This window comes from Formosa sp. S-31, assembly GCF_051172795.1.
Classification (GTDB): domain Bacteria; phylum Bacteroidota; class Bacteroidia; order Flavobacteriales; family Flavobacteriaceae; genus Formosa.
Genome location: NZ_JAENDK010000002.1, coordinates 519045 through 749730, shown reverse-complemented (window position 1 = coordinate 749730; position 230686 = coordinate 519045). Strand labels below are relative to the sequence as shown.

The following is a 230686-nucleotide window of genomic DNA, read 5'->3' as shown; positions in this document are numbered from 1 at the left end:
CATCGCCACCTATAAGATAAGCCAGAAATACATTTGCGATTACAAATGAAACCAGTAAAAATAAAAACCACTTTAAAAGTCGTTTTCTTATTTTTTCTGTATTCCAGGCTTGTTTGTCGAGTCGCATTTGTTTCCCGCGATCCCCGTCTATCCAGTATTCAATTCGTCGGAAAACCATTTCCATAAAAATGGTTTGCGGGCATATCCATCCACAAAAAATGCGACCATAAGCCACTGTGAAAATGGTTATAAATACAATACCTATAATTAAGGAAATTACAAAAAGTTTAAAATCCTGCGGCCAGAAAGGAAAACCAAAAATATTAAAACGGCGCTCCAGTACATTGAACATTAAAAACTGATTGCCGTTTATTTTTATAAAAGGCGATACAATTAAAAAGAGCAATAAAAAGTAACTAACCAGCTTACGTTTATCGTAGTACTTTCCACTGGGTTTTTTGGGATAAACCCAAGCCCGTTTTCCATCTTCGGTTATAGTTCCAATAGAATCTCTGAATACTTCGTTTTCTGGAGTTTCCATAATGGTGTCGGGCTTTGAATTATTTTGTATTATATGAATTGTTATTATTCTTCGGCTTGATCCATTTCCGGAGTCCAGATAATATCGCCTTCCGGTTCTTTAGGTTTTGCCGGACTTGTACCTTGCAGACTTAAAACATAACTGGCAACCTGAGCAATTTCAGCTGGTTTTAAGCTTTGTTTCCAGGCAATCATACCTTTTCCGGATCGACCTCCTTCGCTAATGGTGTGAAACACATTTTTTATTCCACCACCTAAAATCCAATGGTCATCCGTTAGGTTAGGGCCAATACCACCGCCACCATCCTGCATGTGACAGGCTACACAGTTGGTCATAAAAGTTGCTTTACCTGCATTTAAATCGGAAGCATCAGTAAGTAGGGTTACTGTATTGACATCAACCAGATCTTTGGCCGTTTTTTTGTATGCTTCTATGGCAATCTTGGCTTCAGCCAATTCGGTTTCATATTCATCAACCTGAGAGGCACCATTAAAAACTTCAAATCGTAATAAATAGACAGCAGAAAATACGATAGAGATATAAAAGGCATATAACCACCATGGCGGAAGGGAATTGTCTAATTCGCGAATACCATCGTAATTATGGTCTAATATAATTTCGTGTTCCTCGGCTATTGGTTTTTGCCCCAGTAGTTTGGTATATGTACGCTTTATCCAAGAGATAAACTTAGGTGTTTTATGTTTATCGGCCAGATATCTGGCTTTGGCTTCGGCATCTAAACTTTGAAAAAGGATATTATCTAGAGCAGAAACAATACCTTCTATGGCAATAATAATTACTAATACCAGTAATAAAAACAAGATTACGGCTGGATATTTTACAAACGCGGGCTGATCTCCCGAGTCCACAAAATATTCAACAAGGCCAGCGATAATAAGGAATAAAACCGGTACTCTTATAAAGGATGGTATGTAATGTCTCATAATTTGGTTTCGTTTTGGTGGTTGTCGTTTTCGTTGTCAAATGGAATATGGCTTACAGTATCGATATAATCTTTTTTAGCGGTAAATACCCACCAAAATAAAATCATGAAAAAGGAAAAGAAGATTAAAAGGGATATAATTGGGTAAATTTCAATCCCTGAAATACTATCCATATAATGTTTTGCAAAATTCAACATGATTAATAGGTTTTATTAGTCTTCTGTTACTTTTATATCGGTTCCTAAACGCTGTAAATAGGCGATAAGAGCTACAATTTCGCGGTTTCTCATTTCTACAAAATTACTTCCGCTTTCAGCTGCAGCTTTTTTGTCATTTTCATAAGTTTCTGCGAAATCCGGATCGCTATACAGATTTTTTTCGATAGCAGTTCCCTGATCTATCATACTTTGCTGTGCATTGGTAATATCATCATCGCTGTATGGCACGCCTAACGATACCATGGCTTCCATTTTTGCTTCTGTATCCGATTTATCCAATTCGTTACGGATAATCCATTGATAGGCCGGCATAATAGAACCACTGGATGTACTTTGTGGATCGTACATATGATTTAAATGCCAGTTATCTGAATATTTGCCGCCTACGCGGTGTAAATCTGGTCCTGTACGCTTACTTCCCCAAAGGAATGGATGATCGTAAACATATTCTCCTGCTTTAGAGTATTCACCTCCACTAGGATCGTAACGTTCTACTTCACTTCTGAATGGTCGTATCATTTGAGAGTGACAGCTCACACAGCCTTCACGAATGTAAATATCGCGACCTTCGAGTTCTAGTGGTGTATAAGGTTTTACACTGCTAATTGTCGGGATATTCGATTTTACCATTATGGTTGGCACAATTTGAATAATACCTCCAATTAAAATGGCGATAGTAGCCAAAATGGTTAACTGAATTGGTCGGCGCTCTAACCAAGTGTGAAAGCCTTCTCCGGCTATACGTTTGTTAGTTACACGTTCCAGAGCAGGAGCTTCTGCCAATTCGTCTGTAACAGCTGTTCCGTTTTTAACAGTAACATAGATATTGTAAACCAGAACGAGTATCCCCACTAAGTATAAGGTACCACCAACAGCACGCATAGCATACATTGGTATAATTTCAGTTACGGTTTCCAAAAAGTTTCCGTAAACTAAAGTGCCGTCAGGGTTAAATTGTTTCCACATACTGGCTTGTAAGAATCCGGCAACGTACATTGGTAAAGCGTACATGATAATTCCCAGGGTTCCAATCCAGAAGTGAACATTAGCTAGTTTTATAGAGTGTAATTTGGTTTTAAATAATTTAGGAACCAGCCAGTATACCATACCGAAGGTAAAGAAACCGTTCCAGGCTAAGGCTCCAACGTGAACGTGAGCAATAATCCAGTCTGTAAAGTGAGCAATGGCATTTACGTTTTTAAGCGATAACATCGGGCCTTCAAAAGTAGCCATACCATAACCGGTAATAGCCACGACCATAAATTTTAAAACAGGATCTGTACGTACTTTGTCCCAGGCACCTCTTAAGGTTAGTAAACCATTAATCATTCCACCCCAGGATGGCATAATAAGCATTACCGAGAAAGCTACTCCTAAGTTTTGTGCCCATTCCGGTAAAGCTGTATATAACAAGTGGTGTGGACCTGCCCAGATATAAATAAAAATTAAGGACCAGAAGTGTACTATAGAAAGTTTATAAGAATAGACAGGACGATTGGCCGCTTTAGGGACAAAATAATACATTAAACCTAAAAACGGTGTAGTTAAGAAAAATGCCACGGCATTATGTCCATACCACCACTGAACTAAAGCGTCCTGTACCCCGGCGTAAACCGAATAACTTTTTAATCCGCTTACAGGAAGTTCTAAACTGTTAAAAATGTGTAATACAGCTACGGTTACAAAGGTTGCGAGATAAAACCAGATCGCCACGTACAGGTGACGTTGTCTGCGTTTTAATATGGTAGCGATTAAGTTCCATCCAAAAACAACCCAAACAGCAGCAATAGCAATATCTATTGGCCATTCTAATTCGGCATATTCTTTAGATGAGGTAAAACCTAAAGGTAACGTTATCGCTGCAGCGACAATAATAAGTTGCCACCCCCAGAAATTTATGTTACTTAACAGATCGCTTGCCATTCTGGCTTTTAAAAGACGCTGCGATGAGTAATATACGCCGGCAAAAATGGCGTTACCCACAAAGGCAAAGATTACAGCATTAGTATGCAAGGGTCTTAAACGCCCGAAACTCAACCATGAAATACCATCAGTCAGGTTAGGAAATAAAAAGAAAAACGCAAGGAGCAAACCTACAGCCATTCCAATTACACCCCAGAAGATAGTAGCATAAATGAATTTTTTAACGATCTTATTATCGTAATAAAATTGTTGTACTTCCATAATTTAAATTTGATTAGTCATTTTTGGTTTATAAAGGTTCGTTTTTGGTGTCTTTTACCAGTTCATCATCAAACAGCATTCTTACCGACGGCGTGTAACTGTCGTCAAATTGGCCCCGTTTTACGGCAAAAATAAAAGCTATAAAGAAAATTATAGCTACTATAATGCTGACTGCTAGTAATATATATATGACACTCATGTAAGATTATTTCGGTTTAAAATTAATATGCCAATCAGCCTAAAAAAATGACAATTGTCAGGTTTAAAAATTTCAATTAATTTAATTTTCTTCCTATTAAATTCGTGGCAACAGTTGTAAAAACGACTATACTTATAGAACTAAGCGGCATTAAAATGGCAGCCACTACTGGAGCAAGTTGTCCGGTTACCGCAAAATATAAGCCAACACAATTGTATATTAAAGATAATAAAAAACTCCATTTAATAACCTTAATGGATGATTTTGATGCTTTTATGAAGGAATTTAGTTTCTCAAATACAGTAGCGTCAAGTATACCGTCGCAGGCAGGAGAGAAAATATTTATGTTTTCCGAAATTGCTATACCAACATTACTTTGTGCCAGAGCACCGGAATCGTTAAGGCCGTCTCCAACCATAAGGACTTTAGCGCCTTCAGACTGATGGTATTTTATGTACTCCAGTTTATCTTCTGGTTTCTGATTAAAGAGGAGCTTCGTTTTGGTTGGTAACAGCTTTTTCAGATTTTCCTGTTCACCTTCATTATCGCCCGAAAGAATAACCAGATCATAGGCTGTTTTTAGTGCATTAAACAATTTTGATAAGCCCGGTCTGTAACTGTTGTAAAAGGTATATTTACCTTTATATATATTGTTAGTGCTAATATGTACGCTGGTATTGAGTGTTTTCTTAAGTTCGGTTTGTCCTACAAATCCGGCTGAACCGATTTTTATATCCCGATTTTTAATTTTACCGTAGATGCCTTTGCCTATATGTTCTTCAAAGGAATCCAGAGTATATATATCGTTCGATTTTAATAAGTTGTACAGGGTACGACTCAAAGGGTGATTGGAACCTCGTAAGGTGTTTTTTAATAAATCGGCTTCTTCGTTGTTCAGAGGTATACCATCGTAAGTAGCCGTACTTTTCTGATTTGCAGTTATAGTACCCGTTTTGTCGAATATTATAGTGTTTATTGTAGCTAATTGTTCTATAACACTGGCATTTTTTAAATATAATTTATGTTTCCCAAATAGCCGTAACATATTACCATAAGTAAATGGAGCAGCCAGAGCCAGAGCGCAGGGACACGCAATGATAAGTACAGCTGTAAAAACATTCATAGCTTTAGAAGCATCAAAATACAACCAGAACACAGTAGACAAAAAAGCTATAGTTAAAATTGAAAAGGTAAAATGTTTGCTTACCGTGTTTGTAATGTTGGTAAAGCCATCTTCCTTATTTTTATTAAAAATATCATGACTCCATAATTGGGTTAAATAGCTTTGCTTAACTTCTTTTAACGCTTCAATTTCTATGCTTCCAGACAGTTGCTTGCCTCCGGCGAATAATTTATCACCAGATTGCTTGGTAATTCGTTCCGATTCCCCAGTAACAAAACTATAATCAATCGAGCCATGTCCTTTTATTAGAATACAATCTACAGGAATAAGTTCTTCGTTTCTTATAAGCAAACGGTCACCGGCTTTAATATCGTAAACCTGAATGGGGGTTTCAGTGTTTTCAGAGTTAATTTTGGTAACTGCAATCGGGAAATACGATTTATAGTCACGTTCGAAGGATAAAAAGGAATAGGTTTTTTGCTGAAAAAATTTACCGAGAAGTAAAAAGAAAACAAGTCCGGTTAGACTATCGAAAAATCCGGAACCTAGGTCGAAAATAATTTCAATAGTACTTCTTAAAAATAAAACAGCAATACCTATGGCTATAGGCACATCTATATTGAGTATGCCGCCTCGTAAGCCTTTAAACGCCGAGGTAAAATAATCGCGTCCGGCATAGAATACCACGGGAAGCGAAAAACTAAACATTAACCACCTAAATAACGGTTTATAATGATCTAACCAATATTCGTTAACATCAAAATATTCCGGGAAGGATAAAAACATAACATTGCCAAAAGCAAAACCCGCTATACCCAGTTTGTATATTATCGAACGGTTAATATGTTTTTTTTCGCCATTAAAATCGTTTAGGCTTATATAGGGCTCGTAACCTATGGAACTTAAAAGTAAAACAATGTCTTTTAAGGTAATGGCATGAGAATTGTATGTTATCCTAAGGGTCTTTTTGTTGAAATTGACCTGAGAACTGGTGATGTTTTTATTTAATTTATAAAGGTTTTCTAATATCCAGATACAGGAACTGCAGTGAATATGCGGAATATAAAGTGTTGTAATTTGTGTGCCTTCGTCGTTAAACTCCAGAAGTTTATTTAAAATATGGCTTTGAGTTAAGTAATCGTATTTACCTTCAATATCCTTCGGAATGGCACCTGGTGATTGTTGTAAATCGTAATAGGCGGTTAAATTGCTGTCTGAAAATATTTCGTATACGGTCTTACAACCCGTACAACAAAATAATTTTTCGTCGCAGGTAATTGTAACGTCCTCGCAGTCATTTCCGCAGTGAAAGCACGTATTTTGGTTCATTAATTGATGGAGTTATGGAGTTCAAATATTTAAAATACGGTACATTAAAAATATGATATTTATCACCTTTTAAGTAAATTTACACCCCTTAAATTAAAAAATAATATGGCTGGCAACTGCGAACAATGTATAGTGAGAAAAATTAATGCTTTACAAATGCTTAAAGGTAAGGAGCTTAAAGCAATATCAGATTGTAAAGTGTTTCAAGAAGTGAAAAGAGGCGAGGTTATATTTAATGAAGGCGATTTGTTAAATGGCGTGTATTGTGTGCGCTCCGGTATTTGTAAACTGACAAAACTAAGTGAAAAAGGAAAAGAGCAGGTTGTAAAACTTGTAGTAAAAGGGGAACTTCTGGGACAACGTTCTGTTATAATTAATCAGTCAGCTAATTTAAGTGCTACGGCTTTAAACGATATGGAAGTTTGTTTTATTCCTAAAACAGAGGTTATGGATGTGTTGAGAAAGAACAACGATTTTTCTTTCGATGTTTTACAGCGTATGGCTAGCGACCTTAAAGAAGCCGAAACAGGGATCATTAATATGGCTCAAAAATCGGTAAGACATCGCTTGGCCGAACTTATACTGTATTTGTATAATGAATTTAATGTCGACGAAAAAGGACATTTAAATGTAACGCTTTCCAGAGACGATTTTGCGAGTATAGTAGGTACGGCAACAGAATCTATCATCAGAACTATTTCTCAGTTTAAAAAGGAAGGATTAATTAGTACTAAAGGGAAACATATTAAAATTGAAGACTATCGCGGTCTTGAAAACGTAGAATAGATACAAGACATTTATTGTGAGAAGCGGATTTATTAGTGATAATAAGTCCGCTTTTTGTTTTCACTAGTATTAATAAAATGTAAAAAGTCTGAGCGTTCCCTTATAAATTAGTAAATTTATAAGGCTATGAAACATTCAGATTACAAAAAAGGTTTTGTTTTTAAAAGGTTCGAGGCTCCTGAGCAGTCGCCGTTCGAAAAGCTATTTGAAATTTTTAAAGAGCTTATAACACACACTTCGGGCGATTTTGATGAAGCGATAAGCTGGTTGCGAGAACTCGATAAAGAATACAGTTTAACCAACGCCGAATACACTATAGATGATTTTATAGAAGACTTAAAGAAAAAAGGGTTTATAAAAGAAGAGATAGATGGAGATGGGAAAGGGGGGACTGTGATTACCGGTAAAACCGAACGCGCCATAAGGCAACAGGCGTTAAAGCATATTTTCGGACAGTTAAAGCGAAGTGGAGCAGGGAACCACAGAAGCAAACAAATAGGTGTAGGCGATGAGCATACTGGTGAATTCAGGAACTATCAGTTTGGAGATGCTTTAGATAAGGTGTCTGTTACAGAAAGTTTAAAAAACGCTCAGATACATCATGGTATAGGTAATTTTAATCTTACAGAAGATGATTTAGTGGTGGAGGAGACGCTGCACAAATCTCAAATGAGTACCGTACTTATGATTGATATTAGCCACAGTATGATTTTGTATGGAGAAGACCGTATTACCCCTGCCAAGAAAGTGGCCATGGCTTTGGCCGAGTTAATAACAACACGTTATCCAAAGGATACTCTCGATATTATAGTGTTTGGAAACGATGCCTGGCGCATAGAAATAAAGGATTTGCCCTATCTAAAAGTAGGACCTTATCATACCAATACCGTTGCGGGCTTACAATTGGCTATGGATATTTTAAGGCGTAAACGCCATACGAATAAACAAATTTTTATGATTACCGATGGAAAGCCGAGTTGTTTGCGCATGCCGGATGGCCAGTATTATAAAAACAGTATGGGATTGGATGACTATATTGTGAATAAATGCTACGATACCGCACAACAAGCCAGGCGACTCCATATTCCTATAACCACATTTATGATTGCAAAGGATCCTTATTTGATGCGATTTGTTCAGGAATTTACGCATGCCAATAAAGGAAAAGCCTTTTATACCGGGTTAAAAGGATTGGGAGAAATGATTTTTGAAGATTACGAAACAAACAGAAAAAAGCGCATTAGAGGATAGTATGAGTATACCAAAGATTTCCACGTTTGGAGAATTAAAAGCAGCCGGTTATAAAAGTAAATCCATTAAGGATGAACTTCGGGATAATTTAATAGAAAAATTAAAACATCAGGAGGTTACGTTTCAAGGCGTTCATGGCTACGAAAACACCGTAATACCAGAATTGGAACGCGCAATTCTATCCAAACATAACATTAATTTATTAGGACTTAGAGGACAGGCAAAAACACGTTTGGCCAGATTAATGGTTAATTTGCTGGACGATTATATTCCTGTGGTCGAAGGTTCAGAGATAAACGACGATCCTTTTCTCCCAATTTCCCGCTATGCTAAAGAATTAATAAGTGTAAAAGGAGACGATACGCCAATTAGCTGGTTAGCCAAAGAAGATCGTTTTTCTGAAAAATTAGCCACTCCCGATGTAACGGTAGCAGACATTATTGGAGATGTGGATCCTATTAAAGCAGCAAATCTAAAATTAAGTTATGCAGACGATCGGGTGATTCATTACGGAATGATACCAAGAGCCAACCGGTGTATTTTTGTTATTAATGAATTACCTGATTTACAGGCCAGAATTCAGGTGGCATTGTTTAATATACTTCAGGAGGGAGATATTCAGATTCGCGGTTTTAAATTGCGGTTGCCTTTAGATATTCAGTTTGTGTTTACTGCAAATCCGGAAGATTACACTAACAGAGGTAGTATCGTTACTCCTTTAAAAGACAGGATAGGCTCACAGATTATTACCCATTATCCAATAGATCTGGAAACCGCGAAGCGTATTACAGCACAGGAAGCAAAGTTAAGCTCGGTACAATCTGATTTAGTGCAGATTCCTGATTTAGCGAAAGATATTTTGGAACAAATTGTATTTGAAGCCAGGGATAATCCGTATATCGATGCCAAGAGTGGAGTAAGTGCCCGATTAAGTATTACAGCTTTAGAAAACCTGGTTAGTACAGCAGAACGTCGTGTTCTACTTTCGGGAGATAAAAAAACTCAGGTGAGGTTGAGTGACTTTCTTGGGATTATACCAGCAATTACTGGAAAGGTGGAATTGGTGTACGAAGGGGAACAGGAAGGTGCCTCTGTAGTCGCTTTTAATTTGATAGGTGATGCCATTCAGGAACTATTCCCATTGTATTTTCCGAAAATTGAAAAATTGGAAAAGCAAAATGAAGAAACGCCATATGATGCCATTGTATCCTGGTTTTTTAATTCTAAAGAAGGTTTTGAATTACTGGACGATTTAAATGAAACCGATTATAGAAAAGCTTTAGAACAGATAGAACCATTAACAGAGCTGATTGAAAAATACCAGCCAAAATTATCTAAAGCGGAACAGTATTTTGTAAAGGAATTTGTGCTTTGGGGGCTGGTGCAGTTTAAAAAACTTAATAAATACAGATATACCGAAGGCATTCAGTTTAAAGACCCTTACGGAAGTTATATTAGCGGACTTTAAGAGTTTCTGCTTTAAGAGAAGCAAAATAAAAAGCCATCTAAATTTAGATGGCTTTCGTTTTTATAATTGTTTAGAGTAAACGTAAAAATCAGGATCTACTGTCAGCTCCTCAGTTTTAACTTTTAGTGATTTCCATTTGACATTCGGGTAAATCCATTGATTTTTACCATCCAGATCGACTTGAACCGGCATATCGAAACCTTCTACTATATTCGTCCAGCGGTATTTAAGTTTATTGTTTTCAAATTTGTATTCCAATGTAGGTATGCGAATATCTCTTAAATACTGATTGAAAAATTCGGTTAAATCTATACCCGTTTCCTGACTTAAATAGGCTTCAATTTGTTGTGTTGTTACCGTTTGGTGATAAAATGTTTCATTTAAACCTCTTAAAATCTGGCGCCATTTTTCATCGTCTTCAACTAACTGGCGTAAGGTATGCAGCATGTTTCCGCCCTTAGGATACATGTCTCCAGAGCCTTCATGATTTACGTCGTACACACCAATAATCGGACGATCGTTTTTAATGTCTTTTCGAGTTCCAATAACATATTCGGCTCCGGCTTGTTTTCCGTAGTAATATTCAACGAACAAATTCTCAGAGTAATTGGTGAAGCTTTCATGAATCCACATATCTGCAATGTCCTTGTAGGTAATGTTGTTGGCAAACCATTCGTGACCTGCTTCATGAATGATTATAAAATCGAATTTCAGTCCCCATCCGGTTCCCGATAAATCCCGACCTAAATAACCATTTTCAAATTTATTTCCATAGGTTACCGAACTTTGGTGCTCCATGCCAAGATATGGGACTTCTACCAGTTTAAAACCATCTTCGTAAAATGGGTACGGGCCAAACCAATGCTCGAAGGCTTTCATCATTCTTGGAGCATCTTTAAACTGTTTTTTCGCTTTGTCAAGATTGTCTTTCAATACATAATAATTCATATCTAAAGGACCTTTCTCTCCAGGAAATACTTCCGAAAAGTGTACATAGTCTCCAATATTAATGTTTACACCATAGTTGTTTATAGGGTTTTTAACCGACCAGGTGTAAGTTTTACGTCCGTCTTCCAGAGTTGTCGTATTAGTAAGGCGACCATTAGAAACATCCATTAAACCTTTAGGTGCTGTAATGCTTATATCCATGCTGTCCACCTCATCGTACATATGGTCTTTACAGGGCCACCATACACTGGCACCTAAACCCTGACAGGATGTTGCTATAAAATCGTTGCCGTTATCATCTTTTTTCCAGGAAAAACCACCATCCCATGGAGCTCTAACGGCTTCTTTTGGCTGGCCTTCGTAAAATACTGTAATGGAATTTGTAGCACCTTTTGTTTGAGGTTTTTCTAAAGACACGAAATGTGCATTGCCTTGATGGTTAACCTCTAGTTCTTTTCCATCTTGAGTTACCTTTGTTATTTTTAAAGGAGGCTGTAAATCGATTTGAAGAATTTTTGAAGGTTCCAAAACCTGATATTGAATGTCGTTTTTACCGGAAATAAATTTATTCTCCGGGTCAACCTCAACTTTTAAATGGTAATACGTTAAATCCCACCAGGAGCGTTCCGGCGTAATACTACCTCTTAAAGTATCCTGATGTGTAAAATGGGTTTCTTGTTTAAATAAACCGTCTTGAGCAAATCCGTTGAAGCTGAGAAACAAAAATGCAGCACCGGTTATAAAGCGAAATTTCATAGCAATCTGTTAAGTAGGGTTTCTAATATTAGTTTTTAGTTAAATTAAAAATAATGCAATTCCTTGCAGTAATTCTTTGGAATAACTCGGCTAATAAAAGGATTTTTTTCTTTTTTGTGTTTTAAAATGATTAGAACTTTATTTTTTTATGATTTTGTTAGGAAATCTATTCAGCCCGTATCTGCTTCATTAATTACACAATTATTTTGAACGTCCTGAAATTAATTATTTGCAAAATAATTTAACAGTTCACGAACTTCCAGAGTGTCTTTAACATGATAACGGGCGCTGGTTTTTTTAAACCCTACTTTCACAGTATAGGCTTCTTCCGGTAACTCTTCGAACATGTATTCGTCTGTCCAGTCATCACCTATGGCAAAAATAAAATCGAAATGGTCTCTGGTTAAAAGGCGAGAGGCGGCTCGTCCCTTATTAACGTTACTGCTTTTAATTTCGGTAACTTTATTGCCCTTAAGTACGGATAAATCGTTATTAGAGATTAAACTGGTTAACACTGTATTTAACTCAGTTGATCTTTTTTGTCCCAGTTCAGGATCTGTTTTTCTATAGTGCCACGCTAAGGAATAGCGTTTTTTCTCGATAAAAGTTCCAGGCGTACTATCAACAAAAGTTTCCAGTATAGGCAAGATATTTTCCATCCAGTCGTTTTTCAAATGTTCCAGCATTTCCCAATCTTCATTTTCCTGTTTTAACCACACACCATGATCTGTAACTAAAGTATATGGTTTATCAGCAAACCAGTCTTCAAAAGTTTCTCTGTCGCGTCCACTAATAATTACGAGGGTCACGTCGTCTTTGGCATGTATGGCGTCCAGAAGTTTCAATAGTTCCTCATCTGGTTTGCAATCTTTCGGATTGTCTTTAAAACCAACAAGAGTGCCGTCGAAATCGAGTAATAATAATTTGGATTTTGCAGTTGAAAAGGCTGTACTAATTTCCTGTTTTAGCTCAACGTTCAGGCGTTTGGAGACTTCAATATCATCCAGGTTTTTGGTGGTTTCCAGAGCTTTTAAAAATTCTTCAGCCCATTTTTCAACACTATAACGCTGTAATCGGTTCTGTAGGAATTTAATGCGGTTTTGTTGTTCATCAACCGGCATTTCCAGAGCCTGTTTAATAGTATCGGCTATTTGCTCGAAATTGTTAGGGTTAATTAGCAGAGCTTCATTCATTTCGTTTTTTGCTCCGGCCATTTCACTTAAAATTAAAACACCATCCTGGTTTATTCGTGTGGCGATATATTCTTTGGCTACAAGATTCATACCATCTCTGATAGGGGTTATAAGGGCAATATCAGAAGAGGTGTATAGGTCAATCAGATTTTCGAATGGCATGGAACGGTAAAAATACCAGATAGGTGTCCAGCTTACTGTGGCAAATTCACCATTAATCCGACCTACAAGCTCGTCGGTTTCGCGTTTTAATTTCTGGTATTGGGGTACATTAGACCGGGAAGGGACAGCCAATAAAATAAGACGTACTTTTTCTTTGTATTCCGGGTATTTGTTTAAAAAATACTCAAAAGCACGCAGGCGTTTTGGAATACCTTTGGTGTAGTCTAAGCGATCTATAGATAAAATCATTTTATCTCCTAAAGAGGTATTTATATGGTCGTCTAATCGGCGTTGTAATTCCGATTTTTCTTTTTCTTTCTGGTTATTATTGGCAACGGCGGCATTGTAAAATTTCTGGTAGTCGATACCCATTGGGAACGAATCCACCTTTACAATACGTTCGTCGAACAGGATATCGTTAAATTTAACATCTAATCTTAAAATGCGTTTTACCGAACTTAAAAAATGACGTTCGTAATCATAGGTGTGGAACCCAATGAGGTCGGCACCCAGCATACCTTCAAGCAGGGCTTCACGCCAGGGAAATGTTCTGAAAATTTCGAAAGACGGAAATGGAATATGTAAAAAGAATCCGATAGAAATATTAGGTTTTCTATCACGGATTAGTTTAGGAAGTAACAGCAACTGATAATCGTGTACCCAAACGGTATCGCCGTCGTTTACCTGCTCTAAAACAACATCGGCAAATTTTTGATTTACGGCCTTATACGATTCCCATTCCGAGCGTTCGAAAGTGGTGTATTCCATAAAATAATGAAAAAGGGGCCATAAGGTTTTATTGCTGAATCCTAAATAAAAATTATCTACATCTTCTTTAGTAAGCGGGACAGTTACACATTTTTCTTTAGTAACTGCAGTGGAGACTTCTTTACGTAATTCGGGGGTTAACTGGTCTTCAGTTAATCCGGACCATCCTACCCAGATGCCGTTTCCTTCGGCGTGTACAGATTTCATTCCGGTGGCTAAACCACCGACACTGGGCTTTATTTCCAGTTCAGAATCTTCTAATTTCACCTGTAACGGAAGTCGGTTGGAAACAATAATTGTTTTATTCATTAAGTTGGGTTTTGATTAGCAATAAGTTTTTCGTTAATTTAAATAAATTTAAGGTTCTAACCATGTAAAAAGGGAAATTAATGAATAATTTAGACTACGGAATTATAGGAAATTGCCGCAGTGCAGCACTTGTTTCTAAGACAGGATCCATAGATTGGTGCTGTTTACCAGAGTTTGATTCGAGCTCTGTTTTTGCTAAAATATTAGATGAAAATATAGGGGGACATTTTGGAATAAATGTGGCTTCAGATTATACAATAACACAAAGTTATCTTAAAGGTACCGCTATTCTGGTAACCTCGTTTAGTAACGGAAAAGATGCTTTCGATATTTTAGATTTTATGCCGCGTTATCATAAAATGTCTGGCGGTTATCAATCTCCACCGGAAATCATCAGGTATATTAAATATCAAAAAGGAAGACCAAAATTTTCAGTAGAATATAACCCGAAATTGGAGTATGCATTGGGAGAGACCAATACATTTGTAAAACCTGAATTTATAGTTAGTCTTACTGATAAAGAAAAGTTCGATACTATATTTATGTACACTAGTCTGGATAAGGAAGCTGTGGTAAACGGGGATATTATTGAACTTAAGGAAAACGCTTATTTCTTATTAGGATATAATGAAAAGATATTCCAGCCAGATGTTCAAAAAGCCTATGTAGAGTACGAACGCACAAAGGTGTATTGGTTAAACTGGATGGATAATACACCGGCTTACGAACGTTATAACGATGAAATTTGCCGAAGTGCAATTACCTTAAAACTTTTAACCTACGATAAAACGGGAGCTGTATTGGCAGCGGCAACAACATCTTTACCGGAAACTATTGGAGAGGTTCGCAATTGGGATTACCGATTTTGCTGGATTAGAGATGCTTCGATGGTAATTAAGGTCGTGTCGCATTTGGGGCATAAGAAAATAGCAAAACGCTATTTGCAATTTATAATCGATTTAATACCGGATAAAGACGAAAAGCTTCAGATTATGTACGGTATTAACAAGGAGAAAAAGTTAACCGAAGAAACTCTGGATCATTTAAGTGGATATAAAAACTCCAAGCCAGTACGTATAGGGAATGCAGCTTACGAGCAACGCCAGAATGATATCTATGGTATTTTAATGGATGTTATTCATCAGCAACTTGTAAATTTCAGAACGGATATAGAAAACGGCGAGGAAATATGGACCATAACTAAAGGAATAGTGTGGGTGGTAAACAGACACTGGCAGGAAGCCGATAAAGGTATCTGGGAGTTTAGAACAGAAGAACGTCATTTTACTTTTTCAAAAGTGCTTTGTTGGGTGGCAATAGATAAAGCGATAAAAGTTGCCGAATTACTTGGAAAAAACAATAAACTAAATCAATGGATTCATTTAGAGAAAACCATTAGAGAGGATATAATGACGAATGCCTGGAATGAAAAAGTACAGGCTTTTACACAGTCTTATGGATCGGAAGATCTGGATGCTTCAGTACTATTAATGGAGCCTTACGGATTTATTGAAGCTAATAATCCAAAGTACGTAAATACGGTTAAAGCTATAGAGCGCGAGTTGAGTAATGACGGCTTATTATACCGATATAAAAATAAAGACGATTTTGGACTGCCTTCATCTTCTTTTACTATTTGTACGTTCTGGTTTATAAACAGCCTCTATAAAATAGGAGAGGAGCAGAAGGCGATTACTTTGTTCGATAAATTATTGTCGTACAGTAATCATTTAGGTTTATTTAGCGAAGATATAGACTTTGAAACCAAACGTTTACTAGGTAATTTTCCGCAGGCTTATTCGCATTTAGCTTTAATTGAAACCGCGATAAACTTATCCAGTGTTACCGCCGAAGAAAAGGTGATTGGAAATATGCGCGAAAATCACGACGATAAGAAAATAAATGATCGGTAGAAAACTAATAGATAATAAAAAAGGTCAATTCAAAATTAGAATTGACCTTTTTTGATAAAAAATGAATTAGTCACACAATATTTTAAAAGCAATATTTATTTTCTGCCTTAAGTTTTTCAGCGATTTCCTTACGTAAAGCAACTACGTTAGGGTTGTTAGTGTATTTTGTAAAACGTTTAAGTCCCATTAACATCATGCGTTGTTCGTCTCCTTCAGCAAAAGAAATGATGCCTTCTTTAGCATTTTTAGCGATGAGTTCTACGGCATTATATAAGTACAATTTAGACATAGCTATTTGTTCTTTTTGTTTATCCTCTCCAAAGCGTTTTGCATTTTTCTCAGTTCTTAAAATTGCGGATTCAGCCATATAAATTTCAATCAGGATGTTGGATGCTGAAAGTAATAATTGCTGATGTTGCTCCAGTTCCGGACCGAATTTCTGTACGGCGGCACCGGCAACCATTAAGAATACCTTTTTAAGTTTGCTAAGCATTTCCTTTTCTTCCGAAAGTAATTCGGAATAATCAGGTGTGTCAAAAGATGGAATACTCATAAGTTCTTCCTGTACTTTCATGGCCGGACCTATGAGATCAACATGTCCTTTCATTGCTTTTTTAATTAGCATACCAACGCAAAGCATACGATTAATCTCGTTTGTGCCTTCATATATTCTGGCAATACGGGCATCTCTCCAGGCGGCTTCCATAGGTGTGTCTTCCGAGAATCCCATACCTCCGAAAATCTGAATACCTTCATCGGCACAGTTTTGAACATCTTCAGAAACCGCTACTTTTAAAATGGAACACTCTATAGCATATTCTTCAACGCCTTTAAGCTCGGCTTCCTGATGTGAATTTCCTGCTTCCTGACGCATGGTAATACGGTCTTCTATATTTTTAGCCGCGCGGTACGAAGCCGATTCTCCGGCATAGGCGCTGGTGGCCATTTCAGCAAGTTTATATTCTATAGCTCCAAAGTCAGAAATTCGAGTTTTAAACTGTTTGCGTTCGTTTGCATATTGCAGCGCTGTAGTTGTAATACGACGTTGAGAATCTAAGCAGGCGGCAGCCAACTTAATGCGACCAATGTTTAAGGCGTTCATGGCAATTTTAAAACCTTCGCCGCGTTCGGCAAGCATGTTTTCTGCTGGAACAAGGGTATCACTAAAAAATACCTGTCGTGTAGAGGAGGATCGAATACCCAATTTATGTTCTTCCTCACCCAGACTAATGCCATTTGGGTTTTCGGGATCGATTTCTACAATAAAGCCTGTAATATACTTGTCATCTTCAATACGTGCAAAGACGATCATCAGATTACAGAATCCGGCGTTAGAAATCCACATTTTTTGTCCGTTAATACGGTAAGATTTACCATCCTCTGATAATGTGGCAGTTGTTTTTCCTGAATTTGCATCACTTCCGGCCCCAGGTTCTGTTAAGGCATAAGCACCAAACCATTCTCCGGTAGCCAGTTTTGGAACATATTTTTGTTTTTGTTCCTCGGTACCATATAGAGTAATAGGCATGGTTCCAATACCAGTATGTGCTCCAAAAGCAGTACTAAACGAACCTGTTCCGCTGGACATGTAGTCGCAGGTTAACATAGTCGAAACGAATCCCATTCCCAAGCCTCCATATTCTTCTGGTACAGCTACGCCTAAAAAACCGAGTTCGCCGGCTTTTTTCATAACTTCTTCCGTAAGGGCATAGTCTTTGGCTTCAAAACGGGGTTTATTTGGAATGATTTCGCGGTCGTTAAATTCCATAACCGCTTCTTTCATCATGATTTGTTCTTCAGTGAAATCTTCTGGAGTAAATATGTCTTCACAGTCCGATTCTTTTATAATGAATTGACCGCCGCGTAGTATATCTTGTTTTGTTTCCATAATATTAAATTTTTAGTAGTTTGTACATAGTATTGAGAATAGAGATTTTAGTAGCGAGTAATCTGGAAACTCAATACTAACATCTTATATCTAATTCAAAAATTCAAAAATGCCACAGGCTCCCTGCCCGGTACCAACGCACATGGTTACGGCACCGTATTGACCAGTCATATTCCGTTTGCGCATTTCATCAAAAAGTTGAACGGATAGTTTAGCTCCGGTACAGCCCAGAGGGTGTCCTAAAGCAATAGCTCCTCCGTTAACGTTTACGATTTCCGAATTTAATTCCAGTTCCCGTATTACAGCGATAGACTGTGATGCAAACGCTTCGTTTAATTCAATAAGTTTTAAATCGTCTTGTTTTAATCCAGCTTGTTTTAAGGCTTTAGGGATGGCTTTTACAGGACCAATGCCCATAATGCGAGGTTCTACACCGGCTGCAGCATAATTTACGAGTCGAGCTATAGGTTGCAGACCTAATTCTTTTACCAGATCTTCGCTCATTACCATAACAAAAGCAGCTCCATCACTCGTTTGCGATGAATTACCAGCAGTTACACTTCCACCTGCAGCAAAAACCGGTTTTAATTTAGCCAAAGCTTCCAAGCTGGTATTGGCGCGTGGTCCTTCGTCCTTAGTAACGGTATAAGATTTAGTGGATTTTTTGCCGTTTGAATCTATAAAAGTTTCTTCGACCGTAATAGGAACAATTTGATCCTGAAAACGATTTTCGGCCTGAGCTTTTAACGCTTTCATATGAGAATTGTAAGCAAATTCATCTTGATCTTCACGAGATACTTTAAATTGCTGAGCAACGGCTTCAGCTGTATTTCCCATTCCCCAGTAATAATCTTCGTGTCCTGCTTTTACTATGTCATAGTTTAGTTCAGGTTTAAATCCTGTCATTGGTACTGCGCTCATGCTTTCTGCTCCTCCGGCAATAATACAATCTGCCATTCCCGCCTGGATTTTAGCTGTGGCAATGCCAATAGTTTCAATTCCAGACGAACAGAAGCGATTTACAGTAACTCCGGGAACATCTACAATATCCAGTCCCATTAATGATATCAGACGTGCCATATTAAGACCCTGAGAGCCTTCGGGCATGGCATTACCAACTATTACGTCGTCAATACGTTTCGGGTCGAGGTCGGGTAATTCGTTCATCATGTATTTAATGGTTTCGGCAGCAAGCTCATCTGTTCTTTTGAAGCGAAATACTCCCTTAGGCGCTTTTCCTACTGCTGTTCTATATGCTTTAACTATATATGCGGTTTTCATAGTTTCTAAATTTAATTTTGAAAAGAGAATAGTAAATTAAGTAGAGATAAAGTTTTTTTAATCTTTATAACAATATGTAAGATTTTATTCTTTATCGTTCTTCTATTTTTCTAATTTCTTAAAGGTTTTCCCGTTTTCAACATATGCTGAATGCGTTCTAAAGTTTTACGTTCTGTACAGAGACTTAAAAAGGCTTCGCGTTCCAAATCCAGCAGATATTGCTCGTTTACCAGTGTAGGTTCGGATAAATCGCCGCCAGCCATAACGTAGGCTAGTTTATTTGCAATTTTCTGATCATGTTCACTGATATAATGACTGGCTTCCATGGCATCTGTGCCTACCAGAAACATGGCCAATGCCTGTTTACCTAAAACTTTAATGTCGTTACGTTTTATGGGTTGCGTATAACCAGCTTCGGCCATAAGTTTTGCATGTGCTTTGGCTGTGGCAATCTGTCGATCTTTATTAACAACCACAATATCTTTACCCGGTTGAAGAATACCTAAATCAAAAGCTTCGTAAGCCGATGTAGATACTTTCGCCATTCCAATAGTCAGGAAGTATTCCTGAAGGGTGTTTAATTCTACGTCTCCTTTTTTAAAGGTATCCTGAGCTCTTAAAGTCATTTCTTTAGAGCCACCACCACCAGGAATTACACCAACTCCAAATTCAACCAAACCAATATAAGATTCGGCAGCCGCTACAACCTTATCTGCATGAAGCGATAATTCGCAACCCCCACCTAAGGTCATACCATGAGGAGCAGAGATGGTAGGAATGGCGGAATAACGCATGCGCATCATGGTATCCTGAAAATATTTAATCGCCATATTCAGTTCGTCATAATCCTGCTCAACAGCCATCATAAAAATCATGGCAAGATTGGCACCAACAGAAAAATTAGCGCCCTGATTTCCTATAACCAGTCCTTGGAAGTCCTTTTCGGCCAGGTCTATAGCTTTATTTAAACCAGTCAATACATCGCCTCCTATAGTATTCATTTTGGATTGGAATTCGCAATTTAGAATTCCGTCACCTAAATCTTCAATTACAACTCCGGAGTTTTTAAAGACTTCATTAGATTTTCTGATATTATCCAGAATAATAAACGCATCCTGTCCTGGAACTTTTTCCTGCGTTTTAGTTGGAATATTATAAAAATAAGTGTCGCCGTTAACAATGGAGTAAAATGATTTACTTCCAGATTCAAGCATTTCCAATACCCATGATGCAGGCTCTAATCCTTCGGCTTTCATAAGTTCTATTCCCTTTTCTACGCCTATGGCATCCCAGATTTGAAACGGGCCATGTTCCCAGCCAAAACCGGCTTTCATGGCGTCATCTATTTTATATAATTGATCGGTAATTTCCGGAATACGGTTTGAAACATAGGCAAACAAGGCTGTAAAGTTTTTGCGATAAAATTCACCTGCTTTGTCTTTTCCTGCAATTAAAACTTTAAATCGGTCTATTACCTTATCAATGGTTTTTGTTAGTTCCAGCGTAGCGAAACTCGCTTTTTTATTAGGACGGTATTCCAAGGTATTTAAATCGAGAGACAAAATATCTTTAGAACCGTCTTTATGGCGTTCTACTTTATAAAATCCCTGATTGGTTTTACTTCCAAACCATTTGTTTTCCATCATCGTATTAATGAAATCCGGAAGCTTAAAGAGATTATGTTGTTCGTCTGTTGGGACATTTTGATATAATCCGTTGGCAACATGTACCAGGGTGTCTAAACCAACCACATCTACAGTTCTGAAGGTTGCCGATTTTGGACGTCCGATTACTGGACCTGTAAGTTTATCGATATCTTCAATAGTTAAGTCCATAGCTTGAACGGTATGGAACAAACTCATAATACTGAATATACCAATTCGGTTACCAATAAATGCTGGGGTATCTTTGGCAACTACCGAAGTTTTTCCCAGAAACTGTTCACCATAAGTATTAAGAAAATCTAATACTTCCGAACTTGTTTTCGGACCAGGAATAATTTCGAAAAGTTTTAAATAACGGGCAGGATTAAAGAAATGAGTACCGCAAAAATGCTTCTGAAAATCTTCAGATCTCCCTTCGCTCATAAAATGAATTGGTATTCCCGAGGTATTCGACGTTATAAGTGTGCCAGGAGTTCTGTATTTTTCAAGATTTTCGAAGACTTGCTTTTTTATATCGATACGCTCCACTACAACTTCAATAATCCAGTCTGCATCTTTAACTTTTGCAATATCATCTTCCAGATTTCCTGTACTGATGCGACTTGCGAATTTCTGATTATAAATAGGAGAGGGTTTCGATTGTAGTGCTTTTGAAAGGGAATCGTTTACTATTCTGTTTCGTACACTTTTATCTTGTAAAGTCAGGTTCTTGGCCTTTTCTATATCAGTCAGGGCATTGGGTACTATATCTAATAATAATACCTGGACCCCAATATTGGCAAAATGACAGGCGATACCGCTTCCCATAATACCAGAACCTATTACGGCTACTTGTTTTATTCTACGTTTACTCATTTTATTTAAAAATGGATTCGTTATTATATATTTTTTTATTCGAAATTAAATCGTTGATAGTTTCGGCTACTTCGTAAAAGTGATTTAATTGTTCCGGAGTTACGTGTTTTTTTACGGTGTCGTTAAAAATTAAAACGCGGTCTTTGGAGTATTCTCGTTTTTCTTTGCCAAACGGTGTTAAATGTATTAAAACACCGCGACCGTCTTCCGGATTGGGTTTACGTTCTATAAGACCTTGTTTTTCCATGTTTTTAATGATTCTGGAAAGGCTAGTCGCTTCCATTCCCATTTTGGGACCAAGAGAAGTAGAAGGGGTGCCCTTTTCCGGATCGATACTTAAAAGGGCAAAGCCTGTAGCCATAGTGCTATCGAATTTAGCACCTTGTTCATTGTACATCTTGGTTACCGCTAACCAGGTGGTACGCAATACATAATCTATGGTTTTATCTTTCATTATAGGTTTTGTTCTAACCAAATATAATAAAAAATACTATGCATGCATAATAAAGATGTGCTTTTGATTACATTTTTAATAAAAAAAACTCCTTAAAAATTTAAGGAGTTTAAAATATTAGGGTCTGTATATAGATTCTATCAAATCTTTGTAGATTTCCTTGATGATTTTTCGTTTTATTTTTAAAGTAGGGGTAAGGTGACCGGAATCGATACTCCAGATATCTGGTGTAATTTTAAACACTTTAACCTGCTCCCATTTTCCAAAACTTTTATTAGCCTGATCTATTTCCTGCTGAATACGGTTTAGAAGGGCTTCGTTTTTAAACAAGTCCTGCTCGTTTGTAAAAGTTATATTATGGCGTTTAGCCCATTCTTTTACAAATTCATAGTTGGGTTGGATTAGTGCCGCAGGCATTTTTTCACCTTCACCAACAACCATAACCTGTTCTATAAAGCGCGATTGTTTTATTTGATTTTCCAATATGGCAGGGGCTACATACTTACCGCCACTGGTTTTAAATATTTCTTTTTTACGATCGGTAATTTTTAAAAAACCATCAGTACTGATTTCTCCAATATCTCCTGTGTGGAAATACTCGCCACTCATAACTTCAGCGGTCCTTTCTGGATCCTTGTAGTATCCTAACATGACGTTAGGGCCTTTAACAAGAATTTCACCATCTTCTGCAATTTTAACTTCTACTTTTTCAATAATTTTTCCAACAGTTCCAATCCTGAAACCATGGTTTCTTTCGTCGTTAACAGCAATTACAGGCGATGTTTCTGTTAAGCCGTAACCTTCCATAATAGGTAAACCGGCAGCAGCAAAAATACGCGTTAAGCGAGGTTGTAAAGGCGCGCTTCCAGAAACCATAATTTTAATATTTCCTCCAAGAGCTTCACGCCATTTACTGAAAATAAGTTTGTTCGCTAATGCGAGTTGTTTTTCGTACCACCAGCCATTGGCGTTGTAAGGTTCGTATTGTAAGCCCAGATTAACCGCCCAGAAGAATAAAGCCTTCTTTACACCCGTTAGGTCTCCACCTTTTGCGATAATTTTGTCGTATACTTTTTCGTATAATCTGGGAACCGCAGACATCACATGAGGTTTAACCTCTTTGAGGTTATCACTCATTTTGTCTATAGATTCGGCAAAATAAATTTCAACGCCACAGTACTGATATAAATACAGTAGCATACGTTCAAATATATGGCAAATAGGTAAAAAACTTAAAGCTTTAGATTTACCGTAAACGAAAGGAACACGCTTTTCGCTGGCACTAACATTGGATACGATGTTATTGTGAGATAACATTACACCTTTTGGTGTTCCTGTAGTACCCGAGGTGTATATAATAGTCGCCAAATCATTGGGGGTAATATCTTTTTTACGCGCTTCAACCTCATCTTGATTTGAAGTATCTTCACCAATAATTAAAAGCTCCTTCCAATTGTTTTCATTAGGAATTTCATCGAAAGTATATACCTTTTTTAATTTAGTATTGTCTTTAATCTTATTTAACTTTTCAACCACAGCAACATCTGAGACAAAACAGTAAATCGCTTCGGAATGATTTAAAATATACTCGTAATCATTCTCACTAATTGTAGGATAAATAGGTACATTCTGAGCACCAGTCTGTAGCACACCAATATCGAGAATATTCCATTCTGTACGATTGTTTGTAGAAATTACAGCGATTTTATCGTTAGGTTGAATGCCAAGACGTAAAAGCGCACGACTTATACTGTTTGCCTGATCCAGAAATTCCTGAGAAGTTACAGATTGCCATACGCCGTTATATTTTGTAGAAAAACATTTACTAAGGTTATAGGTTTCCTGTTGATAATAGGGAATATCAAAAATGCGAGTAATGTTTGTCATGAAAAGTTAAGGTGATACTAAATTAATGTATGAAATGGCACAACAAGTCTTAAAATTTTAATTATAATGAGTTTGTTGTGTTTTATTTTATTAATGTGATTTATATTGAGGCAATATAGTGAGAATTTAATAATTAAAATATAATTTATAAAAATTTTAAGTGGATTTAAAAAAAGAGCTGCAAACTGCAGCTCTTGGTATTTTTAAAGTTTGCCTCGTCCCCGACTTAAAACCTTGTATTCTTCGTAGCATCCGCTTATAGCGTCCAGTATTTGAAGATCGTTTGCCGAATTTATAAAATCTTTTGAATAATTACATTGCCTTACAATTTCGTCTAAATCTACCCGATCTACCTGCAATAAAACAGTAAGCATTTCGCGATCAAAACGCGATGCCAAAAGATTTCGAATTTCGTCATCTTTTTTCATCTGCTTTAATTTTTTCATTTCCTGAGGTTTCTTTCCAAATATATTATAGAGGAAATCTGCCGGATTGAAAATAGCTCCTAATACTTTATTTACGCCACTATTATTGTAACTACCAGCTTCATATCCGTTTTGAAGTCCGGAAATACTATACTGATAATTATTGTTTATAGGAACTTGTTTAATATCTACTTCCAGATAGCCTGTAAGCTTAAACTGGTGTACAACAACTTCTTCCAAAGCCAGTGCCAATTCGGTCAGGGCTATTTTAGAACTGCCGTATTTAATCCAGTCGTTCGTTACTCTGACTTTTATGGATTTAAAACCTAAAAATGAAAAATGAAGGGTGTCGTTGGCTTTCGCAGACACCTCAAACTCACCTTTTACATTGGTTGTACTTCCTTTAACCTGATTAATATTTACAATATTAACGCCTTCTAATGGTGCGTCGTCTGCACCGTTAACAATAACTCCCTTAACAGTGGTGTCTTCCTGAGAAAATACCGCTGTAGTTGTTAATAAAAGCGTTAGAATAAAGATTAAATATTTCATGGGCCGTAAATAAAAGTTAAAAGTAGCAAACTAAATAAGATTTCCTAAAACAGAAGGATTAATTTGACTAATATTTAACAAAATTAATTAACGTCTTGAGCGTCTTGGACGAGAAGATCCTGAGGACTGGGTTCCAGAATCACTTCGTCTTTTTCCGCTAAATTCAGTATTACTGCGTCTTGACTTCGAACGTTTTTCACCGCCTTTAAAGCTACTAAAATCTTTTTTGTCAGAATCTCTTCGGCGTCCTCCTTTACGACGGTTTCCACTACCACGGCTTTTTCCGCCGCCTTTATTTTCAGTCTTTTCTACATTAACAAAGCGACCATTATGTTTAAAGTCTGTAAAGAATTCTAATACTTTAGGTTCAAGTTCGGCCTCGGTATTAAAGAAAGAGAAACTCTCTTTAACATCTACTTTAAAGACATCATCTCTACCTAATTGTAATTGTTCTTTAAGGAAATCTTTAAGATTCATCCAGTCGAATCCGTCACGACTTCCTACATTAATAAAGAAACGAGAAGCGTTATCAGACCCCGAATAGTCTTTAGTATTTCCTGACTCAGCAACATTTAAATCTTTAGATTTTTTATAGTAGTTGAAGAATCTGTTAAATTCTACAGAGAAGAATTTTTTAATTAATTCTTCTTTAGACGTGTTAATGAATAACTCATTAATATTATCTAAATATTTGTCAATTTCATGATCAACTTCTGTGTTGTGAATTTTGTTAGCCAGTGACATTAACTGAACTTCGCAGATTTCCATACCATTAGGGATGTCTTTCTTAACAAAGTCTTTTTTAATGATACGTTCTATACTTTTTATTTTTCTAACCTCACTTTTAGAAACGATAACCATAGACACCCCGGTTTTACCTGCACGACCTGTACGACCACTACGGTGATTATAGGTTTCTATTTCGTCTGGTAACTGGTAGTTAATTACATGTGTAATATCATCTACATCAATACCACGGGCAGCAACATCTGTCGCGACAAGCATCTGGATTTGCTGATTTCTAAATGATTTCATTACTAAGTCACGTTGATTCTGACTTAAATCGCCATGAAGCGCTCCGGCATTATAACCATCTTCTATAAGTTGCTCGGCTACTTTTTGAGTATCTCTTTTGGTACGACAGAAAATTACCGAAAAAATATCCGGGTTAGCATCTGCCAAACGTTTTAAAGCCTGATAACGATCTCTGGAATTTACTAAATAGTATTCGTGAGATACTTGTGTACTTCCTTCATTTTTGTTTCCTACCGTAATTTCTTTAGGGCTATCCATGAATTTTTTAGCGATAGTAGCTACTTCTTTAGGCATAGTCGCAGAAAATAACCAGGTACTTTTATCTACCGGTGTATGCGATAATATGTCTGTAATATCTTCATAGAATCCCATGTTAAGCATTTCGTCGGCTTCATCTAAGACGCTGTATTCAATTTTACTGATGTCAACCATATTACGGCTAATCATATCTTTCATACGGCCCGGAGTGGCAACAATAATCTGAGCTCCGCGTTTTACATCACGAGCTTGTTCTGTAATAGACGAACCACCGTAAATAGCAACAACGTTTAAGCCTTTACAGTATTTACCATATGCTTTAAGCTCGTTGGCAATTTGTAAACAAAGTTCGCGGGTAGGAGACAGGATTAATCCTTGTGTGGTACGGCTATCCAGCTGTATTTTTTGTAGCATAGGAAAGCCAAAGGCAGCTGTTTTTCCTGTTCCGGTTTGAGCCAGAGCAACTAAATCTGTTTCACTTTCTAATAATAGCGGGATTGCTTTTTCCTGCACTTCACTTGGAGTTTCAAACCCCATATCGGTAATGGCGTGCAAAAGGTCTTCATTAAGACCAAGGTCTTTGAATGTGTTCATTCTTTTTAATAAGTATTCGATTACAATATGTAAGTGTTACACAAGAAGGGAATCGACATACTTAACCTTAAACTTCTAAGTAACACATCCTCACCCTGAGGAATTTCAAGCTGCAAAGGTAGTGCTTTTTTTTAGATAAACTACTTTTATGTAAAATATTGTTAATCAGAGTATTTGTGGTTTGTTATAAGTGGTTTAAATGCTCAATTAACAAAGAAACGGCTTTTCCACGATGCCCAATGCTGTTTTTTTCAGCTAAAGGCATTTCTGCAAAGGTTTTTGAATAGCCTTCAGGTTTAAAAACAGGGTCGTAACCAAATCCGTCTGTACCATGTTTTTCTGTGGTGATTTTCCCAGGACAAATTCCTGTAAAGGTTTTAATGGTATTATTTATACTTAAAGCGATTACGGTTTTAAATTGAGCTGTTCTGTTTTCGGAGTCTTTAAGCTCATCTAATAGCTTGTTCATATTGTCTGAGGCATCTCTTTGCAAACCTGCATATCTTGCAGAAAATACACCGGGTGCACCATTCAGAGCTTCTACTTCTAATCCTGTATCGTCTGCAAAGCAGTCGAAACCGTAGTGTGTTTTTATGTATTCGGCCTTTTGAATAGCATTACCTTCTATAGTCGGTTGGGTTTCCGGAATGTCTTCCTGGCAATTTATATCTGCTAAACTTAGTAAGGTTATATGAGAAGGAATCAAAGCCTGAACTTCTTTTATTTTATTGGCATTATTAGTGGCGAATACAAGTTTCATGAAACAGTTTTATGGATTTAACCGCAAAATTAATGTTTTTTATGGATTTACCGGCGTGAATGCATTTTGTTGTAAATCAGTGTTTTATATTGGTGATTTTTTGTAAATTGTATAGACTTCCTTGGAGCTAATTGGGTTAATTGTCTAACTTTTAAAACCTTGGAGTCATGAAAAAATATTATTTAGAAATTTCGTTTGCGCTGGTGTTTGCACTCTTCACTTTATTAATAATACGGACTATTATTTCAATTTTTATGTTAATTAAAGAAGTAAATCAATTGCCTCAAAACTGGTAATCAATTAATAATTAAAGGTTTATTTGGCAGGGTTGATTTTCAATTAAATTTTATCAGATTTTTCTGAATACTTTATGATTTTAATCATAATTGAATTCACTTTAATACCTTAACTTTGATAATGAACCTAAAAATGGAACTATTATGACTATAAACATTCAATATCTTCATATGTCCACAAGTGAGGCGATGAATAGTTACGTAAGTGAACGATTAAGTAAATTAGCTAAAAAATATGACTGGATTATTTCGGCAGAAGTAGTGTTCGAACATATTGCTAATGAAAAAGAAGACGGTAAAGTGTGTAAAATTGAATTGAGTGCACCGGGTCCCAGAATATTTGCTTCTTCGCAAGAAAGAAATTATGAATTGGCTGTAAAGAATACTATTAATGATTTAGATATACAGCTTAAAAAACGTAAACATACGTTTTCACATTCATAAGTTTGGTTTATATATAGGTGAAAAGGGCTAAGTTGTAAAACTTAGCCCTTTTTTTATGCGTAATTATATTGTTTAATATGCTTAATTCTTAAAAGTAACGGGGTATTAACTTCGTCTAAAGAAAGTTATATCTTAGAACAATGTAGCGTTCTGCTGGTTTCATAACATAATTAATGTATTTTTAGCTTCTTATATATCGATTAAATTCTGATTAAACGGATTGTAGCAGTAAGATGAAAAAACAGCTTTGTATTTTACTTTTTTTTATAAGTTCGCTAGCTGCGCATGCTCAAATCTCTAAAGGTTTGGATACTTTAAATTTAATACAGTTGGTTGATACACTGTTTATAGATCACGATATTAATAATTACTCATTAAGGTTATTTACAAATTATAAGCTCAAACGGTTTAGAATTTCAAACGACGAATTTAAGAGCAGATATGTGCCGAATAATCGATTTGGTGTCGGTTTTGGTTTTGCGAGTAGTAAATTGTTGGTAGATATTGCGTTTAATATAAAAGATAAGAATAAGGATGTAACCAACCGGTTCGATATGCAGGGTACTACCATATTGGGTAAAAAGAATTACGTCAATTTTTATGTTCAAACTTATAAAGGGTTTAAAGTGAAGAATAATTTTGATGAAGATTTTGTGTTCCGAGACGATATTAAATCAGTAACCATTGGTTTAAACATGCTACGCACACTTCCCGATATTGAATTTTCTTATACTTTACTGAAAGCGGGTATAGACAGACTGGATAAAAAGTTTTATTTAACCGGGGGATTCGGGGCTTTTATGTTTTACGATTATTTTTCAGCCGATGATAATGTTTTAAATGAAGAAACCTATCCTTACTTTAACGAACAGGCTCAAATTAAGCGTTACAATAGTGCTGCTCTTGGGGTTTTAGGGGGTATTCTATCGGTGTTTAAGTTACCCGAAAATATAACCCTAACCTGCAATTTAATGCCGGGAATGGGGCTAATGTATAAACATGTAACCTTAGAGGATGATAAGTATACGCCGTCGAATAATTTTCTTTTTAAAATGGATTATGCTGTAGCGTTGGGTTATAATGTGGACCGGTATTATCTCAGTTTAATTTATGGTGGTGGAGTATATTCTACCAAACTAGACTATGATAATAATTACCGTTTTAATGTAACAAAAGCAAAACTGGCTTTTGGATACAAACTGGGAACCCGAAGTAAAAAGAAGTAGTAAAATAAAACCCTATCTGTGATGATAGGGTTCATTTTTTAATATTGTAAATCCACGGTATAACTGCTCGATTATAAATAACCGTATCATCTGATGAGAAAAGGTCATTTTGGATAGTGAGATTTTGCCCTTGGCTTGCGCATATACCTCTGAAGAAAAACCATAAGGCCCTCCAATAACAAAAACAAGTTGTTTTATTCCAGAGTTCATGTGTTTCTGTAGATAGTCTGAAAAGCCTACCGAATCCATTTGTCTACCGTTTTCATCTAATAAGATAAGAACATCTGTAGGGTTTATTTTTCCTAAAATCAGTTCGCCTTCTTTTTGCTTTTGCTGATCTTCACTTAAATTTTTAACCTTTTTCAGGTCCGGAATAATATCAAATTCAAACTTAATATAATGTCCGAGCCGTTTTTGGTAATCGTCAATTAAACTTTGTAATTGTTTATTGTCTGTTTTACCAATGGCTAATAGTTTAATCGTCATAGTCGCGCGCTTGAGCTTAGCCCAGAATTTATCGAAGTTTCGGATATTTATTAGGGTTAACTTCGTGCATCATCTGGTATATGGTTTCAAATATATCTTCTAAAGAAGGTTTAGAAAAATAATCACCATCAGTACCATAAGCTGGTCGATGAGCTTTTGCTGTTAATGTTTTTGGTTGACTATCTAAATGCAGATAACCGTTCTGAGTATTTAAAATTTCATTTAAAATATATGCTGAAGCGCCACCAGGTACATCTTCATCTATAATTAATAAACGATTCGTTTTGGCAACACTTTTTACGATGTCGTGATTAACATCAAAAGGAAGCAGAGACTGAATATCTATAACTTCGGCAGAAATACCAACTTCCAGTAAATCTTTAGCAGCCTGTTCAACAATACGAAGAGTAGAACCGTAGGATACCAAAGTAATATCTTCTCCTTCTCTCAAGGTTTCAACAACGCCTACAGGAGTTTTAAACAAACCAAAATTAGATGGTTTTTTCTCTTTTAAGCGGTAACCGTTTAAGCATTCTACAATAAGTGCAGGCTCATCTGATTCCAGTAAAGTATTATAAAAACCAGCTGCCTTTGTCATGTTTCTAGGGACCAATACATGGATACCGCGGACAAGGTTGATAATACCTCCCATCTGCGAGCCTGAATGCCATATACCTTCCAATCTGTGGCCACGTGTTCTTACTATTAAAGGTGCTTTCTGGCGTCCTTTGGTACGGTAGTGCAAGGTTGCTAAATCGTCGCTGATAAGCTGTAAGGCATACATCAGGTAATCCAGATACTGAATTTCGGCAATAGGGCGTAAACCTCTCATGGCCATTCCTATGCCTTGTCCTAAAATAGTAGCTTCGCGAATTCCGGCATCGGCAACACGTAATTCACCGTATTTTTCCTGCATGCCTTCAAGCCCTTGATTAACATCACCTATATTTCCAGAATCCTCACCAAATATCAAAGACTCCGGGTATTTGCTGAAAATAGCATTAAAATTATCTCTAATAATAAGACGACCGTCAACATATTCAGAGTCCTCACCATACACCGGTTTTACTTCGGTGATATATTTAACCGATTTATTACTTTCGCTTACTAAATGCGAACTGTATTGCGGTTGTACTTTATTCATATAAGCCTCAATCCAGGTTAATAATCTGGTTTTGTCTACACTGTCTTCATGAATCAGGTAACGCAGGGTTTTCCTTGCGGTAGAAATAATATCCTTTTTTAAAGGTTCCTCAATCTGTTCTAAATCTTTAATGATTTTTTGAATGAAGGTTTTATTTGCACTCGAATTTGCAATACGATGCAACAGATTTACAAGGAATTCTTTATCCTGATTAATAGGGTTTATAAATAAAGCCCAGGCTGCTTTTTTTCCATCGCGAACCTGTTTTTTAATATCTTTTTCTAAAGCGCTTAACGTTTCTTCGGTAGCAATGCCGTTTGAAATAATCCATTCGCGCATTTTTAGGTTACAATCGTGTTCGTGTTCCCAGTCTAAACGGTTTTTGTCTTTATATCGTTCGTGAGAACCTGAAGTGGAATGCCCTTGAGGCTGCGTTAGTTCGCTAACATGAATTAATACAGGAACATGTTCTTCGCGAGCAATTTTCCCGGCTTCCTGATACATTTCTATTAAAGTAGGGTAGTCCCAGCCTTTAACTCTTAAAATTTCGTAGCCTTTACTGTCTTCTGTACGTTGGAAACCTTTTAAAATTTCCGAAATATTTTCTTTAGTTGTTTGATGTTTTGCATGAACCGAAATACCATATTCGTCGTCCCATACACTTATAACCATTGGCACCTGTAAAACACCAGCAGCATTTATGGTTTCAAAAAAGATGCCTTCGCTGGTACTGGCATTACCAATGGTACCCCAGGCAACTTCGTTACCATTAACCGAGAAATTTGTGGCATTGATTCCTTTAACATGTCTGTAAATCTTTGATGCCTGTGCTAATCCCAGCAAACGCGGCATTTGTCCTGCAGTAGGTGAGATGTCTGAACTTGAGTTCTTTTGCTTGGTAAGATTTTTCCAGTTACCGTTTTCATCTAAACTATGGGTAGCAAAATGCCCTCCCATTTGTCGTCCGGCCGACATTGGTTCAATTTCCAGATCGGTGTTGGCGTATAGACCAGAAAAGAATTGTTCTATTGTTAATTCGCCAATAGCCATCATGAAGGTTTGATCGCGGTAATAACCCGATCTGAAATCACCATCCTTAAAGGCTTTGGCCATAGCAAGTTGAGGCACTTCTTTTCCATCACCAAATATTCCAAATTTCGCTTTTCCTGTAAGCACTTCACGTCTTCCTAATAAACTACATTCTCTGGAGGTAACAGCTACTTTATAATCATTTAAAACTTCAGCTTTAAAATCTTCAAAAGATAATCCTGTCTTTGTATCTGGTTCTATTTGCATGTTATTTTTGGGTATGGTTCGGGCAAATGTAAAAAATCTAAGTGAGTTTTACAATTGAATCTCAAAGAAATAGATTATTGAGTTTGTATTAAAGTGGTGTTTATTTGGTTTTTAAATATTAAATTCTTAGTAAAATGGATTTTAAATAATAATTTTTCAATAAAAATCGCGATTTTTTAATACCATCTTCTGGAGAATAAGCCCATCAGGGTTTGCGGGGAAAGTGTAACGATAAAACGTATTTTCTGACTGTACTGGGCTTGAGTGATTTCCCAGCCTAAATTGGAGTACACCGGAAAGTAAAGCTCGAAATAATCGGCAACCAGACGTAAGCGAAATCCGGAATCGTAAACAAATTTAGTTTTCTGGTCGTGATTCGCCACTAAACCAACGTCGCCATAAGCTTCAATGTATTTCCAGATTGTGGTTCCTGCATTTAGGGTAGCCATCCACTGGTTGGCGAAAGGTGTATCTAATTTTGATTTAAATCCTCCTTCGGCAATAACTAATTCCTGACTTAATAAACCGGTACTTTCTGAACGGCCCAGATAGTTGTAATCGAAGAGGTAATCGGTAGGGCGGTCCAGGCCAAAACTAAAATAGTCCGAGTTGGTGTAGGTTTTGTTGTATAAAAATGTTCCGGCAAAAAAGCGCAGACTGTAATTCCGGTTTTTTTCGGTGAGCTTTCTATACTCCAGATTAAAAGATAGTTTTCCGAATTTATCAGCAAACTGAACATCTGTTAGCCAGGTAAAGTGATTTTTTAAATTTGGATTGGTGTAATTATATCTGGCATTAAACACATTGTAATTCGGGGTGTTTTCCAGATTGTAAATATTGTTAGGGTCGTCTTCTCTGTTTATGCTTTTATAGCGTAAGGTTATGTATTTGCGTTTGTTATTTCGGAAATTGGTTTTATCTCTAAAGGCTATGTTAATATAAGGGGTAAACGATGTGTACGATAGTTCAGGCGCATAATGCGAATATTCTCCGGTTAATCCAAATCTTATATAGTACAGGTCATTATCCTCGAAACGTTTTATGTAATTTAAGGTTCCACTACCTATTAACTGTTTACTTTTAATGGCGTAACGAGGTTTTAAAAAGTATAAAAAGGATTTTTGTAAAGCGGTTTTATTATACAATTTAAGACCGGGAGAAAAGCCATCGTAATAGTTGTAGCTAAAATCGGGCATAAAAAATACCTGATTGTAATACGGGTCTTCAATATCTTTAAATAAGCGGAATTGTAAAGGTTTGTTATTAAATAAAAAGCCACGTAAAGACTTCCAGTTATCTCTTAAATTAAATTCGGGAACAGCCATGTTATAATTAAGAACCAGTTTGTCTATGTCTGTTTTTGGTATGTTTACTGTTTGTGTGTCTTTTATATGGTTTACCCAGGTTTTATAAACTACACTGTCGTTTTTTAAGCCATATAAGGAAATAGGCATAGCATTATGGCGCTTGTTTTTAAGACTAACAGCCAGAGAATCGCCTATTAGTTTATAATCTGTTATTTTAAAATCTATTTTTTCGCGGGAGTTAACATAATCTTCGAAAAACCAGTCTAAATCTTTATCTGTGTTACATCTTAAGATGGTTTCAAAATCTTTAGGAGCGGTTTGATGTTGCTTGTATAGTGACAAATATGTATCGATGCTTTCTTCCAGAATATCGTGATTTAAATAATCTTCAAGATATTTTAAACCCACTCCGGCCTTGTATTTATTCGCAATATTGGTATTGAATTTTAAAAGGGAGTCTTTAGGCATGGTTAATGGCTGGTCCAGATTAGCTCGCGCCATATGCATGTATAGAAAATTATACTGATCGTTAAACTGCAGTTGAGTAGCATGAAACGAACGTAAGCCCCAGACTTTGGATAAGGTTCCAAAAAGTTTCATATTCGGGTAATGCTCGTCTACATACTTCATTAAATAATATACCTGTAAGCCATCGTTAAGCCAATATTCTTTTCTCGGGTTTATTAATAGAACGTTTTCTATATAGTTACCCAAAGCTGTTTTTATCAGTTTTAATTCGTATTGAAAATGATTCGGGAAGGGTCTTATAAAATTTGGAAGTTGATTAATGCCGTATATAGGATCTTTTTGATAATCTATTTCAGAAAGTAATAATTTATCATGTGGGTAGTCGCCAAGATTTTCAGATAGAAAAGATAAAATTTTGTCGATAATTAATATGCGATCTATTTCATTTAAATTTTCGTCGTTTATATTAGTTGTAATCGAGAAATTAGTGTTTCCTATAGTTTTAAAGTCAGGTTGCTGTCTTAAAAACAGTTTTGAGTTTACAGTATTTTTTCCCTGAAGTAAGACCGTGGTCAAGTTAGAGTTGTGACTTAAAGTTGTCTGGTCTAATTCTGAGGTTAAAAATAGTCTGGAAGGATAAGTGATTTCAAGGTTTAAATCGGCGTCCGGTATATACAGGTCATCCAGATTTATATTGCTGTAATATTGCCATTTTCCATTGTAAACAGATGGCGTTATATACCAGTATCTTAAATTTAAATTTCCGTTATTGTCCCAACCGTATCGTGTAAAATTATCATTAGGAATCTGAACCATATAATCAAGATTCAGAGTGTAAGTTTCACCACCTTGCAAAGGTCTGTTTAGTTTAACTTTAATAATGTCGGGATGATTTTGTACACGTTCAAAATCTACTTCATCATTATTTTGAGTTATCGAGGTAATAGCAGTAAAGCCCCGATCATCGCTTTTTGCAAAATGAAAGTTGGTTTTATATTCTTCGGCAAACCGGTTTGCTAACGGCGTGTTTTTAGTAGAGTAACTGTTTGGCCAGTCGCTTAAATAAATAGCATGTAAAGTGTCTTGGGTTGTGTTTTTATATTGAATTTTCTGAGATATACTTATTTGCTTTTTGTCCATATTGAACTTTGCTTTTAAGTCAATGTTATTTTGACTAAAAGCAACTGTGCTTAATAGGAGGAAAAGGATAAAACAAAGATGTTGTATTCTCAAATTATAGGTTCAATTTACCGTATGTTACGCGTTATTTATGTTCTGTAAAAATCAGGGTTATGTAAGTTTATGGGACTTTTAAAAATTGAAACTGTGCTGTGATTCGTTATAAAATTCATCTAAAACAGCGATAACTTCGTCTTCACTATCTACAATGTGAATAAGATCTAAGTCTTTCGGGCTGATGGTGCCATGTTTTTCAAGCATTGTGGTTTTTATCCAGTCTATAAGTCCGGACCAGTAACTCTTACCCACTAAGATTATAGGGAACTGTTCAATTTTTTTAGTCTGAATCAATGTAATGGATTCGAATAATTCATCCAGGGTTCCAAATCCTCCGGGCAATACAACAAAGCCCTGCGAGTATTTTACAAACATCAGTTTTCTAACAAAGAAATAGTCGAAATCCAAGTTTTTATCCGCATCAATATAAGGGTTGTCGTGTTGTTCGAATGGTAAATCGATGTTTAATCCTACCGAAGTTCCTCCGGCAAGATGAGCGCCTTTGTTTCCTGCTTCCATAATGCCTGGGCCACCACCGGTAATAATTCCATATCCGTTTTCTACAATTTTATAGGCTACGCGTTCGGCCAGTTTATAATTGTCATCGTCTGGTTTAGTTCTTGCCGAGCCGAATATAGAAACGCAAGGGCCTATTTTACTCATTTTTTCAAAGCCGCTAACAAACTCGCCCATGATTTTAAAAATCGCCCAGGAATCGTTAGTTTTTATTTCGTTCCAACCTTTTGGATGTATCTCTTTTTTCATAATGTTTTTAATATGCTTTAGCTAATGTAATTCTTTTTTAAGGAATCGTGCTGTGTAACTTTTCTTATGTTCTGCCACTTCTTCAGGGGTGCCTTCCACTACAACTTTTCCACCGCCTTTACCACCTTCATAACCAATGTCTATAATGTGGTCTACCGTTTTAATTACATCCAGGTTATGTTCAATAATTAATACGGTATTGCCTTTGTCGGCCAGTTTATTTAAAACGAGCATCAAAACGCGTATATCTTCAAAGTGTAACCCTGTAGTTGGTTCATCTAAGATATAAAAGGTGTTTCCTGTATCGCGTTTGCTTAATTCTGTAGCCAGTTTTATACGTTGCGCTTCACCACCGGAAAGGGTTGTACTCTGTTGTCCAAGAGTAATATACCCCAGGCCAACATCCTGTATGGTTTTTACTTTTTTATGAATTTTTGGAATATTCTCGAAAAAGTCTACCGCCTCATTTATAGTCATGTTTAAAACATCGCTGATGGATTTACCTTTGTAGCGTATTTCCAGTGTTTCCCGATTAAATCGTTTACCCTGACAGGTTTCGCATTCTACGTAAACATCTGGGAGGAAATTCATTTCTATAACACGCAGACCTCCGCCCTGACAGGTTTCGCAGCGTCCCCCTTTAACGTTAAAACTAAAACGTCCGGGTTTATAACCTCGAATCATGGCTTCCGGCGTTTTAGCAAAGAGACTTCGTATTTCACTGAAGACACCCGTATATGTTGCCGGATTACTTCGAGGCGTTCTGCCAATCGGAGACTGATTGATATCGATAACTTTATCTAAATGTTCTAAACCTGTTATGCTTTTATAGGGCATAGGTTTTTTTACACCATTAAAATAGTGGGCATTTAAAATAGGGTAGAGGGTCTCGTTAATTAAAGTCGATTTTCCACTTCCGGAAACTCCTGTAACTCCAATCATTTTGCCCAGAGGAAAAGCCACACTTACATTTTTTAAATTGTTTCCGGTACAGCCTTTAAGCGTTAAAAAATGTCCGTTACCAGTTCGGCGTTTTTTAGGAATTTCAATGGTTTTGGTCCCGTTTAAATAATCTGCTGTTAGGGTATGGTGTTTTAACAATTCATCAGGAGAGCCTTCACTTATGATTTCACCACCATGACGCCCTGCTTTTGGTCCGATATCGATAACATAATCGGCGCGCTCTATCATGTCCTTATCGTGTTCTACCACAATAACCGAATTCCCCACATCGCGAAGAGATACCAGAGAATTGATTAATTTTTCATTATCCCGCTGGTGTAAACCAATACTGGGTTCGTCTAAAATATAGAGTACGCCTACAAGTTGAGAGCCAATTTGAGTGGCTAAACGGATACGCTGCGCTTCGCCGCCAGACAGGGTTTTAGAACTGCGGTTTAAAGACAGGTAATCTAAGCCAACGTCGAGTAAGAACTGAAGTCTCGTGGTGATTTCTTTAATAATTTCCTCACCTATTTTAAGTTGCTTTTCCGAAATGTGCTTTGTAATGTCTTTAAACCAAAGCGTCAAGTCTTTTATATCTTTATTGGCCAGTTCGGCAATATTTAGTCCATTGACTTTAAAGTAAAGTGATTCTTTTCTCAGGCGTGTGCCTTCACAAAGATCGCAGGATACTTTATCCATATACTCTTTAGCCCAGCGTTTTAATGAGGTGGTTTGTGCATTCTCGTACTGGCTTTCAATAAATTTAGCAACCCCTTCAAATTCTATTTTATAATCGCGGGTTATGCCCAGTGTTTTACTTTCTACAGAGAATTTATCTTTACCTCCATATAAAATAATTTGTCTGGCCTCATCAGGAATGTCTTTGTAAGGATCGCCTAAATTGAAATTATAGCGTTGCGCTATTAACTCCAACTGTTTGAAAATCCAGCTTTTTTTCTCTGGTCCCATAGGAGCTAAGGCTCCTCCTCGAATGGATAAGCTTTCATCCGGAATTATTTTAGCAGGGTTAACCTCATGCAAAGTGCCAATACCGTTACATTTTGGGCAGGCACCTTTTGGCGAGTTAAAAGAAAAGTTGTTTGGTTCTGGGTTAGGGTATGATATGCCGCTTGACGGACACATAAGTGAACGACTGAAATATCGGGCTTCGTTAGTGTCATGATCTATAATCATTAACACATCTTCACCGTGATACATGGCTGTATTTATAGTTTCGGTAAGACGCTTATCGTTATCTGCAGATTTATCTACTTTTAGCCGGTCTATTACAATTTCTATATCGTGGGTTTTATAGCGGTCTAATTTCATGCCTTTTACCAGGTCTCTTATTTCACCGTCTGTTCTTACCTTTACAAAGCCCTGTTTTCCTATTTGTTCAAATAATTCTCTGTAATGACCTTTACGCGATCGTATAACGGGGGCCAGTATGTTTATACGTTTCCCGTCGTATTCTTCAATTATAAGATTCTTAATTTGCTCGTCGCTGTAACTCACCATTTTTTCTCCGGTGTTATAGCTATAGGCGTCGCTTGCACGAGCATATAACAATCTGAGGAAATCGTAAATTTCGGTTATGGTCCCTACGGTCGATCTTGGAGATTTACTCGTGGTCTTTTGTTCGATGGCAATTACAGGAGATAGTCCATCAATTTTATCCACATCAGGACGTTCCAGTCCGCCGAGAAATTGACGGGCATAAGCAGAAAATGTTTCTATATAACGGCGTTGTCCTTCGGCATAAATGGTGTCGAAGGCCAGAGAGGATTTTCCACTACCAGATAAACCGGTAATTACTACCAGTTTGTCTCTTGGAATAGAAACATCTATATTTTTTAAGTTGTGCACTCGTGCACCTTTTACTTCAATGTATTCTTCGAATTGGCTCATAGAAATGCAAAGTCTCAAAGGTACAGATTTTAAGCTGAAAAAGGAAACGTATTAAGCCTTTCAAATATAATATTTAAGCGGATTTCCTTGTTCAAAAACAGATTGAAAGCGGCTTAGTTAATATCGATAGATATTGCTGGTGGTTGCTGATGTGTAACAGTGGATTCGTCCTATTTAGGTTTGTAGAAAATGTAAAACAACAACAGTCCTATAATAGCTATAAGCAAAGGAATTATCCATTTGTGTTTTGGTTTAAATTTTTCTTCGGTCTCTTCGTTTGTATCTGTTTTGTCGGTAATTATTTCAGTAGGTGCAGAAATTAATAAGGAGGTAATGCCTTTAGGTGTGAGTTTTGCGATGTTTCGGTTATCGGCATGTAAGGCAGCAATCAGTCTGGATGAATTCAGGTCTAGTTTATAACAGATACTCACAACTATTAAAATTAAAATCAGTATGAATTGATTGAAGGCTTCTGACTTAATTCCGGTTTCTTTGCTTAGCAAATGTAATACTGCGTTTTCATGGGGACCAAATATTAATGTCTGAATTGAACTTGCCGTTTCAAATTTGTCATTTTTTAAGGGGTGTTTAAGCGTTTTTTCGGGGTGTTTTAAAAGGTTAAACGGTTCGTAGTTTTTATGAAACACTTTAAGCATTATTTCCTCTATGGCAGCAGGTGAATTTGCTAAACTCAGGAATCCTGTTAAAATAGTAGCAATACTTATTTTGGTGATTTTTGAAATATCCTGCTCAGATTCATTTAAAATTCGGGCAGATTCAGATATAAAATCCGGACGAATACAGTCCTCTACCGATTTAAAAAAATGAATCGATTTCATTGAAAGTTAAGCATTGGTTATACTATCAAATGTAAGTAAAATATTTCTGAATTGTGAATTTAAGTATAGCTGATTTAAGAATGTAATAATATTAATAGTTAAAATCTTGAGATGTGTTAATTTGGGGTGATTTCGGGAAGGGACTCCGACGTTTTTAAATCTGTGATTTCAAAACCAAAAAACAGGATGTTGTGGAATCTAGGAAACAAAGCACCGGTTTCTGAAGTGGTCCAGTCATTCCAACTCGCTTCTAAACCGTCTATAGGTAATAAGTTATTCCACATTTTAAAGGCGTAGGGCTTATGGTTTGCATCCAGCATCCAGAGATAAGTGTCGCCTTTAGAGGTTTTCGTTTCAGGATAGTTTACTAAAAGTCCTTTCTCATTGTTATCTAAAGGGATGAGACTTCGTGTCGTCCCTGTTTTAAAAACAGTGTATGGCGCTATTAGCCAAAAGGAATCATTGGTAAAATAGTTTTGAGCCTTTTGTATCAGTTCTTCAGCCTCAGGGCCTTGAATAGGCGTGTTGTTTACCAAAACTTTACTCCTATTTGGGGTATTTAACTGGAGGTTAACCTGGATGTTTTTCCAGTACACTTCGCAATAGTGATCCGGTTTAATCCATTTATAATGGTGTCTTTTTTTAAAGGTCCATTCTATATAAGAGGTGTTTTTATAAGCTTCGTAATTTAAAGTTTTCAGCATATTATGGGCTACGAAATCTGCAGCTGGAGAAGGGTTTGGTAAAGGAAGGTCTTCATGGTATTTAAAATACATGTACCCAAAGAATAAAAGGCTGGGCAGGGTAAAGAAAATAAGTACTCCAAGTCCTGTTTTTATAATTTTATTAGTCTTCATAACACGTTAAATCTGTCGCAAAAGTAAAATTAAAAACCTATTGCTGTATCATCTCCGCGATAATCGGCGCCGGCTTCGTAGCTACCATCTTTTAATTTTAAAATACCATCCACTCGTCCTATAATAGGGGCGTCCTTTTCATTGATATGGTATCCTTTTTTCTCTAATGCAGAGATTGTTTTTTTGTCAAATTTGTTGGGTTCCATTAAAACCTCGTCTGGTAACCATTGGTGGTGAAAGCGTGGTGCATTTACGGCTTCCTGCATGCCCATGTTAAAATCGTGAACATTTAAAATGATTTGCAACACACAGGTAATTATGGTTGACCCGCCGGGTGTTCCTACTGACATATAGAATTCACCATTTTTCTCAACTATGGTTGGTGTCATAGAACTTAACATGCGCTTTTGAGGTGCTATACTATTAGCTTCCGCACCTATTAATCCAAACATATTTGGAGTACCTGGTTTACTGCTGAAATCGTCCATTTCGTTATTTAAAAAGAAACCCAGTTCCGAACAATATAATTTAGATCCATAGGCGCCATTTAGCGTGGTGGTAACCGCAATGGCATTGCCGTACTGATCGACTATGGAGTAGTGGGTAGTTTCATCGCTTTCAACAACTTCCACATTACCATGTTTTAAAGTAGAAGAAGGGGTGGCTTGTTTAAACGAGAAGTTAGACATACGATCTTTTAAGTAGCTGTCGCTTAATATTTCAGTTTGGGGTATATCAACAAAATCGGGATCGCCCAGATAATAACTTCGGTCGGCATAAGCACGGCGTTCTGCTTCGGTAATGATCTGAATGGCTTTGGTACTGTTATGACCATATTTTTCCAGAGGGTAAGAAGCTATCATGCCCATAATCTGACCCAGACATACACCGCCGCTGGAAGGAGGTGACATGGAAATGATTTTTAAATTGTCGTAATTAAAGATTACGGGTTTACGCCATTTTGCTTCGTAACTGGCCAGATCCTCTTCTGTAATTATTCCACCGTTATCCTGAATAAACCCTGCAAGCGTTTTGGCTGTGTCACCTTTGTAAAAACCGTCTTTTCCCTGTTCTAAAATGACTTGTAGGGTATTTGCAAGTGCCGGGTATTTAATGGTGTCGTTAACTTTCCAGTTGGCATCTAATACAATGGTATCTTTATTGGCTTTTTGAAACGATGGTCTTTTGGCCTGGATTCTACGTTCCTGTTTTTCTGTAACAACCACTCCTTTTTTAGCAAGGTCGATTACGGGTTTAAGTATGGTTTCAAGAGGTAAAGTGCCAAATTTTTCGTGAGCGGCAAAAACGCCTGCTACTGTACCGGGAACTCCAACGGCCATTGCACCGAGTGTGCTTTTTTCTGGGATTACGTTACCAAGGCTATCCAGATACATGTTTTTCGTCGCAGCCATAGGGGCTTTCTCACGATAGTCCAGACAGCCAATTGCGCCTGAATTTAGTCTGTAGACCATAAATCCACCACCACCAAGGTTGCCAGCATAGGGATAAGCCACGGCAAGAGCCAGTTCGGTAGCCATCATTGCATCGAATACGTTTCCGCCTTGTTTTAGTATGGAAGTTCCAATCAATGAGGCTTCTTTTCTGGCAGAAACCACCATGCCTTGTTTGGCAATTACTCCAGTTACTGGGTGTTTTTTAGTGTAAGATTCCTTACAGGACAGCAGGGTTAGAGTCAGGGCTAAAATTAAAATACGGTATTTCATATATTGGTAAGCAGAGATTTTAGTTTTTGATGTGAGGTTTGTCTGAGGTCTTCAAAAAAGCTGGTGAATTCATTTTCAAATTCGCTATAATATTCTTGTAATTCTGTAATTGATTGGTCCATATTCGATTTAAATCTGGTACGTCTGTTCATACCACTTAAAACCTGTGCAATGCCATCCAGACTGGCATAACTTACCAGCCAGTTCCCTTGTTTAATGTAAGGTAGCATATTCTGGGTGCGTTCTGGTAGAATATCATATTGATCCTCCAGTAAATTGTAAAAATTTTGAGCGTATATATCTAAAGGGATGTCACAATAACTTCCCCAGTTTTTCGCCAGAAAATGATCGTAAAAAATATCAACGATTACACCTGAATAATGATGATAATTGGCGTGTAATTTTTTGGTGCTTTGTTTTACGGTAGCGTGCGAGTCGGTATAAGAATCGATATGGCGATGCAATAAAATTCCGGTTTGTATAGGTTTGGGGTAGTTGGTATAGGACTTTCCGCGAATACCATCTGCAATAAAATTACCAATACTTACAAGAGGTAAATTTTCCGACAGGTAGATGTGCGCTAAATAATTCATTTGGGTAATTTACAAATTCAAAATATAAGATTCCGTGTTGAAATACTATATTTGTTGAAACTAATTTATTTTATGACATTAATCAAATCAATTTCAGGAATTCGCGGTACTATTGGTGGTGCTGTGGGAGATAATTTAACCCCGATAGATGCGGTGAAATTTGCTGCAGCTTACGGTACTTGGATTAAGCAACAACGTACTAAAGAACAATATAAAGTAGTAGTAGGACGCGATGCCCGTATTTCGGGTGAAATGATTCAGAGTCTGGTAATGAATACCCTTGTAGGTATGGGTATTCACGTTATTGATCTAGGCTTGTCAACAACACCTACGGTAGAGGTTGCTGTGCCTTTGGAACATGCCGACGGAGGTATTATTTTAACAGCGAGTCATAATCCGAAACAATGGAATGCTTTAAAACTTCTGGATGCTAAAGGGGAGTTTTTAAATGCCGAAGAAGGCGCAAAAATTCTGGAATTTGCAGAGGCTGATACCGCACAATTTTCAGAAGTGGATGATCTGGGAGAAATTTCAATAAACGACGCTTATATCGATATTCATATCGATGAAGTTTTAGATTTACCATTGGTGAATGAAGATGCTATTAAAGCAGCAAAATTTAAGGTGGTTGTTGATGGTGTAAATTCTACAGGAGGACTTGCAATTCCTTTACTTTTAGAGCGTTTAGGTGTTGAGGCGGTAAAATTGTATTGCGAACCTAACGGACATTTTCCTCATAACCCGGAACCTTTAAAGGAACACTTAACCGATCTGTCTGAAGCTGTAGTTAAAGAACGTGCCGATTTCGGGATTGTAGTCGATCCGGATGTAGACCGACTGGCTTTTATGGATGAAAACGGAGAGATGTTTGGAGAAGAGTATACTCTGGTTGCCTGTGCTGATTATGTACTGAGTAAAAATCCCGGGAATACCGTAAGTAATATGAGTTCTACCAGAGCCTTAAGAGATGTAACAGAAAAGCATGGCGGTACTTACGAAGCCAGTGCTGTGGGAGAGGTGAATGTGGTAACCTTAATGAAAAAGAATAATGTAGTTATTGGAGGAGAAGGCAATGGTGGTATAATTTATCCGGAATTACATTATGGTCGCGATGCTTTAGTTGGTGTGGCATTGTTTTTAAGCTTACTGGCCGAAAAGAAAATGTCTGTTAGTGAATTAAAGCAGACTTATCCACAATATTATATGGGTAAAAAGAAAATAGCTTTAACACCAGAACTGGATGTTGATGCGGTTTTAAAAGCGATTGAAACCAAATACGCAGCTGAAAACATCACGACTATAGATGGTGTGAAAATAGATTTTCCAGACAATTGGGTACACTTACGTAAAAGTAATACAGAGCCTATTATCAGAATTTATACAGAAGCTGGTTCTCAGGATGAAGCCGATGCTTTGGCTGACAGGTTTATAGCTGAATTATCTGAAATAGCAGGGATTTAACCCGTAACATATAAAAACAAAAACGACCATTTTAAAGTGGTCTTTTTTGTTTTACTGAAATTCTGTTGGAACCTTGTTTCTGTGTTTCCAGCGTTTATGTGTCCATAAATAATATTCCGGAGCTTCATAAATCTGTGCTTCTACTTTTTTAAGGAAGTTATCGGTAATGTCGTAGTCTTTAAATTCCTTGGCATTTTCAGCCAAAAGCTCGAAGGTGGTTTCGTAGTACCCGCGTTTCAGGCGTTTCACTCTAAAAAAGATTACAGACATATCTATACGTTTAGCCAACATTTCCGCACCGGTATACACCGGAACTTTAATGCCCATAAATTCGGTCCAGTGAAATGCTTTATTAGCTTTTGGTGATTGGTCTGACACGAAACCACAAATGGAAAGCTCTTTATTTACTTTGCCTTTTAAAAGGGTTGGTATGGTTTCTTTGGTGGTAATTAAATGGCTGTTGTATTTAGCGCGAATACCTTTAAATAATTTGTCGAAATATTTGTTTTTTAGTCGTTTGTAAACAGCATAGCCCTTTACATCTTTAAAATAGGTTTGTAATATAAAAATCCATTCCCAGCTACCGTAATGCGCACACATAAGCGCAACGCTTTTGTTTTTATCGACCATATCCTGAATAATGTCCAGACCCTGAAACGTAAAGCGTTTCTTCATTTCTTCTTCGGTAATAGATAACGATTTAATCGCTTCCATTATCATATCACATAAATGATGGTAAAAGGCCTTGGTAATGCGTTTTTTTTCAGCTTCAGATTTATCGGGAAACACCAGATCTAAATTCGCTTTTACGGTTTTTCTTCTGTAACGTCCGATATGATATAATAAAACATAAACGACATCCGAAAAGGCGTAAAGTAATCTAAAAGGAAGCAGAGAAATTAACCAGATAATAGGATAAAGGAGGATATAGGCGAGAAATTGCATTATTTAGTTTTAGTTTTGCGAAACAAATATATGTTATATTTGATTTAAAGAAGATTGTTTATGGGGAATTTAAGTTTAGTTACTATTGTAATTATAGCCGCCAATGTTATTATTTCGTTTAAAGGTTTTAAAGATTACGGGTTTTTCGATACTTATAAGTTTAATGTAGGACGTATTAAGGCCGGAGAGAAGTTACGTCTTTTTAGTTCCGGATTTTTACATGTAGATACAGCGCATTTGTTCTTTAACATGTTTACGTTGTATTTTTTTGCCGATGTGGTAGTTTCGAGACTTGGGAATTTTAATTTTCTGGTCGTCTATATTGTAAGTCTGGTGCTGGGTAGTTTGTTGTCTCTATATCTTCATAAAAATGAATACCATTATACTGCTGTTGGTGCAAGTGGTGCTGTTACGGGAGTGTTGTATTCCGCTATTTTACTGGAGCCTAATATGCGTTTGTTTTTATTCTTTATTCCAATTCCGATACCGGCTTATATTTTTGGAATAGGATATTTATTATATTCTATTTATGGTATGAAAAATCAGGTAGGTAATATAGGTCATGATGCACATTTTGGCGGTGCAATTGGTGGATTTTTGACCACTTTAATTTTAAGACCTGTATTGTTTCAGACCGATTTACTAATGATAGCTTTGTTAACCATTCCAATTATTTTACTGTATATATTGTACAAAACAGGGAAGTTGCATTAAGTTAAATAAATGCATTACAACTGAAAATAAAAACGCCTTCAATAAATAAAATATTGAAGGCGTTTTTTGTATTATTAAATCAGGAAATTAATCCAGTAATTCAGCAATCTTCGCATCTAATTGCGGACCTCTTAAATCTTTGGCAACAATTTTACCATTGGCGTCAATAATAATCGTTGCAGGAATTGCTCGGATATTAAATTGTTTCGCTAACGGATCGTTAAAATAAGCCAGGTTAGACATGTGTTTCCAGGTTAAACTGTCTTTTTTAATAGCTCTTAACCACTCGGCTTTAGCATCTTTTTGTCTTGGAGTACCATCTAAGGAAATGCTTAAAATCTCAAGTCCTTTATCGTGATATTCACCGTATAGTTTTACAAGATTCGGGTTCTCGCGTCTGCAAGGTCCGCACCATGAAGCCCAGAAATCGATAATGGTTACTTTTCCTTTTACGTCGTATAAGGAAATGGATTTTCCTTCAGTATCCGGAGCAGAGAAATTCTCAACTGTACTTCCTATAGCAGTGGCAGAAACCGCTTTAATAGTTGTGCCTACAGCTTTTCCGGCACGTGTATTTTTTAATTCTTCGGTAAAATTATCGTAAATGGCTTGTTTTTGCTCAAAAGGAATTTGTTCGATACTCATGGCACGTTCTAAAATTAATGCAGAAACCACAGCGTCATTATTTAATTTCATGAATTCCAGATCGTGTTCCTGACTCGCTTTTACCAATTCTTCAAATTCAGCCTGAATATTGGCCATGGTAGTTGTGTCCTTTTTCTGCTGCGCACTTCTGAATTCCATACTTAATTCCTGATTGCGCTTTTGCATCCCTTTCATATAATCCTGGTACGCATTAAAGACTTTGTTTTCCTGGCTCCCTTTAACACGTGTATTCATAATACTGTCCGTATTAATATCTACGGTCATATCTTCATTTTCAATAATTACAGGAATTGTTCCTCTAATCTGATCTATATTAATGAAGTAGATGTCCGGAGAGGTTACGCCTCCTTCTAAAACTGCTTTACCATTGGTTACCGTAGTAGAATCTAAAAGGACATTATTCTGCCCGTCCATTCGGAATAATTTTATGGTTTTACCGTTAGCAGCTTCATTTAACGAGGCTGTTAAAGCGAAACTATTTTTGTCTTTAGCACATGAAAATGCTAAAACTGCCGCACCAAGCAGTGCAAATCTTTTAATCATATTTGGGTTATTTTTAATTCCGAACAAATATAAGAGAATATCTATGTAAAAGTTGTTAAGATTTTGATAAGTGTATCGTTTAAAGAGTTGAACTATAATGTTTACTTTTGCAACATGAATTATAACGATACCATTATTGCATTAGCAACACCTTCAGGAGCAGGGGCTATTGCTGTGATACGACTTTCAGGGAATAAAGCCATTGCTTTGGCAAGTAGCGCTTTTAAATCGGTAAGCGGAAAGGTTCTGGAACAACAGGACACGCATACGATACATTTAGGGCATATCGTTGATGGCTCCCGGGTGATTGATGAGGTTTTAGTATCAATATTTAAAAATCCGAAATCGTATACAGGAGAAGATGTTATCGAGATTTCCTGTCACGGGTCGCAGTATATCCAACAGGAAATTATTCAGTTGTTTTTGCGTCTGGGCTGCCGTATGGCCGATGCCGGAGAATTTACTTTGAGAGCTTTTTTAAACGGTAAATTAGATTTAAGTCAGGCGGAAGCGGTAGCCGATTTAATTGCGAGCGATAACGAAGCATCTCATCAAATTGCCATGCAGCAGATGCGTGGCGGATTTTCTTCGGAAATTGCAAAACTACGCGAAGAGCTTCTAAATTTCGCATCTTTAATTGAGCTGGAACTGGATTTTGCTGAAGAGGATGTTGATTTTGCAGATCGTACTCAGTTCAGAGCCCTTATTGAACGGATCACCTTTGTATTAAAACGCCTGATCGATTCGTTTGCGGTTGGAAATGTTATTAAGAATGGTATTCCTGTCGCAATAGTCGGAGAACCAAATGTGGGAAAATCCACTTTATTGAATGCTTTATTAAATGAGGAGCGCGCCATAGTAAGCGATATTGCAGGGACAACACGTGATACGATTGAGGACGAATTGAGTATAGGGGGGATAGGTTTCCGTTTTATAGATACTGCGGGAATTCGAGAAACGTCTGATGTGGTGGAAGGTCTGGGGATTAAAAAGACCTTTGAAAAAATTGAACAATCTCAGGTTGTGGTATTTTTAGCTGATGCCACAACACTTGAAACAACAGAGGCCCGACAAAATTTTAAAATTGAAATTGAAAAAGTAAAGAATAAGTATCCGTTAAAACCGATGGTTATTATTGCGAATAAGGTAGATAAACTTCCGGAAGAAATCATTAACGTTCTTCAGGAAGATATTGAAAACCTGCATTTACTTTCTGCTAAAACAGGCCTGGGTGTAGAAGAATTAAAAATAAAACTTCTGGACTTTGTAAACACTGGTGCCTTACGTAATAACGAAACTATAGTAACCAACACCAGACATTACGATGCTTTATTAAAAGCCTTTGAAGAAATCCAGAAAGTGCAACATGGTCTGGATACCAATTTATCTACCGATTTAATGGCTATTGATATTCGTGAAGCTTTATACCATTTTGGGGTCATTACTGGTCAGGTTACCAACGATGAATTGCTGGGAAATATCTTTGCTAATTTCTGTATCGGAAAGTAATAATCAAAAACAACACAAACTATTGCAAATAAAACCTCTGTAAATACAGGGGTTTTTCTTTTTGGTGTTTTGTGATATGTAGATATAGAGCAGTTTAAGTCTATATTGGATGCTTTAGAGTCGAAAATTGAGGAATTAAAAAGTGGGATACAAACTCGCCAACAAGATATTGTAAATTCCGCGTTAGGAAATGCAGCTTCAAATGCCACTGTTTATGCAGCAAAAAAGCTATTTGGAGGTCATACTTTACCTGCGACTAAAGGTGATTTCAATATATTAAAGCAAGATTTAGAAAAGATACATTTTATTTTAAGACAAATGAAAGTATAATTTAAAATTACCCGCAATGACTGCAACCAACGTGTACTAACCACTTCATAAAGACCGGTATTAATTATGGTTTTTGAAGTGGTTATTTTTTTTGAATATTGTATGTAGTAGACATTGAATTATTAAATTTTAAATATCGTGTCATTAGTGATGTTTTTCTTGTAAGCCTTAATAAGTTCTTCTAATCTTTCTTTTGTGTCACCAGAAGAGTCAATTAACAATTTCTCAGCTTTCTTGATTTTTTCTATATAATTAAAGTCGCTATATAATTCTACCATTTTATTTAATTCTTCTACTCCGGTATTTTCATTTTCACCGAAGAATTTCTTTAGTATATTAGCATTCGCTAAAGTAGGAGTGAAATTTGTGTAGTGGGTTACTTCTTCTCCATTAAAGCTCCATATCATATAAGGGGCGTCGCCTTTATATTCTTTACCATTTTTCGATAATTTGAATTGGTTTTTGTTGTGTCCGGATTCGGTAATTTCATATCCTTTAAATTCATTTTCATGTTGTTCATTTATAACCATTTTAAACCCCTCTGTCGTGTTTCTTAATCCTCCAACACCATCTACTATTGAACTATCAAAAGTTAAAAATGCAGGCGCATCATCAATTGCTTGATTTATAAGGTCTGAGGCTGATTTTATTATTTGACTTCCAGCTAGAATATAATTAGATACTACGGAAAAAATGGGCAATCCAGCTGCAGAGGATAAAAAACTAGAAATTTTGTCAAAAATTTTATCGTTAAAATTATCCGCTTTAAGTTCCAAAGTAATTCTTAGTAAATCCTTGTCAAATGCTTGAGAGTAATAGATGAGTGGAGTGCCTTCGTTTCCTGCTGAAGGGTACAAAATTTTTCTGCTATCTTTTTTATCGAAAATTTGATGAACAGCTCTAGGGGCTTCATTGTATGTTATATCATCTTTTATTCTGCTACATACAACTACGGCTTTTTTACTTTTGAATAAACCAGTATCTTTTAAGTCACCTAAATAAACTGAATGAAGGCGAATTAATAATGGTTTTCCTATTCCTATTTCTTTAAAAGGAACAGGTTCGTTGGATGGAGAAACGAGAGATAGATTATTTTTAATTTGTAATGAAGATAAATCTTTAAGTAGCATGTTTTTAAGTTTTAATTGGTTGTATCAATTTTCTTTAGAATTGTACCCTAAATTATTTCATTAACAAGAAAAATCCTATACCCATTTTAGGGTATATTTTAGTTTAATTATTTGATTTAGTGGTTTTTAATGGTTTTATGGAATGAAATGATTTTCCTTACGGAAATATTCGAACCAAGTTTCCTTAGTGTGATCATCTTCTGTTTTTGGATGTTCCCTGATTAATGTAAAACCAAAGTCTCCAGTGTTATCATATCGTTTTGACGCAATAAGCTGGTATCTTTTTTTACCACAAAATACAATGGCTCCACTTCCTCCCATATTATATTTTCCCTGAACGAAATGGACATTGTTTTTATTTCCTCTTAATAGAGACAAAAAAGTAGACTCAAATTCTTCAGGGGGTTGCCCTTCCCCATTGTCGTAAATTATTACCGATGTTGGATATTGTTTTTTTTGAGTTCTAGGGCCTTTACCATCAGCCATGATTTGAATCTCTTCCGCTTGAGATTTTCTAAACTCTCTTAAATCCCAATTGTTTTTTGGATAAAATAAATCTATCGCTTCTTCCATTGATTTAGGAGCCTTTTCAGACTTTGGGTCGATACCCATTTCCAAGCATTTCATTGTAAGAATTGCATCAATAGAATTAGTGGTTTTTTCTATTAATGCAGCAATTGGGTTAGATTGTTGGTTTTTTACTATACCATAGTTACTCTTGTTGGCTCCTAAAGGTTTCCAATTAGCATTATCAAATGTTTCAAGATTAGCTTCTATTACAGATTGTAATTCTATTTCGTCTTTTGCATTAAAAAGTTGGTGAAATAATTCTTTATGATCGGTTGTTGTGAAAACTTGGTTGAAAAGTGAGTTGGTGTTTTTATTTGACATTTGTTAAGGTTGGAAAGAAATTTAGGTTTAGTGATAAGTTATGTTAGTTTTTGAAAATTACATATAATTTAATTTGTTTTCTAAAAAAGTGAATTAATATTTATCCATTTTCAAAATAATTTTAAGTGAAAAATGTAAATGTTTGATTCTTAGAATTTTTATTGTATTGGTGATTTTGGATAACGCTGTTTTATTTTTATGTCTACAGTTTGACATAATTAATATTGAAGTTCATTTTTAAGGGAAGGGCGAGGATTAAATTATGTAGTTTTACTTCCACTTTTTGCTAAAATAGTACTTAATGTAGGTAGCAATACACCTAATCCTCCTAATGCCGTAATTAAAGCGTTAAAATCTTGAACTAAGTTTGGTTCTCCTAATGCGATAAAAACCATTATTGTTAAAATAATTAAATAAATAACAATTTTAATAGTTCCCCAAGAACCATCTGTTCTATTTTTAATTTCTAATTGTAAAGCTTCCTCCTTCGAAACCGAAGAAAGAATAAAATATTTAAAGCTTTGATTAAAAATTACAGGTCTGTCATCCCATTTTATGAGCCCCTTTTTAATTAATGAAAATAAAGAGTCGTGATTTTTAATATTTAAGAAATCATCTTGGGCGAGATCATAGATCATATAGCGTTCTTTGCTTGGCATAGAGTTCCAAATATCTGAATAATATCCAAAACTTAAATTTTGGATATGTACTATCATGTGATGTTTATCTAGAATTTTATTGTTTTTTGTATAATTTGTTTTAGAATATATTACAGCAGCTAATTCAGGTAAAAAGTTGCTGTACCCTAATTCTTCAACAATTATGTTTTTTTTACTATCGTCATTTTCATTCTTTAATATATTTCTAACCTTTTTTTTGTTTTTCGTTATGCCAAGAATTACTTGAGGAAATGCACCTATTATATTACGCCAGGAGTTAAATTCATTAAATATTTCAATTTTGGAAATTTTCATATCAGATATATCCATAGGAGTATTTGAGTTAATTTGCTCTTGATAAAAGCTCAGTATTTGACTTGGGTATATTTCAGAAATCAGTATGATCCGTTTATTTTTAGCTATCAAATAACACAAAATCTCAAGTTTGATTTTATTAGAAAAAAATGAATGGATGTCATATTCTAAATGGTCAAGAATAAAGTAATTAAATTCTTCTTGCCATCCTTTTTTTTTGTTATTGATATAGGGATGGGAAATAAAGCCTGTAAAAAGTGTGTCAAAATAGTGTTGAATATTAGAATTTGTACTGCCAATTTGATTAATATTCAAAAAGGATAATGCAACCCCTTTTTTTTCCTCAGTCTGTGATAATATTGTTTCTGCATATTTTCTTTTACTTGTAAGGGGCGGTCCTATTATTATTAAGCCAGAGTTGGCACCTTCCTTATTTAATATTTGAGCAAATTTTTTGGAGTAATTTTTATTTTGATTTGTGTCGAAATCATTTGATTTTAATGACATAAAACAGAAACCGAAAAATCTATAAACATAAAAATAAATAAGAAAAAATATTGAGAATAAGAGGATTAGTATGCCAATGATTTTTACGGATTTGAAAAAGGTATTTGAATAAAAAGGGAGGATATGGTTATAACTGTTTTTACAATTGTTTTCTTCATTGGATTTCTTTTTTATGATCGATACCAAAGAAGTTTTATTGTGTTTAGTAATGAACTTAATGGAATCATTATATTCATTACTAGACCAACTTTTATCATTTGCCCCATTAAAAGCTAATGCTTGATGCGGTCTTATTTTTTTATTAAATATAGGTCGAACGTACCATAGGAAGTTGGAAAATTCAGTATCATAATGCCTCTCATTATCTTCATTAACGGGCTTAATTTTATTGGAGTTATGTAGGTTATATTCACTTGCTTCTAAATACTGTTTATATAATCTTTCATTATTTTTTCCTTCGTAAGGAGGTAATTTATCCCTAAGGTATTTGTCGTTCTTTATGTATTGGGATGCTTTGTAATATTGATTGGTCTTAGTCCATATGAAATTTTCAATATTAACAGATTTGCTATATAATAGGAATGCAGGAAGTAGTGATGAAATTAACAACCAAGAGGTGAGAAAAATCGCATACCATTTTTGATATAATAGTTGAGTTTTCCTTTCAACAGTATTAACAACCAGGGAGAACCTTCTCAACAAAGGTTTAAAAAGGAGGATAATGATAAAGAATAACTGAATGAGGACTAAGAATAAAAAGTTTTGTCTTGTATATTTAAAATATAGGAAATTGAGAATTACTATTCCTGAAATCAGGAATAATACTTGGATATTTATTTTAGTCTTTTTTTGTTTGTATAGTTTTAAGACATAGTAAACTAATAAAAAAGACCAAAGTATTAATATGAAATTAGATATAGGAGGCGAAGATGGTGTATGGGTAATACTTTCAACGTAAATAGTGTTAATTATTACTAAAAGTCCTAAAGCGAATAATAATATACTTAAACCAATGTATCTTTTTTTATAGAATTTTTTTGGAAGTAAGAAATCAAATATAAAAGTGTTTTCTTTATAAAAACCATTTTTTTGTTTTCTAAAAATTAAAATTACTACGGTTATAATTGAGGTAAGTAAAAACATACAAAATATTCCCATAGTTGAGAGGGATAAAATTTCAGCAGTTTTTAACCTTAGTAATGAAATATCATAATAAGCTACAAGACTTAAATTGGTGTCTTCTATAGGTAGAGTATAATAAATTTGTTTTTCCCCATATAGCTCAAAATTACCATGGACTTTAATACGTCCAATTATAGCAGCATATAGAGGCTCATGTTTGGAACTAAATTCAAAGAGATTTTCAAGGGTTGATTTACCTTTGTCCGAATGAAACCAAATTTCTCCTTCGCTATCTACAATGGCAAATTTATATCCAAAGGGTAATATAGGTTGATGAACAGATTTTAATTGACTGCTACCTACCTTGTAACTATTAGCATCATTTTGTATTATGTAAACCGCTTCCTCTGTTTCATCCTGTATGGATACCACAGGTCGCATCACATATTTTATCTTATACTTACCTGTAGTCCAAACGTTACTTTGAGACTTTATATTTTTAAAGTAATTTCGGTGAGATAAGGACGTTGGAGTTTTTTTTTGAGGTGGCTCCTTAATGTAATTAATGGAATATTTAATAGTTCCCGCTGTATCAATTTTGGATACTATTTTGAAATATTCTTTATAAGAATTAAAATAATTTTTTGATTTAGGCATGGTGTCTAGTAAGGGGGAGAGATATTTTTTTAATTTAATTTTGGAGTTGGAATTTAAGATTGCTTTAAAATTGTCGTTGGCTAAACTATCCTCATATTTTTTATCATAACTATTTAAATCAAAATTATACAAGCGGGTGATTATCGATTTGTTTTCTTCTTCAAAATTCATCTTAACATTGCAAGCTAGGTGTTCTAATTCACTTGGGATTTTATTATATAGTTGATTTGAATAATCAATTATGGATAGAAAAATAATATATAATAATGGGCTCCCAATAAGTATGGCAAAACCAGCAAATACTATATCTTGTCGGTTTAAACGTTCATCCTCTGCAATAAAATACATTTTAAAGAAAGGCATTCCGAAAACACAAAGAAGTAAAAAGGTGGCTAATAGACATATAATCCAAGGGTCTAGTTGCCTTGTTAAATCTTTATAATGATTACTTTTAATCAAGCCTATCATTTGAAAATCTACATTTTCATCATATTTATTGCTATAATTATATTTTCTTGCGAACACTTTATAGTCTTGTCCTATAAAATTGAGATCTGCAACCTTTGCAATTTCTAAGCCCATTATTCCAAATAAACTATCATTTTTGTCTAGTTTCTTCGGCAAAGCAATTGAATTGATAAGAATTGTTTTTGTGCTGTCAGTTATTCGATTGTCAGTTATTCGAATGATTAAGTGGTCAAAACCTTTGTACTTAAGGAGTTTTTTTGCTGTACTTTGATATATTGAATCTTGAAATGTACTATCTAACGATTTCTTATTATCTACTTCATTCAGGCCTTCCTTTATTGAGTTTTGTCTAAGGAAATCATTTTCTAATTTTTTAGAGGCTATCTTAAAGTAATTATCTAGTGTAGTGAATTTGTAATTTGTAATGTTGCTTTCATTGTCTTTGATATAGAGGTAATATCCTAAGCCGAGTAAGGAAATAATTATGATGGCAATAGTTACAACTCCAAAAATCTTTTTGTTATTAATAGGAGGTCTTTTAATATTAGAAAAAAGGGATGAAATATTCATTGCCTTGAGGATTAGAGTGTCTTCTAAATGTTGTTTGGGGGCAGACCATGGAAATCTTTAAATATATGAGATTGAATAGCGGAATAAAATACCCACTAATGGGTATTTTGTCTAAACTATTTTTTTACTTAATTAAGATTAGTTTTTTAATATCTATAAAAGTTTTTTTTCTACTATTTAAACTTTGTGAAGAACGGTGGTGGAATAATTAAAAAGTTATGATAAGTATTTTAAATATAGCAATTTCAGAAATCGGAGTTAAAGAAGTACCAGGGAAGAAATCAAATCCGAAAATTCTTCAATATGCGAAAGATTTGGGTTTTGATGATTATATAGATGATGATGTTGCCTGGTGTAGTCTGTTTATGAACTGGGTAGCCCATAAGGCTGGTTTGGAAAAATCGGGAAAGCTAAATGCACGGTCATGGTTGAATGCAGGGATACCAATAGTCAGTCCTGAACCTGGTGATGTTGTGGTTTTTTGGAGGGAAAGTAGGAGTTCATGGAAAGGGCATGTTGGAATTTATATGGGGCATGCTTTTGATTTCAATAGAATATATTGTTTAGGAGGAAACCAAGGAAATCAGGTTTCAATTACAGCTAAGCACAAAGATGAAATTTTGGGGTTTAGAAGACTAAGGCCAATTGGTAAGTTTGATTTTACGAATAAAGTTTTAAAAATAGGAAATACTGGGGCAGATGTAGTTCAGCTGCAAGATGGGCTTAAACAATTGGGGTATAATTGTGGGACTTCAGATGGCGTTTTTGGGAAAAAAACAGAACAAGCACTTAAAGATTTTCAATCTAGCAATACAGAATTAAATATAAATGGTGTTTTTGATGAAGAGACAAGAGTGTACTTGATTGAACTTTTGGAAGTATAAATAGAATAGTTTTAAATTTAATCGATTCTCTTTAATTGTGAGACAACTCAATTTGATAATACTTTTGTTTTGGGAGAATCTCAGATATTCTGTTCTATCCTAGTTTATAATGTTATAATAATCCGTAGGGAATTCCAATTATAGAGTGAGTTTATTAACCCTAAGTTTATGAGGTTAATCCATTGTGAAATGTGTTTTTTAAACTAGCTGTCAATTGAACGAGTTGAATCGGGGGTTTGGATTTGAGTACGATTGTTAAAGGTATTTTTTTCAGAAATACGGAAATGTTTTTGGAAAAGTTGTTGTATAAATTAAACTAATCAAAATAAATCATGGGAAAGGTGTTAAAAGTGTGTTTGGCCATGGGGGGAGGAGTTTCTCTTGGGACATTTTCTGGTGCTGCCTTGACGGAATCTTTAAAACTCTTATTACTTTTTGGGAAGGATAAGGAAGGAAATCCCTATGAAGATGTTGTTGTTGATGGTATGAGTGGTGCAAGCGCAGGAGCTATTGCTCTAACTATTATGTTAAGGACCCTTATTGATTATAAATCCATGATGAAGGTTTATAATCAGAATAGTGAAGCTAATAAGGAAATTACAGAGGCATTATTAATTAAAGAATTAGCTGAAGATTATTTTTTCAATGATAAGGACAGTGTTGAGAATCATGAAAATTTTGAAAAATTAAAAGCGATTCAGGTTGCTCAAAAAATTCAAAAGCAAATTTGGACTGAAAAAATAACTAGTAGGTTGCTTTTAGAAAAAAAAATAAACGGGGAATATAAAAATGATCCGCATGGGTCTTTCAGTATTTTAGATAGGGGCATTTTAATAGATTTAGCCAAGAAGTATTTGGTGGATCCTTTGGATTTTGACCTGAATAATATGCGGCTTTTAGATCCGAAACGTGTTGTTTTTGCATGTTCTTTGACTAATCTAATTCCAATTGAAATAAAGGCAAAAGACGATAAAGTTTTAAATCAATTAGAAGCTAATGTATTGAAGTCTACAGGGTCTCACAATCATTCAGAATTGAGAGTATTTGATTTCATTTTTGATAAAACAATCCAGTATTCAGATGATTGTTGGTTTAAAGTTAGAAAGTTCCCTAAAGATGGTGCTCAGGAACTGGACTTGAATAGCAAGAAGGCATGGTCTATTTTTTCATCTTCAGCTTTGGCTTGTGGAGCATTTCCTTTTGCCTTTGAGCCAGTAGTATTGAAACGCTATAAAAATGAATTCGGACCATATGGAGATGGATGGCCCAAAGCTTTGAGTGATATTAAAGATGAGATTGACTCAGAAAAGATTAAATTTAAAAATAGCTTTTTTAGAAATAGTGAGCTAGAATCTATAGATTATGAATCCTATAATTTTCCTTATATTGATGGAGGCACTTTTAATAATGAACCTATTAAAGAAGCCTTTAAAATAAGTAGTTTCCAAGATTATGGTAAAAAAATGAACCAAGAAAGGTTGGTACTGTTTGTCGATCCAGCAGTGAGAACCGATAAGTTTAAATCATTTAAAGTACCCTCGTACCAATCTATAGTACAAAAGCCCAATAATTCAGTTAAATTTAATAAGGAAATTAATAAGCTAATAGCTAATGTAAGTGCTACAGTTGGTTTATTGGCTAATCAAGGGAGTATTAAAGAAGAGCATAAAATCAAAGATGTAAAAGAAAGTTTAGGTTTACGTGATAACTTGTTCTTGTTTATAGATCAAAATGATTATATGTATAAGAAGTTGTCGGTTGGTCTGATCCATACAGCATTTGTTAAGATAAATAAGAATTTAAATTCTGGAATCATTTCTTTGGGAACTCGAAATTATGTGGAGTATTTTCACAACGAAATCTCAAAATCCGACAAACAAAATCTCGATGAGAATTTAGAAATAGGTCTTGATGTTTTAATTGAAATTAATGATAAAATTTTAAAGTATTGTGAGGGTGCTACTTGCAAAAATTTGAAAGAAGAAAATGACGATTTTTTGTATAAGGAGGTATACCCTGTTTTAAATAAAGGATTTGATGAAGTTCATTGGGAAAAAAGAAACAATTTATTTGCACAAACAATTTTTAAGATTGTTACCGATTTTTCATTGAGAACTGTGGGGAAGAATAGTCAAGCAGAATTTATGGCTATTTTACCCATTAGTCCTGAAGAGGAATTTTTGACTATTCAGCTGCCTGGAGATGAAGTGCAGGCCTTTGCTGGTTTCGCGTCTAAACCATCAAGGATATACTCATTTGAATATGGTAGATTAAGTACCCTAATTTCCTTAAGCACTTTTAATAATGGATTTCGAACAGAAGATCAGGGGTTCAAAAGTGCCATAGTTTCTGATGAAGAATTGAAAGGAACAAGAGTTAAATTATTAAAAGAAGTCATTGATGGTTTAGAATTTTTTGATGTAGATTACAAATATTGTGAGGAGATCAAAGAAGAACTTTATGATTTAGGGATTGAACGTCTCCTTAAATTATTATTTCCCAATAATGGCAGCAACAGAATTAAGCGTTTTCTGGCATTAAAATTACCAACTCAAATAACTGGCCTATTAGCTCTAATCATGTTTCCATTCAAAAGTTTTAAGATGTCAACCCGTTCGGTAAGAAAATTATTAGATAATTTTTCAATTGAAACGGCCGACGGTATAAATTATAAAACATTGGTTCCCATTACCATTTCAATCTTAAGCAATGAAAGGTTAAAAGGAAAGATTAAAATTGGGCATTTGCATCCATCTATGAAAAGTGTGTCTATTCTACCTGGTGAACACGATTGTAAGAATACTAAAAGATATCAATATTTGTTTCAATTATATCAATTAGAGTACGTTAAATCTAGAAGTAAGTCATCCAAGAGGGCAGGAGATTTATCAACTTCTACCCATAAGATGCCTTCTCAAAATATAGAAAGAGTTGGATTAACTGTAAATAGACGTCTTAAAAATCCAAGTATAGATCCTTATGTTCATTTTGAAAAATGGAGAACAGAAATAGAGGAGGAGTCTGAGAAGATAGAAATAAGTGAATTGTCGTTTAATGGAAATTCAATAGGAGACTTAATAACAGCAATTAATAATAAGGAAGCACATTTATTTTATTCTTTAAAAAATATAAACTATTATGTAAACCCTACTTTGGAATATGATATAGATTCGGAAAGAGATTGGTATTTTGTGGAGAATACGAGACCTTTTTATCTTGATTTGTTAAAAGGTAATTAGTCCGTTATGGAGTTCTTTTTTTTAAAAAAAAGAGAACCATAAAAAACATAAAAATGAAATACCCAAAAAGAATATCCATAAAAAGTTACATTCAAAAAGAAATAATGCCTTTTTATATTTATTGTCTGAAATATCTACAGGATCATTGTCGGTTTTTCCAGTGTTTTTAGCATTGTTAATCTCTATCAAATTTTGTTCAAAATTTACTGTTGCATAAGCCAATAGTATTACACCTATGAAAATTCCAGTTATTATCAGCTTATTTTCGATAGATTTGTTTTTCATTGTTTCATTTTCAAGGAGAACAATGAATCCGGCATATACTCCAAACATCCATTTGGACTTAATTATATAATTGTTTAGTTTTACAATTCTTAAGGAAAAGGTATCCTGAGTATTTGAAGTTTTGATTTGTTTAGTCATGTTTAAAACTATTCATGATGTTTGCCAAAAAAGCAAATCCAGAAATAAGATCCTCTTTTTGCAGTAGAGGTTCACTATTATGAACTCTTACCATTTGTGCTAAACCTAGTATTTCGGAATATAATAGAATAAATCTATCTAAATAATCTTCTCCAACATTATAAATATTGATCGAATAAAAAATGTCATTCTTGATATTATTAAACACTCCTTCAAGAAGAAATGTATCGTATTCTGTTTCGTATTTTTGCTTTGCTAACATCAATCCCTGTAATACAGATTCCTCGTTAAAATTCATAATATTAAATTTTTAATAATTGTATTATCTCTTCGGAAGTGGGCTTAATACTAGTTGAGTCAGCTTGTTTAAGAATTGAATTTATTTCCTGAAGTCTTTTTAATTTAGTCTTTTCCAATTCACTGATTGAATTAAATTTTGCAATTTTTACAGCGCGACTCTGTAGGCTGTCTATAAGGATTATTAATTGCGTGTCTTTCAAAGCTCCATTATTAAATAATTCCGACAATCTAAACATTCCATCTCTTAAAAAGTTTATAGCTTCGCTTCGCTTCCCTAGTTCAGCTATAGATTTAGCGAATTCTACTTTTGTTTGAGCGTCAATTTTTCCTGCTTTTTTAGCGTCAATATTAGCTTTTGCAAATACACTCATTGCAGATTCTAGGGCGACATCTGGTGGGTTTTCAGAAAAAGTAATGAACTTTCCTTCATTGTTTGCCATGATAATACTTATTCTTTGAGAGGCATCAGTACGTGCAGTAAAAAGAGTTGGTTCAGGATTTCCATTTTTGTCTTTAAAAAGACTTTGTCTTTCAATTTCCCCAATACTTTTCGTGGAATTGCAGCCATACAGGAGAAGTATTATTGATATAGTAAGAAGTTTATAAATAGTTTTTAAATTCTTTAGGTGTCTCATTTGAAATATTAAATGTAATGTTTACACTAAATTATGTAATTAATTAAAATTTGTTTATACCCAAAATAGGGTATATTTGTTTGTTTTTTAGTTGTTTATGGGCTGTTTGCGTGATTTGATTGAGTTAGGAGGGAAATTGTAATCTAATAAGTCCCGCCAAATTAAACCTGCCAATACACGCCAAAATTGTAAATTTTGCTTAAATTTGATGAGAAATTAGAGCAATTTATCTTCAAAATTTCAGGCTGCTAATTTCCGTGCCACTTTCCGAGACTTTTTGTACCTTGATTAGTGTTAACCCCTGTAAATAAAGGGAAGTTAAATGCTGTATCGGAAAGTAAACTGTAAAACTTCTACCGTTCTTGTTTTTTATACAGATACTCCATTGCGAAGCATCCTGCAATAATTCCCAATGATACAAGTATTCCAGTGTGGTTTGTGTTGTATTGTTGTTGAATAAGTATTAGAAGGGCCACAAGACATAACACAAAACCAATTAAAGGAATGAACTTGTGGCTTTTCGTTTCTTTAGCCAATCTGTATCCAACCAGATTAACAATGCCAAATATGAGCAGGAAACCGATACTGCCAGCAGTAGAAATACTTTCTAATTCCAAAACATTCACCAGAATCAAAGTCGCTATAGAGGTGATGAGCAGCCCAATAGGGTGGTTCCAGAATTTAGCCAAAAAGTGATGCGGCAGTTCATCATCTTCGGCAATTTCATAATTCACCCTACTACCGCCGTAAAGCGAAGCATTAATGGCAGAAAAGGTCGAAATCAAGGCCGCTATGGTGATAATGGTAAAGCCTACTTGCCCCAACATGGGTTTGGCGGCTTCAGCCAATACATAATCTTGTGCCTTGGAGATGCTTTGGAAAGGTAAGGAGCCCACGGTAACCAAAGCAATGATGACATATAGGACAATCACAAAAATGACTGAAGTATAATAGGCCCTTGGAATATTGTGGCTGGGATTGGCAATATCTGGAGCGGCATTGGCAATGAGTTCAAAACCTTCATAAGCCACAAAAATAACCATGCCTCCTGCAAACAAATGGATAAAGGGCTCCCAATTGGAAACAGCCAATTGTTCGATATTGGGATTCCCCATTAAACCATAGGCCCCAATGCCAATAAACCCGATAAGAATGATCAGTTTAATGACTACAGCATAGGATTCTATTTTACCAACAACAGCAATACTGTAATAGTTAATGGCAGTAGCCAACACAATAATGCCACTGGCGTAAATATGAAAATTGATGCTTTTGTCATGTGTGATTTGCCACAGGTTAGGGGCATAGGCTCCAAAGGCCGAGGCATACAAAGACAACATGATGATATAACTCACCCATAACAGGTTATTCATAGCACCACTAAATACGGATTTCCCAAATCCTTGATTGATAAATTTTACGGTACCGCCGCGGTCGGGATAGTGCAAGGAGAGTTTTACGTAAGAGTAGGAGGTAATCAAGGCCAACAGTCCTGCCCATAAAAAGGCAATTGGTGTGCCGCCTTTTGCCAAACTTACGGCTAGTCCCAACACAGCAAAAATGCCGCCACCAACCATACCGCCAATGCCTATGGAAATCGCTTCTTTAAGGCCTATCTTTTTGTTCATATAAACCTTGATTGCTTAATACACTTTAAAGCCTGTATACATTTTGCGTTCTATACAATTGGGAATTTCTGATATCAAGAGGTAATGCCCAGGGTCCAGTTGAACTTTAAAAAAGCCTTTGCTTTTTTCGGGTAAATCTTCAACACCTCCCAGAAAACTTACACCTTTGGGAGCTGGCGTCCTAAAGGCTTTAATGTTGGCTGTGTTTAGCCATTGGCCTAAGGTGGTTACTAAAGAATCATTTTCAAGCTTTACCAGATTCACATCATGGCCCAACATATGCTCGTATTTCTTTTGATCTTCAAAATCTACGGAAAAGGTATAGGATCCTGCTTTAAGCGAATCGACAAACTGAATGCCGCGTTCACTGGATATTGTTATGGAGTTGTCCGCTTTGGGCTGTTCCAGATTATTAGGAGTATTTTGTACTCTTAATTCTTTGAGCATACCCATAAAAGTATGGGCCATACCATCAGGCATTCGGACATAACATTCCAAAACATAGGTACCAGGGCTTAGGTATACCGTAGACTCTGATGAGGTTTTTCCAGATGTTAACCCAACACCTCCGCCTAGTTCTACCCGTTGGAACCATTCTGGAATATTCTGAAATGCTTGCATACCAGCCTCAACATTACCTTGGTCAAAATGCTTGAATGCTGCTAAAAAAGGAGGAATCAACTCTTGTTTAAAGGCTTCGATGCCCAAACTATCCGGCATTTTTTCTAGAATAAAGAAGTGCGGATCCAATGAATTGTTTTCATATTGAAAAGTGGTCCATCCATAAGGGATGTCTTCTACCATTTCAAAGTTCATTCCAGAGGAGCTTACAGTCACATAATTTGGGGGATCCATGGAATCTGTACTGTTAACAGAGGAAGTACTACTTTTAGGACTGTCTTTACAGGAGATTAAAATTGCAACAGCGATAAAAAAGGGGGCTAAAAATGTTTTCAAAAGTAATTTCATAATGAATGAATTTTAGATAGAAATACAATAAAGCTTCTTTAAAGATAACATTTTGTTTTTTAGGGGTGTATCCGAGATACTGGAGGGCTTATGTTCATCTGTTTCTAAAATTGACTGCTGAGTTTTGTCCGAAGTTTATGGTCGCTTTAGAAATTAACTTTAAAGTTTCAAATTAGATAATAGGTTTGGAGTGTTTATTTGAGAAATTACTGGAAATATCAGCCTGTTTTTTGGGTAAGAAATAGGGCATTCAAAATATTCGCCGTATTGGTAATGGCTAATTGTGGGGTGAGTGCTGTATCGGAGATGCCTGAAACCACCTTGGATATATTGTGGTCTACAGAGCCCTTATCTTGCCATACCGAATTAGGGGCAACGGTTAAATAGGCCGAAAAATTATGGTGGCCCGAGCCTGGGCGTTCCCCAATAACATGGATAATGCCATGGGGCTTTGGTTCATTGGATATATTGCCAAACAGAAGTTCTCCACAGACATATCCGGCACGGACACGACCGTTGGTGATAACGATGGGTTGCTTGCTTAGGCTGTAACCCTGTGATTTCAGTGCTTTGGTCAATCCATCCAAAAAGGGAATCAAATGGCCTTCATCCATCAATGCTCTGGCGTTAAGTCCGTCTGAAATGATGATTTGAATGTCAGGTGGCGTTTCCCAAGTATTTTTTAGGGAGTTAACCTGGTTTATGGCATCGGGGTTTAAAACTTCACCTGATTCTGGATGGTACACGTAATCCTTTCGATTATGGGAGGCCGTAGCTATGGCGAGTGATGCTGGAATACTTTGTACAAACACAGGTTGCATTTCAGTCCACAGACTTACCTTGGCATCATCATATAAATACTGTACTTGCTTCTCCAATTCAGGCTTTAAATCCCAATAGTTTTTGCCGTAACCCTGAGCAATAGGGACACCGCGGTTTTCTATACGTGAAATGGCAGCTTTACCTTTATTATAAATATCCTCCAAAGATCTAGTGTCGTTCTTGGCTTGTCGGTATTTATAATACACCCAGATAGGATCTCCAAAATGTTTCGTGGGGTGTCCTTCCTTGTCGATAACTTCTAATTTTTTAAAGAAGTCCCACATGGCATCATTCACTTTGAAACCAAAGTCTTCTCTAATTCTGACATGATTATTGAAGGCCGTAGTTAGATAGCTTAACATGGGGTCGTTTTTGGTGGGAAGTGCCATTAAATAGGCAGGATTTGCAGGTATAACTTGTTCGATACACCAGTCTAAATCCTGTAAATTCACATCCATATGTAGGGTGGAGCAGATGTCCAATCCTATGGTGAGGCCGTGGAGTTTGCCCATCACGGTATCTTCCAGGCAACAGCGCACCAATTGTTCCTTGGTTCTAAATACTTCCGGACCAATAAATCCGGCAACATCATTCACGTGAACCCAAGAGTTGTTATCACCTTTTAAAGCACTGATTTTTTGTTTCAAAACCCTCAAGAAACCATATTTCCGAGATTCATGCATCACCATATCAAAGCCTTCGGCATGGCCGTTGGTGAAATCGGCGCCTTGGCCTGTTTCGGCATAAAAGCCAAAATGCCCATTGCGAAGGGATGCATACTGCAGCATTTTATCGATGGTTACATCAAAGGTAGTGTTGGCATTCACTGTGCCGGCAATACTCTGAAACCAGATGCCGGTGCTTCCTGGATGTTGACGTTCCACTTCCGCTTGCACATCTATATGGGATAGCACACAGTTTGGAATGGTAGTTTCCAAACCAAAACTTGAAATGATATCAAACAAGGTTTTTTCAATTGCAGCTACAGATTCGGGTTCACTGGAAACAGGATTGGTGCCCAACACCACATCGCCAACCGCATAAGACCAAGCATTAAACACCTGCCATGAAATATCTTCGGTATTATCTGTGGGGGAGTTGGGCTGTACACGGGCGCCCATATACCCCTTACTTCCGATGTTACTGTTGGGTAGCGGATTAAATACCTTGTTTCCAATGGCAATGAGTTCATCATTGGACATTAATTTTACCACACAGGCTATGGTGTCACTGCTAAGACTTGGCATGATGTTTTTAATATCAACTTCGGTACTCTGTAGCAAAAATTCTTTGAGCTGTTGTAAGGTCCAGGAATCGACCTTGGAGTTGGTGGGAAGAGAGTTTACAATCAGGTCCGACAGTTCGTCTTGAAACACATTGTGGTTGGAAAGGTCTTTTATGTTAGTGTTACTTAGTAAGAGTCTTGCATGGATTCTGGATTGTTCATTGGCTGCAGCAATATTCAGGGTTTGGTCGCCTTCCTTAAAGTCGTTTGCCGAGCCTAAAATCTGTTTATAAAGCGTGTTGTCAAAACTTCCGTTAACTCTGTCGATATATTTAAAAATATCTTCTCCTGATCTGGGTTTTCCGATATTCGGTGCTTTGGCATCGGAAACAGGCTTGTGAGTTCCGGAACCAAGCATGGGTGTACCATTCATCAATAGAAGCGATGCCCCGGTAATGCCGGCATGTTTTAAAAATTCCTGTCTGGTCATAGCGTTACAGTAGTTTTCGTTCTATCATCAAGATAATGAATTTGTTAGTGGTTTTTAAAATGAGAGGTAATTTATTTTATTGGGGTGTTCCATCTCTTAAGATTTCAGTTTAAAAATGAGAAGAACATTCCATTTTGTTAACCAGTAATCTTCTTTAAGCCGAGCTCATACTACTGCTGATACAAAAAACTAAGTCTGTAATAGTTTAATATTTATTTGATTTTCTTGAGTTTTTATAGTGTTTAATCATTTTACCGAAATCTTTATCCTTTTTGCGTTTCTCTGCCACGGTCGATTCGTAATGTTCTTTTTCGCGCTCCATTTTTAAAAAATTTTCAAAGGAGGCCTGGTCGATATCACCTTGTTCTAGAGCGGTAATAACGGCACAGCCTTTTTCTGTTGTATGTGTACAATCGGAGTATTTACATTTTTGGGTCAGAGTGTATATGGTTTCAAAAGTGTGTTCCAGGCCACCGGAGCGTTCTGTAATACCAACTTCCCGCATACCGGGGTTGTCAATCAGGATGGAGCCGTTAGCTAATACAAGTAATTCCCGATGCGTTGTGACGTGTTTTCCTCGGTCTATGCTGTCGCTGATTGTTCCTGTCTTCATTCGGCTTTCTCCACTTAAACTGTTAATTAAAGACGATTTTCCAACGCCGGAAGACCCTAACAGGCAATAGGTTTTTCCTTTCTGCATTAGTTTTAACATGGCTTCTAATCCTGTCCCTGTTGTATTGCTAAGCGGTACAATGGATACATTTTTAATTCGGTTGTTTAACTGTTTCAATATGGTATTCAATTCTTGCTCATCGATTAGGTCGGTCTTCGAAATCACAATTATAGGAGTAATACCTGATGCATAACACAGGGTTAAATAGCGTTCCAGACGATTTATATTAAAATCTCGGTTAACCGATTGTACGATTAATCCGAAATTTATATTGCAGGCTATAATTTGTTTTTCTCCGAATTTGTCTACAGCCTGACGTTCCAGAATGGAATATCGTGGCAAAACAGCATGAATTAAGGCTTTGCCTTCGTCGTATTCTGAAATAGCAACCCAGTCGCCCACAGCAGGGAGGTCGTTGCGAGATGTTGCATTAAATCTTAAGTTACCTATAAGTTCGCAATCTAACTCTGTCGCACCTGTATGTACCGTGTAGCGGTCTTTGTGTTCCATAGTGACTCTGCCAATACCAAAGCCACCCAGCTGTTGTTCCTGACGATAAGTTTCCAACTGACTGGTATATCCTAAATCCTGAAGTGTCATAGTACCTGTATTTTGAAAAGCCTGAATTGAAATGTAATTCTAATTTAAGCAATTATGTTGTTTAATAAGTCTAAATTCCTGTAAAATGTACCGAATGGCTTGTGAATCAGTTTTATAGTGTATCACTTTTGGTATTGATTGCTATATGTTCTAGGACTTTTTTTAATTCATTTTCTTTCTGGGTACCTATTAGAAAATTTTCACCCCCTTTTAATTCCAGAGCCAGTCCTTTATTGCCTTTTATATTATATACAATACCATATTTTGAGGCCATCCGAATGCCCCAGCCTCCTACAAAACCATAATTCACAAGCTTTGCAGTTTTTACTTCGTTCCAGTTTACGTACTTTTTTATAAATGGGAAGAAGTGCATGCGAATGCCGTGTTTGTCAATCGTGGTTGTTAGTTTCATAACTGCAAAGAGCGCGATTAAGGAGAAAATAAACAGCGAAAATATAATTAGGCCTGTATCAGACATGGGCTGGTCTCCAAACTGTTCTCCTAAAATCAGTTGCTGGTAAATGCCCTTTATAGGTATAAATCCAACCGGAATTAAAATAAGCCAGATCCACCATTGTGTGAATTTCTGCTCTTCTTTAAATGTGGTGTTCATTTTTTTGATGTTTTAGTGTTGCTCAGATATTTTTTTAGTTCTCATTTTTTTAATTCCAAATGCATAAACAAAGATAAAACCTAGCATGAGTCCCCCGAAGATTACAGTTCCGGTTAATTCGTTTTGCCTCGTTTTTTTTAAGCTTATAAAAGTTTCGGAGTCAGTTGAAAGACTAAAAATATGAAGTGTAACATTCTGTTCGATGTTTTTACCCTTTGGATAAAAGGTCAGGTTGACAGTTGTTTTAGGGGTAGCCTGCGTTAATTTATTAAAATCATAATAGAAATCTTTAGTTTCGGAAATTCCAAATGACTGTTTGTTTCCCTTTATTGTAAAAGCAGTAATAGAATCATATGTATATACTCCATTTTTATTTGGGCCACTCTTATGGATAAATTTCCATATTTTCTCAATGGGACCTTTTATGGTTATCAGTTCATCTTTGCTCAAAGTACCGCGTTCGATAGTTAGATATGTCATTAAGGCCAAGAATCCAATTGTTGAAATGAAAATTACATGGAAGAAGATGTGATTAAAAGAGATTTTCACTTTAGGTTTTGTCAGGGATTATAATATTTAAAAATTGTAATGGGGCAAATTAATTGTGTGAAAACAGTTAATTTTTAATTAGTATTATAATCGAAGATACTACTTAATAATGGTTACCCCCAACAACTTTCTCGTTCGATAATTATTTCGCTTTCTGTTATGGATTAAAAATATGTTTAAAAAAGCTTTACTTTATTTGCTTTAATCGGTTCATGGCAGCGACTACAACATCGTAATACTCGAGGTGGTCTCCGTTTTCGTATGTATGTAATTCTTCGAGAATTTTAGGGAGATATATAAATTGTCTTTCCTTAACGTAGGTCTCTTTTAAGGCATTTACCTGCTCTTCTGTACCTGTTTTTTCGGCTATTATAATTTCTCCGGCTCTAACAAAATGTTCGTAAACACAGGCTTTCCAGCTGGTATATCCCTGATTAGCCATAACTTCTTTAACAGGGGGGAATAAGTGCGCTGTTTCTGTAAAGGCCGATTCCGGCAAGCGGGCAACCACAGGATTTACAAAGGAATGCCCGAACTCGTGCACGCTGAGTTCTCTTAATTTATCGCGATAGTTAAACCCCATGTGCAAATCACTTGCATCTTCAAACTGCTGTATACCCAGGGCTCCAAATATATTATATACTTCAGTTAGGGCATTATCTGAATTTTTCACTGCAAAGCCCATGCCTTTCGGAATAGTTAAACTGGGAATTAACAAGTACCGGTCGAAGTCTTTATGGTAAAACTGTTCCATGACCGAGATGAAATTGTTGTCTGGTAAATCCTGTTTAATTTCCGCTATGACAGTATTATAATAGGGTTTTGACTGTTCCAGATAAACATCGAAATCTATTTCTTTGGAAAAAGCATTCAGGCCATTCAAAAATGTTTCGGCGTGATTTTTAGCTTCAAGTGTATCCTTGCTTTTAGAAAAATTAAGGTAATACTGTACAGGAATATCTGCTGTAAGTGCTGCATTCGGTACAGGTTCCAGTTGCAGTAAAAAAGCATTCAGGTAATCCAGCCACAGATGGTCGGCAACCGTGAAGCTTTGTGCCAGATTTTCGCTGCTTATATAATCTTTATATTTGTTATACAGGGTATAACCGTAATTGTGCCATGATTTTTTAGGCATGGTTTTGCCTTCCACTTCGATTGTTTTTGTCTCAATATTTTCGGCTTCGAAGCCTATAAAATAGGCCAGTCCCAGTAATTCAATATTTTTATTAAAGCTTATTTCCAACTTCTGGGAGCTGGCTTCAGGTTGTGAAAAACTAAGAAAAGATGTTACAAGTAATAGGGATGCAATGCATAGAGATTTCATAATAGCAGTTTTAAAATAGTGGTTTTTCAGCGGGAAGAATTGAGGGCATTTACTATGCTTTATTATCAGGTGGATTCAAAAACGAAACGAAAACCGAATACCGGGAGTTCGCCCTGCATAAAATCAAGATTTTCAGAACGTTTAAACCCGAGATTCTCGTACATATTCCAGGCCGGTTTCATAGCCATTGTGGTGTGAATTATAAGTTGTTTTAAATGACTTGCCCGGGCTCTTTTAAGACACTCCAGTGTAAGGGCTTTGCCTATGCCAAGACCACGCGCTTCGGGATGAACAGCCAACAGGCGAAATCCGGCAGATTGTTTTTCTTGTGTAGCCGTTCCACCAGAACCATAGTATGCCATTTGTCCAAAATAAACGACTGCGCCAAGGATATCATTATTTTCATTAACGGCTACAATAAGGGCAGTATCGGGATTTTGGGTTAAATCGCCTACATGTAATAACAATTTGTAATATTCCGGTTGCTCATCTGGTTTAGGAAAGCCTTCTAATTGCGAATAGACTTGCACCAGCAGTTGTCCTACGGCCAGATATTCCTGTTTTAAAGCGTTTCTTAGATATATCTGTGGAGGTTTCATGAATTAACTTCCGGCAATAGGAGAACCAAAAACACCAACAGCCAATTCTATCCACACAAGAATAAAGGCAACGACAAGGAGGCTACAGGCAATAAGTCTGCTTTGTGCAGAAGTGAAAATTCTCAGGAAAAATTCGAATAACAATCCTGTAACCGTTAATAAAACAGCCATGACCAGAAAGTCAAATCCCGTCCAGTTAACTTCCGAGGTAAATTGCATGGCTATTAACGGAATTAATAATAAAACCGGGACAAACGATAAAATAATGAGTAGTCTTTTATTTTTCATGATGAAAGGTAATAGTATTTAAATTAAAGGATTGATTTCGATACTTTTTAAATGCTTTAATCCCAAAGCGTCCCATTCAAGCCCAGAACTATGCCGAACCAAAGCGTTATAATAAATACAACCAAGCTCAATATGCCACTTAGTATAGCATTCCAGTTTTTAAGTTTGGAATACGTTTGTATGGCATAAACGGCAAGTCCGCCACATGCCGCAACAAAGGGCGTAAGTAGTAATGGTTTAATACGCCATAAAACTGGCCATTCGGGTTTAGGTGTATCTACAGAAAAAACAAACGCAGTAATAATAATAGCTCCTGTAACACCGCCAAAAAGCCCATAAAACTTTAAGGTTTTAGTGTCTGAAAAGAGTTTGAATGTTTCGATGTTGCGTTGCATAACTGAGTTGAAATCAATGCGCTAATGGCATACAAAATAAAATAAATTATTGAGATTTCAAATTGTTAGCGTTCTGTCTTTTGTGCTCGATTTTATGCTGTCCTCAGTAGAAATTCCTTCATAAAGCAGGGGTCAGGTGGTACGCAAAATCTTTTCCATTTTTCGGCCTTTAGCCAGCTCGTCTATCAGCTTGTCCAGATATCGCGTCTGTTTAGTAAGAGGCGTTTCGATGTCTTCAATGCGATACCCGCAAATAACTCCAGTTATTAAATTGGCATTCGGGTTCAGCTTGGCATCTTTAAAAAAGGTTTCAAATGTTACTTTTGCTTCAATTAGCTCTTGTAATTTAGTTTCGTTATAGCCTGTAAGCCATTCAATAACTTCATATAATTCGGCTTTGCTGCGGCCTTTCTTTTCTATTTTAGTAACGTAATGTGGAAAAACCGATGCAAAAGTCATTTTTGCTATACGTTCGTCGTGTTGTTTAGTTGTGCTCATCACTATTTATTTTTGAGCTAATATCTAAAATTAATTTTATTTCGATAGTTCAGAACGCAAATTATAGTTAAACACTAATAAAGAGGAAGAAGTTTAAATTCTGGTGACTTTTTAAGATAAAAATCTTATTTTTCGTTAATCTAACTGTACGTATCATGAAAAAGTTTATCTCGTTTTTACCTGTTTTAGCGGCCTTTTCAGGTCTTTTTGCGCAACCCGGAATGCCGGATGATTATCTGTCAGCCGAATTTCATAAAGAAAGACGGGCTGCCTTACGAGCGAAAATGCCCGAAAATACCGTTGCTGTTTTTTTTGCTAATGCAGAAAGAAATCGTGCTAACGATGTGGATTATGTGTATCATCAGGATCCTGATTTTTATTACCTGACGGGATATAAGGAACCTAATGCCGTTCTGGTTATTTTTTCAGAAAATCAGAATGGTAAACACGGGGAGCATTTTAACGAAATTCTTTATGTGCAAAAAAAAGATGCCCGAATGGAACAATGGACCGGAAAACGTCTGGGGATTGAAGGCGCTAAATCTCAGCTGGGATTTGAAACCGCTCTGAACGGGGAAGAATTTTTAAAAAATGGTATTAATTTCACGAGTTTTGATGCGGTGTTATTTGATACTTTTCATGATGATTACAGAAATTCCAAACGTAATGATGCAGATTTATACGATTTAATTCAGGCCTTCAAATCGCAGATTGCATATACTGAAACCAGTGTAAGTGGAGTTGCGAATGCTGACAAAGATTTAAATTCTGGACAAGGGCAGCTTAAAGAAAAAACAGTAAAAACCGACACCCGAACGCTTAATAAATTAATGGCTGGTTTACGCGAAATTAAAATGCCTGATGAAATGGTTCTATTAACTAAGGCAGTAAGAATTTCTGCAATGGGCCAGCGCGAAGTTATGAAAGCGATGCATGTAGGGATGTCGGAAGCTGAAATTCAAGGGGTACATGAATATGTATATAAAAAATACGGCAGCGAATATGAGGGGTATCCGAGTATTGTGGGCGCCGGAAACAACGGTTGTGTGTTACATTATATTGAGAATTCCAAAACGAAAGTAGAAAACGACCTGGTCCTTATGGATCTGGGAGCCGAATATCACGGTTATACTGCCGATGTTACACGAACTATTCCTGCTAATGGTAAATTTAGTCCGGAGCAAAAATTAATTTACGATCTGGTATATAATGCTCAGGAAGCAGGAATCGCTCAGGTTGTTGCTGGGAATACACTTAAATCACCCGATATGGCTGCAAGAGCAGTGATTAACGAAGGCTTAATAGCCTTAGGTATAGCGAAGGATGAACAAGAGGCGCGTAAATATTTTCCGCATGGAACATCGCATCATATTGGTCTGGATGTTCACGATACCAGTTTGCGTGGACCATTGCAGGCTAATATGGTGATAACTGTAGAGCCGGGAATTTATATTCCTGAAGGAAGTGACTGCGATAAAAAGTGGTGGGGTATTGCTGTTCGAATTGAAGATGATATACTTGTTACAGATCAAGGACCTGTTTGTTTGTCGGCTGAAGCACCGCGTACTTCCGAAGCGATAGAAGCTTTAATGACAGAGCATAGCCCTTTCGAGCAGTTTGAAGTGCCTAATTTAGATTAATCTCAGAAATGCCCGAAATCATTTTAAGTCTTTTAAAGACCTTAGGTAATCAGGGCCTTCGGGTTTTGGATCTGGACATTAATCCGGAAGACTATCTGCAACTGGATTTATCTGAAAACAATACCGATTTAAAACATGTAAATCTGGCTTCATCGCAAGATTTTTCAGCCTATATAAATGATATTTTAGTTCAGAGCAGTTCTAAAGTGGGGTTTGGAGGGTATCTGGAACAACGAGCGCTGTATAAACGCAGTAGCTATTTTAATACCAAAAATGAGGAGGAAGAACGTAATATTCACTTGGGAATAGATTTGTGGTGCGAAGCCGGAACAGGGATTCTTGCCGTATGGGATGGTGAGATTCACAGTTTTAAGAATAACACAAATTTTGGAGATTACGGGCCGACTATTATTTTAAAACACAAGGTTGACGGCATTACTTTTTATTCCCTTTACGGCCATTTAAGTTTAGAGTCCATATCCGGAATCGAACAAGGAGATTCAATAAAAGGCGGCACATGTATAGGTGCTTTGGGGACGTCCGAGGTTAACGGCGATTATCCTCCGCATTTGCATTTTCAATTGATACTGGATTTAAATGATAATTTTGGTGATTATCCGGGAGTATGTAGTAAAAACACGCTGGAATTTTATAAACTCAATTGCCCGGATCCTGAGTTACTCTTACATTTAAAAACAACTAAAAATGACTAAAAAAGAAATTGCCATAGCGTTTCTGGAACTGGTTGGCAAAGGCGTAGTTAAAGCGGCCTATGAGCGATTTGTTTCTAAATCATTTATTCATCACAATCAATATTTCGAGGGGAGCAGAGCAGGCTTGCTTAAAGCTATGGAAGACGCTGAGAATACGCATCCGAATACAGCTTTAGAGGTGAAGCACTGTTACGAGGATGGAGATACTGTTATTACTCATACGCTGGTCGTTAAAGCTGACATGGAACTTGTGGTGATTCATATTTTTAAATTTCACGACAGTAAAATTACAGAGTTGTGGGATGTAGGACAGGTTATAGACCCGAATTCACCCAATCAATACGGTTTGTTTTAAATATAATGATATAAAAAAGCCTCTGCTGTTTTGCAGAGGCTTTACACGAAAATCAAAACTAAATCAAACGAAACAATTATTTAGTATAGGCCATAATTTCGGCCATAGCAGCGTGTGTCGTGCCATCATGTGCTGCTGTTATTTTACAGTTTAAATAACGAAAAGTCTGCGGTGACTCGAAGTCAGTATCCAGATTTCCTGTGGTTTCCTGTAAGCTGATTTCTCCTAAATCGGTCCAGGTTTTATTATCCTTACTTACTTGAATTTCTATCGTTTTTACTGCTCGCGATAAGCTAGTTCGCTGAATAAAACGCAATCCATCGGCTGTAATTTCTTTTCCGGCATCTATAGTTAAATAGTGCGGAGGGGTAGCTGAACATCCGTTCCAGCAGGAGTGCCAGTAGGTCGCTGTATTGTTGTCCAGTATATCCTGAGCCAGGCCTGTTTCTCCTTCGCCACCCTGATCTTCCTGTGAGCTATAGGCAATTACTGACCAGTTGGTTCTGTCCAGCACAGTAACTTCGGCAGCAGGTACCGGTTGAGGTAAAGTTGTAAAATTAATGACAGGAGCCTGTCCGCCAGCTGTTCTCGAAAAGGCTGTATTGTATTCAGTATTGTCGTTAAAAAAACCACAGTTTTTTAAAAAGAAGCTGTTTCCTGTGGTACCTCCGGCATAATCCAGACGGTCTCCGGCAGCCGCCGTAGCATCGTAAGTGAAACTGGCACTGGTAACTTCATGCCAAGTGCCATTTGTTGTACACACCCATTGGTTGCCATATTGGCCTTGTCTGGTCTGATACCCGGTACTCGGATCGAAATTTTCTAAAAATGAATGTAAGCCGGTTAAATGTGTGCTGGTTTTCGGGCGTCTTAAACTGGCAATCAGTTTCCAGCTACCCACTTCCGGATCGTAGAAATAACCTGTATAGTCTGTAGAACCTTCTACCTCTGCAGGTTCACCTTTTAGTAAAAATTTATAGGTAACACCGGCTTTCCAGTCTACATCTATAAAGCTTTGAATTCCGGAGCCTTCATTTCCAAAATCCTTAACTGTAACTCCTTCACCGGCACCTAAGCTTGTGACTTTGTAATCGGTAGGAATCTGGTTAGGGTCGTCAGTACTAAAGGCACTCCAAATGGAAAATAATACTCGTCTTTCCGTTTCTGAATTGACCTGCATTCCGAAATAGCCCTGAGAGTGGCCGTTGGCCATAAAGAAGGTACCCAACTGGTCTTCACCTTCTGGCACGGTTACTTCGTTGTAAAACCATTTTATGCTCTGGCTTCCCGGTGTATCGTATTTAAGGTGTACAGATGGGCCGCGTCTGCCAAAATAATGGTTGCTGGATGGGTTAAAACTAATGCCGTTAGCAACAGCAGTACCTCCTAAAAGTAATTCGGAAATGTCTCCCAGATATTGGCCCGATTTTTCAGTGCCCTGGATGGCGATTACATTATAACCTTCATTTACTGCAAAGGTACCCACATCGACAGTCTTATAACTTGTGTTATTCAGTGCGATTATTTTAGAGGTTTCTCCTATGGTAATTTTAATTTTAGAATTTCCATCGGCAGATTTAGCTTTAAAACCTACCTGTAATTCTCCGCTTCCGGTTTTAACGTAAGTGTGTATTACCTGATCCATACCGGACCAATTGTGAATACCGTCTTCAGAAATCATAGCCTGATCCTGTGTCTGGTTATTAATAACCCAGCTGTTAGACCCGATAGGGACTGTCTTACTAAAGCTTAAAGTACTTGTTTCTGCTTCGGTATCGTCCAGAATGTCTTGTTCTGATCCTTCGTCACCATTGGTACAGGAGGCGCAGGAAAACAATACCTGAATAAATACTGAAAACAGTAACAAGGTGTACTTAGAACTTAATTTATATGTGAAATTTTTAAGCATTAAACGTAAATTATGCGATTAGTTATAGGAAATATAAGGAACCAGTTCTGCTAAAGCCGCGTGATTGGTGCCATCGAAAACCGATTTTATTTCCATTTTATAATATCTGAAGGTTTGGGTTTCATTGAGTTCCAGAACCTGCTGACTTTTAATTTTTTCCAGGGTATACACACCTTGTGAGGTCCAGCTGGAGCCGTCATTACTGGTTAAAAGCTCTAGACTCTCAATATTACGTGTTAATGACTGACGTTGTACTAAGTAGAATCCAGCTACTTCTTTTTCGGTTTTCATATCTACGCTAATAAAGTGCGGAACAGTAGGAGTACAGCCGTTCCAGCAACTGTGCCAGAACGTATCGGTGTTTCCGTCTAAAATGGCTATAGCACGTCCGTATGGACTAGGCCCTTCGCCATCCTGATCTTCCTGTGTACTGTATGCTGCTATGTCCCATTCAGACGTATTATAAGTCGCCGGAGGTAATTTGCTTTGTTCCGGGTAAACTAGGTCTTCGTCGCAAGACACAAAAGTAAATGCAGCAAGTGCTAGTGCTATTGCTGCACCAAATATGCTTTTATATGTGTTTAGAATATTCATAATGATTAATTTAGGTTTAGAGATATACTACGATAGTTTATCCGTTTTGTTCGGAGAATAAGCTCCCCCGAGAGGGAGCTTTGGTTTAATCGTTTTGTATTAAACTTGGTTGTAATATAATTTGCTGCTCCGGAATGTATTCGATAATTCTTGGATTCGATGCTTCGATTTCCAGATACGCATTGGTTCCGTTTAAATGTGTACCAGGGTAGCGACGGTTCATGGTGTCTCCGTTTCGGTACACATCGTAACGTCTGTGACCTTCGTAAGCCAGTTCCAGACGACGCTCGTCTAAAACGACATCTAAAACTGTTTTCCCTGCAGGTAAGTTTGCCAAGGTATATTCTGGTACTTCGGCACGTACACGTAATATGTTTATAGCATCTAAAGCCATCTGGTCTGCACCTTGTTTGGCATAAGCTTCAGCTTTGTTTAAGTACATTTCGGCTAATCGCGATACCATAGGCGACCACATATGTACGTCGTCTTCCTGTAAGGACGCTTTTAGTATGTAGAATTTAGGATATCCATTTCGTTTTTCCATGTCGTAGCCCAGGTTTACATATTGTTTTCCGTTACCTCCAACAAAATAATATTTGGTATTGTCTCCGTCTACTTCTGATTCTACAGTGTACGTTGTGCCGTCTTCAGAGAATGTTATGTTACCATTGGCTTCGGTAATACTTCTGAATTCGTAAGTATAGCTTGAATTAACCCAGTAAATTGATGGAATTTCATCGCCGTTTTCGTCTTCTAAAAGTTGCGGAGAGATAAACGCCTTTCTGGCATCGGATGGATGCTGGTTAATTAAATTTAAATACGAACTGGATGCATACATTTCACCCCAGCCAATTCCGTCTATCGAAGCGTAAAGCGAGCCTATAGTCCACCAGTCGTCGCCATCGGCTAATAAGTCAGATTCACTACTAAGAGTTACAGCAAAAATGGCTTCGGCATTATCGTCCGGGCGCAAGGTATTCATAGTTTTGAATGTACTGGTTCCTAACAGGCTGTATTCGCCAGAATTAATTACTTTATCGGCATATTCCTGAGCCAGAATATTATCGCCTTTGTACAGATACACACGCGATAACAGGGCCTGAGCTGCTTCTTTAGAGGCGTAAGATGCGCCGCGATTTATATTCATTAAAGCTTCAGCCTTAAGTAAATCGCTAATCACCTGATTGTATACTTCTTCAACTGTATTTCTGTCTGGACGATCATCTGTAGCCGAAGTTAGTTTTAAAGGCACTGATAAGTTAGAACCGCCTTGATTGTAAGGTTTACCAAATACATTGCCCATCTGGAAATATACAAGGGCACGTAAATAGTAGTTTTCGCCTAATAACTGATCTTCTTCTTCAGAAGCACCTTCTGGGATAAGCTCAATCATTTTATTGGTTCCAACGGCAATTTTATACGAGTTACTCCAGAAACGGGCAACACGGTAATTGGTAGGAATGGCCTGGTAATTATACAGGTTGAATAAGGCATCTGTAGTTCCGCCGCTAAGAGAAACGTTATCTCCGGCATATTCCGAAATACGGTGTAAATCGTCCACCCAGCCATCGTAACCATCGTTACCTTTTAATAAGGCGTAGTTACCAACAGTAGCGGTTTGTATAGATCCCGGGTCTGATAATAAATCGTCTACGGCAATCTGGTCGTAAGGGTTGCGTTCTAGTTCGCACGAAGTTATAAATAGTGCGACTAATGGTAATAATCTATATAGTTTTTTCATTGCTTTCTTCTTTAATTAAAATGATACATTTAATCCAACTACATAACGCTTTGGCACCGGATAACTTAAACTGGCTTCGCCACCTAAACCACCGACACTTGGATCTACACCGCTATAGTTTGTAATGGTAAATAAATTGTCCCCGGATAAATACACGTTAATGTTACTTAGTTTTAAGTGATCTAATATGGATTGCGGTAAGTTATAAGACAGCGTGATGTTACGCATTCTTAAATAGCTGCCATCTTCCAAATAACGCGATGATGGTTTGTTGGAATTGTTATTACCACCTTGTACGGCTCTTGGATGTGTGGCTTTATCGCCGGGTTGCTCCCAACGGCTCCATCCATTATTAAGGACCATTTGGTTGAAGGTTGGATATAAACCGTCTGAATCGAATAATTCTCGGGATGAATTATAAATGTATCCCCCTTTAGAGAAATCGAAATTAGCGGTTAAAGACAAGCCTTTATACGACCAGCTGGAGTTAAATCCACCAACAAAATCTGGTGTTGAGGCTTTTCCTAAAAACTGAACGGTTGCGCTGGCATAATCGCTGGTATAGCTTATATCTCCGGTTTCCGGATCTACAACTTCCCAAAGTGGGTTACCATCGCCAGGGTGTACACCGGCCCATTTTCTCATGTACCAGGAATCGGCATTTTCGCCTACTTTCCAGATTTTACGTCCCTTTGGTAATTCGTCGGTTTCGAATAACTCGGTAACCTCGTTTTTGTTAATTCCTATATTAAAGCCAACATTCCAGTTAAAATCTGAACCCTGAATAATATCGGCATCAAAAGAGACATCAAAACCTGAGTTTTTAACACCCCCAATGTTTTCCCAGTATCCGCTGTAGGCTGTAATATCCGGTAAGCTTACGTAGTATAACAGGTCTGATGTGTTTTTGTTATAGTATTCTACTGTAGCATTTAAACGGTTAAAGAAACGTGTGTCGATAGCTAAGTTGGTTTCGTATGATTTTTCCCAACCTAAGTCCGGATTCGGGAACTGGTTAAGAATAGCTCCGGGAATACCAATATATTGTGTGTTTACACGATAAGTACCCTGATAAGGATATAATGAAGAAGGTCTGTTACCTACGGTACCATAACTGGCTCGCAATTTAAGTTCGTTTATCCAATCGCTGTTAAAGAAACTTTCGTTATGAATTAACCAACCGCCTCCAAAAGAGAAGAAGTTTCCATACTGGTTGTCTAAACCAAAGTTAGAAGCCCCGTCGCGACGTACAGAAGCTTTAAGGAAGTAACGGTCTGCATACCCATATTCGGCCGCTAAGAAGAACGATTGCAAGGCATATTCGTTTTTGAATCCGTTTATAGCACCCGGCTTACTGGAAACATCCAGAATTTCACCACCAGGAATGATTCTGGTACCGCTGGCTCCAAAACTTTCATATACATAATCGTTATATTCGTAACCTGCTAAAACCGACAGATCGTGTTTTTCGTTAAACGTATTGTTATAACGTAGCATTTGCGTGGTTAAACGTGTAAAACGGTTTGCTGTACCATCGCTGATGCTACCAACATTAGCAAGTCCGCTGTTCGATCTCGGATCGGTATACGATTTACTTAAAGAACGGTAAAGCGTAAAGTTGTTTGTAGAGTGGAAGCTTAAATGCGGTAAAATTTCGTATTCGAAATCCAGATTGGCACTCATGTTAAAAACATTACTATCAGAATAGTTCCATTGCTGGTCGTACAGGTAGTTATTACGATCGCGTCCAATCCAGTCCTGAGACTCCTGAGCATTAACAATGTTTCCGTTTTCATCGTACGGTAAATCCCATGGCATATTTAAGTACAAGTCGTATAAGGGAGCCTGTGCTATATGATCTCTGTCATCGAAACTGAAAGATAATTTTGGTTTTACTGTAAAACGTTCAGACATTTTATAGTCTAAGTTCATACGGAACGTGTAACGATCTAATTCGTTACCTCTTAATGTTCCGGTTTCGTTATATAATCCGGTGTTTAAGAACAAGTTTAATTTATCTGTTCCAGCTCTAAATGAAACGTTGGCATCTTTTACAATTCCTGTTTGAGTACCTAATTCAATCCAGTCGGTGTCTCTGTTTAATAAATCTTCGGTAAACCAAGGGTTCTGGTTGTTAAACAGTACATTGTAATCGTATAACTGCTTAGAGTTCATTACCTCAAAATTTCCGGTGTTAAACTCGTTTAGAGCGGTTTTAAAACTTACTGTAATTTCTGATTTTCCAACTATACCACGTTTAGTGTTAACGATTACCACACCATTAGCACCACGGGAGCCGTATAAGGCAGTAGCCGAAGCATCTTTAAGTATGGAAATAGATTCTACATCGTTAGGGTTAACAATTGGTGTACCGTGTTGTACGACACCGTCTACGACCCAAAGTGGGGTAACGCTTCCTCCTAATGAGGCTTTACCTCTGATTAAAATATCCGGAGTAGACCCTGGAGCTCCGCTGGTTGCAGAAACCTGAACCCCGGCAGCCTTACCCTGAAGCATTGAAGATACATCGGGAGTCGTAACATCTTCCAGGTCTTCGGCTTTAACGCTGACTACAGAAGACGTAATGGCTTCTTTTTTCTGTGCGCCATAGGCAACAACTACAACTTCGTCTAAAGCTGAAACATCGGCAGCCATTTTAACATTAATGACCGACAGGTTATTAATAGTTATGGTCTGAGTAACATATCCCATATAGGAAAAGGTGAGCGATGCAGCGCCATCAGGGAGTTTTAGGGCATAGTTTCCGTCAAAGTCGGTCGAGGTTCCGGTTGAGGTTCCGGTAACGACAACGTTTAATCCTAAGATCGGGACATCATTTTCATCTAATACAGTCCCGGTAACAACCTTAGGGTCTGTCTGGGCATAGGTCTCGTACGAGAAACACAAGGCCAGAATTAGAACTAAATACGTAAATGTGTGCTTCATAAAATTGGTGTTAGTATTTGTGGTTTATTAATAAGTGTCTTTCATCCAGTTGTAAGGTTTACGTTTTACCCAAAGTCCTCTTGTAAAATCCGGGAAGTCCTGTGGCTCGCCATTATTTTCAATAGAAGCTTCAGAAAGCGGTGTAATGGCGCTCCAGGCGGCGGCATCGTAGGCGTCTAATGGTGGAGCGATATTTTGTTTGGCAGATTCTATAAAGGCGTTAATTACGAAGAAATCCATACCGCCATGTCCGGCACCCATGGCTTTTTCGCCGTATTTTTGCCATAAGGGGTGGTCGTATTTTTTAAGCCATTCATCGGCATCATCCCATTTGTGAGGTTCCGATTTTCCTTCAACATAAATGCGATTCCCATCGACTTCCCAAAGTCCTTCAGTACCCTGAACTCTGAATCCTAAAGAGTAAGGTCTTGGAGAGTTACAATCGTGAGTAACTATTATGGTTTCCCCGTTAGCTGTTTCAATAGTACTGGTAATAATATCTCCTTGTTTAAATCTTAATTTGGCATTCGGGTGATTTTCTCCGGCGGTATCTACTATGTATTTGTGCAATCCGCGAGCTTTTGTAGCGTGAGATGTTAGAGATAAGAAGCGGTTGCCGCGATTTATATCGCACATGGCTGCAACGGGACCTACACCATGGGTAGGGTAAACGTCTGCATTGCGTAATAAGGAATGCTGTGTACGCCAGGCCGATTCTGAAATACCTTTGTCTCCAAATTCCGCACCTTTACCATAGGCTGTTTTACCGTCGTTGAATTTAACAAAACGTAAATCGTGCTGATATCCGCATCTGAAATGAAGCAGTTCGCCAAAGACATTTTGTTTTACCATATTAAGGACAGCCAGTACATCGCGACGGTAGTTTACATTTTCAAGAATCATAACATGAGACCCCGTTTGCTCGTGGGTGTTTACCAGATCCCAGCATTCTTCCATGGTATTGGCGGCCGAAACTTCCAATCCTGTATATTTTCCGGCTTTCATGGCATCTACTGCCATACGTGTGTGCCATAACCACGGGGTGGAAATAATTACGGCGTCTACAGTATCCAGAGCCAGTAAGTTTTTATAATCGTCATCAGATTTTCCGAAGACCTGTGGTTTTTTGAAACCGGCCTTGTCTATCATGTTAAGGGCGATGTCGGTACGCCTTTTATCGATATCGCAAATGGCAGTTATCTCGGTGTCTTTTCGTAATAAGATATTATTTAAGTGATTGGTGCCGCGTAATCCTACGCCTATAAATCCTATTCTTAATTTTTTATCAGCAGTATCTAAAATACCTCCAAAAGATAGGTTTGGAAGGAGAGAAATTCCTGCTCCCGCCAGTGCAGTTTTCTTAACAAAGTTTCGTCTTGAGTTCATTGTATCGTAAATTTATAGTCTCAAAACTGGTTATTATTGTCGGTATTTAAGCTGAAAATTTGCGCATTGTAGAGGAGGAAATCACATAAAATCAGGCGTTGACAAAATTTTACCCCTTTATGAATAATTTGTAAACCCTTGGTTGAGAATAATGCAGGACTTTGCGTTAAATTATTATTAATAAATTAATATTTTTACCTTTTTAGTGAACCTTGTTGTGCCAGATAATGTCACTAGTTTTAACCTACGTATTTTCAATTTTGTGTAATGAGCCAATTCAAACGCGCTTTTTCTTTAGTATTCTTTGTTTTATGTTTTAGTCATTCAAAGGCTCAGCATACTTATAATTTTAAAAAGATAGAACCTGTTTATAATAACAGTACAGTAGGTGTGAAACAAATAATTCAGGGCCCGTTTAATACAATCTGGATGGTTTGTGGCAGAGGAATTCTGGTTTACGATGGTTACGATTATAAACTTATACCGCATAGTACAATTTTTAAAGGTAGCCCGACGGGAGATAGTGTAAATCGTCTCGAAAAGGACGATACTGGTATTATCTGGATGCTTGCTAATAGTGGAAGACTATATCGCTATAATTTGGATGCAGGCACTTTTGACGTTTTAGACCACATGGAAAACGAAATGATGGTAAGTGCTTTGGCTATTCATAAAACGGATGTCTGGGTCGCAACGAATACCGGAGGTATTTATCGTTACAATGGCACACAGGTGGATAGCATAACCGCGGTGCCTAAACGACACTTTAAGAAATCGATTCAGAGTTTGGTTATTCACGATAATAAAAGTGTGTTTTTCAGTACGCAGGATGGTAGAATTTACGATTATAGTTTAACAAATGCCTCATTAAAGGAAATTGCCGGTGTGTTTACTGATTTTCCAGGTGGGTTAGTATTGGAAACTGATGAAAACAACAGGCTGTGGATTGGTACTGAAACCTATGGTTTATTCGTCTACGATCTCAACACAGGAAAATACATTCAGGATGATTTTTTTAAAGGCAATACCTATAATCTTGATAAGGAGTTGATTTTGAATCTGTTTCTGGATAGTAGTGGCTATATCTGGGGCGGAACCGATGGTGGTGGGATATATAAAATCAATTCGGATACGGGGAGTGTGGAGTTGTTTTCTTCCGATGATACTAATGCCTTTTCTTTAAGTAGTAATACAATTTTGGATATTACTGAAGACAAACATAAAAACATCTGGCTTACCCCGAATTACGGACAGTTAAATGTGTTAAGTCATACCAATCCCGCTATAAAGTACCATTCCGGTTCGGCGAATAATGTGCCTCAACGGGTATTGAGTATGTTAAAAAGTTCAGACGGTTCACTTTGGATTGGTACCGATGGGTCGGGCATTACCAGAGTTAGTCGTGACAAAAATAATCAAGTAGTAGATGAGCAGTTTTTTAATAATGTACTTAGAAATAAAGGATTTTATATTCAGTCTATAGCAGAAGATCAAAAACAGAATATCTGGTTTGGTACGTATAGAAATGGTCTGTGGCATTATAGTAAAACACAAAAGACGTTTAAGAAAATTGATCTGAAAAATTTAAAGCAGCATCACGCGACTGATGTGAGAGTGGTGTTTAGTGACAGAGCGGGAAGAATTTGGGTAGGATCGAATATAGGGGTGCATATTTATAATTCAGATTTTAATCTGCTGGCAAGTTTTGAGTATGGTTATAAGGGCTTGGAAGGTACTATAGTGGAAAGTATTTATCAGGACGATGCAGAGGGTATCTGGCTGGGAGCACATAATGGCGGATTTTTTCAGTTTCACGAACAGGAAGACGATTTATCGAATTCAGTATTTGAAAATGTTATCCCGGAATCCGAACAAAATAGAATGAATTATTTTATCCCTAAATCGATGACAGGGGGAGCAAATCATAGTGTATGGATGGTGAATTTAATAGGTAACCTAATTAAATTTGATACGAATACACATAAGTTTACCACATTTAAGAACAATGAAACCTTGAATAAGGCTGTGTTTTTAAGTGTGGTTTCTGAAGATGAGTATAATTTGTGGATGGGCTCGCTGGATGGCGTTAATCATTTAAAATTAAAAGACACGTCTTTAGTAAGCTATTATAACTCTGATGGTTTTGAGGATAACACGTATATGAACCGCAGCGCTTACAAGGATCGGGACGGGCAAATTTACTTTGGAAGTGTAAAAGGGGTAAATTATTTTATGCCAGATGCAATAAGAAAAACCGAGGCACACCCAGAGCTTTATGTTAATAGTATAGAGGTGCTTAATCAGCCACTGGAGTCTGTTCTGTCTAAAGAAGTGTATAAAAATGTATACAGATTATCGCAGTTAAATCTCGACCATAATCAGGCTTCGTTTTCTTTCAGGTTTTCGGCGATCGACAATGTGTTAAACCATAATTATGTTTATGCTTATCGTTTAAAAGGTTTCGATAAAGACTGGATTGCTAGTCATCCGGAACGCCTGGCGACCTATACGAATATATCTCCCGGGAATTACGAATTTGAAGTCAAGGCAGGAACGGTAAAAGGGATTTGGGATATTGAGCCAAAAACCATTAAAATTACTGTAAACCAGCCCTTCTGGAACAGTCGGTGGGCTTATATGATTTATCTAGCACTATTGGTAGCACTGGGCTTTTTTGTGCGTCGCTGGTATGTATTCAGACGCCGAATGCTTATGGAAAAAGTGCTGTTTAAAAAAGAACATGAATTACATGATCTTAAAATGGATTTTTTTACTAAAATGTCTCATGAAATTCAAACACCCATAACACTTATTCTGGGGCCTATAGAAGACATGATGCGGCGGGCGGAGAAAAACGGAAATTTACTTTTAAAACAACGCTTGCATATTATAGAAAACAACGCCAAAAGATTGTCTAAAATTGCGCGTGATTTAACTCTGGTTCGAGATAAGGAATTGAAAACTTTACGTCTGGCAGTAACCAAAAACAATGTATTTAATGATATAGAAGATATTGCCTTATCGTTTAGAGAACTGGCGAGAAAGAAACAAATTGATTTTGTGGTGAATTGTCCGCAAAATCTTTCCGAGGCCTGGTATGATAAGGATAAAATAGAACATGTAATTTACAATCTATTATCTAATGCTTTTAAGTTTACCCCAAAAGACGGTAATATACAGTTAACGGTATTGCCTTTTAATGATAAGCGAACCATTAAAATACAGATAACCGATTCCGGTCCGGGAATTTCCAAGGAAGAGCTACATAAAATATTTAAAATATTTTATCAGTCGGAAATTGGTAAAAAGCGAAAAGGCTCAGGTATAGGATTGGCACTTACTAAAGAACTTATAGATTTACATGCCGGAAGTATAGAGGTAAATTCTTCTGCAGAAGAAGGTACTTCATTTCTGGTAGTACTGCCAATATCAGAATCGGATTATAAGGAAGAAGATAAAATTGTTAGTAGCGAACCGGAAGTGGAGGAGCTGCCAACAGCGATAGATATACATACGGTACAGCCTGTAAGAAGTACAGAAATAGACGACAGTAAAAAAACGGTATTGATTGTAGAGGATAATTTAGATCTGCAGGAATTCCTGAAAGAACTGTTAATTAATGAGTACAATATTTTACTGGCCGAAAATGGAGAAGAAGGCTATCATTACGCCAAAAGTAATTTTCCAGATCTTATTATTAGCGATATCATGATGCCGGTTATAGATGGTGTGGCTATGTGTAACATGTTACAGAAGGATTATTTAACCAAACATATACCTGTTATATTGTTAACGGCTAAAAATTCGATAAACTCTAAAATCAGCGGTCTAAAATCCGGGGCAATCGAATATATTAATAAACCATTTAATACTAATGAATTGTTATTAAAGGTGCGCAATATAATATCGTCTAAAGAGCATATAATTTCGCAGTACAGAGCAGAAGCTATTAGTAACCCTGAAGTGACAATTCAAAAGAGCAAAGACGAGGTGTTTTTAGAAAGCTTAATGTCTGTTTTAAATTCCAGATTGACAGATTCCGATTTAAAAATGGAAGAATTGGCGGATGCTTTGAATATGAGTTATTCAAGCTTTTACAGGAAATGTCAGGCTTTAACGGGACATAGTATTATCGATTTTGTACGATTAATTCGCTTAAAAAAGGCAGCCGTTATATTAGCAAAGTTTGGTTATACTATTTCTGAAGTCGCATTCATGGTCGGGTTTAACGATCCGAAATACTTTTCAAAATGCTTTAAAAAGCAGTTCGGAAAGACGCCTAAGGTATTTTCCAGCGAGGCTCAGAAAGAAGGTGTAGATGCTTGTTTAAAGCGCCATAATCTTTCGGAAGTATAATTACAGGAGTTTAGATGTAAAATTCAGAAGTCTGTTTAATATCTTTCAAAACAAAGGTACTGTTTAATATACCGATGTTTTCTATTTTAGATAGTTTGTATTTTACAAAGTTGTGGTAATCCTCCAGACTCTGAGTATTTATTTTTAAAATAAAATCTACTTGTCCGGCCATGTGGTAGCATTCCTGAACTTCTTCCAGACTCTGAATCTGTTCTTCAAACTTTTCAATAAAGGCCTCATTATGGTAGCGCATAGACACCTGGCAGATTGTAGTTACAGAGCGGTCTATAAGTTTTTTGTCTAATATAGCTACGTATTTTTTTATAAATCCCTGCTGTTCCAGACGTCTGATGCGTTCGTAAACGGGCGATACGGTTAGGTTCAGTTTATTAGCGATTTCCTTAGCCGTTTTTTTAGAATCTTTCTGTAATATTCTTAAAATGGTTTTGTCTACTGTGTCTAACTGTTCCATGATGCACTAAAAATTACTGAAGCCTTATATTAAAGTAATGTTAAAAAGTAAAATTAGCTAAAATTTTGAGTTTATCAGTAATTATTACTTAATAATAATAGATATTTCTGCAAAAGTATTGTAAAAGGTACTTTTGTAAGTGTATTGTACTATTTATAATTACAAAAATATAATATGGAAACAGTGGTTTTAGTTATTGGAGCAAATGGTCAGTTGGGCTCTGTTTTAGTAAAAGCCTTACAGGATAAGTTTGGAATAAACAATGTAATAGCTTCGGATTTAAGATATCGTGACGGATTCAAAGGGCAGTTTGAAATAATTGATGCAACGGATTTTGAACGTATTCAAGAGGTGGTTGAAACCCATAAAGTAACTCAGATTTATCACCTGGCAGCGATACTCTCGGCTAAGGGCGAAGAACATCCGCTACAGACCTGGGATATTAATATGAAAACCCTGTTTAATGTGCTGGAAGTTTCAAGATTAAATAATATTGAAAAAGTGTTTTTCCCTAGTTCTATAGCTGTTTTTGGCGATGGTGCTGTAAAATACGAGACTCCTAATACGGCTTATTTAGATCCGGCTACGGTATATGGTATCAGTAAAGCTACAGGTGAGAACTGGGCGCAGTATTACTTTTTAAGATATGGTCTTGATGTACGATCTCTGCGTTATCCTGGCGTTATAGGTTATCAGTCTTTACCAGGTGGCGGAACGACCGATTATGCTGTGGATATTTTCCATAAAGCCGTTTTAGGTGAACCATTCCAATGCTTTTTGAACGAAGATGCCACTTTACCAATGATTATGATGGAAGATGCTATTAGAGCAACTATTGAATTAATGGATGCCCCTAAGGAAGCCATAAAGACACGTACATCGTATAATCTGGCAGGGACGAGCTTTTCTCCGGCAGAAATCGCAAATGAGATTACTAAGATTTATCCCGATTTTAAGATTGAATATGCTCCCGATTTCAGGCAGCAGATTGCAGACAAGTGGCCAAACTCAATAGATGATACAGCAGCTCGCGAGGAGTGGGGCTGGCAACCGGAATTTAACCTGGAAGCCATGACAAAAACCATGATTAAAGAACTTAAAGCTTACTATAATTTAATTCCAGCTTAATTTAAAATTTCAGATACTATGTATTCAAGTATAAAAAACGATTTACAACACGAATTAGAAACCTTAAAAGCCGAAGGACTGTATAAAAACGAGCGTGTAATTACTACGCCGCAGCGTGCGGAAATTTCTACCACTAAAGTAGAGAATGTAATTAATTTTTGTGCCAATAATTATTTAGGACTGTCGTCTCATCCTGAAGTACTGGAAGCAAGTAAGGCAGCTATCGATACTCATGGTTTTGGCATGTCTTCGGTTCGGTTTATCTGTGGGACTCAGGATATTCATAAGGAATTGGAGCAAAAAACAGCTGCATTTTTAGGAATGGAAGACTGTATTTTATATGCAGCAGCCTTTGATGCTAACGGGGGTGTTTTCGAACCTTTATTATCTGCTGAAGACGCTATCATTTCCGATGCCCTGAATCATGCTTCTATTATAGATGGTATTCGTTTGTGTAAAGCACAACGTTTTAGATATAATCATAACGATATGGCCGATTTGGAAGCGCAGTTACAACAGGCTTCAGGCGCAAGACGAAAATTAATAGTGACAGATGGTTCTTTTTCTATGGATGGTACTATTGCTCAACTGGATAAAATCTGTGATTTAGCCGATAAATACGATGCACTTGTTATGGTTGATGAGTGCCATTCTACAGGTTTCCTGGGGAAAACAGGTCGTGGGACACATGAATACCATAATGTTATGGACCGTATAGATATTATTACCGGAACTTATGGTAAAGCATTAGGAGGAGCTTCCGGTGGGTTTACAGCGGCGCGAAAGGAAATTGTAGACATGTTGCGTCAGAAGTCAAGACCGTATTTATTTTCTAATACAGTAGCGCCTGCAATTGTTGGTGCCTCTATTAAGGTATTGGATATTTTAAGTGCATCAACACATTTACGCGATAAATTAGAAGAGAATACAGCTTATTTCAGAACTAAAATGACCGAGGCCGGATTTAATATTATTCCGGGAGAACACCCTATTGTTCCGGTTATGTTGGAAGAAGCACCTTTAGCTCAGGAATTCGCAGCCCGATTACTGGAAGAAGGTATTTATGTTATCGGTTTCTTTTATCCGGTTGTACCAAAAGGTAAAGCCAGAATACGCGTACAGATGTCAGCTGGGCATGAGCGTCATCATTTAGACAAAGCGATAGCAGCCTTTATAAAAGTAGGACATGAGCTAAACGTAATTTCAGCTCCGGTTTCTTAATAAGGTCTAAAATATAAGGAAACATGTGTTTCCAAAGCAAAACGAAGCACCATACTCTTAATTTAAGATTATGGTGTTTTTTTTGTTCAATAAGGGCATAAACCGTTCGTCTAATTGTATTTAGAACTCTGATTTTAATGAAATACTATCATTTTTAAATTAAGGTAATAAATGCGGGAATTTTGAATATTTATCGGATTTTGTGTTTAAAATATGGGGTGAAAGGAAAAAAATGTGGGGTAAAATTTCAATTTCGTAATCTTATTTGTAAGAAAAATCTTATTTTAAGAAAATTTTATTTAAGAAAATTAGCTTACTATTACGTTATAGTTAAAGTTTTCTTAACGAAAAACATATAATATGACATTCATCATAACTTAACTTACGAACCTATAATAGCTTTGATAGAGTAAAAGAAATAATGAAATAAAAAAATATAAATCATGGATATTTCACACATTGAACATATTGGAATTGCTGTAGAAAACTTGGAAGAGGCAATTGCGTATTATGAAGAAATTTTGGGTATGAAGTGCTATGCGATAGAAGAGGTTGTTGATCAGAAAGTGAAAACAGCCTTTTTTTTGGTAGGTACTAGTCAAACAAAAATTGAATTACTGGAAAGTACGTCTCCAGATGGGCCAATTGGTAAGTTTATTGCCAAAAAAGGACCTGGAATTCATCATATAGCCTTTGCCGTTGATAGTGCTACTAAAGCGCTACAAGATGCCGGCGACAAAGGGGTACAATTAATAGATAAGCAATCCAGAAAAGGAGCAGAGGGTCTTAATATAGGCTTCCTTCATCCTAAATCTACTCTAGGGGTGCTTACAGAATTATGTTCAAAAGACGAGTAAAACACAATAGGTTGATCATTTTATAAACTTAAAATCAGATGGCAAATCAAGATAAAATTAACGAGTTAATAGCAAAACGTGCAGAGGCCCGTTTAGGGGGTGGAGAGAAACGTATCGATTCTCAGCACGCCAAAGGAAAATTAACAGCTCGCGAACGTATAGAAATTCTGTTGGACGAAGACAGTTTTGAAGAATTCGACATGTTTGTAACCCATAGAACCAAATCTTTTGGTCTGGACAAACAACAGTATTTATCGGATGGGGTAGTTACCGGGCATGGTACTATAGACGGTAGAATAGTGTATGTGTTTTCTCAGGATTTTACCGTTTTTGGAGGGTCTCTTTCCGAAACCTTCGCTCTTAAAATTTGTAAAATCATGGATATGGCCATGAAAATTGGTGTACCGGTAATTGGATTAAATGATAGTGGTGGAGCCCGTATCCAGGAAGGGGTGCGTTCGTTGGCGGGATATGCCGAAATTTTCCAGAGAAACATCATGGCTTCGGGAGTTATACCTCAGATATCTTCCATTCTGGGACCTTGTGCCGGAGGGGCGGTGTATTCACCAGCCTTAACAGACTTTACGATAATGACAGATCAAACCAGTTACATGTTTGTAACCGGACCTAAAGTAGTGAAATCGGTAACCGGAGAAGATGTATCTACAGAACAACTGGGAGGCGCACAGATTCATTCCACTAAATCGGGAGTGTCACATTTCCTTGCTGAAAATGACGAAGAAAACTTAATGTTGATACGTAAATTATTAAGCTATTTACCATCTAACAATCTTGAGGAGCCACCAACAGTGGAATGTTCAGATCCTATAGACCGATTAGACGATGTGCTTAACCATATTATACCGGAAAACCCGAATCAGCCTTACGATATCCTGGATGTGATTTCTACCTTGACCGATAATGGTGAGTTTCTGGAAGTACACACCAATTATGCTAAAAACATAGTTGTAGGTTTTGCTCGATTTAACGGACACTCTGTGGGTATCGTTGCCAATCAGCCTAAATTCTATGCCGGAGTATTAGATTGTGAAGCTTCCAGAAAAGCAGCCCGTTTTGTGCGTTTCTGTGATGGTTTTAATATTCCGTTAGTGACTTTAGTGGATGTACCGGGATTCTTACCGGGAACCGGACAGGAATATGCTGGTATTATTTTGCACGGTGCTAAATTACTGTTTGCCTATGGCGAAGCAACAGTGCCAAAAGTAACCATTACTCTTAGAAAATCTTACGGTGGAGCTCACGACGTTATGAGCTGTAAACAATTAAGAGGTGACCTTAACTACGCGTGGCCAACGGCTGAAATTGCAGTTATGGGAGCTAAAGGAGCCGTAGAGGTTCTAGAAGGTTCTAATATTAGAAAAATAGAAAATCACGATGAGAAATTAAGTTACATCGAAGAGAAGGAAAATGAATATACAACCAAGTTTGCCAATCCGTATGTGGCAGCGAAATACGGTTTTATAGACGATGTGATTGAACCGAGAAATACACGATTCAGAATTATTAGAGGTCTGGAGCTTCTTGCCAATAAAAAAGAGGTTAATCCGCCTAAGAAACATTCAAATATTCCACTGTAATCATGAGCATACCATTAAACATTAGTACGATAGACGAAGGCTATGTTATCTTAATAACAGGGTTGTTTATTGTGTTTTCGGGACTCTTAATTCTAACCCTGTTCTTTAAGTTCGGGTTACCGTTAATCTTAAACTTTTATAACAGTTTAAAGCCAGATAAGCACAAAAAAACAGTCACTTCGGAACCGCAGCCAAAATTTGAAAGTAAGGATTTTACCGGAGAAGTTGCGGCCGCCATATCACTGGGAATTCATTTGTATCTAAATGAACAGCACGACGACGAAAATGCCGTGTTAACCATTAAAAAAGCCCGAAAATTATACTCGCCTTGGAGTTCAAAAATTTACGGGGTGTACAAAAACAGAATTTAAGAACAATTAGGTCATGAAAAATTTCACATTTAATATAAATAAAAACAGTTATAAAGTTAGAATCATTTCTCACGAAGATAACACCATAAACCTGGAAGTAAACGGGACGAAATACGAGGTAGAACTCGACGAAGATATCAAAAAACAAAAAACACCTGTACTGGTTAGAAGACCTTCTTCCAGCAATGCAGAAAAGCCTAAGGTTGTTAATCCGTCTTCAGCTAAAAAATCGGGAATTACAGCGCCAATTCCAGGGGTGATTATGGCATTGAATGTTAAGGTGGGCGATAAGGTTACCGAAAATCAGCAGCTGCTGGTGCTGGAAGCCATGAAAATGGAAAACAGCATTATGTCCGATAAATCAGGGACGGTTTCTGCCATCCATGTCAGTGCAGGACAGCAGGTACTTCAAGGCGATGTTATGATAGAAATTGAATAACAAACAGCCTTGACTTAACAAAAACACAATGTGTAATTAAGGTATCAATTTGCCCAAAAACAAAAACAATGAAAAAATTAATGTTAATATTTGGTGTGTTGTCACTCCTGTTATTTATTAAGCCTGTTTTAGGTCTTAATACCAGTAACAGTACGATAACCACCACAGCAGTATCTACCTTAAGTCAGGATGATCAGGAAGCATCCGACGAAAGTTTTATATCTGAAGCGATAGACGGTATTAAAACATTTTATGCGTATACCGGGTTTGCTAATGCGCAATCCGGGAATATTCTTATGATTGTTATAGGTATCGTATTTATTTATCTCGGAATTAAATTCGATTACGAGCCTTTGTTGTTAATCCCTATAGGAACGGGAGTTATTATAGGGAATATTCCCTTTGTTATGGGAAACCAGACAGGGATATACGAAGCCGGATCGGTGTTAAATTATTTATATTTTGGGGTGGTAAAAGGGATTTACCCGCCACTGATTTTCCTTGGTATTGGTGCCATGACCGATTTCTCCTCTTTGATAGCTAATCCTAAACTGATGCTTTTGGGAGCAGCAGCACAAATCGGGGTATTCGGAACCTTTTTAGGAGCGCTTTACCTTGGATTTAATTTACCGGAAGCAGGTGCAATAGGAATTATTGGTGGAGCAGATGGTCCTACTGCTATTTTCCTTTCTTCGAAACTCGCCAACGGTGTTAATCTGTTACCCGACGGGACAACGGTTAAAAACCTCATAGGTCCTATAGCTATCGCTGCCTATTCTTATATGGCTTTAGTGCCGGTAATTCAGCCACCGCTAATGAAGTTATTGACGAATAAAAAGGAGCGTTTAATTAAAATGAAACCGCCTAGAGCTGTGTCTCAAAAGGAAAAGATGATTTTTCCTGTGGCCGCTTTACTGCTTACCACATTTATTTCTCCAAGTGCTTTACCGTTACTAGGAATGTTATTCTTCGGGAATCTTTTAAAAGAATCCGGAAGAACCGAGCGTCTGGCAGAAACAGCAAGAACAAAACTTATCGATATTGTAACCATTTTATTAGGAGTTACCGTTGGGGCTTCAACTCAGGCAGATATCTTTATCACTAAGGATTCCATGTTAATTTTTGGATTAGGAGCTATTTCATTCGTAATAGCCACTATGGGCGGATTATTATTCGCAAAATTCATGAATCTTTTCCTTAAAAATGACGATAAAATTAATCCGCTTATTGGAGCAGCAGGAGTTTCTGCAGTACCAGATAGTGCCAGAGTGGTACACGCCGAAGGTTTAAAGGCCGACCCAAGTAATTATTTGTTAATGCATGCCATGGCCCCTAATGTTGCCGGGGTAATCGGTTCTGCAATCGCAGCGGGTATTATCTTGAGTTTCCTGTCGTAACCCTCAATTAAAAAAGAATCGATACAAACTAAAACTTAAAAGTCATGACTATACCAAATTTAAAAACAGCCGACCAAGCCGTAAAACTGATACAATCGGGAGATACCGTTTTAATTCAGGGAGGTTCTGCTACACCACAGACTTTAATTAAAGCCATGGTGGCCAGAGGACCGGAATTAAAAGGGGTAGAAGTAGTACACTTACATACCGAAGGAGCCTGTGGTTATGTGTCGCCTGAATTACGTGAAAGCTTTCATACCAGCGCCTTTTTTATTGGTGGAAACATCAGAAAAAGTATAGGAGATACAGCTGATTATATTCCAATTTTCTTAAGTGATATCCCAAGTTTATTTCGCGAAGGTTATATGAACCTGGATGTGGTAATGGTAAACGTATCACCACCGGATAAGCACGGGTTCTGTTCTTTAGGTGTTTCGGTAGATATTGTAGTAGCGGGTATTGAAACCGGTAAAACCATAATTGCTCAGATAAATCCTAAAATGCCGAGAACTTTTGGTGATGGCATTATTCATATAAGTAAATTCGATGCTTGTGTTGAAGTAGATGAAGAAATTTACGAAATGCATTTTGTAGACCCTTCTAGAGAAGAAGAAACTATAGGGAAAAATATAGCAGGAATTATAGAAGACGGAGCCACCTTACAAATGGGAATTGGAGGTATTCCAAATGCCGTTCTTAGATATTTAACTAATCATAAAAATCTGGGAGTCCATACAGAAATGTTTTCGGAAGGTATTGTGAATCTGGTTGAAAAAGGAATAGTAACAGGAGCCGAGAAAAAGCTTAATCCGCATAAAATTGTGTCCGGGTTTGCTATGGGAACTCGTCGACTTTACGATTTTATGGATGATAATGCAGAGATTGAAATGCTGGATATAGGATATGTAAACGACACGTCCATTATTCGACAAAACCCTAAAGTAACAGCTATAAATTCGGCGATAGAAATAGATATTACCGGTCAGGTGTGTGCCGATTCCATCGGAACCAGGATGTTTTCGGGAGTTGGTGGACAAATGGATTTTATGAGAGGAGCGGCCCTTTCTAAAGGCGGAAAACCAATTATAGCCATTACTTCAACAACTTTAAAAGGCGTCTCTAAAATAACACCAATATTAAAAGCAGGTGCTGGTGTAGTTACTACCAGAGCACATGCGCGTTATGTGGTAACAGAGTATGGCGTGGCAGAACTGTTTGGTAAAACCTTAAAACAACGCGCTGAAGCTTTACGAGATGTAGCCCATCCGGACCATAGAGAAGCATTAGATAAAGCCATTTTTGAACGTTTTAATAGATGGCAATTAGCAAATTTAAAAGTGGATTAAAACATTAGCATTATGAGTACTCAGAATAATACACTTTTTTCCGATTTCACTCCTGTAAGTAAACAGGAGTGGCTGGAAAAAGTAAATATAGATTTAAAAGGGGCAGATTTTAATAAAAAACTGGTTTGGAAGACCCTGAATGGGGTCGCATTTCAGCCATACTACAATCAGGAAGATCAACTTCAGCCTTTACCTAATACAGGAGAAAACGTTAAGGCCTTTATTAATTACAGAACAATTCCTGTAACTTCGGCTGAATCGGCTAATCAGGCAGCGTTAAAGGCGATAGAAGAAGGACTTACCGGACTTATTTTTGAATTAACAACTCCTGTTGAGGTTGATGAACTGCTTCAGAATATCGATTTAAATACTATTGCCCTAGCTTTCGAAATGGAACCTAAAGTACTTAAATTCGCTTCTGCATTTTTTAATTATGCACAGGAGCATTTAAGTCATCCGGAAAACCTTCGCGGGTATTTCGATTTGAAGTTAATTTCAGATTATGTGAGTCATGGAGGTGACTTGTCGGATAAGTTCGAAGCGCTTAAAGCTTTAATAACTTTAGGTAAGGATTACCCTAATTTTAAAACCTTGTCGGTGTCGGGAACGAATTTTTTAGATGCCGGAGGGAATCAGGTTCAGGAAATCGCCTACACTTTAAGTGCTGTGGTATTTGTTTTAAACAATTTGCTGGAAGACAATAAGGAAGCCGAAACTATTTTTAATGATTTAAATGTGCAGTTAGCCATAGGTTCGGAATACTTTGTGGAAATTGGAAAATTCAGAGCGTTTAACAGCTTATTGAATGAAGTGGCCAAAGAATTTGGTGTAACGGAATTCAAACATACTGTAACGGCTAAAACTTCAGTGTGGAGCAAATCGGTAACCGATGCGGAGACCAATTTGTTACGAGCCACTACCGAAGCCATGTCAGCTTTACTTGGTAATGTAGATGGTATCTTAATCGATCCGTTCGATAAGGAGTTTAAAGAAACTTCAGGTTTCTCTAACCGAATTGCAGGTAATATAGCAACCATATTAAGGGAAGAATCGTATTTTGGAAAAGTAGCAAATCCTGTAGATGGTTCTTTTTATATCGAGGAAGTTAGTGCTAAAATAGCAGGGCAGGCTTTGGTGTTGTTTAAAGCTGTAGAAGATCAGGGTGGATTTTATAAGGCTTTTGAAAACGAATACATACAAGAGCAGATTGCAGAAATACGTCAGACAAAAATAAAACTGTTAAGTCAGCGCAGATTGGCCATGGTTGGGGTAAATAAATACCCTAATTTAATGGAAACTCTGGACTCAGATGTGTTGTCATCGGGAGTAGAATCATCAAAATATTTAACGCCAAGACGTGCAGCGTTAGAAATTGAAACACTACGAAAAGTAACCGAAGATTTAGTCCAAGCTACCAATAGCCGACCAGTAGTTGAACTTACGGGATTTGGTAATCTGGCGATGCGTAAGGCACGTGCCGGTTTTGCTTACGACTTTCTGGGCGTTTCCGGATTTGAAGTGTGGCAGGAAAAAAGCTACAATACGGTAGACGAAGCGGTAGAAGCCAGTGCTAATTCGGCATCGCAAGTTGTGGTTATTTGTAGTTCAGATCAGGATTATGAAGACAGTGCTTTATCTTTTGTAGAAAAATTTAGAGCAATTAATAAAGATAAAGTACTTTTATTAGCTGGTAATCCAGTGTCAATCATTGAAGGGTTAACCCAGGCTGGTTTAGATGGTTGTATTCATTTAAAATCAGATGTAATTACAAGTATTTCAGGGGTGCAGAATAAGGTAAAACAGGCCTTAAAAGTGCATTAACTGATGTGTTGTGTAAAACCATTCATTAACAAAAACGTTTACTCATGAGACCAGATTTTTCAAATTTAACATTAGAGCATACCAAAATAAAAGAGACGACACCTTCCGAAACAGAAACCGTTTGGGAAACACCGGAAGGCATTCCTGTAAAATCGCATTTTAGCAAAGAGGATATTAAGGATGCAGAGCATTTAGGGTTTGCTGCAGGTTTACCACCATTTACCAGAGGGCCTTACAGTGCTATGTATGCCTTAAGACCATGGACTATTAGACAATATGCCGGTTTCTCGACTGCAGAAGAGTCTAATGCATTTTACAGAAGAAACTTAGCTGCGGGGCAAAAAGGATTGTCTGTAGCATTCGATTTAGCTACGCACCGTGGTTACGATTCAGATCACCCAAGGGTTACCGGAGATGTAGGTAAAGCCGGGGTAGCTATCGATTCTATATTGGATATGGAAATTTTATTCGACCAGATTCCTTTAGATAAAATGTCCGTTTCCATGACGATGAACGGAGCCGTGTTGCCGATTATGGCGTTTTATATTGCGGCTGCGAAAAAGCAGGGAGTGGCATTGGATCAGTTGAGCGGTACCATCCAAAACGATATTTTAAAAGAGTTTATGGTGCGTAATACTTACATTTATCCACCATTACCATCTATGCGTATAATCGGGGATATTTTTGAGTATACAACCAAGTACATGCCGAAGTTTAACTCGATCTCCATTAGTGGTTATCACATGCAGGAAGCTGGAGCAACGGCTGATATTGAATTGGCATATACTTTAGCTGATGGTATGGAGTACATTAGAACCGGTTTGGCTTCAGGTTTGAAAATTGACGAATTTGCACCGCGTTTATCCTTTTTCTGGGCGGTGGGAATGAATCATTTTATGGAAATTGCCAAAATGCGTGCAGCACGTATGCTTTGGGCTAAGATTATCAAGCAATTCAATCCTAAAAACCCGAAATCCATGGCTTTGCGAACGCACAGTCAGACTTCCGGGTGGAGTTTAAGTGAACAGGATCCGTTTAACAATGTGGCACGTACCTGTATTGAAGCAATGGCCGCAGGGCTTGGAGGAACACAATCTTTACATACCAATGCTTTGGACGAAGCGATTGCCTTACCAACTGATTTCTCGGCACGTATAGCGCGTAACACTCAGATTTATATTCAGGAGGAAACGCAGATTACAAAATCTGTAGACCCTTGGGCAGGTTCGTATTATGTGGAGTATTTAACTCAGGAAATCGCTAAAAAAGCCTGGAAATTAATAGAAGAAGTAGAGGAACTTGGCGGTATGGCCAAAGCCATAGAAACCGGTGTGCCTAAAATGCGCATTGAGGAAGCTTCTGCCAGAAAACAGGCCCGTTTAGATTCCGGCCAGGATATTCTTGTAGGAGTGAATAAATTTCAAACCGATGAAAAATCGAATATCGATATCCTGGAGGTAGACAATTCTGTAGTAAGAAATTCTCAGATAGAACGATTAAAAAAATTAAAAACAAACAGAGACCAAAGCGTGGTAGATGCCAAGTTAAAAGCGCTATCATACTGTGCTGAAAGCGGAAAAGGTAATTTATTGGAATTAGCCGTTGAAGCTGCTGAAAATTTTGCAACTTTAGGTGAAATTTCCGATGCTTTAGAAGCGCATTTTGGTCGCCATAAAGCGGATACTAAATTAATAAGTGGCGTGTATAGTAAAGAAGTAAAAAATGATGCCGTGTTTAAAGCTGCTCAGGCCTTATCTGATAAATTTGCAGAAATCGAAGGCCGCAGACCACGGGTAATGATAGCCAAAATGGGTCAGGATGGACATGATCGCGGCGCTAAAGTCGTGGCTTCCAGTTTTGCCGATTTAGGTTTTGATGTAGATATGGGACCGTTGTTCCAGACACCGGAAGAAGTAGCGAAGCAAGCCATAGAGAACGATGTACACTTTGTGGGAGCTTCCAGTCTGGCTGCTGGCCATAAAACGCTTATTCCGCAGTTAATTGGTGAACTGGAGCGTTTAGGACGACCAGATATTATGGTGTTTGCCGGAGGTGTAATTCCGGAGCAGGATTATCAATATTTACTGGATCGTAAGGTCGCAGCTATTTTTGGTCCGGGTACTGTAATTGCAAAATCGGCCATAACGATAATGGAAAAATACCTTGAACAGGAATAAATTTTGATTAGGAAACCATTTTAAGGTTCGGTTTCTAACCAAACCCCCGGGACTTCCATGATTGGTTCCGGGGGTTTTTAGTATCTAATTATTTATAAAGCTGTAGTAGTAGTAATATGCTTGGTAGTAGTGACTTAATGCAATGGAGTTTGATGAATTACTCTGATGTGATATCATCTTTAGTCCCAAATTTTGCGTCGTGACCAGCAGAAATGATTAAAAAATCTTTACGATCTTTAGTCACTGTAAATTTATAGGGGTGATTCCAGAAATCTTTTCTCCAAGCTTGTCTGTTTGGGTTATTTCCAATCAATTCATTAAGGTCATTTGGATATTTTCCAAGCGTGTTAAACCATTTGTTCATTTGCCGACTAATTTCAGCCATTTCAGTTTTGGTTTTTTCTGGATAAATGTGGGTGTTTTGATATTTGAAAAAGAAATACATACATATATTTCCGAGCACAAAAACTGTAATTAGCAGTAATGAACTAGGTAGTAAAATATATTTTTGAAAGGGTCTTTTATTTCCGTCGGCTTTTTCTTTTTCGTTTATTCGTTTTCGATGTTTATAGTCCTGTCGATAAAGTCCAAATTCAGCTAAGAGAGATAGTATCAATTCAATCATCCATAAGAATTTGGTTTAAAAGTATAAACCAGAGACTAGAACAACAAACCTAATATCTGGGCACAGATAATTAAAAGTACCATGGCTATTGGATAAACCGTAGCATAGGCTACTGAAGGAGCATCGGTGCTGGTCATGGTATCTACAGCGGCCAGACCTGGTGTGCTGGTCATAGAGCCCGTAAGGGTGCCTAATAGGGTTAAGGTGTTTATTTTAAAGAACATTTTTGCCACGATAGCAGCGATAAGCATTGGTAAAAAGGTAATTAATGCCCCGATTAAAAATAATTTAATACCGTATTGCGAATAGGTTTCCACCAATGTTGCTCCAGCTTTGGTTCCTACCACAGCGAGAAACAGCATCAGTCCGAATTGGCGTAGTAGCTGGTTTGAATTACCACTCATAACCCAAAGAATATTGCCGGATTTACCAATGCGGCCTAAAATCATGGCGACAATCAGTACACCTCCGGTTAACCCTAAGTTAAAACTAAAGGAATCCCCAAAGGAAATAGAGATACCTCCTACAAGAATACCAATAACGATTCCCAGTGTTAAGGGGAAGAAATTAGTATCGGATAATTTACTTTTATTATCTCCAATAAGATTAGAGATTTGAGAAACGCAGTCTTTTTCGCTCGAAATCATTAATTTATCACCTATCTGTAGTCTTAATGTGGAATTAGGAGATAAATCAATACCACTACGTCTTATACGTGTAATGGTAGCATTAAAATTGTCCTTTAAATTCAGTTCGCCCAGAGATTTGTTAACCAGTTCAGTACGGGTCATTAAATACGATTGTACAACATATTCTTTTCCTAAGGCAATTTCAACATCACTTTTAGGGCCTATAAGCATTTCTACACGTCTCAAGGCTTCATCTGTGCCTACCACGCGTATATAATCATCTTTATGCAGTACGGTTTCCTTTTTGGGGATAAAGGCTTCTCCTTTATGCATAACGCGGGAAATAACACCTTTGGTCATAGAGCGTACACGTAACTCCTCAATAGTTTTGTTTATTGCGCCTTCATTTTCAACCTGAAAATTACATCTCGAAATGGTGTCGTAATGGCCATGTATCTGTTCTTCATAATCAGTTTCTTCTTTTTTTAAGTTAATGCGAAGTAACTTAGGGTAGAGTTTTACAAATAAAATAACACCAATAACCCCAAAAGGATAAGCGATACCATAACCAATAGAGGCTAAAGGCGAATGTGTAACATCTATCGCTGTTGCTAATCCAGGCGTACTGGTTAAGGCTCCCGCCATAAGGCCAATGGCAATGGATTTATCGATATCGAGAAATGTAATGGATAAAAAGGTGATTAATGCGGCCGAAATAATAACGAGTCCGGCAAGAGTTACCAGGTTTTTACCATTCGATTTAAAGGAGTCGAAAAAGCCAGGACCCGCTTGCAACCCTATAGTATATATAAACAAAATAAGACCTATTTTCTGGAGAATATCCGGAAGCTGCACACCAAAGTGACCAAAGAGTAAGGCGACAAAAATAATAGCCGAAACATCTAAGGAGATACCTTTTATTTTAATGCTTCCAATAATGAAACCGATACAAATAATAACAAATAGCGCTAAATACGTGGCGTGTAAAAAATCCATACGTTTTGTTTTATATTAAGATATAAAAATAAGATTTAATAAAACGCAGATAGATGATTTTTGTCATTTATTAAGCGTGCGAAATGCCAGTATTTACAATACTTCGGTTTAATTAAAATGAAAACGTTTTAGGTTGAAAAAAAAATTAATCTGTTTTAATAGATGTTAAATTTTACGAATGAAAAACGGTATTTTTGAAGCGTTCCAGTATGTCCTGAGCAGCCTGAACTGGTGAAATTTCAGACGAAATAATTTGTTGTTCAAGTTTAGGAAGTTGTTCTGAAATGGATTTGGAACCATAAAACAGGTGTTTTATTTCTTCGTTTATGGTATCGTACATCCAGTTTATTTTTTGTCGGTTTCGATTAGTCTCAAAATACTGATTTTCGTTTACCAGCAGTTTGTATTTAGAAATTTCTTCCCAGACCACATCCATACCTATATTTTGTGTTGAAGAGGCCGTAGTAACCACCGGACTCCAGCCAGAAGCAGATTCCGGAAAAATATGCAATGCATTCTGATATTGAATTCTGGCCCGCTCACTTTGACGAATATTGTCGCCATCGGCCTTGTTGATAACCACCATATCTGCCATTTCCATAATACCTTTTTTAATTCCCTGCAATTCATCGCCTGCACCGGCAAGCATGAGTAACAGGAAAAAGTCCGTCATGCCGTGAACGGCAGTTTCCGACTGACCCACCCCAACAGTTTCAATCAGGATTACATCGTAGCCGGCAGCTTCACACAACAACATGCTTTCTGCAGTTTTATTGGCTACGCCTCCAAGCGTATCTCCCGAAGCCGAAGGTCTGATATAAGCCTGCTCCATGCCACTAAGGTCTTCCATTCGCGTTTTGTCTCCTAGTATACTCCCTTTCGAACGCTGACTACTGGGGTCTATAGATAATATGGCAACTCTGTGGCCCTGGTCTATTAAATATTTACCAAAAGCTTCTATAAAAGTACTTTTGCCAACACCTGGAACTCCGGTTATACCAATGCGGATAGATTTTCCGGAGTGAGGCAGAATGTGCTGAATAATGGCTTTAGCCAATACTTTATCACTTTCTAAATTACTTTCTATAATGGTTATGGCACGCGATAAAATAACGCGATCGCCTTGCAATACTCCGTCGATATAGTTTTGTGCCGAAAGGCGGTTTTTAGGTTTGTAGTTTTTCATGGTAATTTTGTCAAATGCTTCCGTGTTATACAGAATTGCGCAGAAACTTGTACTTTAATATGTGTTGGCGTTTCATCACAAATATAAAAAGTACATCAAATTAATAACATGACAAAAATCCTAATTTGGATGTTTGAAAATGACTAATAGATTTTAAGCTTTCAATTTCGTTACCTTTTAAAGGAATTGGATGCGTAAAAAGTAGTATTTTATTGGAAATCTTTATCGCTATGAAATATTGCTTTTTACTCGTTTTTTTCCTATTATTTTGTTGCAAACAGGAAGTACAGAAACATGTTTTAGAACCTGTTATTACAGAAAATTACAAAAGCCCAGATGAATTATTAGGGAATTTGTTTCAAGAGGTTCAGTTAGCAGCGGTTTTTAAAGACAGTAAAACTTTTGTGGATTGCGAGGCTACAGTGGCTTACGATTCCATAGTAAAGGCCTATCAGTATTTTAAAAATCAATCTGATTTTAACCTTAAGGATTTTGTTTCCAGCTATTTTGTGTTGCCACAATCTGATTTCAAAGCATTTTCAAGCGATACCAGTTTGTCTGCTGCAGCACATATTAATACACTATGGCCGGTGTTAACTCATCCGGGTAAAACTATCAATCCGTATAATTCTCTGTTGGAATTACCTTATGCATATGTGGTTCCGGGAGGGCGGTTTCGCGAGGTGTATTACTGGGATTCTTTTTTTACGATGCTGGGGCTGGTGGAGAATGAAAATTTCGAACTGGTGGAAGCGATGCTTGATAACTTTGCATATCTGATTAAAACCACAGGGCATATTCCTAACGGGAATCGCAGTTATTATTTGTCCAGATCTCAGCCTCCTTTTTTTGCACAGATGATTGAGTTGCTAGTACAATATAAAGGAGCTTCGGTTTATCAAAAATATAAAGAAGCTTTAAGAACCGAATATGAATTCTGGATGCGTTGCGATACTATATATACAGCTTCGGAACATGTAGTAAAAACAAATTATGGAAAAATGAACCGGTATTATGATGCTTTAAATAGTCCGCGGCAGGAATCATATAAGGAAGATTTCGAGTTAGCTGAAATACATAAAAACGATACTTTACTTTGTCGTCAGCTTAGGGCTGGGGCAGAGTCGGGCTGGGATTACAGTTCGCGTTGGTTTTCAGATACACAGAGCTTGGAAACTATAGAAACTTTAAATATTATTCCGGTAGACTTAAACGCTTTGATGTATGGCATGGAAGGGGTTTTAATAAGGTGTTACACCAATTCAGATCCTGAATTCACCGAACGATTGAAAGAAAGTCGCAACCAGCGCATGGCATTTTTAAATGAACTTAGTTATAATAAGACATTGGGTGTTTTTGAAGATTATAACTGGAAAACAAAGGAACAAACGGGGCGACTATCACTCGCCATGGTATATCCTTTATATTTTAAAATGGCATCGGAAATACAGGCAGAGCAGACTGCGAGATATCTTGAAAACTATTTTTTAAAAGCTGGTGGTCTGGTCAGCACAAATGTGTATTCGGGGCAACAATGGGACGCTCCCAATGGCTGGGCGCCTTTGCAGTACCTGGCTGTAGTTGGTCTTGAAAATTATGGCTATAACAAGTTAGCCGATACCATTATGACACGATGGGCTAACCTGAATGATAAAGTGTACGCTACTACAGGAAAGTTTATGGAAAAGTATAATGTAGAAGATTTGAGTCTGGAAGCGGGGGGAGGAGAATATGACCTTCAGGATGGTTTTGGATGGACTAATGGGGTGTATCTGGCATTTAAACGAAAACTGGAAAATAATACAGAACATTAAGATGTTAAAACAAATTTAGGGTGTTTGTGTATTTCAGGATTGTTTTGGAGAAATCTTAAACCTTTGTTATAATTTTTTTCAGTCCTTACAATAATGCGATTTTTGTTGCTTCTGATTTTATTTCGAAAACCAATAACAAATGAATGCATTACAACATATAAAATTTTCTGTGTTAGATCTTGTTCCTGTTCTTGAAGGTAAAAGTCATAAGCAGGCTATGCACAATGCCTTAGATTTGGCGCGTCATGTGGAAGCCTTAGGGTATCATCGGTTCTGGATTTCTGAACATCATAATATGGATAGTCTGGTAAGTTCTGCCACAGTAGTTTTGCTTGGCTATATCGCAGAAGGAACCTCTAAGATTCGAGTAGGGTCTGGAGGAATTATGCTACCGAATCACGCACCTTTAGTGGTGGCCGAACAGTTTGGAACTTTAGCCACCTTGTATCCGGATAGGATAGATCTGGGTTTAGGACGTGCACCTGGAACCGACCAGTTGACTGCTATGGCACTTCGACGGGACAGGCAGGAACATGTTCAGGATTTCCCAAATAATATTACCGAGTTACAATGCTATTTTTCAAAATCTAATGCCGGAGCTGCAGTACGGGCTATCCCTGGTGAAGGTTTGGATGTGCCTATCTATTTATTAGGTTCCAGTACATTTAGTGCGCAGCTGGCGGCGGAAAAAGGGTTGCCTTATGCGTTTGCGAGTCATTTTGCTCCGACGCATTTGTTTAATGCCATGCATATTTATAATAACCAGTTTCAGCCATCATCCAATACTAGCTCACCTTATGCAATGGCCTGTGTAAATGTTATTGCCGCAGATACAGATGAAGCGGCTCAGGTTTTAGCTACGAGTTTATATCAGTTGGCTATAGGAATAATTACAGATAGCAGACGACCTTTACAGCCACCGATATCCAGTATGGATGGGGTATGGACACAGCCACAGAAGGAATTAATTAATAATATGCTGCATTATACCTTTATCGGGTCTGAAGCTACGATACGAGAACAGTTACATACTTTTGTAAGTCAAACCCGGGTTCAGGAATTAATAGTCGTATCGCATATTTACGATCCGGAAGCCAGAAAGAGGTCTTACGAGATTGTAAGTGCGTGTTTTCAATAAACAAAAAAAGACCAGGAATTCTGGTCTTTTTTTATATCTAATAATTGAGGATTAAAACGGTTTGTAGGAGAACTTTTGGCCGCCTACAGAGGCTTCAGCCATAAGGCCGCCTTTACTGTGCGTAAACACGGCTACACCATCTTTATATTTGGCATCCAGACTTTCTCCTGATTTTAATACGGTGGCAGAAACTCCGGCATCGAACTGGAATTTACTCTCTTTAAACTTGTCAACTTCTTCTTTGGTTTCAAAGAAAATAACTTCTATTAAAGCTTGTCCTCCGGCCTGTAGACCAACATTTAATTCTTTTACGCTGGCCATACCTTTCTTTTTACCATATTCATACAGCACTCCGTTACCCGAGGCACCACCTACGATAAATCCTCCTTTTCCCACATTTGGGAAAACAACACAGCCTGCCGACTTATCGAAATACTCCCTCAGTCCTGGATTAACTTCAAGAAGTGTTGCAACAGCTTTATCAGCATCATCAATTATTTTTTTGTCTTTACTCGATTGAGCAGAAAGGGAAAGTGATAAATTTCCTACGAGTAATAGAAGCAATAAGATTTTAACATGTTTCATAATAATAGCGATTAAATAATTTCTATCTAAAATATTGAATATTTTTATAACCCCTTTAAAATGAGAGATATTTTATTCTTTGTAAGAGGTGGTTTTAAAATATATTCTATATTTTCATAGTAGGTTTTATTTAGTAAATGAATCCTAATAAATAATCAGTAAATTTTTTAATTATGAAAAAAGCAATTAAAGGTGCTATGGTTATAGCATTTATGACTTTAGGTTTAACCATGAAAGCTCAATCCTGTAGTAATTATTACCCGATGAAAAAGGGAACAACGTATGAGCTAAAGCGCTATGACAAGAAGGATAAACTGGAATCGGTTAAATTTTATGAAATAGTGGCATCAAGTGGTAGCTCAGCAACGATTCATACCATAGTTACAAATAAAGACAATGAAGAAATTATTAATGCGGAGTATGAAATGATTTGTGAAGGCGATAAAGTAAGTATTGATATGAATAAGGTTCTAAGCGAAACCTTAACTTCGTCTTTAGCGAAATCAGGATCAGAGGCCAGCGCAGAAGTTCGCGGGACAAGTCTTGTTATTCCCAATAATCTGGAAGTAGGCCAGACTTTACCAGATTCTGATATCGATATGGATATAGAGGCGGGATCTATTAATTTAAATTTCAGTATTAAAAATTTAGAAAAGAAAGTAGTAGCTAAAGAGAGTGTTACCGTACCAGCCGGTACTTTCGATTGCGTAGTAATCGAGCAACATACAGAAACTAAAATGATGATTACTAAAAAGGGAACGGTAAAAATGTGGCTGGCCAAAGGTGTTGGTGTAGTAAAACAGGAAGATTATGATAAAAAAGGGAATCTTAATGGTTATGAAGTTTTAACCAAATTTGAGTAAACTTTTTTAAGTTTCAAAATATAAAAAATCCGGATTTTGAGTATTAAATTCTAATCCGGATTTTTTCTTTCTAAGAAACGAGATGAATTAATAATATGTATTTTCGGTAGTGTAATCGTGTTTGTGTTATGAGGCTGTCCACATTCAATTCTTTTAAAAGCAGAAATTTCAGATTGTTTTTCATGGGGCAATCTATTTCTCTATTGGGAACCTGGATGCAGAAAACAGCAGTAAGTTGGGTAATCTATAGCATAACTCAGTCCAAGTTTATGCTTGGAGTTTCAGTATTTGCAACGCTATTTCCAACGGCTATAATTTCGCTTTATGGGGGTATAATAGCCGATCGTTATAATAGGCATAAGGTATTATTAGTTACCCAAATAGTTTCTCTAATTCAAGCTGTTTTATTAACCTTTTCAGTAATTTATTTTAATAATCATGTTGTTTGGATAATTATAATTTTAAGTGCTGTTTTGGGGGCTATTAATGGATTTGATGTTCCGGTAAGACAATCTTTAGTGCGAGAAATGGTTAATGATAAAGCCGATTTACCAAATGCACTGGCATTAAATTCTTCTATGGTGAATTTGTCTAAGCTTATAGGACCGGCAGTGGCAGGGTTTGTATTGGAGTCTTTTGGTAATCAGGTGTGTTTTGGTTTAAATGCATTAAGTTTTGTACCGGTAATTTTATCTCTATTGGCTATGAAATTAGCAAATCAGGAGACTAAAATAGTCAAAGAAAAAAGCGTAAAACGTGAATTTATAGACGGTTTGTCGTATATCAAGAAAACACCCGAAATATATTCTATTATGGTTTTTGTAAGTTTAATGAGCTTTTTTGCTTTGCCTTACACTACACTTACTCCTGCCTTTGCAAAAGATGTTTTTCAGGGCTCGGCAGCTACCTTAGGAATTATTGATGGCGTTATCGGTTTTGGAGCATTTTTAGGAGCATTATTCTTGGCATCACTAAAACAAGGCACAAATTTAACTAAAGTTTTAGCTATTAATTCTTTAATTTTTGGACTTGGATTAATTCTGTTTTCAAGGACAGAACATCTTTTAGGGGCTTTAATTTTTATAGCTGTTAGTGCATTTGGAATGATGTCTATTCGCACTATAACCAATACCATTATTCAGGTTAATGCGCCAAATAAATTTAGGGGGCGTATTATTAGTGTTTTTGTAATGGCTTTAACAGGTTTATTGCCATTGGGTAGTCTGGCAATAGGGGCAATATCTCATTATATTGGCGTACAGACAACAGTATGTGTTCAGGGTATTATCGCAATAATTATCGCCATAGTTTACGGTAAATATTTGAAGAAGCAAAAGTTAAAACGTAAAGCCCTTACGATTTTAGAGCAACAGCCGGAACAAGGATTAGGTATTAAGTGGAGGAGGTAAATAATACGCCTTGTTTTTAACAAGTATAAGCGATTTAAATTTTTATTGTCACAAAAATTAGCAGTTTACAAATAGACTATCTTTGTCTAAATTTTTTAGCTATATTTTGAAAGATATTTTACTTATAACACCGCCTTTTACGCAATTAAATACACCGTATCCGGCCACAGCTTATTTAAAAGGTTTTTTAAATACCAGAGGTATGTCTTCCAGTCAGATGGATTTGGGGATTGATGTTATTTTAGAGTTGTTTTCAAAAAAGGCCTGTAAGATGTTGTTCGATTCAGCTTTCCAAAATGATGCGATTGTTAGTGAAAATGCGCGGCGGATTTATGCTTTACGAACCGAATATTTAAAGTGTATAGAGCCGGTAATTCAGTTTTTACAAGGCAAAAATCCAACACTGGCCAGACAAATCTGTTATTTAAATTATTTACCACGAGCCTCCAGATTTAATAACCTGGATGATTTAAGCTGGGCTTTTGGGAGTATGGGCATGCAGGACCAGGCGAAACATCTGGCGACCTTATTTCTGGAAGATTTATCCGATTTTATAATTGAATGTATCGATGAGAATTTCGGATTCAGTCGCTATGCAGAGCGTCTGGGCTTAAGTGCCCATAGTTTCGATGAGATTTATGAGGCACTACAGGATGACTTATCTATTATTGATGATATAAGCTTACAGATTTTAGAAGCCAGAGTGGAGGAGGTTCAGCCTAAACTGGTGTGTTTTTCTGTTCCTTTTCCAGGAAATTTGTTCAGTGCGTTTCGCTGTGCCCAGTTTATAAAATCAGAATACCCGGAAATTAAGGTTGCTATGGGAGGCGGATTTCCGAATACCGAATTAAGGGATTTAAAAGATGCCAGAGTGTTTGAGTTTTTCGATTTTATTACTCTGGATGATGGCGAATTACCTATAGAATTGTTACATGAATTTGTAAATAGTAATGCTTCGCTTGAGACATTTGAATTAAAGCGCACCCTGGTATTGGAATCCGGAGCGGTTTGTTATAAAAATAACAGTACCCGCACAGATTATAAGCAAAATGAACTGGGTACACCAGACTATTCCGATTTACCGCTGGAGGATTATATTTCGGTAATAGAAATAGCTAATCCTATGCATAGTTTATGGAGTGATGGGCGCTGGAATAAACTGACTATGGCACATGGTTGCTACTGGGGAAAATGTACGTTCTGTGATATTTCTTTAGATTATATAAAAATTTACGAACCGGTAACTGCCAGACTTCTGGTAGATCGAATGGAGGCTCTGATTGCCCAAACCGGAGAAAGCGGGTTTCATTTTGTAGATGAGGCCGCTCCGCCTTCTTTAATGAAGGCTTTGGCACTGGAAATTTTAAAACGGGAATTAACTGTTACCTGGTGGGCAAACATTCGATTTGAGAAGAATTTTACCAGAGATTTGTGTGTCTTACTTCAGGCTTCCGGCTGTATTGCGGTTTCTGGAGGGCTGGAAGTGGCTTCCGATAGGTTATTGCAACTTATAGATAAAGGCGTAACGGTAGCGCAGGTGGCTCAGGTTACTCGTAATTTTACAGAAAGTAATATTATGGTCCATTCGTATTTAATGTATGGTTATCCAACGCAGACTGTACAGGAAACTGTTGATAGTCTGGAAATGGTGCGGCAGTTATTCGAGGCGGGAATTATTCAATCCGGGTTCTGGCATCAGTTTGCCCTAACGGCACATAGTCCTATTGGATTAAATCCTTCTGATTATGGTGTGATTCCACAGGTAAACCCGATTACTTTTGCCAATAATGATGTGGTATTTACAGATAAAACAGGAATAGACCATTCTAAATTTAGTCAGGGGTTGAAATCATCGTTGTTTAATTATATGCATGGTCTGGGGTTTGAATTTGCCTTACAGGACTGGTTCGATTTTAAAATTCCTAAAACTACTATAGCTCCCGATTTTATTAATGCTAGTCTGGAAACGGAACTGAATTTTACTATAAAATCTAATGCAAAAGTGGTTTGGTTGGGAACTCGTCCATTAGTTGAGGTCAGCTCAAAAACAAAACGCGGACAAACACGAGAGACTGTAAAATTAACATTTCAGGATAAAACCGATGGGTTTCAATTAAGTCTGGAAAACGCTCATGGCAAATGGTTAACGGATTGGTTAGAACAATTGGAACCGGTACATGACAAAGTAAGCACACTGGGTGTTATAAAAACCGATTTTGAAACACATTTTGAAGATTTTGAACTATTCTGGTTTTCTAAACCATTACAACTTCTAAAGACTAAGGGATTGCTGGTGCTTTAAACCCAAGTTATGCATTAGCTAATCTATTATGTATTCAAATTGCTTTAAAACAAACGCTGCACTAGTATTTTACTAAATCACCGTAGCGGTGATTTGCCTCAATCGTAAAATGCTTCGTTTTTTTGCACTTAGAACACTCATTACGACTTTCTAATACATAATTCGGGTTAAACAGTTTCAGTTATTTTAGGTATTTGCTTTTAAGCGTAGGAATTGCGACAATAGTTATGCGTGCATAGTAAAAATGAAGTATATTTGGTAGAAACCAAGTTAAAAACACCATGCAAACTAATCTAACGGAATTATTACGAATTAAACATCCTATAATTATGGCGCCTATGTTTTTGGTGTCTAATGTAAGTATGGTGAAAGAAGCAATGGCTTGTGGTATTTCGGGCTGTATTCCAGCCTTAAATTACAGAACGATTGCTGAGTTGAAAGCCGCTATAACAGAATTAAAAGACGCTAAGAAAGAGGGCGGCGCTTTCGGGTTTAATTTGATTGTCAATAAATCGAATCCGAAGTTTAAGGAGCAGTTGGATGCGCTATGTGAATTAGGTTGCGATTTTATCATAACCTCTTTAGGAAGTCCGGAGGAAACTATTAAAAGCGCACATGCTTCAGGTATAAAGGTGTTTTGTGATGTCACCGATTTAAAGTATGCCAAAAAAGTGGAACGTCTTGGTGCCGATGCCTTAATCGCCGTAAACAATCAGGCGGGAGGTCATCGCGGAGAACTGACCCCGGAAAGGCTAATCGGAGAAATTACTTCACATTGTAAAATTCCTGTGATTTCTGCCGGGGGCGTGGGAACGAAAGCTGATTTAGAGTATATGTTGCAGCTGGGCGCTGTTGGTGTTTCTATAGGTAGCCCTTTTATAGCTTCAGAAGAAGCTCAGGTAACTAAAGAATATAAACAGGCTTGTGTGGATTACGGCGCTCAGGATATAGTAATGACCGAACGGATATCCGGCACACCCTGTACAGTAATTAATACACCGTATGTACAACAGATAGGGACGAGGCAGCCCTGGTACGAACGTGTTTTAAATAAGAATAAACGCTTAAAAAAATGGGTGAAAATGCTGCGCTTTTCCATAGGCATGAGAGCTACCGAAAAGGCCGCTAAACAGGCTACTTATAAAACCGTTTGGGTTGCAGGCCCAAGCATTCAACATACACATGCTATTATGCCAGTAAAAACAATTATAGAACGGTTTATAAATTAATGAGATTCTAATTCAAAATCTTTAAAAACCGTGCGTTTTAAAACATCCCATTCGTCTTTAAGTATCCCGTAGCAGCAGGTATTTCGTTTAAAACCATCTAATAAATACACATTTTTGCGAAGTGTACCTTCAAGTAAAGCGCCTAGATTTTCAACGGCTTTTCTGGATTTTAAATTCCGCTCGTCTATTTTAAATTCAACCTTTTCAAAGTTCATAACCTCAAATGCATAATGGAGCATTAAAAATTTCATTTGCTTGTTTAATCCGGTGCCATGAAATTCATAACCCAACCAGGTAGAGCCTATATCTAAAACCTTGTGTTTTACATTGATGTTCATAAAACGGGTGCAACCGGCATAAGCTTTTTCTTTTTTGTCGTAAACAACAAAAGGAATGCACGTACGATGATAATAACCGTCTACAGCCGTTTGCACGTATTCCCTGAATGTTTCAGGTGTTGCAATATCCGTCGGTGAATATTGTACTAAATCTTTTTGATTGGCAATATTCTGAAGATGGGTGTAATTACTCAAATCTAATAATGACAATCTTACGCGAGAATTTTCTAAATGATTAATGTTCATAGCTGCATTAAAATTATCTGCCCGTGGTTTTGTACTTTTGTTCTTCTAAAAATAGACTTTTTATATGAAATTATCTAGAGAAGCGGTGCTAAAACAAGCTAATGAGGCATGTAAAAATACCTTGATGGAAACCTTAGAGATTGAAGTGGTAGATTTTGGGGATGATTTTTTAGTGGCGCGCATGCCTGTAACTTCTAAAGTACATCAGCCTGATGGGGTTTTGCATGGTGGAGCAACGGCAGCTTTAGCGGAAAGTGTGGGGAGTTTTGCGAGCCATATTTTTATAGATACAGAGACCTTTTTTGTTCGCGGGATTGAAATTTCTGCAAATCATTTAAAAAGTATCAGGTCTGGTTTTGTGTATGCCAAAGCTACCTTTTTGCATAAAGGCAGAACGACGCAGTTACTGGACATTAAAGTAACCGATGAGGATAATAATTTAATTTCCATTTGTAAACTGTCTACTATAGCTTTACCTAAAACCAAGTAAATGCAGGAGGATATTTTCAGGTATATAAAGCAACAGTATACAAAAGATTTACCTTTTGTAATTTACAGAAAACCTCAAACCAATATAGTTAAGGCGGTGTGTCAGAATGATGACAATCTAAATGTGTCGACGTCACTTTCTGAATCCGGATTTGTATTTGCTCCTTTTGATGATGAAGGAGAAACGATTATTTTTCCTTTGAAGGATTCAGAAGCACTAAAGGAAGAAGTATCTTTCTTACCCGAAACAGAGGATAAGCAAACTCCCGATACGATGTCTTCGGAAGCGGAACGTCAGCATATTAGTCTTGTTGAAAAAGGGGTGGCAGAGATTAAGTCTGGTACTTTTCAAAAAGTGGTACTGTCACGCCGAGAAACAGTGGAATTACCAGATTTTGATTTTGTTCGTGTATTTAAGCGTTTACTGGCACGATACACTTCGGCTTTTGTGTATTGCTGGTATCATCCAAAAGTTGGTTTATGGTTAGGAGCAACCCCGGAAACCTTATTGAAAATTGATGGCCAACGCTTGGTAACCATGTCTCTGGCAGGAACTCAGAAATACGAAGGCAGTATGGATGTTACATGGGGAGAAAAGGAACTGCAGGAACAACAGTTTGTTACCGATTTTATAACAGAGCAACTGGAAGATAAGGTATTGGCTGTTGCTGCGTCACCCGTACGAACAGTAAAAGCAGGTCCTTTAGTACATCTTCAAACGCAAATTTCAGCGCGTTTAAAACCAGAAAGTAATCTGTCTGCAATCGTTAAAGCCTTGCATCCTACACCTGCGGTTTGCGGATTACCTAAAGACAAGGCTAAAGTGTTTATTCTTCAGTCTGAACACTACAATCGTAGTTTTTATACCGGATTTTTAGGCGAACTTCATTTTAAGGACAAACAGACACGAAATACCAACAGACGTAATGTTGAGAATAATGTGTATGGTACAGTAAAAACCGTAAGCCATTTATTTGTGAATTTACGATGCATGCAGGTAGAAGGTAATTCGGTTCAGGTTTACGTTGGTGGCGGAATAACAAAAGACTCTAATCCTAAAGCCGAGTTTTTGGAAACCGTCCATAAAGCCGAAACTATGAAAAAAGTACTTTTTTAAGAAAAATTCCATCGAATAGAATACCGGTTTCGTCGAGTCAATACCCCTGAACTTCTATTTCCTGCTTATAAGTCTGTAGTTTATTTCAATTTTGATGTGTGAATTAATAACACATATCAATAATGAAATTATATTTTTCAATACTTGCCCTTCTTAGTTTTGTATTTGCAAGTGCACAAGAACTGGATAGTATTCCTGAGGTTGCTTCACAAAAAAAAGTATGGACTCTGGAGGAATGTTTAGAGTATGCGGTACTAAATAATATCACGATTAAAGATGCCCAGTATTCTAAAGAAACTTCAGATGTTACTTACAAACAGTCTAAAGATAACCGATTACCAAATTTAAGTGGGAGTGCCTCTCAGAGTTTTACTAACGGGCAATCCATCGACCCGATTACAAGTGCTTTCGTAAATCAGCAGATTCATTCTACAAGTATGGGGTTGAATACTTCGGTAACCTTGTTTCAGGGAAATCAGCTCAACAATCAGATTCAGCAAAACAAATTACTTGTCGATCAGAACTCATTGTATGTAGAGGAAGCTAAAAACAATATTATTTTAAGTGTAACCGAAGCGTATTTACAGGCCTTATATGCGAAAGAAGGGATAATAGTTGCTGAAAAAAATCTGGAAGCATCTACCTCGGAAGCAGAAACGGCTAAAGCCCGATTCGATGCCGGAAGTATCGCCATGCAGGATTATACCGATGCTGTGTCTCAGGAAGCGACTAATAAGTATAATTTAATTTCGGCTAAAAATTCGTATGCACAGCAGGTCATAGTTATAAAACAGTTACTTGAATTGACACCAACAGATACATTTGATGTGGTGTCTCCAGATACTGATAATTACACAACGCCAATTATTCCAAATAAATTGGAAATTTATAACGCCGCTTTAGGGTATTTACCGGAATATAAAGCTGCTGAATTAGGAACCGAGGTTTCTGAAAAGGAACTGGATATTGCCAAAGGGGCTTATTTGCCAACTTTGTCTTTATCCGGAAGTCTGGGGTCGGGTTATACCAGTGTACAGGATTTAAACTTTAACGATCAGATTAACGGAAACTTTAATCAACGTGTCGGGGTGACTTTAACCATTCCTATTTTCAATAGAAATCAAACGAAGGCATCGGTACAAAAGGCACAAATAGCTATCGATCAATCCGAAATTCAGGAGCAAACGGTTAGAAAGGAAATCTATCAAAAAATAGAAACCGCTTATCAGAATGCCGTGGCTACTCAGGAGCAGTTGGTTGCTGCAGAAGCTTCGAGTTCAGCAGCTGCAGAGTCTTATAAATTAGCGCAGAAAAAGTACGAATTGGGGGCTTTAAGTGCTACCGATTTGGTGATAAGTCAGAATACGTATACAAATGCGCAGCAAAATTATTTGCAGGCGAAATACTTAAATCTTTTATACACTCAGTTATTAGAATTCTATCAAGGAAACGACATTAAAATTTAATCCGATGAAAAACAAAAAAGCAAAAATAATCACCTTAGTTATTGTATTACTGGGCGTTGCAGGAATGGCCTATTGGTTATACGGAGGCACAGAAGCAGCCACGGTAACTGTAGAAACCTTAACAGCTAAAAAAGGAGAAGTTACCAAGATGGTAACAGCAACAGGTACGGTGCAACCTTTAACTTCGGTAGATGTAGGTACTCAGGTTTCCGGTGAAGTAGAGAAAATATATGTTGATTATAACAGTGTGGTTAAAAAAGGACAACTTATCGCCGAACTGGATAAAACGAATTTAATGGCGGCTTTATCTCAGGCCAGAGCGAGTTATAACAGTGCCTTAAACGAAAAGAACTATTTGCAGACAATATTCGATCGCCAGAAAACATTACACGACAACCGTGTAATTAGTCAGGCCGATTATGACGAGGCTTTGTATAATTTAAATAATGCTAAAAATACGGTCACTCAGCGTTTATCCGATTTGCAGCAGGCGCAAACCAATTTAAGTTATGCTGCAATTTACTCGCCTATAGATGGTGTGGTATTATCCAAAGAAATTGACGAAGGGCAAACGGTTGCCGCTAGTTTTGAAACGCCAACCTTATTTACTATTGCCAAAGATTTAAAAGAGATGCAGGTAGAAGCCAGTGTTGATGAGGCCGATATAGGAGAAGTTAATGAAGGACAGCGTGTAACCTTTACAGTAGATGCATATCAGGGACAGGATTTTGAAGGTGAAATTACTCAGGTACGATTAAATCCTACCGAAGAATCTAATGTTATTACGTATACTGTGGTTATTAAAGCGGATAACCCGGAACTAAAATTAAAACCAGGCTTAACCGCAACAGTTTACATCTATACTCTGGAATTAAAGGATATTTTAACTATAGAAGCCAAGGCTGCGAATTTTCATCCTGAAATGGGAGCTATAATGGCTTACGAAAAGCAGGAAGGTTTAGAGTTTCCTCCGGTTAAAGTGCCAGAGAAACAGCCTCAGGAAACTGTAGTCTGGGTAATAAAGAATAAACATATTACGCCAAAAGCTGTGGTTTTAGGACAAAGCGATGGCGTAAATGTAGAAGTAAAACAAGGTTTAACCGAGGGCGAAGAACTGGTTTACAATATCGAGGCTTTAGCGGGGCCTGTAGGAGCTCCGGGTAGTAATGAGAGTCCGTTTATGCCAAAACCCCCAGGGAAGAAAAAATAATCAGACATGAAAAAGACGATTATTAAAATAGAGGATCTGAAGCGTGATTTTAAAATGGGAGATGAAATTGTGCATGCTTTAAAAGGCATTTCGTTTGATATTCACGAAGGGGAGTTTGTCACCATTATGGGGTCCAGTGGATCCGGGAAAAGTACTATGCTAAACATTTTGGGGTGTCTGGATCAACCATCATCAGGAACCTATGAAATTGATAATGTTGGTGTGAAATCCTTATCCAGAAATGAGTTGGCTAAAATCAGAAATGAAAAGATCGGATTTATTTTTCAGTCCTATAATTTATTACCGCGAACCTCTGCCATTGAAAATGCCGAATTACCTTTAGTGTATAACAATAAAGTAAGCACTCAGGAACGCCATGAGCGCGCAGTAAAAGCATTGGAATTGGTAGGTTTGGGCGGACGATTAGATCATACTCCGGCGCAACTTTCCGGTGGACAACAACAGCGGGTAGCGATTGCCAGAGCCTTAATTAACGACCCCGTAGTGATACTTGCCGATGAAGCGACAGGAAATCTGGATACGCGCACATCGTATGAAATTATGGCCTTGTTCCAGGAATTGAACCGAAAGGGAAAGACCATAGTTTTTGTAACGCACGAACCCGATATTGCCGAGTTCAGCAGCAGAACAATAGTACTTAAAGACGGTCATATTATAAAAGATGACTATAACAGCAATGTGCAAAATGCAGCCGAAGCATTAGCGGCCTTGCCAAAAGAAGATTAATATGAGACTTTTAAACTTACTAAAAACAGCATGGAAGGCTATTTTACTGAATAAGGTAAGAACATTGCTAACCATGTTAGGTATTATTATTGGTGTGGCTTCTGTAATAGCTATGCTGGCTATTGGTGAAGGTTCTAAGGAAAGTATCCGGACTCAGATTTCCAGTATGGGATCTAATATGATAAACATACGTCCGGGTGCCGATATGCGTGGCGGAGTTCGTCTCGATCCCAGCGAAATGCAATCTTTAAAACTGGCTGATTATAAGGCTTTAAAATCAGAAGCGAATTTATTGTCTAATGTATCTCCTCAGGTTTCCGGTGGCGGACAGGCTATTAACGGGGCAAAAAACTGGCCGACTTCAATTTATGGAGTAGCACCAAGTTTTACCGAAATTAAAAAGTTCGAAATAGAGGATGGAAGTATGTTTACTGAAGCGGAAGTGAACTCTTCGGCTAAGGTTGCTGTAATCGGGCAAACCATCGTAGAAAATTTATTTCCTAATGATAACCCGATAGGGAAAATGATTCGTTTCGATTCTACGCCTTTTAAAGTGATAGGGGTATTGAGTGAGAAAGGAGAGAATACCTTCGGTCAGGATCAGGACGATGTAATTCTGGCGCCTTATACGGCTGTTCAGAAGCGTATTCTGGCTATCGATTATATTCAGACTATAGTGGCTTCCGCAGTAAGTGAAGAACAGGCAGAAGCCGCTGTAGAGCAGGTTTCCGATATTTTAAGACGTCAGCATAATATTGGAGTAAACGGTGATGATGATTTTAATGTGTTTTCCATGGACGAACTGATATCTACCTTTAGTTCTACAAGCGAAATGTTAACCGTGTTACTGGTAGCAATAGCAAGTATTTCTTTGTTAATTGGAGGTATTGGTATTATGAATATTATGTATGTTTCGGTAAAAGAGCGTACGCGCGAAATTGGTTTACGTATGGCTGTTGGTGGTATGGGAAGCGATATTTTAATGCAGTTTCTAATCGAAGCCATTTTAATAAGTATTACCGGAGGTATAATAGGTGTTTCTTTAGGGCTTTTAGCTACTGTATTTATAGAAAATGTCTTACATTGGCCTACAAGTGTAACAAGTTATTCTATAGTGATTTCCTTTGCCGTTTGTGCTGTAACCGGTATTTTCTTCGGATGGTATCCGGCCAGGAAAGCAGCGGCTTTAGATCCGATAACCGCATTGCGATACGAGTAAGATGAATATAAATATCAAAAATAAATACATTACCATCTTTTTCCACATGCTGGTCTGGGTGGTATTGTTTAGTTTTCCGTATTTACTGTCAGCCTCGGGGCAGAATCAGGTGTTAACAGGAGTAATAGCGCATTCCTGGATACCTTTGTTTATGTACGCCGTTTTATTTTATCTGAATTATTTCTTGCTGATAGAAGGTTTGTTTTTTAAGAAGAAAGTGGTCCTGTATGCTATTTTAAATCTGGGCCTTATAGCCTTGTGTATATGGGTTAGAGAATGGGCTAATAGTATGTTTTTTCAGGAGGTATTTCCTAAGATGTCTAATAAAGACGTACCGCCGAAGACGTTGTTTATTTATGTACAGATTTTGTCTTTTGTAATTCCTGTGATTTTTGCGCTGGGATTAAAAATTACAGAACGCTATTTAAAAACCGAGTCCGAACGTAAGGAAGCCGAAAACAAAAAACTGAAATCAGAGTTACAGCATTTAAAGTATCAGTTACAACCGCATTTCTTTTTTAATTCCTTAAATAATATTTATTCGCTGGTAGATATATCGCCGGAGCAGGCCAAAACAACAATTCACAGTCTTAGTAAATTAATGCGGTATCTGTTGTATGAAACTAATACAGAGGAAGTAAATTTAGGAGATGAAATTCAGTTTATGGAAAAATATATTGAACTGATGAAATTACGCCTAACGGATAAAACTACGGTAGAATACCAATTTCCGAAAGTATCCAACACGATTAAAGTGGCACCTTTACTTTTTATTTCTCAGGTAGAAAATGCCTTTAAGCACGGGGTTTCGGCCAGTGCTCCAAGTCATATTGCTTTTAATATGGAAGTGAGCGAAAAAGCAGTTATCTTTGAAACACTAAACCCTGATTTTTCAAAATCGGATGCCGATAAAAGCGGATCGGGTATCGGCCTTCAAAATATAGAAAAGCGTCTCCAATTATTATATCCGGAGCAGCATGAGTTTGAATACGGACTTACCGATGCAGGGTTTAAAACCAGACTTAAAATAATTACTAATGGATAAGTTGGTCTTAAAATGTGTGATTGTAGATGACGAACCGATGGCGCTTAACCTGGTAGAAAGCTACGTAAAAAAAACACCATTTTTAGAACTGCTTAAAAAATGTAGTAGTGCATTAGAAGCTCTGGAATTTATAGGAGAACATCCTGTAGATCTTCTGTTTTTAGATATTCAGATGCCCGACCTTACAGGCTTGGAATTTTCCAGAATGCTAAATGGTAACACGAAAGTGATATTTACAACCGCCTTCGATCAATATGCTTTGGAGGGGTTTAAGGTTGAGGCCTTAGATTATTTATTAAAGCCTTTTGATTATGCCGAGTTTTTAAACGCAGCCAATAAGGCGAAAACCTGGTTTACCATGCTACGGCAAGGTAAAGGACAGTTAAAGGAGTCACAGGACGTATCAAGCGATAAAAAAGACTTTCTTTTTGTGAAATCGGAATATAAACAATTGCGTGTAAAACTTGCCGATGTCTTGTATTTTGAAGGTCTGAAGGATTATATAAAAATCTGGTTAAAAAACGAGCCCAAGCCCATACTTACCCTAATGAGCCTGAAAGCTCTGGAAGAAGAACTACCCGAGACCGATTTTATGCGTGTACATCGCTCGTTTATAGTATCGCTTAAAAATATAGATGTTATAGAACGCAGCCAGATTATAATCAATGACCAGCGCATCACAGTTTCCGAACAGTATAAAACCAGATTTCTGGAGTTTATCAATAATAATTCGTTGTAAAAGTCATTTTTATTTAGGAAGTGATTATTCGGAGTGTATTTTTTATTGATTTAAGTATTATATTTTTTCAAAAGTTTAATTATTAGATTGTTAAACAGTTTTAGATTAAGTATTTTTAATGTAATAAATGGTCTGATTAATAACATAATAAGTCAGCCATTCTTTAAAAATCATTAAAGCTAATAATCAATGAAACTAAAGATGCTGTTTTTGTTGTTAATAGGAACCGTATTAACAACAGCTTGTAAAGAATCCCCCAAAGAATCCTCAACCGAGAATTACGAAACCACAGAAAATATAGAAGCTTCCAATGTTGCTGTGTATTACAATGGCGATATTATCACTATGGAAGGCGATGCCCCGGAATATGTCGAGGCTTTGGTTGTTAAAGATGGAAAAATTGTCTTCACGGGGAAAAGTGATGAGGCGATGTCAGCGGCCGGACCAGGTCATAAAATGATAAATCTTGATGGACATACCTTACTTCCAGGGTTTATCGATGGGCATGGCCATGCATGGAATGCAGGATTTCAAGCCGTATCAGCCAATTTGTTACCTGCACCAGACGGTGAAGGCAAGAGTATCGACGATATTATTAGATTGCTCAATGCGTGGAAAGCAAATAACACCGAAGCCATTTCAAAATATGGTGTTATTGTAGGATTTGGATACGACGATTCACAATTGAAGGAGAAGCGGCATCCAACGGCAGATGATCTGGATAAAGTATCTACGGAGTTACCAGTGTATATTATTCACCAATCGGGGCATTTAGCCTCTACCAATCACAAAGGGCTGGAAGTAGCAGGTTATACTGCTGGTGTAAAAGATCCTGCAGGAGGGGCTATACGAAGAGAAGATGGTACAGATGTACCGAATGGTGTTTTGGAAGAAATGGCCAGTTTTATTCCTTTAATTAAATTCATGTCTACTTTAGACACCAAAGCGAATGAACTTATAGCCAAAGCAGGCATAGACGCCTACATTAAGTTTGGTTATACTACTGTTCAGGAAGGGAGAGCAACATCAGACAATTGTGAAACCTGGAAAACTCTGGCCGATAGGAATGAACTTCCTGTAGATGTAGCTGCCTACCCGGATATCCAGTCACAAATGGATTATATGTTGGCTCATGGCGACAGCGATCAGTATACCAATCATTATAGAATAGCAGGTGTAAAACTGTCTTTAGATGGTTCTCCTCAAGGAAAAACGGCCTGGTTAACCAAACCTTATAAAGTACCGCCTGCGGGAAAACCCAAGGACTATAGAGGCTATCCTGCGATAAAAGAAGATGCCGAAGTTCTTAAATTTGTAGACACGGCCTATGCACATAACTGGCAGATTTTAACCCATTGTAATGGCGATGCTTCAGGAGACCAATTAATAGAAGCCATTACAAAAGCCACCGAAACTTATGGCCAAAAAGACAGGCGCCCGGTAATGGTACATTCACAAACCGTCCGTTTTGACCAGTTGGATAAAATGAAAGCATTAGGCATGTATCCCTCTTTTTTTAGTATGCATACTTATTATTGGGGCGATTGGCACCGTGATGAAACCTTAGGAAAGGAACGCGCTTACAAAATCTCTCCAACAGCAACAGCCTTGAAAAAAGGCATGATTTTTACCGAACACCACGATGCCCCAGTGGCATTACCTAGCAGTATTATGATTTTACATACTACCGTAAACAGAGTGAGTAGATCTGGAGATATTATTGGACCAGATGAAAGAGTGAGTCCATACATTGGGCTGTGTTCACTTACCAAGTGGGCTGCTCACCAATATTTTGAAGAGGATTCCAAAGGTACTTTAAAAGCTGGTAAATTGGCCGATCTAGTTATACTGGATCAAAATCCTTTAAAAATAGATCCAATGAATATTAAAGATATTACAGTGCTGGAAACTATTAAGGAAGGGAATACAGTATATAAAAAGTAGAAATGAAATGTAATTCTGCTACCCTTAATTGAAGTATAGCTATTTAAGCTAATTGTTTAATATAAATTAAAGTTTATTATCCCGCTTTTTTAGCTTTGTTATAACGCGCTCTGTTTTGTACTATGGTTTCCATATGTGTTTTAGACCAGTTCGAAAGGGCTTCTATGTGGGGTAATAAGCTTTTAGCTAAATCGGTTAAACGATATTCAACTTTAGGAGGGATTTGAGGGTAAACTTTTCTATGTATTAAGCCATCGGCTTCAAGGTTTTTTAATGACACCGATAGCATTTTTTGAGAAATATCTCCGATATTTTGATGCAGTTCATTAAAACGCAATACTTCATTACTGTCTAAGACCATTAAAATCAATATAGACCATTTGTCTCCTATTTTATCCAGTACATGTCTTATAGGACAATTATCTGTTTCAAAATATTTTATTTCTTTTTTCATTATAAATTACTGATTTCTACTAAAACTAACCTTTAGGTAAGTAGTTGAGGTTTAGGTGCGTTCTTGTGTTTTTGATACTTACTTTTTAACTTTGACTTACTAAAAGTTAGTAAATATAATAAATATATTAATACGCATAAAAGTCATGATATTAGTAACAGGAAGTAGTGGTCATTTAGGGGCTGCTGTAGTAAACGAATTATTAAACAGAGTAGAAGCAAAAAATATAGCCGTAATGGCTAGAGATGTTAGCAAATTATCTGAATTCAAAGCCCTTGGCGTAGAAGTGCGTCAGGGAGATTATAACGATTTAAAGTCTTTGATTTTGGCGTTCAAGGATGTTGATAAATTATATTTTGTATCGGGTTCTGATATAGAAAAGAGAAATCAGCAACATATTAATGTTGTCGATGCAGCTAAAGAGGCAGGGGTTAAACATATAATTTATACCAGTTTTCAGCGTAAAACAGAGGCTAAAGATTCAGTTATCGGATTTATAGCCAATTCTCATATCGATACCGAGGAGTATATAAAAGCATCAGGTATACCTTATACTATTTTAAAACATGCTTTATACATGGAAGTTATTCCGTTGTTTATCGGTCAACAGGTTTTAGAATCGGGGGTGGTTTATATTCCAACAGAAGATGGCAAAGTCAATTTTACCTCGAGACAGGATTTAGCAGAAGGTGCAGCCAAGATTTTAACCACAAACGGACATGAAAATAAATATTACGAGTTTGGTAGTGATGTAGCTGTAAGCATGGAAGATATAGCACAAATCCTTTCGAAGCTTTCGGGAAAGAATATTTCATTTGTTAGTCCTACAACCCAGGACTTTGTAAAAACACTTGGGGAAATAGGTGTGCCAAAACCAGCCATTGATATTACTTTAGGCTTTAGTGCAGGTATTGCAGCAGGAGAATTCAATGCGCCTACTACAACTTTAAAGGATCTTTTAGGGCATGAATTAATTAACATCCCGACCTTTCTGGAAGCTACTTATCTCACGACAGAGACTATTTAAGATGTTGTATAGAACAAAACGGAATTTTAATTAAAAGCTATTAAAAAAAGTAATATGAATACATTTAAAGATAAATCCATAGTAATTACAGGAGCAGCTATGGGACTTGGTTTAGCAACAGCAAAGTATTTAGCAGTTAAAAATGCTAATCTTACTTTAGTAGATTATAATGAAGAGGCTTTAGGTAAAGCAGCAGAAGAGATTTTGGCGACTTCTCCGGAAGTAAAACTAAAAACGGTAAAAGCAGACGTGTCCAAAGAGGAAGATGTTAAAAGGTATGTCGCAGAAGCTTTAAATGCGTTTGGGAAAATAGATGGCTTTTATAATAATGCCGGAATCGAAGGTCGACAAGCGCCTTTAACGAATTATGAAATAGACGTTTTTAAGAAAGTAGTTGATATTAATTTATTAGGAGTGTATTACGGCATGCGTTATGTTATTCCGGAGATGCAGAAGCAAGGTAGTGGACGAATAGTAAATGTAGCCTCGGTTGGTGGTATTCGTGGCGTATTAAATCAAACTCCTTATGTGGCCACGAAACATGCTGTAGCCGGAATGACCAAGAATGCGGCTTTAGAGTATGCCCGAGATGGTGTTTATACCAATGCTATTGCGCCAGGTGCAATTTTAACGCCTATGGTGGCCGAAGCTTTTAAACAGGTAAATCCGGAAGATCCCAAAGCAGCCGAGGCAGAATTTGCCCAAAGAAATCCTACCAAACGCCTTGGTAAACCAGAGGAAGTAGCCAGTTTGGTGGCCTTTTTATTAAGTGAAGACTGTCAATATGTAAACGGACAGGTTATAGCAATAGATGGCGGGGAATCGAATATTTATGGTAATGCCTAAGTTGTTATTGTGAACAAAATTAAAAGTCCTATATTAATAGGACTTTTATCTCTTTATGAAAATTATGACAAAGAAAGTTAATACATATAAGCTTACATTAGAGCAGGTAGATTTACATGATAAGGATCTGAAAACCTCAGAACCTTTGAGTTTTGAATTTGAAAATCATGACGAAATCTTTGAAATTATAAAAAAGATGAAGTCTAAAAACATTTTTAAAAGTGACAAAGAGGCAACAGAATTTGCTTTAGGTTTAAAACTGTTTAGTGAAGTGATGGTAAAAAACAGAGACCATAAAATCTTTAAAAAACTTCTGCCTGTATTTGGGAAATTTATGAAAAAATTAAAGAAATACAAGTAAAGTGGGATTTCTTGCAATTTAAGTTCAGGAATCCTTAATTTTACACCTCATATTTTAGACTTATTTTCCATGATATATTCTGCGATTCCACTCGCACAAACAGTGATTCAGCTTTGTAAAGCTAAAAACTTAAAACACATTGTTATTTCTCCCGGGAGCCGAAATGCGCCTTTAACTATAGGCTTTACCCACGATCCCTTTTTTAAATCCTACAGCATTGTAGACGAGCGTTGCGCTGCATTTTTTGCTTTAGGTATGGCACAGCAGCTTAAAGAGCCCGTAGCTGTGGTTTGTACTTCGGGGAGTGCCTTGTTAAATTATTATCCGGCTGTTGCAGAAGCGTATTACAGCAATATTCCACTAGTGGTATTATCGGCAGATCGACCTGCGCATAGGGTAGGAATTGGTGACGGACAAACGATTAATCAGCCCGATGTGTTTAAAAACCATATCCTGTATTCGGCTAACCTGAAACTCGATGTTAAGGAAGAACACTGGCATCTGGCTTCAGAAGCACTTCCGGTATTTAAAACCATCGAAGACAAATTAGACCAGGTATTTCATTTTCAGAAAAGTACTCAGGATTTTAATGAAGCTGAAATTAATACGGCTTTAAATACAGTATTGGTTAGTAATGGGCCGGTACATATCAATATCCCGTTGGATGAACCTTTGTATAATTGCGTGGAAAGCTTAAGTGTAGACCCAAAGGTGACTGAACCTGAATCAATGAATCTGGAAGTAGATCTGGAAACACTTGAATTTTGTGCAGACGACTGGAATGCGGCAGAACGTAAACTTATTCTGGTGGGAGTTAACGGACCTAACGAGGTAGAGCAGGAGTACCTGAATTGTCTAGCCGAAGATGAAAGCGTTATTGTATTTACAGAAACGACCTCGAATATTCACCATGAGACATTCTTTCCGAATATCGATAAAATCATTACACCTTTAAACGAAGAAGAATTTGAAAAGCTGCAGCCGGAAATTCTTTTAACGTTCGGAGGTTTAATTGTGTCTAAACGTATTAAAGCGTTTTTACGTAAGTACAAACCCAAGCAACACTGGCATATTGGTACAGAACCTGCTAACGATACGTTTTTCTGTTTGAATAAACATATTAAAACAACTCCAAATCAGTTTTTAAAGCAGTTTACTAAGTCTATTACTACGGTAGAAAGCCCTTATAAACCTACCTGGACGTATATAAAAGCATTAAGAACCACGGCACATGAGGCAGTATTAAAAAGTATTCCGTATTCCGATTTAAAAGTGTTTGCTACCATTTTGCCGGCTTTACCTAAGGATTCTGTGTTACAGCTTAGTAATAGTGCCACAATTCGCTATACCCAGTTGTTTAATCTGGATCCGTCAATCGCAGTATTTTGTAATCGCGGCACCAGTGGAATCGATGGAAGCACTTCTACAGCGATAGGTTGTGCAGCGGTAAACAGCAAGCCGACGACGTTAATTTCGGGTGATTTGAGTTTTTTATATGATAGCAATGGTTTGTGGAATAATTATATACCTGATAACTTCAGGGTTATTGTTATCAATAATTCAGGAGGCGGAATTTTCAGAATATTACCAGGGCACAAAAACACCGAGAATTTCGATTATTTCTTTGAGACTAAACACGAATTAAGCTGTAAGCAGCTGGCCGAAATGTATAAATTCAGTTACCAGGCGGTTTCAGATGAGGTTTCGCTTCAGGAGGCATTAGAATCTTTTTTCAATAAAGGAGCACAACCTAAATTACTGGAAATTTTCACGCCTTCAACAGTAAACGATACTGTAATTTTAGACTATTTTAAAGCATTGAGATAGGCAGAATACAGAAACAGAAAATAAGGACGTAAGCAATTTTAATTTAAAGCAATAATAGCATTATCTTTGCCACATGATACACTTAGGAGAATATAATACGCTAACCATTTTACGCGATACCGACCCGGGATTATTTTTGGGTGATGATGAAAACAACGAAGTTCTACTTCCAAACCGCTATGTGCCTGCTCATTTTGAAATTGGTGAAGGTATAGAGGTGTTCGTGTATTTAGATAATGAAGAACGTATTATAGCCACAACAGATAAGCCTTATATTAAAAAGGGCGATTTTGCGCTATTGCGTTGCAATCAAACCAATGAGTATGGTGCGTTTTTAGATTGGGGACTTGTAAAAGAATTGTTTTGCCCGTTTAAGGAACAGGCCTTTAAAATGAAAAAAGGTGGCTGGTATTTAGTGTATTGCTACGAAGATGAGAAAACGAATCGTTTGGTGGCATCGAGTAAAACCAATCATTTTTTAAGCAATAAAAACCTTACGGTAAAGCAGTTTGATGAGGTAGATATTATTATATCTCACCCGTCAGATTTTGGTATGAATGTTATTGTGAATAAGCAACATACCGGTTTAATTTTTAAAGATGACATCTTTAAAGACTTAAACGTAGGCGATAAAATGAAAGGTATTGTTAAAAAGGTTCGTCCTGATAATAAATTAGATATTAGTCTGGGGCAAATCGGTTACCGCAGCATTGAACCGAATGCTGATGTCATTATGGCCGAACTGGAGGATAACAGTGGTTACTTAAATTTAACAGATAAGTCGGACCCGGAACAGATTCGAGAAGTTTTGCATATGAGTAAAAAGAACTTTAAAAAAGCAGTAGGAACCTTGTATAAACAACGCCTGATTGAAATTAAAGAAGACGGTATTTACCTTATGTCTTAGCTTATTTAATAATCAATGTAGTAGTAAGTAACGGCTCGCAATACATCGTTTCATTTTCCAGGCTGGGTCTTACTGTAATGGTATAGGTGCCTGGAGTACTGAAAGTATGACTTAAAGTTTTGGAAGTGATGTCTTGAATGGTACCATCTCCAAAATCCCAGCGCGAAATACCTTTATAAAGATATTCTCCTCTATAATTTAAATCGAAGGATACCAGTCTGATGTTTTTAGTATTTATACTGTGGTTTAACTGAAAATGACTTTGCTCTAACTGGCAATCTATTCCGCCTTCAACTTCGTCGTTACTGCAGTTTAATAACAATAAAAGAGCGAAGATTAGTAATCCAAATATGTCGTGTTTTACAGGCATTGTAGTGTTTCCTTGGTTATATCTAAGATAATAAAAAATCACGATTTATATTTCTTACTATTTGGTTAAATTGTAATATTAGCTTTAATAGAAAATCTAACCAAACTATGAACTTAAAACACTTTATATATTTTACAATATGTTGCTTCGTTTTTACATCCTGTAATTCGACGGATGATGGAAATGGTTCCATTGAGACTCCTGAGTATCATGAATATATTTCGGCCGTAGATATTTCCAGTTGGCCGGAAATAGAAACCTCCAATCCTACATTTTACGATGCCTATGGCAATACGGTTGGTTTTATCACACAGTTAAAAAGTAATGGCGTAAATACGGTTAGGTTACGTCTTTGGGTAAACCCTCTAAGCAAGCATTCTGGATTTGATGAGGTAAAAACGTTTGCTACACAATTAAGAACTGCAGGTTTTAAAATCTGGTTGTCTGTTCATTATTCCGATAATTGGGCAGACCCCGAGCATCAAAATATTCCTGAATCCTGGCAAGGACTTTCGTTTTCAGAATTAAAGGAAGAAGTGGGGATTTATACGAAAATGATAGTTCAAGAACTTCAACCGGAATACATTCAAATAGGTAACGAAATTAATCTCGGGTTTTTATTGCCACAGGGAGATATCAACACCAATTATACGCAGTTTAAAAGCTTGATGGAAACCGCCATTACTTCTGTTAGAAACTATTCTTCTGAATCTAAAATTATATTTCATTTTGCTGGATTAGAACATGCCGATTGGTTTTTCGGTCAGGTAAATGATTTAGATTATGATATTATCGGACTGTCGTATTACCCAATCTGGCACGGCAAAAGTTTAACAACTTTACAAAATACGATGGCGAGTTTAAGTTCTAAATACGATAAAGACATCGTAATTGCTGAAACAGCTTATCCGTTTACTTTAGACTGGAACGATTGGACCAATAATATTGTTGGTCAAGACAATCAGTTAATTACAACTTATCCGGCCACTCCAGAAGGGCAGTTAGATTTTGTAAATAAAATTAAAACCATTGCAAAAGATGTAGAACGAGGTATTGGTTTCTGCTATTGGGGTGCCGAACTTATTGCCTGGAAAGGAGATGAAGCTACAGATGGTTCGCCGTGGGAAAATCAAGCAATTTTTGATTTTAATAATAAAGCTTTACCTGTTTTAGAGGCATTTCTGGTAGAGTAGTGTAAAAAAAAAGCGTCCTAAAATTAAAGGACGCTTTTTTTATAAGTTTGTATATGGACTAGAAGTTTAAATCTTTTTTAATGCTTCTTGGTATCGCATTTTTATGCACCATTATAGAAATGGTTTTTAGTTTAAAGTAGGCTTCACTCATATAAATATAACCGTCATTCGCTACGCGGTCTGAGTTGCCTCCCCAGGAGTTTTTTACTTTAAAATAGGTGTTCCCTTTCTGGTCTTTCACCAATCCTACAATATGCATTAAATGGTCGTCTGTAGTATTAAAGTTTTCAAATTCCTGCTGACGGTATTCAGGAGTTACTTTTACTTCCTTTTCAATTTTGGTTAAAGCCGACTCGTAATCTTTTGCATCTTTAGGCATAACAGCAATCCCGTGTTTCGACGAAAATGTTTTTTCGCTTACATCGCAGTCCAGTTCTAATGTATAACCGTTTTTAAGAGCATCTTTAGCAATATCAACTAGTTCCTCTAATTCAATATTATAAAAGCTTCCGTTGGAAAAATTATCAGGTATATCTAAAATAAAACTACTGTTATAAGGTTTGTGTGTAAAAGAGGTTAACGTAACATAATCTTGTAATTGTAAACCTGTCATTGTTAAGAATGATTGAGGCGTATAGGTAGCACCTTCGTAAGTAAACGAGTTTATATTTTTACCTAGTGCATCGTCTAAGATATCTGAAACATCGTTTTGCCAGTTTCCGTCGTAAGTGGTCGGATTTTTAATATACGCGTCTAAAACTGTTTTTAAATCGCCTACTATAGCAGAATGGTCATGTTTGTCCTGTTTCTTTTTAAGACCGGTGTATACGTCGTTAGGGACTAAACCATATTGAGAAGCACTGTTAATTACATCGTGAGCAAGTCCGCCTTCGCTAAACTGAGCTTTACCCTGACGCATTACGTAATTCCATGCTTTAACCGGGTAGGTTTGTCTTACGTTATAAATTTCAGATAAATCAATTTGTTTACCTGTAGTACGTATAATTTCACTTTCTAAAAACGACGAGGTAGAAAAGCTCCAGCAGGTTCCTGTTTTACCCTGACTTAGTACAGGGGTCGTTTCAAGATCTGTAAGGGTTTCAAATTTATAAGCCTGAGAAAAGGCATTGGTCGATAAGGCCGCTATCAGCAAGAAAAAGGGATATTTTTTCATTCTTAATTAAAGGGGTTTGTTTAAAATAATTTATTTTTGGCTAAAATAATAAAAATGGAAAAAGCCAATTGGGTAACAGCCAAAGAATACGAAGATATTACCTATAAAAAATGTAACGGGGTAGCCCGAATTGCATTTAACCGTCCAAATATACGCAACGCTTTCAGACCAAAAACTACCAGCGAATTATACGATGCCTTTTACGATGCTAATGAAGATGTTAACATTGGAGTAGTATTGTTATCGGCCGAGGGACCGTCTACCAAAGACGGTGTCTATTCGTTCTGTAGTGGAGGCGATCAGAACGCTCGTGGAAAACAGGGCTATGTTGGGGAGGATGGATATCACCGTTTAAATATTTTAGAAGTACAACGCCTTATACGTTTTATGCCTAAAGCCGTAATTGCAGTGGTTCCAGGCTGGGCTGTAGGTGGCGGACATTCATTACATGTGGTGTGCGATTTAACGCTTGCCAGTAAAGAACACGCCATTTTTAAGCAAACCGATGCCGATGTTACCAGTTTTGATGCCGGTTACGGATCAGCTTATTTGGCCAAAATGGTAGGGCAGAAGAAAGCCCGTGAAATTTTCTTTTTAGGACGTAATTATTCTGCTCAGGAAGCTTTCGAAATGGGTATGGTTAATGCCGTAATTCCACACGACGAGCTTGAAGATACAGCGTATGAGTGGGCTCAGGAAATCCTGGCTAAATCGCCAACGTCTATCAAAATGCTGAAGTTTGCCATGAATCTTACCGACGATGGTATGGTAGGGCAACAAGTCTTTGCAGGTGAAGTAACACGTTTGGCATATATGACCGATGAAGCCAAGGAAGGGCGTAATGCGTTCTTAGAAAAACGTAAGCCTAACTTCGAGAAAAAGTGGATTCCATAATAGAGCAGCATGTCAAATTTTTCTAAATGGGTTTCGGCCATGCGCTTGCGTACGCTGCCTCTTTCCGTTTCCGGAATTATAATAGGGAGCTGTCTGGCTGCTTATAATGGTTATTTTAATGGTCTTATTTTTACATTGGCCATACTTACAACTTTAAGCCTTCAAATTCTGTCTAATTTGGCAAATGATTATGGCGATGGAGTTAAAGGTACAGATAACGACGATCGCATCGGTCCAACGCGAGCATTGCAAAGTGGCGCTATTACAGCGCCCCAGATGCTAAAGGGGATTAAAATAAATGTTGCCATAACAGTTGTATTAGCACTGGCGCTTATTTATGTGTCTTTTGGTGCAGAAAACTTTTTGTTGTCCTTGGTGTTCTTAGTTCTTGGCGTGGGTAGTATAATGGCAGCAATAAAATATACTGTAGGTAACTCTGCTTACGGCTATAGAGGTTTGGGAGATGTCTTTGTGTTCCTGTTTTTCGGCCTGGTAAGTGTTATTGGTAGTTATGTGCTTTATGTGAAACAGATACATCACTTGACTATTTTACCTGCCTGTGCCATAGGTATGTTAAGTGCTGGCGTATTGAACCTTAATAATATGCGGGACATAGCGTCCGATTCCAAATCCAATAAAAATACACTGGTTGTAAAACTGGGGAGTGAAAAAGCTAAAATATATCATTATGTTTTGGTAGGAGGTAGTATGTTACTTATCCTTTTATTTGGCATTTTATATTATACTTCGCCGTTTAACCTCATGTTTTTAGTGGTTTTTATCCCCTTAAGCAAGCATTTGGTAACGGTTTACAAGAATAATAACCCAAAAGATTTAGACCCGGAGCTTAAAAAGCTGGCTTTAAGTACGTTTTTCCTTTCGATACTTTTAGGTATTGGCTACATATTGTAATAGATTTCCTGATAAAAGTGTTAAAGTAATATGAAACTGTTTCATTTTGTTGATTTTCAGTCTTTTGCATATTATCTTTATACCAGTTGATATATTATCAATAGTAGGCTTAAATTTAGCTTCATTTTTGGGGATTGAAAAACTCAGACAGATTCTTTAATATGTCTGAGTTTTTTTTGTAATTTGATTTTAAATTACAGCAAGATGAAAATTACATTTTACGGTCATGCCAGTCTCGGCATAGAAGTTAACGACGTTTCTATTTTAGTAGACCCATTTATTTCTCCAAACCCTAAAGCGGGTCATATCGATATCAATACTTTAAAAGCGGATTATATTCTGGTGACCCATGCCCATCAGGATCATGTGGCCGATGTGGAAGCTATTGCAAAACGTACCAATGCAGTGGTTATTTCCAATGCCGAAATTGTGTCGTATTACGATAAACTGGGAATTGAAGGACACCCTATGAATCACGGTGGATCGTGGGACTTCGAATTTGGTACCGTAAAATATGTGAATGCCATACATTCTTCAGGCTTTGCCGATGGCACGTATGGCGGGCAACCGGGTGGTTTTGTTATAGAAGGCGAACACAAGAACATTTACATTGCCGGAGATACAGCACTTACGTTTGATATGAAACTTATCCCGTTGCAGTTACAGCTGGATCTTGCCATTTTGCCTATAGGCGATAATTTTACCATGGGTATAGATGATGCTATTATTGCGAGTGATTTTGTGGCATGCGATAAAGTACTGGGCTATCATTTCGACACCTTTGGCTATATAGAAATAGATCACGAAGAAGCAAAACGTAAGTTTTTCGATAAGGATAAAGATTTAATGCTTTTAGAGATCGGCGAGAGTATTGAGTTGTAAGTGTGAGATGTTAGGTTTTAGTGGTGAATTACTTTCGAGGATAGTTATAGGTGGTAAAATTGAATAGCAGTGAATCGTTAATCAATTATACTATTTAACGAATTATATTATTTCGGCATAGTGTCCATAGATTTATAAGTTGTTTTTTTTCTATCATACTATTTGTAATTTCCAGATTTATTGTGGTTTGTATTTTGTAGAGGATTGTGATTTATATGGAGAATATAATTTGTAAGAAAACTTTTAAATCTAAAGCTAACTTTTTTATATATTGGCAAACGGCACGAAGTATAGCCACCATGATGATTTTTTGTGTTTGTTATAGAGATTCTATTAGGTAAACATAAAATTTCGGATTAAAATTTAACTAAACCAAAAACCTAAACCTAACCTACACAGTTTAAATGCCGATAACTTATGGCTATACGGGAAGTTATCAGTGTGTTTAAAGCCTGTTTGCGCACGGCGTGGCCACAATCGTGTATGCATGTTTTATTACATTATGGAAACCACATTAATAGAAAACCCAATTGCGGTAACTACCAACCAGCCACAGCAGTATCGACTTGAATTTTTTGGAAAGGGATCTGAGTATTTCACCATTATGATTGTAAACTGGCTGTTAACTCTTGTCACTTTAGGCTTGTATTATCCCTGGGCTCGCGCTAAAAAACTGCGTTATGTGTACGGGCAAACGGCATTAAATAATGAACGATTTCATTTTGCAGGAACAGGTAAGGAAATGTTTCGCGGCTTTATAAAAGTAGTGTTGTTTTACATTGCTATCATGGTGTCTTATGGTGTACTTTTGGCCTTTTTTAAATATCCTTTGCTTGCAGTGCTCTTTCTGTATTCGGCTATTTTGGCGATCCTTCCGTTCGCTATTCATGGTTCGTTTCGATACCGCATGAGCAGAACTTCTCACCGGGGTATTCGTTTTGGATATCGTGGCGACCGTAAAGAATTTGTAAAGGAATTTTTTAAATGGGTAGGGTTAACAGTATGTACTTTTGGTATTTACGCGGCGTGGTTACAAATGAATATACGTAAATATACACACGAGAATATTCGTTATGGCGATGTGACTTTTTCTAACAATGCGAAAGGCGAAGATTATTTTATACTGAATTTGAAAGGCTATTTCCTGTCGTTATTTACACTTGGTATTTACAGTTTCTGGTGGCAACGCGATATTTTTAATTATTATATAAATAATATGAAAATGACCAAAGGCGATCAATACATAAAGTGCAGTTCTACCGCAACGGGCGAGGGGTTTTTCGGACTTATAGTGGGGAATTTTTTAATTACCATGTTTACTCTGGGGTTTGGAAAGGCCTGGGCCGATATGCGTACACAACGCTTTATTTTTAATAGTATAAATCTAGAAGGTACTATTGATATTGATAAGATTCATCAGACCGAAGAGGAGTACACCAATGCGTTTGGCGATGATGCTATGGATTTCTTTGAAATTGATATTGCTTAATATGACTAAAGCAATAGTTGCTAAATACTTTGACGGGCAGTCGTCAGCCATACAAAAGGCTACACTTACGTTTAATGGTAGTCAGGATGCCTTACGTTTGGTAACAGATGGCGGAGCTGCACAAATCTGGCAATTAAGTGATATACGATTTGAACAGTACGGCGATGTGCTTGAAATTCGAAACGATAAGCATTCGGGAGCTAAAGTAACAGTAACAGATACCTATTTTTCAAGCATTTTTTATATGGCTATGAAAGATAACAAACGTGTAGATGTACATACACGTTTGTTGCGTCTTGGCTTTTCTAAAATTATAGCACTAGCTATTGGTTTACTGGGGGTAATTGCATTGGTCTATATTTATGTATTGCCTCCGGTTGCAGAAAGATCAGCAGCCTTGCTACCAGACAGTTTTGATAATGAAATTGGAGATGTGTTTACAGAAACTTTTCTGGAAGAAAGCGATGTAGATGCGGAGAAAAGCGACTATCTGGAACATTTTGCTGGAGAACTTGACTTGGGAAACACCAAGAGACTGCGCTTTGCTGTTGTAGAATCAGAGGAAGTAAATGCTTTTGCCTTGCCTAACGGGCAAATAGTGGTGTTTACAGGGCTTTTAGATTGTATGGATAGTGCAGATGAACTGGCTGCTTTACTTGGGCATGAGGCTTCTCATGTTAATAAACGCCATTCCACAAAAATGCTTTGCAGGAATCTGGCAGGTTATATGATGGTTTCTTTGTTGCTAAGCGATGTTAACGGTATTATGGCTGTTGTTGCCGAAAATGCTCAGCAACTTCATGCACTGTCTTATTCGCGAAAGTTTGAACAGGAAGCCGACGAACAAGGTTTAAAAATTATGATGGATAACCAATTAAATCCAGATGGGATGGTAGAATTATTTGAAGCGTTGGATAAAGCTCAAGGAATTGCAGTTCCTGAAATTATGAGCTCCCATCCTCTAACGAAGGAGCGTAAAGCGAATATGCAGAATATTATTTCGAAATCGGATTACAAGATAAAATCTAATAGTATTTTGGAATCTCTATTTGAAGACCTAAAGAATTAGTTTATATTTTTACACCAGATAAAACCGGTAATTATAAAAAACATGAATAGTAGTTTACGTTTAAAAGGCATCATGATTTTTTTATTTTTATGTTGTGTTCTTCTCTTAAATAATAAAGTGTTTGCACAAGAATCGGTTTTGGAACAGGAATATCGAAAATACTCTATTATTGCAGGGATACAGTTTCAGAATTTCGCTCTACCATTTAAAGATTTAGAAAGTAATTTTACGCATCCGGGCTTCTTTATAGGTTCAGAAATATCATATAATCAAAAAGAAACATTAATACAGCAGGCTGGCCTAGGTGCATATGCAAACAAGGACATTGGTAATGGTTTGTTTTTAAGTACTCAGATAGTATATCGGCCTAAAATTTATAACAAATTTTATGGCGAATTAAAAGCAGGGCTAAGCTATCTAAGAGTATTTCATCCAACACAAGCTTATATCTACGAGAATGGAACGTGGAACGATATCGTCGGTGGAAAATCGCAATTAGGGATTCCACTTGATTTTGGATTTGGTTATTCATTTACAAGCTCATTAGGAGAACTATCACCGTTTATGTTGTATCAAATAGCACCCGCTTTGTTTTATAACGACACCTTACCAGTAAATATTTATACCAGCTTCTTGATTGGACTGAGAGTTAAACTTTTAAAATAGAAAGGATGAATTCATTAAAATTTAGAATTGTAGTAGTCACTATCTTATTTTTTAATTTTTTCGGATGTTCTAAGTCCGAAATGGATTTATCACATAACAGTTGTGAAACTGCAGAAAACATTAATCTTAATCACCCAAATGGTGAAGTCCTTCAGGAGAAACTGAATCGTATAGTAGGGTTGGGAGTACCAGGAGTGGTGTTAGTTTTAAAAGATGCAGATGGTGTTTGGGGATCAACTTCAGGTCTTTCAAAAATAGAAACAAACACTCCTATGGAACTTTGTCATTTGCAGTTCGGTCAAAGTATTGCAAAAACATATATGGCAACAGCCATTTTAATGTTATACGAAGCTGATAAAATAGATTTAGATGAAAAAATATCAAATTACTTACCAGCTTCTATTCTAAATAATATTGCAAATGCAAACGAAGCAACTGTTAGAATGTTATTAAATCATACCTCGGGGATAGCAGAATATAATGATAAACCTGCTTATGTAACTTATTTATTGCAACATCCGTTACACGAGTTTACAACAGCAGATTATTTGGATTTCGTAAGAGGGGCATCACCTAAATTTACTCCAGGTGAAAAACAAAGCTATACCAATACAAATTATGAATTATTAGCATTGATTGCAGATCAGATAACCGGTGATCATAAACAGTTTATTCGTAACGAAATTTTAGCCTCTCAAGGATTTAATAATACTTTTTATCACAATCAGGGTTTTATGAATTATCCTGAATTAGCAAACACGTATTGGGATAGATATAGTAATGGTGAAATTGAAAATTGTTCTGAGATGCATAGGATCAATGTAGGGTCGTTAGTTGGAGATGATGGCATAATTGCCACTCCAATGGATTACATTTTGTTTTTGGAACAATTGCTTACAAATCAAATTCTGTCTGAAGAAACAATGAAACAGATGCTTGATTTTGTACAAACTGAAGCAGATAGTCCTGATGGTTACGGACTGGGACTTAGTCAGGAGTTTATTAATGGCCATGAGCAAATAGGTCATACCGGAGGTGGTATTGGAGCGGGATGCATATTAGGGCATTATACAGAAAACGATACTTATTTTTTTCTGGCGATTAATTTAGGGGTTTCCATTACTCCAAAAATTGCAGATCCTTTCGAAGATATCGCAGATGAGATTTATGATATTTTATTGGAGTAATTATTAAGAGTTATAATATCCAGAGGTGTATATTTTGTTTTCTAAAAATCATATAAATTGTATGTGTAATATGATTAATCGTTAGTGTAACCTTAACGGAATATTTGGCTAAATTACAATTGATATTAGGTAACATACGAAACAATTTATGACTCATGAAAAAGCTACAATACAAAATAGCCATCAAGGCATCAGCGGAACAGGTTTATAATGTGATGCTGGGTATTGAAAACATTAAAACTTACGAAGCCTGGACTGCTGAATTCAATCCTACGTCAACCTACGTAGGTAACTGGGACAAGGGGACAAAAATCTACTTTATAGGCACTGATGAAAATGGTAAAAAGGGGGGCATGGTTTCTGAAATTGCAGATAATGTACCGTTTCGCTTTGTCTCTATTCGTCATTATGGCATTTTAGATGGTGATACTGAAATAACTGAAGGACCTCAGGTTGAAAAATGGGCCGGAGGACTGGAAAATTATATGTTCCAGGAGCATGACGGAGTAACTACTGTTACTGTGGAAACCGATATAACAGAAGACTATCAGGATTATTTCGACACGACCTGGCCAAAGGCTTTGGAGAAGTTAAAAGCGTTGGCTGAGAAATAGTTTTTTAGTTTGTAGTCTATAGTTTTTATTAAACTGTTCTATCCAATTAATTTATACGCCCCATAGTATTTGTGCCATGAATTTTATAGTGTAAGGTTTACCATGGTGCAATATGAAAGGGCGTATTAAATATGAGTTTAAGAGTACATTGTGGAAACACGATGGCACAGGAGGTTGGTATTTTGTGTCCTTACCTAAACCGATTTCAAAAGAAATACGGGAACATTTAAAATGGCAGGAAGAAGGTTGGGGGAGACTAAAGATTATAGCAGGTCTTGGAGGTGTAGTCTGGGATACAGCCATTTGGTTTGATACAAAACGGAACACATATTTACTCCCTGTTAAAGCTGAAATCAGAAAAAAGCTTAGTCTTCAAAATGATGATTTTCTATCAATAAGTATCTGGATTTAAATATGATTCTTTGTTGAAATCTATAAGTGCTTTGCTGAAATCAAAAATACTATTGTAATAATCAGTAACTTTATAATATTAAACGACTGTTTACTAGTGTTTTGATTTTAATCGTAAAAGGGCTGGGTTATGTTAAAGTATAGGAGTGAATTACCACAATTATTGTCAGAAACATTTATGACAGATGGAGGTATAGAAACCGATATCATTTTTAATAAAGGTATCGATTTACCCGAATTTTCAGCTTTTGATTTACTGAAAAATAAAGAAGGCAGACAAATACTGAAAAACTATTATTACGATTATTTAAGTATTGCCAAGAAGCGCTGTAAAGGATTTGTATTGGAAGCGCCTACCTATCGAGCTAGCCCGGATTGGATGGTTAAAATAGGGTATATATTGGATGATTTACAAAGTATTCATGAGGAGGCAATGGGAATTCTTGAAGAGTTAAGACAGGAATTTGAAACTGAAAATTTTAAAATACCCATTAGTATTTGTATCGGGCCAAGGGGAGATGGATATGTCCCAGGAAAAATGATGACTGCAGAAGAAGCCGAAGCATATCATAAATCTCAGATTAAGGTTGCTTCAAATACTAATGCCGATCTGGTTTCTGCTCTAACAATAAATTATAACGCAGAAGCCATAGGTATTGTTAATGCTGCCAAGTCACTAAACATGCCCGTAGTAATTTCTTATACGGTAGAAACCGATGGGAATTTACCAAGTGGACAATCCTTAAAATCGGCCATTGAAACCCTGGACGATGTAACAGATAACTATGTCTCTTACTTTATGATAAATTGTGCACACCCTGAGCATTTTAAAAGTGTCTTAAAAAGTAAGGAAGCCTGGGTGAACAGAATTAAAGGCCTTAGAGCAAATGCTTCGAAAAAAAGTCACGCAGAACTCAATGAGTCTGAAACTTTAGATATAGGGGATAAAAAAGAACTGGCTCAGGACTACACTGAGTTAAGAAGCCTGCTTACAAACTTGAGCAAAATAGGAGGCTGTTGTGGAACGGATGCTTCTCATCTCGAAGAGATTTGTAATTTATGGTTTAATAATAGTGTATCTTAAAGGTGTGAATATCATTTTGAGTTTTATTCTTTAATAATTAGCCATGTTAGATCTTTACGGATATCTTAAAACAAGTAATACCTTTAAAAAACTCCAGATACATGATCTGATGTTTATCCAATATAAATGTTTGGTTGAGGAGGTTAAAGCTGGCATATGGTCTGATGCGAATTATTTTGTTTTTGTGACTTCAGGAAAAAAAATGTGGCGAAGTATTAAAAATGATTACATTGTTGAAACCGGAGATTCATTGTTTGTAAAAAAAGGTGCCAATTTGGTACATCAGTATTTTGATGAGGATTATTGTGCGCTCATGGTGTTTATCCCCGATGATTTTATTAAAACGTTTATGCAACGGTTTTCAGCTAGTCTTAACCAACAATCTTCAAACGATTCCTTTGTAACCGATGCTATAATAAGAGTGCAATTGGATCATTATCTGGAAGGTTATGTAAATTCGCTAGCGGCTTTTTTAAGTTCTTCGTCTTATCCGGACAAAAATTTATTACAACTTAAATTTGAAGAACTGTTACTTAATATTTTTACAAATCCAATCCATAAAACACTGGCAGATTACCTGCTGTCTATTAATAAGGAGCAAAGTGATCAGTTGAGTCAGATTATGGAAGAAAATTATGCTTATTGTTTAAATCTGGACCAATATGCCAGGTTGTGCAACATGAGTTTGAGTACGTTTAAGAGAAACTTTAGGGATATTTATAATTGTTCACCGGGCAAATGGTTATCTAACAAACGTCTGGATTTGGCTGTACACTTGTTAAAAACCACAGATAAACCAATAAACCTAATTGGGTTTGATTGTGGTTTTGAAGAACCTTCCAGTTTTATCAGAGCATTTAAGCAGAAATATTTAACGACACCGCTTCAGTTTCGTGAAGCTCAATAATTTTTTATAAATCGCTATTAAAACGAATGAATCTATGCTTTTGGTCTAAATTGCTGATTTTTTGAACTTTTAGGCCTATCTCACTGGGCCTTTGCTGGCATACTTTTGTATAGTAATTATTAATCAATAAAAAAACAAAGTATGGAAGCTTTAACAAAAACAGTAAACGGATTTGATCAGGGGGCAATAGCACAGGTTGTAACAACATTGCAAGAAAACCCTGATATTGGAAATTTTGAACTAAGAGCTACTAATAAGTGGATTGATGCCGGACATAACAGAAGTTACATTCAGGGATTCTACGGTGCCGGACAGGAAGATACCAGTCGGACAGAACCTTTTATTTATGATAATGATGAACCACCTGTATTATTAGGTGCTAATAAAGGTGCTAATCCGGGAGAAGTTCTGCTTCATGGTCTTGCTGGGTGTATGACAACAGCCATGGTGCTTTTGGCTGCAGCTCGCGGTATTGAAATCGGCACAGTGTCATCTAAAGTAGAGGGAGATATTGATATTAAAGGATTTTTAGGTTTGAATGCAACAGGAGCCAAAGGGTTCAGCCAAATCCGGGTAAGTTTTAATATAACAGGTGTTGATGACAAGCAGAAAGAAGAGCTTCTAAGTTTAGCTAAACAATCTCCGCTTTTCAATTCCTTAATTTATCCAACAGATGTGCAGGTTGGTATAGAATAAATTAAAACAAAGGAATATACTTTTTATTAAAAATCACTAAAATCAGGTCTTATGATAACTATACATAACAATCACGAAAAACAAACATTAGCTAGAACTAAAAGTCAGGCATGGAATTCAAAAAGGAGATATCAATAATTAATTTTAAAAGTCATGAAAATTAAACCAGAATACGAATATAAAACAACTATAAATATGTCCAGGTCTCATTTGTTTCGTAAACCCAGCTTCACAACAGACCTTTACAAAAGGGGATAAAATATAAGTAGTCTATACTTAAAAGAGCGACTTTAAAGTCGCTTTTTGCAGTTAAAAATACATAGTTTTAAGTAGAAGTTTTATTGTAAAATTGACGGGCTGATTTAGAAGTTGTCAAGAAGAGAACAGAGTAAAGTTTGTTTGAAAAATAATGTGGTACTAGTTCTTAAGCTTGTCATTCATAATAAAAGGAATTTGGCTATAATTTCGTAACTTAAGGTGATTTAGTGAGTTATGTGTTTGCAGGAGCGCCAAACTGAAAATATTGAATGACCTGTGAAAATTGTATTTTTAAGTCTTGTATTATTTCACGCATTAATTCATGTAATGGGATTTGTTAAAGGATTTCGATTTGCTGAATTAAAAGGACTAACACTTCCTGTTTCTAAACCAATAGGCGTATTATGGTTGCTGTCAGCTGTATTGTTTTTAATTTTTAGTGTGCTTTACGCTACAAAAGGAAACTATACCTGGCTTTTGGGGTTGATAGCTGTATTTATGTCTCAGGTGTTAATTAGTTTCTTTTGGAAAGATGCAAAATTTGGAACTCTGCCTAATATAATAATCTTTATTGTGTCTTTAATGGGCTTAGGGGCATTTCAGTTGAGAGAGGAATTTAAATCCAGAGTAAATTCTGATTTTTCTGAAACTACTATCTTGCCCACAGGAATATTGACCGAAAAGGATATTGCTCATTTACCTGTGGCTGTAAAAAACTATCTTCGATATACGAAATCTGTCGGTCAGCCAAAACTTAAAAATTTTAAAGCAGAATTTTCCGGTTTAATGTATTCTACTCCCGATGACAAAGGGATCCCAATAAAAACTATTCAATACAATTTTTTTAAAAATCCTTCGCGTTACTTTTATATATCAGGAACGAAAATGGGGCTGCCGGTTACAGCTTTACATATATATCAAAATGAAACAGCCACCTTTCAGGTTAAGCTTTTAAACTGGTTTAAAGTTGTGGACGCTAAAGGAAAGGAAATGGATCGTGGAGAAACAGTTACTTTGTTTAATGATATGTGTCTTATTGCTCCGGCCACACTTATTGATAAACGAATAGCTTGGGAAAGTGTAAATGACACACTGGTAAAAGCATCTTTCACAAACGGAGGGATTACAATTAAAGCAGCGCTTTATTTTAATAAAAAACATGAACTGGTCAATTTTATGAGTTATGACCGATACGAAACTGATGGAGAAAAATATCATAATTATCCATGGTCTACACCTGTAGAACATTATAAAATGCTAAATGGATATATGTTACCTGGTAGGGGAAAAGTGATATTTCACAAGCCGAATGGAGATTTTGTATACGGTCAATTCGTATATAAAAGTGTAAATTATAATGTAACTGCTGTAGAACAATTTTAGAGGAAGTAATTAATGAAATGGAATGGAATAAAAAGCATATAATATCTGGCTTTTTCAGCCTGTTTTTAATAATAATTCTTGCCGGCGTGGTTTTGTCATTTAGAGTGAAGACTCAGGTAAAAGACCTTTTTAAAATGAATAAGCGGTTACAGGAAGAGGGATATTACATGGCAGAATTTGAATTTCATATGCTTGGTTTTGGATATCTTTTAGGAAAAGGTAATTATATACAAGCTTTAAAGGGTGTTTCTGAGTACCACAATTTTTTGAGTAATAAAGAAAACCTGATACAAATACCGGAGTTTGCAAGTAAGCAGGAGGAAATTGATTTTTATTTGAATCTTCAGAATCCTGAGACCGGAGCTTTTATGGATAATTCAGCTCCGTTTTGTACGTATTTTTCGAATACCGAAAATATGGTGTTGCACCTCGAAGCTTTACAGGATTCTACCACAAAACCCTTAAAATTAAAATATCCGCTTAGTTTTCTGGACAAAATAAATACACCAGATAAACTGGAAGCTTACTTAAATGACATATCTTATATGAATACTCTTGGAGCCAAATTCCCTCAAACGACTTTTCACTTCGCTCGGGATATATTTAGTAATGTAGAAGCTGAAAATAGCATTGAAAAAAACAATCTGTATCAATTTACATCAGAGTGGAAGTATACCCTTTTAAAATGGATGTATAATTTTCAGGATTCAGAAACCGGTTTATGGGGACCAAAACACATAAAAACTAAACGTTTATTGAAAAGAGATATCAATAACAGCTATTCTGTTGTGAAAAAATTCAGGAACACTAACGGAAAGGATATTTACAAAGAGTTTCCCTTGCAATTTGGAGATAAACTTTTTAGTGAAACTTTAAAAGGTCTTAAAGAGCCAATGCCAGAAGATGGTAATCTGGAGTGGGTTCACGAATGGAATTTAAGACAGGCTAAAGGGATAAAAATGCTTCTTGCCTGTTTGTGGAAAGATGCCTCAGTACAACACAAAGAAGAGGCGAAAACGGTTATAGCTAATTTTATTCAAAAGAGTTTCGATAAATATTATGTTGAGGAAGACGGTGCTTTTAGTTATTATCCTAACTCAAATCAGGCTACAGTGGATGGAATGAATAATATGATTCTTAAGCGGATAGGAGCTTTGTCTTATGCAAGACAAAAACGCTATTGGGGCGCTCCAGAGGCGAATGCCAAAAATTTAGGTGTTTTCACAGTTCATACTATAGGACAGAAAGATTTAAGTGTAATTTCAAAAATTCCGGAAATAAATTCTTGGCGAATTTATAAGACTGAACCTGATTTTACTAAACTGTATAAAAACACCTTGGCATTATATTACCCCAATGAAACCCAGGTTTTAGATATTACAGAACTGGTGCCAAATATTATTAAATGGAGTGAGGCTTCAACACTTTCCACAGGGAATTGGAAATCAATGGCTGATATTAAAAATGAATATGAGCCTTATCAAATCAAAAAGCCTCTGATTTACAGGCAAAATTTTCCTTTTACTATTATAAACAATTGTCTTATGGAAACATCAGAATTATATATTGTTGGATTTGATATCCTGCAAATTCCCCGCTTTATTGTAAAGTATAAAACGAGAAGGAAACAGGTTAAGAGTTGAAGGATGATAGTTTATTTATTAGTGATTTTTATGGGGTATGATTGATTATATTTAGAAAACTGAAAAGAATGTTTTAATATTAATAACTTTTGAAAGACCGTAAAACTAAAATAGAAATAGAATTTTTAGACCATATTGCGATTCGTGTATCAGATATGGAAGTGTCTGCTGCATGGTATGAAAATGTGTTGGGACTCAAACGTTACAAATTGTCTGAATGGGGAGATTTCCCCATCTTTTTACTTAATGGAAAATCGGGAATAGCGTTATTTCCGGCAAACACTTCAGATCCCGAACTTGATCCAGATTCCAAAAATGTAAAAATTGATCATTTTGCATTTCATGTTACATCTGAAAATTTTGAAAGGGCTAAAGAGCGATATAGAGAGTTGAACCTGGATTATAATGTTCAGGATCATTATTACTTTGATTCCTTATACACTAAAGACCCGGATGGTCATACCGTTGAATTAACGACGCTTAAAGTTAATGAAAAGGAATTTTATAAATGATATCTTAAGTTGAAAGCTATATTTTCGGTAGTTTTGAAAATAGTAAAAATAAGACCAGATTAATTTACTTTTAGAACCGTTTTAGAACCGTTTTTTTGTTAGCATATTTACAAGCCCGAATTCTTCCAGTTTTGTGGAGAGATAAAATATAAGTTGAAACTTATTTAGACATTATATTATCATCCTTTAAATTTTAGTAGAAGACTACCTGGGATGTCAACTGGAAATTGTTTGCGTGATGAAGTTTTAGTTTATTGGTTATTAGTTGGTTACGATTTGTTTTGTTCTTTGTTTTTATTAAATTTAAGTATCATTTTTAAATACTTAATTAATATGAAAACAAATGCTGCTCTTAGGTTAAAATGCCCCTTGACGTTTTTCATTTTTATAAATCTCTTCATGGGATTTTCGAGTTCAAAAGCTCAGATTATTTATACAGATTTAGAACCAGATTTTATCAGCGAAAAAGATGGAGATTCTTATAATCTGGATGTAAATAATGATGGTAATGCCGATTTTAGTTTGACCTCAAATGAAGTTAGTGAAAGTATTTATATAACCTCAATGCCCGAAGATTTTAATGGTCTGGCAGCTACAGGAGGTCCTTTTTGGTCATGGATAGTTCCTCTAACAGAAAATACTGTAATTTCAAAAAATTTCAACTATTACGATACATTGGGGTTAATGATTGTAGAACAATGGGTAGGCAATATAGATAAATATCTGGGGTTGCAGTTTTATATAAATGGAGAAACTCATTATGGATGGGCACGATTAACTGTAATAAGTGCAACCCAATGGGTTATTAAAGATTACGCTTATCAGTCTACTCCGGGGACAGCCATTTTAGCAGGACAAAAACCTGCTGCGCTTCAGGTAGATGAAGAGGAAATATCTCCTACAATTAAGATTGCCGCTTATAACAAACTCATAGAGGTATTTAATCTCAGGGTGCCACATAATTACGAATTATATAATATTACAGGACAAAATGTAGGTAAAGGCGCCGTTTCTAAAACACTTAATACTATAGACATGTCTTTTATTCCATTGGGTGTTTATGTTATTAATTTAACTAATCCTGTAACGGGTCAAACAAATAAAAGAAAACTGGTAATTTAGGTTGTTTGAGTTATTAAAAATTTTTAGATAAAATTTTAGTTTTTACTATAATGAATTTAAACTGTAGTAAACAAAAAAGAGCGACTTGAAAGTCGCTCTTTTCGTAATAAAATAATAAATCTATTTTTTGATATTTCCTTCTTTTATAAGTTTAAGCAGTTCTGCTGCTGGAATTGTAGCTTTAAGTATCATTTGAGTTTTCGAAGGATCGTCCGAATGTTGTAAAGTTTTAGTGTAGGACACCGTACCTATAACATTACCAAACTGATCGATAATAGCACCTCCACTGGATCCCGCTGCAAAATCGGCCGAAATAGCCATGATGTTTCTATATTGTCTGGCTCTCCAGTTGTTTTCACTAAATTTATCGGTAACCATACCTGAAGAAAAGGCATAAAAGAATCCTTTTGGATGACTAACAATAAACACTGGATCTCCAATTTCTGCATCTTTGGTTGCAATTGGTAAAGCTGGAAGTTTGCGACCTTTAGGGTCTATTTTTAAAATGGCAAGATCGTTGGCCTGATCAGCACTTAAAACTTCTGTTACCGGGAATGTAGTACCATCTTTAAGCATAACAATCATAACATCTCTGGAGGTTGTGTTGTTTTTAGTAACGTAGCCATTAGCGACATGGTAGTTTGTAACGATAATTCCTTTCGAGTCGATAATGTATCCCGTGGCTGGGTAGCTATGTATTTTTTCACATTCGGTACCACGCTCAGTAAGTTCACCGCATTTACCGGTTGGAGAAACAATTACAGTGGCTTCTGCTACACGATTGTATATCTTTCCTGGTTCTAATTTTTTCTTTTTCATGGACTCTAAGTCTACTGCTATAGGCCCGTAACCATTGGGTTTGAAGGTTTGACTTAAAGAATCTGCTGTTAAAAACAATTCACCGGATTTGATTAATTTGGCGGCTTCTCCGGGAATTCGGGCTTTGTATTCTCTGATATTATTTTTGTACAACTGAGCTTTTGAAGTTGTAACCGAAAACATTACGAGTAAGAACAGACTTGCTTTTAAAAAATAGGTCATAGTATGTATTAAAGTTTTATATGCATTAGACCTTTCAGAAGGTCAAAAGTTTAAGGCTGCAAAGGTAATATTTCTAATTAAAATAAGCCGCATGATTAAGTTTAGATCTGAAATGGAATTGGGGGATTCCTTTTCTGAAAACGCTAAATAGTAACAAAATAATTGTCTATTTTTGACTATATGATAACAGCAGAATATTACAAATATATTTTAGATTTTAAACGGCCAAGCGGAACCTCCAGAGGCGTGCTTACAACCAAGGAAACCTGGTTTATTCATTTAAAGGATGGAAATAAAACGGGGATTGGAGAATGTGGCATTTTACGAGGGCTTTCGGTAGATGACCGTACGGATTATGAAGACAGACTGCGATGGGCCTGTAGCAATATACATGTGGGCTTGGAAGTATTGTTGGACGCTTTAACCGAATTTCCAAGTATACAATTCGGTTTGGAAACAGCATTTAAGTCATTGGAAAGTGAGCTGTCATCGTTTGTATTGTTTCCCTCAAAATTTACTTCCGGGAAAGAATATATTCCTATAAACGGGTTAATCTGGATGGGAGATGAAGCTTTTATGAAAGCGCAGATTAAAGAAAAAATTGAAGCTGGATTTTCATGTATAAAAATGAAAATAGGAGCCATAAATTTTGAAACAGAATTGAATTTACTCCAATCTATTCGTAAGGAATTTTCGGTTTCAGATATCGAGCTTCGGGTAGATGCCAATGGTGCGTTTACGCCGGATTCTGCTCTAGAAAAACTAAAACGACTCAGTGATTGGGACTTGCATTCCATAGAGCAACCAATAAAAGCGGGGCAGGCCAGTGAAATGGCACGTCTTTGCGAAGAAACTCCGTTAGGGATAGCTTTGGATGAAGAACTAATAGGCGTATTTGAAACGCAGGATAAACAACTTCTTTTAGATACTATAAAGCCACAGTATATTATTTTAAAACCGAGTTTAATAGGTGGTTTTAAAGGCAGTGATACCTGGATAAATCTGGCGGAAGACAGAAATATAGGCTGGTGGATAACCAGTGCTCTGGAAAGCAATATAGGCCTTAATGCAATAGCACAATATACGTTTACTCTTAAAAACAATATGCCGCAAGGTTTAGGAACAGGGAGTTTATTTACTAATAATTTTGATTCGCCATTACGGGTAAAAAATGGTACATTGCAGTATGTAACTACCGAAGATTGGAATTATAATTTATAAAACTAAAATATGTATATAAGTCAGGCGTTTAAAGGGCTTCACGATTGGTGGCGCTATATTGTAGGTGTAATTATAGCCATTGCAGGTGTAGTGGTGTTTTCTATACCTCATGTAATTGCCATTAGCATAAAAACACTACAGGGTGGGGTAGATGCTTCTAAAATGGAGGATGTAAACTACATCATGACCCTTTTCGACTCTAACTTAAATTTGATATTTATTCTTTTACCTTTTCTGGGAGGGTTAATTCTGTTATTTATCGCGGTAAAATTTTTGCATAAACTCCCGATTTTACAATTAACAACTACACGAGACCGCATTGACTGGAAGCGTATAGGCTTCTCTTTTTTCTTCTGGGGGTTAATCTCATCGGGAATGATTCTGATAGATTATTTTATATCTCCCGAGAATTATCTGCTAAACTTCCAGTTTGGTAAATTTATAATATTGGCAGTTATTGCTATTATTCTTGTGCCGATACAAACGAGTTTTGAAGAATATATGTTCAGAGGGTATTTAATGCAGGGTATTGGTGTTATAACCAGAAATAAGTGGTTTCCTTTATTGTTAACTTCTGTGGTATTTGGTGGTTTACATATCGCCAATCCCGAAGTGGAAAAACTGGGGTATGTTATTATGATTTACTACATAGGTACCGGACTGTTTTTAGGAATTTTAACTTTAATGGACGAAGGTATGGAACTCGCTTTGGGATTTCATGCTGCGAATAACCTGTTTACCGCTTTACTGGTAACTGCCGACTGGACTGCGTTTCAGACGTATTCGGTGTTTAAGGATATTTCAGATCCAAGTAGTGCAGAATTAACAGATATTTTTATTCCCGTATTTATCATCTTCCCAATATTATTGTTTATTTTTTCTAAGAAATATAAATGGACCAACTGGAAAGAAAAATTAACGGGAAAAGTTTACGAATCAAGCCCTGAAATAGCTCAGGACCACATACAAAACCAAGCTGTTGAATCTATAAATTTTGAGACTTATGATAACCAAGAGTAAAATACCAACTTACGATAAGATCCATTTAAAGTTTAAATTAAACGGAAGATATTACGATACCGAAGACTTAAAAGAGGTTGCGTATAGTTTTATTAAGGAAGGCGATGTTTTTGAGAAGAACCTGGGAGATTTTTTGCAGGCATGGCTGGATAATAAGGATTATGTAACGGTAAGAACCTCGGGCTCTGTAGGAGAACCTAAATGGGTAAAACTTAAAAAACAGGCCATGGTAAATTCGGCTATAGCTACTGGAAATGCCTTTAAACTGGAACCGGGGGACAAAGTATTACATTGTTTGCCTACTAATTTTATTTCGGGACGCATGATGCTGGTTCGTGCCATGATTTTAGGTTTAAATCTTGATGTGGTACCTCCGCGTGCCACACCGGTATTCGACGAAGAAAAAGTGTATGATTTTTCTGCAATGATACCACTTCAGGTAGAAAATATACTACCTAAATTAGATCATTTTAAAACCATTATTATTGGTGGTGCAGCGGTGTCCGACACTTTGCTTGAAGCCCTGTCAAAAGTAAAGACTAAGTGTTATGCTACTTATGGGATGACCGAAACGGTTAGTCATATTGCTATAAAACCTTTAAACGGTCCTAAAAAATCTAATAATTTTAAAGTATTGCCTAAGGTAAAGGTATCTCAAAGCGAGAACGGATGTTTGCGTATAGATGCTCCTCATTTAATAGATGAACCTTTACAAACCAACGATGTGGTTACAATGCATTCTGATACGGAATTTGAGTGGTTGGGACGTGTTGATAATGTCGTGAATTCTGGAGGCTTGAAAGTATTTCCGGAACAACTGGAAACCCTGCTGGCATCGAAAATGAAAGAACGATTTTTTATAAGTTCTGAAGAGGATGAAACATTAGGAGAACGGTTAATATTGGTTGTTGAAGGGGAGGAGAAAGCCATAGACCCGAAAATTTTTGAAGTACTGGAAAAAAATACCAGACCTAAACAAATCTATTTTATTGACAAGTTTGTTGAAACACCAACGCGTAAAATAAGACGAAAGCTAACTCTGGATTTACTAAAATCTAAGGTTTAAAATTTAAAGTGAAATAATAAAAGCCCGCTACACATTAGCGGGCTTTTTTAATAATATTAAAATTTGTTATTGCTGCATTTTAAAATAGTAATCGGCAGAATGTTTTCCCGAGCCATAAACCAGAAAGAATATACATATTAAAAAAGTAGCTGTTGCTAAAACAAGATTACCTATTTGCATATCTCCGGCAAAATTAATGGCAATGGCTCCCAATAGAATTGGTAACTGTGCAGCTATGGCCCAACGAGTTAAGAGTCCGAATATAATAAGTAGTCCTCCAATAAAATGAGCAGGGGCTACATAATGCATAATAAGCATGCCGCCGGCCCAGTTTTGAAAAGGAGATAATAAGTCCATCAGAATTTGCGTACTCGACATAAAACTAATGCCTTTGGCAAATAAAAAGACTCCAAGTCCAATGCGTAATAAATCGATTGGAATAGAGGTGTGTACATTAGCCCATTTGTTTAGAGCTTTAATAGTTTCCATAATATTAACATATTGGTTTATATGTATTTAAGTTACGAAAATTTAGTCTAAATTAAAAGTTAAACTTGTATAACACCCAGGTTAAATGGCTTTTCTATCGGAGCGTGGTTTGCTGCTTCTATACCCATTGAAATCCATGTTCTGGTATCCAGCGGATCTATAATAGCATCGGTCCAGAGTCGGGCTGCAGCATAATACGGTGACACTTGATTATCGTAACGGGATTTAATTTGATTATACAATGCTTCTTCCTTTTCAGGGGTAATGGTTTCGCCTTTGGCTTTAAGTGATGCCGTCTCGATTTGCAGCAGTACTTTAGCAGCCGAATTTCCACTCATTACCGCCAGTTCGGCACTGGGCCAGGCCACAATTAATCGTGGATCGTAGGCTTTACCACACATAGCGTAATTTCCAGCTCCATAACTGTTTCCGATAACGATAGTGAATTTAGGGACTACCGAATTACTTACAGCATTGACCATTTTAGCACCGTCTTTAATAATGCCACCATGCTCCGATTTAGAACCGACCATGAATCCTGTTACATCCTGTAAAAACACTAAAGGAATTTTCTTCTGATTACAGTTAGCTATAAATCGTGTGGCTTTATCGGCACTGTCGTTATAAATTACACCTCCAAACTGCATTTCTCCCTGTTTGGTTCTTACCAGTTGTCTTTGGTTAGCTACTATACCTACGGCCCAGCCATCTATGCGGGCATAAGCTGTAATAATGGTTTTACCATAACCTGCTTTATATTCTTCAAATTCAGAGTTATCTACCAGACGTTTAATGATTTCTTTCATATCGTACTGGTCGGCACGACTTTTAGGAAGTATACCATAAATGTCTTGTTGTGGTGCTTTTGGTTTTTGCGATTCGACACGGTTAAATCCGGCTTTGTCGTAATCCCCGATTTTATCAATTATATTTCTAATGGTAAGTAAAGCATCTTTGTCATCCTTAGCCTTATAGTCGGTAACTCCGCTTATTTCGCAATGCGTTGTGGCTCCACCTAAGGTTTCGTTGTCTATGGTTTCGCCTATGGCAGCTTTAACAAGATAGCTTCCGGCAAGAAAAATACTGCCTGTTTTATCAACAATTAAGGCTTCATCGCTCATAATAGGAAGATACGCTCCACCGGCTACACAACTGCCCATAACTGCAGCAATCTGGGTAATGCCCATACTACTCATAATAGCATTATTTCTGAAAATACGCCCAAAATGTTCTTTATCCGGAAAAATCTCATCCTGTAATGGTAAATATACACCAGCACTATCTACCAGATAAATTATAGGAAGTTTGTTTTCTATGGCGATTTCCTGGGCACGTAAATTCTTTTTACCTGTAATAGGAAACCAGGCTCCTGCCTTTACCGTAGCGTCGTTAGCCACTACAATACATTGTTTACCTTTTATATACCCTATTTTAACTACGACACCACCGGAAGGACAACCACCGTGTTCCTGATACATTTCTTCTCCGGCAAAAGCTCCAATTTCTATACTTTTTGTATTCGGATCTAATAAATACGCAATGCGTTCCCGCGCTGTAAGTTTGCCTTTATTGTGTAGTTTTTCTATACGTTTGGCACCTCCGCCAAGACTAACTCTGGCAAGACGCTTTTTTAAATCGGATAGTAAAAGTTTATTGTAGTCTTCGTTTTTATTGAAGTTGATATCCATGTACTAAGAATTTGTCGCTAAAGTACGAAAGTTTCAAAAATACTAAACCAATTATATGAATAATGAAATAAGTTACATGGGTATATCTTCCTAGGAAATTAAATTTATTTGTTATATCTTTGATAAGAATTAAAACACAAACAGTTATGAAAAAGCTTTTAGCCTTCGCAGGGAGCAACAGTAAAACGTCTATAAATAAACAGTTAGTAACATATACGTCGAGTTTGGTAGAGGATGCCGAAATTACACTTCTGGATTTAAATGATTTCCCTTTACCTGTTTTTGGAGTGGATCTTCAGGAAGAGCAGGGGATACCTGATAATGCTAAACGTTTTTTAGAATATATTAAAGCATCAGATGGTATTTTTTTGTCTTTGGCTGAGCATAATGGCGCATATTCTACAGTGTTTAAAAATTTGTTCGACTGGATGTCTCGTATCGAAGGGGAACTTTGGCAGCATAAGCCCATGTTATTAATGGCGACATCGCCGGGGGCAAGGGGAGGTGCTTCGGTTTTAGATATGGCAAAGACACGCTTTCCATTTAACGGAGGTAATGTAGTAGCCAGTTTTTCATTGCCAAAATTCAAGGAGCATTTTAGTTCCGGGCGTATTACCGATGAAGCTTTAAGACAAAGTTTAGAGAATGCTGTAGCGATATTTAAAGACGCTTTGTAATAACCGGGGTCAGAAACCTATAATTGGATTATTGTGTAGCAAAATAAGCGAAGCTCTCAATTAGCTATATCTTAAGTATTAAGTAAAATATAAAAAGTATGGGAGATATTTCTAAAGATATCACTTCTCGGTTTCCGAGTCAGCGTGTAAAAGCTCTGATTAACATTTTGTATACGGCAAACTGGATTACAAGTTTACAAAATGATTTTTTTAAACCCTTTGGTATTTCGCCACAACAATATAATATCTTACGGATTTTAAATGGGGCTGATGCACCTTTAAAAGTGCAAACCATAAAGGAACGGATGATAGACCGGGCACCAAATGCCACAAGACTCATGGATAAATTATGCGCGAAAGACTTAATACAACGGATTTCCTGCCCAGCAGACCGTCGTGTGGTCCATATTGAAATAACAGAAAAAGGAAAAAAACTATTGGAAGCTATAGCTGATGATCACAATGAATCCCTTCTTCAGAATTTAAATGAAGCAGAGGCTAAACAATTAAGTGACTTATTAGATAAAATTCGATAATAAAAGTAAGACGCGTTTTACTGTAGAATCAATAGCCTTAAAATTTTCAGGTTATTATTTAACAAATCTGAAAGTAAAACGATTACCTGAAATTTAATTTAAAACAACAATTTACAATGAAAACTATAGTACATAAAGCAGAAAGCCGAGGCTTTGCCAACCATGGTTGGTTACAGGCTAATCACTCCTTTAGTTTTGCTAACTGGTACAACGAGGAACGTGTGCATTTTGGAGCATTACGGGTATTAAACGACGATGTTATTGCGCCTAGTATGGGGTTTGGAACACATCCGCATCAGAATATGGAAATTATTACCATACCTTTAAAAGGCGTGCTAAAACACAGAGATTCTATGGGAAATTCCTGGGAATCGGTTTTGCCTGGTGAAGTACAAGTAATGTCTGCTGGTACAGGAGTACAGCATTCCGAAATCAACGGATCGACCAGCGAGCATTTAAGTTTATTTCAGATCTGGGTAATACCGGACACACAGAATGTGGCACCTCGCTACGATCAGAAAACGTTTAAAAATGCAGACCGACGTAATACTTTGCAGGTTTTAGTAACGTCAATGGAAGACGCGCATTCAGAAAGTTTAAAAATTCATCAGGATTCTATATTATCCCGAATTGATTTGGATGCCGAAAAGGAATTTACTTATACGCTTAAAAGCGAAAATCACGGTGTTTATGTCATGATTATCAGTGGAAAAGCGATAGTTGCTGATGAACAGTTGGAAACCCGTGATGCTGTTGGTATTAGTAATACAAAACGTTTTGAAGTGAAAACAGTAGAGGAAACATCCTTACTATTTATAGAAGTACCAATGCAGTTTTAGAAAAATTATAAAAACAGTGTATTAACAAAAAAGGATTCAGTTTAACTGAATCCTTTTTTGTTGTTTATAGGGTAAATTTAATTATAACAGTTTTTAAGAACATGTTGTTGTTTTTTACGTCTTTTTCGTAGAACGATAATACTAAAAGCAATGAGAATTCCTGTGCCAGCCATAGCAGCACCAACCCAATCGGCAGCTGTATAACCGTAGCCCATGGCTATAGGTAAGCCGGCTAAGTAAGCCCCTGAAGCATTTCCGATATTAAAAGCACTCTGGTTAAGGGACGAGCCCAAAGTTTCTGAACCTTTTGATGCATTAATTATGGCTACCTGTATAGGAGTGGATAAACAAAAGGTTATGGCTCCTATTATAAAAGTCATTACTAAAATCATCACCTTATCGGTAGCAAGGAATGTATTGGCCGAAAGGCAGATAACCATACAACTCAGGGTAATAATTATAGCATAGATGGGTGAAAACTTTTCAGCTAGTTTAGCTCCTATAAAATTGCCTATAACCATGCCTAAACCCGCCAGAATCATAGCCAGAGATACGATTTGATCTGGGTGACCGGCAACTTCGGTAATCAAAGGAGCGATATAACTATACCAGGCAAAGAATCCGCCTGTACCTATGGTGGTTAACAGTATAATCAGCCACAACTCCAGGCGTCTGAAGATTTTAAATTCTTTTAAGAAACTAACTTCCGAAGATTGTTTTAAAAGGGGCATCCAGAATTTTACACCTAAAACAGCTAAAACTCCAACGATTCCCACCATTATAAATGAAATATTCCAGTTAAAATGTTTTCCAAGGTAAGTACCCAATGGAACACCTAGTAAATTGGCAAAGGTTAGACCACTAAACATAATAGCGATACCCTGAGCTTCTTTTCCAGGTTTAGAAAGTTTTCCAGCTACAACAGCTCCAATACCAAAAAAGGCACCATGAGGTAGGCCGGACAGAAAACGTAAAATTAAAAACGAAGTATAACCTGTAGCAAAAGCAGAAAGCGTGTTAAATAGGGTAAACCAGAGCATGAGTCCAAAAAGGACTTTGTTGGCCGGCCATTTGCTGCCTAACCCTGTAAGTATTGGAGCACCAACAACAACGCCCAAAGCATAAGCTGAAATAAAGTGTCCTGCTTCAGGGATACTTATGTTAAAGGCTGTAGCTACATCGGGTAAAATCCCCATAATTACAAATTCGGTTAAGCCGATACCGAATCCTCCAATAGCTAAAGAAAGTAAAGCTTTATTCATATTAAACGGTGCTTTTTTTATTTTAAAAGCAACTGCAAATTTAGACAGACTTCAGGATTGTTTTTGACTCATATGCATAAAAAAAACGTTAATTCAAAACTTGGTAAAAAATGAAGAAGACTTTTCTTTTTTTGAAATATTATGAGCTTGTTTGTTAATGAACTCATAATAAATTTTTAAAAAAGTTAATTGGTTATATTAAATGATACTATAAGTGTATTTGTGTTTTGTGATTGATAATCAGTGGTTTTGGTGTTTTAGTACATGTTAAAAGATATTTATTTTTATGTTTTACAATTCGTGTTAAAAACACGATATTTGTGCTTTAATTTTCGCAGGAGACCGGGATGAGTGAACTTCAAAAAAGGTGAAGGCCTTAAAAAAAGAATAAATAAGATATTCCGGACCTTGTAACTACAGTACAAGGAAATGCGTGTAACATAGAATTTCAAATTATGGCAATGAATAAAAATACAGTTTTAACATGGGCTACAACCATTATGATATTAGTAGGACTAGGTTTAATAGCACTGGGTGCATTTAGATACAACGACGTAGCAGGTTGGGGATTCGCCTCTGTTGGGATAGGTTTTTTTGCTATCGCCTGGGTTTTTAATGCATTAAAAGGTAGAGTTTAATTATGAGTGACGATAAGAAAGTTATTTTCTCAATGTCTGGTTTAACCAAGACATTTCCTGGAGCTAATACTCCGGTTTTAAAGAATATTTATTTAAGTTTTTTCTACGGTGCCAAGATTGGTATTTTAGGTTTAAACGGTTCAGGGAAATCAACCCTGTTAAAAATTATTGCTGGGGTAGATAAAAACTATCAGGGAGATGTAACGTTTCTCCAGGATTATTCTGTAGGTTATTTAGAGCAGGAGCCAAAGCTGGATGAGGATAAAACTGTTATGGAAATTGTACGAGAAGGTGCTTCCGAAACGGTGGCTATTCTTGAAGAATACAATAAGATTAACGATATGTTTGGTCTGGAAGAGGTATATTCTGATCCGGATAAAATGGATAAGCTTATGGCGCGTCAGGCAGAGCTTCAGGATCAGATTGATGCTTCTAATGCCTGGGAACTGGATACTAAGCTGGAAATAGCTATGGATGCTTTAAGAACGCCGGATGGCGATAAAAAGATCAGTGTCCTTTCCGGAGGGGAACGTCGTCGCGTAGCGTTATGTCGTTTGTTGCTTCAGGAGCCGGATGTGTTACTACTGGATGAGCCTACCAACCACCTCGATGCCGAATCGGTACATTGGTTAGAGCAGCATTTAGCACAGTATAAAGGAACTGTAATAGCAGTAACTCACGACCGTTATTTTCTGGATAATGTAGCTGGCTGGATTTTAGAATTAGATCGCGGAGAAGGAATTCCTTGGAAAGGAAATTACTCATCGTGGTTAGATCAGAAATCGAAGCGTCTGGCACAGGAAAATAAAACGGCTTCCAAACGTCAGAAAACTTTAGAGCGAGAGTTGGAATGGGTGCGTCAGGGTGCTAAAGGAAGACAAACCAAACAAAAGGCTCGTCTTAAGAATTACGATAAGTTAATGAGTCAGGATCAAAAACAGCTTGACGAAAAATTAGAAATTTATATTCCAAATGGTCCGCGTTTAGGAACCAATGTAATCGATGCTAATGGTATTAGTAAAGGTTTTGACGATAAATTATTATACGAAGACCTGAACTTTAATTTACCACAGGCTGGTATTGTAGGAGTAATTGGTCCTAACGGAGCTGGTAAAACAACCATTTTCAGAATGATTATGGGAGAGGAGACTCCGGATAAAGGAACCTTTACTGTTGGTGATACCGCAAAAATCGCTTATGTAGATCAGAGTCATGCAAATATAGATCCGGAAAAAACAATCTGGCAAAACTTTAGTGATGAGCAGGAATTGATTTTAATGGGAGGAAAGCAGGTTAATTCTCGTGCCTATTTAAGTCGTTTTAATTTTAGCGGAAGTGAGCAGAATAAAAAGGTAAAACTACTTTCAGGAGGGGAACGTAACCGGTTACATTTGGCCATGACACTTAAAGAAGAGGGTAATGTATTACTTTTGGATGAGCCTACTAACGATTTAGATGTTAATACATTACGTGCTTTGGAAGAAGGTTTGGAAAACTTTGCAGGCTGCGCAGTAGTGATTAGCCACGACAGATGGTTTTTGGATAGAATCTGTACCCATATATTAGCTTTTGAAGGCGATTCTCAAGTGTATTTCTTCGAAGGTAGTTTCAGTGAATACGAGGAGAATAAAAAGAAACGTCTGGGTGGCGATTTAACGCCTAAGCGTATAAAATATAAAAAGTTAGTCCGTTAATCCGGATTTGAAATTTATAAACAAAACAGCCCGCACTTGCGGGCTGTTTTTATGTTTGGTTTATAGGAGTTCTGATTTAGTTAATATAGATGCCCTTCAGTAAAATCTTTATAAGATTTATCTTCTTCCTCTGATTCTAGAGGATTAATTTGAGCAAGTTTATCGTTTTCAGCTTTTAGTTTATAGGTGTTAATTAAACCTAATACCAGTAAAATTAGGAAAACAAAAACGGTAATAGCCAGACCTATAACAATAGCCTGATGTTGTATTAAGGCCAAACCGATAAAAGTTGAGCCGATAAAGCAGGTAGTATTCGACATGATGTGGGGGTTAATTGGTTAATAGCAAGTCAAATATATTCTTTTTATCTGAAAACTTTATGTAAGTCGTGTTAATTTTTTGAATACCAATCTAGTAGAGTTACTTTTATGTTTGAATTTTTACTATTAACCAGCATTTTAAATTGGTTAACATCGCTAAAACCATCGGTGCCTCTATAGTGGTATGGAATAACTTCTTTGGGTTTAAATTCCAGAACAGCACTCGCTGCCTTATCGACAGGCATAGTGTATGGTAAATTCATACAAACAAATGCCATATCGATATGTTTTAACTGACGCATTTCCGGAATGTCTTCAGTATCTCCCGATATGTAAATGCGTTCTTTTCCGTTGTTAATAATATAGCCGTTGCCTCGTCCTTTAGTATGAAATTTTAAAGCTTCCGTTCTTAAATTGTACATGGGAATAGCTTCAATATTCAAGCTTTTAAAAGCTTTGGATTCGTCGTTATTCAGAATTGATGTCTGTTGTTTTAAGCCCGAAGATAGTTTATCAGCAACCGCTTGTGGCGCAATTATCATGGTTTCAGGTTGAATAATGGCTTCCAGAGTTTCCTCATTCAAATGATCACCATGAATATCTGTAATTAGAATAAGGTCTGGTGACTTTTGTCCGTTAAAGACTTCTGCGGCTCCAACAGGATCAATATAAACAGTCAGGTCATCAAACTCTAAAATAAAAGTGGCGTGCGAAAGCGGAATGACTTTTGTTTCAGGCGACGTTCCAGGTAAAGATGCTGTAATAATATTACTTGGGGAGCTAACAGGTTTTTTATTTAAAGGACATAAGGAAAAAGTTGCTAAACTAAACAGACCTATAATTAATGCTTTCATAAGATGTAAGGTTTTGATTATTAGCTAAAAATTACAAATTTATTTTGAGTTTGCTCTCATGAAGTCAGTAATTAAATAGCATATTAGCTTAGCAATCTGGTTGTCGTTTTCAGATAAAGGGATGGCTTCCGAAATATGTAAATACTTTACTTGGGGGTGTTTTCCAAAGAAATGAACAAACTGTCTGGCCTTTTTTACACTGAATCCGCTTGGGGTCATTGCACTGCTGCCTACATTTTGAATGGCATCCACATCTATTTCTATTCCGAAAGGGCGGGCTTCAATATGGTTTAACGCAAATAGAAGTTCCTTTTTAAAGGATGTATTTTGCTTAATTTCTATGTCTTCGTAGGTGTTATATTGAATATGTTTAAGCTTGTTTAAAGTCTTAAAGGTATTTTCTGAGGTATAATCTTCATGCATACCGAAAATAAAATAGTCCTTAAGAAAACCTTCGGTATAGGCAAAAGTAAAGCCGTTGCCGCTATGTCTGCCTTTGTCCTGTCTGAAATTAGAATGCGCATCAAGGTTAATGGCATTTATCGGTTTATTTAAGGCTAAAGCAGTACCTTTAATATTGCCATAGGCATTATTATGTCCGCCACCAATAATAATGGGGGTTTTACCCGCTTTAGTAATTTCAAAAATTAGTTGAGTAACCGCCTTATCAATTTTCTTGACCATTTTTTGAGCCTTGCTAATATGTTTCGGGGAGCTCTGGTCTAGACCTTGTAGTTTTTCCAGCTCTTTATCGAAGTTTAAATGACCAAGTATAAGAAGCTTGTTTGGGTTGGTAAACTGGTTTTTCTGAATATTAAGCAAATTTTTTATGGTACAATGCCAGGCGCCTGAAGTCCCGCTAACACCCATGTTAGCGAAAATCCCTACATCTTCAGGAAGTCCAATAAGTACATACTCGACGTCCAAAGTTTTAAGTTGCTCGTATATATTGCTAGAGGATGATAAAGTGATAACGTTTTCGCCAAACTTAGTTTCGAGTGCTCGGTATTGCGTTAGTGCTTTTAAATCAGATTCTGTAAATAAAACTAGTTTATCCATTAATTATAATTAGGGTTTCAAAATTAAAAATACAAGTTTTTTTGTTTGGCGGCCTTTATTTTAATAATATTAAACTATAAAAATCGAATATCAACTTAACCAATCTTATTAATTAAAAATTAAACAAAATTATGGAAAACAATACGAAGAGTAACGGAATGAAAATAGCTCTAGGCATTGCTTTAGTCTTATTTTTAGGAACAGCGTTTTACACGTTCGACTTAATGAAACAAAAGAAAGAGACAGAAACTCAGCTTCGTGAGGAAAAGCAATTAGTAATGAACGATTTAAGCAATATGGCGAAGCAATACGATGCTGCCATTAGTGAAAATGAAATAGCAAATAATAATTTAATTGAAGCAAGGGCGCGTATTCAGGGCCTTATGGACTCGCTTCAAATCTCTGAAACCAACGTAAAAAGTCTTTGGAAATACAAACAACGTTACGTAAGCTTACAAAAGGAAATGAATGCCTTAATGGAAGAAAACGAAAAGCTTAAGGTTGAAAATTCGTTATTGGCAACGTCTTTAGACAGTACAAGAGTACGTTTAGAAGAGCGTAACATGTTTACCGATTCTTTATTGGTACAAAATACAGCTTTAGCAGAAGTCATGGAAAATGCAGCGGTATTAAACACAGTAGGTTTAAAAGGTTTTGGTGTAATAGAAAGAAGCTCAGGTAAATTAATCCCAACAGAACGTGCCAGACGTGTAGACAAAATTCGCGTGTGTTTTACGGTAGCTAAAAACACTTTAGTACAGGCAGGAGACCAGGAGTTATACATTCAGGTTATAGACCCTAAAAACAATATTCTAGGTGCTAACGAGCAGGTTGTATTTGGAGAAACCACTATAAACTACAGCTTAGTAAGCCGTTTTAACTATGAAAATACAAGTTTAAATGTTTGTGAATTCGTAGCAGGTAATGGCGAAGAGAAATTCCTTGACGGACGCTATGTAGTAAATGTATACAATGCGAAAGATTTAGTGTCAACGTCTGAATTTACGTTAAAATAGACTTCTAGTATTTAGTAGAATAATACTAAAAACCCCGGATATATTAAATATCCGGGGTTTTTTTTATGAAATAAAGTTAAGAGCTTTAGTCTACAATATGTCCGTTAATGATAACGGTATCAATGTGATTTTCTCCGAAAGCATACGGCAGATAGTTATAACTTGGAATACAGTTTGTAATAATAACATTCGCTTTTTTACCCCTGGTTATACTGCCATACATATTACTAACACCCATAGCGTAAGCCCCGTTAATGGTGGCTGCATTTATAGCTTCTTCCGGCGTCATTTTCATTTTTATACAGGCTGTACTAACAACAAAGTTCATATTTCCGCTAGGGGTAGAGCCTGGGTTGTAATCAGTTGCTAGAGCTAATGGTAGATCCGCATCAATAATAGCTCTCGCCGGAGTATACGGAATACTTAAAAAGTATGAACATGAAGGTAAAGCTACAGGCATGGTGTCACTTCCTTTTAGAGCTTCAATATCTTCCGGATTCATAACCTCCAGATGATCAACTGAAAGTGCTTTGTGTTTTACTCCCAAAGCCACACCACCAAAGGCATTAAACTGATTGACATGGATTTTAGGAACCAGACCATGTGCCGTTCCGGCTTCCAGAATTTTATCGGTGTCTTCCAGTGTAAAATAACCTTCTTCGCAAAATACATCCACATAATGGGCCAGTTGTTCTTTGGCGATTTCTGGAATCATTTCATTAATTATTTGCTGTACATACCCTTCCTTATTGCCTTTGAACGCTTTAGGAACAGCATGAGCGCCTAAGAATGTTGCTTTTACCAGAATATTAAAATCGTGTTTTATACGTTTAATAACACGAAGCATTTTAAGTTCAGATTCCGGGGTTAAACCATAGCCCGATTTAATTTCTATAGCTCCGGTTCCAAGTCTCATAACGGTTTTTAATCGGGCAACAGCTTGCTCGTATAATTCATCTTCAGTGGCTTGTTCCAGCTTTTCTGCCGAATTTAAAATACCGCCACCACGCTTGGCAATATCTTCGTAGCTCAGGCCGTTTATGCGGTCTACAAATTCCTGTTCGCGATGTCCTGCATATACCAGATGGGTATGCGAATCGCACCATGCAGGTAGAACTATTTTATCGGTAGCATCTATAACCCGTTCGGCAACGGTATCACCCATATCTTTCATTTCCCCAAACTCGACTATGGTGTCGTGTTCTATTAACAGGTAAGCATTTTCAATATAGGGCAGGTGTTTCATATCGCTTCCAACCACTTTAAGTACATTAGTGTCACGGGTTTGAAGCAGTTGTTTAATGTTAGTTATGAGTATAGACATGTATTTAGTTTTATAAGGCTAAATTTAAACAATTATATCCACTTAGAGGGAGCGTTTTAATCACGGAATTCCGAATAAATGTAATAAACACACGAATAGTTTAGCTTAGTAATATTCGGGATAACGGTATACTTTTATCAGGCTATCTGTGACGTGATGTCTGCGTGTTATGAGCTGAGGAAAATTGAAGCTGTCCTGGTTATCGTAGTTAATACTAATAAAATCAATTAGGGTATTTAAAGTATCTTTTATTGTGATTTGTTTTAAAGTGTCAGTAGTATACTGATATTGGGTAGTATAATATGAGGTAAAATTGTCTACACTTTTTAAAATTCTTCCATTAGGAGCGTACCAGTTTATTTTTTCGTTTTGTTTATATCGTTTTTGTGTATAACAACTAATGCGTTCCCTGTGTTTTGTTTTCCATCGGGTTTTACAATAATAGTTAGGGGTATTAGGAAAACTTTGCTTGTCAAAAAACAGTTTTTTTTCGGTTTTAATTAGTGTGTCTCCCTGTTTGTTTCGAGTAAAGGATGTTTTTATCCGACCTTGTTTAGTAAACGTGTAATGTACTTGTTTTAATAGGATTGAATCAGTATCAGATTGTATTTGGTAATACGTTTCAGTTAAGGTTTTAAGGTTTTGGTTAATTCCCTGTTGTTTTAAATACGGTACAGAAGAACAGGCTTGTATACCGATAACAGCCACAATTAATAATACTGTTTTATGTTGTGTGACACGCTTCATAATATAAAGGTACAGCTTTTTAACGGGCTAACAATTACGGCATCTTGACCAGATTTATTTATACTACTATTTAAAATTACTTAAGCTTGGCTTAACCTTTAATTCTATAAAAAACACTGAATTTTGCAGAAAAAACATGGAACTATTTTTAACCACTTTCGGGGCATTATTTTCAATTATGAATCCGCTGGGCACAGTGCCCGTTTTTGTAGGACTGTCTACCGAGCATTCTAAAAAAGAACGTGCTGTTTTGGCCTTCTGGACCGCGGTAAATGCTTTTATAATCTTGTTGCTTTCGTTTTTCGCGGGCAAATATATTTTGTCTTTTTTCGGGATAACTATAAATGCGCTTAAAATTGCAGGAGGTCTTATTATAGCGTCTTCCGGATTTGCCCTATTAACGGGTAAATTTGTAGAACATAAAGGAATGAAACGGAAGCGGGTAGAGGAAGATATTCAATCGCGAAATGAAGTAAGTTTAACTCCTCTGGCCATTCCCATGCTGGCGGGGCCAGGTACCATTTCGTTATTAATAACTTATAATCAGGAGTTCACTGAAATTGAAGATATATCGATTATACTTAGCGCTATAGTTTTAACAATACTGGCTATTTATCTTATCTTAAAAAGTGCTCATTTTATAGTTAAATTTCTGGGAGCATCCGGGATTAATGCCTTGTCGCGCATTATAGGGTTTATCGTGATTGCTATTGGGGTAGAGTATATTATTTCCTCACTTAGCACTATTGTAGCGACATGGCACTTAGCTTAGAATATTTTTTCTACAAAAGTTCTTTAGCTCTTTAAGGTAATTTCTAATGCGACAATGCTAGTTTTAATCGGCGTTTTTTCATTAGCATAAAAGCGCCTAGAGAAATACTTCCGCATACCGCAAAGCCCATAAATAAAGGTAAGACGGTTTCGTTTACATAACCACCGATAAACGTGGCAATAGGAATCGCTATAAGCGTTTGAATAAATCCGGTAATTGCAGCTCCTATTCCGGCAATATGTCCTATAGGTTCCATAGCTATGGCTCTAAGGTTACCAAAAATAAAGCCGAGCGTTAAAAACTGTGCTACTAAAAACGGGATTAATATACCCAGACCTGGGTTGGGTTTATTCCAGAAAAATAACACATAAGTAATGGAAATCAGGCTAAAAACACTAAGGGCTAAGAATGATAAACGACGCATGCCTAAGCGTACTACCATAGTTCCGTTTAATAAAGTAGAAACTCCGATTGATGTGGCTAATCCCGCAAAGACATAAGGGAATTTATCGCCAATACCATACTGGTCTTCAAATACGTGTTGCGAGGCACTTAAATAGACCATAAATGCGCCTTGAATAAAACCGGCAACCACAGTAAATAAAATAGCTTCTTTGTATTTTATTAATTCTTTAAAACCATCAATGTATACGTGTCTCGATAGAGGAATTTTGTATTCAGGTTTCAGGGTTTCTTTCTGGCGTTTCCAGAACCAAATGGTAACCAGAACAGCGAAGAAAAGTTGCGTATAGAAAATAGTTTCCCAGCTAAAATGATTGAGTATAAACTGACCTAAAGCGGGGGCTATAACCGGGACTAAAATAAAGAAAGCAGTAACAAAAGACATCATTCTGGCCATATAATCACCTTTATGAGCGTCTCTTATTATCGAAATACTGATAGTTCGTGGCGCTGCCAGACCAATGCCCTGAAGTACACGTCCTGCAAGCATAAGTTCCAGCGAATTTGAAAATATACAAACCAGACTCGCCAGAATAAAAATACCGAAACCGGCATACATAACCGGTTTTCTTCCGTAACTGTCAGAAATAGGTCCCAGAATTAATTGTCCAATTCCGAATCCTAAAAATATCATGGTAACCAGTAATTGTAAATCGGTGCTGTTATGGTTTCCAATAGCCGTTCCTATCTCAGGAATAGCAGGAAGCAAGGCATCTATAGACAAGGCTACTATAGACATTAACGAAGCCATTAAGGCTACAAATTCAAACTGATTTTTCTGTGATTTGTTATTTTGCATCCTGCAAAAGTACGGTATACAAGCAATTGTTATGTTAAAATAATGTAATAATAAAACATTATTTTCAAGTTGATAAAATAGCGGTGTAAATGTTAGGGTATTGATAATGATTCCAATAAAAAGCTAACACGGACATAATGATAAACACTTAATAATTTGTGGTTTAGGGCTTTAATGTAGTATTAGAAATCCTGATTTTTTGCATACATTCGTAACATGAGACACTTAAAGCGCGTAGAACAATCCGGTTCGTCTAAAAACACTAAGGTTAGTATTTTAAAAGCCTTTAAAACAATAATATGGCCCAGACGCAATCTGGTATTAATCGGTTTAATATTAATTGTTTTAAGTCGTTTGGCAAGTTTGGTTTTGCCCTGGAAAAGTAAAGTGTTACTGGACGAGGTCATTCCAAATAAAGATTATGAGCAATTATACGGTTTATTGTTAATTGTTGGGGGAGCGATTCTGGTTCAGGCTATAACCTCGTTCTTATTAACTAAAATTTTAAGTGTACAGGCCCAGTATTTAATTTCTGAATTACGGGCACAGGTACAGAAAAAAGTATTGTCGCTACCTATTAGTTTTTTCGATAATACGAAGTCTGGTGTTTTGGTCAGTCGAATTATGACCGATGTTGAAGGCGTTAGAAATTTGATAGGTACGGGCTTAGTGCAATTGGTAGGAGGGACGTTTACAGCGATAGTTTCTTTAATTCTCTTAATTCGTATAAGTCCGTCCATGACACTTTTTGTATTAGTACCAGTGGCGGTTTTCGGAATATTGGCACTAAAAGCCTTTAAATTTATACGACCTATTTTTAGAAAACGCGGTGTTTTAAATGCCGAGGTTACTGGGAGACTTACAGAAACACTGTCGGGAGTGCGGGTAATTAAAGCTTTTAATGCTGAAGCGCAGGAACACAAAACGTTCGAGATGGGAGTGGAAAAGCTATTTCAAAATGTAAAAAAGAGTTTAACAGCTACTGCAGCTATGACTAGTTCTTCCACATTTTTACTGGGCTTGGCTTCAACAGGAATTATGGGAATAGGTGGATATAAAATTATGCAGGGCGAATTATCTATTGGAGATTTTATGTTTTTTACTTTGCTTCTTGGGTTTATGATTGCACCTATAGTGCAGATGAGTAACATAGGAAGTCAGTTAACCGAAGCACTGGCAGGACTGGATCGTACGGAAGAATTAATGAATATGGCCGCGGAAGACGATACCGAACAACGTACAGTTGTTTTAGAAGAGATTAAAGGGAATCTAGAATTTAATCGGGTGAATTTTGCTTACGAAGCAGGAAAGGACGTTTTGCATGATATTAGTTTTACAGCCCCACCGGGATCGGTAATTGCGTTGGTTGGCAGTTCTGGTTCAGGAAAGTCTACCATAGCGGGTTTATCAGCTACATTTTTAAATCCTAAATCCGGAATGATTACTATAGACGGCATAGATCTTTCAACTGTCGTGTTAAGTAGTTTTCGCTCGCATTTGGGGGTGGTTTTACAAGATGAATTTTTGTTTGAAGGTACTATACGAGAAAACATTTTGTTTCCGAAACCAGAGGCCACAGAAGAAGAATTAATACATGCTGTAGCATCGGCATATGTAAATGAATTTACAGATCGGTTTGAGGATGGTCTGGATACTGTTATTGGAGAACGTGGAGTTAAATTATCGGGCGGACAACGCCAGCGTATTGCTATAGCCCGTGCTATACTGGCTAATCCTAAAATAATTATATTGGATGAGGCGACTTCGAATTTAGATACCGAAAGTGAAGGCTATATTCAAAAAAGTTTAAATCAGTTAACACTAAACAGAACTACTATAGTTATTGCACACCGCTTAAGTACTATTCGCAAAGCTGATCAGATTCTGGTTATTGAAAACGGACGTATAGCCGAAAGGGGAACACACGATGAGTTAATTGCCTCTCAAGGCCGTTATTACGATTTATACACTTACCAGGCTAAGATTTAACCCGTATTTTATAGCGTAGTGAGGGCTTGGTTAAATAAGAAGATTTTCTACTTCGACACATACTTTAATCCGATAATAGATAAGATTAAAGTAGAAATAAAAACGATTCGCCAAACATCAGCCGGTTCTTTAAAAATTAATATTCCAACTAAAACAGTACCAACTGCGCCAATGCCTGTCCAGACCGCATAGGCTGTACCTATAGGTATGGTTTGAGTAGCTTTAATAAGTAAAGTCATACTTATAGCCAGGCATATTATAAACGCTATATACCAAAAAACGGCCGCAGAGCCTTCGGCATATTTTGCTTTACCTAAACAGGTCGCGAAAGCAACCTCGAACAGTCCGGCAATTATTAAAATAATCCAATTCAAAGTAAATGGTTTTCTCGGGTTGGTTAGACGCTAAATTAGAATAGAGTGTTATACCAATTCCGCTTTAGTATCGGCAATAGTTTCAGCAATAGCATCCCAAAGGGTAATTCGAAGTTGTAAGGCTTCTTTTGCCGTATTTAAAACACCTTCCCATTTTAGCATATCCTTACCACATAGTTGAGAAATCATTTTTAAAGCTATAGGACCGTGCTCGTCACCATCCAGTTCAATATGGCGTTGCAGGTAATACGTTAGTTTGCTATAAGAAGTGTTTTCTGACTCATTTTTATTTACAATTTCAAAAAACATATCTGGTATTATATCTTCTCTTCCAAAGGTGAATGCTGAAGCAATAAGGTGAGATTCGTTACTTTCTATAATTTTAAATGTGAATTCTAAAAACTTGATTACCGCTTTTGACGCATTTACGATCTTGGCCGCTTTACAAACTGGAATTTTATTTTCTATTAGTTGTAAAAAGGTTGAAATGGGAGTGGTATCCGCACCGATTTGCTGCATGGCATCCAGGTACATTTCGTAATGACTTTTTGGTTCTCCCAGTTCGTTTATATCACTTTCTTCGCCGTGAACAATTTCGTTGATAAATCTGGCTAACTCAGGTGTCTTTGAAGGTATCCACGGTAAGGAAACAGTAGTGAATTTTAGTTGTAAGGCTTTTAAAAGCGACATAAAATCCCATACGGCAAACACATGATTTTCCATAAATACTTTAATATCGTCTATTTCAGACAATGTGTTATAAAGTTTATGGTCTTTTAATTGCTGTCTTAAGTCCGATAATTCCGATTCTATATATTGTAACTGTACCATGCGATAGATTATAAAAAAATAGTCGGCAAATTTACAAAAGCAGATAGACTTATTAAAAATAAAATGCCTTGTTAAATTGTTAAAAGTTAGGACCTAAAAAAAGAGGATTAAATCTAATCCTCTTTTTAAATGTCTCTAAAATGGTTTCTAGTCTATTCTATAGTAGATTCCTGCATCGTATGATATACGTTTTGCACATCATCGTCTTCTTCGATTTTTTCTAAAAGTTTTTCAACATCTGCAACTTGGTCTGGTGTAAGCTCTTTAGTGACTTGCGGTATTCTTTCGAAACCAGAAGATAAGATTTCGATTCCTCTGGATTCCAGTTCAGCCTGGATTGCACCAAAACTTTCAAATGGCGCATAAATTAAAATACCATCCTCATCGGCAAAAACTTCTTCAGCTCCAAAATCTATTAATTCCAGTTCTAGTTCTTCAGGGTCTAAACCTTCGGCATTAATTCTGAAATTACAGGTGTGATCGAACATAAATACTACCGAGCCGGAAGTTCCTAAACTTCCATCGCATTTATTAAAATAACTACGAATATTGGCTACAGTTCTGGTATTATTGTCTGTAGCAGTTTCTACTAAAATGGCGATACCGTGTGGTGCATAGCCTTCAAAAATAACTTCTTTATAATCGCCTAAACTTTTGTCGCTCGCTCGTTTAATGGCACGCTCTACGTTGTCTTTAGGCATGTTAACAGCTTTGGCGTTCTGGATAACGGCACGTAAACGCGCATTGGTATCTGGATCAGGACCACCTTCTTTAACAGCCATTACAATGTCTTTACCAATACGAGTAAAGGCTTTACTCATGGCAGACCAACGTTTCATTTTACGTGCTTTACGAAATTCAAAAGCTCTTCCCATTATATATGTATATTTTTTGTTTAGTTGGCTGCAAATTTAAAAAAAAACTAACAACTCAAATTATTTTTACTCGTCTTCTGGTTCAACAATCGCTTCGATTGCTTTGGCCAGTTTAAAATCGGTTTCGGTTACACCACCTGCACTATGTGTGCTTAAGGAAATGGTTAAAACATTATAGCTGTTAGACCAGTCCGGATGATGATTTAAAGCTTCACATTCAAAGGCGATTCGGCTCATGGCGCTAAAACAGTCTTTAAAGTTTTCAAATTCAAATTCTACGTGAATGGCGTTTTCGTAATACTCCCATTCCGGAAATTGAAGTAAACGTGTTTCGATGTCTTGTTCTGATAATTTGCTCATATAGGTACGTTTTTTGTGCTATTAAAATAGTGATTTTAACTCGTAAAATCAATTAAAGACTTAAATCTGTAAGGATTTCTTGGCTTGTGGATTGTAAGTGTTTGGGTAGCAGGTTATCTTTGGGTAATACCGCCAAATAGCGATCGTTATTTGTCGTGAAAACATGTTTAAAAATAGGAGTGGTGGTGCTTATTATGGGAATAATTTCCTTAATAAATTCGTCGTGATGCACCAGATCTTTGCTTCCTAAGTGATAAATACCATATCTATTCCTGTTAATTAAATAATGTATTTGTTGAGTTATTTTAGAGTCGGAAGTAACGTTTAAAATTAAATTAGGGAAAACTTCTATAGGTTGCTTGTCCAGCAGGAGTTGTTTTAGTTCTTTTATTCGGGGCGATTGTGGCCCGAAAACCATGGGCAAGCGTAAAATGCAGATTTGTTTTTTAGGGAGACGCATCAGCATATTTTCTATTTTTATTTTGAAATGCCCGTAAACACTATGACTTAAGGTTTTGTCGTTTTCGTAGCTTGGATATTGGCTATAGGCATCGAAAACATTTGCAGAGGATAAATAAAATAATTTCGATTTACGCTTTAGCAAATATTCAGCAATATGGTTATGTGCTATAACCTGGGCTGAAAAATCGCCGCGAAGTGCAGAAATGATAATTGTAGGTCTGATGGCATCCAGGATTTCAAAAACATCATCTTCTTCTACGTTATATTGGAAAAAATGCCGATTGTTTTCAAATTCAGATTTCCAGGTTCTAAAGGTACCAAAGGTATTAAAATAGGAGCAAAGCTCTTTATATATGGCATTGCCTATATAGCCGCTTGCTCCCAGAATAAGAATTTTATGTTTTTTGGCGCCCTCCTTCATGTGTTCTGAATGTATTGAGAAGCAGGAAAGGTTTTACCCTTTGTAAAACGGAAGTTTTACTACGGTGGCAGGAACGGCATTCTTTCTAATTTGAATGTTAATTTTACTTCCTACACTGGTAAAATCTGTATTTACATAACCTAAACCGATACCGTATCCTAATGATGGCGACATGGTTCCGGAGGTTACATTTCCTATTTTATTTCCATCAGCATCCACAATGTCGTAACCCTGGCGTGGAATTCCGCGTTCATCTAATTTAAACCCGATAAGTTTTTTGGTTACACCTTCAGTTTTTTGTGCTAATAAGGCTTCTGAATTTGTAAACGCTTTAGTGAATTTGGTAACCCATCCTAATCCGGCTTCTATTGGCGAAGTCGTATCGTCTATGTCGTTGCCATATAAACAATACCCCATTTCTAAACGTAAGGTATCTCTTGCAGCCAGACCAATTGGTTTAGCGCCGGCTTCTGTAACTTTATGCCAGATTTGTTGCACTTCACTGTTTTTACAGTAAATCTCAAATCCGCCGCTACCGGTATATCCTGTAGCCGAAATAATTACATTTTCGATTCCTGCAAAATCTCCAACTTCAAAACTGTAAAATTTGATAGCTGCTAAATCGTGACTTGTAAGTGCTTGCATTGCTTCAACAGCTTTCGGGCCTTGAATGGCTAATAGAGAATATTCATCACTTAAATTACGCATGTCGGCACCAACATCGTTTTTAGACGAAATCCAGTTCCAGTCCTTTTCAATATTACTAGCATTTACAACCAATAGGTAGGTATCTTCTTTAATTTTGTAAATAATTAAATCATCTACTATACCGCCATCTTCATTAGGTAAACAACTGTATTGTGCTTTACCAATGGTTAATTTAGAAGCATCATTACTACTAACTTTTTGTATTAAAGCTAAGGCATTCGGCCCCTCAATTAAAAATTCACCCATGTGGCTAACATCAAAAACACCAACGGCATTTCTAACGGTTTCATGTTCTATATTTACACCTTCGTATTGAACAGGCATGTTATATCCTGCAAAAGGAACCATTTTAGCTCCCAGAGCCTGGTGAGTTGCAGTTAAGGCTGTATTTTTCATTTAGTTTGTTTTGAATGATGCGCAAAAGTATAGAATTTTATCTGTTTTAAAGCATGGTCGGATTATAAATTGCGTGTTTTAAGGTTCAAATCCTAAATCATTTTTTAGGATTGTAAGGGAATGATTTAAATTATTTATGTTAGATGTATATCTTTGTTAATAAACAATTTAACCAGCCATATGCTATTTAATCAATATCCTTCAATCTATGGAATTGTAATATTATTCTGTATATGCTTTAGCTGTAGTTTACCTGTTCAGGCGCAAATTAATTACGAATATTCCAACAATAAAAGTTTCAATCTGGGATCTTATGGACGTGTGGGCGTTGGCTGGACTTTTGATAATGGTGAAGCTGTGGGTAGAAGTCTGAATTTGCTTAACATGGGAAGTATTGGCGGGCGTCTGGAAGAACAGGATTATCTTGAGCTGGCACCTAATTTTAATTTCAGGCCAAAGGAAGGCGATGCAACCAAGATTCATGTACAGGTACGATTGTCTGTATATGCTACAAGTTTAACGTCTATAGGAAATTCTTCAACCACAAGTATTGGGGGCTTAAATTTTGCTTTACCGGAAATTTATGCAGAGGCCAGAAATATTGGAGGAAAAGATTTGAATTTATGGATTGGATCTCGATTATATCGCGGTGAAGACGTTCATGTAGCCGATCATTTTTATTTTAACGATCATTCCGGGCAAGGGGTTGGTGTAGAATATAAAAAGTCCCGGTTTGCTACAATTTTTGTTGCTTCTACAGATACGACATCTACCTTACCTCCTTATTTTTATCTGAATATAAAAACAGGAACCTTAAGTGCTGCATTGAGACAACGTACCGTTTTTGTGAGTGAGCAGGATTTTGACTTGAATGAGAATAACAGTATAACTGCTCTGGCAGAGTTTCATTATATGGGAGATGGCGATAGCGACAATGAGTTGACGGAAGAAGGCGATGTGGAACATGCTGTTAACTTTCCTTCGGATATTGGTTTTGTTGCTGGAGTGAGATATAAAAGGAGTTTTAAAAAACTCAGGGAAGGGTCTTATAATAATTTAACTGTGCGCTATGGAAGTGGTATTGCAAATGGGGGAGATGGAGGGCTCTCAAAAACCTGGCTTACCTTTGGAGCGCCTGATTCTTTATCTTTAAATTTTAAAGGAGCCTATTCTCTGGCCGTTGTAAATAATACCATTTTAAATGTGTCGGATACCTATGCCGTAAACGCATATATGATATTAACATCCAGTAAAGGTGCTGCAGACTCAAATCATATGGCGCCGACGTATTTTGAAAATGAAGTGTTTAATCGGAAGCTGGACTTTGCTATCGGAGCACGGAATGAATTTTTTATAAGTGATTATTTTCATGTTTTAGGCGAGCTGCATTATTCACAGCGCAAGGATGGTGAAAATCCCACTGCGAGTATGACAAAGCTGAGTATTGCACCGGTTTATGTCCCCACTGGTTTGCGCGACATATGGGCGCGACCGCATTTAAGATTTGTAGCCTCGGTAGCACGATATAATGATTATGCTATGGAAAATTCCTATTCGCCATATCTGCTCGCTACAGGAGCAAGGCGTTGGGGATATTATCTTGGTTTTAAAGCCGAATGGTGGCTTTGGAAATAAAAAAAGACCATTTTTAAATGGTCTTTTTTGTGTTTAAATGCGTTTACCGGTTTAATAGATATGTTTTTAAATCGCTGTAAGTGTCTATGGCTATTGCTTTTTTCTTTTTACCCATAACTTTTAAAATCTGCGGTGGTAATGCCACATTTTCACGAATAACATCTTCTACTATGTCCAGGAACTTTGTTGGATGTGCTGTTTCCAAACATACACAATGCGCATCCGGATGCGATTCGATGTAAGCTTTGGCGCCTAAATACCCTACAGCACCGTGAGGATCTGCAACATAGGTGAAATCGTTATAGATTTCTTTCAGTGCAGCTTTGGTTTCTTCATCTGTATAACTGAAAGACGATAAGTTTTCTTTTAATTGCTCAAAATCATTATTGTAAATGTTTTGAATTCTAACAAAATTACTTGGATTACCTACATCCATGGCATTAGAAATTGTTTGTACCGATGGTTTCGGTTCGTAATCCTTGGTTTCCAGATATCGGGTAACCACATTATTCTGGTTGTTGGACGCTATAAAATGGTTTACAGGTAAGCCTAATTGTTGTGCCATCATTCCGGCACAAACATTTCCAAAGTTTCCACTAGGTACAGAAAATACAATGTTACTGTATTTTTTATGTAAGGCTTTATAGGCAAACATAAAGTAAAACAACTGTGGTAACCAACGGGCAACGTTAATAGAGTTAGCTGATGTCAGTTTCATTTTAGAGGTTAAATTTTCATCTAAAAAGGCTTTTTTTACCATGTCCTGACAATCGTCGAAAGTACCATTAACTTCTAATGCAGTAATGTTCTTTTTGAGCGTAGTAAGTTGTTTCTCCTGGATATCGCTTACTTTTCCACTAGGGTATAAAATAACAACTTTTACACCTTTAACGCCTAAAAACCCGTTAGCTACGGCTCCTCCGGTATCTCCTGAGGTGGCGACTAACACTGTAACTTCCTCGTCGCTATCTTTAGAGAAATAGCCCAGACATCTGGCCATAAATCGGGCTCCAACATCTTTAAAAGCCATAGTTGGTCCGTGGAATAGCTCTAAAAATGAAATATTTTTATTTAATTCCACTACAGGAAAATCAAAAGAAAGGGTGTCTTCAATAATGGCTTTAAGATCGTCCTCAGGAATTTCCGGTGATACAAATTGCTTAATGGCTTGATAAGCAATTTCATTATGTGATAAATCGTCTATATTTTCAAAGAATTCCTTCGGGAGAGGTGTAATAGAGTCTGGAAAATACAAACCCTTATCTGGTGCAAGACCTTTGATAACCGCATCCTTGAAAGTGGTTTCAGGAGCCTGATTGTTTAAACTAAAAAATTTCATAGCGTTTTTTGTTTATTTGAGTCAATTAGAATGAGTTGTTGTTTAATATTTTCATGCCTTCAGCATTAATTTTAGAGACATAAGTATCGAAGGCTATATTGGTATTCTGGTATACTTTTTTAATAGCTTCTTCAACTTTTAAAGCCGTTTCTTTGCCTTCACATAAGGAAAACACAGAAGGTCCCGAACCAGAAATTCCACTTCCTAAAGCACCTGATTCTGCCGCAGCTGCTTTTACTTCGTTGTACAGTGGAATGAGTTTGCTTCGGTAAGGTTCAACAATGGCATCGTGTAATGAACGATGAATTAAACTGTAATCATTGGTGTGAAGACCGTGAATTAAGCTACCCACGTTAGCCCATTGCGTTATGGCATCTTTCAAATCGATTTGTTTTGGTAAAATAGCACGTGCCTCTGACGTTTTAATTTCAATCTGGGGGTGAATTATAGTTGCGTATAATTTATCTGGCGTTGGAATTTCAAGGACATCAACCACAGGTGTCACACTTTTTACTAAAGTAAAACCGCCAAATAGGGCAGGGGCAATATTATCGGCGTGTTCGCTTTGGCTCGCCAAAGCTTCACCTTTCATTGCAAAATAAGTAAGTTGCGTTTTGTTATAAGGTCTGCCCAGTAATTCGTTTATAGCAAAAACACTACCCGCAGCACTTGCCGAACTACTGCCAACCCCGCTTCCCGGTTTAATTTTTTTATAAATTTCTATTTCAAAACCACAATCGGGTCTGGCATCTGCTAAAAGTGCCAGAGCAGAAACTCCGGCAACATTCTTTTCGGCTTCTAATGGTAAATCATAGCCTTCTATCTTGGTAATAAAAATGCCTTTTTTATGAGTTTTACGGATTATCATTTCATCGCCAATACTATCCAGGCAAAATCCTAAAACATCAAAACCACAGGAAACGTTTGCTACAGTAGCAGGTGAAAATATCTTTAATTCGTTCATTTTTTATTTTAAGACAGGTATTTTCCATATTGAACTATACCTGTCTTCTTAAATTTTTAGTTATTTCCTATTCTTATGATGTCTGCAAATAATCCTGAAGCTGTAACATCTGCTCCAGCTCCGGCTCCTTTTATTATCATTGGTTGTTCCGGGTAACGCTGAGTGTAAAACATTACAATATTGTCTTTACCTTTAAGATTATAAAACGGATGGCCTTCAGGAATTTCTCTTAAGCCAACTTTTGCTTTTCCGTTATTGAATTCAGCTACATATTTTAACTGTGCTTTGTTGGCTTTAGCCGAGGCAAACAGGTTTTGATAATGCGCTTCGTCTGCAATCAGGGTTTGGTAAAAATCGTCTACGGTATCACTTTTTAATCCTGCTTCAGAAAGGAACGGCGTGTTTTCTATGTCTTCAAGATTCATTTCGGTTCCACTTTCTCGTGCCAGTATTAATATTTTACGGGCAACATCTACACCACTTAAATCTATACGTGGGTCCGGCTCAGTATAGCCTTCGGCAGCAGCTTGTTTAACGACGTCGTAAAACTTTGTAGTATCGTTAAAATTATTAAATACGAAATTTAAACTTCCTGATAAAACAGCCTGTATTGAAGTAACTTTATCTCCCGAAGCGATTAAATTGTTTAGTGTATCAATAACCGGTAAACCGGCACCTACATTAGTTTCGAAAAGGTAAGGTGCATTGTATTTATATGATAAGGTTTTAAGTTCCTTGTATTTTTCGAAAGCACTGGAACAGGCAATTTTGTTACAGGCTACAACTGCTATACTATGCTTTAAATATTGAGCGTATAGATCTGCAACATCTTTATTGGCGGTAACATCAACAAAAATGCTGTTGCGTAGGTTTAAAGATTTTACTGTTTCTAAAAAGCCTTCTAGTGTGGCAGGAATTCCATCTTCGTTTAATTGTTCTTTCCAGTTCTTTAAAGTTAGTCCGTCTTCATTGAACAGCATTTTTCTGGAATTCGACAAACCAATTACACGCAAATTTATTTTTAAATTGTCTTTTAGGTATTTGCGCTGCTGTTTAATTTGTTCTACCAGACGTTCTCCTACGTTTCCTACACCTGTAATAAAGACATTGAGTTGCTTAATATTACCTTCAAAAAAAACTTCGTGTAAAATATTTAAAGCTTTTTTTACGTCTTTCTGAGCTATAACTGCAGAGATATTCTTTTCGGAAGCACCTTGAGCTATGGCACGAATATTAATGTTGTTTTTTCCAAGGGCACTAAACATTTTTCCACTGATACCCTGATGACTTTTCATGTTATCACCAATAAGAGCGATGATTGAAAGATCATTTTCCACTAAAATCGGATCGATTTTATTTAGTGAAATTTCATTTTCAAACTCAGCATCGATAGCGGTTTTTGCTACTTCGGCGTCTTTTTCGTCAATTCCGAAGCATATGGAATGTTCGGATGACGCCTGAGTGATAAGGATAATATTAATTTTTTCCTGTGCCAGTGTCTGAAATAAACGTCTTGAAAATCCCGGAATACCAACCATGCCATTTCCTTGTAAGGTTAATAATGCTACATTGCTGATATTGGTAATACCTTTAGCTGTATTAGTTGCCGAGGTGCTGTCTTGCGATATTATTGTACCTACGGCTTCAGGTTCTAAAGTATTTTTAATATGTATAGGTATTTGTAAACTTAGTACCGGTTGAACCGTTGGTGGATATAATACTTTTGCTCCGAAATGCGACAATTCCATGGCTTCCTGGTACGATAGTTTTTCTATTGGCATGGCCTGTTTTACCAATTTTGGATTGGCTGTAAACATACCACTAACGTCGGTCCAGATTTCCAGTTGTTCTACTTCTAAAGCGGCAGCAACAATAGCTGCAGTAAAATCAGATCCGCCACGGCCTAATGTCGTAAATTCTCCCGTTGCAGTGCTTGCGATAAACCCAGGTAAAATTGTAATGTCAAAAGTGCTGTTTTTAAAATAGTCCTGAATATTGGTGTTAGTTATAGGGTAGTTAACTTCTGCTTTAGTAAAATTAGCATTTGTGGTAATTAATTCCTGACTGTTTTTACGTTCGGCATTTGCTCCTCTTGATTTTAAAGTTTCAGCAATAATATAAGAGGATAATAGTTCGCCGTAGCTTACAAGTTTATCGGACGTTTTTGGTGATAATTCATTTATTAAATAAATCCCGTCCAGTAAACTTTTTAAACCATTCAATTTAGTTGTAACAGTTTCTAAAACAGTTTCATTGTGTTCCGGAATTAATTCTTTAACTAAATTTAGATGAATACTTTTAATCGTTTCAAATTTATCTGTATAATCACTGTTTTTTGTCTGTGCAAGATAGCCGGCTTCCAGGAGTTTATCAGTTACGCCTCCAACGGCCGATACCACACAAATAACCTGGTCTTTTTGTGCGTAGTTGTTTAATATAGAAACAACATTATTGATGTTTTTTGAGGAGCCTACAGAAGTGCCTCCAAATTTTAATACTTTCATTTTAAGTTAGATTGTATAATTTTAATAGCTTATTCTTTGACATTGTAATCTGATATTACAAGTAGCGTGGACGGAAGATATATATAATTAATTACCCCAAGGGGTAATAATAGCAGTAATGATAATAGTAATTACACCATTAGAAAACGGTGTGAAAATAGAATGAATTATGCGCGTTGCTTTATACATTTTTAACTGCTAAACGTCTCAAATGTATTACTTTTACATAAATAAAAAAATCAATTATAATTTTTTGCAGATAATTTAGAGATGAGATGAATTTGTTTATTTAAATCCATTTAATTTAGATAAAACTGAAAAAATGATAATGTAAAACAGCAAAAATCACCCGATGAAAATATTTTCGAGAGCGCAGGTTTACGAAGGCGATAAGATTACCATTGCAAAAGAAGGAATTACCTCGGCCGATTTAATGGAACGTGCCGGAATTAGTCTTTTTAACTGGATAGATGCACGCATAAAAAGGGCACCGGTTCTTTTTCATATTTTTTGTGGTATTGGGAATAATGGAGGCGATGGCCTGGTTTTGGGGCGGCATCTCATTAATCACGGATATAATGTTAAACTTTATATTGTAAATTTTAGCGATAATCGTTCTAAGGATTTCCTTATCAATTACGAACGTTTTAAGCAGACTACTAAAGATTGGCCTGTAACCTTGAATAGCGAATCTGATTTTCCTGATGTTGATACCAATGATATTATAATTGATGCCATTTTCGGAGTGGGACTTAACCGACCGATTCAGGATTGGGTTGTTAATTTATTTCAGGCTTTAAAGGCATCAGAAGCATTAACCATTGCTGTTGATATGCCTTCAGGCCTGTATACCGATAGAATTCCTCAAAATGAAAGCGAAGTCGTGACTGCTAATTTAATTTTGACATTTCAAAGTCCAAAACTGGTGTTTTTTCTACCAGATACTTCTAAATATATAGAACAATGGGAGATTCTGGATATTGGTATCGATTCTGAATTTTTGGCTAATACGGTTGTCGTGTCTGAATTAATAGGTAAATACGAAGTGCTGCCGCTGTATAAACTGCGAGAGAAATTTTCGCATAAAGGAACGTTTGGGCATAGTTTAATTGTCGGAGGTAGTTATGGTAAAATAGGAGCGGTCCATCTGGCGGCTAAAGCGGCATTAAAAATTGGAAGTGGTCTGGTAACTGCCTATGTTCCAAAATGTGGATATATACCGCTGCAAACTGCAGTTCCAGAACTTATGGTAATTACAGATTCTGAAGATGACATATTATCAAAAATAGAATTTGATTTGAATATACAGGCTATTGGCTTAGGTATTGGAATGGGGACTTCGGAAACCACAACTAAAGCTTTAGTAGACTTTTTAAAGATAAATATGATTCCCTTGGTCATTGATGCAGATGGTTTAAATATTTTGTCTAAAAGGCAGGATGTGTTAGAATTTATAAAACCAGATACTGTGTTAACACCACATCCTAAAGAATTAAAGCGATTAATAGGTGCGTGGCAGGATGACTTCGATAAAATTGAAAAAGCCAAATTGTTTTCATCGAAGTATAAAGTTGTATTGATTATAAAAGGCGCGAATACTTTAATTGTTTGCGATAGTAAAGTGTATGTGAATTCAACAGGGAATCCTGGCTTGGCAACCGCAGGTACTGGAGATGTGCTAACCGGGGTTATAACCGGGTTCCGTGCGCAGGGGTATTCCGCTTTAGATGCGGCTCTTTTAGGCGTGTATTTACACGGGAAATCCGCAGATATTGCTGTGGAGCATTTAAGTTATCAGGGCTTAATTGCCAGCGATGTAATTTCGAATTTAGGAAATGCATTTTTAGATTTGTTTATGCAGCCAGAACTGCCTTTGCCACCTGTAGATCTGGAAGACGCTTCTGATTCAGGAACATAAAAAAAGCTAACATTTCTGTTAGCTTTTTTCTATACATGTTTTTAAGTTTAATTTAAACTTCCAATCATATCTTCAGGCTTAACCCATTCGTCATAATCTTCGGCAGTAACGTAACCAAGATTAATAGCTTCTTCTTTTAAAGTAGTACCGTTGTTATGTGCTGTATTTGCAATTTCAGCGGCTTTGTAATACCCAATTTTAGTATTTAAAGCTGTTACGAGCATTAATGAATTGTTTAATAATTCGTTAATTACCTTATGGTTTGGTTCAATACCAACTGCACAGTTAACATCGAAACTTACACAGGCATCTCCTAATAATTCAGCGGACTGAAGTACGTTTACGGCCATAATTGGTTTAAATACGTTTAACTCATAGTGACCTTGAGTACCGGCAACACTTACAGCTACATCATTACCAATTACTTGTGCGCTAACCATGGTTAATGCTTCACACTGTGTAGGGTTTACTTTTCCTGGCATGATAGAACTTCCCGGTTCGTTGGCAGGAATTATAATTTCTCCAATACCACTACGCGGTCCTGAAGCCATCATTCTAATGTCGTTTGCAATTTTATTTAAAGAAACTGCTAATTGTTTTAAAGCGCCATGAGTTTCAACTAAGGCGTCGTGAGCTGCTAAAGCTTCAAATTTATTTGCTGCGGTAATAAAAGGTAATCCTGTAAATTTAGCGATGTATTCAGCAACGCGTTTAGAGTAGCCTTTAGGTGTGTTTAATCCTGTTCCAACAGCTGTTCCACCAAGAGCTAATTCACTTAAATGTGGTAATGTGTTTTCTAATGCTTTTAAACCATGATCTAACTGAGAAACGTAACCTGAAAATTCCTGACCTAAAGTTAAAGGAGTGGCATCCATTAAGTGTGTACGCCCTATTTTAACTACTTTTTTAAAGTCTTCCGATTTCTTTTTTAAAGTATCTCTAAGTTGTTTTACACCAGGAATAGTAGTTTCTACAATTTTTTTGTAGGCTGCAATATGCATTCCTGTAGGGAAAGTGTCGTTAGACGACTGCGATTTGTTAACGTCGTCGTTCGGTTGAATGGTTTTTTCTCCTTGACCAATAGTCTTACCTGCCAGCTGGTGAGCTCTGTTCGCAATAACCTCGTTAACATTCATGTTACTTTGTGTACCAGAACCTGTTTGCCATACCACTAGAGGAAACTGGTCGTCGTGTTTTCCTTCAAGAATTTCGTCACAAACCTGAGCTATTAAATCGCGTTTTTCGATAGGAAGTACGCCCAGTTCGCAATTGGTAAATGCTGCTGCTTTCTTTAAATAGGCAAAGCCATAAATAATTTCTAATGGCATTGATGCAGGAGCACCTATTTTAAAATTGTTTCGAGAACGTTCAGTTTGTGCACCCCATAATTTATCTGCAGGTACTTTTACCTCACCCATGGTGTCTTTTTCTATCCTATAATCCATTTTTATTAAATTTTTAAGCATAGCAAATTTAATGATTTTGATTCTTAATTTTCAGGGCTTTTGTTGTTATTTTTTATAAAAATTTAAGATAAACTTATGATTAGGAAATTGATGTTGATTACGAAAACGATTAACTTAGAAGCTAATAAATTAAGTGTTAGAAATTTAATAAAAAGCAGGATTATGGCAACAATAAGGCTAGGAGATGAGGCTCCGAATTTTACAGCACAATCGACAGAAGGAACTATTAATTTTCACGACTGGCTGGGCAATAGTTGGGGTGTATTATTTTCGCATCCGGCAGATTATACTCCCGTATGTACTACAGAGCTGGGGACAGTAGCGAAATATAAGGCAGAATTTGATAAGCGAAATGTAAAAGTGGTGGCTTTAAGTGTTGATGGGCTGGATTCGCATGCCGGTTGGGTAAAAGATATTAACGAAACCCAGAATACAACAGTAAATTTTCCAATTATAGCAGATGAAGATCATAAGGTTTCGGAGTTGTATGACATGATTCACCCAAATGCAGACAGTAGTTCTACAGTACGATCTGTTTTTGTTATCGATCCCGATAAGAAAGTAAAATTAATAATTACCTATCCGGCTTCTACCGGACGAAATTTTGATGAACTTTTACGTGTTATCGATTCGTTGCAGTTAACTGCTTATCATAAAGTGGCTACGCCTGCCAACTGGCAAAATGGGGAAGATTGTGTTGTAGTGCCTAGCATAGCTACCGAGGATATTCCTGCCATTTTCACTAAAGGCTTTAAAGAAATTAAACCGTATTTACGCATGACCCCTCAACCTAATTTAAATTAATGATTTTTTCAATAAATTAAACTGTTAATATTGTTTTAAAACATCATTTCATTTATATTTGCGGAGATTTAAATTTATAGATAACACCAATTATGTTCGAATTTGACCAATATTTAGGCTTTTTAGCGTTTTTAACTATTTTAACCATAGGGTTTTGGTTAATGATTTTTTTAGTAACATTTGTAGTGCCTTATTGGATTGGCGGTTCAATTATTGAACTTATTAAAGAGAAAAATGAAGAGAAGAAGGCTAAAAGAGAAGCACTTTAGTCTTATTTAAAATATGATATAAAAAAAGGAAGTTAAATTTTAACTTCCTTTTTTTATGCTTTAAATATAATGAAGGTCTATTTAAACATATCCATTCCCGGAATGTCTGGCATGCCTTCTTTAGCAACTGCAGCCAGTTCGGCTTCGTTAACCTGTGTTGCTTTTGCTATTGCTTTGTTTAAGGTTAGGATTAAATAATCTTCCAGTTGTTCTTTATCTTCAAGAATGGAATCATCAATCGTAATCGCCTTAATTTCTCTATTGGCTGTCAAGGTAACTTTTAATTTCCCATCGTTACTTTGTTCGTCAATTAAAACCGAATTTAATCGTTTTTTAGTATCTTCTACTTTTTGCTGGGTTTCTTTTAATTTACCCATCATACCCATAAGATCTCCAAACATGTTTTTTAATATTTTAAATTTCAATACAAAATTATTTAATTTTTATATTTTTGGACGTTAAATAAAGAATAAATTCAAAGCATTTGAAAAAAGATATTCAGGCTCCAATAGCAAAGAAAATCCCCAAAACTTTAGAAGCTCATAATGATGTCAGAACAGATAATTATTTCTGGCTTAACGATAGGGAAAATCCAGAAGTTATTGATTATTTAAATGCAGAAAACGCGTATACTAAATCAAAAATGGCGCACACGGAACAATTTCAGAAAGATTTGTTCCATGAGATGAAATCCAGAATTAAAGAGGATGATGAATCTGTGCCTTATAAATTAAACGGATATTGGTATATAACACGTTATGAAACAGGCAAGGATTACCCTATTTACACTCGAAAAAAGGGTAGTTTAGAGGCGGAAGAAGAAGTCCTTTTCGATTGTAACGATATGGCTAAAGGGTTTGCTTACTTTAAACTGGGAGGAATTGCAATCAGTTCAGATAATACTTTAGCAGCTTTTTCGGTTGACACTGTAAGCCGAAGACAGTATACGTTACAGGTAAAGAACCTGGTTACAGGCGAGGTGTACCCAGATAAAATTGAAAATACAACTGGTAGTGCGACCTGGGCAAATGATAATAAAACTATTTTTTATTCCCGAAAGGACGAAGTTACGCTTCGATCTCATAAAATTTTTAAACACAAACTACACGCTAATATCAAAGATGAAGAAGTGTTTCATGAAACTGATGAAACCTTTAATACCTATGTCTATAAAACCAAGTCTAATAAATATGTAGTTATAGGTTCTGCAAGTACGCTTACTACGGAATATCGTTTTGTAAATGCAGATACTCCCGATGAAAACTTTAAGGTATTTCAGGAGCGTATTCGGGAATTAGATTATGCAATAGCGCATTACGACGATAGTTTTTATGTAATAACGAATGCAGACGGCGCAACAAACTTTAAGGTTGTTAAAACGGATGAAATTAACACCGATAAATCGTATTGGGAAGAAGTTTTACCCCACAGGCCGCATGTTTTAATAGAAGATATTGAGATATTTAAAGATTATCTGGTGGTAAGCGAGCGCGAAAATGGTTTAAACCAGATTCGTATTATTAGCTGGGACGGACAAGAAGATTATTATTTGCCTTTCGACAGTGAAACTTACACAGCAAACACAGGAAATAATCCTGATTTTGATAGTGAATTTTTGCGTTATAGTTATAATTCCTTGACTACACCAAGTTCGGTTATCGATTATAATTTTAAAACCAGAGAAAAGGAAGTTAAGAAAGAACAGGAAGTTCTAGGAGGGGAGTTTCAAAAAGAAAATTATAGTTCAAAACGGGTTTGGGCGACTTCCAGAGACGGTGTTAAAATTCCAATTTCAATGGTTTACAGAAAGGATATCGAATTAAATGGCGAAAATCCTTTACTTTTGTATGCTTATGGATCTTACGGTTCAACTATAGACCCTTATTTTTCATCCATTAGATTGAGTCTTCTGGATCGCGGTTTTATCTATGCCATAGCTCATATACGAGGAGGGGAATATTTAGGGCGAGACTGGTACGAGAATGGAAAACTGCTCACCAAAATGAATACGTTTTACGATTTTATTGATTGTTCCAAGTATTTAATTTCCGAGCATTATACATCAAATAAGCATTTGTATGCTTACGGCGGTTCAGCAGGAGGTTTGTTAATGGGGGCAATAATTAATTTGAATCCTGAATTGTATAACGGTATTGTATCTGCTGTTCCGTTTGTGGATGTAGTAACTACTATGTTGGATGATACTATTCCCTTAACGACGGGTGAATATGATGAATGGGGGAATCCGAATGAAGAAGTGTATTATAATTACATGAAATCGTATTCACCTTACGATAATGTCGAAGCCAAGGCATATCCCAATATGTTAGTGACCACAGGCCTACACGATTCTCAGGTGCAGTATTGGGAACCGGCTAAATGGGTCGCAAAATTAAGAGAATTAAAAACTGATGATAATTTACTTTTATTCCATATAGATATGGATGCCGGCCATGGCGGTGCTTCAGGGCGATTTGAAAGCTTAAAAGAGGTGGCTTTAGAATATGCTTTTCTGTTGGATTTAGAAGGAATTACCCATAAGTAAAAAAAAATGCTTATTTTTGTCAGGTTTTAGTTATTTTACTAATCTAAAGTAGCTTTTAAATAGCATATATGGAACACAAAAATCAGGTTTTTGATAACGTACTAGATTTAGTGGGAAATACTCCCTTAATTAAGCTAAATAAAATTACTTCTCAGTGTAGTGGCGAATTTTACGCCAAAGTCGAAGCCTTTAACCCTGGCCATTCTTCTAAAGACAGAATTGCACTTTATATTATAGAACAAGCCGAAAAACAAGGTATAATTAAACCAGGCGATACCATTATTGAAACAACTTCGGGGAATACCGGATTTAGTTTAGCGATGGTAAGTATCATTAAAGGATACGAATGTATTTTAGCCGTAAGTTCTAAATCTTCAGCAGATAAAATAGATATGTTGAGGACTATGGGAGCTAAAGTTTATGTTTGTCCGGCAAATGTAAGTGCAGACGATCCAAGATCGTATTACGAAGTTGCAAAGCGTTTACATGACGAGATTAAAGGCTCTGTTTATATCAATCAGTATTTTAATCAATTAAATATTGATGCGCATTATAACTCTACAGGTCCAGAAATATGGAATCAGACAGAAGGAAAACTTACGCATCTTGTAGCATGTAGTGGTACAGGTGGAACAATTTCTGGCACAGCGAAGTATTTAAAAGAGAAAAATCCAGATATCAAAATTATAGGTGTAGATGCTTTTGGTTCGGTGTTGAAAAAATACCACGAAACTAAAGAGTTCGACGAAAAGGAAATCTATCCTTACCGCATTGAAGGTTTAGGTAAAAACCTGATTCCTTCGGCTACAGATTTTGATGTTATAGATGAATTTGTAAAAGTTACAGACGAGGCTAGTGCCCATACAGCCAGAGAAATAGCCAAAACCGAGGGAATGTTTGTAGGATATACTTCCGGTGCAGCAATGCAGGCTATTAAACAATTGGAAGCAGAGGGTAAATTCTCTGAAAACGACTTGGTGGTAGTTATCTTCCCAGACCACGGGTCGCGTTATATGAGTAAAGTTTATAGCGATAAGTGGATGAACGAACAAGGATTCTTTGACAGTGTAAATGTAGAAGCTGCTCAAAATATCCAATTCATAAAATAAAACATATCAAAGCACACTAATTATTATTTTATTATAATTCAGTGTGCTTTGTTATTAAGTTTGTTGATAATGCATGCGAATATATTATGTTAGAAATGCATAAATAGTTAATTTTGCTGCATAATAAAGATTAATAGCTTACATGAAAGATTTATTTGATAAAATATATAAGGATAAAGGTCCTTTAGGAAAATGGGCGTCTCAGGCAGAGGGATATTTCGTGTTTCCTAAAATTGAAGGGCAAATATCTAATAGAATGAAATTCCAGGGGAAAGATGTAATTACCTGGAGTATTAATGATTATTTAGGATTAGCAAATCACCCGGAAGTAAGGAAGACAGATGCAGAAGCTGGAGCACAATACGGTTCGGCTTATCCTATGGGAGCGAGAATGATGTCTGGACACACAGATCTTCATGAAAAGTTACAAAACGAATTAGCTTCTTTTGTAAGTAAGGAAGCGGCTTACTTATTAAACTTTGGTTATCAGGGAATGGTATCGACTATTGATGCTTTGGTAGCTAAAGACGATATTATTGTGTACGATGTTGATGCGCATGCCTGTATTATAGATGGTGTTCGGTTACATATGGGGAAACGTTTTACCTATAAACACAACGACATTGACAGTTTAGAAAAAAACCTTGAACGTGCTACTAAAATGGCTGAACAAACCGGAGGAGGGATTTTAGTGATTTCTGAAGGTGTATTCGGAATGCGTGGAGAGCAAGGCCGTTTAAAAGAAATAGTTTCCTTAAAAGAGAAATATAACTTTAGGTTTTTAGTTGATGATGCTCACGGTTTTGGTACTTTAGGTAAAACAGGTGCCGGAGCAGGCGAAGAGCAAGGTGTGCAGGATGGTATTGATGTGTATTTTGCCACTTTTGCAAAATCTTTAGCCAGTACAGGTGCGTTTATTGCCGGAGATCAAGAAATTATAGATTATTTAAAATATAATTTAAGATCTCAAATGTTTGCTAAATCGTTACAAATGCAATTAGTAGTTGGTGCTTTAAAGCGTTTAGAAATGCTTAAAACCATGCCGGAACTTAAAAATAAGCTTTGGGAAAATACTAATGCTTTACAATCAGGTTTAAAAGCACGCGGGTTTGATATTGGAACCACTCAGAGTTGTGTAACCCCTGTATATTTGAAAGGAAGTATTCCTGAGGCTATGGCTCTAGTTAAGGATTTACGCGAAAATCATGGTATTTTCTGTTCTATCGTCGTGTATCCTGTAATTCCAAAAGGATTGATCTTATTGCGTTTAATTCCTACAGCAACACATACTCTGGAAGATGTTAATGAAACACTTGACGCTTTCGATGCGATTCGTACAAGATTGGAAAATGGAACTTATAAACGTTTATCAGCTTCTGTAGCCGCAGCTATGGAATAAAGCTTGTAACATATTATATATAAAAAAACCGAAACATTTAATGTTTCGGTTTTTTTTATACCCTCTAGAAATTAATAAAGGGCTTTTTTATACGTTTTTCTGCGCTTGTAAGTTTTAGAGTTTACGTGCTTCCAAATTTGAACGGAGGCTAAATTATTCTCCAGTTCTGGCGTTCGAATACAGTTTTTTACATTGTATCGTTTTAGTGTTTCATAGAATTCATTAAAAATAATGGCTGTAACACCTTTATTGTGATATTCCGGCGCTACACCTATTAGATAGAAAGAAACAGTTTCACAGTCTTTCTTAGCTTTTAATAAATGCATAAATCCAAAGGGAAATAACTTCCCTTTTGCCTTTTGTAAGGCTTCAGCAAAAGAAGGCATTACAACAGCAAAAGCCACCATATTGTTATTCTGATCGACTACAAATTTTATAAATTCTGGGTTTATAAAAGAGATAAACTTCTTTTTGAAATACGCTTTTTGTAAATCAGTAATTTCAACAAAAGTAGATAAATCGGCATAACTCTTATTAAACAAATCAAACATCTGATCGACATAAGGCATGAGGTCTTCAGATTTTTTGAAGTTTAACGGTTTTAGTTTATAGCGTTCTTTAATTAAATTCTGAATACGTAAAAAGAAATCGGGATTTACATTTTTAAAAGGGAATTTATTTTCCTGATATTCCTTTTCTATAGTAAATCCTAATTGCTCTAAGTGAGTTACGTAGTACGGGTAATTGTACCATGTTACCATAGAACCAATATGGTCGTAACCTTCAGTAAGTACACCAACTTTATCAAGGTTAGAAAAGCCCATAGGACCTTCCATGTATTCAAGTTTATTGGCTTTGCCTATGTCGTTTACCTGATTTAGAAGGGCCTTGGTAACTTCTATATCATCAATTGTGTCAAACCAACCGAAACGAATTTTATTAACTCCTTTATTTAAATCCAGTTTGTTTACTATTGCCGCAATTCTCCCTACAATTTTATTGTCTTTGTAGGCTAGAAACAACTGAGCGTCGGCGTCTTGAAATATGGGGTTTTTGGTTTTATCAAAGGCTTCCATTTCCTCGCTGATGATAGGAGGTACCCAATACGGAGACCCTTTATATAAGGCAAAAGGAAATTTAATAAATGCTTTTAATTCTTTTTTTGAGTGAACTTCTTTAATTGTAATCATTTATGAAAACAAATTTATGTATTAATCTTAATCCGGAATGATAAAATCTGAGCTTCCGTTAGTACTTTTTTCACGGTTTATACGACGTTCTTCTTCTTCTTGAGCTGAAGTTCCATTGTCATCCGGTTCTTTATCTTTATGAAAATCGAGACGGTAAGATGCTCCTAAATTTAAACTAAATACCGATGGCGTATCCTTAACATTAAAAGTAACAGCTGTGTCTATTTGAAAGTTTTTGTTTAACAGGTAGGCGCCTCCAAGACGAAATAAATCATCGGAATAAAAGCTACCATCAATAGCCTGATACTCTCCAAAAGCAACCCATTTTTCGTTAAAACCGTGGGTTAAAGTAAAGATATATTGTTTTTCAAAATCGGACGACCCTATTCGATTCCCCATTAAGTTCATTACAAATACCCAGCCATTGGTAAAATTGTGTTGCGTTATTAAAGCAACTTTCGCACTAACACCATCAAGTCCAGGTGCTGTGTATGGATTGTCTTTTGTGTCGTAATTTACACCAGCAAACACCGAAACAGCTGGAATTAATCTACTCCATTTAAATTTTCTGTTGGCTTTCCAACTGTAAATATTAGGTTTTTCTTCTTCCGCATTTTTATAAGGATCGTATACCAGATATTTAGCTCCAAGCGTTAAGGCTTTGAAATTTGATCGTGTATAGTCTGCCGAAATTGCCGAACGATTATCTGTAAATTTATCTCTTTGAAACGTTCCGTTTAAGACAAGTTCCAACGGTTCCCACAACAAGCCGTATCGGGCTGTAAAGTCTATTCCCATACCTTTTACATCGTATTCCAGAGGCGTGTGTTTTTCTTTGGTGTAATACGGACCAGCTTCAAACTGAATAACATTAGGGCCAACAGCAAAAGCACTTTGCGAAACCCCAGGTCGGTTGGAGTTTATAACTTCGGTATACTGTGAGAAAGCTAATAGCGGGAGGGAACAAATTAATACAGTTAAATAGGTTTTCATAGGTTTTCTAATTTGTGGTCTTAGCCTCCAAAGATATAGATTTTATATTTTTTTTATCAATTTACAATTCATTTTAAAACATAAGAGTTGTATTTTTGCTGAAAAGAATAGTTATGCTTCAATACGCTTCGGCGACAGGACTTCTAAGAACAATTTTAATACTTTTACTCATCTGGTATGGTGGGAAAATTTTGTTACGCTTGTTTGCACCTGCAATAATGAAATTTTTTGTAAAAAAAGCTGAGGAAAAGTTTGGAGGTCAGTTTAATGCAAATCAACAAGGAAATTATCAATCCAAAGATCGCGAAGGGGAAGTGATAATTGATAAAATGCCAAAGCAGGAAACTTCAAATAAAAATGTGGGTGAATATGTAGATTACGAAGAAATTGATTAATTTTCGCATTCTAAGTTTAACACATATTCATGGCATTTACATATAAACGCTTCTTACCGCACGTTTTAGTTTTTATTGGTTTTATATTTATTTCCCTAGCTTATTTTAGTCCGGTTTTAAAAGGTAAAGAGATTTTCCAGAGTGATATTATGCACTATATTGGAATGTCTAAGCAACAAAAGGATTTTAAGACTAAAACCGGAGAAGAAACGTATTGGACGAATAGTGCTTTTGGTGGTATGCCAACCTATCAGCTAGGAGCAAAATATCCTCATAATTACATAAAAAAACTTGATTTAGCTTTACGCTTTTTACCAAGACCAGCCGATTACCTATTTCTGTATTTAATAGGGTTTTATATAGTACTGCTTACCCTTAAGGTAGATTTTAAGCTTGCTGCTCTGGGAGCTTTAGCTTTTGGGTTTTCCACTTACCTTATTATAATACTAGGAGTGGGGCATAATAGCAAGGCTCACGCTATAGCCTATATGCCATTAGTTTTAAGTGGTATTATCCTTACTTTTCAGCGAAAATATATAGGAGGATTTCTTTTAACTGCTGTAGCCATGGGACTGGAACTGGTGGCCAATCATTTTCAAATGACCTATTATTTGCTGTTGTTGGTTCTTGTTTTAGGAGTCGCTTATTTTATCGATTTTTACAATAAAAAGGAACTACCGCATTTTTTCAAATCGGTAGGCATACTTGTAGTCGCAGTAATAATAGCTATTGGTTTAAATGCCACAAATATTATGGCTACTCAAGAGTATGTTAAGGAAAGTACCAGAGGACAGAGTGCTTTAACTATAACTGAAGATGGTTCTCCAAAAGAAGTGACTACCGGTCTGGATAAAGATTATATTACCGAATATAGTTATGGTATCGGGGAATCACTTAATTTATTTATACCTAGATTATATGGTGGCGGAAGCCATGAGGACGTAGGGAAAGATTCAGAATATTACCAGTTTAATTTAAAACGAGGAGCTACACCATTACAGGCTATGGAAATAGCCAAGCAGACACCAACGTATTGGGGAAATCAGCCAATTGTTGAAGCGCCTGCTTATGTTGGAGCGGTTATTCTGTTTTTGTTTGTATTGGGGTTATTTTTGGTTGAGGGCCGTTTAAAATGGTGGCTTGTTGGAGGTACAGTACTATCTTTATTGTTGTCTTTTGGAAAGAACTTAAGTTTTCTTACGGACTTCTTTATCGATTATGTGCCTATGTATAATAAGTTTAGAGCTGTAAGTTCTATTCAGGTTATTCTGGAGTTATGTATTCCTGTTTTAGGTGTTTTAGGACTGGTTGAAATGTTTAAACCATCAAACGCTAATGAAAAGAAATTAATGGCTTTAAAATACAGTGTGGGAATTTCAGCTGGACTGGCTTTAATATTGTTAATATTTAAAGGTGTATTTTTTGATTTTGTAGGCGGGAACGATGGGTATTATCGTCAGAATTACGGTCAGGATTTTATTGATGCTATTCGAGCAGACCGCGTAAGCATGATGGTTAGTGATACAATTAGAACACTTATTTTAGTAGTATTATCTGCAGGAGTTATTTTTGTTCACTTAAAGCAGAAGCTTTCACAAACCTGGACAACTGTTGTGCTGGCTGGTTTAATAGTGTTTGATTTGGTTGGTGTAGACAGAAGATACGTTAACAACGATGATTTTAAGTCGGCATTACAGATTAATAAACCGTTCCAGGCTAATGCAGCCGATTTAGAAATTTTAAAGGATACAACGTATTTTAGAGTGTTTGATGTAACTTCGGGAGCAGCAAGAGCATCTTATTTTCATAACTCTTTAAATGGATATCATGCAGCTAAATTAGGTAGGTATAATGAGGTATTTAATTTTTACATTTCGAAAAACAATATAAATGTGCTTAATATGCTTAATACGAAGTATGTTATAGCACAGAACGAACAGGGACAGGTTTTTCCTTATGAGAATACCGATGCTAATGGAAATGCCTGGTTTGTGGAACAGGTAAAGCATGTTGATTCTGCCAACGAAGAAATTCTGGAATTAGATAGCTTAGATAATAAGCGAATAGCTGTTAGTACTTCGGAAAGTATAAAGTTTAAAATTAATGCCGTGGATTCTCTGGCTTCGATTAAGGTGTTAAGTTATAGTCCAAATTATATTAAATACCAGTCAGATAACCCGAATAATGGTTTTGCTGTGTTTTCTGAAATCTACTATGCCGAAGGATGGAATGCCTATATAGATAATGTTTCGGTACCTCACGAACGTGTAGATTATATTTTAAGAGGTTTAGATGTACCTAAAGGCAAACATGTAATAGAATTTAAGTTTGAGCCTGAGGTTGTAGAGAAGGGTAGTAAGATTGCTTTAGCCAGTTCGGCAATTCTGGGTTTATGTTTACTATTAGGGTTATTTTTTACATTTAAAAGAAATATCAACACTAAAGACGTTTAATTTTTAGTGCTGTAAAACCAGAGTTGATTTATGGATAAGACGGTACTTATAGTTAGCTATTACTGGCCGCCGGCAGGTGGTCCGGGAGTACAGCGTTGGCTTAAGTTTGTAAAGTATTTACCGGAATTTAACGTTAAACCTATAGTATATATTCCGGATAATCCTAATTACCCTATTATAGACGAAAGTTTAAGTCAGGAGCAATTAAAAGAGGTTACAATTTTAAAACAGCCAATTAAAGAACCATATAAATTAGCTGCCTTATTTTCCAAAAGTAAATCCAAGACTATTAGTAAAGGTATTATTTCGGAAAACACACAGCAAAGTGTTATTGAGAAGCTGATGTTGTTTGTTAGAGGAAACTTTTTTATTCCGGATGCCAGAATATCCTGGGTAAAACCATCTGTAAAGTATTTAAAAGCGTATTTGGTAAAACACCCGGTTGATGCAATAATAACTACAGGACCACCTCACAGTTTACACTTAATAGGTTTACAATTAAAATCGAGTTTGAATATTAAATGGTTAGCAGATTTTAGAGATCCGTGGACTACCATAGGATACCACAAAGCCTTAAAGTTAACAGAAGAATCAAAAAGGAAACACAAGAGCCTTGAAAATAAGGTGTTAAATAGTGCTGATGATATTCTGGTGACAAGTCAGGTTACCAAAAAAGAATTCGAATCTATTACAACGCGACCTATCCATGTAATAACGAATGGTTACGATACAGAACAATCAGGGACGATAATCAGAGACGAACAATTTACATTGTCACATATCGGATCTTTATTGTCTAAGCGGAATCCGAAAATGCTGTGGCGGGTATTACAGGATTTAATAAACAGTCATGATGATTTTGCTTCCGATTTTAAATTACACATTGTGGGAAGTGTAAGTCAGGAGGTTGTAAATACGCTGGAAAAATTTAATTTGTTGGCGTATTATAAAAACTTTGGCTATGTAAGCCATAAAGAAGCTATTGTATTTCAAAAGCAGTCTCAACTATTATTGCTTATCGAAATAGATTCTCCAGATACCCAATGTATTATTCCGGGTAAACTGTTTGAGTATATGGTATCTAACCGACCAATTCTGGCCTTAGGACCAGAGGGATCTGATGTTGAACGTATTATTAAGGAAACCAATACAGGGAATTATTTTTATTATAATGACTATGATGCCTTAAAGGACCAAATTTATACACATTATAAAGCGTTTAAGGGGGGGAGATTAGAATCGTTCCCGATTGGCTTACAGCAATACAGCAGGAAATCTTTAACAGCCACCTTAGCAAAATTAGTATAATGGGAGTTGTACTAAACCAATCTATAAAAAATACACTGGTAACCTATTTTGGTTTCGGACTTGGCGCTATAAATACGTTGTTTTTGTTCACCACTTTGTTAAGCGATGAATATTTTGGATTGATAACTTTTATTTTATCCACAGCAAATATTCTAATGCCTGTTATGGCTTTTGGCGTTAATAATACTATTATTAAGTTTTATACGACGTTTAAAACACGGCAATCGCAAAATAGTTTTTTAACCTTGATTTTATTTCTTCCTTTAGCAATAATTATCCCCATAGGTATTGTTGGTGTTTTAGGGTTCGAAGTAATTAGCAACTGGATTTCCCGGGATAATGCACTGGTTAAGAATTATGTTTGGTTAATTTATGTGTCGGCCATTGCATTTGCTTATTTCGAAGTGTTTTATGCCTGGGCCAAAGTACAGTTGCAAACGGTATTTGGAAACTTTATGAAAGAGGTTTTTCACCGTTTGGGAACCATGATATTATTGTTATGTCTATATCTAAACTTACTTTCGGCAGATCAGCTTATTATATGGATAGTAGGCGTGTATGTTTTGCGTACATTTTTAATGATGTTATATGCTTTTAGTATTAAACGACCGGTCATTAAATTTTATAAAATAGAGAATATTGCTAGTATTTTAAAATATAGTGCATTAATAATTATAGCGGGCTCAGTAGCTAATATAATTCTGGAGATCGATAAATTTATGATAGGGCATTATAATGTATTGGAAAATGTGGCCTATTATGGTGTTGCAATTTATATTGCAACGGTAATCGGGGTTCCGGCGCGTTCCATGCATCAGATAACAAACCCGCTAACAGCAAAATATTTGAATGAAAACAATAAGGCAGAGCTTAAAACGCTGTATCAGAAATCCTCACTGAATCTATTTATTATAGGTGGTTTTATTTATTTGTTGATTATTTTAAATATAAATCAACTTTATAACTTAATACCAGAGCAATTTAGTAATGGCCTGCTTGTCGTTTTTTTAATAGGCATTGCTAAACTGTTTGATAATCTGTTAGGAAATAATAATGCGATTCTTTTTAACAGTGATTATTATCGTATGGTGCTGTTACAAGGTGCTTTTTTAGCAGTAATTTCGGTATTGTTAAATATGTGGTTTATTCCTGAATATGGTATTAATGGAGCCGCTTATGCTACTTTTATTTCGGTTCTATTATACAATAGTTTTAAGATAGGGTATGTGTATTTAAAATTTAAAATGCAGCCATTTACAAAAGAAACATTAAAGGTTTTTGTTCTTATTTTTACTATGAGCCTTGTGTTTTACTTTTGGGATTTTTCCTTTTATCCTATCGTAAATATTGCCCTAAAAGGAATTTTAGTAGCTTTATTTTATGGTTCTATCGTGTATCGTTTTAATCTTTCCGCTGATATAACGGGGCTTATAAATAAAATGTGGAAAAACGTGTTTTAAGGAAAATCCTGCGAATCGCTTTGGGGCAAACTTTATCGCAGAACCTTCCTCTAATATTATGAAGTTATCGTCTACTTTTTCTGGAATTTGATGAATTGGAAGTATTCATTCCTATGTTTTGAGATTGCGATGAATCTCGTTTAGTATATGTACGGGAATTTCCCTTTTTTGGTTGTTTAGAATTACGATTGTTTGTGTTAAAGTTTTCTGAATTTAAATGTCTGCCTCGTTCTACTGTTTTATTTGTAGTAGTCGTACGGTTTGATGATGAATTTCTAGAATAGTTTCTGGTTTTGTTTTCTGCACTATGTCTTGAATTTGTAGTATATCGTGTATTGTTTTTACTAGTTCTGGAAGAAGAATACGTTTTTGTATTCCGATTGCTATTATATTTTTTAGAGTGTTGTACTAACGGCCTTGAGTGTTGATTGTAATAGGGTCTGGTATATTTATGGCGTACAGGTTTGTAATTTCTTCGGTAAGGCGTATGATACACTACACAATAATTTCTTGGCGGAATGCGGTAATGATTATGCCATGGTCTGTAAACATAGTGTCTGTTATAAGTATTTATAAACCCTGAACAATGTGAAAATGTTCGGTTGGAATAAAAAATATTCATATTTCCTATGAGACTGACAAAGCCGTGGCTGTTGTAGTTAATAAAAACATTTCCTATTCTGGAAATACGGCCATAATAATCATAAAATAACGGAATATTCTGAATCTGTATAATAGCTCCAAACTGATCGTACTGCACATACGGATTGTAATTATACCCCGTGTTAAAGCTAAAGTTAGCATGTGGTGAATTAATGGAGAAATTTACAGTATTGTGTATTGAAGGCATGTAAAAATCGAATTGTCCGTCCTGAAAAATAGAGAATTCGACACCTTGTTCAATGAAAATAAATGATTTCGGATTGTAATATGTGGTATGTGAATCAGGCGCGTTGTAATTTGTATTAGCATAAATGCCCGTCGGTAAAAACATACATGTAAATAACAGTGTAAATAAAATTTTCATAATGCTTCAGTTTAAGGGTTAATGTTAATAAGGTTACAAACAACATGCCAAAAAAGTGTTAAGGTTTAAATTAATCGTATTTAAATGGTGTTTTTGTTAAGGAAATTGAAGTTTATTGAGTGTTTTAGTTATTAAAAATCAAAAGAATAGGGGGGAGAGATAAGAAATTAAGAAATAGTAGATGTTGTATTAATGAGGTATTCGTAATAAACGAATTAGGGAGTTGAGTATTCAGTTGGAGTAACTTGATTAGAAGAAATTCGACTTGTTATACAACATAACCTTTCGGTTTAATCACTTTTATATCGTGAATAAACTATAAGATATAGGCGATTTAAAAAGATTTATTTTTCAGTTACTTTGCCCCAGTTTTCTCCAGATTTTATGCGATACAATTGCATTTCGGAAATGCCAAATTGTTTGGCAATCATTTTCATTCGTGTACGCCTTTTAGGATCGTTAATTTTACGTTTAATAAGCTTAACTTTCGTTTCTGTTAGTTTGGCTGTACAAGGGATTTTGCGAACCAGATTTTTATATTCCGGATTACTAAACTGATGCAGTTCTTTTTCTTTTTTTGTAGCCCATTTTAAATTTTCGACGCGATTGTCTGTTTTATCGTAGTTTAAATGGATAACACAAACACCATCGTTTTTTTCCAGAAAATGTTCTGCTACAAGTTTATGGACATATCTACTGGTGTTTTTACCATTCTTTTTTTGTTTTAATGGTAAATTCTGATAGCCATTGATATAGTATTTTTTTACAAGAAATTCTTCGTCGTCTTTACAATTTATTATTCTTCCGTAATTAGATATTTTAAATTTTTCATCTTCAGAAATTGTCTCGTCAAATTTTATCTCTTTCCATTTTTCATTCCAATAATTACGTATCATGAGTATTCTTTTTTTTTTGTTAGGGTAAAATAGCGGGTAGGTGACAAGCGATACGTAGAATCTTGAGGAGATAATGTAATTATCTGAGTAAAAATACATTATTTTTTAAAACAACAGAAATAAATGTTTGATTTAAAGGTGATTACTTAAGTGGAAATGAATTTTCGAATTATATTGAAGAGAAAAGCGTTTATATTAAAAAATAAAAAAGACAGCAAAAATACTATTAACTTACTTAATTAAAGAAGATTTAAGTGAGTGAATAGTAAGCTGATTATTGAGGTGTTATATTTTTAAGTTTATTAGATAGATTGCCTTATTTTAAGCGTTGCTGTTCTGTGTTTTCGGCTAGTCGTTTGGTAATTATAGGTTCTAAAAGCGTTTTTCTGGGGTTTATTTTCATAAAAGGATACAATTCTAATCTATCCTCTAAATCTTCTGAAATCTCCTGGTAATTGGTACCAACCAGAACAATCTCATTGTTATCATAAAGTTCTTGTTCTTTTCGAGCACTTTCTTTAATTTTCTTTTGAATGATGCCTGCTTTCAGTTGTGTTAAAAATCCGCCATTAGCTTCTAAATCTTTAAATAATGCTAAACTTTTTTCAGCGAGCTGCTCAGTTAACGAAGAGATAAAATAGGCACCTTCGGTAGGATTGTTTACCTTGTTAAAGGCACTTTCGTGTTTAATAATTAGCAGTTGATTTCTTGAAAGTCGACGACTAAAGTTGTTTTCTTTTTTGAATAATGCATCGTGATCCAAATTAAAAACACTATCAGCACCTCCCAATACCGCACTCATACATTCTGTGGTAGAACGTAGTAAATTGGTATTGCTATCAAAAATGGTTTTATTGCGTTTGGTTGGCCCAGCGAGAATATGGCATTTACACTGTATTTGCAACGCTTGAGTTAAGGTGCTCCAAAGTAAGCGTAGGGCTTTTAGTTTCGCAATTTCGAAAAAATAATTAGAGCCTACATTAACTTTAAAAACTATAAATTCTGGATTTAAATTATTTAATCTGACAAGATATTCATTAACATGGGCCAGGGCATAGGCTAATTGTTGTACCATTGTAGCTCCTGCATTTTGGTAAAGCCCGGCATTAATACTTAGGGTACTTTTTAAATTTTTACAAGTATCAATCATGGTTTGTAAATGGTCTAGATCTTTTTGCAAGCCGTAAAACCAGTTTCCTGTTTCCGTTAAATATCCAATTGGATCAAGGTTTACAAAGAATATTGCATTTTTAGATTTAGCAAAATTATTTAATGTAATTACAAATTCATGCGATAAAAACTTCAATTCGAAATAAATAGGAAGCTGTTCTAGAGGAAGATTTTTTAGTAATGTATCTAAATTACATTGGGGTGAAGGTATTACAAAGGTAAAACTTTCACTGCCTGAATTTATAGCCTCAAAGGCTTTAGAGTTAGCACTCTTTTCGTTATTAACATAAATTGCTTCGTTAATATGCCAGGGCGTACTTTTTTCGTTTTCAAAAGATTCTGAGTTTAGGTCTTCCTGACTGTAAAATGGTTTTACATTTATGCCTTCCAGGCTTTGCCAGATTAAAGTATCGTTATAATCTTTACCTTTTAAATCGAACTGTATAAGCTGTTTCCAGCTTTTTGCACTAACCGGTTGAAATTCGTCAAACAAATTGGTCTTACTCAATGTCTTTAGTTTTTAAGCTATCCTGATATTCTATGATATAAATATCTTCATTTTCCCGCTTTAAATAATAATTTTCCCGAGCAAATTTTTCAAGACCTTCTTCGCTACTTAATTTTTTAATCGCTTTTCTGTCTTTTGTTATTTCGTTAATATAATAGTCCTTTTCGTCATTTAAGTCGTCTATATCACTATTTAATTCGTTGTGAATTAAAAATGAATTACTATCAAAAAACAGCATCCAGACTACAAAACCAATACCAATTAGCAGGTATCCGTTTTTAAAAGGCTTAACGTATTTATGGTTTAGAAATTTAAACTTCATAGTAGTTTTTCATTTATAATAGTGCGAACAATATCTATGGCAACAGTGTTGTATTTATTGGTAGGGATGATGATATCTGCATATTCTTTCATAGGCTCAATAAATTGCTGGTGCATGGGTTTCAAAGTGTTTTGGTAGCGGTTTAAGACTTCCTCAATATCACGACCTCGGTATGAAATATCACGTTTTAAACGACGGATTAAACGTTCATCGCTGTCGGCATGAACAAATATTTTTATGTCAAATAAATCGCGTAATTCCGGATGTGTAAAAACAAGGATGCCTTCTACGATCATAACCTTTCTAGGATGAGTTAAAACAGATTCTCCGGTTCTATTGTGATCTATAAAGGAATATACAGGCTGTTCTATACTTTGTCCTGACTTTAGGGCTTTAAGATGCTTATAAAGTAAATCGAAGTCGATAGATTTTGGGTGATCGAAATTGATTTTCACACGGTCTTCAAATGATAAATGAGAGGTGTCGTTATAATAGGAATCCTGAGAAATTACACCAACTTCTTCAGGAGGGAGTTCGTTTAAAATTTGATTTACTACAGTGGTTTTTCCACAACCGGTACCACCTGTTAGTCCAATAATAAGCATGGGATTTCATTTTTAAGAACGGACAAATTTACTATTAATTCTCGGGAATAATTTTAACTATACCAACATTTTCTACACCTACATAAATATAACCATCTGGGCCCTGTGTTATAGAACGTACACGACCAATGTTTTCCAAGAGTTTTTCTTCCTGAATTACTTTGTTGTTTTCTATAATACAACGATCAAGATATTGAAATTTTAAAGCGCCAACAAGAATATTATTCTTCCACTCGGGATATTTGGAACTAGTTATTAAGCACATGCCAGATGGCGCGATGGACGGTGTCCAGTAATGTACAGGTTGCTCCATACCTTCTAGTTCTGTAATGTCGGTTATAGGGGTGTCATTGTAATTAATTCCATATGTAATCACGGGCCAGCCATAGTTTTTTCCCGCTTCAATAATATTAATTTCGTCTCCGCCCTGAGGGCCGTGTTCGTGTTCCCAGATAGTATTAGTAAGCGGGTTAAAGAGTAGCACCTGCGGATTTCTGTGACCGTATGAGAAAATGGCTTTTTTAGCATTGGGAAATGCTACAAACGGGTTGTCTTCAGGTATGGAACCATTATCGTGTAATCTGTAAATTTTTCCGCCATCTCGGGTTAGGTCCTGTGGATTGTTGTCCCGCTCACCACGTTCTCCAATACTAAAATAGAGATAGTTTTTATTGTCGAATATTATTCGTGAACCAAAATGCTGACCACTCGTAGTATTGGGAACAGCCTTATATAAAAGATTTTTGTCTATAAGCGTGTTGTTACTTAAACGTGCTCGCATTATGGCAGTATTGGCACCTTCGCCTTCGCCTTCAGAAGAGGCATAAGAGAAATAAATCCATCCATTGGTTGTGTAATCGGGGTGGAGGCAAATATCCAGTAAGCCTCCTTGTCCGAGGACTTCTATTTCGGGTAGTCCGGAAATTTCTGTTTTTTCACCATTTTTATAGTGAATCAACACACCCGATTTTTCTGTAATTAATATACTTTGGTCCGGTAAAAATACAAAACCCCACGGGATTTTTAAGTCAGGAACAACAATCTCATAGGAATATTGAGTTGTTTCAGTAGTATTGTTCTGCGCACATGAATTTAATTGCAGGAGTAAAAGAGTTGACAATAAATATGTTAAAAGTTTCATCTGAATATTATTGAAATATTTTATACAATTTACTCATAAAAATTGTTTGTTTTTAAAGAAAATGTATATATTTGCACCTCGATAATTTTTCGGGGTGTAGCGTAGCCCGGTTATCGCGCCTGCTTTGGGAGCAGGAGGCCGCAGGTTCGAATCCTGCCACCCCGACAAAACACATTAAAAAACCTTGATAATATTTATATTGTCAAGGTTTTTGTTTTTTAGTACAGATCAGCCCCGATTCTTTTAAAAAATTAAAGTTATCTAAAAAAGGATGAGATATTTTACCTCACTTCAATTTTTGTGTAATTTTACCAAAGCAACAGGGGTAAACTCCCGTTTTCAAAACGATTAATGAAATCTATCCTATTAATAGAAGACGATGTAGCATTTTCAAATATGCTAAAACGCTTTTTAGAGAAGCATCAATACCATGTAATTTTAGTTTATGGATTTGAGGAAGCAAAAGCCCTGATTGAAAAGTCTGATTTTGATCTTATTTTTACAGATTTACGATTACCAGATGGGAGCGGGATGGACTTACTCGCTTTGGTAAATCAAAAAAAGGAGCGAATACCGGTAGTTTTAATGACAAGTTATGCCGAAGTATCTACTGCTGTAAGTGCGATGAAACAAGGTGCTATAGACTACATTTCAAAACCTTTTAATCAGGATGAAGTGTTGCATGTTATACAAAATGCCTTGCATACGGACACGGCTTCACAAGCAACGGAAACCAAAGTAAAGTCTGAACCAGTAAAAACTACGCCAAAATCAGACTCCGATTTCGTTATAGGTATTAGTGCTGCTTCCAAAAAACTGAAAGAGTATATCGATCTGGTTGGACCTACAGATATGTCTGTATTAATAACAGGTGAAAGTGGAACAGGTAAGGAGGTAGTTGCTAAAGCCATTCATAAACATAGTTCAAGACAAAATCAGCCATTTGTAGCTGTTGATTGTGGAGCCATTCCTAAGGAAATCGCATCGAGTGAATTTTTTGGTCATAAAAAAGGATCGTTTACCGGAGCTATTAACGACAAAAAAGGACATTTTGAAGCAGCTAATGGAGGAACATTATTTCTGGATGAAGTCGGTAATTTATCTTATGAAAACCAGGTGCAGTTATTGCGTGCATTGCAGGAACGACGTATTAAGCCCATTGGCAGCAGTAAGGAAATTGATGTAGATATTCGATTGATTACAGCTACAAACGAAGATTTAGTACAAGCTGTAGAAAAAGGAGATTTTAGAGAAGACTTATATCATCGTTTAAATGAATTCACGATTAAGGTTCCGGAATTAAAACAGCGCAAAGACGATATTATAATGTTTGCCGATTATTTCCTGGAAAAAGCAAATTCCAAACTGAACAAACACGTGGTCGGTTTTTCAGACGAAGTTTTAAAATTATTTCAAACGTATGCCTGGCCAGGAAATTTAAGAGAGTTTGCCAATGTAATAAAACGCGCAACCTTACTAACTCAAGGTGAGATTATTGAAGCCAGAGTTTTACCGCAGGAGTTGTTTGAAGACAATAATGAGGATAATTTGTCTACACCCCATATACCGTTAACAAACTTGTCTACAAAAGATAACGAAAAACAACTTATTTTAAGAGCTTTGGAACAGGCGAACAATAACAAAACACTAGCTGCCAAATTGCTTAATGTTACCAGAAAAACGCTCTACAATAAAATTAAAGAATACGAAATTAGTTTATAAACGATTCAATTTCTTCTAATACCAGACTGGTTTTTGATTTGATATTCAGATAGGCATTTTCTAAATCGGGATGGTTTATAGCGGCTTCTCTTTCTAAGAAATTTAAGTACGGGATTACGGTTTGAATGTGAAGTTGTTTAAACATGGTTTGCATTTTATGACAAACGGATTTAATACCTGTTATGTCCTGATTTTCATAATGTAAATCCAGCTGTTTTAAATTTTCTTTCGTTTCAGAAGCAAAAAGTTTTAAAGTATCTTTTAAAGAGGATTCATCATCTCCTAAAAAATCCGAAATACTGTTGATATTTAAATATTTAAAACGGTTTGAAGTATTAGTCGTTGCATTTTTTTTCTGACTAATCGTGGATTGAGGCAGCCATTTTGAAAGACAACTAAGAATTTGTTCCGCCGAAAAGGGTTTAAAAAGGATATCTGAAAATCCACTATCGGTATATACTTTGGCTTCCAGATCTTTCCGTCCCGTAGCAGCTATTATGGGTTGTGATTTATAATAAGGTTGTTGTTTTAAAGTTTCCATAAAATGAAAGCCGTTCATTTTAGGGAGTTGTATATCTGTTAATACTAAATCGAATGGAATTTCCTGAAGATTGTCCAGGGCTCCATTAGCCGTTTCAAACGTGCTGATTTTAATGTTCTGGTTTTGCAGTATATCAGTAATTAATTGGCGTAAAGAAGCGTCATCATCAACCACCACGACATGTAAATTTTTAGCTAAGGGTTTGTTTGATGTTTTACCGTTATTAAGTTCCTTTTTTGCGAAAACCACAGGTAAACTTAAAGTAAATGCACTGCCTTCTTTGGGTTTGCTGGTAAAACTTAAATTACCATTTAATAGTTCGGCTAGTTTTTTAGAAATAGTTAGGCCCAGACCAAAACCTTTGTATTTAGTTTCTGTATTATGTTCTGCCTGAGTGAATTCTTCAAAAACGATAGCCTGCTTTTCAAGCGGAATACCAATACCGGAATCTGAAACTGTAATGTTTAATATGTGATTGTCTTTAGATTTTTCTGAGTATTTGGTTTTAATTTTTATAAAACCAGCATCGGTAAATTTATAGGCGTTACCTACGAGGTTGTACAGAATTTGTCGGATTCTAAACGGGTCTCCTATAATGGCGGCATTTATAGCTTTGTCGTGTTCTATTATAATATTGAGATTTTTGTCTGGATACACCGACTGAACACTGCTAACCACTTCATCAATAATCGGTTTTATTAGAAACGGAATCTGCTCTATAGTTATCTTTCCGCGTTCCAGCTTGGAATACTCCAGTAAATCGTCCACCAGTTGTTTCATGTATTGCGCAGCAGTCTTTATACGATCGGTATAATAGGAGCTTTTCGAGTCTTTTGCTGTTTTATCTAATAATTCGGAATAACCGGTGACTGTGCTTAGAGGTGTTCTTAAATCGTGACTCACCATCGAAATCAGTTGCTCCCGGCTATGTAATAGGGAAGAAGTGTAGGCATTGGCTTTTTCCAGATCTTTACGGTACTGTTGTGTTTTCCAGAAATCGTTTAATACGATAAACGAAAACAAAAAGATAAGACCGGTACCTAATAGTGCAGCAGTGGTTAAAATGGTTATACTTCGGTCTAAAGCCAGGTCGCGTTCTTCATTTAAGTTTTGAGTGTATTCTAAAATTTCCCGTTCCAGTGCGAAAAGTAATTTCCTTAAGCTTTGAGATACATTTAAATCGCTTTTTATAAGATTGCTTTCTTTTTCAGACAGATTACTGCGTTGGGTAAGCGCATCCTGCTTTACCTGTATTAACATATCGCGAGCCGCAATGACTATGGAGTCCAGTTGTTTCTGGCTTACGTTGGATTTGTCGTTATTGGGGTTGTATTTGTTTAAAATGGAAATATATTCCTCAACCGATTTCCGGACTTCCGGGTTGAGTTCGTCGGGATTTTCGGCAAAATCTTCGAGTGTTAGTCTGCCAATGGACGATTCTATTTTAGTAATTTTTTTTAAAGCATTATCTATAGAACGTTCCGAAATATTATCCTGTTTAATGCGCTTTAAAGCTTCAATGTTGCTGAATTTAGTACTCAATAATAGTTTTACACTATCTAAAAGCTGAACCTGAACTTCGTTATCCAGTTGCTTGGAAAGACTGTCTATATTTCTGTTCAGCATTTCATTTTTATTAATGTAGATCTCAAACTGATGCTGAGAACCTTCCTGAATAGCAGCTCTTGCTATACTTTCGTTTTCGTAAATATCAGCAATCAAATTTCCAACTTGTATTAACTTGTTTTTGTCGCTGCTTTCTTCGCGTTGCAGATTTACAAACTCTTTAATTTCAGAAAATACCAGATACGCTGTAGCAAAGGCAATTATGCTTAGTATTATATAGCCAATAACAACTTTAAATGTAATTTTCCGATTCGAGCTTTCCATATTGTGAATTTAAGGAATTGTTGGTTAAAATTACATGAAATGTCAGATTCAACTCCTGATGCTTTTTCACTATTTAAGAGAAAGCTGGATTGATTTTAAGAGCAGTAATTTTCGTTTAGGGATTAATAGCTTTGATTTTTAATTGATTGAGTTAAAAAAAAGTAAATTTTTTAATAGAATTACGGGAAAACCGTAACTCTATTAAATGGTTATGGTTTAAATTTGTATAGCTATTAGTTAATTAGGGGTATTACTAATTTTAGTAATACAAATTTAAACACATGGTTTTCGCCATGTGTTTTTTTTTGCAATTTTATATTAGATTTGCATGCATGAAGCGAACCTATGTAACTTGGATTCTAGTTTTTATGCTATGTGCAGTGCTTGTTTTAGGTGCATATGTATTTAGAATAGATTTAAAATTTCTTTATCACAGGTTTTCTCAGGAAGAGTCTACAGCTTCTACAAAAAACGAAATTATTTTCAGAGAATATCCTCATGCGCTTTATGGTGTCGATTTATCGCATTATCAGGGAGAAATTAACTGGGATAAGGTGCATTATATTAATGATAGCGTACCTATCGCATTTTTAATTATTCGGGCCACTATGGGGGTTGATGGTCTTGATAGTATGTATAAAGTGCGTTGGGAAACAATTAAGGAAAAAGAAATTATAAGAGGAGCGTATCACTATTACAGGCCCAACCAGCATTCGTTTAGTCAGGCCAATCAATTTAAAGAACATGTGCGTTTGAGAAAAGGTGATTTACCGCCGATTTTAGATATAGAAAATTTATCGACAATCCAATCGGTTGAGAATTTAAAAATGGGTGTAAAGCGCTGGCTAACAGAAATAGAAGAGTTTTACGATGTAACGCCTATAATTTACACAGGCGACCATTTTTACAGCAAATATTTAAATACGCCGGAATTTGATAAATATCCCATTTGGATTGCCAATTACGGAAATTACACAGAGCCCATTACCAAACCCTGGACGATATGGCAGTTTACCGAACAGGGCCAGGTTGAAGGTATAGAAGGTTTTATCGATTTAAATATTTTTAAGGGAACGTACAGCGATTTAAAAGATCTGCTGATTAAGTAGATGTATTAAACTTACCTTATAAATTCTGATTTAATTTTTTCGAAATGTATTTCACTGTAATCTGAAATTACCTTGTTAGCTAAAGTGTAATCCTGATTTTTAGAATGCGGACTTTTAAAAGCCACACAGTAAATCCCGGCAGCATGTGCCGCTTTAATGCCACTTGTAGAATCTTCAATAACCATACAGTTTTCGGTTGGAGTTTCGGCTATTTCAGCAGCACGCTGAAAGATTTCAGGATGTGGTTTAGAAGCTGCTAAATCGGCTCCGGATATTTTACCCTTAAAATACTGGTTTAAGTCAAAGCGTGTAAACACATCATTAATGGTAACATTAGAAGCCGATGAGGCTAATACTAAAGTAATATTGTTACTGTAAAGGTCTTTTATGAGGTCTAAAACTCCTGGAAGTAAATCTAATTCAGGATCGTTTAGAAATTGCGCTTTAAAAGCTTTTCTTTTCAAAGCCACTAATTCTTCTGGGTTATTGGGTAAATTAAAATGCTCGCAAATACCCTTACAGGTGTTTATTGTAGAACGACCGGTATAAGTTTGGTAATGTGATAAGGGTACGTCAATACCAATGGTTTCAAACATGCTGTAATACGCTTTATGGTGTAAAGGTTCTGTGTTTACAATTACCCCGTCCATATCAAATAAAGCAGCTTTTAACATAAGATTTTTTGTTTACGAAGATAAAAAAGGAAAACAGGTTTTTGGGTACAATTTTGTAATTATTAACGATTAAAATTTTGTACAGATTGTTATTGTAGTGCCAAAAAATGATGTAATTTTAAATCGAAATTAAACGTGGAATGGCTAAGAAAGGAAAAGAGAAGAACACTAAGAATAAGGCAAAACATTCTAAATTAATGCAGCGTAAAAAGAATAAAGAACGCACGGAAAAGGAGTTGCGCAAAGAGCGTTTAAAAGCAATTTATAATCAAGCTAATACTAATACTCCTGATAATTAACTTATGAAATGTCCTTGCTGTAGTGGGAAAACCTACAAAGACTGTTGCGAAATAGCACATTTAAACCTTTTAGACGTAAAAACAGCTGAAGCTCTTATGCGTTCACGTTATTCGGCATTTGTATTGGCCAATGGCGATTATTTAATGAAAAGTCATCATCGTTCTACGCGTCCGCTTAACGAAAAGAAATCCATTGTTAAATGGGCCAAATCGGTAGACTGGATTAAGCTGGATGTTGTAAAAACTGAACAGGGAAGAGAAGAGGATTTTGAGGGTTTCGTGGAGTTTAAGGCTATTTTTCAGGAACACGGTGAATTACAAATGATACACGAAAATTCTAAATTTATTAAAGAAGAAAACTGCTGGTATTATTTGAGCGGGAGTTAAGATACATTAAGCTTTCTCACAAATAATGACCACTTTTTCATTATTCAGATTTGTGGTAAAAAATAAGTATAAATTTCCGCCATCTTTTATTTTAAATTTTTTTCTTAAGTCGTCTACGGTCCCAGGAAAATTTCTGATGGTAATGTTGGCTTTACTTATAGCTTCCTGTTTTAAAAGTTTTTTATTGAATGCTAATACTTTTAAAATTTTAAATGAGCGTCCTGGAAATGTAATTGGTTGCTCCGAAGTGTATAAGTGCGAGTGTTTATGCAGTTTTAAGCAGTGAAGTTTAGTTGCAACACTGTTAAAAGCACCGGCTTTTAAAATGGCAGTATTAGGCTCGTATAAATAGTTTAAGGGTAAAGCCGTGTCTGCTTCGGTATTAATTTCATTCTGAAAATTAAAATCGAATGTTTCTGTTTGCGTATTGGTAATGTTAATTGCATGAATATCTAAAGGCTGGGAGGTGTCTTTATTTAAAACCCATAAAAGTTCCTTCACTTCATTATTTAAAGCTATAGTGTAAATGGTTTTTACATACTTTAATTCATCCAGACCTATAGAAATATCCAGTAATGGAGATGTTTTAACCAGTATATTTTCAGATTTTGAGAATAACAGATCTAATTGTTGTGGTACGTTTGGAAGACAATCGTTTAATAAAAAGACTTTGCCTTTAACATCGTGTCTCCTGGAAGGATCTATGTAAATCCAGTCGTAAGTTTCTTTCGTGGTTTTTAAATATTCTATGCCATCTTTAGCAATGGTTTCAATATTCTCAACTTGAAGTTGCTTGTAATTGTGTTTAACTATGGCACTCAGATTCGGGTTAATTTCGGAGTGCGTTACCTTTTTGAACGTTTTAGAAAAAGCAAAACAATCTACGCCAAAACCACCGGTAATATCAATTAAAGTGTTTCCTGATAATAAACTGGCTTTGTGTTTAGCAGTTAACTCAGAAGAGGTTTGTTCTATATTAAGTTTGTTGGGATAATAAATAGATTTGGCTTGAAACCAACTAGGTAGTTTTGTTTTGCATCGTTTTTTAGCTTCAATTTGTTCAATTATCTCTAAAGTTTCCACTCCTTCGAAATCAGTTCCTTTTAATAATATACCTGTGATATCGGAATTTAGGTTTTCATTTATAAAGCGTTGTATTTCCGGATGTAAAAGTGATGGATTCAAATTAAAACTATAAGTTTTTAGTTAAGTGTTTTACAATCTTGTTTTCAGATAAAAACTCCTTCAATATTACTTTTAAAGCAGTGTAAGCCGGAACAGCGATTACCATGCCTATTATACCAAAAAGAATTCCAGCAATGATGATTACAAGGAAAATTTCCAGCGGGTGAGACTTTACACTTCTGGAGAAAATGATGGGCTGACTGAAAAAGTTATCTATTAACTGGGCAACACCAAAGCCGATTAAAACGTAAATAACAGTTGGTAAAATAACGCTAAACTCGTGTTGTAAATTACTGGATAATGTTAAAACAGCCATAAGTATGGCGCTAATTAACGGACCTATATATGGAATTAAATTTAATAAGGCACACAGAAAGGCTATGACAATAGCGTTATTAATGCCGAAAATAAACAGTACTATGGAATAAATTACAAATAGAATAGAAATTTGTATGAGTAAGCCAATAAAATATCTGGATAAAAGATCTTTTATAGTGTGCAGTGAGTTGCGTAAACGCGATTGTTTAGATTCCGGAATAAGTATCATAAAACTGTCTTCCAGTAAACGTCTGTCTTTTAATAAAAAAAATGAGATAAATAAAACTGAGAAAAATCCAATACTAAAAGAACCGAAGCCACTTAAAAAGGAATTCAGAAATTCAGGAATAGCAGAATAATCTAATTTAGATAATAAGTGGTAATCTTTTAAAGAGGGTTTTAAATAAATATGTTTCTTTTCGAAATAATGAGCCACCTGCTGGTACACGCTGTCTAAATTACCCTGTAATTTTTCTATGTTTAATAAAGATAGATTATGGCCTTGTTCTATAACCAAAGGGATGAATAAAAGGATTAAACCAATAAATAATCCAACAAAAGTGAGCATGGTTATGATAACCGCAAGATTATCGTTAAACTTGAGTTTCTTTTTAAACAGGCGAACTAAAGGTCCGCCAACCAGAGAAGTTACGGCAGCTATAACAAGGTAAATAATTACAGATCTTATCTTATAAAGTAAAAATAATACAAGCGATACCACTATAATGGTGAGTAATGCCCGCAGTATACCGTTGGCTATAATTTTTGAATTCATAAGACAAAGATATATAAACTGTTATATAATTTGTTTGGTAATTTCGTACAAAATTATGCTTGTAGCCTGAACCACATTCATGCTGCTGTTTTGGCCGAACATATCGATATGTATTACTTGATCAGCCAGATTTAAAAGTGTTTCTGATACTCCGAAATTTTCATCTCCCAGAACGATAGCTATAGGTTTTTCCTGATTGAACTTAGCCTGTGTTAAGGATATGCTCGTTTTAGTAATTTCCAAAGCAATAATCTGGTAGCCTTGTTCTTTAAGGTTTTTAACAACATCTAAGGTGTTTTGTTCAATTACAAAAGGAACAGATTTTTCTGTAGCACGAGAAGTCTTAGTCATTTTTCTTCCCAGTGGAATATGGTCGCCGCAAAGAATCAATTGCTCAATACCAAATGCATCTGCCGTTCGAAACAAACTTCCTATATTGGGGGCATTTGTAACATTATCGCAAACTAGTGTAATTGGAAATGTTCTTTTGGTAAATGTACTGTTGTAATGGTTAAGCTGTTCCATGTATCTTAGTGATTAAACACATAATTTATGATGTTTGCTCCCATTTTTAAAGCTTTTTGTCTAACACTTTCCGGGTCATTATGCACCTCTGGGTCTTCCCAGCCATCACCTAGGTCCGATTCGTAAGTGAACAGTACAATCATCCGGTTTTCATAAAATAAAGCAAAAGCCTGTGGACGTTTGCCATCGTGTTCATGAATTTTAGGCAAACCTTCGGGAAAATTATATGGCGATTTAAAGATCTCGTGAGTGGCCGGTAATTCCACAAAGTCCTGATCCGGGAAAATATCTTTTAATGCTTTTTCAACATAGGGTTTTAAGCCGTAGTTGTCATCAATATGTAAAAAGCCACCCGAAATTAAGTAGTGTTTTAAATTTTCCTTATCATCTGCATTGAAAAATACATTTCCGTGTCCCGTCATATGTACAAAAGGATAAAGAAATAAATCGGGATTATCGGTTTCTATACTTTCAACTTTCGTGTTGATTCTGGTGTGTATGTTAGCATTGCAGAATTTTACCAGATTTGGAAGAGCAGTGGGGTTAGCATACCAGTCGCCTCCACCATTATAGTGCAGGAGTGCAATATCCTGGGCAGTTATATATTGAAATGAAAACAATACAATAATGAGGTACGCTAATCTCATATTAAATTTCGTTTATTAAGGCCGCTGTATGGCAGGCTACTATAGCTGCCGTTTCTGTTCGTAATCTGGTGTTTCCAAGTGCTACCGGACTGAAATTATTCTTCAGGGCTAATTGAATTTCTTTAGTGCTAAAATCGCCTTCCGGTCCAATAAGTATAGTAATACCGGTATTAGGTTTTATACTTTGTTTTAATGATTTTTTATCGGTTTCTTCGCAATGGGCTATAAACAGCTGTTCGTTTTTATGTGTACTTACAAAATCGTTAAAATTAACAGGACTATTTAATTCCGGTAAATAATAATGTAAGGACTGTTTCATTGCAGCCTGTAAAATTTTCTCGAAACGTTCCAGTTTCACTACTTTTCGTTCGCTGTGATCGCAAATAATAGGAGTGATGCTATCCACTCCAATTTCAGTAGCTTTTTCTAAAAACCATTCATAGCGATCGTTCATTTTTGTAGGAGCGACAGCCAGATGAATACTGTAATTGCGTTTCTCCTGAAAGGTCTTTTCGGTAATTAAAGCAATACAGTGCCTCATATCGGCAATAGTTAATTTAGCCTTAAACAACCAGCCATTACCATTGGTTATGTTTAATACATCTCCGGTGCCTTTTCGTAAAACTTTTACGATATGTTTACTTTCTTCTTTAGAAAAAGTAATTTCCGTGGTGCTTTCGGCAATGTCTGGATTGTAAAATAATTGCATGTGTTAAATCGCTTCAGTTATTTTTAAAACCTTAATTTCTTCAATAGGTTTAGGTTCTTCAGTCTTTAAAATTACGTAATGCCATTTTTTCGAAGAAATATCTACGGTAAAAAGTTTATTGATATAATGATTTTTATTGTTGTGTATCACTTCCTCTTCAAATTCGGCAGGCATCGTACCTGCAGTAAACCAGCCTGTATCGCCGCCTCGTCTGATGTTTTTATCCATAGAATATTGCTGAATCAGGTTTTTAAACGGAATGCCCTGGTTAAATTTAGAAAAAATGGTCTGTTTATAGCGTTTTAATTCGTAGTCTGTAAAACCTTCGCTGTTAATAAAGATGTAGTGTACACGGTAATACATAACATCTTCTTTTTCAATAACCTTATACGTGGTTTTTTCAAATTCGTTTTCGTAAACTTTACTATTTCCCTTAGATAATTTAAAAAGGTCTTTAGCCATATTGGTGTCATGTTGCTCCACATTAAATGTGAAGATTTTTCCTTTAAAACCTTTATTCGATTTTATAAAGCGTTTCGCTTGTTCGGTGTTAGTAATAGTGTCTAATGGAGAAATGATGTCTTGTTGTGCATAGCAAAATAGAGAAGCTGAAACAGCTCCGGTAAACAGGATGTGTTTTAACATGAATAGGTTAGTTGTTTGGGTTATAACTGTGTTTGATTTGGACTACAATTATAAAACAAATACAGCGGAATATATAGCCTTTTCTATAATTTTAATCGGGCAGAAGCGGTAACATTTGAAGCTGAAAATGCGTTGTCCTGGTATTTTAAATAGCCAACAATGGCAATCATAGCGGCATTATCTGTGGTAAACTCAAATTTAGGGACATAAGTGGTCCATCCAAATTTATGTTCACCATCTTTAAGCGCCTGACGTATACCTGAATTGGCAGAAACTCCACCACCAATAGCAATATGCTTAATGCCAGTTTCTTTAGAAGCCTTTTTTAGTTTATCTATAAGTATACCTATAATAGTGTATTGAATAGAGGCACAAATGTCGTTTAAGTTCTCAGCTATAAAGTCTGGATTGGCTTTCGTTTCTTTTTGAATAAAATACAGTATCGCCGTCTTTAATCCTGAAAAGCTAAAATTTAAACCATCAACTTTTGGTTTGGTAAACTTAAAAGCTTTAGGATTTCCTAACTGGGCACGTTTGTCTATTTCCGGACCGGCAGGATATCCTAAACCAAGAATTTTTCCACTTTTATCGTAGGCTTCTCCTACAGCATCATCTATGGTTTCTCCAATAACGTCCATATTAAAATAGTTGTTAACTTTAACAATTTGAGTATGTCCTCCTGATATGGTCATAGCAAGAAAAGGGAAAGGTGGTTTTTTAAAGCCCTCTTCGTCAATATAGTGCGCAAGAATATGGGCCTGCATATGGTTAACATCTATTAAAGGGATGTTTAAACCTAAGGCTAAAGATTTAGCAAAAGATGTCCCTACTAGTAAGGACCCCATTAGTCCCGGACCACGTGTAAAAGCAATGGCATGCAGCTGATCTTTGGTGATATTCGCCTTTGAAAGTGCCTGGTGCACAACCGGAACAATGTTTTGCTGATGCGCTCTGGAGGCCAGTTCTGGTACTACACCACCGTATTCTTCGTGGATCTTCTGGTTGGCTACAACATTGCTTAATATTTTTCCGTTATGTATTACAGAAGCTGCCGTATCATCGCAGGACGACTCAATTCCTAATATGTAGATATTTTCTGAACCCATTAGATTATATTAGAAGCAATAATTGTTATTTTTGGCTCAAAGTTATAACTTTAAAACGTATCAAAAAATTTTTAAAAATACTATCTAAATTAGTAGCAATACTTTTGCTGCTCTTTATCATTTTGGTATTGGTATTGTCTATTCCCGGAGTGCAAACCAGACTCGGAAAATATGCTACCAATAGACTAAACGAATCTTTTCATACTAAAATAAATATTGGTGCAGTCGGGCTTCATTTTAATGGAGAAGTGCAGATTAAAGATGTTTATATAGAAGATTATAAGCAGGACACTTTAATAAGTGCTCGATTATTAGAAACACATATTGTAAACTTCCGCAATTTATATAATGGCAGATTGGTGTTTTCTGATATTGCTTTAACCAAGGTGAATTTCAATATTAAAACCTATAAAGGGGAAGAAGAAAGTAATTTAGATGTTTTTGTATCGCGTTTCGATGACGATAATAATGACGATACACCAAGTAACTTTTTATTGTCTTCCAGCGATGTTTCTATCTACAACGGAACGTTTACGTTTACTAACGAAAACTTGGAGACTCCGGAAGTTTTACATTTTAACGACATTAAAATTAATGCCTCCCGGTTTCTTATTCATGGGCCAAAGGTGTCTACACGTATAAATACATTCGAATTTCAGGATAGCAGAGGTTTGCATGTCGATAATATGAGTACCAATTTTGCTTATACTTTAAATGATATCACCTTTGCTAATCTAGATTTAAGAACAGCAGAGTCGCATATAAAAGGTGATGTCCGGTTTGATTTTGAACGCGAAGATTTAAAATACTTTACAGACAAGGTTCAGGTAAACGCTAAAATTGATTCTGCCGATTTAGCTCTGGAAGACCTGAATTATTTTTACAATGAATTTGGTGTAAATCAGCGTGCAAAATTTAACGTATTACTCACAGGGACTTTAAATGATCTAAAGCTTAGCGATTTAAAGTTAAGAACGCAAACCAATTCCAGAATTGTAGGAGATATTAATTTTAAAAATTTATTTAGCAGAGAAGGCGGAACCTTTTACATGAAAGGGAATTTTAACCGTTTGTCTTCAACTTATAAAGATTTAATTAAACTTTTGCCTAATCTTTTAGGACAAACCATACCGTCTTCGTTTGACAGACTTGGAAATTTTAATTTAACCGGAGTTACGGAAATAAAAGAAAATCAGATCAATGCCAATATTAATATAGATACGTCTATTGGTCTTGTAAAATCAGATTTGCTTTTAACCAATATAGATCAGATCGACAAGGCATCATATAAAGGAGATATTGCTGTGAGTGATTTTGATATTGGTGTATTTCTTGAAAATCCAAAATTACAAACTACCTCATTAGACATAGTTGTTGATGGAAGTGGATTTACACAGGAACATCTGGATACTAAGGTAAATGGTAATGTGTTTTCGTTAACCTTTAATAATTATACGTATAATGACATAGAAGTTTCCGGAAATTTAAAAGATGGTGTATATAATGGAAAATTAATAAGCAATGACCAGAATTTAAAATTGAATTTTGATGGATTGGCCGATTTTTCGAAAAACAAAAAAACAGTCGATTTTATTGCTGATATAAAATTTGCCGATTTCAACGCATTGAACTTTGTAAGTAGAGATTCAATCTCCATGTTTAAAGGAAATGTAGAAGTGGTTGCAGAAGGGACATCTATTAACGATGTAGAAGGCATGATAGCTTTTACAGCGTCTAATTATTATAACGAAAATGATAATTATGTATTCGACGATTTCAGAATTACTTCAGTGTTTCGGGATTCGATTAGATATGTAGAAATTAATTCTCCCGATATTATAGAAGGAGAAATGAAGGGCTATTTTAAGTTTAAGGATATGGGTAAAATGGCACGTAATGCTGTAGGGAGTATATACAGTAATTTTGAGCCGGAACCATTATCAGAAAATCAATTTTTCGATTTCAATTTTAAAATCTATAATAAAATAGTAGAAGTGTATTATCCTAATATCGAACTTGGTAAAAACACTTTTATTAAAGGGCGGGTGCAAAGCGATGAGAATAAATTGAATGTGACGTTCCGTTCTCCAGAAATTAAACTCTATGATTATTTTGCCAGTAACATTCAACTGGATATCGATAATAAAAATCTGTTTTATAACACCTATTTAGAGGTAGATAGTATTAAAACTAAATTTTACAATGTCTCCAAATTCAGTTTGGCTAATAAAACTTTAAATGATACGCTGCATATGCGTACCGAATTTAAAGGCGGAAAGAATAATATGGATGCATATAATATAAATTTCTATCATACCATAAATGAAGATAATATTAATGTTTTAGGGTTTAAACAGTCAGATATCACATTTAAAAACAATACCTGGACGATTAACAAATTAAAGGATACCCTTAATAAAATTGAATTCACTAACGATTTGAAGTCAGTTGCGGTTAAACAACTGGACATGGTTTTTGGCCAAGAGGAAATTTATTTAAACGGATTTGTTAAAGGGAAACAGGAAAAGGATGTGGAGTTAGCCTTTAATAATGTAGAACTGGCTAAAGTTATGCCCGATTTCGATAGCTTAACAGTAAACGGTATTTTAAATGGTAAACTAAATGTGCTTCAGCAACACGGACATTATTTGCCGAGCTCTAACATTACGGTTGATAGTTTACAGGTAAACGATTTTATGTTAGGTTCGTTTCAGGGAAATATTACAGGAAACGAAAATTTAACACGATATTTTGTAGATGCTAAAATTAAAAATGATGCAGATAAGTCGTTTGCCGCTATTGGTTACATAGATGCCCTGGATAAAATATCATATATAGATGTCGATTTAAATTTTAATGAATTCGATTTAAAACCCTTTAGTCCGTTAGGTAAAGATGTTATCAGTGATATTCGAGGCTACGTTACCGGAGAAGCAAAGCTAATTGGGAATCTGAATAAGCCTTCCATAGAGGGGGTTTTAAAACTACGAGAGGCCGGTTTGCTTATTCCGTTACTAAATACGAATTACGACTTCGATGATGGCTCCAGAGTAGTTTTAAGAAATCAGGAGTTTATGTTCGATAAAATCAATCTAACCGATCATGTGTATCGTACTAAAGGTGTTTTAGGTGGATTTATAAGACATGATAATTTTTCCGAGTGGGAGTTAGGTTTGGATATTAGTACAGATCGATTACTGGTTTTAAATACAGACGACTCGGAAGATGCACTGTATTACGGAACTGGATTTATAGGAGGGAAGGCTACAATTTACGGACCTACAGATGAATTGGTGATTTCGGTACAGGGATCTACAAAAGAAGGTACTGTCTTTAAAATACCAATGAACGATTCGGAGTCTTTTGGAGATAATACCTTTATTCACTTTATAAGTGAAGAAGAAAAACAGGCAAAACTGGAAGGAAAAGAATTATTAGTAAAGGATATTAAAGGACTTGAACTTGATTTTGATCTGGATGTTAATAAAAACGCAGAAATAGAAATCGTAATGGACCGTAATTCGGGAAGTACTATTAAAGGTAGAGGTGTTGGTGGTTTATTAATAGAAATTAATACGAACGGTAAATTTAATATCTATGGTGACTTTTCTGTTTTTAACGGGGTATATAACTTTATGTATGGTGGTCTGGTACAAAAAGAGTTTACTGTGGAGCCCGGAGGAACTTTAGCCTGGGATGGTAACCCTTTAGGGGCTCGTATTAATATTAAAGCTATTTATAAGACGCAGGCAAATCCGTCGCCATTACTCGATAATCCTATTAATAAAAGTATTCCTGTAAATGTAGAAATTGAATTAACCGAGCAGCTGGAAAAACCGGAAGTGAATTTCGGGTTCGAATTCCCGAATGTGAATTCCACAGTTAAATCGGAGTTGACGTACAGACTGGAATCTAAAGAAGATCGCGATAATCAGGCCTTGTATTTACTAACTACAGGATCTTTTGCCAGTGGTATTTCCGGGATTAATCCTTATGGGACGCTTACAGAGCGTTTAAACGGTATTGTAAACGATTTGTTCTCTAAAAGCGATAACAAGCTAAATATCGGTCTAAATTACGAACTGGGAGAAAATAATCCCGATTATCAGACCGACGATCGTTTTGGAGTATCGCTGCAAACGCAGATTAGCGACAGAGTCATGATAAATGGTAATGTAGATGTGCCAATAGGAGGTGTGAGCCAAACGGTTATTGCAGGCGATATAGAAGTTAATTTTTTACTTAATGAAGAAGGAACTTTAACAGCCAATGTCTTTAACCGAGAAAACAGTATACGCGACTTTGGTGAGGAAATTGGTTACACACAAGGTATCGGGATTTCTTATAATGTAGACTTTGATACATTTAAGGAATTACTGTATAAAATTTTTACTAGTCCCAAAGTTAAAAGAGAGCAGGAAAATGCGCCTCAGGAAACTCCGAAATCAGCATCTTCTTTACCGGAGTTTATTATTATGAAAGACGAAACTTCAGTCGAAAATTAACCCGAAATTTTATTATTTTCTTAAAATATATAGAACTTTTTAACTTTTTTTTTATTCAAACGTTTTAGTTTTTAAGCCTTTGTTAAATTGTGGTAAAACCAGTTTCATAATTAGTTTTTCTTTAGTAGTTTTACTGTAAATGTAAAAAACATGTCGAAAAATATTAAAAAAATTGGTGTGTTAACCTCAGGTGGAGATGCCCCTGGAATGAACGCAGCCATTCGTTCTGTTGTAAGAACGTGTGCCTATCATGGTATTGAATGTGCGGGGATTTTTCGTGGATATCAAGGGATGATAGAAGGCGATTTTAAGACTATGGATGCCCGTAGTGTAAAAGGTATTATTAATAAAGGTGGAACTATGTTAAAATCTGCCAGATCGAAAGAATTTATGACGCCAGAAGGCCGTAAAAAAGCTTACGATCAGCTAATAAAAGCCAATATAGATGCTTTAGTAGTTATAGGTGGAGACGGTAGTTTTACCGGAGCTATGGTATTCAATAAAGAATTCGATTTTCCGGTAATGGGAATTCCTGGTACTATCGATAATGATATCTATGGTTCTACGCATACTTTAGGATACGATACAGCTTTAAATACAGTAGTAGATGCTGTAGATAAAATCAGAGATACAGCAAGTTCTCACGACCGTTTATTCTTCATAGAAGTAATGGGCCGAGATGTGGGGCACATTGCCTTGAATGTAGGAGTTGGAGCCGGAGCAGAAGAGGTCTTGATTCCGGAAGAAGATTTAGGTTTAGACCGTTTATTAGAGTCGTTACACCGCAGTAAAAAATCTGGTAAATCTTCAAGTATCGTAATTGTTGCCGAAGGTGATAAAATTGGAAAAAATGTATTTGAACTTAAAGACTATGTAGACGAACATATGTCTGAATACGAAGTGCGTGTATCTGTTCTAGGGCATATGCAGCGCGGGGGATCTCCATCATGCTTCGATCGCGTTTTAGCGAGTAGAATGGGCGTGAAAGCTGTAGAAAGCTTGTTAGAAGGCAAATCCACTTTAATGGTGGGCTTAATGCACGACGATATGGTGTTAACACCTTTAGATCAAGCAATAAAAGGACAATCAAAAATTAACTTAGAATTATTACGTGTGTCAGAAATCATGACCACTTAAACATTAAAACAAGAATATGTCAGTATTAAAATTAGGAATTAACGGATTTGGTAGAATTGGTAGAATTGCTTTCAGAGCAACATTAAACAGACCAGATGTAGAAGTTGTAGCAATTAACGATTTGCTAGATGTTAACCATTTAGCATATTTATTGGAGTACGATTCAGTTCACGGAAAATTTGATGGAACTATCGAAGTAAAGGACGGACATTTAGTAGTTAACGGTAAACACGTTAGAATTACTGCAGAAAAAGATCCTACGCAATTAAAATGGGATGAAGCTGGTGTAGATATCGTAGCAGAATGTACTGGTATTTTTACAACTTTAGAAACAGCAGATTATCACATCCAGGCTGGAGCTAAAAAAGTAGTAATTTCTGCGCCTAGTGCCGATGCTCCAATGTTTGTAATGGGAGTAAATGATGACGAATTAACTGCAGATCATAAAATCGTTTCTAATGCATCTTGTACAACTAACTGTTTAGCGCCAGTAGCTAAAGTGTTAGACGATAACTTTGGTATCGAAGAAGCGTTAATGACAACAGTACACGCTACAACTGCAACTCAAATGACAGTTGACGGTCCTTCAAGAAAAGACTGGAGAGGTGGTAGAAGTGCTTTATTAAATATTATTCCTGCATCTACAGGTGCTGCAAAAGCTGTTGGTAAAGTAATTCCAAAATTAAACGGAAAACTTACTGGTATGGCGTTTAGAGTTCCAACTGCAGACGTATCTGTGGTAGATTTAACTGTAAAAACTAAAAAAGAAACATCTTTAGAAGAAATTAAAGCTGCATTTAAAGCTGCTTCTGAAGGACCAATGAATGGTGTTTTAGGGTATACAGAAGAGTTAGTAGTGTCTCAGGATTTCGTAAGCGATGCACGTACAAGTATCTTTGATGCAGATGCAGCTATCGAATTAAACTCTACTTTCTTTAAAGTAGTATCTTGGTACGATAATGAGTTTGGTTACTCAAACAAACTTATCGATTTAGCTCAAAAAGTTCACGCTTTATAATATTCACTTTATTATATTCCGTAATTTTATATGCTTTGTACTTGCAAAGCCTATAGAATTACGGAATTTTTTTTAACTAACACAATATGATTTTAATAGTTGACAGCGGTTCTACAAAATCCGATTGGATAGCTGTAGACAAAAACGGGAAACAACTTCTCGATAAAATAAGGACCAATGGCATTAACCCGGCCATTCTTTCAGAAAAAAAATTAAGAAAAATAATTAAAGGTAGCGAAGAACTTAAAAGCATTAAGGAAGACGTTACACATTTGTTTTTTTATGGTGCTGGTTGCGGTACCGAAAAGCCAAAGCAACTGTTAAAAGAAATATTGGAAGATTATTTTGCAAATGCCACGGTAGAAGTAGATGAAGATACTATGGCAGCTGTGTATTCTACAATTAATTCCCCGAACGAAGCCGCTGTGGTTTGTATTTTAGGTACAGGGTCTAACTGTAGTTATTTTGATGGAGAAAAATTACATCAACGTGTTAAATCCTTAGGATGGAGTTTAATGGATGATGCCAGTGGTAATTATTATGGTAAACAGCTAATTCGCGATTACTACTTTAATAAAATGCCGGAAGCCATAGATGTAGCATTTGCTGATAAATACAATTTAGAAGCCGATTATATTAAATACAATATTTATAAACAGCCTAACCCAAACGCTTTTCTTGCATCTTTTGCCGAATTTATGTTTTTAAACAAAGAATCGGAATATATTAAAGAGCTTATAAAAAAGGGAATTCGCTTGTTCGCTGAAAATATGATATTGCAGTATAAGGAAGAATTAAAAACGGTTCCAGTACATTTTGCTGGGTCTATAGCCTTTTTCGCAAAAGAGGAAATCCAGGAAGTGGCAGAAGAATTAAATTTTAAAGTAGGAAATTTTGTAAGACGACCAATAGAAGGTTTAGCTAAATTTCATACAAATAATATAGAGTAATGGAAATAGCAATTATAGCACACGACGGTAAAAAAGCTGAAATGGTTCAGTTTTTAAACGAAAACAGAGAAATATTAGAAAAAAATCAGATTTCTTTAATTTCAACAGGGACAACGGGAACAAAAGTAGAAAAAGCAGGTTTCGAAGTTACACCTTATTTATCAGGGCCCTTAGGAGGCGATGCTCAGATTGCTGCACGTGTGGCCGAAGGATTGTGTCATATGGTGTTGTTTTTCAGAGATCCTCTGGAAAAGCATCCTCACGAACCGGATATTTTTATGTTAATGCGTATTTGTGATGTGCATGATGTACCATTAGCGACAAATCCTGCAACAGCAGCCTTATTAATTAAAGGTTTGTAATCTCAGGTTTCAATAATCACAAACTTCATATAAATAAAAAACTCTCTGATAAATTAATTCAGAGAGTTTTTTATTTTTAATTTAATAAGAGGAGAAATGCTTAAAACTTCATTGTTGTTCTTACGTTAAATACTCTTGGCGTTAAATAATTAGGTATGGCATACTGGCGTTTACTGTATACATCTCTAACCCAGGTATTGGTAATGGAATTTTGAACGTCGAAAACATTGAAAATTTCAAAACCAAGCGATAGATATTTAAATGGTTTTCTCCATCCGCTAGTGAAATCCTGGTTTTCATCAACTATAACATATTGTAAGCCCAGATCTGCACGTTTGTAATCAGGTAAACGGTTTTGGTAATCGTAGGGATCGGCATAACTTGGAGATCCTCCAGGTAATCCCGTGTTATACACCAGATTTAAATACATTTTCATACTTGGTACCTTTGGGACATAGTCCTGAAATAAGGCTCCGAATTTTAAACGCTGATCTGTTGGTCTCGCAATATAGCCTCTGTTGTTAATATTCTCTTCAGTTTTTAAATATCCGAAACTAAACCAGGATTCTGTTCCGGGAACAAATTCTCCGTTTAAGCGAAGGTCTAATCCGTAAGCATAGGCTTTGGCTATATTCTGAGCGCGATATCTAATACGTACATTTTCAATTGTATAAGGATTAACGTCTTTTAGGTTTTTATAATAAGCTTCACTGGTAAGTTTAAATGGGCGGTCCCACATTTTAAAACTGTAATCGTTTCCGATAACTAAATGAAGCGATTTCTGAGCTTTTACATCGGCATTAATAGCCCCAATAGAATCTCTTAATTCGCGGTAAAAAGGAGGTTGGTAATATAATCCCCCCGAAATTCTGAACAGCATATCGTGTTGCCAATCCGGTTTAATGGCAAACTGGGCTCTTGGACTTATTACCGTTTGTGTGTCGTATTTCTCTCCGTCGTTATTTACTGTCCAGGAATGCGAACGTAAACCAGCATTGACCCAGGCGTCATGTTGACCAAGTTTATAGCGGCGACTCCATTGTAAATAAGCCTGAATCCGGGAAATCACGGTATTGTTAGTCGCTCTCACGTTTTGAAATGCTACTAATGGACCTTCGTAAGGATCGTATGGCTGATTATTAGGTTCGCGATATTTTGGAGGATTAATGGAAAACCCTGCTGAGTCAATCACTTCCCATTCTACAAGACGGTCTCTGATGTCTTCTTTGGTATACTGTACAGACCATTCAAAATCGTTCTCCTGATAATTGTAGTTTCCTTTGTGTTCTATGGTTGAAATTAAAGCGTCTAAATCGTTTCTTCCGTGGTTTAACTGGCTTCCAATTCCTTCGCTAAATTCAACTTCACCTAAATTTTCATCTCCAATATTACTGTTTACTTCTCCCAGTCGATATTGCCCTAAAATGTCGAAATATTCTTCTTCAGTAGTATGGTAGGTAGAAGTGGTAAGGTGTAATTTTAAGTTGTCGTTTACGGTATAGGTCCCTTGTAAAGCTCCGAAAAGCGTCTTGTAAGCATCCTTTTCCTGACCTTCATAATACACCAGGAGAGCCAGTGGATTATTTATAGTACCGAAATTGGTCTGACGCGTTTGTGGTTCGTAATTATATTTGTTAATTGATGCATTTCCCAGGAAACTTACACTGAATTTATCTGTAAATCTATACGTTAAATACGATTGAATATCGGCGAAGGTAGGATTGTAATTGGTTTCCGTTTCCTTAGCATTTACCAAAAGGCTGTTGTCACGGTAACGCATACCGACCATACCAGTAAATTTAGAATCCTTGCTTAAACCTTGAACGGTAAAACTTCCTCCTAGTAAACTTAAATCGGTATTTACAGCAAAATCTACCGGTTTTTTATAGGTGATATCCAGGACAGATGATAATTTATCTCCGTATTTAGCCTGAAAACCACCAGCCGAAAATTCTACATTATGGACCATATCGGTATTGACAAAGCTTAAACCTTCCTGTTGTCCGGAGCGGATAAGAAACGGACGATAGACCTGAATACCATTTACGTACACCAGATTTTCATCGAAATTACCTCCTCGTACAGAGTATTGTGTACTTAATTCGTTGTTGTTACTCACCCCCGGAAGTGTAGCTAAAATATTCTCAACACCTTGGTTAGCTCCTGGAATATTTCTGATTATTGTGGGGTTTAGGGTAACTATACCTTCTACATCTTTACGGTTACTACCGGAAATAATTACGGTTGCAATCTGTTCTACATTCGTATTCATAACCGGGTTGAACTCGAAAACTTCACCATTTTTTAAATTAAACGATGCTGTAATGCCTTTGTATGAAAGATGAGAAAATACAACTGTAAAGTTACTGTCACTTGGTATTTTTAACTGATAAAACCCGTTTTCATTGGTTTGAGTGCCTTCGTTGTTGGCTTTAATATTCACATTAGGAATGGGCTGATTGCTGTCATCTAATATAACGCCTTGAATTGTTCCCATTTGCGAAAATCCAAGTAAGGGTAATAGAAAAAATAAAAGCTTTAGGCTAAAGCAAGTGTGGTTAGGTTGGTTTTTCATTTATTTTCTGTAAAACATAGCTTCAAATGTAGAACTATTTCCCACATTATCGGTAACAATAATTTTTAAATTGTTTTTCGTTTCATCACTAATATTATCGTTAAAATCATAGGTAAGTAATTTTGTTTTATAATCGTATTCCAGCAAAATCCATTTTCCGTTAATAGTCCCTCTGAATTTAGAAATACCCGATAAATCATCTTCAATCTTAAGTTTTAAATAGTGATAATTGCTTAGCCATTTTCCATTGCTAAAGTTTACCGGAGTAATTTTAGGGGCCTTTGTGTCTGTTGCCAGAGTGTAATACCCCATATCTTTAGTGTAAGTACTAAGTGTGTTTTCTGTTCGGGTTGTTGACGAGTAAGCCGGACGCTTGCGATACCCCACAAGTTCTGCGATAAAAAGTTTGTCTTTGTCGCTGTCGTTGTATTTAGAAATATCGAAATCGATTCTGAAATTTTTTCTGGCAGCTACCCCCAGAGGCAGTAGTTGAAGCGTATCGTTAGAGACTTTAAAATCTAAATAAAAATTGTCGTAAAACGTATTTTTATAAAAGTTTACAGTAATAGGACCTTCGTTTAGAGTTGTGGCTTCATTATCCAATATATAATAAGGTGTAACAGATGGAGCAACTTTTCTTATACTGTCTTTTTGTTTACCATCGATATTTAAGGTAATCCAGGTGTCGTTATTCTTAAAGTCACTTATTTTAATCTTGTATACATAAGCAGTATTGTCTTTTATGTCCAGATAGCCTTCGTTACTCGTGTTTTTGTATATACTTAAGCCGTTGTTTTTATCTATGTATAATTTTTGAATTCGGTCTTTTTTTGTTTTGTAAATGCTATAATCTATAAGATGATTGATTTCGTTGGTTTCATCGAAGGAGAAGGTGCTGAAATCAATTTCAAAATTTAAACTTCCGTTTAAAAAGGTTTGTATATTGTAAACGCCGTTTTTATTGGCTGCCAGATCCTGGCGGTCTACAGTTTCTATTCCGAAGCCTATTTTACCAACGGCTTCAATGCTTTCCGATATAAAATTACCGTCGGCCTGGCGAATTAAACGAATGCTTTGTTTTGTGTTGGAGTTGTTTATTTGGGCACTGTCATCAATTGGATATGCCACTAACTCGGAAACTATTGGTTTTGTAGTGTCTTTGGTATTTATCCCGAAGAGCATTGGATTAATCGGGTGTTCGTTTTTGTCACGAATTTCGAAATGCAGATGCGGGCCACCTGAGCTTCCTGTATTTCCACTATAGGCAATTAATTCGCCCTGAGTGACTAAAAGTGCTTTTATAGGAGGAAATAATTCAATGTCGAAGGATTCCTGTCTATATTGTTCCTGTTTCAGATATTTTTCCAGTTTAGGAGCTAATTTTTGAAGATGAGCATATACCGTAGTATAACCATTAGGATGGGTAATATAAACGGCTTTACCATAGCCATATGGTGAAATTTTAATGCGGCTAACGAAGCCATCGGCCGCAGCTACAACGTCTAAACCTTGTCTTTGCTGCGTTTTTATATCCATACCCGAATGAAAATGATTTGAGCGTAACTCGGCAAAAGTGCCTGCTAAAACGATCGGAATATTTAAAGGGTTAACAAAATAATCTTGAGGATAGGGGTTTTGTGAAAAAAGAAAAATCGGAATAAAAAAAAGGATTAAAAAAAGGGATTTCATGCATGTAATTTTGAGGCACTAAAGTAATTATTTGACTGCAATATGCCAAGAGGAAACGTAGCAATGCTCTGCATTGTATTGATAATGAGGTGAAACAAACTATTTTTAATTTTATGCCAAAAACAATTGTTATTTTTACTTAGGTACATTAACTTTGTGAGATAAGTATGCTATTTGTAAATGAGTAATATTGAAGATATTGTAAATGCTCTTGAAGAAAAAATTAGCAAAATGCTCGATAAAGTGGACACTTTAAAGGCAACTAATGCTAAATTACAGGAGGATTTAATTCAATCTCAGCAGCACATTCAGATTAAAGATCAGGAAATTGAATCCTGGAAAGATAAATATGAAGCGCTTAAAATAGCAAAAAGCATGCTTGGCAGTGACGACAATAAAAGAGAAACAAAGCTTAAAATAAATTCATTAATACGAGAGATAGACTATTGTATAGCCCAGCTCTCAGAATAATGTAATCAGATATGATGTAATGTCAGAAATGCTTAAAATTAAACTTTCAATTGCGAATCGGGTATATCCGTTAACCATTGCTCCGGAGCAGGAAGAAGGTTTGCGAAAAGCAGCTAAAAGTATTGAAACTTTGATTACACAATTTGAGCAAAGTTATTCTGTAAGAGATAAACAAGATGTTTTGGCCATGTGTGCCTTGCAGTTTGCATCTCAAGTAGAACAAAAACAAATAGATAAAGAGGTTGTTAGTGAGCATGTCGAAGAAAAGTTGAATACTTTAAATCGGTTGCTTGAAGAACATTTAAACTCTTAACGGTCTTTAAAATAGATTAAGTTACTGCCTGTATTGGTTATTTTTTTTGATAAACTCAACGTTAATTCTTTAAAAAGGGTGAGTTTAAATTGTAAAAGCAAGCTGTCTTAGAACAGATCCTTGATCAATTTGTTAGCCCTAAACTTGTTTTTAAGGAGTTTATACAAAATCCAGACCGATACAGGCTTTTTTTATATATTAATAATACTAACTGAACATGGATAACTCAATTATATTAATTGCAGGAGGGGCGCTATTAGGCGTAATTATCGGCTTTGTAGTAGCCAAAATTTTAGAGAAAAACAGTGCATCAAAAGTAATAGCAGATGCTAAGCTTGAAGCAGAAAAACTTATTAAAGATGCGAATAATGAAGGAGAGTCTATTAAAAAAGACAAAATTTTACAAGCCAAGGAAAAATTTATTGAATTAAAAGCAGAACACGAAAAAGTTATTTTATCACGTGATAAGAAAATGGCAGATGCCGAAAAACGCACACGCGATAAAGAGTCTCAGGTATCAAATGAATTGTCTAAGAACAAAAAGTTAAATGTAGAACTTGAGAAAAAAATGAAGGACTACGATTATCGTATGGACTTTTTAGATAAAAAACAGGAAGAAATTGAGCGCTTACATAAAAGCCAGGTGGAACAATTAGAGGTCATCTCTAGTTTATCTGCAGAAGAGGCCAAATCTCAGTTAGTGGAATCTTTAAAAGGAGAAGCTAAAAACGATGCCTTGGCTTATATTCAGGATACATTAGAAGAAGCTAAACTAACAGCGCAACAGGAAGCGCGTAAGGTGATTATTAATACGATTCAGCGTATTGGTACAGAAGAAGCGGTGGATAACTGTGTGTCTGTATTCAATATCGAGTCAGACGATGTTAAAGGTCGAATTATTGGTCGTGAAGGACGAAATATTCGTGCCATAGAAGCCGCTACCGGAGTAGAGATTATTGTAGACGATACACCGGAAGCCATTATTTTATCGTGTTTCGATTCTGTTCGTCGTGAAGTTGCACGTCTGTCTTTACATAAATTAGTGACCGATGGTCGTATTCACCCGGCACGAATTGAAGAAGTTGTTAAAAAGACAAGAAAGCAAATCGAACAGGAAATAATAGAAGTTGGTAAACGAACAGTAATCGACTTAGGAATTCATAATTTACATCCGGAACTGATTAAGGTTGTAGGACGTATGAAATACCGTTCGTCTTACGGGCAGAACTTATTGCAACACTCCAGAGAAGTGGCTAAGTTGTGTGGTATCATGGCTGCTGAATTAGGTTTAAACCCGAAATTGGCTAAACGTGCCGGATTATTACATGATATAGGAAAAGTACCGGATGCAGAAGCAGATATGGAAACACCACACGCAATTCTTGGGATGCAGTGGGCTGAAAAATACGGTGAAAAGGACGATGTAATTAATGCTATTGGAGCGCACCACGACGAGATAGAAATGAAATCGTTATTAGCACCGATTGTACAGGTTTGTGATGCGATTTCAGGAGCTAGACCAGGTGCAAGACGACAGGTGTTAGACAGTTATATTCAGCGATTAAAAGATCTGGAAGATATCGCCTTCGGATTTACCGGAGTTAAAAAGGCATATGCGATTCAAGCGGGACGAGAGCTTCGTGTAATTGTGGAAAGTGAAAAAGTAACCGACCAGAATGCAGCTGATTTATCATTCAATATCTCTCAGAAAATTCAAACGGATATGACCTATCCGGGGCAGGTTAAAGTAACTGTTATTCGAGAAACCAGAGCAGTAAATATTGCAAAATAATAAAACTTAGAATTATATTTCTTTAGAAGCATTCAGTAAAACTGGATGCTTTTTTTTTGATTTTAAAGAAGGAGAGGGATTTGAAATTTATGGAGTACTCTTAATTTTTTAAATTATTTTAAGTGACGTTAATAGGTTGATTTTGTTGTTTTTAAATATTGTTACATGAAGTTTTTATTTAAAATCAAATTCTAAAAACAAAAGCGGTAGTATTCAATTGATTCTTGAATACTACCGCTTAATAATAGCATTTGTAAATGGTGTTTAAGCGCTAATTGAAGTAGCATGTTTTGATAGGCGTTATTCGTATTTAGCCGCTTTTCCGTTACTGGCCGATTGTTTTAAAAATTCACGGATATCGTTATTAGCAG

The 230686-nt window shown here is 36.3% G+C and carries 196 protein-coding genes, 1 tRNA gene and 1 other RNA gene (2 of these 198 only partly in view); 99 read left to right on the top strand and 99 right to left on the bottom strand.

The window, feature by feature from the left end:
* The 6 genes from ccoG to I3217_RS03525 form a co-directional block, all read right to left on the bottom strand.
* Nucleotides 1–541: the 5' end (the start) of a cytochrome c oxidase accessory protein CcoG gene (gene ccoG, locus I3217_RS03550; RefSeq protein WP_435048355.1), read on the bottom strand. 884 nt of this gene lie to the left of the window's left edge; 541 of the gene's 1425 nt are visible here — the first part of the coding sequence; its start codon is at nucleotides 539–541; its stop codon lies beyond the left edge, outside the window.
* A 44-nt stretch (nucleotides 542–585) separates the two neighbouring features.
* Nucleotides 586–1485 carry a cbb3-type cytochrome c oxidase N-terminal domain-containing protein gene (locus tag I3217_RS03545; protein WP_435048354.1) on the bottom strand — a complete coding sequence of 300 codons (900 nt, stop codon included), beginning with the start codon at nucleotides 1483–1485 and terminating at the stop codon, nucleotides 586–588.
* On the bottom strand, nucleotides 1482–1682 hold the full coding sequence (locus tag I3217_RS03540) for a CcoQ/FixQ family Cbb3-type cytochrome c oxidase assembly chaperone (protein WP_435048353.1): 201 nt from the start codon (nucleotides 1680–1682) through the stop codon (nucleotides 1482–1484). The genes I3217_RS03545 and I3217_RS03540 overlap by 4 nt, the downstream gene beginning before the upstream one ends.
* Nucleotides 1683–1697: 15 nt before the next feature.
* A complete protein-coding gene (gene ccoN / locus I3217_RS03535; protein ID WP_435048352.1) occupies nucleotides 1698–3887 on the bottom strand; it encodes a cytochrome-c oxidase, cbb3-type subunit I in 2190 nt (729 codons plus the stop codon).
* 28 nt (nucleotides 3888–3915) lie between these two features.
* Complete coding sequence (gene ccoS / locus I3217_RS03530; RefSeq protein WP_435048351.1) at nucleotides 3916–4086, bottom strand: cbb3-type cytochrome oxidase assembly protein CcoS; 171 nt, start codon at nucleotides 4084–4086, stop codon at nucleotides 3916–3918.
* Between the two features lie 76 nt (nucleotides 4087–4162).
* The gene (locus I3217_RS03525) at nucleotides 4163–6538 is read right to left on the bottom strand and encodes a heavy metal translocating P-type ATPase (protein WP_435048350.1); all 2376 of its coding nucleotides are present in this window, start codon (nucleotides 6536–6538) and stop codon (nucleotides 4163–4165) included.
* Between the two features lie 105 nt (nucleotides 6539–6643).
* Here I3217_RS03525 and I3217_RS03520 point away from each other — a divergent pair, with 105 nt between their 5' ends.
* From I3217_RS03520 to I3217_RS03510, 3 genes are all read left to right on the top strand, one after another.
* Nucleotides 6644–7324, top strand: a complete 681-nt coding sequence (locus I3217_RS03520) for a Crp/Fnr family transcriptional regulator (protein ID WP_435048349.1) — start codon at nucleotides 6644–6646, stop codon at nucleotides 7322–7324.
* A 126-nt stretch (nucleotides 7325–7450) separates the two neighbouring features.
* Nucleotides 7451–8575, top strand: a complete 1125-nt coding sequence (locus tag I3217_RS03515) for a vWA domain-containing protein (RefSeq protein WP_435048348.1) — start codon at nucleotides 7451–7453, stop codon at nucleotides 8573–8575.
* Between the two features lies 1 nt (nucleotide 8576).
* On the top strand, nucleotides 8577–10043 hold the full coding sequence (locus tag I3217_RS03510; protein WP_435048347.1) for a magnesium chelatase: 1467 nt from the start codon (nucleotides 8577–8579) through the stop codon (nucleotides 10041–10043).
* Between the two features lie 60 nt (nucleotides 10044–10103).
* Here the strand turns inward: I3217_RS03510 and I3217_RS03505 are convergent, their stop codons facing one another.
* Nucleotides 10104–11747: a M1 family metallopeptidase gene (locus tag I3217_RS03505; protein WP_435048346.1), complete on the bottom strand. Its 1644-nt coding sequence runs from the start codon at nucleotides 11745–11747 to the stop codon at nucleotides 10104–10106.
* A gap of 221 nt (nucleotides 11748–11968) precedes the next feature.
* Nucleotides 11969–14179 carry a bifunctional alpha,alpha-trehalose-phosphate synthase (UDP-forming)/trehalose-phosphatase gene (locus I3217_RS03500; RefSeq protein ID WP_435048345.1) on the bottom strand — a complete coding sequence of 737 codons (2211 nt, stop codon included), beginning with the start codon at nucleotides 14177–14179 and terminating at the stop codon, nucleotides 11969–11971.
* 80 nt (nucleotides 14180–14259) lie between these two features.
* Here I3217_RS03500 and I3217_RS03495 point away from each other — a divergent pair, with 80 nt between their 5' ends.
* The gene (locus tag I3217_RS03495) at nucleotides 14260–16092 is read left to right on the top strand and encodes a glycoside hydrolase family 15 protein (protein ID WP_435048344.1); all 1833 of its coding nucleotides are present in this window, start codon (nucleotides 14260–14262) and stop codon (nucleotides 16090–16092) included.
* Between the two features lie 82 nt (nucleotides 16093–16174).
* On the opposite strand, the gene I3217_RS03490 is transcribed toward I3217_RS03495, so the two are convergent.
* From I3217_RS03490 to I3217_RS03455, 8 genes are all read right to left on the bottom strand, one after another.
* Entirely contained in the window at nucleotides 16175–17980 is a 1806-nt protein-coding gene (locus tag I3217_RS03490; protein ID WP_435048343.1) for an acyl-CoA dehydrogenase family protein, read from the bottom strand.
* Between the two features lie 90 nt (nucleotides 17981–18070).
* Nucleotides 18071–19261 carry an acetyl-CoA C-acyltransferase gene (locus I3217_RS03485; RefSeq protein WP_435048342.1) on the bottom strand — a complete coding sequence of 397 codons (1191 nt, stop codon included), beginning with the start codon at nucleotides 19259–19261 and terminating at the stop codon, nucleotides 18071–18073.
* 110 nt (nucleotides 19262–19371) lie between these two features.
* On the bottom strand, nucleotides 19372–21780 hold the full coding sequence (locus I3217_RS03480; RefSeq protein ID WP_435048341.1) for a 3-hydroxyacyl-CoA dehydrogenase/enoyl-CoA hydratase family protein: 2409 nt from the start codon (nucleotides 21778–21780) through the stop codon (nucleotides 19372–19374).
* 1 nt (nucleotide 21781) lies between these two features.
* Nucleotides 21782–22234, bottom strand: coding sequence for a MarR family winged helix-turn-helix transcriptional regulator (locus tag I3217_RS03475; protein ID WP_435048340.1), 453 nt, complete (start codon nucleotides 22232–22234; stop codon nucleotides 21782–21784).
* A gap of 117 nt (nucleotides 22235–22351) precedes the next feature.
* Nucleotides 22352–24121, bottom strand: coding sequence for an AMP-dependent synthetase/ligase (locus I3217_RS03470; RefSeq protein WP_435048339.1), 1770 nt, complete (start codon nucleotides 24119–24121; stop codon nucleotides 22352–22354).
* Nucleotides 24122–24324: 203 nt separating this feature from the next.
* Complete coding sequence (locus I3217_RS03465) at nucleotides 24325–25098, bottom strand: carboxypeptidase-like regulatory domain-containing protein (protein WP_435048338.1); 774 nt, start codon at nucleotides 25096–25098, stop codon at nucleotides 24325–24327.
* 87 nt (nucleotides 25099–25185) lie between these two features.
* Nucleotides 25186–26985: a DEAD/DEAH box helicase gene (locus tag I3217_RS03460; protein ID WP_435048337.1), complete on the bottom strand. Its 1800-nt coding sequence runs from the start codon at nucleotides 26983–26985 to the stop codon at nucleotides 25186–25188.
* A 184-nt stretch (nucleotides 26986–27169) separates the two neighbouring features.
* A complete protein-coding gene (locus tag I3217_RS03455) occupies nucleotides 27170–27745 on the bottom strand; it encodes a non-canonical purine NTP diphosphatase (protein ID WP_435048336.1) in 576 nt (191 codons plus the stop codon).
* A 440-nt stretch (nucleotides 27746–28185) separates the two neighbouring features.
* Here I3217_RS03455 and hpf point away from each other — a divergent pair, with 440 nt between their 5' ends.
* The gene (gene hpf, locus I3217_RS03450) at nucleotides 28186–28485 is read left to right on the top strand and encodes a ribosome hibernation-promoting factor, HPF/YfiA family (RefSeq protein WP_435048335.1); all 300 of its coding nucleotides are present in this window, start codon (nucleotides 28186–28188) and stop codon (nucleotides 28483–28485) included.
* 305 nt (nucleotides 28486–28790) lie between these two features.
* The gene (locus I3217_RS03445; protein WP_435048334.1) at nucleotides 28791–29711 is read left to right on the top strand and encodes a DUF4421 family protein; all 921 of its coding nucleotides are present in this window, start codon (nucleotides 28791–28793) and stop codon (nucleotides 29709–29711) included.
* Between the two features lie 12 nt (nucleotides 29712–29723).
* Here the strand turns inward: I3217_RS03445 and rlmH are convergent, their stop codons facing one another.
* The 9 genes from rlmH to I3217_RS03400 form a co-directional block, all read right to left on the bottom strand.
* Nucleotides 29724–30197 (bottom strand): 23S rRNA (pseudouridine(1915)-N(3))-methyltransferase RlmH, encoded by a 474-nt coding sequence (rlmH, locus tag I3217_RS03440; RefSeq protein ID WP_435048333.1) that lies wholly within the window; start codon nucleotides 30195–30197, stop codon nucleotides 29724–29726.
* A gap of 28 nt (nucleotides 30198–30225) precedes the next feature.
* Nucleotides 30226–32637: an alpha-ketoacid dehydrogenase subunit alpha/beta gene (locus I3217_RS03435; RefSeq protein ID WP_435048332.1), complete on the bottom strand. Its 2412-nt coding sequence runs from the start codon at nucleotides 32635–32637 to the stop codon at nucleotides 30226–30228.
* Between the two features lie 176 nt (nucleotides 32638–32813).
* Nucleotides 32814–35552, bottom strand: coding sequence for a metalloprotease (locus tag I3217_RS03430; protein ID WP_435048331.1), 2739 nt, complete (start codon nucleotides 35550–35552; stop codon nucleotides 32814–32816).
* 171 nt (nucleotides 35553–35723) lie between these two features.
* Nucleotides 35724–36413 carry a TIGR00730 family Rossman fold protein gene (locus tag I3217_RS03425; protein ID WP_435048330.1) on the bottom strand — a complete coding sequence of 230 codons (690 nt, stop codon included), beginning with the start codon at nucleotides 36411–36413 and terminating at the stop codon, nucleotides 35724–35726.
* A gap of 21 nt (nucleotides 36414–36434) precedes the next feature.
* A complete protein-coding gene (uvrA, locus tag I3217_RS03420; RefSeq protein WP_435048557.1) occupies nucleotides 36435–39266 on the bottom strand; it encodes an excinuclease ABC subunit UvrA in 2832 nt (943 codons plus the stop codon).
* A 170-nt stretch (nucleotides 39267–39436) separates the two neighbouring features.
* Nucleotides 39437–40105: a DUF937 domain-containing protein gene (locus I3217_RS03415; RefSeq protein ID WP_435048329.1), complete on the bottom strand. Its 669-nt coding sequence runs from the start codon at nucleotides 40103–40105 to the stop codon at nucleotides 39437–39439.
* A gap of 116 nt (nucleotides 40106–40221) precedes the next feature.
* Complete coding sequence (locus I3217_RS03410) at nucleotides 40222–40962, bottom strand: hypothetical protein (protein ID WP_435048328.1); 741 nt, start codon at nucleotides 40960–40962, stop codon at nucleotides 40222–40224.
* A gap of 29 nt (nucleotides 40963–40991) precedes the next feature.
* Nucleotides 40992–42686 carry a gamma-glutamyltransferase gene (gene ggt, locus I3217_RS03405; protein WP_435048327.1) on the bottom strand — a complete coding sequence of 565 codons (1695 nt, stop codon included), beginning with the start codon at nucleotides 42684–42686 and terminating at the stop codon, nucleotides 40992–40994.
* Nucleotides 42683–43279 (bottom strand): ACP phosphodiesterase, encoded by a 597-nt coding sequence (locus tag I3217_RS03400; RefSeq protein WP_435048326.1) that lies wholly within the window; start codon nucleotides 43277–43279, stop codon nucleotides 42683–42685. The genes ggt and I3217_RS03400 overlap by 4 nt, the downstream gene beginning before the upstream one ends.
* Nucleotides 43280–43351: 72 nt before the next feature.
* Between I3217_RS03400 and glmM the strand changes: the two genes are divergently transcribed.
* A complete protein-coding gene (gene glmM, locus I3217_RS03395; protein ID WP_435048325.1) occupies nucleotides 43352–44740 on the top strand; it encodes a phosphoglucosamine mutase in 1389 nt (462 codons plus the stop codon).
* 51 nt (nucleotides 44741–44791) lie between these two features.
* Here glmM and I3217_RS03390 read toward each other — a convergent pair whose 3' ends face one another.
* Nucleotides 44792–45685: a lysophospholipid acyltransferase family protein gene (locus tag I3217_RS03390; RefSeq protein ID WP_435048324.1), complete on the bottom strand. Its 894-nt coding sequence runs from the start codon at nucleotides 45683–45685 to the stop codon at nucleotides 44792–44794.
* Between the two features lie 60 nt (nucleotides 45686–45745).
* Here I3217_RS03390 and I3217_RS03385 point away from each other — a divergent pair, with 60 nt between their 5' ends.
* On the top strand, nucleotides 45746–46399 hold the full coding sequence (locus I3217_RS03385; protein WP_435048323.1) for a rhomboid family intramembrane serine protease: 654 nt from the start codon (nucleotides 45746–45748) through the stop codon (nucleotides 46397–46399).
* A gap of 87 nt (nucleotides 46400–46486) precedes the next feature.
* On the opposite strand, the gene I3217_RS03380 is transcribed toward I3217_RS03385, so the two are convergent.
* Nucleotides 46487–47608, bottom strand: a complete 1122-nt coding sequence (locus I3217_RS03380; RefSeq protein ID WP_435048322.1) for a redoxin domain-containing protein — start codon at nucleotides 47606–47608, stop codon at nucleotides 46487–46489.
* Between the two features lie 114 nt (nucleotides 47609–47722).
* On the opposite strand from I3217_RS03380, the gene mnmE reads away from it, so the two are divergent.
* Nucleotides 47723–49117, top strand: coding sequence for a tRNA uridine-5-carboxymethylaminomethyl(34) synthesis GTPase MnmE (gene mnmE, locus I3217_RS03375; protein WP_435048321.1), 1395 nt, complete (start codon nucleotides 47723–47725; stop codon nucleotides 49115–49117).
* 105 nt (nucleotides 49118–49222) lie between these two features.
* Entirely contained in the window at nucleotides 49223–49447 is a 225-nt protein-coding gene (locus I3217_RS03370) for a hypothetical protein (protein WP_435048320.1), read from the top strand.
* Nucleotides 49448–49569: 122 nt separating this feature from the next.
* Here I3217_RS03370 and I3217_RS03365 read toward each other — a convergent pair whose 3' ends face one another.
* The 3 genes from I3217_RS03365 to I3217_RS03355 all read right to left on the bottom strand — a co-directional run bounded on the left by I3217_RS03365 (nucleotide 49570) and on the right by I3217_RS03355 (nucleotide 55766).
* Entirely contained in the window at nucleotides 49570–50577 is a 1008-nt protein-coding gene (locus tag I3217_RS03365; RefSeq protein WP_435048319.1) for a hypothetical protein, read from the bottom strand.
* A 135-nt stretch (nucleotides 50578–50712) separates the two neighbouring features.
* Complete coding sequence (locus tag I3217_RS03360; RefSeq protein WP_435048318.1) at nucleotides 50713–51468, bottom strand: hypothetical protein; 756 nt, start codon at nucleotides 51466–51468, stop codon at nucleotides 50713–50715.
* A gap of 260 nt (nucleotides 51469–51728) precedes the next feature.
* The gene (locus I3217_RS03355; RefSeq protein ID WP_435048317.1) at nucleotides 51729–55766 is read right to left on the bottom strand and encodes a hypothetical protein; all 4038 of its coding nucleotides are present in this window, start codon (nucleotides 55764–55766) and stop codon (nucleotides 51729–51731) included.
* A gap of 218 nt (nucleotides 55767–55984) precedes the next feature.
* On the opposite strand from I3217_RS03355, the gene I3217_RS03350 reads away from it, so the two are divergent.
* Nucleotides 55985–56650: a TIGR02594 family protein gene (locus tag I3217_RS03350; protein WP_435048316.1), complete on the top strand. Its 666-nt coding sequence runs from the start codon at nucleotides 55985–55987 to the stop codon at nucleotides 56648–56650.
* Nucleotides 56651–56982: 332 nt separating this feature from the next.
* Entirely contained in the window at nucleotides 56983–59889 is a 2907-nt protein-coding gene (locus I3217_RS03345) for a hypothetical protein (RefSeq protein WP_435048315.1), read from the top strand.
* Nucleotides 59890–59910: 21 nt separating this feature from the next.
* Here I3217_RS03345 and I3217_RS03340 read toward each other — a convergent pair whose 3' ends face one another.
* The 14 genes from I3217_RS03340 to I3217_RS03275 form a co-directional block, all read right to left on the bottom strand.
* Entirely contained in the window at nucleotides 59911–60312 is a 402-nt protein-coding gene (locus tag I3217_RS03340) for a hypothetical protein (protein WP_435048314.1), read from the bottom strand.
* Entirely contained in the window at nucleotides 60305–60610 is a 306-nt protein-coding gene (locus tag I3217_RS03335) for a hypothetical protein (RefSeq protein ID WP_435048313.1), read from the bottom strand. The genes I3217_RS03340 and I3217_RS03335 overlap by 8 nt, the downstream gene beginning before the upstream one ends.
* Nucleotides 60611–60614: 4 nt before the next feature.
* Complete coding sequence (locus tag I3217_RS03330; RefSeq protein ID WP_435048312.1) at nucleotides 60615–61247, bottom strand: hypothetical protein; 633 nt, start codon at nucleotides 61245–61247, stop codon at nucleotides 60615–60617.
* A 353-nt stretch (nucleotides 61248–61600) separates the two neighbouring features.
* Nucleotides 61601–62875, bottom strand: a complete 1275-nt coding sequence (locus tag I3217_RS03325) for an APC family permease (RefSeq protein ID WP_435048311.1) — start codon at nucleotides 62873–62875, stop codon at nucleotides 61601–61603.
* A 15-nt stretch (nucleotides 62876–62890) separates the two neighbouring features.
* A complete protein-coding gene (locus I3217_RS03320) occupies nucleotides 62891–63844 on the bottom strand; it encodes a hypothetical protein (RefSeq protein WP_435048310.1) in 954 nt (317 codons plus the stop codon).
* A gap of 218 nt (nucleotides 63845–64062) precedes the next feature.
* On the bottom strand, nucleotides 64063–66381 hold the full coding sequence (eutB, locus tag I3217_RS03315; protein WP_435048309.1) for an ethanolamine ammonia-lyase subunit EutB: 2319 nt from the start codon (nucleotides 66379–66381) through the stop codon (nucleotides 64063–64065).
* Between the two features lie 205 nt (nucleotides 66382–66586).
* Nucleotides 66587–67654 carry a ribosome small subunit-dependent GTPase A gene (gene rsgA, locus I3217_RS03310; protein ID WP_435048308.1) on the bottom strand — a complete coding sequence of 356 codons (1068 nt, stop codon included), beginning with the start codon at nucleotides 67652–67654 and terminating at the stop codon, nucleotides 66587–66589.
* A gap of 112 nt (nucleotides 67655–67766) precedes the next feature.
* Nucleotides 67767–68267 (bottom strand): hypothetical protein, encoded by a 501-nt coding sequence (locus tag I3217_RS03305; protein ID WP_435048307.1) that lies wholly within the window; start codon nucleotides 68265–68267, stop codon nucleotides 67767–67769.
* A 12-nt stretch (nucleotides 68268–68279) separates the two neighbouring features.
* On the bottom strand, nucleotides 68280–68717 hold the full coding sequence (locus I3217_RS03300) for a hypothetical protein (protein ID WP_435048306.1): 438 nt from the start codon (nucleotides 68715–68717) through the stop codon (nucleotides 68280–68282).
* Nucleotides 68718–69003: 286 nt separating this feature from the next.
* A complete protein-coding gene (locus tag I3217_RS03295) occupies nucleotides 69004–70140 on the bottom strand; it encodes a DUF4932 domain-containing protein (protein WP_435048305.1) in 1137 nt (378 codons plus the stop codon).
* 65 nt (nucleotides 70141–70205) lie between these two features.
* On the bottom strand, nucleotides 70206–70739 hold the full coding sequence (locus tag I3217_RS03290) for a GNAT family N-acetyltransferase (protein WP_435048304.1): 534 nt from the start codon (nucleotides 70737–70739) through the stop codon (nucleotides 70206–70208).
* Between the two features lie 3 nt (nucleotides 70740–70742).
* Nucleotides 70743–71027, bottom strand: coding sequence for a hypothetical protein (locus I3217_RS03285; RefSeq protein ID WP_435048303.1), 285 nt, complete (start codon nucleotides 71025–71027; stop codon nucleotides 70743–70745).
* Between the two features lie 56 nt (nucleotides 71028–71083).
* On the bottom strand, nucleotides 71084–71422 hold the full coding sequence (locus I3217_RS03280) for a potassium transporter KefB (RefSeq protein ID WP_435048302.1): 339 nt from the start codon (nucleotides 71420–71422) through the stop codon (nucleotides 71084–71086).
* Between the two features lie 132 nt (nucleotides 71423–71554).
* A complete protein-coding gene (locus tag I3217_RS03275; RefSeq protein ID WP_435048301.1) occupies nucleotides 71555–71920 on the bottom strand; it encodes a DUF2200 domain-containing protein in 366 nt (121 codons plus the stop codon).
* 155 nt (nucleotides 71921–72075) lie between these two features.
* Here I3217_RS03275 and I3217_RS03270 point away from each other — a divergent pair, with 155 nt between their 5' ends.
* Genes I3217_RS03270 through I3217_RS03260 form a run of 3 tightly spaced genes read left to right on the top strand, consistent with a single transcriptional unit; the run spans nucleotide 72076 to nucleotide 74628 of the window.
* Complete coding sequence (locus I3217_RS03270) at nucleotides 72076–73560, top strand: aminopeptidase P N-terminal domain-containing protein (RefSeq protein WP_435048300.1); 1485 nt, start codon at nucleotides 72076–72078, stop codon at nucleotides 73558–73560.
* 8 nt (nucleotides 73561–73568) lie between these two features.
* Nucleotides 73569–74273: a peptidoglycan DD-metalloendopeptidase family protein gene (locus tag I3217_RS03265; protein WP_435048299.1), complete on the top strand. Its 705-nt coding sequence runs from the start codon at nucleotides 73569–73571 to the stop codon at nucleotides 74271–74273.
* Nucleotides 74266–74628, top strand: coding sequence for a nuclear transport factor 2 family protein (locus tag I3217_RS03260; protein ID WP_435048298.1), 363 nt, complete (start codon nucleotides 74266–74268; stop codon nucleotides 74626–74628). The genes I3217_RS03265 and I3217_RS03260 overlap by 8 nt, the downstream gene beginning before the upstream one ends.
* A gap of 76 nt (nucleotides 74629–74704) precedes the next feature.
* Here I3217_RS03260 and I3217_RS03255 read toward each other — a convergent pair whose 3' ends face one another.
* From I3217_RS03255 to I3217_RS03235, 5 genes are all read right to left on the bottom strand, one after another.
* Complete coding sequence (locus I3217_RS03255; RefSeq protein WP_435048297.1) at nucleotides 74705–76537, bottom strand: DUF3472 domain-containing protein; 1833 nt, start codon at nucleotides 76535–76537, stop codon at nucleotides 74705–74707.
* 18 nt (nucleotides 76538–76555) lie between these two features.
* Entirely contained in the window at nucleotides 76556–77131 is a 576-nt protein-coding gene (locus I3217_RS03250) for a discoidin domain-containing protein (RefSeq protein ID WP_435048296.1), read from the bottom strand.
* A gap of 85 nt (nucleotides 77132–77216) precedes the next feature.
* A complete protein-coding gene (locus I3217_RS03245; protein ID WP_435048295.1) occupies nucleotides 77217–78872 on the bottom strand; it encodes a RagB/SusD family nutrient uptake outer membrane protein in 1656 nt (551 codons plus the stop codon).
* A 15-nt stretch (nucleotides 78873–78887) separates the two neighbouring features.
* A complete protein-coding gene (locus I3217_RS03240; RefSeq protein ID WP_435048294.1) occupies nucleotides 78888–81818 on the bottom strand; it encodes a SusC/RagA family TonB-linked outer membrane protein in 2931 nt (976 codons plus the stop codon).
* A gap of 27 nt (nucleotides 81819–81845) precedes the next feature.
* A complete protein-coding gene (locus tag I3217_RS03235; protein ID WP_435048293.1) occupies nucleotides 81846–83204 on the bottom strand; it encodes a Gfo/Idh/MocA family protein in 1359 nt (452 codons plus the stop codon).
* Nucleotides 83205–83471: 267 nt separating this feature from the next.
* Between I3217_RS03235 and I3217_RS03230 the strand changes: the two genes are divergently transcribed.
* On the top strand, nucleotides 83472–87560 hold the full coding sequence (locus I3217_RS03230; RefSeq protein ID WP_435048292.1) for a hybrid sensor histidine kinase/response regulator transcription factor: 4089 nt from the start codon (nucleotides 83472–83474) through the stop codon (nucleotides 87558–87560).
* Nucleotides 87561–87570: 10 nt separating this feature from the next.
* On the opposite strand, the gene I3217_RS03225 is transcribed toward I3217_RS03230, so the two are convergent.
* Nucleotides 87571–88032, bottom strand: a complete 462-nt coding sequence (locus I3217_RS03225; protein WP_435048291.1) for an Lrp/AsnC family transcriptional regulator — start codon at nucleotides 88030–88032, stop codon at nucleotides 87571–87573.
* Between the two features lie 174 nt (nucleotides 88033–88206).
* Here I3217_RS03225 and I3217_RS03220 point away from each other — a divergent pair, with 174 nt between their 5' ends.
* The 10 genes from I3217_RS03220 (at nucleotide 88207) to scpA (ending at nucleotide 100387) form a co-directional block, all read left to right on the top strand.
* Nucleotides 88207–89160 carry an NAD-dependent epimerase/dehydratase family protein gene (locus I3217_RS03220; RefSeq protein ID WP_435048290.1) on the top strand — a complete coding sequence of 318 codons (954 nt, stop codon included), beginning with the start codon at nucleotides 88207–88209 and terminating at the stop codon, nucleotides 89158–89160.
* An 18-nt stretch (nucleotides 89161–89178) separates the two neighbouring features.
* Nucleotides 89179–90381, top strand: a complete 1203-nt coding sequence (gene kbl / locus I3217_RS03215; protein WP_435048289.1) for a glycine C-acetyltransferase — start codon at nucleotides 89179–89181, stop codon at nucleotides 90379–90381.
* Nucleotides 90382–90824: 443 nt separating this feature from the next.
* The gene (mce, locus tag I3217_RS03210) at nucleotides 90825–91238 is read left to right on the top strand and encodes a methylmalonyl-CoA epimerase (RefSeq protein ID WP_435048288.1); all 414 of its coding nucleotides are present in this window, start codon (nucleotides 90825–90827) and stop codon (nucleotides 91236–91238) included.
* Between the two features lie 38 nt (nucleotides 91239–91276).
* A complete protein-coding gene (locus I3217_RS03205; protein ID WP_435048287.1) occupies nucleotides 91277–92836 on the top strand; it encodes an acyl-CoA carboxylase subunit beta in 1560 nt (519 codons plus the stop codon).
* 2 nt (nucleotides 92837–92838) lie between these two features.
* Nucleotides 92839–93207 carry an OadG family protein gene (locus I3217_RS03200; protein ID WP_435048286.1) on the top strand — a complete coding sequence of 123 codons (369 nt, stop codon included), beginning with the start codon at nucleotides 92839–92841 and terminating at the stop codon, nucleotides 93205–93207.
* A gap of 13 nt (nucleotides 93208–93220) precedes the next feature.
* The gene (locus I3217_RS03195; protein WP_435048285.1) at nucleotides 93221–93646 is read left to right on the top strand and encodes a biotin/lipoyl-containing protein; all 426 of its coding nucleotides are present in this window, start codon (nucleotides 93221–93223) and stop codon (nucleotides 93644–93646) included.
* 68 nt (nucleotides 93647–93714) lie between these two features.
* Nucleotides 93715–95043, top strand: a complete 1329-nt coding sequence (locus I3217_RS03190) for a sodium ion-translocating decarboxylase subunit beta (RefSeq protein ID WP_435048284.1) — start codon at nucleotides 93715–93717, stop codon at nucleotides 95041–95043.
* A 44-nt stretch (nucleotides 95044–95087) separates the two neighbouring features.
* Nucleotides 95088–96389, top strand: coding sequence for an acetyl-CoA hydrolase/transferase family protein (locus tag I3217_RS03185; protein ID WP_435048283.1), 1302 nt, complete (start codon nucleotides 95088–95090; stop codon nucleotides 96387–96389).
* 12 nt (nucleotides 96390–96401) lie between these two features.
* Nucleotides 96402–98210, top strand: a complete 1809-nt coding sequence (locus tag I3217_RS03180; RefSeq protein ID WP_435048282.1) for a methylmalonyl-CoA mutase family protein — start codon at nucleotides 96402–96404, stop codon at nucleotides 98208–98210.
* Between the two features lie 44 nt (nucleotides 98211–98254).
* Nucleotides 98255–100387 carry a methylmalonyl-CoA mutase gene (gene scpA, locus I3217_RS03175; protein ID WP_435048281.1) on the top strand — a complete coding sequence of 711 codons (2133 nt, stop codon included), beginning with the start codon at nucleotides 98255–98257 and terminating at the stop codon, nucleotides 100385–100387.
* 157 nt (nucleotides 100388–100544) lie between these two features.
* Here the strand turns inward: scpA and I3217_RS03170 are convergent, their stop codons facing one another.
* From I3217_RS03170 to meaB, 3 genes are all read right to left on the bottom strand, one after another.
* Nucleotides 100545–101012 (bottom strand): type II secretion system protein GspG, encoded by a 468-nt coding sequence (locus I3217_RS03170; RefSeq protein ID WP_435048280.1) that lies wholly within the window; start codon nucleotides 101010–101012, stop codon nucleotides 100545–100547.
* A 35-nt stretch (nucleotides 101013–101047) separates the two neighbouring features.
* Complete coding sequence (locus I3217_RS03165; RefSeq protein ID WP_435048279.1) at nucleotides 101048–102637, bottom strand: aspartate:alanine exchanger family transporter; 1590 nt, start codon at nucleotides 102635–102637, stop codon at nucleotides 101048–101050.
* A 172-nt stretch (nucleotides 102638–102809) separates the two neighbouring features.
* Nucleotides 102810–103823, bottom strand: coding sequence for a methylmalonyl Co-A mutase-associated GTPase MeaB (meaB, locus tag I3217_RS03160; RefSeq protein WP_435048278.1), 1014 nt, complete (start codon nucleotides 103821–103823; stop codon nucleotides 102810–102812).
* A gap of 230 nt (nucleotides 103824–104053) precedes the next feature.
* On the opposite strand from meaB, the gene I3217_RS03155 reads away from it, so the two are divergent.
* On the top strand, nucleotides 104054–105637 hold the full coding sequence (locus I3217_RS03155) for a trehalase family glycosidase (protein ID WP_435048277.1): 1584 nt from the start codon (nucleotides 104054–104056) through the stop codon (nucleotides 105635–105637).
* 139 nt (nucleotides 105638–105776) lie between these two features.
* Nucleotides 105777–106775, top strand: a complete 999-nt coding sequence (locus tag I3217_RS03150; RefSeq protein ID WP_435048276.1) for an LLM class flavin-dependent oxidoreductase — start codon at nucleotides 105777–105779, stop codon at nucleotides 106773–106775.
* A gap of 51 nt (nucleotides 106776–106826) precedes the next feature.
* Here the strand turns inward: I3217_RS03150 and I3217_RS03145 are convergent, their stop codons facing one another.
* Nucleotides 106827–107360: a YSC84-related protein gene (locus I3217_RS03145; protein ID WP_435048275.1), complete on the bottom strand. Its 534-nt coding sequence runs from the start codon at nucleotides 107358–107360 to the stop codon at nucleotides 106827–106829.
* 173 nt (nucleotides 107361–107533) lie between these two features.
* Here I3217_RS03145 and I3217_RS03140 point away from each other — a divergent pair, with 173 nt between their 5' ends.
* The 4 genes from I3217_RS03140 (at nucleotide 107534) to I3217_RS03125 (ending at nucleotide 113163) form a co-directional block, all read left to right on the top strand.
* Nucleotides 107534–108223 (top strand): TapB family protein, encoded by a 690-nt coding sequence (locus I3217_RS03140; protein WP_435048274.1) that lies wholly within the window; start codon nucleotides 107534–107536, stop codon nucleotides 108221–108223.
* Between the two features lie 128 nt (nucleotides 108224–108351).
* Nucleotides 108352–109632, top strand: a complete 1281-nt coding sequence (locus I3217_RS03135; protein WP_435048273.1) for an MFS transporter — start codon at nucleotides 108352–108354, stop codon at nucleotides 109630–109632.
* 106 nt (nucleotides 109633–109738) lie between these two features.
* Nucleotides 109739–111934, top strand: coding sequence for a B12-binding domain-containing radical SAM protein (locus I3217_RS03130; protein ID WP_435048272.1), 2196 nt, complete (start codon nucleotides 109739–109741; stop codon nucleotides 111932–111934).
* Between the two features lie 281 nt (nucleotides 111935–112215).
* Nucleotides 112216–113163, top strand: a complete 948-nt coding sequence (locus I3217_RS03125; protein WP_435048271.1) for an NAD(P)H-dependent flavin oxidoreductase — start codon at nucleotides 112216–112218, stop codon at nucleotides 113161–113163.
* Here I3217_RS03125 and I3217_RS03120 read toward each other — a convergent pair.
* The gene (locus I3217_RS03120) at nucleotides 113160–113747 is read right to left on the bottom strand and encodes a GNAT family N-acetyltransferase (protein WP_435048270.1); all 588 of its coding nucleotides are present in this window, start codon (nucleotides 113745–113747) and stop codon (nucleotides 113160–113162) included. The two genes, I3217_RS03125 and I3217_RS03120, sit on opposite strands and share 4 nt — an antisense overlap.
* Nucleotides 113748–113811: 64 nt before the next feature.
* Here I3217_RS03120 and I3217_RS03115 point away from each other — a divergent pair, with 64 nt between their 5' ends.
* The 9 genes from I3217_RS03115 (at nucleotide 113812) to I3217_RS03075 (ending at nucleotide 123723) form a co-directional block, all read left to right on the top strand.
* The gene (locus I3217_RS03115; protein ID WP_435048269.1) at nucleotides 113812–114237 is read left to right on the top strand and encodes a PaaI family thioesterase; all 426 of its coding nucleotides are present in this window, start codon (nucleotides 113812–113814) and stop codon (nucleotides 114235–114237) included.
* A complete protein-coding gene (locus I3217_RS03110; protein WP_435048268.1) occupies nucleotides 114238–115353 on the top strand; it encodes a chorismate-binding protein in 1116 nt (371 codons plus the stop codon). It abuts the gene before it with no gap.
* Nucleotides 115354–115475: 122 nt separating this feature from the next.
* Nucleotides 115476–116819, top strand: a complete 1344-nt coding sequence (locus I3217_RS03105; RefSeq protein ID WP_435048267.1) for a TolC family protein — start codon at nucleotides 115476–115478, stop codon at nucleotides 116817–116819.
* Nucleotides 116820–116823: 4 nt separating this feature from the next.
* Nucleotides 116824–118029, top strand: coding sequence for an efflux RND transporter periplasmic adaptor subunit (locus I3217_RS03100; protein WP_435048266.1), 1206 nt, complete (start codon nucleotides 116824–116826; stop codon nucleotides 118027–118029).
* 6 nt (nucleotides 118030–118035) lie between these two features.
* Nucleotides 118036–118776 (top strand): ABC transporter ATP-binding protein, encoded by a 741-nt coding sequence (locus tag I3217_RS03095; RefSeq protein ID WP_435048265.1) that lies wholly within the window; start codon nucleotides 118036–118038, stop codon nucleotides 118774–118776.
* Between the two features lies 1 nt (nucleotide 118777).
* The gene (locus tag I3217_RS03090) at nucleotides 118778–119995 is read left to right on the top strand and encodes an ABC transporter permease (RefSeq protein ID WP_435048264.1); all 1218 of its coding nucleotides are present in this window, start codon (nucleotides 118778–118780) and stop codon (nucleotides 119993–119995) included.
* 1 nt (nucleotide 119996) lies between these two features.
* Nucleotides 119997–121040, top strand: coding sequence for a sensor histidine kinase (locus I3217_RS03085; RefSeq protein ID WP_435048263.1), 1044 nt, complete (start codon nucleotides 119997–119999; stop codon nucleotides 121038–121040).
* Nucleotides 121033–121779, top strand: coding sequence for a LytR/AlgR family response regulator transcription factor (locus tag I3217_RS03080; protein ID WP_435048262.1), 747 nt, complete (start codon nucleotides 121033–121035; stop codon nucleotides 121777–121779). Before I3217_RS03085 ends, I3217_RS03080 begins: the two co-directional genes overlap by 8 nt.
* Before the next feature lie 189 nt (nucleotides 121780–121968).
* Nucleotides 121969–123723 (top strand): amidohydrolase, encoded by a 1755-nt coding sequence (locus tag I3217_RS03075; RefSeq protein WP_435048261.1) that lies wholly within the window; start codon nucleotides 121969–121971, stop codon nucleotides 123721–123723.
* Between the two features lie 76 nt (nucleotides 123724–123799).
* Here I3217_RS03075 and I3217_RS03070 read toward each other — a convergent pair whose 3' ends face one another.
* On the bottom strand, nucleotides 123800–124177 hold the full coding sequence (locus I3217_RS03070) for a winged helix-turn-helix transcriptional regulator (protein ID WP_435048260.1): 378 nt from the start codon (nucleotides 124175–124177) through the stop codon (nucleotides 123800–123802).
* Nucleotides 124178–124322: 145 nt separating this feature from the next.
* Here I3217_RS03070 and I3217_RS03065 point away from each other — a divergent pair, with 145 nt between their 5' ends.
* The 5 genes from I3217_RS03065 (at nucleotide 124323) to I3217_RS03045 (ending at nucleotide 129145) form a co-directional block, all read left to right on the top strand.
* Nucleotides 124323–125204, top strand: coding sequence for an SDR family oxidoreductase (locus tag I3217_RS03065; RefSeq protein WP_435048259.1), 882 nt, complete (start codon nucleotides 124323–124325; stop codon nucleotides 125202–125204).
* Nucleotides 125205–125258: 54 nt separating this feature from the next.
* Nucleotides 125259–126050, top strand: coding sequence for a glucose 1-dehydrogenase (locus tag I3217_RS03060; protein WP_435048258.1), 792 nt, complete (start codon nucleotides 125259–125261; stop codon nucleotides 126048–126050).
* A 64-nt stretch (nucleotides 126051–126114) separates the two neighbouring features.
* The gene (locus I3217_RS03055) at nucleotides 126115–126411 is read left to right on the top strand and encodes a DUF3861 domain-containing protein (RefSeq protein WP_435048257.1); all 297 of its coding nucleotides are present in this window, start codon (nucleotides 126115–126117) and stop codon (nucleotides 126409–126411) included.
* Nucleotides 126412–126480: 69 nt separating this feature from the next.
* A complete protein-coding gene (menD, locus tag I3217_RS03050) occupies nucleotides 126481–128238 on the top strand; it encodes a 2-succinyl-5-enolpyruvyl-6-hydroxy-3-cyclohexene-1-carboxylic-acid synthase (protein WP_435048256.1) in 1758 nt (585 codons plus the stop codon).
* A 73-nt stretch (nucleotides 128239–128311) separates the two neighbouring features.
* On the top strand, nucleotides 128312–129145 hold the full coding sequence (locus I3217_RS03045; RefSeq protein ID WP_435048255.1) for a CvfB family protein: 834 nt from the start codon (nucleotides 128312–128314) through the stop codon (nucleotides 129143–129145).
* 1 nt (nucleotide 129146) lies between these two features.
* On the opposite strand, the gene I3217_RS03040 is transcribed toward I3217_RS03045, so the two are convergent.
* Complete coding sequence (locus I3217_RS03040) at nucleotides 129147–129515, bottom strand: PKD domain-containing protein (RefSeq protein WP_435048254.1); 369 nt, start codon at nucleotides 129513–129515, stop codon at nucleotides 129147–129149.
* A gap of 107 nt (nucleotides 129516–129622) precedes the next feature.
* Between I3217_RS03040 and I3217_RS03035 the strand changes: the two genes are divergently transcribed.
* On the top strand, nucleotides 129623–130708 hold the full coding sequence (locus I3217_RS03035; protein WP_435048253.1) for a glycoside hydrolase family 53 protein: 1086 nt from the start codon (nucleotides 129623–129625) through the stop codon (nucleotides 130706–130708).
* 58 nt (nucleotides 130709–130766) lie between these two features.
* On the opposite strand, the gene I3217_RS03030 is transcribed toward I3217_RS03035, so the two are convergent.
* Complete coding sequence (locus I3217_RS03030) at nucleotides 130767–131882, bottom strand: C1 family peptidase (RefSeq protein WP_435048252.1); 1116 nt, start codon at nucleotides 131880–131882, stop codon at nucleotides 130767–130769.
* 54 nt (nucleotides 131883–131936) lie between these two features.
* Between I3217_RS03030 and I3217_RS03025 the strand changes: the two genes are divergently transcribed.
* The 16 genes from I3217_RS03025 to I3217_RS02950 all read left to right on the top strand — a co-directional run bounded on the left by I3217_RS03025 (nucleotide 131937) and on the right by I3217_RS02950 (nucleotide 147611).
* A complete protein-coding gene (locus I3217_RS03025; RefSeq protein ID WP_435048251.1) occupies nucleotides 131937–132776 on the top strand; it encodes a 1,4-dihydroxy-2-naphthoyl-CoA synthase in 840 nt (279 codons plus the stop codon).
* A gap of 9 nt (nucleotides 132777–132785) precedes the next feature.
* Nucleotides 132786–133688 carry a 1,4-dihydroxy-2-naphthoate octaprenyltransferase gene (gene menA, locus I3217_RS03020; RefSeq protein ID WP_435048250.1) on the top strand — a complete coding sequence of 301 codons (903 nt, stop codon included), beginning with the start codon at nucleotides 132786–132788 and terminating at the stop codon, nucleotides 133686–133688.
* A 204-nt stretch (nucleotides 133689–133892) separates the two neighbouring features.
* On the top strand, nucleotides 133893–134570 hold the full coding sequence (locus I3217_RS03015) for a metal-dependent hydrolase (RefSeq protein ID WP_435048249.1): 678 nt from the start codon (nucleotides 133893–133895) through the stop codon (nucleotides 134568–134570).
* 502 nt (nucleotides 134571–135072) lie between these two features.
* A complete protein-coding gene (locus I3217_RS03010; RefSeq protein ID WP_435048248.1) occupies nucleotides 135073–136059 on the top strand; it encodes a YjgN family protein in 987 nt (328 codons plus the stop codon).
* Between the two features lies 1 nt (nucleotide 136060).
* A complete protein-coding gene (locus I3217_RS03005) occupies nucleotides 136061–137128 on the top strand; it encodes a M48 family metallopeptidase (protein ID WP_435048247.1) in 1068 nt (355 codons plus the stop codon).
* Between the two features lie 42 nt (nucleotides 137129–137170).
* Nucleotides 137171–137794 (top strand): hypothetical protein, encoded by a 624-nt coding sequence (locus tag I3217_RS03000; protein WP_435048246.1) that lies wholly within the window; start codon nucleotides 137171–137173, stop codon nucleotides 137792–137794.
* 5 nt (nucleotides 137795–137799) lie between these two features.
* Complete coding sequence (locus I3217_RS02995; RefSeq protein WP_435048245.1) at nucleotides 137800–138981, top strand: serine hydrolase domain-containing protein; 1182 nt, start codon at nucleotides 137800–137802, stop codon at nucleotides 138979–138981.
* A gap of 155 nt (nucleotides 138982–139136) precedes the next feature.
* Complete coding sequence (locus I3217_RS02990; protein WP_435048244.1) at nucleotides 139137–139595, top strand: SRPBCC domain-containing protein; 459 nt, start codon at nucleotides 139137–139139, stop codon at nucleotides 139593–139595.
* Between the two features lie 112 nt (nucleotides 139596–139707).
* On the top strand, nucleotides 139708–140007 hold the full coding sequence (locus I3217_RS02985) for a DUF1905 domain-containing protein (protein WP_435048243.1): 300 nt from the start codon (nucleotides 139708–139710) through the stop codon (nucleotides 140005–140007).
* Nucleotides 140008–140136: 129 nt separating this feature from the next.
* Nucleotides 140137–141090 (top strand): homocysteine S-methyltransferase family protein, encoded by a 954-nt coding sequence (locus I3217_RS02980; protein WP_435048242.1) that lies wholly within the window; start codon nucleotides 140137–140139, stop codon nucleotides 141088–141090.
* Nucleotides 141091–141133: 43 nt separating this feature from the next.
* The gene (locus tag I3217_RS02975; protein WP_435048241.1) at nucleotides 141134–141997 is read left to right on the top strand and encodes a helix-turn-helix domain-containing protein; all 864 of its coding nucleotides are present in this window, start codon (nucleotides 141134–141136) and stop codon (nucleotides 141995–141997) included.
* 141 nt (nucleotides 141998–142138) lie between these two features.
* Nucleotides 142139–142693 (top strand): OsmC family protein, encoded by a 555-nt coding sequence (locus I3217_RS02970; protein ID WP_435048240.1) that lies wholly within the window; start codon nucleotides 142139–142141, stop codon nucleotides 142691–142693.
* Between the two features lie 534 nt (nucleotides 142694–143227).
* Entirely contained in the window at nucleotides 143228–144334 is a 1107-nt protein-coding gene (locus I3217_RS02965; protein ID WP_435048239.1) for a DUF6544 family protein, read from the top strand.
* Between the two features lie 17 nt (nucleotides 144335–144351).
* Complete coding sequence (locus I3217_RS02960; protein WP_435048238.1) at nucleotides 144352–145977, top strand: hypothetical protein; 1626 nt, start codon at nucleotides 144352–144354, stop codon at nucleotides 145975–145977.
* A gap of 89 nt (nucleotides 145978–146066) precedes the next feature.
* Nucleotides 146067–146489 (top strand): VOC family protein, encoded by a 423-nt coding sequence (locus I3217_RS02955; protein ID WP_435048237.1) that lies wholly within the window; start codon nucleotides 146067–146069, stop codon nucleotides 146487–146489.
* A 399-nt stretch (nucleotides 146490–146888) separates the two neighbouring features.
* Nucleotides 146889–147611 carry a T9SS type A sorting domain-containing protein gene (locus I3217_RS02950; RefSeq protein ID WP_435048236.1) on the top strand — a complete coding sequence of 241 codons (723 nt, stop codon included), beginning with the start codon at nucleotides 146889–146891 and terminating at the stop codon, nucleotides 147609–147611.
* Nucleotides 147612–147731: 120 nt separating this feature from the next.
* Here the strand turns inward: I3217_RS02950 and I3217_RS02945 are convergent, their stop codons facing one another.
* Entirely contained in the window at nucleotides 147732–148652 is a 921-nt protein-coding gene (locus I3217_RS02945; RefSeq protein ID WP_435048235.1) for a S1 family peptidase, read from the bottom strand.
* A gap of 180 nt (nucleotides 148653–148832) precedes the next feature.
* Between I3217_RS02945 and I3217_RS02940 the strand changes: the two genes are divergently transcribed.
* From I3217_RS02940 to I3217_RS02930, 3 genes are read left to right on the top strand one after another with little or no spacing between them, the layout of a single operon-like run.
* Nucleotides 148833–149873 (top strand): o-succinylbenzoate synthase, encoded by a 1041-nt coding sequence (locus I3217_RS02940; protein ID WP_435048234.1) that lies wholly within the window; start codon nucleotides 148833–148835, stop codon nucleotides 149871–149873.
* A gap of 9 nt (nucleotides 149874–149882) precedes the next feature.
* On the top strand, nucleotides 149883–150893 hold the full coding sequence (locus tag I3217_RS02935; protein ID WP_435048233.1) for a CPBP family intramembrane glutamic endopeptidase: 1011 nt from the start codon (nucleotides 149883–149885) through the stop codon (nucleotides 150891–150893).
* Nucleotides 150877–151959 carry an AMP-binding protein gene (locus I3217_RS02930; RefSeq protein ID WP_435048232.1) on the top strand — a complete coding sequence of 361 codons (1083 nt, stop codon included), beginning with the start codon at nucleotides 150877–150879 and terminating at the stop codon, nucleotides 151957–151959. The genes I3217_RS02935 and I3217_RS02930 overlap by 17 nt, the downstream gene beginning before the upstream one ends.
* A gap of 66 nt (nucleotides 151960–152025) precedes the next feature.
* On the opposite strand, the gene I3217_RS02925 is transcribed toward I3217_RS02930, so the two are convergent.
* Nucleotides 152026–152448 (bottom strand): DoxX family protein, encoded by a 423-nt coding sequence (locus I3217_RS02925; RefSeq protein ID WP_435048231.1) that lies wholly within the window; start codon nucleotides 152446–152448, stop codon nucleotides 152026–152028.
* A 59-nt stretch (nucleotides 152449–152507) separates the two neighbouring features.
* Nucleotides 152508–154136, bottom strand: a complete 1629-nt coding sequence (locus I3217_RS02920; protein ID WP_435048230.1) for an acyl-CoA carboxylase subunit beta — start codon at nucleotides 154134–154136, stop codon at nucleotides 152508–152510.
* Nucleotides 154137–154282: 146 nt separating this feature from the next.
* On the opposite strand from I3217_RS02920, the gene I3217_RS02915 reads away from it, so the two are divergent.
* The 3 genes from I3217_RS02915 to I3217_RS02905 all read left to right on the top strand — a co-directional run bounded on the left by I3217_RS02915 (nucleotide 154283) and on the right by I3217_RS02905 (nucleotide 156188).
* A complete protein-coding gene (locus I3217_RS02915; RefSeq protein WP_435048229.1) occupies nucleotides 154283–154813 on the top strand; it encodes an NADPH-dependent FMN reductase in 531 nt (176 codons plus the stop codon).
* Nucleotides 154814–154911: 98 nt separating this feature from the next.
* A complete protein-coding gene (locus I3217_RS02910; protein ID WP_435048228.1) occupies nucleotides 154912–155349 on the top strand; it encodes a MarR family winged helix-turn-helix transcriptional regulator in 438 nt (145 codons plus the stop codon).
* 116 nt (nucleotides 155350–155465) lie between these two features.
* The gene (locus I3217_RS02905) at nucleotides 155466–156188 is read left to right on the top strand and encodes a pirin family protein (RefSeq protein WP_435048227.1); all 723 of its coding nucleotides are present in this window, start codon (nucleotides 155466–155468) and stop codon (nucleotides 156186–156188) included.
* A 77-nt stretch (nucleotides 156189–156265) separates the two neighbouring features.
* On the opposite strand, the gene I3217_RS02900 is transcribed toward I3217_RS02905, so the two are convergent.
* Nucleotides 156266–157450: an MFS transporter gene (locus I3217_RS02900; RefSeq protein ID WP_435048226.1), complete on the bottom strand. Its 1185-nt coding sequence runs from the start codon at nucleotides 157448–157450 to the stop codon at nucleotides 156266–156268.
* Between the two features lie 455 nt (nucleotides 157451–157905).
* Between I3217_RS02900 and I3217_RS02895 the strand changes: the two genes are divergently transcribed.
* Nucleotides 157906–158088: a CAL67264 family membrane protein gene (locus I3217_RS02895; protein ID WP_435048225.1), complete on the top strand. Its 183-nt coding sequence runs from the start codon at nucleotides 157906–157908 to the stop codon at nucleotides 158086–158088.
* A 2-nt stretch (nucleotides 158089–158090) separates the two neighbouring features.
* Nucleotides 158091–159782, top strand: a complete 1692-nt coding sequence (gene ettA, locus I3217_RS02890) for an energy-dependent translational throttle protein EttA (protein ID WP_435048224.1) — start codon at nucleotides 158091–158093, stop codon at nucleotides 159780–159782.
* 80 nt (nucleotides 159783–159862) lie between these two features.
* Here the strand turns inward: ettA and I3217_RS02885 are convergent, their stop codons facing one another.
* The 3 genes from I3217_RS02885 to I3217_RS02875 all read right to left on the bottom strand — a co-directional run bounded on the left by I3217_RS02885 (nucleotide 159863) and on the right by I3217_RS02875 (nucleotide 162015).
* Entirely contained in the window at nucleotides 159863–160102 is a 240-nt protein-coding gene (locus I3217_RS02885; RefSeq protein ID WP_435048223.1) for a hypothetical protein, read from the bottom strand.
* Nucleotides 160103–160173: 71 nt separating this feature from the next.
* Entirely contained in the window at nucleotides 160174–160956 is a 783-nt protein-coding gene (locus I3217_RS02880) for an MBL fold metallo-hydrolase (protein WP_435048222.1), read from the bottom strand.
* 39 nt (nucleotides 160957–160995) lie between these two features.
* The gene (locus I3217_RS02875) at nucleotides 160996–162015 is read right to left on the bottom strand and encodes a formimidoylglutamase (RefSeq protein WP_435048221.1); all 1020 of its coding nucleotides are present in this window, start codon (nucleotides 162013–162015) and stop codon (nucleotides 160996–160998) included.
* 131 nt (nucleotides 162016–162146) lie between these two features.
* Between I3217_RS02875 and I3217_RS02870 the strand changes: the two genes are divergently transcribed.
* A complete protein-coding gene (locus I3217_RS02870) occupies nucleotides 162147–163031 on the top strand; it encodes a chromosome partitioning protein ParA (RefSeq protein WP_435048220.1) in 885 nt (294 codons plus the stop codon).
* A gap of 85 nt (nucleotides 163032–163116) precedes the next feature.
* Here I3217_RS02870 and hutI read toward each other — a convergent pair whose 3' ends face one another.
* Together hutI and I3217_RS02860 are read right to left on the bottom strand one after the other, a co-directional pair.
* Nucleotides 163117–164355 carry an imidazolonepropionase gene (gene hutI, locus I3217_RS02865; RefSeq protein ID WP_435048219.1) on the bottom strand — a complete coding sequence of 413 codons (1239 nt, stop codon included), beginning with the start codon at nucleotides 164353–164355 and terminating at the stop codon, nucleotides 163117–163119.
* Nucleotides 164356–164460: 105 nt separating this feature from the next.
* Nucleotides 164461–165102, bottom strand: coding sequence for a hypothetical protein (locus I3217_RS02860; RefSeq protein WP_435048218.1), 642 nt, complete (start codon nucleotides 165100–165102; stop codon nucleotides 164461–164463).
* Nucleotides 165103–165238: 136 nt separating this feature from the next.
* On the opposite strand from I3217_RS02860, the gene I3217_RS02855 reads away from it, so the two are divergent.
* On the top strand, nucleotides 165239–165874 hold the full coding sequence (locus I3217_RS02855) for a MarC family NAAT transporter (protein WP_435048217.1): 636 nt from the start codon (nucleotides 165239–165241) through the stop codon (nucleotides 165872–165874).
* 43 nt (nucleotides 165875–165917) lie between these two features.
* Here I3217_RS02855 and I3217_RS02850 read toward each other — a convergent pair whose 3' ends face one another.
* The gene (locus I3217_RS02850; RefSeq protein ID WP_435048216.1) at nucleotides 165918–167135 is read right to left on the bottom strand and encodes a multidrug effflux MFS transporter; all 1218 of its coding nucleotides are present in this window, start codon (nucleotides 167133–167135) and stop codon (nucleotides 165918–165920) included.
* Nucleotides 167136–167351: 216 nt separating this feature from the next.
* On the opposite strand from I3217_RS02850, the gene I3217_RS02845 reads away from it, so the two are divergent.
* Entirely contained in the window at nucleotides 167352–169124 is a 1773-nt protein-coding gene (locus I3217_RS02845) for an ABC transporter ATP-binding protein (RefSeq protein WP_435048215.1), read from the top strand.
* Nucleotides 169125–169171: 47 nt separating this feature from the next.
* On the opposite strand, the gene I3217_RS02840 is transcribed toward I3217_RS02845, so the two are convergent.
* From I3217_RS02840 to gcvT, 6 genes are all read right to left on the bottom strand, one after another.
* Nucleotides 169172–169498, bottom strand: coding sequence for a DMT family transporter (locus tag I3217_RS02840; RefSeq protein ID WP_435048214.1), 327 nt, complete (start codon nucleotides 169496–169498; stop codon nucleotides 169172–169174).
* Between the two features lie 48 nt (nucleotides 169499–169546).
* Complete coding sequence (locus I3217_RS02835) at nucleotides 169547–170329, bottom strand: DUF3050 domain-containing protein (protein ID WP_435048213.1); 783 nt, start codon at nucleotides 170327–170329, stop codon at nucleotides 169547–169549.
* A gap of 152 nt (nucleotides 170330–170481) precedes the next feature.
* The gene (locus I3217_RS02830) at nucleotides 170482–171204 is read right to left on the bottom strand and encodes a YebC/PmpR family DNA-binding transcriptional regulator (protein WP_435048212.1); all 723 of its coding nucleotides are present in this window, start codon (nucleotides 171202–171204) and stop codon (nucleotides 170482–170484) included.
* Nucleotides 171205–171270: 66 nt separating this feature from the next.
* Complete coding sequence (locus I3217_RS02825) at nucleotides 171271–171564, bottom strand: 4a-hydroxytetrahydrobiopterin dehydratase (RefSeq protein ID WP_435048211.1); 294 nt, start codon at nucleotides 171562–171564, stop codon at nucleotides 171271–171273.
* Between the two features lie 52 nt (nucleotides 171565–171616).
* Nucleotides 171617–172447: a sugar nucleotide-binding protein gene (locus tag I3217_RS02820; RefSeq protein WP_435048210.1), complete on the bottom strand. Its 831-nt coding sequence runs from the start codon at nucleotides 172445–172447 to the stop codon at nucleotides 171617–171619.
* Nucleotides 172448–172480: 33 nt separating this feature from the next.
* A complete protein-coding gene (gcvT, locus tag I3217_RS02815; protein ID WP_435048209.1) occupies nucleotides 172481–173551 on the bottom strand; it encodes a glycine cleavage system aminomethyltransferase GcvT in 1071 nt (356 codons plus the stop codon).
* 180 nt (nucleotides 173552–173731) lie between these two features.
* Between gcvT and I3217_RS02810 the strand changes: the two genes are divergently transcribed.
* Nucleotides 173732–175186, top strand: coding sequence for a carbohydrate porin (locus I3217_RS02810; RefSeq protein WP_435048208.1), 1455 nt, complete (start codon nucleotides 173732–173734; stop codon nucleotides 175184–175186).
* 43 nt (nucleotides 175187–175229) lie between these two features.
* Here the strand turns inward: I3217_RS02810 and thrC are convergent, their stop codons facing one another.
* From thrC to thrA, 3 genes are read right to left on the bottom strand one after another with little or no spacing between them, the layout of a single operon-like run.
* Entirely contained in the window at nucleotides 175230–176525 is a 1296-nt protein-coding gene (thrC, locus tag I3217_RS02805) for a threonine synthase (RefSeq protein ID WP_435048207.1), read from the bottom strand.
* Nucleotides 176526–176550: 25 nt separating this feature from the next.
* Nucleotides 176551–177489 carry a homoserine kinase gene (locus I3217_RS02800; RefSeq protein ID WP_435048206.1) on the bottom strand — a complete coding sequence of 313 codons (939 nt, stop codon included), beginning with the start codon at nucleotides 177487–177489 and terminating at the stop codon, nucleotides 176551–176553.
* A 56-nt stretch (nucleotides 177490–177545) separates the two neighbouring features.
* Entirely contained in the window at nucleotides 177546–179993 is a 2448-nt protein-coding gene (gene thrA, locus I3217_RS02795) for a bifunctional aspartate kinase/homoserine dehydrogenase I (protein ID WP_435048205.1), read from the bottom strand.
* 352 nt (nucleotides 179994–180345) lie between these two features.
* Between thrA and I3217_RS02790 the strand changes: the two genes are divergently transcribed.
* Nucleotides 180346–181911: an NAD(P)H-hydrate dehydratase gene (locus tag I3217_RS02790; RefSeq protein WP_435048204.1), complete on the top strand. Its 1566-nt coding sequence runs from the start codon at nucleotides 180346–180348 to the stop codon at nucleotides 181909–181911.
* A gap of 47 nt (nucleotides 181912–181958) precedes the next feature.
* On the opposite strand, the gene fumC is transcribed toward I3217_RS02790, so the two are convergent.
* The gene (gene fumC, locus I3217_RS02785; protein ID WP_435048556.1) at nucleotides 181959–183356 is read right to left on the bottom strand and encodes a class II fumarate hydratase; all 1398 of its coding nucleotides are present in this window, start codon (nucleotides 183354–183356) and stop codon (nucleotides 181959–181961) included.
* A 183-nt stretch (nucleotides 183357–183539) separates the two neighbouring features.
* Between fumC and I3217_RS02780 the strand changes: the two genes are divergently transcribed.
* Both I3217_RS02780 and I3217_RS02775 read left to right on the top strand, forming a co-directional pair.
* Complete coding sequence (locus I3217_RS02780) at nucleotides 183540–184181, top strand: peroxiredoxin (RefSeq protein ID WP_435048203.1); 642 nt, start codon at nucleotides 183540–183542, stop codon at nucleotides 184179–184181.
* Between the two features lie 92 nt (nucleotides 184182–184273).
* Complete coding sequence (locus I3217_RS02775; protein WP_435048202.1) at nucleotides 184274–184450, top strand: hypothetical protein; 177 nt, start codon at nucleotides 184274–184276, stop codon at nucleotides 184448–184450.
* A 77-nt stretch (nucleotides 184451–184527) separates the two neighbouring features.
* On the opposite strand, the gene I3217_RS02770 is transcribed toward I3217_RS02775, so the two are convergent.
* Entirely contained in the window at nucleotides 184528–184851 is a 324-nt protein-coding gene (locus I3217_RS02770) for a YbaB/EbfC family nucleoid-associated protein (RefSeq protein WP_435048555.1), read from the bottom strand.
* An 83-nt stretch (nucleotides 184852–184934) separates the two neighbouring features.
* Between I3217_RS02770 and I3217_RS02765 the strand changes: the two genes are divergently transcribed.
* From I3217_RS02765 to I3217_RS02755, 3 genes are all read left to right on the top strand, one after another.
* Nucleotides 184935–186995 carry a S9 family peptidase gene (locus I3217_RS02765; RefSeq protein WP_435048201.1) on the top strand — a complete coding sequence of 687 codons (2061 nt, stop codon included), beginning with the start codon at nucleotides 184935–184937 and terminating at the stop codon, nucleotides 186993–186995.
* Between the two features lie 68 nt (nucleotides 186996–187063).
* Nucleotides 187064–188104, top strand: a complete 1041-nt coding sequence (locus tag I3217_RS02760) for a PLP-dependent cysteine synthase family protein (RefSeq protein ID WP_435048200.1) — start codon at nucleotides 187064–187066, stop codon at nucleotides 188102–188104.
* Nucleotides 188105–188246: 142 nt separating this feature from the next.
* Nucleotides 188247–189503 carry an aminotransferase class I/II-fold pyridoxal phosphate-dependent enzyme gene (locus I3217_RS02755; RefSeq protein ID WP_435048199.1) on the top strand — a complete coding sequence of 419 codons (1257 nt, stop codon included), beginning with the start codon at nucleotides 188247–188249 and terminating at the stop codon, nucleotides 189501–189503.
* Nucleotides 189504–189574: 71 nt separating this feature from the next.
* On the opposite strand, the gene I3217_RS02750 is transcribed toward I3217_RS02755, so the two are convergent.
* Both I3217_RS02750 and I3217_RS02745 read right to left on the bottom strand, forming a co-directional pair.
* Nucleotides 189575–190693: a GTP cyclohydrolase gene (locus I3217_RS02750; protein ID WP_435048198.1), complete on the bottom strand. Its 1119-nt coding sequence runs from the start codon at nucleotides 190691–190693 to the stop codon at nucleotides 189575–189577.
* Nucleotides 190694–190720: 27 nt separating this feature from the next.
* On the bottom strand, nucleotides 190721–191686 hold the full coding sequence (locus I3217_RS02745; protein WP_435048197.1) for a transporter: 966 nt from the start codon (nucleotides 191684–191686) through the stop codon (nucleotides 190721–190723).
* Between the two features lie 113 nt (nucleotides 191687–191799).
* On the opposite strand from I3217_RS02745, the gene I3217_RS02740 reads away from it, so the two are divergent.
* From I3217_RS02740 to I3217_RS02725, 4 genes are read left to right on the top strand one after another with little or no spacing between them, the layout of a single operon-like run.
* Nucleotides 191800–192081, top strand: coding sequence for a DUF4834 family protein (locus I3217_RS02740; protein ID WP_435048196.1), 282 nt, complete (start codon nucleotides 191800–191802; stop codon nucleotides 192079–192081).
* Nucleotides 192082–192110: 29 nt separating this feature from the next.
* Nucleotides 192111–194534: a YfhO family protein gene (locus I3217_RS02735; protein ID WP_435048195.1), complete on the top strand. Its 2424-nt coding sequence runs from the start codon at nucleotides 192111–192113 to the stop codon at nucleotides 194532–194534.
* A gap of 30 nt (nucleotides 194535–194564) precedes the next feature.
* Nucleotides 194565–195842, top strand: a complete 1278-nt coding sequence (locus I3217_RS02730) for a glycosyltransferase (protein WP_435048194.1) — start codon at nucleotides 194565–194567, stop codon at nucleotides 195840–195842.
* Nucleotides 195842–197302 carry a lipopolysaccharide biosynthesis protein gene (locus I3217_RS02725; RefSeq protein ID WP_435048193.1) on the top strand — a complete coding sequence of 487 codons (1461 nt, stop codon included), beginning with the start codon at nucleotides 195842–195844 and terminating at the stop codon, nucleotides 197300–197302. The genes I3217_RS02730 and I3217_RS02725 overlap by 1 nt, the downstream gene beginning before the upstream one ends.
* Before the next feature lie 64 nt (nucleotides 197303–197366).
* Here I3217_RS02725 and I3217_RS02720 read toward each other — a convergent pair whose 3' ends face one another.
* From I3217_RS02720 to I3217_RS02695, 6 genes are all read right to left on the bottom strand, one after another.
* Nucleotides 197367–198329, bottom strand: a complete 963-nt coding sequence (locus tag I3217_RS02720) for a hypothetical protein (RefSeq protein WP_435048192.1) — start codon at nucleotides 198327–198329, stop codon at nucleotides 197367–197369.
* A 344-nt stretch (nucleotides 198330–198673) separates the two neighbouring features.
* Nucleotides 198674–199225 carry an HNH endonuclease gene (locus I3217_RS02715; RefSeq protein WP_435048191.1) on the bottom strand — a complete coding sequence of 184 codons (552 nt, stop codon included), beginning with the start codon at nucleotides 199223–199225 and terminating at the stop codon, nucleotides 198674–198676.
* 316 nt (nucleotides 199226–199541) lie between these two features.
* Nucleotides 199542–200903: a methylmalonyl-CoA mutase subunit beta gene (locus I3217_RS02710; RefSeq protein ID WP_435048190.1), complete on the bottom strand. Its 1362-nt coding sequence runs from the start codon at nucleotides 200901–200903 to the stop codon at nucleotides 199542–199544.
* Entirely contained in the window at nucleotides 200896–201225 is a 330-nt protein-coding gene (locus tag I3217_RS02705) for an FtsB family cell division protein (protein WP_435048189.1), read from the bottom strand. The genes I3217_RS02710 and I3217_RS02705 overlap by 8 nt, the downstream gene beginning before the upstream one ends.
* Nucleotides 201222–201830 (bottom strand): uridine kinase, encoded by a 609-nt coding sequence (gene udk, locus I3217_RS02700; RefSeq protein WP_435048188.1) that lies wholly within the window; start codon nucleotides 201828–201830, stop codon nucleotides 201222–201224. Before udk ends, I3217_RS02705 begins: the two co-directional genes overlap by 4 nt.
* 34 nt (nucleotides 201831–201864) lie before the next feature.
* Complete coding sequence (locus I3217_RS02695) at nucleotides 201865–202971, bottom strand: PQQ-dependent sugar dehydrogenase (protein WP_435048187.1); 1107 nt, start codon at nucleotides 202969–202971, stop codon at nucleotides 201865–201867.
* 90 nt (nucleotides 202972–203061) lie between these two features.
* Here I3217_RS02695 and I3217_RS02690 point away from each other — a divergent pair.
* Both I3217_RS02690 and I3217_RS02685 read left to right on the top strand, forming a co-directional pair.
* A tRNA-Pro gene (locus I3217_RS02690) sits at nucleotides 203062–203136 on the top strand.
* Nucleotides 203137–203322: 186 nt separating this feature from the next.
* The gene (locus I3217_RS02685) at nucleotides 203323–204693 is read left to right on the top strand and encodes a sigma-54-dependent transcriptional regulator (protein WP_435048186.1); all 1371 of its coding nucleotides are present in this window, start codon (nucleotides 203323–203325) and stop codon (nucleotides 204691–204693) included.
* Here I3217_RS02685 and I3217_RS02680 read toward each other — a convergent pair.
* Nucleotides 204683–207124, bottom strand: coding sequence for an ATP-binding response regulator (locus I3217_RS02680; protein WP_435048185.1), 2442 nt, complete (start codon nucleotides 207122–207124; stop codon nucleotides 204683–204685). The two genes, I3217_RS02685 and I3217_RS02680, sit on opposite strands and share 11 nt — an antisense overlap.
* 332 nt (nucleotides 207125–207456) lie before the next feature.
* Between I3217_RS02680 and I3217_RS02675 the strand changes: the two genes are divergently transcribed.
* The gene (locus I3217_RS02675; protein WP_435048184.1) at nucleotides 207457–208233 is read left to right on the top strand and encodes a glycoside hydrolase family 25 protein; all 777 of its coding nucleotides are present in this window, start codon (nucleotides 207457–207459) and stop codon (nucleotides 208231–208233) included.
* 11 nt (nucleotides 208234–208244) lie between these two features.
* Here I3217_RS02675 and I3217_RS02670 read toward each other — a convergent pair whose 3' ends face one another.
* On the bottom strand, nucleotides 208245–208907 hold the full coding sequence (locus I3217_RS02670) for an HAD family hydrolase (protein ID WP_435048183.1): 663 nt from the start codon (nucleotides 208905–208907) through the stop codon (nucleotides 208245–208247).
* Nucleotides 208908–209047: 140 nt separating this feature from the next.
* On the opposite strand from I3217_RS02670, the gene I3217_RS02665 reads away from it, so the two are divergent.
* Nucleotides 209048–209206 carry a hypothetical protein gene (locus I3217_RS02665; protein ID WP_435048182.1) on the top strand — a complete coding sequence of 53 codons (159 nt, stop codon included), beginning with the start codon at nucleotides 209048–209050 and terminating at the stop codon, nucleotides 209204–209206.
* A 3-nt stretch (nucleotides 209207–209209) separates the two neighbouring features.
* Nucleotides 209210–209593 carry a YchJ family protein gene (locus tag I3217_RS02660; protein WP_435048181.1) on the top strand — a complete coding sequence of 128 codons (384 nt, stop codon included), beginning with the start codon at nucleotides 209210–209212 and terminating at the stop codon, nucleotides 209591–209593.
* 6 nt (nucleotides 209594–209599) lie between these two features.
* Here I3217_RS02660 and I3217_RS02655 read toward each other — a convergent pair whose 3' ends face one another.
* From I3217_RS02655 to tsaD, 7 genes are all read right to left on the bottom strand, one after another.
* A complete protein-coding gene (locus I3217_RS02655; RefSeq protein WP_435048180.1) occupies nucleotides 209600–210778 on the bottom strand; it encodes a THUMP-like domain-containing protein in 1179 nt (392 codons plus the stop codon).
* Nucleotides 210779–210785: 7 nt separating this feature from the next.
* Nucleotides 210786–211871, bottom strand: coding sequence for an AI-2E family transporter (locus I3217_RS02650; RefSeq protein ID WP_435048179.1), 1086 nt, complete (start codon nucleotides 211869–211871; stop codon nucleotides 210786–210788).
* A 21-nt stretch (nucleotides 211872–211892) separates the two neighbouring features.
* Nucleotides 211893–212396, bottom strand: coding sequence for a TrmH family RNA methyltransferase (locus I3217_RS02645; protein ID WP_435048178.1), 504 nt, complete (start codon nucleotides 212394–212396; stop codon nucleotides 211893–211895).
* Nucleotides 212397–212401: 5 nt separating this feature from the next.
* Nucleotides 212402–213043 (bottom strand): DUF4159 domain-containing protein, encoded by a 642-nt coding sequence (locus I3217_RS02640; RefSeq protein ID WP_435048177.1) that lies wholly within the window; start codon nucleotides 213041–213043, stop codon nucleotides 212402–212404.
* Between the two features lies 1 nt (nucleotide 213044).
* Nucleotides 213045–213752, bottom strand: coding sequence for a 16S rRNA (uracil(1498)-N(3))-methyltransferase (locus tag I3217_RS02635; RefSeq protein WP_435048176.1), 708 nt, complete (start codon nucleotides 213750–213752; stop codon nucleotides 213045–213047).
* 3 nt (nucleotides 213753–213755) lie between these two features.
* Complete coding sequence (locus tag I3217_RS02630) at nucleotides 213756–214397, bottom strand: peptidylprolyl isomerase (protein ID WP_435048175.1); 642 nt, start codon at nucleotides 214395–214397, stop codon at nucleotides 213756–213758.
* Between the two features lie 83 nt (nucleotides 214398–214480).
* Nucleotides 214481–215503 (bottom strand): tRNA (adenosine(37)-N6)-threonylcarbamoyltransferase complex transferase subunit TsaD, encoded by a 1023-nt coding sequence (gene tsaD / locus I3217_RS02625; RefSeq protein ID WP_435048174.1) that lies wholly within the window; start codon nucleotides 215501–215503, stop codon nucleotides 214481–214483.
* 104 nt (nucleotides 215504–215607) lie between these two features.
* Between tsaD and I3217_RS02620 the strand changes: the two genes are divergently transcribed.
* From I3217_RS02620 to I3217_RS02600, 5 genes are all read left to right on the top strand, one after another.
* Nucleotides 215608–220008 carry a translocation/assembly module TamB domain-containing protein gene (locus I3217_RS02620; RefSeq protein ID WP_435048173.1) on the top strand — a complete coding sequence of 1467 codons (4401 nt, stop codon included), beginning with the start codon at nucleotides 215608–215610 and terminating at the stop codon, nucleotides 220006–220008.
* A 150-nt stretch (nucleotides 220009–220158) separates the two neighbouring features.
* Nucleotides 220159–221145: a 6-phosphofructokinase gene (gene pfkA / locus I3217_RS02615; protein ID WP_435048172.1), complete on the top strand. Its 987-nt coding sequence runs from the start codon at nucleotides 220159–220161 to the stop codon at nucleotides 221143–221145.
* A gap of 16 nt (nucleotides 221146–221161) precedes the next feature.
* Complete coding sequence (gene gap, locus I3217_RS02610) at nucleotides 221162–222163, top strand: type I glyceraldehyde-3-phosphate dehydrogenase (RefSeq protein ID WP_435048171.1); 1002 nt, start codon at nucleotides 221162–221164, stop codon at nucleotides 222161–222163.
* Between the two features lie 86 nt (nucleotides 222164–222249).
* Entirely contained in the window at nucleotides 222250–223113 is an 864-nt protein-coding gene (locus tag I3217_RS02605) for a BadF/BadG/BcrA/BcrD ATPase family protein (protein WP_435048170.1), read from the top strand.
* A complete protein-coding gene (locus I3217_RS02600) occupies nucleotides 223113–223475 on the top strand; it encodes a methylglyoxal synthase (RefSeq protein WP_435048169.1) in 363 nt (120 codons plus the stop codon). The genes I3217_RS02605 and I3217_RS02600 overlap by 1 nt, the downstream gene beginning before the upstream one ends.
* Nucleotides 223476–223575: 100 nt before the next feature.
* Here I3217_RS02600 and I3217_RS02595 read toward each other — a convergent pair whose 3' ends face one another.
* Nucleotides 223576–225972, bottom strand: a complete 2397-nt coding sequence (locus I3217_RS02595) for a TonB-dependent receptor (protein ID WP_435048168.1) — start codon at nucleotides 225970–225972, stop codon at nucleotides 223576–223578.
* Nucleotides 225973–226050: 78 nt separating this feature from the next.
* The gene (locus tag I3217_RS02590) at nucleotides 226051–227586 is read right to left on the bottom strand and encodes a M23 family metallopeptidase (RefSeq protein WP_435048167.1); all 1536 of its coding nucleotides are present in this window, start codon (nucleotides 227584–227586) and stop codon (nucleotides 226051–226053) included.
* 333 nt (nucleotides 227587–227919) lie between these two features.
* On the opposite strand from I3217_RS02590, the gene I3217_RS02585 reads away from it, so the two are divergent.
* The 4 genes from I3217_RS02585 (at nucleotide 227920) to rny (ending at nucleotide 230315) form a co-directional block, all read left to right on the top strand.
* Nucleotides 227920–228210: a hypothetical protein gene (locus I3217_RS02585; protein WP_435048166.1), complete on the top strand. Its 291-nt coding sequence runs from the start codon at nucleotides 227920–227922 to the stop codon at nucleotides 228208–228210.
* A gap of 19 nt (nucleotides 228211–228229) precedes the next feature.
* On the top strand, nucleotides 228230–228523 hold the full coding sequence (locus I3217_RS02580; protein ID WP_435048165.1) for a cell division protein ZapA: 294 nt from the start codon (nucleotides 228230–228232) through the stop codon (nucleotides 228521–228523).
* A 53-nt stretch (nucleotides 228524–228576) separates the two neighbouring features.
* Nucleotides 228577–228684, top strand: a non-coding RNA gene (gene ssrS, locus I3217_RS02575) — 6S RNA.
* Nucleotides 228685–228740: 56 nt separating this feature from the next.
* Nucleotides 228741–230315, top strand: coding sequence for a ribonuclease Y (gene rny / locus I3217_RS02570; RefSeq protein WP_435048164.1), 1575 nt, complete (start codon nucleotides 228741–228743; stop codon nucleotides 230313–230315).
* A 300-nt stretch (nucleotides 230316–230615) separates the two neighbouring features.
* Here rny and I3217_RS02565 read toward each other — a convergent pair whose 3' ends face one another.
* Nucleotides 230616–230686, bottom strand: partial view of a S10 family peptidase gene (locus I3217_RS02565; protein ID WP_435048163.1) — the 3' end only. The gene runs 1417 nt beyond the window's last position; only the last 71 of its 1488 coding nucleotides appear in the window; its start codon lies off the right edge, out of view; the stop codon is at nucleotides 230616–230618.

Excerpts from the sequence above, each read along its gene's own strand:
- I3217_RS03545 (WP_435048354.1), bottom strand. The coding sequence starts at position 1,485 with ATGAGACATTACATACCATCCTTTATAAGAGTACCGGTTTTATTCCTT.
- I3217_RS03540 (WP_435048353.1), bottom strand. The coding sequence starts at position 1,682 with ATGTTGAATTTTGCAAAACATTATATGGATAGTATTTCAGGGATTGAA.
- ccoN (WP_435048352.1), bottom strand. The coding sequence starts at position 3,887 with ATGGAAGTACAACAATTTTATTACGATAATAAGATCGTTAAAAAATTC.
- ccoS (WP_435048351.1), bottom strand. The coding sequence starts at position 4,086 with ATGAGTGTCATATATATATTACTAGCAGTCAGCATTATAGTAGCTATA.
- I3217_RS03525 (WP_435048350.1), bottom strand. The coding sequence starts at position 6,538 with ATGAACCAAAATACGTGCTTTCACTGCGGAAATGACTGCGAGGACGTT.
- I3217_RS03520 (WP_435048349.1), top strand. The coding sequence starts at position 6,644 with ATGGCTGGCAACTGCGAACAATGTATAGTGAGAAAAATTAATGCTTTA.
- I3217_RS03515 (WP_435048348.1), top strand. The coding sequence starts at position 7,451 with ATGAAACATTCAGATTACAAAAAAGGTTTTGTTTTTAAAAGGTTCGAG.
- I3217_RS03510 (WP_435048347.1), top strand. The coding sequence starts at position 8,577 with ATGAGTATACCAAAGATTTCCACGTTTGGAGAATTAAAAGCAGCCGGT.
- I3217_RS03505 (WP_435048346.1), bottom strand. The coding sequence starts at position 11,747 with ATGAAATTTCGCTTTATAACCGGTGCTGCATTTTTGTTTCTCAGCTTC.
- I3217_RS03500 (WP_435048345.1), bottom strand. The coding sequence starts at position 14,179 with ATGAATAAAACAATTATTGTTTCCAACCGACTTCCGTTACAGGTGAAA.
- I3217_RS03495 (WP_435048344.1), top strand. The coding sequence starts at position 14,260 with ATGAATAATTTAGACTACGGAATTATAGGAAATTGCCGCAGTGCAGCA.
- I3217_RS03490 (WP_435048343.1), bottom strand. The coding sequence starts at position 17,980 with ATGGAAACAAAACAAGATATACTACGCGGCGGTCAATTCATTATAAAA.
- I3217_RS03485 (WP_435048342.1), bottom strand. The coding sequence starts at position 19,261 with ATGAAAACCGCATATATAGTTAAAGCATATAGAACAGCAGTAGGAAAA.
- I3217_RS03480 (WP_435048341.1), bottom strand. The coding sequence starts at position 21,780 with ATGAGTAAACGTAGAATAAAACAAGTAGCCGTAATAGGTTCTGGTATT.
- I3217_RS03475 (WP_435048340.1), bottom strand. The coding sequence starts at position 22,234 with ATGAAAGATAAAACCATAGATTATGTATTGCGTACCACCTGGTTAGCG.
- I3217_RS03470 (WP_435048339.1), bottom strand. The coding sequence starts at position 24,121 with ATGACAAACATTACTCGCATTTTTGATATTCCCTATTATCAACAGGAA.
- I3217_RS03465 (WP_435048338.1), bottom strand. The coding sequence starts at position 25,098 with ATGAAATATTTAATCTTTATTCTAACGCTTTTATTAACAACTACAGCG.
- I3217_RS03460 (WP_435048337.1), bottom strand. The coding sequence starts at position 26,985 with ATGAACACATTCAAAGACCTTGGTCTTAATGAAGACCTTTTGCACGCC.
- I3217_RS03455 (WP_435048336.1), bottom strand. The coding sequence starts at position 27,745 with ATGAAACTTGTATTCGCCACTAATAATGCCAATAAAATAAAAGAAGTT.
- hpf (WP_435048335.1), top strand. The coding sequence starts at position 28,186 with ATGACTATAAACATTCAATATCTTCATATGTCCACAAGTGAGGCGATG.
- rlmH (WP_435048333.1), bottom strand. The coding sequence starts at position 30,197 with ATGACGATTAAACTATTAGCCATTGGTAAAACAGACAATAAACAATTA.
- I3217_RS03435 (WP_435048332.1), bottom strand. The coding sequence starts at position 32,637 with ATGCAAATAGAACCAGATACAAAGACAGGATTATCTTTTGAAGATTTT.
- I3217_RS03430 (WP_435048331.1), bottom strand. The coding sequence starts at position 35,552 with ATGGACAAAAAGCAAATAAGTATATCTCAGAAAATTCAATATAAAAAC.
- I3217_RS03425 (WP_435048330.1), bottom strand. The coding sequence starts at position 36,413 with ATGAAAAAAGAGATACATCCAAAAGGTTGGAACGAAATAAAAACTAAC.
- uvrA (WP_435048557.1), bottom strand. The coding sequence starts at position 39,266 with ATGAGCCAATTCGAAGAATACATTGAAGTAAAAGGTGCACGAGTGCAC.
- I3217_RS03415 (WP_435048329.1), bottom strand. The coding sequence starts at position 40,105 with ATGAAATCGATTCATTTTTTTAAATCGGTAGAGGACTGTATTCGTCCG.
- I3217_RS03410 (WP_435048328.1), bottom strand. The coding sequence starts at position 40,962 with ATGAAGACTAATAAAATTATAAAAACAGGACTTGGAGTACTTATTTTC.
- ggt (WP_435048327.1), bottom strand. The coding sequence starts at position 42,686 with ATGAAATACCGTATTTTAATTTTAGCCCTGACTCTAACCCTGCTGTCC.
- I3217_RS03400 (WP_435048326.1), bottom strand. The coding sequence starts at position 43,279 with ATGAATTATTTAGCGCACATCTACCTGTCGGAAAATTTACCTCTTGTA.
- glmM (WP_435048325.1), top strand. The coding sequence starts at position 43,352 with ATGACATTAATCAAATCAATTTCAGGAATTCGCGGTACTATTGGTGGT.
- I3217_RS03390 (WP_435048324.1), bottom strand. The coding sequence starts at position 45,685 with ATGCAATTTCTCGCCTATATCCTCCTTTATCCTATTATCTGGTTAATT.
- I3217_RS03385 (WP_435048323.1), top strand. The coding sequence starts at position 45,746 with ATGGGGAATTTAAGTTTAGTTACTATTGTAATTATAGCCGCCAATGTT.
- I3217_RS03380 (WP_435048322.1), bottom strand. The coding sequence starts at position 47,608 with ATGATTAAAAGATTTGCACTGCTTGGTGCGGCAGTTTTAGCATTTTCA.
- mnmE (WP_435048321.1), top strand. The coding sequence starts at position 47,723 with ATGAATTATAACGATACCATTATTGCATTAGCAACACCTTCAGGAGCA.
- I3217_RS03365 (WP_435048319.1), bottom strand. The coding sequence starts at position 50,577 with ATGCTACTTAAAGATTTATCTTCATTACAAATTAAAAATAATCTATCT.
- I3217_RS03360 (WP_435048318.1), bottom strand. The coding sequence starts at position 51,468 with ATGTCAAATAAAAACACCAACTCACTTTTCAACCAAGTTTTCACAACA.
- I3217_RS03355 (WP_435048317.1), bottom strand. The coding sequence starts at position 55,766 with ATGAATATTTCATCCCTTTTTTCTAATATTAAAAGACCTCCTATTAAT.
- I3217_RS03350 (WP_435048316.1), top strand. The coding sequence starts at position 55,985 with ATGATAAGTATTTTAAATATAGCAATTTCAGAAATCGGAGTTAAAGAA.
- I3217_RS03345 (WP_435048315.1), top strand. The coding sequence starts at position 56,983 with ATGGGAAAGGTGTTAAAAGTGTGTTTGGCCATGGGGGGAGGAGTTTCT.
- I3217_RS03340 (WP_435048314.1), bottom strand. The coding sequence starts at position 60,312 with ATGACTAAACAAATCAAAACTTCAAATACTCAGGATACCTTTTCCTTA.
- I3217_RS03335 (WP_435048313.1), bottom strand. The coding sequence starts at position 60,610 with ATGAATTTTAACGAGGAATCTGTATTACAGGGATTGATGTTAGCAAAG.
- I3217_RS03330 (WP_435048312.1), bottom strand. The coding sequence starts at position 61,247 with ATGAGACACCTAAAGAATTTAAAAACTATTTATAAACTTCTTACTATA.
- I3217_RS03325 (WP_435048311.1), bottom strand. The coding sequence starts at position 62,875 with ATGAACAAAAAGATAGGCCTTAAAGAAGCGATTTCCATAGGCATTGGC.
- I3217_RS03320 (WP_435048310.1), bottom strand. The coding sequence starts at position 63,844 with ATGAAATTACTTTTGAAAACATTTTTAGCCCCCTTTTTTATCGCTGTT.
- eutB (WP_435048309.1), bottom strand. The coding sequence starts at position 66,381 with ATGACCAGACAGGAATTTTTAAAACATGCCGGCATTACCGGGGCATCG.
- rsgA (WP_435048308.1), bottom strand. The coding sequence starts at position 67,654 with ATGACACTTCAGGATTTAGGATATACCAGTCAGTTGGAAACTTATCGT.
- I3217_RS03305 (WP_435048307.1), bottom strand. The coding sequence starts at position 68,267 with ATGAACACCACATTTAAAGAAGAGCAGAAATTCACACAATGGTGGATC.
- I3217_RS03295 (WP_435048305.1), bottom strand. The coding sequence starts at position 70,140 with ATGAAATCTCTATGCATTGCATCCCTATTACTTGTAACATCTTTTCTT.
- I3217_RS03290 (WP_435048304.1), bottom strand. The coding sequence starts at position 70,739 with ATGAAACCTCCACAGATATATCTAAGAAACGCTTTAAAACAGGAATAT.
- I3217_RS03285 (WP_435048303.1), bottom strand. The coding sequence starts at position 71,027 with ATGAAAAATAAAAGACTACTCATTATTTTATCGTTTGTCCCGGTTTTA.
- I3217_RS03280 (WP_435048302.1), bottom strand. The coding sequence starts at position 71,422 with ATGCAACGCAACATCGAAACATTCAAACTCTTTTCAGACACTAAAACC.
- I3217_RS03275 (WP_435048301.1), bottom strand. The coding sequence starts at position 71,920 with ATGAGCACAACTAAACAACACGACGAACGTATAGCAAAAATGACTTTT.
- I3217_RS03270 (WP_435048300.1), top strand. The coding sequence starts at position 72,076 with ATGAAAAAGTTTATCTCGTTTTTACCTGTTTTAGCGGCCTTTTCAGGT.
- I3217_RS03265 (WP_435048299.1), top strand. The coding sequence starts at position 73,569 with ATGCCCGAAATCATTTTAAGTCTTTTAAAGACCTTAGGTAATCAGGGC.
- I3217_RS03260 (WP_435048298.1), top strand. The coding sequence starts at position 74,266 with ATGACTAAAAAAGAAATTGCCATAGCGTTTCTGGAACTGGTTGGCAAA.
- I3217_RS03255 (WP_435048297.1), bottom strand. The coding sequence starts at position 76,537 with ATGCTTAAAAATTTCACATATAAATTAAGTTCTAAGTACACCTTGTTA.
- I3217_RS03250 (WP_435048296.1), bottom strand. The coding sequence starts at position 77,131 with ATGAATATTCTAAACACATATAAAAGCATATTTGGTGCAGCAATAGCA.
- I3217_RS03245 (WP_435048295.1), bottom strand. The coding sequence starts at position 78,872 with ATGAAAAAACTATATAGATTATTACCATTAGTCGCACTATTTATAACT.
- I3217_RS03240 (WP_435048294.1), bottom strand. The coding sequence starts at position 81,818 with ATGAAGCACACATTTACGTATTTAGTTCTAATTCTGGCCTTGTGTTTC.
- I3217_RS03235 (WP_435048293.1), bottom strand. The coding sequence starts at position 83,204 with ATGAACTCAAGACGAAACTTTGTTAAGAAAACTGCACTGGCGGGAGCA.
- I3217_RS03230 (WP_435048292.1), top strand. The coding sequence starts at position 83,472 with ATGAGCCAATTCAAACGCGCTTTTTCTTTAGTATTCTTTGTTTTATGT.
- I3217_RS03225 (WP_435048291.1), bottom strand. The coding sequence starts at position 88,032 with ATGGAACAGTTAGACACAGTAGACAAAACCATTTTAAGAATATTACAG.
- I3217_RS03220 (WP_435048290.1), top strand. The coding sequence starts at position 88,207 with ATGGAAACAGTGGTTTTAGTTATTGGAGCAAATGGTCAGTTGGGCTCT.
- kbl (WP_435048289.1), top strand. The coding sequence starts at position 89,179 with ATGTATTCAAGTATAAAAAACGATTTACAACACGAATTAGAAACCTTA.
- mce (WP_435048288.1), top strand. The coding sequence starts at position 90,825 with ATGGATATTTCACACATTGAACATATTGGAATTGCTGTAGAAAACTTG.
- I3217_RS03205 (WP_435048287.1), top strand. The coding sequence starts at position 91,277 with ATGGCAAATCAAGATAAAATTAACGAGTTAATAGCAAAACGTGCAGAG.
- I3217_RS03200 (WP_435048286.1), top strand. The coding sequence starts at position 92,839 with ATGAGCATACCATTAAACATTAGTACGATAGACGAAGGCTATGTTATC.
- I3217_RS03195 (WP_435048285.1), top strand. The coding sequence starts at position 93,221 with ATGAAAAATTTCACATTTAATATAAATAAAAACAGTTATAAAGTTAGA.
- I3217_RS03190 (WP_435048284.1), top strand. The coding sequence starts at position 93,715 with ATGAAAAAATTAATGTTAATATTTGGTGTGTTGTCACTCCTGTTATTT.
- I3217_RS03185 (WP_435048283.1), top strand. The coding sequence starts at position 95,088 with ATGACTATACCAAATTTAAAAACAGCCGACCAAGCCGTAAAACTGATA.
- I3217_RS03180 (WP_435048282.1), top strand. The coding sequence starts at position 96,402 with ATGAGTACTCAGAATAATACACTTTTTTCCGATTTCACTCCTGTAAGT.
- scpA (WP_435048281.1), top strand. The coding sequence starts at position 98,255 with ATGAGACCAGATTTTTCAAATTTAACATTAGAGCATACCAAAATAAAA.
- I3217_RS03170 (WP_435048280.1), bottom strand. The coding sequence starts at position 101,012 with ATGATTGAATTGATACTATCTCTCTTAGCTGAATTTGGACTTTATCGA.
- I3217_RS03165 (WP_435048279.1), bottom strand. The coding sequence starts at position 102,637 with ATGGATTTTTTACACGCCACGTATTTAGCGCTATTTGTTATTATTTGT.
- meaB (WP_435048278.1), bottom strand. The coding sequence starts at position 103,823 with ATGAAAAACTACAAACCTAAAAACCGCCTTTCGGCACAAAACTATATC.
- I3217_RS03155 (WP_435048277.1), top strand. The coding sequence starts at position 104,054 with ATGAAATATTGCTTTTTACTCGTTTTTTTCCTATTATTTTGTTGCAAA.
- I3217_RS03150 (WP_435048276.1), top strand. The coding sequence starts at position 105,777 with ATGAATGCATTACAACATATAAAATTTTCTGTGTTAGATCTTGTTCCT.
- I3217_RS03145 (WP_435048275.1), bottom strand. The coding sequence starts at position 107,360 with ATGAAACATGTTAAAATCTTATTGCTTCTATTACTCGTAGGAAATTTA.
- I3217_RS03140 (WP_435048274.1), top strand. The coding sequence starts at position 107,534 with ATGAAAAAAGCAATTAAAGGTGCTATGGTTATAGCATTTATGACTTTA.
- I3217_RS03135 (WP_435048273.1), top strand. The coding sequence starts at position 108,352 with ATGAGGCTGTCCACATTCAATTCTTTTAAAAGCAGAAATTTCAGATTG.
- I3217_RS03125 (WP_435048271.1), top strand. The coding sequence starts at position 112,216 with ATGCAAACTAATCTAACGGAATTATTACGAATTAAACATCCTATAATT.
- I3217_RS03120 (WP_435048270.1), bottom strand. The coding sequence starts at position 113,747 with ATGAACATTAATCATTTAGAAAATTCTCGCGTAAGATTGTCATTATTA.
- I3217_RS03115 (WP_435048269.1), top strand. The coding sequence starts at position 113,812 with ATGAAATTATCTAGAGAAGCGGTGCTAAAACAAGCTAATGAGGCATGT.
- I3217_RS03110 (WP_435048268.1), top strand. The coding sequence starts at position 114,238 with ATGCAGGAGGATATTTTCAGGTATATAAAGCAACAGTATACAAAAGAT.
- I3217_RS03105 (WP_435048267.1), top strand. The coding sequence starts at position 115,476 with ATGAAATTATATTTTTCAATACTTGCCCTTCTTAGTTTTGTATTTGCA.
- I3217_RS03100 (WP_435048266.1), top strand. The coding sequence starts at position 116,824 with ATGAAAAACAAAAAAGCAAAAATAATCACCTTAGTTATTGTATTACTG.
- I3217_RS03095 (WP_435048265.1), top strand. The coding sequence starts at position 118,036 with ATGAAAAAGACGATTATTAAAATAGAGGATCTGAAGCGTGATTTTAAA.
- I3217_RS03090 (WP_435048264.1), top strand. The coding sequence starts at position 118,778 with ATGAGACTTTTAAACTTACTAAAAACAGCATGGAAGGCTATTTTACTG.
- I3217_RS03085 (WP_435048263.1), top strand. The coding sequence starts at position 119,997 with ATGAATATAAATATCAAAAATAAATACATTACCATCTTTTTCCACATG.
- I3217_RS03080 (WP_435048262.1), top strand. The coding sequence starts at position 121,033 with ATGGATAAGTTGGTCTTAAAATGTGTGATTGTAGATGACGAACCGATG.
- I3217_RS03075 (WP_435048261.1), top strand. The coding sequence starts at position 121,969 with ATGAAACTAAAGATGCTGTTTTTGTTGTTAATAGGAACCGTATTAACA.
- I3217_RS03070 (WP_435048260.1), bottom strand. The coding sequence starts at position 124,177 with ATGAAAAAAGAAATAAAATATTTTGAAACAGATAATTGTCCTATAAGA.
- I3217_RS03065 (WP_435048259.1), top strand. The coding sequence starts at position 124,323 with ATGATATTAGTAACAGGAAGTAGTGGTCATTTAGGGGCTGCTGTAGTA.
- I3217_RS03060 (WP_435048258.1), top strand. The coding sequence starts at position 125,259 with ATGAATACATTTAAAGATAAATCCATAGTAATTACAGGAGCAGCTATG.
- I3217_RS03055 (WP_435048257.1), top strand. The coding sequence starts at position 126,115 with ATGACAAAGAAAGTTAATACATATAAGCTTACATTAGAGCAGGTAGAT.
- menD (WP_435048256.1), top strand. The coding sequence starts at position 126,481 with ATGATATATTCTGCGATTCCACTCGCACAAACAGTGATTCAGCTTTGT.
- I3217_RS03045 (WP_435048255.1), top strand. The coding sequence starts at position 128,312 with ATGATACACTTAGGAGAATATAATACGCTAACCATTTTACGCGATACC.
- I3217_RS03040 (WP_435048254.1), bottom strand. The coding sequence starts at position 129,515 with ATGCCTGTAAAACACGACATATTTGGATTACTAATCTTCGCTCTTTTA.
- I3217_RS03035 (WP_435048253.1), top strand. The coding sequence starts at position 129,623 with ATGAACTTAAAACACTTTATATATTTTACAATATGTTGCTTCGTTTTT.
- I3217_RS03030 (WP_435048252.1), bottom strand. The coding sequence starts at position 131,882 with ATGAAAAAATATCCCTTTTTCTTGCTGATAGCGGCCTTATCGACCAAT.
- I3217_RS03025 (WP_435048251.1), top strand. The coding sequence starts at position 131,937 with ATGGAAAAAGCCAATTGGGTAACAGCCAAAGAATACGAAGATATTACC.
- menA (WP_435048250.1), top strand. The coding sequence starts at position 132,786 with ATGTCAAATTTTTCTAAATGGGTTTCGGCCATGCGCTTGCGTACGCTG.
- I3217_RS03015 (WP_435048249.1), top strand. The coding sequence starts at position 133,893 with ATGAAAATTACATTTTACGGTCATGCCAGTCTCGGCATAGAAGTTAAC.
- I3217_RS03010 (WP_435048248.1), top strand. The coding sequence starts at position 135,073 with ATGGAAACCACATTAATAGAAAACCCAATTGCGGTAACTACCAACCAG.
- I3217_RS03005 (WP_435048247.1), top strand. The coding sequence starts at position 136,061 with ATGACTAAAGCAATAGTTGCTAAATACTTTGACGGGCAGTCGTCAGCC.
- I3217_RS03000 (WP_435048246.1), top strand. The coding sequence starts at position 137,171 with ATGAATAGTAGTTTACGTTTAAAAGGCATCATGATTTTTTTATTTTTA.
- I3217_RS02995 (WP_435048245.1), top strand. The coding sequence starts at position 137,800 with ATGAATTCATTAAAATTTAGAATTGTAGTAGTCACTATCTTATTTTTT.
- I3217_RS02990 (WP_435048244.1), top strand. The coding sequence starts at position 139,137 with ATGAAAAAGCTACAATACAAAATAGCCATCAAGGCATCAGCGGAACAG.
- I3217_RS02985 (WP_435048243.1), top strand. The coding sequence starts at position 139,708 with ATGAAAGGGCGTATTAAATATGAGTTTAAGAGTACATTGTGGAAACAC.
- I3217_RS02980 (WP_435048242.1), top strand. The coding sequence starts at position 140,137 with ATGTTAAAGTATAGGAGTGAATTACCACAATTATTGTCAGAAACATTT.
- I3217_RS02975 (WP_435048241.1), top strand. The coding sequence starts at position 141,134 with ATGTTAGATCTTTACGGATATCTTAAAACAAGTAATACCTTTAAAAAA.
- I3217_RS02970 (WP_435048240.1), top strand. The coding sequence starts at position 142,139 with ATGGAAGCTTTAACAAAAACAGTAAACGGATTTGATCAGGGGGCAATA.
- I3217_RS02960 (WP_435048238.1), top strand. The coding sequence starts at position 144,352 with ATGGAATGGAATAAAAAGCATATAATATCTGGCTTTTTCAGCCTGTTT.
- I3217_RS02950 (WP_435048236.1), top strand. The coding sequence starts at position 146,889 with ATGGGATTTTCGAGTTCAAAAGCTCAGATTATTTATACAGATTTAGAA.
- I3217_RS02945 (WP_435048235.1), bottom strand. The coding sequence starts at position 148,652 with ATGACCTATTTTTTAAAAGCAAGTCTGTTCTTACTCGTAATGTTTTCG.
- I3217_RS02940 (WP_435048234.1), top strand. The coding sequence starts at position 148,833 with ATGATAACAGCAGAATATTACAAATATATTTTAGATTTTAAACGGCCA.
- I3217_RS02935 (WP_435048233.1), top strand. The coding sequence starts at position 149,883 with ATGTATATAAGTCAGGCGTTTAAAGGGCTTCACGATTGGTGGCGCTAT.
- I3217_RS02930 (WP_435048232.1), top strand. The coding sequence starts at position 150,877 with ATGATAACCAAGAGTAAAATACCAACTTACGATAAGATCCATTTAAAG.
- I3217_RS02925 (WP_435048231.1), bottom strand. The coding sequence starts at position 152,448 with ATGGAAACTATTAAAGCTCTAAACAAATGGGCTAATGTACACACCTCT.
- I3217_RS02920 (WP_435048230.1), bottom strand. The coding sequence starts at position 154,136 with ATGGATATCAACTTCAATAAAAACGAAGACTACAATAAACTTTTACTA.
- I3217_RS02915 (WP_435048229.1), top strand. The coding sequence starts at position 154,283 with ATGAAAAAGCTTTTAGCCTTCGCAGGGAGCAACAGTAAAACGTCTATA.
- I3217_RS02910 (WP_435048228.1), top strand. The coding sequence starts at position 154,912 with ATGGGAGATATTTCTAAAGATATCACTTCTCGGTTTCCGAGTCAGCGT.
- I3217_RS02905 (WP_435048227.1), top strand. The coding sequence starts at position 155,466 with ATGAAAACTATAGTACATAAAGCAGAAAGCCGAGGCTTTGCCAACCAT.
- I3217_RS02900 (WP_435048226.1), bottom strand. The coding sequence starts at position 157,450 with ATGAATAAAGCTTTACTTTCTTTAGCTATTGGAGGATTCGGTATCGGC.
- I3217_RS02895 (WP_435048225.1), top strand. The coding sequence starts at position 157,906 with ATGGCAATGAATAAAAATACAGTTTTAACATGGGCTACAACCATTATG.
- ettA (WP_435048224.1), top strand. The coding sequence starts at position 158,091 with ATGAGTGACGATAAGAAAGTTATTTTCTCAATGTCTGGTTTAACCAAG.
- I3217_RS02885 (WP_435048223.1), bottom strand. The coding sequence starts at position 160,102 with ATGTCGAATACTACCTGCTTTATCGGCTCAACTTTTATCGGTTTGGCC.
- I3217_RS02880 (WP_435048222.1), bottom strand. The coding sequence starts at position 160,956 with ATGAAAGCATTAATTATAGGTCTGTTTAGTTTAGCAACTTTTTCCTTA.
- I3217_RS02875 (WP_435048221.1), bottom strand. The coding sequence starts at position 162,015 with ATGGATAAACTAGTTTTATTTACAGAATCTGATTTAAAAGCACTAACG.
- I3217_RS02870 (WP_435048220.1), top strand. The coding sequence starts at position 162,147 with ATGGAAAACAATACGAAGAGTAACGGAATGAAAATAGCTCTAGGCATT.
- hutI (WP_435048219.1), bottom strand. The coding sequence starts at position 164,355 with ATGTCTATACTCATAACTAACATTAAACAACTGCTTCAAACCCGTGAC.
- I3217_RS02860 (WP_435048218.1), bottom strand. The coding sequence starts at position 165,102 with ATGAAGCGTGTCACACAACATAAAACAGTATTATTAATTGTGGCTGTT.
- I3217_RS02855 (WP_435048217.1), top strand. The coding sequence starts at position 165,239 with ATGGAACTATTTTTAACCACTTTCGGGGCATTATTTTCAATTATGAAT.
- I3217_RS02850 (WP_435048216.1), bottom strand. The coding sequence starts at position 167,135 with ATGCAAAATAACAAATCACAGAAAAATCAGTTTGAATTTGTAGCCTTA.
- I3217_RS02845 (WP_435048215.1), top strand. The coding sequence starts at position 167,352 with ATGAGACACTTAAAGCGCGTAGAACAATCCGGTTCGTCTAAAAACACT.
- I3217_RS02835 (WP_435048213.1), bottom strand. The coding sequence starts at position 170,329 with ATGGTACAGTTACAATATATAGAATCGGAATTATCGGACTTAAGACAG.
- I3217_RS02830 (WP_435048212.1), bottom strand. The coding sequence starts at position 171,204 with ATGGGAAGAGCTTTTGAATTTCGTAAAGCACGTAAAATGAAACGTTGG.
- I3217_RS02825 (WP_435048211.1), bottom strand. The coding sequence starts at position 171,564 with ATGAGCAAATTATCAGAACAAGACATCGAAACACGTTTACTTCAATTT.
- I3217_RS02820 (WP_435048210.1), bottom strand. The coding sequence starts at position 172,447 with ATGAAGGAGGGCGCCAAAAAACATAAAATTCTTATTCTGGGAGCAAGC.
- gcvT (WP_435048209.1), bottom strand. The coding sequence starts at position 173,551 with ATGAAAAATACAGCCTTAACTGCAACTCACCAGGCTCTGGGAGCTAAA.
- I3217_RS02810 (WP_435048208.1), top strand. The coding sequence starts at position 173,732 with ATGCTATTTAATCAATATCCTTCAATCTATGGAATTGTAATATTATTC.
- thrC (WP_435048207.1), bottom strand. The coding sequence starts at position 176,525 with ATGAAATTTTTTAGTTTAAACAATCAGGCTCCTGAAACCACTTTCAAG.
- I3217_RS02800 (WP_435048206.1), bottom strand. The coding sequence starts at position 177,489 with ATGAACGAATTAAAGATATTTTCACCTGCTACTGTAGCAAACGTTTCC.
- thrA (WP_435048205.1), bottom strand. The coding sequence starts at position 179,993 with ATGAAAGTATTAAAATTTGGAGGCACTTCTGTAGGCTCCTCAAAAAAC.
- I3217_RS02790 (WP_435048204.1), top strand. The coding sequence starts at position 180,346 with ATGAAAATATTTTCGAGAGCGCAGGTTTACGAAGGCGATAAGATTACC.
- fumC (WP_435048556.1), bottom strand. The coding sequence starts at position 183,356 with ATGGATTATAGGATAGAAAAAGACACCATGGGTGAGGTAAAAGTACCT.
- I3217_RS02780 (WP_435048203.1), top strand. The coding sequence starts at position 183,540 with ATGGCAACAATAAGGCTAGGAGATGAGGCTCCGAATTTTACAGCACAA.
- I3217_RS02775 (WP_435048202.1), top strand. The coding sequence starts at position 184,274 with ATGTTCGAATTTGACCAATATTTAGGCTTTTTAGCGTTTTTAACTATT.
- I3217_RS02770 (WP_435048555.1), bottom strand. The coding sequence starts at position 184,851 with ATGTTTGGAGATCTTATGGGTATGATGGGTAAATTAAAAGAAACCCAG.
- I3217_RS02760 (WP_435048200.1), top strand. The coding sequence starts at position 187,064 with ATGGAACACAAAAATCAGGTTTTTGATAACGTACTAGATTTAGTGGGA.
- I3217_RS02755 (WP_435048199.1), top strand. The coding sequence starts at position 188,247 with ATGAAAGATTTATTTGATAAAATATATAAGGATAAAGGTCCTTTAGGA.
- I3217_RS02750 (WP_435048198.1), bottom strand. The coding sequence starts at position 190,693 with ATGATTACAATTAAAGAAGTTCACTCAAAAAAAGAATTAAAAGCATTT.
- I3217_RS02745 (WP_435048197.1), bottom strand. The coding sequence starts at position 191,686 with ATGAAAACCTATTTAACTGTATTAATTTGTTCCCTCCCGCTATTAGCT.
- I3217_RS02740 (WP_435048196.1), top strand. The coding sequence starts at position 191,800 with ATGCTTCAATACGCTTCGGCGACAGGACTTCTAAGAACAATTTTAATA.
- I3217_RS02735 (WP_435048195.1), top strand. The coding sequence starts at position 192,111 with ATGGCATTTACATATAAACGCTTCTTACCGCACGTTTTAGTTTTTATT.
- I3217_RS02730 (WP_435048194.1), top strand. The coding sequence starts at position 194,565 with ATGGATAAGACGGTACTTATAGTTAGCTATTACTGGCCGCCGGCAGGT.
- I3217_RS02725 (WP_435048193.1), top strand. The coding sequence starts at position 195,842 with ATGGGAGTTGTACTAAACCAATCTATAAAAAATACACTGGTAACCTAT.
- I3217_RS02720 (WP_435048192.1), bottom strand. The coding sequence starts at position 198,329 with ATGAAAATTTTATTTACACTGTTATTTACATGTATGTTTTTACCGACG.
- I3217_RS02715 (WP_435048191.1), bottom strand. The coding sequence starts at position 199,225 with ATGATACGTAATTATTGGAATGAAAAATGGAAAGAGATAAAATTTGAC.
- I3217_RS02705 (WP_435048189.1), bottom strand. The coding sequence starts at position 201,225 with ATGAAGTTTAAATTTCTAAACCATAAATACGTTAAGCCTTTTAAAAAC.
- udk (WP_435048188.1), bottom strand. The coding sequence starts at position 201,830 with ATGCTTATTATTGGACTAACAGGTGGTACCGGTTGTGGAAAAACCACT.
- I3217_RS02695 (WP_435048187.1), bottom strand. The coding sequence starts at position 202,971 with ATGAAACTTTTAACATATTTATTGTCAACTCTTTTACTCCTGCAATTA.
- I3217_RS02685 (WP_435048186.1), top strand. The coding sequence starts at position 203,323 with ATGAAATCTATCCTATTAATAGAAGACGATGTAGCATTTTCAAATATG.
- I3217_RS02680 (WP_435048185.1), bottom strand. The coding sequence starts at position 207,124 with ATGGAAAGCTCGAATCGGAAAATTACATTTAAAGTTGTTATTGGCTAT.
- I3217_RS02675 (WP_435048184.1), top strand. The coding sequence starts at position 207,457 with ATGAAGCGAACCTATGTAACTTGGATTCTAGTTTTTATGCTATGTGCA.
- I3217_RS02670 (WP_435048183.1), bottom strand. The coding sequence starts at position 208,907 with ATGTTAAAAGCTGCTTTATTTGATATGGACGGGGTAATTGTAAACACA.
- I3217_RS02665 (WP_435048182.1), top strand. The coding sequence starts at position 209,048 with ATGGCTAAGAAAGGAAAAGAGAAGAACACTAAGAATAAGGCAAAACAT.
- I3217_RS02660 (WP_435048181.1), top strand. The coding sequence starts at position 209,210 with ATGAAATGTCCTTGCTGTAGTGGGAAAACCTACAAAGACTGTTGCGAA.
- I3217_RS02650 (WP_435048179.1), bottom strand. The coding sequence starts at position 211,871 with ATGAATTCAAAAATTATAGCCAACGGTATACTGCGGGCATTACTCACC.
- I3217_RS02645 (WP_435048178.1), bottom strand. The coding sequence starts at position 212,396 with ATGGAACAGCTTAACCATTACAACAGTACATTTACCAAAAGAACATTT.
- I3217_RS02640 (WP_435048177.1), bottom strand. The coding sequence starts at position 213,043 with ATGAGATTAGCGTACCTCATTATTGTATTGTTTTCATTTCAATATATA.
- I3217_RS02635 (WP_435048176.1), bottom strand. The coding sequence starts at position 213,752 with ATGCAATTATTTTACAATCCAGACATTGCCGAAAGCACCACGGAAATT.
- I3217_RS02630 (WP_435048175.1), bottom strand. The coding sequence starts at position 214,397 with ATGTTAAAACACATCCTGTTTACCGGAGCTGTTTCAGCTTCTCTATTT.
- tsaD (WP_435048174.1), bottom strand. The coding sequence starts at position 215,503 with ATGGGTTCAGAAAATATCTACATATTAGGAATTGAGTCGTCCTGCGAT.
- pfkA (WP_435048172.1), top strand. The coding sequence starts at position 220,159 with ATGTCGAAAAATATTAAAAAAATTGGTGTGTTAACCTCAGGTGGAGAT.
- gap (WP_435048171.1), top strand. The coding sequence starts at position 221,162 with ATGTCAGTATTAAAATTAGGAATTAACGGATTTGGTAGAATTGGTAGA.
- I3217_RS02605 (WP_435048170.1), top strand. The coding sequence starts at position 222,250 with ATGATTTTAATAGTTGACAGCGGTTCTACAAAATCCGATTGGATAGCT.
- I3217_RS02600 (WP_435048169.1), top strand. The coding sequence starts at position 223,113 with ATGGAAATAGCAATTATAGCACACGACGGTAAAAAAGCTGAAATGGTT.
- I3217_RS02595 (WP_435048168.1), bottom strand. The coding sequence starts at position 225,972 with ATGGGAACAATTCAAGGCGTTATATTAGATGACAGCAATCAGCCCATT.
- I3217_RS02590 (WP_435048167.1), bottom strand. The coding sequence starts at position 227,586 with ATGGATATAAAAACGCAGCAAAGACAAGGTTTAGACGTTGTAGCTGCG.
- I3217_RS02585 (WP_435048166.1), top strand. The coding sequence starts at position 227,920 with ATGAGTAATATTGAAGATATTGTAAATGCTCTTGAAGAAAAAATTAGC.
- I3217_RS02580 (WP_435048165.1), top strand. The coding sequence starts at position 228,230 with ATGTCAGAAATGCTTAAAATTAAACTTTCAATTGCGAATCGGGTATAT.
- rny (WP_435048164.1), top strand. The coding sequence starts at position 228,741 with ATGGATAACTCAATTATATTAATTGCAGGAGGGGCGCTATTAGGCGTA.